This is a genomic window from Pseudomonas gebzensis (assembly GCF_034427815.1).
Lineage (GTDB): Bacteria > Pseudomonadota > Gammaproteobacteria > Pseudomonadales > Pseudomonadaceae > Aquipseudomonas.
Genome location: NZ_JAXQNS010000009.1, coordinates 1 through 230,686, shown reverse-complemented (window position 1 = coordinate 230,686; position 230,686 = coordinate 1). Strand labels below are relative to the sequence as shown.

The following is a 230,686-nucleotide window of genomic DNA, read 5'->3' as shown; positions in this document are numbered from 1 at the left end:
CGACCGTTTGGCGGATCTGTTTCGGCAGAATGAGGGGACCATTCTTAGCTTGTTCAACATGTTTTCCGGAGGTGCGCTGGAGCGCATGAGCATCTTTGCATTGGGGATCATGCCGTATATCTCGGCATCGATCATCATGCAGCTCATGACCGCTGTCAGTCCTCAGCTGGAGCAGTTGAAGAAGGAAGGTGAAGCTGGCCGTCGCAAGATCAGCCAGTACACCCGCTACCTCACTGTAATCCTGGCGTTGGTCCAGGCCATTGGCATGTCCATTGGCCTGGCTAATCAGGGCGTGGCGTTTTCTGCAGGGCTTGGCTTCCATGTGGTTGCCGTCTCCACGTTCGTGGCAGGCGCAATGTTCATGATGTGGCTGGGCGAGCAGATCACCGAGCGCGGTGTGGGCAACGGTATCTCGATGTTGATCTTCGCGGGTATCGTTGCCGGTCTTCCGAGAGCAATCGGGCAGTCTTTCGAGTCTGCGCGCACGGGCGATATCAATATCTTCGCTCTGGTTGCAATCGGGTTGCTGGCAGTAGCGATCATCGGTTTTGTGGTGTTCATCGAGCGTGGTCAGCGGCGCATTGCCGTTCACTATGCCAAGCGTCAGCAGGGCCGCAAGGTCTTCGCTGCGCAGACCAGCCACTTGCCGCTCAAGGTGAACATGGCAGGGGTAATCCCGGCCATTTTCGCCAGCAGCATTCTGCTGTTCCCGGCTTCGCTGGGTGCCTGGTTCGGTCAGTCTGAAGGTATGGGCTGGCTGCAGGACATCTCGCAGTCGATCGCTCCTGGTCAGCCGTTGAACATCTTGCTGTTTAGTGCAGGGATCATTTTCTTCTGCTTCTTCTACACAGCGCTGATGTTCAATCCGAAAGACGTAGCGGAAAACCTGAAGAAGTCCGGTGCCTTTATTCCGGGTATCCGTCCGGGTGAACAGTCGGCTCGCTACATTGATGGCGTTCTGACTCGTTTGACCATGTTCGGTGCTCTATACATGATGGCCGTGTGCCTCCTGCCCCAGTTCCTGGTGGTGGCTGCAAACGTGCCGTTCTACCTTGGCGGGACCTCGTTGCTGATTGTGGTAGTGGTTGTGATGGACTTCATGTCCCAAGTACAATCGCACCTCGTTTCGCACCAGTACGAATCCCTGATGAAGAAAGCCAACCTGAAAGGCTATGGCGGCAGCAGTCTGCTGCGCTGATAGGCCCCTAAGGTCGAGGAGTCGGTAATGAAAGTTCGTGCATCGGTGAAAAAGCTGTGCCGTAACTGCAAGATTATTCGCCGCGAAGGTGTCGTGCGAGTGATCTGCAGCGCGGAACCGCGTCACAAACAGCGCCAAGGCTGAGTGTGATTGTGCTTTAAGCCCAGCAGCTAGTGCGCTGCTGGGTTGATTAATCGTTTCTACAGCGATATTATCTCGCGCCCTATTTCTTGGCTTCCGGGGCGTAGGTAGCTGTCAATTGGAGTCCCACTGAATGGCCCGTATTGCAGGCGTAAACATTCCAGATAACAAGCATACTGTTATCTCGCTGACCTACATCTATGGTGTTGGTCGCACCACTGCGCAGAAAATTTGCGCAGACGCTGGCGTGAATCCAGCCGCAAAGATCAAGGATCTGAGCGACGAGCAAATCGAAACCCTGCGTGGCGAAGTCGCGAAGTTCACCACTGAAGGTGACCTGCGTCGTGACGTCAACATGAAGATCAAACGCTTGATGGACCTGGGCTGCTATCGCGGTCTGCGCCATCGTAAAGGTCTGCCGGTTCGCGGTCAGCGCACCAAGACCAATGCACGCACCCGTAAGGGTCCGCGTAAGCCGATCCGCAAGTAACCGCCCGGGAATATAGACATGGCAAAACCTGCTGCTCGTCCTCGTAAGAAAGTCAAAAAGACAGTGGTTGATGGCATCGCCCACATCCATGCGTCTTTCAACAACACTATCGTGACCATCACCGACCGTCAGGGCAATGCTTTGTCCTGGGCGACCTCCGGTGGTTCCGGTTTCCGTGGTTCACGCAAGTCCACCCCGTTCGCAGCGCAGATTGCTGCCGAGCGTGCTGGTCAAGCTGCGCTGGAATACGGTCTTAAGAACCTCGACGTCAACGTCAAGGGTCCAGGTCCAGGTCGTGAGTCCGCCGTTCGTGCTTTGAACAGCTGCGGCTACAAGATCGCCAGCATCACCGACGTGACGCCAATCCCGCATAACGGGTGCCGTCCGCCGAAGAAGCGCCGCGTGTAATCAGGAGACAGATAAATGGCACGTTACATTGGTCCAAAATGCAAACTGTCTCGCCGTGAAGGCACTGACCTGTTCCTGAAGAGCGGCGTTCGCGCTCTGGAATCGAAGTGCAACATCGAAGCAGCCCCAGGTATCCACGGCCAGCGCCGTGGCCGTCAGTCCGACTACGGTACCCAGCTGCGCGAGAAACAAAAAGTTCGTCGTATCTATGGTGTTCTGGAGCGTCAGTTCCGCGGTTACTACCAAGCAGCAGCCTCGAAAAAAGGCGCTACTGGTGAAAACCTGCTGCAACTGCTCGAGTGCCGTCTGGATAACGTCGTCTACCGTATGGGCTTCGGTTCTACCCGTTCCGAGTCCCGTCAGCTGGTTTCGCACAAAGCGATCAGCGTCAACGGCAAGACTGTGAACATTCCATCCTACCAAGTTCGTCCGGGTGACGTGGTCTCGGTTCGCGAGAAATCGCTGAGCCAGCTGCGCATTGTTCAAGCCCTTGAACTGTGCGCCCAGCGTGGCCGAGTTGAGTGGGTCGACGTTGACACTGCTAAGAAGTCGGGCGTTTTCAAGAACGTTCCTGCTCGCAGTGACTTGTCCGCCGACATCAACGAAAACCTGATTGTCGAGCTCTACTCCAAGTAAGGGCTAGAAAATAGGTGCATCCATGCAGATTTCGGTAAATGAGTTCCTGACACCCCGCCACATTGATGTGCAGGTTGTCAGTCCTACCCGCGCCAAGATCACGCTCGAGCCTCTCGAGCGTGGTTTCGGCCATACCCTGGGCAACGCGCTGCGCCGCATCCTGTTGTCCTCTATGCCTGGCTGTGCGGTAGTCGAGGCCGAGATCGAGGGCGTACTCCATGAGTACTCCGCGATCGAAGGTGTACAGGAAGATGTCATTGAAATCCTGTTGAACCTGAAAGGCCTGGCTATAAAACTGCACGGTCGTGACGAAGTTACGCTGACCTTGTCGAAAAAGGGTTCGGGGGTGGTTACCGCTGCCGATATTCAGCTGGATCATGATGTCGAGATCGTCAATCCCGATCACGTAATCGCGAACCTGGCGTCCAACGGCGCCTTGAACATGAAGCTCACCGTAGCTCGTGGTCGCGGTTACGAGCCGGCCGACTCCCGTCAGACTGACGAAGACGAAAGCCGCAGCATTGGCCGTTTGCAGCTGGACGCTTCGTTCAGCCCGGTGCGTCGTATCGCCTATGTGGTCGAGAACGCCCGTGTTGAACAGCGTACCAACCTGGACAAGCTGGTCATCGATCTGGAAACCAACGGTACTCTGGATCCTGAAGAGGCTATTCGCCGTGCTGCAACCATTCTGCAACAGCAGTTGGCTGCATTCGTCGACCTCAAAGGTGACAGTGAGCCGGTCGTGGTTGAGCAGGAAGACGAGATCGATCCGATCCTGCTGCGCCCGGTAGACGACCTTGAACTGACCGTACGTTCGGCCAACTGCCTGAAGGCGGAGAACATCTACTACATCGGCGACCTGATTCAGCGTACCGAAGTAGAGCTGTTGAAGACTCCTAACCTCGGCAAGAAGTCCCTGACTGAAATCAAGGACGTTCTGGCTTCACGTGGTTTGTCTCTCGGCATGCGCCTCGACAACTGGCCGCCTGCAAGTCTTAAGAAAGACGACAAGGCGACTGCCTGATCGTCGTAACCACCGAACGTAGTGTTTGGTAAGGAATGAATCATGCGTCATCGTAAAAGTGGACGTCACCTGAGCCGTACCAGCTCTCACCGCAAAGCCATGTTCCAGAACATGGCGGTGTCGCTGTTCGAGCACGAGTTGATCAAAACTACCCTGCCGAAAGCCAAAGAACTGCGTCGCGTTGCCGAGCCGCTGATCACCCTGGCCAAGGAAGACAGCGTTGCTAACCGTCGTCTGGCATTCGACCGTACCCGTTCGAAAGCCATCGTTGGCAAACTGTTCAACGATCTGGGCAAGCGCTACGCCACCCGTCAGGGCGGCTACCTGCGCATCCTGAAGTGCGGTTTCCGCGCTGGCGACAACGCGCCTATGGCGTACGTCGAGCTGGTTGATCGTCCTGTTGGCGGTGTTGTAGAAGCTGCTGAATAAGACGTCAGTCTGTTCAAGAAAACCGGACCTAGTGTCCGGTTTTTTTGTACCTAAATTATTGTCTTAGTCTATCGTTTTCAAAGCCCTAATTAATTAGAACTAACAACCTCGCGTGGGCATACTCCTGTTCAAGCCAGTCAGTCGGCTAGAAACTCGTCAAGGAGAGCCCATGAGCACGATCCTCACCACCGCCAGCGGTGCACCAGTAGCAGACAACCAGAATTCCCGTTCGGCCGGCCCTCGCGGCCCGCTGATGCTCGATGACTTCCACCTCATCGAGAAACTGGCTCACTTCAACCGTGAAAACATCCCCGAGCGCCGTGTGCATGCCAAGGGGTCGGGTGCCTATGGCACTTTCACTGTTACCCGCGACATCACTGGCTACACCAGCGCTCGGTTGTTCGAGCAGGTCGGCAAGCAAACGGAGACGTTCTTGCGCTTTTCGACGGTAGGGGGCGAGCGCGGGTCTGCGGATACCGAGCGTGATCCGCGTGGCTTTGCGCTGAGGTTCTACACCGAAGAAGGCAACTGGGACGTCGTCGGCAATAACACCCCAGTATTCTTCATTCGCGACCCCCTGAAGTTTCCTGATTTCATCCATACCCAGAAGCGGCATCCGCAGAGCAACCTGAAGAACGCTCAGATGATGTGGGACTTCTGGTCGCATTCGCCGGAAGCCTTGCACCAGATCACCATCCTCTTCTCCGATCGGGGTATTCCAGATGGATACCGGCACATGCATGGCTTCGGTAGCCATACCTATAGCCTGATCAATGCTTCAGGCCAGCGCACCTGGGTCAAATGGCATTACAAGACCCAGCAGGGCATCAAGAACCTGTCCGCTGCAGAGGCTGCGCGCCTGGCCGGTACCGACCCTGACTATGCACAGCGCGACCTGTTCGAGGCCATCGAGCGCGGTGACTATCCCAAGTGGACGGCCTACATCCAGGTGATGACTGAAGAGCACGCTGCCAATCGCCTGGAGAATCCATTCGATGTCACCAAAACCTGGTCGCAGAAAGAATTTCCGTTAATCGAAGTTGGGGTGCTCGAGCTCAACCGTAACCCGCGCAATTATTTCGCAGAAGTCGAGCAAGCCGCCTTCGGGCCTAGCAACATGGTGCCAGGGGTAGGGTTGTCGCCTGACCGTATGCTACAGGGGCGCGTATTCGCCTATGCCGACGCGCACCGCTATCGAGTGGGCACCAACCACCAGCAGTTGCCGGTCAACGCGCCGCGTTGCGCCGTGAACAGCTACCAGCGCGATGGTGCAATGGCGCAGGGGGCGTATGGTGCAGCGCCTAACTACGAGCCAAACAGTTACAGCGAAGCGCCCAAGCAGTCTGAACGGCACGCCGAGCCCGCACTGGCGCTCAACGGGGCGGCGGACCGTCACGATCACCGCGTTGACGGGGATTACTTCAGCCAGGCGGGTGCTCTGTTCCGCTTGATGACCCGTGAACAACAAGCGCTGCTGATCGGTAATATTGCCGGCACGATGGCCAGTGTCAGTGATGATGTGATTGAGCGACAGTTGCAGTACTTCTATGAAGCTGACCGTGAGTACGGCCAGGGGATTGCCAAGGCGCTGCAGCGTAATATCAGTTAAGTCGTAATGATAAGAATAACCGCCCTCATTCGGGCGGTTATTCAATGCATATCACTACTGTTTACCCAGTTTTTGCGAACTTTATTCTGTTTTTCAGTGACCTTGGACCTGCCGTGGTTCACACTATGGCTTATACCGCTATCACTCAGGGAGTATCAGGTCGATGCAAGGTCACCCGGACGTAATCGATTATCTCAACACGTTGCTGACGGGCGAACTGGCAGCACGCGATCAGTATTTCATCCACTCGCGCATGTACGAAGACTGGGGCTTGTCCAAGCTTTTCGAGCGCATAAACCACGAGATGGAAGAAGAGGCACAACACGCCGATGCGCTCATGCGCCGCATTCTGATGCTCGAAGGCACGCCGCGCATGCGTCCTGACGATCTCGATGTAGGCACCACCGTGCCTGAGATGATCGCCGCCGATTTGCGCCTCGAATACAAAGTGCGTGCGGCATTGTGCAAAGGCATCGAGCTGTGTGAGTTGCATAACGACTATGTCAGCCGTGACATCCTCAAGCTGCAACTGGCCGACACTGAAGAAGATCACACCTATTGGCTGGAGAAGCAGCAGGGCCTGATCAAATCGATTGGTTTGCAAAACTACCTTCAGTCGCAGCTGTAAGTTTGTCTGACTGATAACAAAAAGCCCCGCCAGGATGACTGGCGGGGCTTTTTCGTTACTGACAGATCATCAAGCCCGATCACGTTCCAGCAATGGCTTGAGGTAATGGCCTGTGTAGGACTGTTTGACCTTGGTCAACTCTTCAGGCGTGCCACTGGCAATGATCTGCCCACCCTTCGAGCCACCTTCTGGGCCGAGATCCACTAGCCAGTCGGCAGTCTTGATCACGTCCAGATTGTGCTCGATGACTACCACGGTATTACCGTGGTCGCGCAGGCGATGGAGCACGTCCAGCAGTTGCTGGATATCGGCGAAGTGCAGGCCGGTGGTGGGTTCGTCGAGGATATACAGCGTCTTGCCCGTGTCACGCTTGGACAGTTCACGCGACAGCTTCACGCGCTGCGCCTCACCGCCCGAGAGCGTGGTCGCTGATTGCCCCAGCTTGATGTAGGACAGCCCTACGTCCATCAGCGTTTGCAGCTTGCGGGCTAACGCAGGTACGGCATCGAAGAACTCACGTGCCTCTTCGATGGTCATCTCCAGCACTTCGTGGATGTTCTTGCCCTTGTACTTGATCTCAAGCGTTTCGCGGTTGTAGCGCTTGCTCTTGCACACGTCACACGGCACATAGATATCCGGCAGGAAGTGCATTTCCACTTTGATCAGGCCGTCGCCTTGGCACGCTTCACAGCGGCCACCTTTGACGTTGAACGAGAAACGACCTGGCCCATAGCCACGCGAGCGTGATTCGGGGACGCCGGAAAACAGCTCGCGAATAGGCGTGAACAACCCGGTATAGGTCGCGGGGTTGGAACGGGGGGTTCGACCGATCGGGCTCTGGTCGATGTCCACCACTTTGTCCAGGTGCTGCAGGCCGTCCATGCTCGAATGCGCTGCAGCTTCAAGGCTGGTGGTGCCGTTGAGGGCCGCTGCGGCCAGTGGGTACAGCGTGTTGTTGATCAGCGTGGACTTGCCCGACCCCGAGACCCCGGTCACACAAGTCAGCAGGCCGATCGGCAGTTCAAGGTCGACGTTTTGCAGGTTGTTGCCACGCGCCCCTTTGAGCTTGAGCGAGAGCTTCTTGTCGCGCGATGTGCGCTTGGCCGGCACGGCGATCTTCTTGCGTCCGGACAAGTACTTGCCGGTCAGCGAGTCGGGGTGGGCCATGACCTCTTCGGGCGTCCCTTCTGCCACGATCTGGCCGCCATGCACGCCTGCACCGGGACCGATGTCGACCACGTAGTCGGCCAGGCGGATGGCGTCCTCGTCATGCTCGACCACGATCACCGTGTTGCCCAGGTCGCGCAGGTGATTCAACGTGCCCAGCAAGCGGTCGTTGTCGCGTTGATGCAGGCCGATGGAGGGTTCATCGAGGATGTACATCACCCCCACCAGGCCTGCCCCAATCTGGCTGGCCAGGCGAATACGCTGGGCCTCACCACCGGACAAGGTTTCCGCGCTACGGTCCAGGGTCAGGTAGTCGAGACCGACATTGACCAGAAACTGCAGACGCTCACAGATTTCCTTGAGGATCTTTGCAGCGATCTCGCCACGGCGTCCGGTCAGGGTCAGCTCGGCGAAATAGCCACTGGCATCGCCGATGGGCATGTTGGTGACCGCCGGCAGGGTTTTCTCGCCGACCCAGACGTGCCGCGCCTCACGACGCAAACGGGTACCGCGGCAGTCGGGGCAGGGCTGCGTGCCAAGGAACTTGGCCAGCTCTTCGCGCACCGTCGACGATTCGGTCTCGCGGTAGCGACGCTCCAGGTTCGGCACGATGCCTTCGAACGGGTGCGAGCGCTTGACGATATCGCCGCGGTCGTTCAGGTACTTGAAGTCCACATTGTTTTTGCCGCTACCTTGCAGGATGACCTTCTGGTGTTCTGCAGACAGCTCGCCGAAGGGTTCGTCGAGGCTGAAACCAAACTGCTTGGCCAGCGAGCCGAGCATCTGGAAGTAATAGACGTTGCGTCGGTCCCAGCCGCGTATGGCGCCCTCGGCAAGGGTCAGCTCGTTATTGACCAGGCGCTTGATGTCAAAGAACTGCTTCACCCCCAGGCCGTCACAGGTCGGGCAGGCGCCGGCCGGGTTATTGAAGGAGAACAGCTTGGGTTCCAGCTCGCTGATCGCATGGCCGCAGATCGGGCAGGCGAAGCGTGCGGAGAAGATGGTTTCTTCACCGGCTTCATCGTCCATCGGGGCGATCAAGGCGATGCCGTCCGCCAGCTTCAGCGCGGTCTCGAACGACTCGGCCAAGCGCTGCTGCAGGTCGGCGCGTACCTTGAAGCGGTCGACCACCACATCGATGCTGTGCTTTTTCTGTTTGTCGAGCTTGGGCAGTTCATCCAGCTCGTACAACTTGCCGTTGACCCGCGCCCGTACAAAGCCTTGCGCGCGCAGTTCGTCGAATACCGCCAGGTGCTCACCCTTGCGCTCACGGATGACCGGCGCAAGCAGCATCAGTTTGCTGCCTTCAGGGTGTTCGAGCACCAGGTCGACCATCTGACTGACGGTCTGCGCTTCGAGCGGGATATCGTGATCCGGGCAGCGAGGGGTGCCCACGCGGGCGTAGAGCAGGCGCAGGTAGTCGTAGATCTCGGTGATGGTGCCGACGGTGGAGCGAGGGTTATGCGAGGTGGATTTCTGCTCGATTGAAATGGCCGGCGACAAGCCTTCGATGGTATCGACGTCAGGCTTTTCCATCATCGACAGGAACTGACGGGCATAGGCCGACAGCGATTCCACATAGCGACGTTGCCCCTCGGCGTAGAGGGTGTCGAAGGCCAGTGAGGACTTGCCAGAACCGGAGAGCCCGGTAATGACGATCAGTTTGTCTCGTGGAAGGGTCAGGTCGATGTTTTTCAGGTTGTGGGTTCGTGCCCCACGAATCAGGATCTTGTCCACTGCAGCCTCGCTTGGCGGGCATAAACGAAGAAGTATACGGCCCCCTGCCATCACGCGGCAAAGCGTCGCGTATATGCCCATAAGCGGTCCGACTGATAGAATCGCTGCCGGTTCACACGAGGTTTATCCATGCACGACACCCATAGCGAACGCATGAGTGGCACTGAGACACGCGCTGCTGGCGGGCTTGCCCTGGTCTTCGCCTTCCGCATGCTGGGCATGTTCATGGTATTGCCAGTGCTGGCGACCTACGGGATGGATCTGGCGGGCGCAACGCCGGCCCTCATCGGCCTGGCAATCGGTGCCTACGGATTGACCCAGGCCGTGCTGCAGATCCCTTTCGGGATGATTTCCGACCGCATCGGGCGCCGCCCGGTGATCTACCTCGGCCTGCTGGTGTTTGCCCTGGGCAGCGTGCTGGCGGCGCAGGCCGACTCCATCTGGGGGGTGATCCTCGGGCGCGTGTTGCAGGGCGCCGGAGCGATCTCTGCGGCGGTGATGGCACTGCTCTCGGACCTGACCCGCGAACAGCATCGGACCAAGGCGATGGCCATGATCGGCATGAGCATTGGCCTGTCGTTCGCAGTAGCCATGGTCGTCGGCCCACTGCTGACAAGTGCCTTCGGCCTGTCAGGCCTTTTCCTCGCCACCGCCGCGCTTGCGGTGATCGGCCTGGGCATCGTCGCCTTCGTGGTACCCAATGCGCACACCGCGCTGACGCACCGCGAATCGGGGGTCGCCCGGCAGGCTCTGGGCCCGACCCTGCGCCACCCCGACCTGCTGCGGCTGGACCTGAGCATCTTCGTCCTGCACGCCATCCTCATGGCCAGCTTCATCGCCTTGCCGCTGGCCTATGTCGGGGCTGGTCTACCCAAGGAAGAACACTGGTGGGTATACCTGACCGCGTTGCTCATCTCATTTTTCGCAATGGTGCCCTTCATCATCTATGGCGAGAAGAAGCGCAAGATGAAACGCGTGTTGCTCGGGGCTGTCAGTGTGCTGCTGCTGGTGGAGGTGTTCTTCTGGCAGTGGGCTGACAACTTGCGCGGACTGGTCATCGGCACCGTGATATTCTTCACAGCGTTCAACCTGCTGGAGGCGTCCTTGCCTTCACTGGTCAGCAAGGTGTCGCCTGCCGGCGGCAAGGGAACGGCCATGGGGGTCTACTCCACGAGCCAGTTCCTCGGCGCCGCGCTGGGAGGCATTCTCGGTGGCTGGTTGTTCCAGCACGGTGGCTTGAGCGTTGTGTTTCTTGGGTGTGCAGTGTTGTGTGTGGTGTGGCTGATCTGTGCCGTGGGCATGAACGAGCCGCCCTATGTGACCAGCCTGCGCATGCCGCTGACGCCGGAGGCAATGCGCGACGCCGGGCTGGCCGAGCGCCTCATGGCTGTCCCGGGTGTGACCGACGCCGTGGTGGTGGCAGATGAAGCTGCCATCTATATCAAACTGGATACGAAAATTTTGGATCGCACGACCCTTGAACGGCTGGTCAATCCAGCGTCATCGGCGTGCGAAGCCTAGGAGAACGTTATGGCCCGTGGGGTTAACAAAGTCATTCTGGTCGGTACCTGTGGTCAGGATCCCGAAGTCCGCTACCTGCCCAACGGTAACGCCGTGACCAACCTGAGCCTGGCCACCAGCGAGCAGTGGACCGACAAGCAATCGGGCCAGAAGGTCGAGCGTACCGAGTGGCACCGTGTGTCGCTGTTCGGCAAAGTTGCCGAAATCGCTGGCGAGTACCTGCGTAAAGGTTCGCAGTGCTACATCGAAGGCAAGCTGCAGACCCGTGAGTGGGAAAAAGACGGCGTCAAGCGCTACACCACCGAGATCGTCGTCGACATCAACGGCACCATGCAGCTGTTGGGCGGCCGTCCGCAAAACCAGCAGGGCGGTAACGACGGTTACAACCAGGGTGGTGGCCAGCAGCAGTACAATCAGGATAACAACGGCCAGCAGCAACAATACAACCAGGCGCCGCGCCAGCAGGCCCAGCGTCCGCAGCAGGCGCCACAGCGTCCTGCTCAGCAACAGCAGCAACAGCAGCCGGCTCAGCAGCAGCCTGCGGCGGACTTCGACAGCTTCGATGACGATATTCCGTTCTGAAACCCAGTTGTCTCACAGCCGTACCCATAAAAAAAGCGAAGCCATTGTCCTGGCTTCGCTTTTTTTATGCCTAGCGCCCAGGCGTGCCGCTACGCCACAGCCGTTTAGCGGTTGCCGGGCAACAGAGCGCCTTCGGTCACTCGAACCAGTGCGCCGAAGCCATCGGTGTCCAGGGGGCGGCTGAGAAAAAAGCCTTGGCCCTCATCGCAGAGCACGGACTTCAACAACGTCAGGTGCTCCTGCGTTTCGACACCTTCCGCCGTCACGGTCAGTGACAGGGCATGGCCCAGGCCGACAATGGCCTTGATGACCGACTGATCCTGTTCGCTGGCGCTCAGTTTGGACAGGAAGCTGCGGTCGATCTTCAGCCCATCGAAGGGGAACGTGCGCAGGTAGCTCAATGAGGAATAACCAGTGCCGAAATCGTCCATCGCAATGCGAAGGCCCATGGACTTCAGCGTGCGCATGATCTCCAGGGCAGCGGTCGCATCGTCGAGCATCACGTTCTCGGTGATTTCAAGTTCCACCCGCCCAGGCTCGATGCCTGACTGTTGCAATGCCCGCTGCACGCGTTCGACCACGTTGCCGCGCTGGAACTCGCAGGGCGAGAGATTGACGGAGACAAACAGATGCTCCGGCCAGTCGGCGGCATAGGTGAAAGCAGTCTCCATCACCCAATTGCTCAAGGGCAGAATCAGACCCGTTTCTTCTGCGATGGGGATGAACGTGTCCGGTGGGATCAGACCCCGCTGCGGATGCTGCCAGCGTACCAGCGCTTCAGCGCCCACCATCTTGCCATCGGCGATGCGAAAGCGTGGTTGGAAATGCAGGCGCAGCTCACCATGTTTGATCGCAAAGCGCAGGTCGCTTTCCAGGCGGCGGCGCTCGATGATCTTCGAGTTCATGTCGCCGGCATAGAACCGCCAGGTATTGCGCCCTGCCGACTTTGCCTCATAGAGCGCGATGTCTGCGTAGCGAAGCAGTTCGGTGGCCTCGTTGGCGTCTACAGGGGCCATGGCGATACCAATGCTGGCGCTGACGAAGACCTCCTGTTCGCCGACCTGGATAGGGCTCTCGATCGAGTCGATCAGGCGCTGACACAGGGCTTCGACTTCCTCTTGGGTATTGAGGTCGGTCACGATCAGCACGAACTCATCGCCGCCGATACGCGCCACCAGGTCGCCATGGCGAACGCGGCTGGCGAGGCGTCTGGACACCTCGCCCAGTACCGCATCGCCCGCAGCATGCCCCAGCAGGTCATTGACCGGTTTGAAGCGATCCAGGTCCAGACTGAGCATGACCAGCGGCTGCTCGGCGGTTGGCGCCGACCTCAGTTTGCTGTCGAGGAACTCTCTGAGCCGTGCTCGATTGGGCAGCCCGGTCAGGGGATCGTGCTGCGACAAGAATTCGATTCGCCGACGCGACTCGATTTCCTCCGTGACGTCTGTGGCAGTGCCTCGGAAGCCGTGATTGGTCATCGCTCTGGCAGACAGGCGGGTAATGCGTTGCTGGCCGTGGTTGTCGACATAACTGCACTGGACACTCACGTCCGGACGCCGATTGGGAATGCTCAACCACTGGGTTACCGTGCCCAGTTCAGTGCACAGCAGTTGATCCATGGACGCGCCGAGCCATGTTTTTCGGGCCATGCCGGTCACGCTTTCGAAGCGTTCCGAGAGATAGGTGAAGCGTCCCTGCGGATCGATTTCCCACACCCAATCGGAGCTGGCTTCGACCACGTCCCGAAAGCGCGCTTCGCTGATCGCTAATGCCGATTGGCTGTTCTGCAGGGATTCATAACTGGCATCGAGCGCCTGTGCGCTGGCCGTGGTGCGCCGCAATATCGCCCAGGCCATCAGGCAGACCAGCAGCGCAGCCACGCCGATCAAGGGTAACCCCAGGTTGATCAGGCGTTCGCCCGGTTTTGGCGGTTGCCAGTGCAGGCTCCCGGCAGTGCCCTCCGGGCCCAAAGCGAAGACGGAAGGCTTGTTGAGTTCAGCCGCTGTGGCGATGCGTAGCGCATTCACCCCGTAGTCCTTGCCCAGCGTCAGCAGCCTCTTGTCTTCGAGGATGTCGACGAAAATCAACACAGACGCTGGACCCGCATCGGCTGTCACGGTGGGGTCGGTACCGGGCGTGATCGCCGCAGCACCCACCAGTGCCGGGCGACCGCCAATACTGACGAAAAGAATCGCAGGTGTTTCCGCTTCGGCGCCGGCTCTGGCTTTGCTCAAGAGGTCGGGCAGCGCTTGCTCGAGCCATGCCGACGCCTGCACCGACTGCAATTGCCCGTTGATAACGGAATAAACGGTCTGATCGGTGGCGTTGACGACAAACACGCCCTGCACGCCAAAGTCGTCATACAGCGTTGGCCCGACGTTCTGCCTGATGTAAGCCCACTCGGGATCGACCTTTTCGTGCAGATGCTTGTAGGCGTCCCCCCAGAATGCGTAATCCTTGACCGTGGTCCCAAGGGACTTTTCGATCGATGACAGGGCTTTTTGGGTATAGAACGCGCTTTCGAGTTCTTCGTTGCGATCCAGGTCATGCGCCAGGTAGACGATCAGATACGCGGCGAGGAAGAAGACCGCGGTCAGCAGGCCGACGAACTTGAGCAGTGAGGCACGGATGATCGTCACGCTTGAGCGGGGCTGCGCAAAGCTGGCGAGGGCGTTGGGGTCTTCAGGCATAAGTGTATCGCTGGGTCCCGGCACGGAGGGTGATGTCAGGTTATCGGCCGCGCAGCGATCAGTTTTAGGGGGCTCGATACCGTAGCGCGCCGATGACACCGCGCAGCGGTATTGATTGTAGATGGCCTGATGCAGGTGTGACTTGGCGGCTATGCGGCCACGGGCAACCAGACCGTTGGCGTCGGGCTGGCAGATGAGGCTCTGGCCAGTGCCGAGACGTTCACGCCACAAAAAGAAACACCCTGCGAACGCATAGCCCTCGCAGGGTGTGGATGGGCGCTCGGAGACCGTACTTCATACCCGCAGTCGATGAGCGCGCCGGTCGGGCAGACCGTTACCGGCCCGCACACAAACAACCGACACTCTCCTCAGGCGCGCTCTGCGCACAGGTCGAGCGCGAACCATTGGCGCACTTCCTGCGGCGTCAACTGCGCCCCTAGCAGCGCAAACAGTTTGCCCAGCGCCGCTTCGCGGGTCATGCCGCCGCCACTGACCAGCCCGGTATCGCGCAAGCGGCTTCCCGCGGCATAGGTGTCGAACACCACCGAACCCTCCGGGCACTGGCTGATGGCAACGACCACAACGCCTCGCTGCTGCGCCGAGTGCAAGGCGTGCAGCAACGCCTGGTCATCGGACGGCCCCGTACCGCTGCCATAGCACTCCAGCACCAGCCCCTGGATGCCACTGGCCAGCAGAGCGTGCACGTGATCGGCGCACAGCCCCGGGAACACGGGCAATACAGCCAATTTCACAGGCTGACGCACGTGGCGGTAATCCAGGGTCACGGGTATCGCTGCGGCGCGTTCGCCATCGCGATGGCGGGCGGGTGCAGTGAACGCATCGAACGCCTCGCTGCGCAATTTGGAGGCGCGGCAACCGTGCAACAGCCGGCCATGGAAGTACAACTGCACGCCATCGTCCAGGCCGCGCTCGAACTGGCGCAGGGCGCCGATCAGGTTGTCCCAGGCGTCGCTGTCAGGTGTACCGGCCGGCAGCATGGAGCCGGTCAGAAGCACTGGCGCGGGCAGACCCAGGAGCAGGAAAGACAATGCCGCCGCACTGTAGGCCAGGGTATCGGTGCCGTGCAGCACCAGAATGCCGTCATGGCCGCTGTGCTCGACGGCATCGACGATGGCGTCACGCATCGCCAGCCAGTTGGCCTGCTGCATGTTGGCGCTGTCGATCAGCGGGTTGAGCTCGCGCAGCGACCATTGCAGCGATGGCGCGTCAGGGCATTGGCCCAGGTGATCGCGCATGCGCGCCTCGAAACCACCCGCCGGCGCCAGGCCTTGTGGGGTTTCCAGCATGCCGATGGTGCCACCGGTGTAGAGAACGAGGAGATTCTTGACTGCACGCATTGGCGCATTCCATAGCGATGTCAGGCCGGGTCGCCGGTCATGCCTTCGGCGTTCCAACTCACGGATGAGCCGAAATGCTGGCGATGAGGCCCGAATGTGAAGAAAGCGTCAGCCGCCCACGAACGGGGCGGCTGGCAGGGGGAGGATATCAGCGCAGCGGCTGGGCGTGGCCGACGGTCGACTCGCCAGTCGCCTGAGCCTGCGGCTCGGGTGGCCAGGCCGCACGGTCCAGGTCCAGGTCGTTGAACTTGCTGGAGTCGAACACCGGCTGCTTGATGCCAGCGCGGCGCTGGGCATCGTAGTCGCGCATCACCCGCAGACCGACCTTGAACAGCAGCGCCAGGGCGACCAGGTTGACGAAGGCAAGGCAGGTCATGGTGATGTCGGCGAAGGCGAACACGGTCGACAGGTCCTGGGTCGAACCCCAGATCACCAGCACCAGCACCAGGGCGCGGAAGCCCATCAGCACGGCGCGGTTGCGGGTCAGGAACTGCAGGCTGTTTTCGCCCAGGTAGTAGTTGTAGAGGATGCAGGTGAAGACGAACAGCGACAACGCAACGCTGACGAAGATCCGGCCCCAGTCACCGACCACCGCAGCCAGGGAGTTCTGGGTCAGGACGATACCATCACCCTCGAAGCCTGGGGTGTAGAAGCCCGAGAGCAGGATCAGCAGCGCGGTGCAGGTGCAGATCACGAAGGTGTCGAGGAAGACGCTGAAGGCCTGGACCACACCTTGCGCGCCCGGGTGCTTGACCGCCGCAACAGCCGCCACGTTCGGGGCGCTGCCCAGACCGGCTTCGTTGGCGAACACGCCGCGTTTCACGCCCATGACGATGGCGCTGCCGACCAGGCCACCGAAGGCCGGATCAAGGCCGAAGGCGCTCTTGAAGATGGTCGCCAGCATGGCCGGTACGTGGTCGATCTGGGTGCCGATGACGTACAGAGTCACGCCGATGTAGGCGAGGGTCTTGACCGGAACCAGCAGGTCCGACACCGAGGCGATGCGCTTGATGCCGCCGAGGAAGGTGATGGCCAGCAGCACCGCCAGGACGATCCCGGTGTGGGTCGGCTCGAAGGCGAAGGCGTTCTGCAGCGAGTGGGTCACGGTGTAGGACTGCAGGCCGATGAAGGCGAAGCCGTAGGTGACCAGCAGCAGGATCGAGAAGACGATCGCCATGCCCTTGAATTTCAGCCCGTGCAGGATGTAGTACGCCGGGCCGCCGCGGTACAGGCCGTCGCCTTCGGCGCGCTTGTAGACCTGGGCCAGGGTGCACTCGAAGAAGCTGCTGGACATGCCCACCAGTGCGGTGACCCACATCCAGAACACTGCGCCTGGGCCGCCGAGTGTCACGGCGATGCCGACGCCTGCGATGTTACCGGCGCCGACACGGCCCGCGAGGCTGAGCATCAGGGCCTGGAACGAACTGAGCTGGCCTGCCTGGCCGCGAAGCGATTCCTTGAACACCCCGAACATGTGACCAAAGTGGCGGAACTGCACGAACCGTGAGCGGATCGTGAAGTAGCTGCCCAGGCCAACAATGAGCACGATGAGGAGCTTCCCCGAAAGGAAATCGTTAAGTACGTCGAGCATGAAAAGAACCTCGATTCTTATTTTTCGCGTTGGACACCAGCAGGCCGCACCAGGGCGGCACTACTCAATGGGGCGCATGGTTGGCCATGACACGAAGCGTTACAATTTCGCGGTTTTGTCTGATTTGATGCGACTTGATGCTAGACTGGCGCTTATCGCATCAGTTGGATCGACCCATGAGTGAGCACTTCGCCGCCAATCTCAAGCTGGCCTGCAGCCACTACCGCTCTATTTCCGAGGTTTGCCGGCAGCTGGCGATGAACCGCGCGCAGTTCAACAAGTACCTCAGCGGGCAAAGCCAGCCGACGCGCTACAACCTCAAGCGCATTGGCGACTTCTTCGGTGTCGAGGACTACGAACTGGGCCTGCCGCCCGAGCAGTTCGCCCGGCTGATCGGCGCGCGCACCACCGCCCAGGCCCAGCGCTCGCAGAGCGACCCCTTCGCTGAACTGTTCCAGCCCTTGCATGAGCACTGCGGCAACCTTTCGCGCTACTGCGGCTACTACTTCGAATACGCCAACAGCATGTCCGTGCCGGGCATGATCCTGCTGTCGCTGGTGCACGTGCGCGAAGAGCGGGGGCGGTATCTGTTCGAGCGCCAAGAACGTCAGGAACGCTCCAGCAGTACCAATGTGCAGTCCGAAGACTGGGTACGGTGCCGTTACCTGGGGGCTGCGTTTCAACTGCAGGACCGCTTGTTCATGGTCGACTACGAGTCGCTGACCGTGAACGAGATCAGCCAGACCATTCTCATCCCCAGCTTCAAGAGTCGCATCACCCGCCTCAATGGCCTGAAGATCGGCGTCTCCAGCGGCGACCGGCGCACGCCGGCCTGCACCCGTGTGCTATGGGAGTTTCTCGGCGTCGAGATCAACCGCATCAATGCCTATCGCCAGGTCAAGCTGTACCACCCTGACGACCCGCGCATCGACGATGACGTGCGCGAACGCTTGAGTGTCGGGCCGATTACCAATGGGCTGCTGGAGATCGAGTGATTCGCTCGAGCATGAGCGAGCTGGCGCGCTTTCCAGCCAATGCACAATCGTTGCGCCATGCCGCCGGGAAGAGGCCTGACACGGTGCAGCGATGCCCCATGATGGCCTCAGGCCCCCCAGGGTTGCACTTCCCTGAAGGGAACCCGCAGAATGTTCGTCTTCCTCTATCAACTCTCCGGATCTGCTGACTCTATGCGAATGCGCTTGATGCTGTTGGGTGGTGGCAATGCCCTTGGGCAAGCGTTGATTCGCCTGGGGGCCGAGGAAAACATCGGTTTCCTGGCGCCGCGTCCCCCCGAAGGTGGCTGGGATGCGGCCAGCCTCACGCAATTGCTCGACGACCACCGCCCTGACGCGCTGGTCAACCTGGCGTACTACTTCGACTGGTTCCAGGCCGGCGTGGTCAGCGATCAGCGCCTGGCGCAGCAGGAGCGGGGCGTGGAACGGCTGGCGGAGTTGTGCCAGCACCACCAGATCACCCTGGTGCAGCCTTCGAGCTACCGCGTGTTCGATGGCTCCCGGGCCACGGCTTACAGCGAAAAGGACGACCCGGTCCCGCTCGGCCAACGTGGCCAGGCGCTGTGGCGTATTGAGCAGAGCGTGCGCGCGACGTGTCCGCAGCACGTGCTGCTGCGCCTGGGCTGGGTGCTGGATGAAAGCATCGATGGGTTGCTGGGGCGTTTCCTCACCCGTGCCGATCAGCCACATGAACTGCTCCTGCCTGATGATCGCCGAGGCAACCCGACGCCCGTGGACGACGCCGCGCGGGTGATCCTTTCGGTGCTAAAGCAGCTCGACTGCGCCTCGCCACTGTGGGGCACCTACCACTACGCCGGCAACGAGGCCACCACGCCGCTGGTGCTCGGCCAGGCCATTCTCGCGGAAGCGGCGCTGCGTCATCCGTTGGCCATTCAGGCGCCGACCGCGGTGGCTCATGCCGCCAGTCACGACGCCAGTGAAGAGCCGCAGAATGCGGTGCTTGCCTGCAAGAAGATCCTGCACACCTTCGGCATCAAGCCGCGCGCCTGGCGTGCGGGGTTGCCGCCTCTACTCGAGCGATTCTACCGAAATGTCTGACGCGCCCATTCTGATCACCGGCGGGGCCGGGTTCATCGGCTCGCACCTGTGCGATGCCTTGCTCGGCAGCGGCTACCGCGTGCGTGTGCTCGATGACTTGTCTACCGGCAAGCGCTGCAACCTGCAAATGCACCATCCCCGGCTCGAGCTGATCGAGGGCGATGTGGCGGATGCGAACCTGGTGCGCCAGGCGGCCGAGGGATGTCGCGCAGTGGTGCACCTGGCGGCCGTCGCGTCGGTCCAGGCCTCGGTCGAGGACCCGGTGAAGACCCACCAGAGCAACTTCATCGGCACCCTGAACGTGTGCGAAGCCATGCGCGTGCACCGGATCCGACGCGTGGTGTTTGCCTCCAGCGCGGCGGTGTACGGCAATAATGGCGAAGGCCAGGCCATTGCCGAAGACACCCCCAAGGCGCCGCTGACGCCCTATGCCGTCGACAAGCTGGCCAGTGAGCACTACCTGGACTTCTACCGTCGCCAACATGGCCTGCAGCCAGTGGTGCTGCGTTTTTTCAATATCTTCGGCCCGCGCCAGGATCCGTCCTCGCCGTATTCCGGGGTCATCAGCATTTTCAGCGAGCGGGCAGTCAAGCAGCTGCCCATCACGTTGTTCGGTGATGGCGAGCAGACCCGCGACTTCCTTTACGTGGGGGATCTGGTGCACGTGATGCTGCAGGCACTCGACAACGTCGAGGTGGAAGACGGCGCAGTGAACATCGGCCTGAACCAGGCCACCTCGCTGAACCAGATGCTGGCGGCGCTCAAAGAGGTGGTCGGCAGCCTGCCTGCCATCACTCATCAGGCAGCGCGCTCAGGTGACATTCGCCATTCGCGTGCCGACAACAGTCGCCTGTTGCAGCGCTTCAAGCTTGACCAGCCGACGCCGCTGGTCGAGGGTCTGCGCCACCTGTTGGGCAGCGCCTGAAGCCAGGCGCTGCAGGAACCCGCGGTGAGACAGCGTTGAACACGGGCGCGCGTACCGCGCCTGGGCCGTGCTGGCTGTGCAGCGCGCCCTCTCGAGCGTGTGCAGCGCGCGTCTGGCAAAGGCGGGTTCGGCCACACGCAGAAACGACAACGCCCCACACCTGGCGCAGGCCAGGGTGGGGCGTTGTCTTGAGCGGCTAGATCAGAACTTGTAGCCCAGACCGACCATGTAGACCCACGGGTCGACTTCCAGGTTGACCTTGGTCTTGCCCACGCCCAGCGCGCTTGGGCCATCGATGGTGGCCTTGGTGTTGATGTCGACGTACCAGACGGCGGCGTTGAACAGCAGCTTGTCGGTGATCATGTAGTCCATGCCCAGCTGGCCGGCGAGGCCGACCGAGTTTTGCAGCTTCATGTTGCTGAAGCCCTGCTGCTTGCGCGAGCTGCTCAGCTCCTCATCGAAGAACAGCGTGTAGTTCACGCCGATGCCCGCGTAGGGCTGGAACTTGGACGAGGACTCCATTGGGTAGTACTGCAGCGACAAGGTCGGTGGCAGCTGCTTGATGTCGGCCAGCTTGCCGTCGAGGCCGCCGCCCAGGCCCTTCACGCCCACGGTGTGCTTGAACGGAGTGGCTGCCAGCAGCTCGATACCGACATGCTCGGTGAGCATGTAGGCGAATGCCAGGCCCAGCTGGGTGTCGCTGTTCAGCGTGGCTTTGGTGCCGGAGACCTTGGCGCCATCGAGCTTGAGCTCGCCGCTGTCTTCGTTGGGCGCCGTGGTGATGGCGCCGGACCGCAGGATGAAATCGCCAGCCTGGTGTGCGTTGGCAACAGGCGCTGCCAGCGCCAGGGCAACGAGCGAGGCGCCGAGCAAGGTCTTGTTCATGGGTGCTCCGAAAGGACGTGATGAAGTGAATGGCGCCATGGTACGGAGCAGCCCGCAGAGAAAGGTTGACGCAGCTCAACAAAGCTTTCTGAACGGATGGCAATGGGCCTACTTCAATTCATACGCGTAGATCTTTTCGGCCTCCATCTGATACCCGGACGCCGCCAGCTCGCTGCTGATGGCGGCCACCTTGAGCGTGCCCTCGATCCAGTAAGGCTGGTAGAGGTCTTCGATGCGCACCCCCATTTCGCTGAAAATGTGCACGATCTGGTTCGATGGCGGCGGTGGCACGTGGATGCAGGCGCCGTAATAGGGCACCAGCAGGAACTCGGTGGTGCGGCCTTCCTCGCTGACCTCCAGCGGCACGATGTAGCCCGGCAGCTTGATCAGTTGCCCATCGAGCGCCTTGACCACCGGTGCATCGGGCGCTGGCTGTTGGGCCGCAGGCGCCGACTCGGCAGACAACGCATCGCTCAGTTGCGACAGGTCGTGCAGCGGCGCCAGTTGCGGTTCGATGATCGGCGCGCCTTCGGGGATCAGCGCCGGCCAGTCCAGCTCGCGTGGGTCGCTCGCCCAGGCCATGCTCGCCAGCAGGACCAGCATCAGCAGGCAGACGCGGCAGGCCGACAGGCGCAGGCGGCCGCTGGCCCAGGCACGGCTTGGCTCAAGCGCCCTCATAAGTGAATCGACAAGCCGTCGGCCAGCGACTGCCGGTAGGCGCGCCAGGCCGGCACGCTACCCATCAGCAATGCTGCGCCAAGGATGATCGCCAGCAGCGTCCACTCGTGTGTGCTGGGCCATGCCAGGGGCAGGTACAGGCCGTAGTTGGCCTGCACATAGCCTTGGGCCAGGGCGATGCCCGCATACAGCAACCCCAGCCCGGCGACGATGCCGGCGACCGCCAGCGCCAGCGCTTCGAGCACCAGCAACCCGGCGATGTGCCAGGGACGTGCCCCAACCGAGCGCAGAATGGCCATCTCCCGGCGGCGTTCGTTGAGGCTGGTGAGGATCGCAGTGAGCATGCCGATCAACCCGGTCAGCACCACGAACAGCGAGACCACGAACAGCGCCTGCTCGGCGGTGCCCATCAGGCTCCACAGCTCTTGCAACGCCACCCCGGGCAGAATGGCCAGCAGTGGCTCGCTACGGAACTCATTGATTTCCCGCTGCAGCGTGAAGGTGGCGATCTTGTTGTTCAGGCCCAGCATGAAGGCGGTGATGGCCGCAGGCTGCAGGTCCATCGCCCGCGCCTGGTCGGCGCTGATGCGGCCGGCACCACGGGCCGGTACGCCGTTGTGCCAGTCGACGTGGATGGCCTCCATGCCGGCCAGGCTGATGTGCAGCGTGCGGTCGACCGGGGTGCCGGTGCGCTTGAGGACGCCCACCACGGTGAACGGTTTGTCTTCATGCTTGACCAGGCTGATGGCGGCCACACCATGGGCCAGCACCAGACTGTCACCAAGCGTGTAATGCAGGGCGTCGGCCACTTCGGCGCCGAGCACGACCTCGAACGGATCGCTGGCGAAGGCGCGGCCCTGGGCCAGGGCGAGGTTCTGCCGGTGGCCGTATTGATAGTGCTCGAAGTACGCCTCGCTGGTGCCCAGCACACGGTAGCCGCGGTGCGAGTCACCCAGGGAAATCGGGATCGCCCACTTCACGCGCGGGTCGTTGGCGTAGTGCTGGAAGCTGTCCCAACGGATGTTGTTGGTGGCGTTGCCGATGCGAAACACCGAGTACAAGAGCAGATTCACCGACCCGGAGCGGGCGCCGACGATCAGGTCGGTGCCGCTGATGGTGCTGGCGAAACTGGCGCGTGCTTCGGTGCGCACCCGCTCCACCGCCAGCAGCAGGCACACCGACAAGGCGATGGCAAAGGCGGTGAGCAGGGCCGTGAAGCGCCGATTGGCCAGGCTGGCCAGGGCTAGGCGGAGCAGGTACATCAAGCCTCCTGAGGCGTGCTGGCGCGGTTGAGTTCGGCCAGGGACAGGCTGCGGTCGAACAGCGGCGCCAGGCTCTGGTCATGGCTGACGAACAGCAGGCTGGCGCCGGCTGCGCGGCATTCCTCGAACAGCAAGCGGATGAAGGTCTCGCGCGTGTCGGCGTCCAGCGCCGAGGTCGGTTCGTCAGCGATCACCAGTTCTGGCTGGCCGATCAGCGCGCGGGCAGCGGCCACGCGCTGTTGCTGGCCGATCGACAGCGTGTCGGCGCGGCGCGCCTGCAGCGCAGGGTCCGCCAGCCCCAGGTGCTGAAGCAAGGCGGCAGCGGCTTGGGCGATGCTGCCGTGCCGTTCGCTGGCCCGTTGCGCACGGCTGCGGGAAAAGCGGCACGGCAGCTCGACGTTTTCCCGTACCGAGAGAAACGGCAGCAGGTTGAACTGCTGGAAGATGTAGCCGGTGTGATCGACCCGAAAGCGGTCCCGCGCGCCTTGGCTCAGTGCGGCCAGGTCCTGGCCGAGCAACTGCACGCTGCCCTGCTGCGGCCGGCTGACGCCGCCCAGCAAACCTAGCAGGGTTGTCTTGCCGCTGCCGCTGGGGCCTTTGAGGAACAGCGTTTCACCGGGCTGCAACTGAAAGCGCGGGATGTCCAGCAGCGCCGGTTGGCCGGGCCAGGCGAAGCGCAGGTCGTGCAGGTCGATCAGCGGCGCGCTCATTCAGAAGGCGACCACGGCCTTGGCCGGCGTGCTTTCCACACCTTTCTGGCCATTGGCGCCGATCAGTTGCACGTTGATCTTCTGGGTGGCGGGGAAGGCCTTGTACAGCGGCGCCAGGTCGATCTGGGCGAGCTTCTCGGGGGTGGCGCAGGTCAGCTGGTAGTGCGCATGCACATCGGCGTGTTGGTGGTCGTGGTCGTGATCATGGTCGGCGTCGTCATCGGCATGGGGGGCATCGCCGAACAGCGGGCTTTGCAGTTCCTGCGACTCTTCCTTGCACCCGGCAGCCTTGGCCAGACCGAACAACGTCAGCGGTTGTTCAAGGGTTTTCCGGGCAGCGGCGACCTTGGCTTTGTCGGCATCGCTGCTGGCGGCATGCTCGAAGCCCACCAGGTTCATGGCCGGGCTGGTCAGCTGCAGTTCCAGAGTATTGCCGTCGACCACCGCGTTGAGGTTGGCAACGCCATGCTCATGGGCGGCCAGAGTGCCATGGGCATGGTCGTGCTCGTCGTGGGCGTGAGCTACGGCAAGGGGCAGCAAGGCAAAAGGCAGGGCGAGCAGCAGACGACGCATGGGCGACTCCAACGAAGATGGCAATGTGTTTCGCAATGTTATAACAGGTTTTATCGTGAGCGAAAGCCTGCTTGGCGCACATTTCATGTCGTGGGAGCATGGGGGCATTGTTCCCTTGAGAGAGACCGAGCTTGTGAGAATTCGCGGACAGATCGGCCCATGGCCAGTGGACCTCAGCATCGAGCTGGAGGCTGCCGAGTGGGCGCAGCTGGCGGGGGTGGTGCACATGCCGGAGGGTGCAGCGAGCGCACCCACGCAAGCGACGCGGTCGGCGCCCGTTGTGCAAAGCGACGACGCCTTGGCCGCGGCCAAGCGGCTGCTGCAGGCAGAAGGCCCGCTCAACGGTCCGCAACTGCTGGAGCGTCTGGAGACCTTGGGCGGCAGCACGGCCGGGGGCAAGCGCCTGTTGTTCAGGCTGCGTCATGCAGCAGGGGTGAAGGTGGACAGTGTCGCCGATGCCCCTCTGTACCGTTGGGTTGGGCCAGAGGGGGCGCTGTGACTCAGTAGAGCAGGGCAAACAGCTTGCGGCGGTAGACGGTCACCAAGGGGTGATCGTTGCCCAGGAGTTCGAAGACCTGCAGCAACGCCTTGTGCGGCAGGCCTTCTTCGTAGCTGCGGTTGCGCTGGAACAGCTTCAACAGGCCGTCGAGGGCCGCCTCGTACTGCTGGCGCGCCAACTGCTGGATGCACAGCTGGTAGGCGGCTTCGTCATCGGCCGGGTTCTGTGCAAGGCGGGCTTTGAGGTCGGCAGCTTCCGGCAGGCTGGCGGCCTGACGCAGGAATGTCAGTTGCGCCTTGGCACCGGCCAGGGCGGCCTTGTGCTCATCGGTCTTGACCGCCTCGAGGACCGTCCCGGCCTCATCCAGCTCACCGCGTTCTGCCAGGCAGCGCGCATAGAGAATCAGGCCCTGGGCATTGCTGTTGTCTTCGGACAGCAGTTGCTTGAGGGTGGCCTCGGCCTCGCTGAATCGGCTTTCGGCAAACAAGCCATGGGCGTGCTCAAGTGGCGATGCCGTGGGTGGCGGCGGCATTTGCACGTGGGGTTCGAGCAGCGCGCGGATGCCGGACTCGGGCTGTGCACCGGCAAAGCCGTCGACTGGCTGGCCATCCTTGAACAGCACCACGGTGGGCAGGCTGCGGATGCCGAACTGGCCAACGATCTGCTGCTCGACATCGCAGTTGACCTTGGCCAGCAGCAGTTCGCCCTGATACTCCTCGGCGATTTTCGCCAGCAGCGGCATCAGCGCCTTGCACGGCGCACACCACTCGGCCCAGAAGTCCACCAGCACCGGCTTGTGGAACGAGTTCTCGATGACCGACTGCTGAAAATCGGCATCGGTGGCATCGAAGATGTATGGCAGGTCTGTATCAAGCGCTTGGCTCATGGTGGTTCTCACTACCCTGGAATCGTTTCACTATAAAGGCTCGCGCGTCGCGTGGTACAGGCTGACCCGGCGGAATTCGTGCGGCTCGGCCAGGTCAGGCAGCGTCAACGCTTCGAGTACGCCCAGCGGGCGGTACAGCGGGTGGGTGAAGTCACGCACCCTGGAGTCGGCGACCAGCGCCTGGCGGCCTCGGCTGAGGAACTGGTCGAGCAGCGGCAGGTTGGCGCGGTCGTACAATACGTCGGCCACCAGAATCAGGTCGAAGCGGTCGGCTTGGGCGAAGAAATCGCTGCTATAGCCCAGGGTCACATCGTTGAGCCGGGCGTTGGCGCGGCAGGCATCGAGCGCCAGAGGGTCAAGGTCACAGGCCACCACTTCAAGGGCGCCGGCATGGGCAGCGGCGATGCCGGCAACGCCTGAACCTGCGCCAAAATCCAGCACGCGCTTGCCGCGCACCCAGTCGGGCCGGGCTGCCAGGTGGCGCGCCAGTGCCAGGCCGCTGGCCCAGCAGAAGCTCCAATAAGGTGGCTCGTCGAGGATGCGCCGGGTTTCGTCCTGGCTGAATGCGCGGTCCATGTTCTGCTCATCGAGCAGCCACAGGCGCAGATCGGTGCCGGGCAGGGGGCTGACGCACAGACGCGCTTGGCCGATCAGCGCGCTCAGGGCTGCTTGCAGGTGTTGCACGGGCACATCAAGGCGCCTTCTCGAATTGCAGCGGCCCGGTGATCTGGGTTTGCGCCTGGGTGATGCGCAGTGAGTCCATGTGCAGGATCAACTGCCCCGACTGGCTGGCGCGACCGCGCAGCTCGACCCGCGCGTTGGCCGGGAAGGCCTCGGGGTTGAAGCGCAACTGATAAGGCAGCGGCTGGCCGGTGCCGGTCAGGTTGCTGCTGGCGAGCAGGCGTTGCGGGCGGCCCTTGTCGTCGATGACCAACAGCGCCAGCTCGACCTGAGCTCCGGGTGGGATGTCCATCAATGAGCCACTGAGCTGGCGCTGGAAGGCGGGCAGCGGACCGGGGTCGTCGGGCAGTTTCTGGCTGACCTTCGCCGGTGGCGCGGCGGGGGGGTGTTCAGGCTTGGGCTTGTCGCTGCCGCAGGCGGCGAGCAAGGCGGCGCAACACAGCACAAGGAGTGCTCTGGGGTGCATGGGGTAATCCTTCACGGGCAGATTTCAGTGATGGTAAACCCTTTGGCTTGTCTTGCCAGTGGGATGCGCTACCATGAGGCCCCCTTTTTTCTGTTGCCTGCCACCATGCACTGTCCCTTTTGCGGTGCCAACGACACCAAGGTCATCGATTCGCGTCTGGTCGCCGAAGGCGAGCAAGTGCGGCGTCGGCGTGAGTGCCTCGCGTGTGGCGAGCGCTTCACCACCTTCGAGACCGCCGAGCTTGTGCTGCCCAGGCTGATCAAACAAGACGGCACCCGCCAACCCTTCGATGAAGACAAGCTGCGCGCAGGCGTGCAACGGGCCCTGGAAAAGCGCCCGGTGAGCATCGAGCGGCTGGAAGCGGCCCTGGCCCATATCAAGCACCAGCTGCGCGCCACGGGCGAGCGCGAGGTCAAGTCGCTGGTGGTGGGTGAGCTGGTGATGGCCGAGCTGCGCAAGCTCGATGAGGTGGCCTATATCCGCTTCGCCTCCGTTTACCGCCGCTTCCAGGACCTGGACGAATTCCGCGTGGAAATCGACCGCCTGGCCCGTGAGCCAGCCAAAGAGTAAGCATGCCCAGCCAGAATCCAGCCCTCGACGCGTACTACATGGCGCGGGCCGTCGAACTCGCCCGCAAGGGTCTGTACAGCACCCATCCCAATCCCCGTGTGGGCTGCGTGATCGTGCGTGACGGCGAGGTGGTCGGTGAGGGCTGGCATGTACGCGCCGGCGAGCCACATGCCGAAGTGCATGCGCTGCGCCAGGCCGGCGCGCGCGCGCGTGGCGCCTGTGCCTACGTAACGCTTGAGCCGTGCAGCCACCATGGACGTACCCCGCCGTGCGCCGAGGCGTTGGTCAACGCCGGTGTGGCACGTGTGGTGGCGGGCATGCAGGACCCTAACCCGCAAGTGGCAGGCCAAGGCCTGGCGCGCTTGGCGGCGGTCGGCATCGAGGTCGCCAGCGGTGTGCTGGAAAGCGAAGCGCGTGCGCTGAACCTCGGTTTTCTCAAGCGCATGGAACAGGGGCTGCCTTACGTGCGCGCCAAGCTGGCCATGAGCCTGGATGGCCGCACCGCCATGGCCAGCGGCGAGAGCCAGTGGATCACCGGGCCCGCCGCCCGCGCCGCGGTGCAGCGTCTGCGCGCGGCCGCCAGCGTGGTGCTGACCAGCGCACAGAGCGTGTTGGCCGATGAGGCCCGCATGACCGTGCGCGGCGCCGAACTGGGTCTGGACGACGAACTCACCGCGTTGGCCCTGTCGCGGCCGCCGCTGCGGGTATTGATCGACGGGCGTTTGCGCCTGCCGCTGAGCGCGCCGTTCTTCCAGGCCGGGTCTGCGCTGGTGGTCACTGCCGCTGAAGACGATCCGCGCTATGCCGAGGCCGGTCACCGCCTGCTGCGGGTGCCGGGCGAGGCGGGCCAGGTTGACCTGCGCGCGTTGCTCACCGAGCTGGCCGCGCAAGGCGTCAACGAGATTCTGCTGGAGGCCGGCCCGACACTGGTCGGTGCCTTTGCCCAGCAAGGCCTGATCGATGAATACCAACTGTTCGTCGCTGGCACCTTCCTGGGCTCGAGCGCCCGGCCTTTGCTCGACTGGCCGCTGAGCCGGATGAGCCAGGCGCCGCGACTGAAGATCACCGGCATGCGCGCAGTCGGCGACGACTGGCGCATCATCGCCGTACCGCAACCGGCCAGCGACGTATAATGCTCGGCTTGCCCTGCGCAGCCCTGTTCCCGAGGAGGACACCATGTTCACCGGCATCATCGAATCGATTGGCTCCATCCGCAGCCTGACCCCCAAAGGCGGTGACGTGCGGGTTTATGTGCAGACTGGCAAGCTCGACCTGGGCGACGTCAAGCTGGGCGACAGCATCGCGGTCAACGGCGTGTGCCTGACCGCCGTGGAACTGCCGGGCGACGGCTTCTGGGCTGACGTCAGCCGCGAAACCCTCGCCTGCACCGCCTTCGTCGACCTCAAGGCCGGTAGCCCGGTCAACCTGGAAAAAGCCCTGACCCCGACCACCCGCCTGGGCGGCCACCTGGTCAGCGGCCATATCGATGGCGTCGGTGAAATCATCTCGCGCAGCGATAACGCCCGTGCCATCCAGTTCCGCGTGCGAGCGCCCAAGGACCTGGCCAAGTACATCGCCCACAAGGGCTCGATCACCGTCGATGGCACCAGCCTGACGGTCAATGAGGTCGACGGCGCTGAGTTCGAGCTGACCATCGTCCCGCACACCCTGTCCGAAACCATCATGGCCGACTACCGCCCCGGGCGTCGGGTCAACCTTGAGGTCGACCTGCTGGCCCGTTACCTGGAGCGTCTGCTGCTGGGCGACAAGGCCGCCGAACCGAGCAAGGGCAGTGGCATCACCGAAAGCTTCCTGGCCGCCAATGGCTTCTTGAAATCCTGAATGAATTGAGAAGGGGGTGCCGCGTGGCGCTCAACAGCATCGAAGAACTGGTCGAAGACATCCGCCAGGGCAAAATGGTCATCCTCATGGATGACGAAGACCGCGAGAACGAAGGCGACATCATCATGGCCGCCGAGTGCTGCCAGGCCGAGCACATCAACTTCATGGCCAAGCACGCCCGTGGCCTGATCTGCATGCCGATGACCCGCGAGCGCTGCGAGACCCTCAAGCTGCCGCTGATGGCTCCGCGCAACGGTTCGGGCTTCGGCACCAAGTTCACCGTGTCGATCGAAGCCGCCGAGGGTGTGACCACCGGTATCTCCGCCGCCGACCGCGCGCGCACGGTGCAGGCTGCCGCCGCCCGCGACGCCAAGGCCGACGACATCGTCAGCCCTGGGCACATCTTCCCGCTGATGGCCCAACCGGGCGGCACCCTGGCTCGCGCTGGGCACACCGAAGCTGCCTGCGACCTGGCACGCATGGCCGGGTTCGAGCCCAGCGGCGTGATCTGCGAAGTGATGAACGACGACGGCACCATGTCGCGCCGCACCGAGCTGGAGCTGTTCGCCGCCCAGCACGGCATCAAGATCGGCACCATCGCCGACCTGATCCACTACCGCATGATCCACGAGCGCACCGTTCAGCGGGTCGCCGAGCAGCCACTCGATACCGAGCTCGGCCCGTTCGAGCTGGTCACCTACCGCGACGCCGTGGAAGGCGACGTGCACATGGCCCTGACCCTGGGCACCATCAGCGGCGACGAGCCGACCCTGGTGCGTGTGCACAACATGGACCCCTTGCGCGACCTGCTGCTGGTCAAGCAACCGCACCGCTGGAGCCTGCGCGCGGCCATGAGCGCCGTGGCAGACGCCGGCAGCGGCGTGGTGCTGCTGCTGGGCCATCCGCTGGATGGCGACGTGCTGCTCTCGCACATCCGCGAAAGCGCCGGCGAGCTGCCGACCAAGGTGCCGACCACCTACAGCACCGTTGGCGCGGGTTCGCAGATCCTGCGTGACCTGGGCGTGCGCAAGATGCGCCTGATGAGTTCGCCGATGAAGTTCAATGCGATATCCGGATTCGATCTGGAAGTTGTAGAATACGTGCCCTCCGAGTAACACCAGGTGCCGGCAACGCCCTGAAACTCGAGTCCGAACCCTGTCGAGGCCGCCTATGGGCGGCCTTGTTACTGAATATGAGATTCCCCGAATGAACCTGAAGACCATCGAAGGTACCTTCATCGCCCCCAAAGGTCGCTATGCCTTGGTGGTTGGCCGTTTCAACAGCTTCGTCGTCGAAAGCCTGGTCAGCGGCGCTGTTGATGCCCTGGTCCGTCACGGCGTGAGCGACAGCGACATCACCATCATCCGTGCTCCGGGCGCGTTCGAGATCCCGCTGGTGGCGCAGAAGGTCGCCCAGCAAGGTGAGTACGACGCGATCATCGCCCTGGGCGCCGTGATCCGTGGTGGCACCCCACACTTCGAGTACGTGGCCGGTGAATGCACCAAGGGCCTGGCTCAAGTGTCGATGGAGTTCGGCGTACCGGTGGCGTTCGGCGTGCTGACCGTCGATTCCATCGAGCAGGCCATCGAGCGTTCCGGCACCAAGGCCGGCAATAAAGGCGCCGAGGCTGCACTGTCGGCCCTGGAAATGGTGAGCCTGCTGTCGCAGCTGGAGGCCAAGTGATCAGCGACGAAAGCGATCGTTTCAACCCGCGCGATCCGCAACCTGCAGACGCCGGCAAGCCCTCGAAAAGCGTCAAGCGCCGTGAAGCCCGCAAGCTTGCGACCCAGGCGCTGTACCAGTGGCACATGGCCAAGCACTCGCTGAACGAAATCGAAGCGCAGTTCCGGGTCGACAACGATTTCGCCGATGTCGATGGCGCCTACTTCCGCGAAATCCTGCATGGGGTGCCGGCAATCAGTGGCGAAATCGACAAAGCCCTGGTGCCGTGCATGGACATGGCCCTCGAAGAGCTCGATCCGGTTGAGCTGGCAGTGCTGCGGCTGTCCACCTGGGAGTTCATCAAGCGCGTCGATGTGCCGTACCGCGTGGTGATCAACGAAGGCGTCGAGCTGGCCAAGGTGTTCGGTGCAACCGACGGGCACAAGTTCGTCAACGGTGTGCTCGACAAGCTGGCGCCGAGCCTGCGTGAAGCCGAAGTCAAGGCCAACAAGCGCTGATCCTGGCGCTGTCGCGTGATGGGTGAGTTCGAGCTGATCAATCACTACTTCGCTGCCGCGCCCTGTGCGCAAGGCGGCGAGGGTGTGGTGCTGGGCATCGGTGACGACTGCGCCCTGCTTGACCTGCCGCCCGGCGAACAGCTGGCGGTCTCTACCGATACGCTGGTGGCCGGGGTGCATTTCCCGGCGCTCTGCGATCCCTTTCTGCTCGGTCAGCGCTCGCTGGCCGTGGCGGCCAGTGACCTGGCGGCCATGGGCGCCCAGCCGGTGGCATTCACCCTCGCGTTGACCCTGCCGGATGTCGGCGCCGCCTGGCTCGAAGGCTACGCCCAGGGCCTGCAGCGCATGGCCGGGCACTGCGGCCTGAGCCTGGTGGGTGGCGACACGACGCGCGGGCCCCTCAGCCTGACCTTGACCGTAATGGGCCGTGTTCCGGCCGGCCAGGCGCTGCGCCGCCGTGGCGCCCAGCCGGGCGACCTGCTGTGTGTCGGTGGCGCGCTGGGCAATGCAGCCGGTGCGTTGCCGTTGGTGCTGGGCACCCGCCAGGTGGCCGACGACATCGCCGAGCCGCTGTTGGCGCACTACTGGTCGCCCACCCCGCAGTTCAGTCTGGGCCGGCAATTGCGTGGGCGCGCCAGCGCAGCGCTGGACATTTCCGACGGCCTGCTCGCTGACTGTGGCCACATTGCCAAGGCTTCGGCGGTGGCGCTGCAGATCGACCTGGCGCAGGTACCGGTTTCGCCGGCGTTGGTTGCGTTGCTGGGGCTGCATGCGGCGCAGCAGACGGCGCTCAACGGCGGCGACGACTACGTGCTCGCCTTCACCTTGCCACCCGCCCACCTCGCCGCGCTGCAGCGCAGCAGCACCGCCTGCCACGTCATCGGTCGTGTGCTCGCGGGGCAGGGCGTTACCGTGCGCGACGCCGAAGGCCGCGACGTCACCCCCACTCAGCGCGGCTATCAACACTTTTCAGAGGCACCGTGACAGCACGTACCGGGCGGGCTGGGTATCATGCTCGACGACATCCTGGCAGGCGTCTTTGCCTGTTCGGCGTGCAGGCGCTGGTAGGGATGGTTGCCGAGGCCTTGTAGCGGCGGTCTTGAGACGCTGCATCGCAAGCACAGCGGTAAACGCTCGGGACGCTGCTCGACGCTACCTGCGTAAAAGCGCATTCCGAGGCTATGCTGCAGCCGGCTGCGTGGTGATGGGCCCCCCTTCAGGAACGGAGTCGAAGCTGATGAGAACGGCATGGCTGGCGATGCTGCTGATGTTCAGCGCAGGCCTTGCGGCGGCCTCGCCGCCTGCGCAGGTGCGGCTGGTGAGCGAACAGTGGCAGGCCTACACCGAGGCAGACGGCTCGGGGCTTGCCTGGGATGTGTTGCGCAAGGTATTTGAACCGGCAGGGGTCAAGGTGCGGGTGCAGAGCGCGCCCTATAGCCGGGCGATAGGCCTGGTCAAGCGCGGCGAGGCCGATGCCTGGGTGGGCTCCTACAAGCAGGAAGATCCCGACAATCGCTATCCGCGCTGGCACTTCGACATGGATCACATCTATGCCTTGGGCCTGGCCAGCAGCCCGGTGCCCACCCTTGAGAGCATCGGTACCTACCGGCTGGCCTGGGTCCGCGGGTATGACTACGCCCGTTACTTGCCCAACGTGAGCGATGGCCGCGAGGTGCAGCGCCGCCAGGGCATTCTGCCCATGCTCGAGCACGACCGCGTGGACTTCTACATCGACGCGCTCACCGAGGTCGATTTCGTGCTCAACCAATCGCCCCAGCCGCAGCGCTTGCGCCGAACCCACATCGCCGAACTGCCGTTGTACGTCGCATTCGCCAACAATGAGACCGGCCGGGCGCTGTGCGATCTGTTCGACCAACGCATGGCGCAACTGGTGCGCAGCGGCGAACTGAAGCCGATCTTCGAGCAGTGGAAACAGCCCTATCCCTTTACCACCAACAGCCAGCCGCAGTAGGCGCGGCTGGTCTCGGCCTGCGCACAGGTGCCGGGTCTGCTGATACAATCGCGTCAATGTGAAACCTCAAGTTACCAATCAGGAGCACAACGTGCCCGTCGTCTTTGTTGCCGCCTCTAAACTCCCGACGCCTTTTGCAACCTTCACCCTGCACGGCTTTCTCGACGAAGCCACGGGCCGCGAGCACGTCGTGCTCAGCCTGGGTGACATTGCCGATGGTCAGCCGGTACTGGGGCGTCTGCATTCCGAATGCCTGACAGGCGACGCGCTGTTCAGTCAGCGCTGCGACTGTGGCTCGCAACTGAACGCCGCGCTGCAGGCGATCGCCCGCGAGGGCCGTGGTGTGCTGTTGTATCTGCGTCAGGAGGGGCGCGGCATCGGCCTGCTGAACAAGATCCGTGCGTACGAATTGCAAGACGGCGGCGCCGACACCGTCGAAGCCAACGAGCGCCTGGGTTTTGCCGCCGACCAGCGTGACTACGCCATGTGCCAGCCGATGCTCGAGCACCTGGGCGTCACCTCGCTGCGCCTGATGACCAACAACCCGCGCAAGGTCAAGGCGCTCACCGGCATGAACGTCACCGTCGCCGAACGCGTGCCGCTGCACACCGGGCAGAACCCGCACAACGTGCATTACCTGGCCACCAAGGCGGGCAAGCTCGGCCACATGATGGGCAACGAGCACCAGGGCGAAGTGCCTCAGGCGTGAGCTTTCCATCAGGGCGTATCAGCACCTTGCGTGCTCGGCCCTGCGGCCTTGGACACAGTCGCGAACCTTTGGCTTCGACGGGGTGCGTGTTTCGCTTCAAGACGCGCCGTGCAGCCTTGGGCTGGGTAGCCGAAGGGGGCTGCTGAGTGCGTTGCCTGCTCTGGCTGTTGATCGTCTGCGCAGGGAGCCTGCAGGCCGAACAGCGCCTGCGGGTGGTGAGCCTGGCACCGTCGATGACCGAGCTCATGCTCGAACTGCACGCCGAGGAGCTGCTGGTCGGTGTGCTCGACGGCCCTGAGCGGCCCCCATCGTTGCGCGACCTACCTTCAGTGGGCCGCTATGGCCAACTCGATCTGGAGCGTCTGCTCAGCCTCAAGCCTGACCTGTTGCTGCTCTGGCCTGGTGCCGTACCCGGCGCGCAGCGGGCTCAACTCAAGCACCTGGGCATTGCCAGCTTCAGCAGTGATCCGCATACCCTTGATCAACTCATCGAGCAGACCCAGGCGCTCGCTGTGCGGCTGGGGCGTGCCGAGGTGGGTGAGCGTCGGGCCGGCGCGCTGCGCCAGCGCTTGCAAGCCCTGCGCGAGCGGTACCGTCGCACTCCGCCGCTGCCGGTGTTCTATCAAGTCTGGGATGCCCCGCTGTACACCGTGGGCGGTGGGCAGATCATCAGCGATGCGCTGAGCGTGTGCGGGTCCCGCAATGTCTTCGCAGACCTGCCGCAGCCGGCGCCGCTGGTCAGTGTCGAGGCGGTGTTGCAACGCGATCCGCAGGTGATTCTGGTCAATGAGCCAGGCCAGCTCGGCGCCTGGCAGTCCTGGCCGCAGCTCAGCGCTGTGGCGGCCGGGCGGGTGCTGGTGGTGCCGGACAAGGGCCTGGAACGGCCAAGCGGGCAGATGATCGAAGCCACTGCGCGCCTGTGCGCTGCGCTGGCCGCTACCGGTGCCGCTACAGGGCCGGCGTCCAGGTAGCGCTCAGCAGCCAGGTGCGGCCCTCCTCGCGGTAGCCGTAGCTGGCGCCGTCGTACTGATACAGCGCACGGCTGTAGCGCTTGTCCAGCACGTTGTCGAGCTTGAGCTGCAGGCTGAGCGCATCGCTGACCGTCCACTGCCCACGCAGACCCAGCAAGCCGTAGCCAGCGAGCCGCTCACGGTTGTCTTCAAGGTCGAAGCTGCTGCTGACGGCCTGCCAACCGCCACCCAGGCTGAACTGATCAAACTGCCGGTCGAGGTCGACACTCAACGTGCGTCGCGCGCGGCGTGCCAGCGTATGGCCGCTGTCGCGATCCCGCGGGTCGATCAGCGCCAGGCCGACTTGGCTGCGCCAGGCGCCCCAGCGCTGATCCAGGCCCAGTTCGACGCCATTGATCCGCGCTGCGGCAACGTTCTGCGGTTGCAGACCTTGAAAGACGATCGCGTCACGCAGCTCGGTGCGGTACAGCGAGGCTTCCAGGCGGCTGTTATCGGTGAGCTGGCTGCGCCACTGCACCTCGACGCTCTTGGAGCGCTCAGGCTTCAGATCGGGGTTGCTGAAGTTGGGGTAGTAGAGGTCATTGAAGGTCGGTGCGCGAAACCCTTCGCTGTAGGACAGCAACACGTCGTTGACATCGTTCAACGGCACCGTGAGGTTGGCGCTCCAACTGGTCTGGCCGCCGTACTGCTGGTTCTGGTCGCGGCGCACGCCGAGTTCGGTCGAGAAATGTTCGCCATTGAAACGGTGCTGAAGGAAGGCGGCGCGGTTCCAGCGACTGTCCTCGTTCAGCGCTTCGCTGGCGTGGACACGGTCCTGGTAGGCATCGGCACCCAGCAACAGGCTGTGCTGAGCGCCGAGGCTCAGGGTGTTCTGCCAGGTCAGTTGGTCACGGTAGGTATTGAACGCCGAGCGCTCGGCGCTGAGCGTGTCGCGGACCTGGCTGCGGTTCTCGCTGTGGCTCAGTTCCAGGCGGCTGTTCCAGTGCTCGCTCAGTTGCGCGTCGAGGTAGCTGCCCAGGCTGCTGACGGTGAAATCGGTGTAGGGCTTCTGGCCAAAGCTCTGCAAGCTGCTCGGGTCGAAGCGGCCGTAGGGGTTGTCGTACTCGCTGCGGCCCTGGCTGTTCAACAGGTTCAGTCCGGCCTCGAAGCGTTCGTTGAACGTGTGGCTGAGGCTCAGGTTCAGCGAACGGTTGCGGTAGGCCTCGTGGTCGCCATCGCTGGCAAACGAGGGGCCGGTAGCATCGATGCCAGCGGTTTCGTCGAGGCTGGCGCCGAGGTTGAAGCGGGTGGCGTCGTTACCCCCTGACAACCCCAGGCTGCGCTGCCAGGTCTGCTGGCTACCGGCGGCCAGGTGCAGGCGCGGTTGCAGGCCAGGGCCGCTGCTGCGCCGGGTGAAGATCTGGATCACCCCGCCAATGGCGTCGCTGCCATACACCGCCGAGCGCGACCCGCGCAGTACTTCCACCCGTTCGATCTGCTCGACATCGAGAAACTGCAAGCCGCTGTCGCCCGAGGTGGCGTTAGCGATGCGCACGCCATCGACCAGCACCAGCGCCTGCGCGGTCTTGGTGCCGCGGATGAAGATGCCCGGCACGCTGCTGCGCCCACCCGTCGGCGCGACCTGTACGCCGGGTGCGCGGCTGAGCAGGTCGGTGACCCCCGAAGGTTGCAAGCGGTCGATGTCGGCGCGGGTAAACACGCTGCTGGCGGCGCTGCTGGCACTGCGCGACTCGACCACACGGCTGGCGGTGATCACCACCTCATCGAGTTTCAGCGCTTCGTTGCGGTCAGGTTCGGCGGCCAGCAGGGTGCTGGGCAGGCACAGCAGGGTGGTGAAGACGGGGCGTTTCATGGGAGATCCGTTCCATTGGGCAGTCGGTGCCGTTGACCGTCAACCGCCCTCGGAAGAGGGCGGGTCGGCGCGATGACGATGCTGTGCGCGGGGCACGTGAAGCCACACCGCCGAAGCGTTCTGGGGAAACGCTAGAGCCCCAGCTTGCCCATCCGCGCCCGTACGGCCGCTTCGATGCCGGCCGCATCCAGGCCGCACTCGGCCAGCATCTGCGACGGTTTGGCATGCTCGACATAGGCGTCGGGCAAGCCCAGTTGCAGCAGCGACTTGAGCACCCCTTCGCGGGCCAGCAGCTCGCCAACGGCGGAGCCTGCACCGCCCATGATGGCGTTTTCTTCGAGGGTGACGAACAGGTCGTGGCTAGCGGCCAGTTCCAGTACCAGGGCCTCGTCCAGCGGCTTGACGAAGCGCATGTCGACCACGGTGGCCTCCAGCGCCTCGGCCACCTGCAAAGCCTCGGTCAGTTGCACGCCGAACACCAGCAGGGCGACCTGGCGGCCTTGGCGACGGACCACGCCCTTGCCGATTTCAAGCGGCAGCAACTCGCGGCTGATCGGTGCATTCGGGCCGGTGCCACGTGGGTAGCGCACAGCGGCTGGGCCGTTGTGCAGATGCCCGGTGGTCAGCATCGCGCGCAGCTCGTTTTCATCGCTCGGGGTCATCACCAGCATGCCGGGGATGCAGCGCAGGTACGACAAGTCGAAGCTGCCGGCGTGGGTCGGGCCGTCTTCGCCCACCAGCCCTGCGCGGTCGATGGCGAACAGCACATCGAGGTTCTGCACGGCCACATCGTGGATCAGTTGGTCATAGGCGCGCTGCAGGAACGTGGAGTAGATCGCCACCACCGGCTTGCTGCCCTCGCAGGCCATGCCGGCGGCGAAGGTCACCGCGTGCTGCTCGGCAATCGCCACATCGAAATAGCGCTCCGGGAAGCGCTCGCTGAACGCCACCAGGTCCGAGCCTTCCTTCATCGCCGGGGTAATGCCGACCAGGCGCGGATCAGCCTCGGCCATGTCGCACAGCCACTGGCCGAACACGCTGGAATACTTGGGCCCGGTAACGGCCTTGGGCGCCACCGGCTGGTCGACCGGCTCAAGCTTGGTAATGGCGTGGTAAACGATCGGGTCCACCTCCGCCGGTGCGAAGCCTTTGCCTTTCTTCGTCACCACGTGCAGGAACTGCGGACCCTTGAGGTCACGCATGTTGCGCAGGGTGGCGATCAGGGTGGGCAGGTCATGGCCGTCGATAGGGCCGATATAGTTCCAGCCCAGTTCCTCGAACAGCGTGCCCGGCACCAGCATGCCCTTGGCGTATTCCTCGGTGCGGCGGGCAATTTCCCAGGCACCCGGCAGGCGTGACAGCACTTTCTTGCTGCCCTCGCGCATGCTGGCGTAGGTGCGGCTGGAGAGAATCTTGGCGAGGTAATTGGACAAGCCGCCAACATTGCGCGAGATCGACATATCGTTGTCGTTGAGGATCACCAGCATGTCGGCGTCGACTTCCGGCGCATGGTTCAACGCCTCGAAGGCCATGCCGGCGGTGAGGGCGCCGTCGCCGATCACGGCAATCGACTTGCGTGCCTCGTTCTGCAGGCGGGCGGCGATGGCCATGCCCAGCGCAGCGCTGATCGAGGTACTGGAATGGCCGACGCCAAAGGTGTCGTACGCGCTTTCGGCGCGACGCGGAAAGGCCGCCAAGCCGTCTTTCTGGCGCAGGCTGAGCATGCCCTGGCGACGGCCGGTGAGGATCTTGTGCGGATAGGCCTGATGGCCGACGTCCCACACCAGGCGGTCGTCAGGCGTGTCGAAGACATAGTGCAGGGCGATTGTCAGCTCGATGACGCCCAAGCCGGCGCCGAAGTGCCCCCCGGTCTGGCCCACGGTGTAGAGCAGCTCCTGGCGCAACTCGTCGGCCAGGGTCTCTAGGTCGGCTTCGGCCAGACGGCGCAGGCCGGCGGGCGTATCAGCGCGGTCGAGCAACGGCGTGACCGGGCGTTCGCGGGGGATCTCTTGAAACGTCGTGGGCATCAGGCGAGTCGTTATTGGTTTGAAGACGCGGCAGTTTACCCCATTGGAGGAAAAGCTGCCCATGGACAGGGCACCGCTCGATTGCTAAGGCAGGCCGCGGGTATTCACGGGCCAGCTGGTCGCCGGCAGGGTGCAGACACTGTGTGAAAAGCCCCGAGGCTGCGTTAAGCACAGTCCCAGGCATCCGCCTGTTTCGCCTCGCCTGCCCTGCGTTTCAGGGCATTCGAACCGAGCCCGGCACGGACCATCGTCAGCCTGGCAGCGATCAGTGACGCCGTTCGACGATATAGCGGGCCAGCGCACGCAGTGGCTCACCGCGCTCACCGAACCCTTCCACTGCGACCAGTGCCTGGTCGCGCAGTTCGATTGCAAACGCCTTGGCGGCGTCGAGGCCGAGCAGAGCAGGGTAGGTGGGTTTGTCGCGGGCGATGTCAGCGCCCTGGCGTTTTCCCAGCGTGGCGGTATCGCTTTCCACGTCGAGGATGTCGTCCTGCACCTGGAAGGCCAGGCCCACGGCGCGGGCGTAGGTTTGCAGCGCGCTCAGCTGCTCAGGCGCGGCCTGGCTGCTGGCCAAGGCGCCCAGGCGCACACTGGCTTCGATCAGCGCGCCGGTCTTGTGTCGGTGCATGAAGGCCAGCGCGTGCGCGTCGAGCTTGAGCCCGACCGAACCCAGGTCGATGGCCTGGCCGCCGACCATGCCGGCCGGGCCGGCGGCATGCGACAACGTCTGCACCATGCTCAGGCGAATGGCCTCGCTCTGCGGGCTCAGGCGCGGGTCGAGCAGGGCACCGAAGGCCAGGCTCTGCAAGCCGTCGCCGGCCAGGATAGCGCAGGCTTCGTCAAAGGCTTTGTGCGTGGTGGGCTGGCCGCGGCGCAGGTCGTCATCGTCCATGGCCGGCAGGTCGTCGTGCACCAGTGAGTACGCATGGATCAGTTCAACCGCGCACGCTGCGCCATTGGCCAGTTCGGCCGGCGCGCCGAGGGCTTCGCAGGCGGCATAGGCCAACAGCGGGCGCACCCGCTTGCCCCCGTTCATCACGCTGTAGCGCATGGCGGCGTAAAGGCGCTGGAGTTCGGGCGAAGGGGCAGTGAACAGCGGTTCCAGAGCTGCATCGACGCGCGCCTGGCTGGTGGCCTGGTAGGCCGCGATCATGCTTCGGGCTCCGGGTCGAACGGGCGCGCTTTCAGCTCGCCATCACGCTCCAGAAGCATCTGCACTTTCTGTTCGGCCTGGGCCAGGGCGTCCTGGCAGTCGCGAGTCAGGCTGATGCCCTTCTCGAAGGCCGCCAGCGAGTCTTCCAGCGACAGCTCTTCGTTCTCCAGGCGCTCGACCAGCGTTTGCAGGTCGGCTAGGGACTGTTCGAAATCGATGGAAGTTTTCTTACGGGCCATGGCGACATTCTCGAGGCTTTGTCTATAACGGCGGGACACTAGCAGAGCGCGGCAGGGCTAGCAAATGACGGGGCGTCATACTTTGTCGCACTTTCGCGCGCTGGACGGCCTGCTTTCCTATTGATTTTTCAGATTCGGCTTTGTTGTGAGCGTTTATAGCCTCTGCCATACTCCCGCGCGCTCTGGCCTGCACCTGAGCGCCCGGTGTTCCCTCCCTTCTCGATGTTACGTAACGGACTGCGTTGTGAGCTTCCTTTCGATCGAATTCGGCCTCTGTTTCATCCTCTTCTTCATGCTTTATTGGGCCCTGGGCGGCTGGCCCCGGCTGCAGAATACGCTGCTGCTGGTGACGAGCTACGCCTTGGTCGCCAGCTTTGGCCTGGCCTCGCTATACACCCTGGTGGGCTACAGCGCGCTGGTGTATCTGCTTGGGCGGCTGGCCGGTCGCTACCCGGGACGCTGGTTCAACCCCGTGTTGCTGCTGATCCTGGTGTTGGGGGCGTTCTACCTGTTCAAGTACCAGACGTTCTTCGCCGAAAGCGCGCAGGCCGTGTTCGCCGACCTGGGGCTGTCGATGTCGCTGCCAGTGCTGGAACTGTTGGTGCCGATCGGGCTGTCGTTCTATGCCTTTCATTCGGTCAGCTACCTGGTGTCGATCCATCGCCGTGAGCTGACGCCCGCCGCGCCGCTGGACCTGGCCTTGTACCTGGCGTTCTTTCCCAGCGTCATTGCCGGGCCGGTCAATCGCGCCAGGCACCTGCTCGGGCAGATTCGCCCGCCCCAGCGCCGCGAGGTGCTCGAACCGCAGCGGGCGCTGGGGCTGATCGCCCTGGCAATCGCCAAGCTGTTCTTTTTCAGTGCCTGGCTGGGCAGCCTGTGGGTCGATCCGGTGTTTGCCACACCCGGCAGCTTCAGCCCCGAGCAGATCCTGCTCAGCGTGTATGCCTACAGCTTCCTCATCTATTTCAACTTCAGCGGCTACACCAACTTGGTCACCGGCATCGCCTTGCTGCTCGGCTATCGCTTGCCCGACAACTTCAATGCGCCTTATGCCGCACACAACCTCAAGGAATTCTGGGAGCGGTGGCACATCAGCCTGTCGCGCTTCATTCGCGATTACGTGTACATCCCGCTCGGTGGCAATCGGCACGGTGCAGGGCGCGGCAATCTGAACCTGTTGCTGGCCATGCTGGTGTCCGGTTTATGGCACGGCGCGAGCCTCAACTTCATCGTCTGGGGGGGGCTGCATGGGCTGGGGTTGGTGCTGTACAAGCTGATCCGGCCACAGGCCTGGGGCTTTTCCAGGCTGCCCGGCGCAGGCGTGCTGGCGCGGCTGCTGACCTTCCACTACGTGGCCCTGGCGTGGATTTTCTTCCGTTGCGCCACGCTGGAAGATGCCTGGGACATGCTCACCGGGCTCACGCACCTCAGCGTGGCCGGTCTTGATTCCAGCACCGGCGCGCTGCTCTTGGCCTTCGTCCTGTTCGTGGCGACGTATCCACAGTGGCTGGCGATGCTGCGCCAGGGTTTTGCGGCCAGCCAGCGTCTACCGTGGCAGCTCTATCCGGTGCCACTGGGGGTGTTCATTTCGCTGGTGATCTTTGCTTCGCAATCGGGTGTGCCGGGGTTCATCTATGCCAGTTTCTGATCAACGCCCGGTCACGTTTGGCGCGGTCCGGACCTTGTACGCCATGCTGCTGGTCAGTGCCTTGCTGTTCTGGCTCAACCAGGATTCGATCACCCTGTACTGCCAGCAGAAGTACCACCAGAGCTGCGAGGTGCCGGGGCTCGGACAATCATCGCTATGGCGCGCCGGGGGCAGCCTCAGTGGGGCACTGGCCGATGGCCGCGACCATTTCGTCGCAAGCTTGGCGCAGCGCGTGCAGGGAGAGCAGGGAGTGCAGGGCCCGGTGCCGGTTGAGCTGCCGCCGACCATGCCGGTGGTGACGGTGGATGTCAGTGCGCCGCCGGCGTCGGCGCCATTGCCAGGTGCTGCCATGCCGATTACCGGACCGGCGCCTGAGCCGTCGCAGAGCCGCCAATGGCCGAGCGGGGCGTCAGTGCCAGGGCCGGCGGCCGCTGCGTCATCGGCCGTTGCATCAGGGCCGCTGCCGGCGGCTGCGCCATCCACCGCGGCACCTGCGCCCGTACTGGCCCCTGCCTCTTCAGCTAGCGCAGTCGCCGCCTTGCAGACCCCCCAGTCGCCGCCCCCGGCACCCGCTGCTACCCAGGCGCTGGCCACCCTCGCCGAGGGCGATGAGGTGTTTCTGGTGGGCGACTCACTGATGCAGGGCGTGGCCCCGCACCTGGCCAACAGCCTGCTGCGCCGGCACAAGATCCGCACCCTCAACCTCAGCCGGCAGAGTACTGGCCTGGCCTATCCAGGGTTCTTCAACTGGCCCAGGACGGTCACCGACACCCTCGCGCAAAACCCCCGAGTGCGCCTGATGATCGTGTTCCTCGGCCCCAACGATCCGTGGGACATGCCGCAGGGCAAGGGCAAGCCGTTCGTGTATTTCAAGTCACCGCAGTGGGAAATGATCTACCGCGAACGTATTGACGCCATTCTCGAACAGGCCCGCGCGCGGCATGTGCAGGTGATCTGGGTCGGGCCGCCGAACATGGGCACGCCGCGGCTGTCCACGGCCATGGCGTACTTGAGCGGTCTGTATCAGCAGCAGACCGCGCTGTATGGCCAGCACTTCGTTTCCGCCAACCCGTTTCTGGGCTATCGGGACGAGCAGTTCTCAGCGACCGTGCAGGGCCCTGACGGCAACCCCGTCAAGGTGCGCATCGACGATGGCATCCACTTCACTATCACGGGCCAGAAAATGATCGCCGCACAGCTGCTCGGCTTGATCGGCTTTTCTGGCCTGACCGTTACAGGACACTGACATGCGCCTATGGCATCCCCTCGCGGCTGCGGCCCTGATCCTCAGCGCCACCCCCGGCTGCAGCGCCGATGCCGGCAAGGCGGCGGCAACGCCACCGGCCAAGCCCGTGGCTGCCAAGCGAGCCGCGGCACCGCGCGACAACTTCGCCATCCTGGCCAGCAAGCTGCGCAATGCCAGCCGCGCGCCGGTGAGCATCGTGCAACTGGGCGATTCGCACACTGCCGCCGACCTCTTCAGCGGTGAACTGCGCACGCTGCTACAGGCGCGCTATGGCGACGGTGGCATTGGTCTGGTCCCGGCCAGCGCTGTGCCTGGCATTCGCAATGACCGGGTGATCATCGATAGCCCGCCGCGGCAGTGGCAGTTGGTCTCGGCGCGCAACCAGCAGAGTGATCAGTTCCCGCTGGGCGGTTACCTGTCGCTGCCGCAGGGCAACCAGGCCAGCGTGAGCCTGCGCGCGCGCCAGGATGACGCGCAGCGCTACCGGGTGTCGGCGCTGTATCGCGCCACCGGTAGCGCCAGCGTGTGGTTGGCCGGCGGGCAGCGGCGCAGCTTGCCCGCCACCCAGGGGCAATGGCGCGTCGGCCCGGCGCTGGGCAATCTCGCCTTGCCGTTGCAGATGAGTGTGCAGAAGCCGGAAGGGCTGAGCCTGGGCGGCTGGTACCTGCAAAGCCAGAAAAATGCGGGGGTGATCTATTCCACGCTGGGCATCAACGGCGCACGCCTGGAGGTGGTGGATAAATGGCAGCCGGGCTGGCAGGACAGCCTCAAAGCCTTGCGCCCTGACCTGCTGATCTTCGCCTACGGCACCAACGAAGCCTTCGACGACACCCTCGATCTGGCACTGTACGAAAGCCAGATGGACGCCACCCTGACCCGACTGCGCCATGACATGCCACAGGCCGCGATCCTGCTGGTCGGCCCGCCGGATTCGATCAAGCAGCGCCGCGCCAGCAGTTGCGCCGCACGCCAGCCACAACCGCTGGCGGCGGTGGTGCGCATCCAGCGCCAGTTGGCGCGCAAGCATCACGCACAGTTCTGGGACTGGCAGGGCTACATGGGCGGGCCCTGCTCGATCAGCCGTTGGCAGGCGCAAGGCCTGGCACGGCCAGATCTGGTGCACCTGACCGCCGATGGCTACCGGCAGAGCGCCAACGCGCTGTTCAGCTTCCTCAAAGGCCCGTTGGCAATGTAACCGGCCCGGCACGCCAAGGCGCGTGCCGGGCGCGGGCTCACACCGCCAGCGCGGCGTGCTGGCGCATGGCCTCGCGGTACTGTGCCAGCTCCTCGATGGTCAGCACGGGCAGTTGATACTGCTGGGCGTACACCCGCACCTGCTCGCCACGGGCCATGCTGCCGTCCGGGTTCATCAGTTCGCACAGCACCGCGGCCGGGCGCAGCCCGGCCAGGCGTGCCAGGTCGACCGAGCCCTCGGTGTGGCCGCGTCGGGTCAGTACCCCGCCGTTGCGCGCGCGCAACGGGAACACGTGGCCAGGGCTGACGATGCGGCGATCCTGGGGGGTCGAATCCAGTGCCGCTTGAATGGTGGTGATGCGGTCCTGGGCCGAAACCCCGGTGCTGACCCCTTCGGCCGCCTCGATGGTGACCGTGAAGCCTGTGCCATGCCGGGCCTGGTTATTGGCGACCATGGGTGCCAGCCCCAGTGCATCGACGGTGGCCTCCTCCAGGCACAGGCAGACGATGCCGCTGCAGTCGCGAATCATCATGGCCATGGTCTGCAGCGAAAGATTTTCGGCGGCGGCGATGATGTCCGCTTCGTCCTCGCGGTCGTCATCGTCGAGCAACAACACCGGACGGCCGGCCTGAAAGGCGGCGATGGCCGCAGAAACGGTGGGGAATTGCGGGGTGAACATGGAAACGCTCCTCGTAACAGATCGATGAACGTCTCGGGGCGAACAAAATGCGCGTGCAGGCGCCCACAGCGGCACCTGAAATACGCCTTCTTTCATCCGGACTATGACCGTCGGCTCTGGAGTCTCACCAGATCTGCTGACCTCCGACAGGGTCGGAGCGCTCGCGGGCTCATCTTTCGATTTACCGCCGGTGGGGAGTTGCACCCCGCCCTGAAGACCGGCCCAGCATACAGGGAAGCGCTACCGGTCTGGCAAGTGGCCACGGGTACGACCTTGGCCGGGGTGCCCATACCCGCTTGAGCAATCCCTGCCTCCACGCGTATGAAAACATCCCACGCCTCATAGGGCATTTCCACCTGCAACGGGGCAGAGACCCTCCCCCCTGCATGAATTTCACTAAAGATGCTTTGAAAAAGCCTCACTGGCTTGCGCGAGAACCGCTCCCTACACTGGCCAGCAACCACGGCAGTGCAAAAAACATCCGCATGCTTGAAAGAGACACGGCGTTGCACTGAAACCATCTCAAGGGATTAGGGTGTCAGACCAACATGGCCAACGACCTTTCATTCGCCATCAAGCGCATACGCTTCGATGAGCACTACCAGCCCGCCGACAACACGCGCATCACGACCAACTTCGCCAACCTGGCGCGGGGTGACAGCCGCCAGGAAAATCTGCGCAACACCCTGCAGATGATCGATAACCGCTTCAATGCACTGGCCCACTGGGATAACCCCAATGGCGACCGCTACCGTGTCGAACTTGAAATTATTTCAGTCGAGATGAGTGTTGCCGGCCACTGTGCAGACAGCGCGCTGCCATTGATCGAGATCCTCAAGACTACCGTTGTCGATCACCACACGGCCGAGCGCTTCGATGGCATCGTCGGCAACAACTTCTCCTCGTATGTACGCGATTACGACTTCAGCGTGCGCCTGCTCGGGCACAACAAGGACCGCAGCACCTTTAGTGCGCCCGAAGATTTCGGCGACCTGCACGGCACGTTGTTCAAGCGCTTCGTCAACTCAGCGACCTACAAGGCCTGTTTCGGCAAACCGCCGGTCATCTGCCTGAGTGTATCGAGCAGCAGGACCTATCAGCGCACCGAGAACCAGCATCCGGTGCTGGGCCATGAGTACCGGCAGGACGCGTACTCATTGACCGACGAGTACTTTCGCAAGATGGGCTTGAGCGTTCGGTATTTCATGCCGCCAAACAGTGTCGCGCCGTTGGCGTTCTATTTCTCCGGGGATCTGCTGGCTGATTACACGCACCTGGAGCTGATCAGCACCGTCAGCACCATGGACACATTCCAGAAGATCTACCGCCCCGAGATCTACAACGCCAACTCGGCTGCGGGCAAGTCGTACCAGCCCAGTTTGCAGCACCAGGATTATTCACTGACGCGCATTGTTTACGACCGTGAAGAGCGCAGCCGCCTGGCCATCGAGCAAGGTCGGTTTGCCGAAGAGTACTTCATCAAACCCTACGGCGCTTTGCTGGCGCAGTGGTCTGCTCAGTCCGCGTGCTGATCCGCTATTCAAACAAGGCGTTCAACCATGAGTAAATTGCTTCCCACCTCCACCGCCGGCAGCTTGCCAAAACCTGCTTGGCTGGCCGAGCCCGAGACCCTCTGGTCACCGTGGAAACTGCAGGCCGAGGGCCTGATCGAAGGCAAGCAGGATGCCCTGCGCCTGGCCCTGCACGAACAGCAACAGGCCGGTATCGACATCGTCAGTGACGGTGAGCAGACCCGTCAGCACTTCGTCACGACCTTCATCGAGCACCTGGACGGCGTGGACTTCGAAAAGCGCGAAACCGTGCGCATTCGCGACCGTTACGACGCCAGTGTGCCGAGCGTGGTGGGTGCTGTTGCGCGCCGCCGGCCCGTGTTCGTCGAGGACGCCAAGTTCCTCCGTCAGCAAACCGATCAGCCAATCAAATGGGCCTTGCCCGGGCCGATGACCATGATCGATACGCTCTACGACAACCACTACAAGAGCCGCGAAAAACTCGCCTGGGAATTCGCCAAGATCCTCAACCAGGAAGCGCGCGAACTGCAAGCCGCGGGCGTGGACATCATTCAATTCGATGAGCCGGCGTTCAATGTGTTCTTCGACGACGTGAACGAGTGGGGCGTTGCGGCACTGGAACGGGCTGTCGAAGGGCTCACGTGCGAAACCGCCGTGCACATTTGCTACGGCTACGGCATCAAGGCCAATACCGATTGGAAAAAGACCTTGGGCTCGCAGTGGCGCCAATACGAACAGGCGTTCCCGAAGTTGCAGCAGTCCAGCATCGATATCATTTCGCTGGAGTGCCATAACTCCCATGTGCCCATGGAGTTGGTCGAACTGATTCGCGGCAAGAAAGTCATGGTCGGCGCGATCGATGTGGCCAACCACACTATCGAAACCCCCGAGCAAGTGGCCGATACGCTGCGCAAGGCGCTGCAGTTCGTCGATGCTGACAAGTTGTACCCGTGCACCAACTGCGGCATGGCGCCGTTGCCGCGCCACGTGGCAAACGGCAAGTTGCAGGCGCTGAGCGCAGGTGCCGACATCGTTCGCCGCGAGCTGTCCCGCTAAGCAGGGGGTGGCTGCCGCCTGCAACAAACGGCAGTGGCTCCAACCCTGCGGCGAGTCGGGTCACGTCGTGCATTCATCGTTCAGGTCCGAGCATGTCTGTTGCCCGCGTCGCCATTGAACGCGCGCACTGTGGTGAGGGGCTCGGCTGTTACGCTCATCATGTGGAGCTCAATAGCGAACGTCACGCCGAGCACCAGGCGGGCGATCACACCTCAGCGTGCTGGATGGGCTGAAGGCCATGCACGTACAACACGGCCCAACGCGCAGCCGTTGCGGTCGTTCAAGGGGCAGTATTGCAGCCTCGCCGTCGCACCCTACGCTTGATCGATCCCAAGGTTTCAGGCCCGCAGGCCCGCAATAAACTGCCAAGTCGTTCACACCTGCAGCCATCGCGTTGTGATTGCGGGCCAGTTTCTTGTCGAGCGCGGTCAAGGCACTTGGCACGTCGGCGCTGAATTCGTCTAATGCAGGTCGTCTGAATTTCGAGGATTGAACAACATGCTGACATATCGCAAATGGGCCGCCGCCCTGGTCGCCTCACTGGCCCTGCTGAGCAGCCTTGCCCACGCCGAAGATCGCCCGCCGGTGGCCGACAAGGTGGTGGCCTATGCCGGTGAGCAGGGCGTCAAGGTATGGACCTTGCGCATCGGCGAGCGCAGCGCCAACGAGGCACTGGTGCAGATCGAAGGCGTCGATCACGACTGGAACATGCGCATTCAGAAAATGCAGGTCGAGAAAACCGCCAAGTACACCCGCTACTACACCACTGTCGATGGCCAGAAGTATGCAGCCTTGGTGATTCAGGGCTCGGACAGCTGGGCCGCCAGCGAGCTGTACCTGCCGGGTGAGCCCAACGCGCTGAAGATCGGCTATTCGCAGGGCTTGTCGGAGCAGGGCAATGCGCAGGCGTTCCTGACCGACTACCTGAACGAGAAAAAGTGACGGTCCAACGCACGCCAGGGCGTGAGTGCCCATTTGCCAGGCGCCGTTGCGCGTCATCCTGAACAACCTCCCTGCGCCCCCGGGTGTGCGGGGGTTGTGCAGGTTGGAGTACCCACGCATTCGGTAGGCCTGGCGAGCACCGGCTCAACGAAAGCATCGCTGGCACCGCCCTCGTGCCGCGCCCGTGTGATGCCCTTGTGGCTGGATGTGCACCATGCCGTGTCTGGGCAATTGGGAAACATCCCGAGTGGTATCGATGATGTCCAGCGGGCACATGGGCGCGCCTCGTACGGCGGCTTGTGGGGTTTTTATCTGATACGTCCACAGCCGCTTATTGCGCTCTTGGAACCATGACCAATGGCGATACCACCTCGAGTGTTTTCTGGTCACCGGTGAATGGCCCGAACTCGCCCATGGTGACCATTGCCGCAGCCTTCAGCAGTGCCGCGTCCAGATTGGCGTCTCCGGTTTTTTGCTTGAGCCGGGCTTGAGGTGTGCCATTGGCCGAGGTGAAGGTGAACATCACCTTTGCGCTGATGGCCGTGCTGCCTTCGGTAGAAGCCTTCATGGCCGCGCGCACATGGGCAACGTTGAGGCGCTCTCTGACCTGCGTCACCAGCCCTCGCACCCAGATCTGCTGATACCGCTCTCGCTGTTGTGCGTTGAGTGATTGGCCCTGCGCACGCAGCCGGCCCATTGCATTCCAGGCGTCGTCCTGGAAGTGGCGCATGGTGTCGGTATACAGCTCCATGGCGCCGGGTAGGTCCTGTGCACCTCCCCGACCGTGTTCCAGCAAGCCGGCGAGCCTTAGCGCACCTGCTGCGCCAGACAGGCCATAAAGCGTGCGCGCTTTGGCGTAATCGACCGGCTCCCCCTCGCCCTGTTCCGCCATGTGCCCCAGCACAGCGTGGATGGCGGGGTCGACCAACGCCAACTTGGCAAACAGCGCGCGTGCCCTGGCAAGGTCCTGATCGACGCCGTAGGCGTCACCGCCGCGATACATCATGGCCAGGGCTGCCATGCACGCAGGATTGCCATCCCCGGCCCGTGCTTTCACAGAGTCGAAGGTCTCGGGATCGATCGGTGGATTGGCGGTCTGCAACACGCACTGCACGCTGGCGATCCGGTCTTGATTCGCAGCCGCCGGGGCTTCACCTGCGCGCTGGCTGAGGGTCTTGCATCCGGTGGCTACAACGATCATCAACATGAGCAACAGCGGCGTGTGCATAGCGTACGTGTACCCTGATAAGTGAGCTGAACCGCACGCGGTGCGATTCGAGCCAGCAGCGCGGTGGCCGTTGTAGAAGGGCCGTTGAATCGCACCGCGCACGGCCTGAAGAGGTCGAGCACCTTAAGAGGAAACATTGAATGGGCACAGCTTATATTCGTTACTTTCTTGCCACTTTCTTTGCAGAACGTTCCGGTCTGTCAGACGCTGACGCGATCCAGGCGTATCTGCAGGCATTGACTGCCAGTGGCCGAAAAGAAGAGTTACATTGCGACCTGATCGACGCCTTCGATGATGAGCACACGTGTTGGCAAGGCCTGTTCTGGAACGACGCCTACAAGGTCAAGCAGTTTCCCGATCAAGCGCAGGCCCGAGCCTATGCGAGGGAGGTGCTATGGGAACCCTTGTTCTGGCCCGAGCCCTCGGCGGTTGCGCCAAGGCGTTCCACAGACGTTAAACACGATCTGCCACCCTGAGCTCGCTGTCGCATGGCCATGGCGCGACCCTGGACGGTGGGCCCACGTGGCTGCGCGAGTCGTCAGCGCCTTCAGCGCAAGCCGATGGCCAATAGTGGGGCCGCAAGACGATGTATCGCGATGGGGCATTGCGCTGGGTGGTGGCGCAATGGCCGGAACGGGCAACGGGACGATGACGTACGTTGTTATAAACAGCCAGCACGACTAATATCGCGAACACTTCTCATTAGCTGCTGTGCCGCGTCGGGTCTTCCATGTCATCCCCTCATGCCCTCGATCATTCTGTACACCGTCTGTACCTGCAGCATTCTCCATGGCTGCTGAGGTTCCTCGGTCGAAGGCTCGGCAACCGCATGGATGCGCCCGATCTGCTGCACGACACGTTCATGCGGGTGCTGGGCCGACCGTGTCTGTCCACGGATGAAGCCGGTGAGCGGTCGTTTCTTGCAGCCATTGCGAGCGGCTTGTGCATCGACCGCTGGCGTCGTCAGGAGGTGGAAAGAGCGTACCTCGCCGTGCTCGCCAATCAGCCAATCGCGGTGCAGCCTTCACCGGAGCACAGCGCCCTGGTGCTGGAAACCCTGGTAGAGGTCGATGCGATGTTGGCCAGCTTGCCGATGAAGGTCCGCGAGGCGTTTATCCTGGCTCAGCTCGACGGCATGCCTTACCACCAGATCAGTGAGCGTCTGGGCGTGAGCGAACGCATGGTGAAAAAGTACATGGCCCAGGCGTTCGTACATTGTGCCGTGCTGGGCGCTGAGCTCGACGGCGTGCTGGTGGAGTGACGATGGAACCGGTCAGCCGAATCCGCCATGCCACCCTGCAGCAGGCGGCCCAGTGGTACCTCACCTTGCAAGAGCGCGATTGCCCTGAAGCGGTGCATGAGCAATGGCGGCATTGGCTGGCGCAGCACAGCGAGCATCAGGCCGCCTGGCACTACGTGGCGGGTGTCGGCGAGCGCTTCGCGCCTTTGCGTGAGCAGGCGGCGCACACCGGCCAGGTGCTCAGGCAGGAACGCGCGCGAGGCCTGACACGGCGGCAGACTGCCAAGGCGCTGGCGCTGCTGGGCGTGGGGTCGTTGCTGGGCGCCGCTGGCTGGAGGGTATCGACCCAGGCAGGGTGGACGGCGGACCTTGCCACGGGTGTGGGCGACCGGCGCCAGATCCGGCTTGACGATGGCAGCCAGCTCTGGCTGGGACCGCGTACGGCTGTCGATACACGGTTCGATCCTCAGGCCCGCTGGCTCGGCCTGCGTTTTGGAGAGGTTCTTCTGCAGGCTTCGGCCCGCGATGTTCGACCCCTGCGGATCAGCACAGACTGCGGGGAGATGGAGATAGGCTCCGGCGTAGCTCGCCTGAGTGTCCGTCAGCAGGAAGGCCATACACGGTTGAACGTCTACCAGGGCCAAGTCAGCGTTTCGACGGCGCGTGATCGGCTGCGCCGGGACGTTGCAGCCGGCCAGGGTATTGCCTTTACCGCCAGCCGATTCGATCCGCTCACCGCCGCTCAAGCATCGGGCGAATCCTGGACATGGGGCGTGCTGGCGGCCGACGCCATGCCACTGTCCGAGCTGGTCGACACGCTCGGTCGCTACCGCCACGGGCACCTCGGCTACGCCCCGGCGATTGCCGACCTTAGGGTCATGGGGACGTTTCCTCTGGACGACACTGAGCAGGCCTTGCGCCTGCTCGAAGCCGCCTTGCCCGTGCGCGTACGGCGCCTGACGGATTGGTGGGTCAGCATCGAGCCTGCGTGAACGATCAATAATTTGCCGCTGAGGTTCCCTTTTCAGAGGCTCGTTCGGTTCACCCCTATAGCACTTACTGCCTTCTGGGGATCACCATGCAGCCGCACCGCTCTTTCACGTTTTGCCTGGCGCTCTTTGCGCCCTCGACCTTTTTTGCGTTGGCGCCCTTGGCCCTGATGCCATGCGCCGCGCAGGCGAGCAGCGAACGCGGATTCGACATCCCGGCTGGGCCACTGAGCCGCGCGCTGAATACGTTCAGCCAGCAAGCCGGCATCTACCTGGTGGGCAGCGATGCGCTGGCGCAGGGCCAACGAAGCACTGGCCTGCAAGGGCGTTACAGCGTCGAGCACGGGCTGCAGGTGTTGTTGCGTGGAACGGGTCTGCAAGCGGTTGCACAGGGCGCCTCCGGGTATGTCCTGCAGCCGGCAGCGACGGGTGAAGCAGTCGAGCTGCCTACGACGACTGTGAACGGAGCTGGATTGCCGAGTGCCAACGGACAATCGGATACCGGCTATCGCGCCGTGCAATCGACGGCCGCGAGCAAGACCAGTACCTCCCTGTCTGATACCCCCCGTTCAGTGTCGGTGGTCACGCGCCAGCGCATGGACGATCAAAAGTCCCAGACCCTGACGGAAGTCCTGGGCTATGTGCCCGGAATCTTTGCACCGCCGTTCGCCGCCGGTGACGGCCAGGCGGGCGATCTGTTCTTCATCCGCGGCTTCAATGCCACCGACTATGGCTACGGGCTGCTGCGCGATGGCCTGCGGGTTCAGGGCAACCGTTACGACACCACCAGTGAACCTTACGGGCTTGAACGCGTTGAGGTGTTCAGGGGGCCGACCTCCATCCTGTACGGTGAAAACGCCCCGGGTGGCGTGGTCAATCTGGTCAGCAAAAAACCGACCCAAGACGCCCGCGGCCAGGTGCAACTCAGCTACGGCAGCCATGACCGCCGCCAACTCGGCGTGGACGTGTCCGGCCCCCTCAACGACAGTGGCAACGTATTGGGGCGCATGGTCATGCTCGGCCGCAAGTCGGGCACGCAAGTGGACCACCAGCCAGACGATCGCCTCTACCTCGCGCCCTCGTTGACGCTCAATGTCGACGATGCCAGCACCCTCACACTGTTGGGCACCTATCAGCGTGATCGCACACTGATGGAGTTGGGCTATCCCGCCGCAGGGACGTTGCTGAACAACCCCAATGGCAAGATCGACCAGGACGCGCTTCTGGGTAATCCCGATTGGGACAACTTCGAGCGGGAGACCTGGACGCTGGGTTATGAATTTGCCCATGCCTTCAACGACAGTTGGCAGTTCCGCCAGAACTCGCGGTACATGCAGTCGCGCATCGACCGGCAGGAAATATGGCCTGGAAATCTGAATAACGCCGGTTTCGGAACCCGAGTGACCAATACCGCCTATGACCGCGAGAACAAATCCATCGCCTACTCCCTGGACAACCAGGTCGAGGGCAACTTCCAGTGGGGCAGCATGAGCAACACGCTGCTGCTGGGCGCCAGCCTGGACCGCACATCGTTCAGCCAGAACTGGAACGCCGGTTTTGGCGGCACCATCAACGTGTTCGATCCGGTCTATACCGGGCCGCCCATGACGCCGACGGCAGTACAGAACGCGTTGCTCGAACAGACCCTCTATGGCACCTACACACAATTGCAGAGCCGGGTAGATGACTGGGTACTGCTGGTGGGTGGGCGTTACGACCGGGTCAACAGCAGCTACCGCAACAAGGCCGGCACGCTCAATGCGCCTGCTGATCTGGATTACTGGGACGGGCAGTTCACCTGGCAGGCTGGCCTGATGTACCAGTTCGAAAATGGCCTGTCGCCGTACCTGAGTTATTCCACGGCCTACAACCCGACGCAGCAGGTCTCGAGCATCAGTGGCCCGCTCGACCCCACGACCAGTGAACAGTATGAAATCGGTGTGAAGTACGAGCCGAGCGGTTGGAATACGGCCATCAGCGCCTCGGTCTACGACTTGCGCAAGAAAGACGACTCCCTGTACGACAGCGCAGTTGGCGACTACCGCAATGTCGGACGCAGCCGTGCCAAAGGCCTGGAGTTGGAAGCGACCAGCGATCTGACGGAGAACCTGAGCATTACCTCTGCCTACACCTACACCGATTCGCGCATCACCAAGGATGCGCCTGGTTCGCTGTTGCAAGACCGGCAGACAACTGGCGTGCCGCGCAATCAGATGTCCCTCTGGGCGAACTACCGTTTCCTCGAACATGGCCTCAAAGGGCTGCGCATCGGCGGTGGTGTACGGCATTTCGACAGCACCTTCGCCTACACCAGCCCGGCGCTTTACGGAAAGCTCGACAGCGGCGACGTCACCCTGGTCGATGCCGCGCTGGGCTACGCGATCAACGAGCAATGGCTGGCCGAACTCAATGCACGCAACGTGCTGAACAAGGAGTATGTCGCCGGTTGCAACAATGCGGGCCGTTGCTACTGGGGTGAGCAGAGAACGCTGTTGGCGACCTTGACTTACAACTGGTGATACGAGGCTGGAGAGAAGCCGATCAGCGTGACTGAGCGACTGCATCGAGGGGGTGCGGCTTCCGTCAGGCGGGGGGCCGAACAAGCGTCACAGTTCAACGCGGTAGAAACGGTTGACGCCGAACAGACCGGCGGGCCCTGCTGTGCAACCTAGCGTGCAAACACTCGTTCGTTTGCCAAACCAGCGCAGGGCAGGGCCGAAGTCGAGCAGGTGGTGTGCGGCCCGCTTCTGCGGCCTGGGCGTGCACCGCACGGCCCCAGCCTGCACCGCCTAAGGTTTGGTCGAGCGCTGCCGGCGTTGATAACCGCTGACCACGACCTGCACCAGCATCGCCACCGTGATCAACAGACCGATCTTCCAATTGGCGCTCAGCCCAAAGTGGTCACAGATCGTGCCCACGGCCAGAACGCTGATAAAAATCGAGACGGGTACCAGTAGTTTGTTCATGCATGCTCCGAGCATCGGGCCATCGGGCCATCGGGCCATCGGGCCAACGGGCATGGGCCCCTGTTTGACCGCTTAAAAAATGTTACGGACTACGACGCTTAAAACATCGTGTTGCCATTAGCTGTTTCTGCCGACACGTCCTGAATGACATCCCAGTGCTCGACGATCTTGCCCTGCTTCACACGAAAGATATCCACCACTGCCTGGCCACGGTCATTCGCGCCGTTGGTCGAATGCACGTGCAGGTAGACCAGATCGTCAGCCGTCGCACTGCGCACAATGCGTGCCCGCGAGTTCGGGTGCTCTTTGAAGAAGCCGGTGAAGTAGTCCACGAACGGTGCCTTGCCATCCGGTACATCCGGGTTGTGTTGCTTGTAGTCATCGGTCACCACCTGTGCTGCCAGTGCGACCTGATGCTGGTTGAAGAACTGCTCATAAAACTGGACCACCAGCGCGCGATTGGCCTCTTCTGCAGCCAGGTCGCGTTGCACCGGGCTGGCGAAAACGGCGGTGCTGGCAGCCAGCAATACCGACGCGGCAAAGAGCGACTTTCTCATCAGATTAACCATGCGGATGTTCCTTGCAGTAGGCCGCCGCCACGTGGCGAAGCGTGAGCCGGTCGTTGAGCGGTAAAGCGCTTTGTGCGCTGAAAGGGTAAGGCTATCAGGGGTTCTGCAGAACAGGACAGGGTTACGGCTCAACAGGCGGGCCTCCATCGTCGGTGTCAGCGGGCGTTGGCTATCAGCGGCCTTGCACCACCACCACCTCAAAAGGCTGGATCGGCACACACCGGCATGGCCCTGGGGCATCCGATCTTCTCGGCGGCCTGGCGCTGTTCAGCGTATGGCGGTTGGTAGGCACTCGTTCGTTGTTGCGCCTTGGCAGGGGTGCTCAGTCGCCATGGGCTGCCGGTGCGCTATGGCGCGTGTCCTGATCACTCTGCCGCCCGAGCCTTGCGGATCCGCTGCGCCAAGTCATACGCCTCGCCGCGCAAATCATCGAAGCGTTGATTCAACTCCGCATACCCAGGCTTCCAGGAAAATCCATTGCTGTCGTAGCGCTGCCCCAGAATCAGGTCATTGAACGAGCCCATGCCGCCGTAGGCGGACAGCAGATACCGGATGGCGTCAGGGTCGCCGTCGAGCAGGCGCGCCCTGGCCGTGCGCATCCATCGGCTCCAGTGCTGGTCGCCGTCACGCTCCAACAGCTCGGCCAGTTGTTCGAGGACATGGACCAGTGCGGGGTGTGGGGTCGTCATGCGACGTCATGCTCCTTTATGGGAAAAATGCACTGCACGGCGAAGGGCCTGCACGGCTTCGACTGCCGACAAAAGCGGGCGCTGGAATGCAGCAGGTTGTGGTTCGCGGCCCTGTCAGTCAAAGCTCGCAATTCAAGCACCGACACTTACAACGATCAGTGAACGACAGCCTGGAAAACAGGCTCACCCAGACCGCGAGCGGCCATCAAGCCTGGGCCCACTGCGGGCGGTGTGCAACCAGCCACTGTTCGAAGGGCAGCCAGACCTCTTCAGGGTAATCATCCGGATGCGTTTCATGTCCGATCGCAGCCACCGCCAAGTCCTGGATGCGGATCAGCCAGATGTCTTGGGTGCGGTGGTTACAGCCGAAAGGGCAGTACACCCTGAACAACTGATCAGGGGCCTCGAAGTGATGGGCGTAAAGCGTCGCAATTTCCTCAGGATGGTAAAGCTCGCCATCGCCATGCCTACCCGGGCCGATGCCAGTCAACAGACGGCGATAAAGGTTGGGGATCGAATAACCCAAGTGCTGTTCACAGGTGTCGATTTGCGAGTCTGAAAGGCGATTGATCAAAGCCGGGCATCCTGTCTGTGGAAAAACGGTGCCGTGATGATGACAGTCAAGGCCGGCCACTCAAAGCCTGCGTGCAAGAGAGGCCTGTGTGTGAAGGTCTGTTGAATCGCGTGTGCTGAACACAATGATTCAGCGTTTTGGCCGGCCTATCGAGTCCTGGTTTTGGCCATTATTGCTGGAGTGGTGGCATGGCATTCCATCAGGGGTTCTTCGCAGAACCTGTAGCGTCTTGTTGGGCGTGTTCAAGCCGATAGGCATGCTGTTCAAACCCATGCAGTGACCATGGGATGGCGCATTGCAAGCGATCTCGACCCGCTCTTGCAATCACGCTTCAATCCCACCAATATTGCGAATAGTTTTCATTAACGTGGGCGCCATCGCTGTGTTTCCTCACCACTCGGCACGACAAGACCCTCGCCAGCAGGCGCTGCATCGACTGTTTGGCGAGCACCACAGCTGGCTGCTCGACCGCCTGCGCCTGCGCCTGAACTGCCGCGAGGATGCCGCCGACCTCGCTGCTGAAACCTTTGCCCAAGTGGTCGCGCTGCCCGACCCGCACGCCATTCGCGAACCCCGGGCGCTGTTGAGCCTGATCGGCAAACGCCTGATCTTCGCCCGCTGGCGGCGTAACGATGTGGAGCGGGCGTACCTCGACGCCCTGGCGTCCTTGCCCGAGCCTGTTGCGCCTTCACCTGAGGAGCATTGGGTGGTGATGGAGGCGTTGATGGCGGTTGATCGGTTGCTGGAGGGGTTGTCGTCCAAGGCTCGCGCGGCGTTTCTTTACAGTCAGCTCGATGGCCTGACATACGCGCGTATCGCCGAGGAGCTTGACGTGTCGGTGACGCGCGTTCACCAGTACGTGGTACAGGGTCTGACGGCGTGTTACCGGGGCGTGTCGTGACAGATGTACCGGCAGCGGCGGCGCAGGCAATCGAGTGGTATGCGCGGCGCGCATCGGGCGCGTTCACTGAGCAGGACCAGCTTCACCTCAACCAATGGCTGACCGCCGACCCCAGCCATCTGCGTGCCTGGGACGTGTTGCAGCGGCAATTGAACCAGGCCATCACACCGCTGGTGCAGCAGCCCGCAGTCGTCCATGCGCTGTGCGATGGCGGGTACAGTCGCCGCCGCCTGCTACGCGGGGCACTTGGCCTCGGGGCGCTGGCGGTGGGCGGACAGTTGCTGACCCTGCCCGGCGGCCCCTTGCACGCCCGTTTGCGTGCTGACCTGCGCACCTCGACCGCCCAACGCCGAACCTTCACCCTTGAAGACGGTTCAACCCTGCAACTCAACGCGCAGAGCGCCGTCGATCTGCACTTCGCCCGCGGGCAGCGACACGTGCAACTGCTGCGCGGCGCCGTGCAGGCGCAAGTGCGAAGCGACCCTGCGCGGCCATTCGTGCTGGCCTGCCCGTGGGGCGAGGCCTGGCTCGACAGCGGGCGGTGTCTGCTTGCCATGCAGGCGGGTCAGCCTCAGCTGTGGGCGCTCGAAGGTGCTGTGCAATTGCGCACGCCCCATCACCATCAGCACCTGAATGCTGGCCAGGGCCTGGCGTTCGATGGCAGCCGCTGGCAAGACCTGCCGTTGCGCTACGTCGATGAGCGCAGTTGGACGCGCGGGCTACTCGAAGTGCATGACCAATCCCTGGGCCAGGTGATCGAACACCTGGCGCCTTATCATTCGGGGTTGCTACGGGTCTCGGCCGAGGCGGCGGCGCTGCGAATCTCCGGGGTATTCACCCTGGATGACACGCGCCAGGCGCTGGCTGCGCTCAAGGATGTGCTGCCGTTGCGCATCGAGACCTGGCTAGGCCTGTGGACGAAGGTCGAGCACGCGTAAATTTTTTCCCCTACCCCTGAAAAAATCTCGGGCTCGCGTCACATACCTGCTGAACGCGCCTAGTCCGCGCACTCGTTTCCGTACCTCTGCGAGCCCCCCATGCACTCCAACCTCGTTCTGCCGTTAGTTGCCGGCTGTCTGGTCAGCTTTACCCTGCAGGCGGCCGAAACCGCCCATGACTTCAACCTGCCCGCCGGTGCGGTGAGCACCGCGCTGATTACGATTGGCCAAGTGAGTGGCAAACAGGTGCTGTTCATTCCCGGCGAAGTGGCAGGGCTCCAGGCACCGGCCGTGAAAGGCCGCCTGAGCGCCGACGAAGCGGTGCGTCGGACCTTGATGGGCACCGGCCTGAGTGCGGTGGTGACTGCAAGCGGCGCCCTGAGCGTGCAGCGAACCGGTGACGGCTTGAGCCTGGACACCATCACCATCGACGCCGCCCGCCCAGGCGGTAGCGACGACGTCGGCTTTGTGGCTCAGCGCTCATCGGTCGGTACCAAAACCCCAACGGCGCTGGTAAAAATCCCGCAGTCGGTGTCGGTGGTCACCCGCGAAGAGCTGAACGCGCGCAAGAGCGACAACCTCTCCGACGCGCTCAAGTACACCCCAGGCTTCAGCAGCCAGCCGGCCAGTTTCAGTCGTGTCGCCGACGATTACACCTTGCGTGGCTTCAATGTCGGAGCGGGCACCGGCGGTATCCTGCGCGATGGCCTGAAACTGCAATCCAACCCCTACGACGGCAGCGTCGAAGCCTACGGCCTGGAACGTGTGGAAGTGCTCAAGGGCGCCTCGTCCGTACTGTATGGCCAGCTCTCGCCGGGCGGCATGATCAATACCGTGAGCAAGCGCCCGACCGACACACCGCTGCATGAACTCGGCCTGGAACTGGGCAACTACGACCGCCGCCAATACACCCTCGACCTCGGTGGCCCGCTGGATGACCAAGGCCAGTTCAGTTATCGCCTGACGGGCCTGTGGCGCGACAGCGGCACCCAGGTAGACCATGTTGACGACGACCGCCGCTACATCGCCCCGGCCGTGACCTGGAAGCCCAACGACGACACCTCGCTGACCGTGCTCGCCAGCCACCAGGACACCTACACCGGTTTTTCGCCGCCGATGAGCTACGGGCTCAGCAGCTACAGCAACACGCCCGGCTACAAGATCGAGCGCAACCAGTTCGTGGGCGAACCTGGCTACGATCACTTTTCCAACCGTATGGACACCCTGGGCTACCTGTTCGAGCACCGCTTCAACGACAACCTTGCGGTCAACCACAGCCTGCGGTACTTCCAAGCCAACACCAATTGGGACTACCTGATTCCCCAGGCCGTCAGCGGCAGCCGGCTGCTGCGTCGCTACAGCGCCCGCGAAGAGCGCTCCACCGGCTGGACGAGCGACAACAACCTCAATTTCACCATCGACAGTGGGCGCTGGCAGCACGACCTGACCGCAGGCGTCGACTACTACCACAAAACCTACGACTCACACCGCTTCATCAGCCAGACCCTGGCCCAGCTGGCGCCTTCGCTGAACCTGGCCAACCCACAGCACACCGGCGTCGGCGCCAATACCGCCGCCGACAGCGGCAGCGACTTGCACAGCAGCCAAGCCGGCATCTACCTGCAAGACCAGATCACTTTCGATGAAAAATGGGTACTGCTGCTCGGCGGCCGCCAGGATTGGGTCGAGAGCGCCACCACCACCTTCGCCACGGACGCACGCGCCACCCGCGACGACAAAAAAGCCACGGGCCGTGTGGGCTTGGTGTACCTGGCCGACAACGGCCTGGCGCCGTACATCAGCTACAGCCAGTCGTTCCAGCCCGCCAGCGTCAGCAACCCCGCCTTCGGCAACGCGTTCGCGCCGTTGGAGGGCGAGCAGTACGAAATCGGCGTGCGTTACCAGCCGCCGGGCTCCGATACCCTGCTGAGCGCTGCGGTGTACCAGCTCGACCAGGAAAATTCCCTGAGCCTCGACAGCCTCACCAACACCTACGTGCAGTATGGCAAGACCCGCTCCAAAGGCCTGGAGCTCGAAGCCAAGAGCAACCTGACCGAGAACCTGCAGCTCAGTGCCGGCTACGCCTACACCGATACCCATGTGCTGGAAGACCAGGCCGCGAGCAACGTTGGCAAACGCATCGAGGGCGTGCCGTACAACACGGCCAGCCTCTGGGCCAGCTATCGCCTGGCAAGCGTCGGCCTGGATCAGCTGCGCGTGGGCGCTGGTGCCCGCTACACCGGCACCACACGCACCACCCCGAGCGCCTATGACGGCAAGATCCCGGCCTACACGCTGGTCGATGCCTTGGTCAGCTACGATGTGGACAGCCACTGGCAGCTGCAGGCCAAGGCGCAGAACCTGTTCAACAAGAAGTATTTGTACTGCAACACCACGTGCCGGTATGGGGATGAGCGGAGTGTGTTGGGGTCGGTTACGTATCGGTGGTGATAGGGCAGGGGGGGCGGTTTGGTTGGGCTCTGTACGAAATTCGTAGAAACCCAATCATTGCCCCACAGCCTTGAGGACTTGGTGAATTCTGGTTTTCTACGTGACATCGTTAAATCTCAGGGCTTTCCAGAGCGCCTAGGCGCGCATTACCACTCCAGCGACATCTGACGCCGCTCCGCATCGGGTCTGCGCACCTCATCGCGATGTTTATCAAGCGGGTAGCTCAATGCCTGTGCCGTCCGTTCCAGCGGGCTGTATGCGCTGCAATACGAAGCGGATCAGCGTTTGAACCATCTGCACCTGGTGAGCAGTGTTCACCAGCATCGGCACGCCGGGCTCGCCGGCGTTGGCGCAGATGTATTCGTCGAGGGTGGTTTCAATGCCGGACATGAGCTCAAGGGTGTGACTCAGGGCTTCAATGGCACTCAGTTCTGGATTGATCAGGTAATAGTTGCAGGCGTGTTGAGCGTGGGGCGGATCTGGGACCGGCTTTTTCATCAGACAACTCCTTGCGGGCTTCAGAGAAAACCGCAACCCAACCTTCTCACGGGTTTGGGTGGCGGTCATACGCGGGGTGAGAAACCGAGCGAGCAAGGAGCCTCGGCCAGACCGAAGTCTGCCCGCGCATGACCACCATGAAGGGAGGCCGAACTTACTCGAGACGGGTTCTCACACCCGGTCGCCGAAGCGACGCGGTGGACGTTAGTCCTGAAGCATTTCCCCGACAACAGCGATAGTTCGGCTTGGTGTGTAGGATAATTCGCCGGCGCTTTGATCCTGAAGTATTTGGTATCAGATTCGGAAACTTCTTACAGGTTCGTGGTGGGGAGGGGTTGGGCGGGGGGCCCGTTTGGCTGAACCATGAAGGCGCATTCGGCGGCCCCTTCAAGGCGAGAGCCAGATGCATATCGTTTGTTATTCCCAAAAAAATGGAGTACCGACCGCCGCGCTGCCATATACAGACGTTTACAGGTGAGCAGGGGCGCGAAGCGTTGTTGGCAGGAGTTGATCCGATACCAGCTATGCGCAGCCGCTGCTCGAGGGCGTCAGTACTTCCTAAGCTTAGCGTGGGCGACCTCGCAACCGCTGCAAGTGGCTGCTCGCCGACAAAGACTAAGACGCAGAAGCGCTACGTCAGTACTGCGGCCGCTGCCGCATGCAGTCTGTTACCGATGCGCTCGATCAAGCGCGAGCCAAGTCGGACTTGCCAAGGTTGTTCCGCCGGCGTAAGTACCGACAAAATAATATCATCGAGCATATGTTCGGCTGGTCGAATGAGAGCCGCCGATTCGTAACTCGCTCTGACAAATTCGCAAAAGAGTTATACAGCAATGGTTTCGCCGGCCTGCTCCATGCGATGTCTACGGCCCCTTATTTCGGATAGAGCCTAGATCTTGTAGAGGTGTTTGCTTTGGGTCGAAAGCAGCCAGCCTTGAGCAGCTTCTGTCGAGCTATCGCGTTTAGGGCGGCAATCGTGCCAATAACAGACCGCAATTTCCTGTGTTGAGATGAGATGTTAAATTTTTTCCCGGTGTCTATAGCTCTTCAATCCCGGCTAACAGATAGCAGTGAAACATCGCAGGATTTAGTTATTATCAGTGACAGTGCTTGCTCTTAAATTGTTCTGCGAGGCTAATAAGTCGCGGGCTGTTAAAGGGCAGTGAACGGGTCGCCAGCTCGGCCGCCCATTCAACTGGAGTAAAAGAAAGCTTAAGATTTGAGGTCAGTAAGCCGACAAGAAATATATGTCAGTCAAATTGCTCGGCCGAAAACTAGTTGGTCATGGTGAGATTTATTTATTAGCCGTCATCTGCATCTTCTCCAACCGTCGCGTCTAGCTGCTCTCTGATAATATGGGCAACTCGCGGATCGGATATCGCATATTTGTAGACAGGTTTACCGCCCGCCTCGCTAGGCGAGTCGCCGTCACGTTTTATTAATCCTGAATTCTCCCAATCCCTAATCTTTACGCTCGCAGCAGGGGCGCTGATTTTAAATTTAGTTTGAACATCCTTGCTGACAAATTCGAGCTTTCCTACTCTATAGATCTGTTGTAGTGTAGCTCGCTCGTACCAAGTGCCAATTGTCTCTGTACAGTATCTATCGATTCCTATTTTCACTGATTCGGCATTTAGCAGGCCTTCAGTGTTGCGAGCGTCATGCTCTCGAATTATTATTTCTAAAAGTTTAATCAGCTCGCGCGGCGATGACACAGATATAGTCATTATTCGGTCAGCAGTAGCGTCGGTTGCCATGTCTTCAACAAATAGATCCAGAAAATCAAGCCTGCCATTTGAGAAATAATCAACACGCTTTGTCAGCATTTCCCTCAGTTGATCTTTCTTCCAGCTTATGTTTGCATGGCTGATCCTGTCGAGACGGATTTTATGCTTCTCGTTGAATTGATGCTGTACGGAACTCCAAAGAAAAAGAATCCATGACAGACCTTTTATTTCAACGAGTTGCGTATTGGACAGAAGGGGGTGAATTAGTTTCGCTGTTGCTTCAGAGGAACTCATGGTCGCGGTGGTTTCATCCAGTTTGTCTACCATTACACAAAGTCCGGAAAACTCGAAAACCTGACAGAACTCGACCAGTTTTATTAAGATGGCTCGCGATGTCTGTGGCGATGAGCCGACTAGGCTTTTTAAGAGTTGTTCCGCAGGACCTGAAATATCTATATCGTCAGATCCTGCCGCTCTTCTTGTAAATACGCTTAGGATCGTTGAAGTGATTTTGCTGAGCGACTCCCAGCGCTTTTCTGTCCACGCCAAGCTTTTAGTTACCCATGCGCTATTCAAAATTTCGAATGCTTCATGAGTCGATAGCTCTCGATCAAGATCATTTTTTGACAAATAAAATCCTTTCACTAGAGCGAAAATTAGCGTCTTATCTTGTGCGGTAAGGTTATTAAGCTTTTGCGCCCGTTGATCCTCTGTCAAGGATGATAACCAAACTAGCATTTGCTCGATCGAGTAAAAAGCTGTTAGCTTTACTACGTCGAGATCGGTTAGCTTATTTTGCTTAAATGGCTCCTGAAGCTCGGTAAAGTCTGTCAAATAAATCAAAAAAGGTTTTGAGTTTTCGGCTTCTGCCCAAATTTCTTTGAAAACAGTAAGCCGAGTGGCACTTTTCCCTGCTCCACGGTCCCCAAACAAAATAAATGAGCTAAGACTTTTGACTTTTTCAGATATTTTTTCTAGGTAAGGCGGTCTCACTGCATACAGGCCGATTTCAGGCTCAGTTTCCGCTGTGTGATTTTCGAAAGGATTTTGTGTGAAATTCAAGTCTTGGAGAAAGGGCAATGAGGTCATCCTTGAAATAGTCGATATCTTCTATCGATGTGGTTTGTGTCAGTGTATTTACAGCGGTGCGAACCATCAACGCAAATTCTACGTTATGCATCCCAATCTTTACATATGTCAAGTGGATAAGGGCAGCAAAGATATCTTGGGGCACTCAATCATCACTGCGGCCTCTGCTGGGGCTCGATGATCGCCTAGGCTCTGTCCGAAAAAAGCCGTCGTATACACAGCATGGCACAAGCCAACGAGACCATCGCGGCATAACTTTTTGCGAGCTTGTCGAAGCGCGTGACGATCCGGCGGTTCTCTTTCAGCCAGCCAAACATGCGTTCGATGATGTTGCGCTGTCGGTATTTGGGCCGGTCGAACAGCCTGGTTAAGCCAGACTTGCGCTTGCGCTTGCGCTTGATCAAGCGCAACGGGTTGCATTCGATATTGGTCGCGGTAGCGGCGTAGCCCTTATCGGCAAGCAGACATTTACAGCGCTTACGCGGGCGGCCACGTTGGCTCGATGGAATGCTGACCTCGTCCAACAATGATTGTGCGTAGCTGATGTCACTGGCTTGACCGCCAGAGATAAGGAAGCGCAACGATACCCCGTTGGCGTCGCAGAGCATGTGGATTTTGGTTGTCAGGCCGCCATGACTGCGGTCTAAAGCGTGATCGGGTTGATGTGACCCTATATGATGTGATGAATGTCGGCTTGGAACCGGTACGCCATTCCGTAAAGCCGTGGATGCCGTGCCGGCGTGTCACCTTGTTCGGAGGTCATTGGGGAATCGGTAAGTCGAGTCTGGCCCTAGCTATCGCTGCGCATGTGGTGTGCGGTCGGTCGTTCGCCGGCATGGAGGTTGAGCGGTCGCCCGTCCTATTTGTGAGCCTTGAAGATAAGGCCAATATTTTACGGTTTCGCTTGCGCCGGATAATCGAAGCATACCGCTTGCCGGCTGCGCAGGTGTTGGCTGGCTTGCGTGTGCTGGACGGAACTCATCGTGTTGCCGCGCTGATGACCGAAGGCGACAGCTTTGACGCAGTCCCGATCTTCACGCCGGCCTTCCGTGAACTTTCGGGCCATGCGGGAGGGGCAGGGTTAATTGTCATCGACAATGCTTCCGACGCCTTCGGCGCAAATGAGAATAGCCGACGCACCGTACGCACCTTCGTGCGCGGTTTGGCCGCTGTTGCTCGTGAGCACAATGCCGCTGTGGTGCTGCTGGCGCATATCGGCAAGGCCGCCGCCAAGGGCAGTTCCAATGGCAACAGCTACAGCGGGAGCACCGATTGGTATAACAGCGCCGGTTCGCGTTTGGCATTACTGGAAGAAGATGGGGGGATTCTGCCGACGCATGAAAAGGCCAACCTGAGCGCACGCGCCGAGCCAGTGCCCATAACGTTCTTGGATGGCGTACCTGCGTCCGAGGCTGGCACACAAGGTGACGGAGTGACCGCCGAAGACTTGGACCGCTCTGAGATCATTCGGGTGATGAAGGCGGCCCATGATGCGGGTATCAGCGTGCCGGCCAGCACTGTCTCTGGCGCTCATTCGGTCATGAAGGCGTCGGATTCGCTAACAGAGTTCGGGGTAAGTCCGGAGAGCAGCGCGCCGCACGCGCCATTACTGCGCTTATTCGTGTCGTGCACATTTGGCGCGTGGAATTCAAGACGGTCCAGCGAAAAATCCGCGAACGCCTAGAGCTGGCCAACCTGCCGAAAGTGGCGCCGAGCAGGTTGACGATACGTCAGGCCCGAGGGCTCCAAGTGCGCCGCGCCACCCCCCTATAACCCCCCTGCGCATCGGCGCAGTACATTGGGATGCTTGTGCAATCGCGCCAAGCACCAAAGGCGCAGCGCCGATCACCATCGGCGCAAAGGAGAACGTTCTTGATTTGGTTGTCAGTCCTAAACAGGCTCAGCGTCCGGTAAATCTACCTTCCGAACTCCAGCATTAAGCACAATGGTGTCCGCATTTTTAAGCGGACGCGATCACGTTTATCGTCTAGATTTTATGCGCCGACGAAGTTCTTATCCCAAAAATTTTAGAGGTCAGATCGTTCAGGAATGCCTTCAGCCTGGATGCCGTCATTAACCACGGCATTGCTTTGATATATTGACACCCTTGGCAATCGCGCCGCTTCGCAGAGGAATGAGAGATGGGAGTAGCTGAGTGGATATCGATTTTCATGGCTGTGATTGCTGTCGCTACTGCAATGGTCACATATGCCGTTTTCCGGTCGGCCACTGATCCGGTGGTGATCGTCTACGCCCAGCCCGATTTGCAGAGACCGTCAATCATCAATCTCATCATTGAAAACATTGGGCGGGGCGCGGCTCACACGATCACCTTTCGTACAAGTCGTCCACTGCCTCATCAGGCATTCGGGATTCAGTCTCCGGAGAAAATGCCGGAGGCGATGACGTTCGGCGTCATATTGGACGGGGTGCCATTTCTCGCGCCTGGACAGCGAATCTGCATCACTTGGGGGCAGTACGGAGGATTGACGAAATATATTGCCGACAAAGCTATCTGTGTTGACTCTTTTTGCTATCGGGGCCGGCGCAAGGGACTATTTGCCAAAAAGCTTCAAGCGGCGTCGAATTTGGACGTAAGGATGTTTGCCAGCTCTGAGTCCTCGGAGCATGGATTCGGACCGGATCTGGTGAAACAGTTAAAAACCCTCAATAGCACGATGACTTCGATTGATAGACGCTTGCGGGAGAGATCATTACCTGATTGATCTCGCCCAATGTGTTGGCTGGGTAGTAGCGCTGATTTGACTAGCCCTTTGCATCGGGTGTTACCAGCGCACGGCTACGTCTTGACCGACAGGAGACGACCCATTGCTGAAATTTTCAATCCGAAAGCGAGCACATGAGTATAAACTGTCCAGGTGTCAGCTCATCCTGCTTGCGCTTGCGACTCGCACTGCTTCAGTGAGCTTACTTCACCGAACGGTTGGACAAGGCCGAAGGCAGGCACCAATTGGTGGTCCGTTCTTAATTAAAACTTGATGGCAGAGGAAGCTAAGCAGGTATGACCACGACGCCCGGCTTTTGGGATATTGGCCCTCACGATCCCATCGATGTCGAAGCAACTTGGCAAGGGTTTGTGCGGTCAGTTAGCGGCCAGGTTATCGAAGACCTCGTGCCTCACCCCAGAACCTTCGAGAATGCGGATTTTCTCTTTCCCTCTGTTCCGGCGGTGGCTGAGCTTAAGGAAATCAAGACAGAATTCGAGAAATCGGATGCCTTTGTGAAAGGATACTTGTCGCTAGTACAGCGACTAGTGGACGAGGATCCTGACTGGGGTCGGAGGATCTGGGCGGGGGAGGGAGACTACCCGAACTGGTTCTCAGGTGAGGTTATACGCCTCTTCCGTCCACCAATCTCGCGAGTCCTCAAGAAGGCCAACCGTCAGATCAAGGAAACGAAGGAATACTTCAATATCGTTGATTCAACGGGTGTGCTGATCTTTGTAAATGATGGGTTCACTGCCCTTGAGCCACATCTTGTTCGCGCTCTTGCATGTAGCCTTCTGGCTAACTCTTATTCTTCAATTGACTGCTTTCTTTACATCACGGTAAATCGATATGTTGAGGTGCATGGGGGTGATGTGCCAAAATTACTTTGGCTGCCTACTTTCAGCGACCGTGTTTCAGCTTCGATGTCAGAATTTATAAACGATTTAGGGCGCAGGTGGTATGAGTTTTTGGAAAAGAAAATAGGTCAGTTCACCGTGCCTACAGAAGAAATCAAAGCAGGGCCGGTATTGTCGCGAGCTATTGTCCTACCTGACGAGAAGAGATAAGCATCGCATTATGTTCAAGTAGTTCAACCTGGCAGTACAAAGATCGGGCTAAAGGCCACTCAGCTCCGAAATAATCTCAGCAAGGACTTGGCCGGCAGCTGCTTCTCGCAACCATTCACGCGGGCTGACTGTCAACTGCTACTGCTATGGGCGTCTGCCAGAGTCGTGCAAGGTGACCTCGGCGGACGTTTACTCAGAAAACGACGCGGTGAACTTCTTAGCATGGCGGCTCTGAGTTACCTGAACCGTGCAGGGCTCGTCGGCACGGCCATGCATGCCCACGGCGTCGAGCTGCTGACCGGACTGAGTACCGTCAATGTCACCCACTCGGCCAGCGAGCCGCCACAAGTGACGGCAGTACCGGCGCCTGCACTAGCTACGACACCAGCAGTGGAGAGCTGATCGGAAACTAACTACTGAGCATTCCATCACCGAGATGATGCCGGGGATGTGTCCAATCTAACCTCGCGAAGCTGTGCAACGGTCATGTGCTCTTCGAGAAGCTTTCTATAGTCTGCGGCCTCGGTGTTCCCCAGCTCCTCGGAGCGGGTGAGAAATCTATGGGCTTTGATGGGGTCTTTCTCTACGCCTTGGCCTAAAGCATAAAGGCTTCCCATGCCTAGATAGCCCATAGCATCATTGTTGCGGCAGGCGTTCATGTACCACTCTATGGCCTTGTCGAGATTTTTCGGCAGCCCGTCGCTTCCGGTGTAGTACATGGTTCCCAGCATGCTTTGAGCAATCCCTTCGCCTTGCTCGGCTGACTTTTGGATGCTGAGGACCATTAGCGTCCTGTCCTCGTATTGTGCCCCTACTTGGCCGGCGTATATATAAGCCAACTGGAATGAGGCTTCCGAAGAGCCTTGGTCTGATGCTCTGCTCAACCAAAATATGGCTTTCTCAATATTTTTTGGCGCATCCTCGCCCTGCAGATAGGCAGATCCTGCCCGCGCTTGCATTTTTGGATCGCCTGCCTGTGCCCTGGATAACACGATGTCGAAAAAATCCTCAGCTTGTGTTTTTTTCTTCGCTCGCTCAATGGATGCATGAGCTACAGCGTTCTTATCGGTGGTCCAGCCAAGCGAATACATACAGCCTTGTATAACCTGCTTTCGTTCTTGGCCTGCCCTGATAGAAGCTCCCATGTTCATGCCATTGGCCATGCCAGCCGTGAAGGCATCCCCTGCGTTTGGATAGGCCATCACGCTGCCGGTGTAATAAGTATTTGTGGAGTATCCATTCGATCCGTATGAGTGGGCGTTCCCTGTGACTTGGTAATTCTGTAATCCAGACTGGTAGTGGCGCACCTGAGGCATTGGCACCGATCCAGATGCCACCCGTGTGCAGTAACCTTCATCAATAATACGTTGGCGCTGAAGCGCCCCTGCGTCGGTTATGTGAGGGTTGTAGTAGGTCGTTGCGCAACCGGACCGCAGAAACGAGGCGATGACAGGAAATCGTCCTTTCATATTTTGGCTTCCTTCGGGGCTAGCGGTCCCGGCCAGGTGCTATTCCATACCGGGATATCTGCATGAGACTCAAAAGCAGTAGATTTTTGTGCTGTAGATGTTAAAGCGGTAGCAGGCGACGCTGTGCGGAGGAAGACCGACGCCATCATCCCAGTACTGCCCGCTTGCGCATTTCATACTACCTCAAGCGCTTGCGCCTAGATCAAAGCCTCAGTCAGGAGAAGGCCGCTGAGCTTGTTGACTTCCACCGAACATACGTCTCTCAACTTGAACGTTGTGTGACCAATATCAGCATTGATGGCTTGGAGCGCTTGGCTCATGCGTTAGGCGTGGATGTTGCAAAGCTGCTACGTCCAGTTGAGACAGCGCCGGATTACGCTGTGTAAGGGCCGCTTCTGAACGTAGCGTGTGAGCAGATTATTACCTCTTACTTACCCCTTACTGACTCCCGACTTACCCGTTAAGCGATGCTAGCGCCATTGTCAGGCGCTGAACGCTATCGGTATGTGTGGCCCATAGAGGCGCCGGAGGCTATTTCCCTAAGGTTGGTCGGGGCGTTCTCGTCCATCGATCGCATTTTTGCTCGGAAAACTCACTATCACTGACTGCCGCCTCAACTCGTTGGTGAACTGGTCGCAGAATGGCTAGAACACAAGTCGGCCGTACTTTAGGTGTGCGAGCGATGATGCATGGCTCGGCTTTTTTACGGGCATAGCAAACTGTTTTCGGCACATGCTTGCTGAGCTGTCGTTCAAGCTTACGGGAGCGCATCACGTACTAGCGAAGTGGGGCGACAGGTGGGGGGACAAAGTCGCGATCAGAGACAAAGGTCACGATTTGCGAGGATTTCAGGCATTAAAAAGCCGGCTTGTGGCCGGCTTTAGGAGGCGGTGTCGGCTTATTTTTGGTAAGCCGCAATCGCCTTAACAGGATGGCCACAGGGACCTGAAAGAAAAAGGCAGATGCCCGTGTAGGACAGTGCCAGTTGCCTGGAGCGATGCGGGACGCACCAGGCGAACGATGCTGGCTAGCATACGGAACCAATGCCGCGTTGCCCAGCGGCAATTGCTCTACAGCGCCACTAGCACGCGGTTGAAAGCTGAGAAATGACCATCCGATCACCCCGTTCGCGCCACCACGCGCCAATGCCTGCAGTCGAGCGAGGCTAACGCCTCACCGAGCACCGTCGTCGCGCTCTGGACGGGGCGAGCGGTGCTCATCCGTTTGCCCACGCCAAAACGATCCGCTCCCACCCTTTGAGATCTGTCTTAAATACCTTCGCTCGCCCAGCCTGCAAGCTTACGTCCAGCTACCACCCCCCAGAAAAACCAACAGGAGCTTGGACATGATTTCCCGTGCTACCCCCTTCGTGCTTGTCGCCTTGATTGCAGCCCCCGGCATCGCTAGCGCGTCGAACACCATCAACTTCAGTGGTGAAGTCACCGATCAGACCTGCTCGGCAGTCGTGGACGGTAAAACCGATCCGACCGTGATTCTGGACAGCGTACCGGTCAGCGCCTTGACCGGCACGGTTGGCAAGAGCACCGGCGAAACCAAGTTCACGTTGCGCCTGACGGGCTGCGCGGCACCCACTGGCACGGATGAGCAGTTTGCCGTCGAGTTTCAGGCTGCCAACTCGACCACCGCTGGCAACCTGACCAACACGGCTAGCAGTGGCGCCACCGGGGTTGCCCTGCAACTGTTGGACGGCGCAGGCGGATCGCCTGTGAATCTGGCCGGCGGCGCCGCTGTGCGAGCGGGCAACATCGTTCTCGGGGCTGGCCAGACCAGTGCCAGCTACGACTACGCCGTGCGCTATGTCGCCGAGGCCGAGACGGTCACCCCGGGTCCGGTACTGGGCTCGATCACTTATACCCTGCGTTACGAGTGATTCCCCGGCACCGCACGCGGTGCCTCCCTTTCTACCGGGTCGTTGAGCGCGGCCAGGTTCGCTGTGGATTGAAGGCTATGTTTCCAGTGCACTCGCTTTGCCGCGCGGCGGTCTTGATCGCCCTGTTGCCGGTGTTGTTCTGCCCGTTGCCGGCTCAGGCCAGCGTCGTGATAACCGGCACCCGGGTGATCTATCCGGGTGACGCCCAGGTGAAAACCCTGCAACTGACCAATGAGGACACGTTCCCCAACGTGGTGCAGGCCTGGGTCGATATCGATGATTCAGCGTCCACACCGGACACCGCGGACGCGCCGTTCATGGTCAACCCGCCGGTGTCGCGCATTGCCGCCGGCAGTGGCCAGAGCTTGCGGCTGGTCTACACCGGCAGCGGCCTGGCGCAGGACCGGGAATCACTGTTCCACCTCAACGTGCTGCAGATTCCGCCACGCAACACAGCCACGGTTGATAAAAACCAGATGCTGCTGATGTTGCGCAATCGCTTGAAGCTGCTCTACCGCCCGGCGGGCATTGCCGGCAGCGTCGACCGTCTGCCCGAGCAACTGCAGTTCCGCTGCGTGCAGAGCGCTGGACGCTGGCTCGTGCAGGTCACCAACCCAACCGGTTTCCATGCCTCCTTTGGCAATGCCTCGGTGAGCGTTGCCGGTCGTGAATGGCCGTTGTCGGCGCAGATGGTGCCGCCTTTCGCGACCGTGGAGTGGTTGCCCGTGCAGCCCCAGGCTCTGCCATCGGGCGCCCTGAAGCTACAGGCGCAGTTGATCAACGACTTCGGCGCTCGGCTCGATATCCGCCATGACCTTGCGCGCTGAACATCGCTGTGGCCGTGTGCGTGCGCTGCTGCTGGGCAGTGTGGTGTTGCTGCACCCAGCCCTGGGCCAGGCCGAGTCGGCCTACCAGTTTGACGACAGCCTGCTGATGGGCTCCCACCTGGCAGGCGGCAACGTGGCGCGTTTCAATCGCGCCGACCAGGTCGATCCTGGGCGCTACCATGTCGATGTGTACGTGAACGGTCAGTTCGTGCACCGCGGCGCGGTCGAGTTCCGCGCACAGGGTGAGCACGTGCGGCCGTGTTTGAGCGAGCGCTTCCTGAGCCAGCAATTGGGCGTGCGTGCCACGCCGGCCGCTGCAAAGGAGCACTGTGTGGACATGAGCCAGCGCTTGCCGGGCGCTGCCTACACTTTCGACAGCGCGCGTCTGCGCCTGGACCTGTCCATTCCTCAGGCCCTGCTGGAGCTGAGACCGCAAGGCTATGTGGATCCGCAGGAGTGGGATGCCGGTAGCAGCATGGGCTTCGTCAACTACGACGCCAACTTCTACCGCTCGCGCTATGAGGGTGCAGGCACTGGCCACTCCGACTACGGCTATCTGGGGCTGAACGGCGGCCTTAACCTGGGCCTGTGGCGCCTGCGGCACCAGTCCAACTTCACTTACTCAGACTACGGCGGTAAGGCTGCCAGCACCTGGAACAGCGTGCGCAGCTACGCTCAGCGCGCCGTGCCAAGCCTGCGCAGTGAGCTGACCGTGGGCGACAGTTTCACCGAAGGCAACCTGTTCGGCAGCACCGGGTATCGCGGTGTACGCCTGGCCTCGGACGACCGCATGCTGCCTGATTCACAACGCCAGTACGCCCCACAAGTGCGTGGTACGGCCAACGGCAACGCCCGTGTGGTGATCAGCCAGAACGGCCAGAAGATCCATGAAACCACGGTGGCACCGGGTCCCTTTCTGATCGATGACCTGTACGGCACCGCCTACAATGGCGACCTCGACGTGCGGGTGATCGAAGCCGACGGCAGCGAGTCGCGCTTTACGGTGCCCTTTGCGGCCGTGCCCGAGTCAATCCGCCCCGGGCTTTCGCGCTACGCCGCAACGGTGGGTCAGGTTCGTCAGGACAACCGCAACCAAGGCGCTTTTGCCGAAGTCACCTACCAGCATGGCCTGAGCAATGCGCTGTCCGCCAACCTGGGCAGCCGTCTTGCGCAGGACTACCTGGCCCTGCTGGGTGGGGGCGTGCTGGCGACCGGCTACGGCGCGTTCGGCTTGAATACGACCTTCTCCAGCGCCACGGTAGAGAACCAACAGCGCAAGCAGGGCTGGCGCGTGGGGCTCAACTACAGCCGCACCTTTCAGCTCACCGACACCACCCTGACCCTGGCCGGCTACCGTTATTCCACCGAGGGCTACCGCGACCTCGGCGACGCACTGGGTGCGCGGCGGGCGCAGGAGCAGGGGCAGCAGTGGGGCTCCAGCAGCTTCAAGCAGCGCAACCAGCTGACGCTGCTGGTGAACCAGAGCCTGGATGGCTACGGCAACCTGTACCTGTCCGGGTCCTCCAACGACTATTACGACGGCAGAAGCCGCGATACCCAGTTGCAGTTCGGTTACGCCAATACGTGGCGCCAGCTGAGCTACAGCCTGGCGTATTCACGCCAGCAAACCACCTGGTATCGCGACAGTGCTCGCCGTTTCGACCCGACGTTGCCGCCGGATGTCGCTGCGCAGCAAGGCGGTGCTCGCAATGACGCATTGACCCTGACCCTGTCCATGCCGCTGGGAAGCACCAGCCGGGCGCCGAACCTCACCAGCATGCTCGCGCGCCGTTCGGGCGACGGCCGTGGCAGCAGCTATCAGACCGGCCTGAGCGGCAACTTCGGCGAAGACCGGACCTCAAGCTATTCAGTGGCTGCCAGCCGTGACAGTGACACCCAAGGTACGGACTGGAATGCCAATGTGCAGCAGCAGACCGCGCTGGCAACGGTGAATGCCGGTTACTCGCAAAGCAGCAGCTACGACCAACTCAATGGCGGCGTGCGGGGTGCCGCAGTACTGCACGCCGGCGGACTGACCCTCGGGCCCTATGTGGGGGATACCTTCGCGCTGGTCGAAGCCAAGGGCGCTCGTGGCGCGAGCGTCCGTGGCGGTCAAGGTGCCGAGGTGGACCGGTTCGGCTATGCCTTGGTGCCGTCGCTGTCGCCCTACCGCTACAACCCCATCGGGCTCGACCCCAAGGGCATCGATGAAGGCGCCGAGCTGGTCGAGACCGAGCGCAGGGTAGCGCCGTACGCCGGTGCGGCCGTGCGCGTGCGTTTTCAGACCCTGAGCGGCCATCCGCTGCTGATCCACGCCCGCCTGCGCGATGGCGGCTCGCTACCGCTGGGGGCCGACGTGTTCGACAGTCACGGCGTGAACGTCGGCATGGTTGGCCAGGGCGGGCAAGTCTATGCCCGCGCCCAGAACGATCAAGGCCAACTGAGCGTACGTTGGGGCGAGCGCGACGAAGAGGGCTGTCGGCTGCCCTATGACATCACCACTCACGCCCCTGCCGCGAGCCCGGCGCTGCTGCACCTGCAGGGCACTTGTCTACCCAATGGAGAAGGGGCATGACTCATTTGCTGCGGCTGCTGCCGTTGGTCCTGCTGCTGGTCGGGCACAACGCCTGGGCCACCTGTTACCGCGTGACCTACGTCGGATCGGCAACGACGACCGCGAACGATGCCATCCGTCCCGGCGAGGGCACCGCGCGGGCGTGGGATGGCGCTTGCACCGGTGCGTGCAATGGTTCGCTGGGCCTGCCCAGTGTGATCAACGTCAGCGACCCGAGCTTTCAGCCTTATCCGACCCTGATCGCCAGCGCGGTGACGCCCTTCACCCAGTACGGCTCGGCGGCCGGCTACGACCCGGAGCAGGTGCTGTACCGCTGCGCCGCCGCAGATCCGGTTTACGAGATGTTCTCGCTCAACGGCGATGACCTGTACAGCGGCTGGTTTCAAGGTGGCGACAGCGTGGGCAAATCGATCGGTCTGCAGGCTGCCTATCGCACAGCCTGGCCCAATGTCCTGCTGCGCCTGACCCACATAGAGACCGGGCAGTACCTGACCGACGTGTGGCGCGAGCGCCTTCTCACGGGGCTGGACACCGATTCGCGCGGCTTCCGGCTGGTCAAGGCCAAGAACCTCAGTGCAGTGCGGGCCGAGCTGTTCAGTGCGCCGATCGACCCTACCTACAATTACTACAGTGCCAACACGCCGTCGCAGCTCTACAGCTACCCGGAGCCGGCCGGTTACATCGCCATCAAGGGGCCCGGCCTGAGCTACCCCAATGTCGGCCAGACCCACTATGGCAATTGGGCTGGCTGGTACGCGTCCTGGCCAGGCTCGATGGCGCTGTACAACAAAGTGACGCTCAAGCGTTACCCCACCTGCGCGGTCACTACCGTGACGCCACAGGTGGTGTTCGCGACCCTCTCCGTTAATCAGATCAATGCCGGCGATAGTGTCGAACTGCCGTTTCAGGTGGGGTTCAGGTGCCAGACCGGCGTGATCAACAGCACGGCAGCCAACGGCACTGCGCTGGGGATCAAGGTGTCGGCCGGCGCGCTGGCGGCTTCAGCTTCATTGGGGCTGGTGAACGCGCAGGGTGGTTTGTCGTACCTGCTGTCCGACCGCTACGGCCAGCCGGGTGTCGCGCAGGGCGTGGGCATTCGTCTGCTGCGTGACGGCAGCCCCATGACCTTGCTGGCCAATGAGGATTCGGCCAATGGCAGCAATGCTCCGCAGCGTGGCTGGTACCCGGCCATTGCCGGCAGCACCTTGTCGATCGGCAGTGCCGAGGGTGTCACTCACTACACTGAAACCTTCCGGGCGCGTCTGGAAAAACTCACCCTCGGCACACAGCCACGCGTCACGCCGGGCCGTATCGAGGCGACTGCCCAGGTGGTGATCCGTGTGCAATAGCGCCTGGCTTGGGCTGCTCGTGATGTGCTCGCTCGTAGCGCCAGCATGGGCCGGTGTCACGGCCGAGCGCACCCGGGTGATCTTCCATCAAGGCGAGCGCGAAGCGTCGCTTGCGCTGGTCAACCAGAACAGCTATCCGGTGATCGTGCAGACCTGGGTCGACGACGGTGCGCCGGACAGCACGCCCGATACCGCGCAGGCGCCATTGATGCCGCTGCCGCCGGTATTGCGCCTCAACGCAGGACAACAGCGCAGCCTGAGGCTGCTCTACACCGGGCAGACGCTGCCGACTGACCGAGAGTCGCTGTACTGGTTGAATATTTACGAAATTCCGCCACAGGCCGACACTGATCTGGCCGAGGATCAAGCAAGGCTGACCGTCACGCTGCGCACCCAGATGAAGGTCATCTATCGACCCGCATCGCTCAACAACGACGCAGAACAAGCGCCTCGTCGGTTGCGTTTTGCCCGCCAGACCGACGGTGTGCAGGTGGTCAATCCGACGCCCTATTTCATCACCCTGAGCGGTGCGCGCCTGCGTGATGGCAATGCCCTCAGCCCACTGCCCGGCGAGTTGTTACCGCCTTTCTCGACGCGATCATTGGCGCCACATCCTGCTCAGGTGCCGCGTGGCGCAGACGTTGAGTTTGAATGGATTGACGATGGCGGCAACCTGCAGACGGCGAGCGCACCGCTGAACTGATTCCCGACGGACCACACCCCCGATGGTGGCACTTTAAGATCTGTCTCATTCAGTGCGCAGGCGCCCGGCCCTAGGCTGGCGCCAATGAAATTTTCCCACTTGCTCCCTGCCGCCCATTCGAAGCTGTCCTCTCCGCTGACAGCAAGCGCGTTGCTGCGTCTGTTCGCCTTTACCTTGGTGGCCGGTGTGTGCATCGGTGCCTATAGCTACGTGCGTGTCAGCCTCGATCAGGAAATCAGCGCCCGCCGCAGTGCCATGAACGAAGCGGTGTTCGACGCTCAGGGCTTTTTCATCAGCCGGCAGACGCTACTCAAGAGCTTGGGCCTGTCGACCGTACGGCATCCCATCGCGGCCCAGGCTTACGCCAACAGCGTGCCGGAGGAGGAGGTGCACATCATCCTCAGTGACGCCGAAGATACCTGGAGCCTGTGGCTCACCCGACGTCTGCTCGATTACGTGCGCGCCAATCAGGTCAACCTGGTGTACATACCCCACAACCCGCTTGGCCAGGTCCAGCGCTTGTTCACCTCGGCGCACGCCCCGGCCTCCATCCCGGCGGGGGTGTTGCAGCGGGTTCGCGAGACCGATGCCCAGCGCGACGAGCTCTGGCTCACAGCACCGGGGCGCCTGGATTCGCCGCTTTACCTGTTCACCCGCCTGGATGAGCGCGACGTGTCTTCCGGCTGGCTGGGCCTTGAGGTAGACGGCCCGGACCTGATCAAGGCCCTGCAGCACGAACAGGCGGGTGACTTCACGCTGCTCGATGGAAGTGGCCAACCCATTGTCAGCAACACTGCGCAGTTCATGGAAACCTCCGGTCCACTGGCTGGCGTGTCGGCTACGCCAAGCTTCGGCTGGGAAGGCGGTCACTGGCTGCCAGAGCGCCTGACCATCCGCAAGCATCTGGATTACGCCGACTGGCAGATTGTCTACAGCCTGCAGATGACCGCTCTGCTGCCAGTGCTGGCAGTGCCGATGGGGTTGGCGCTGCTGGCGTGCCTGTTGGCCACGCTGCTGACCTGCTGGCTGGTGTGCCGGATCGAACAACGGCTGATCGCACCCGCCGCTGCGCGTATCGAGGCGCTGGTGGAAAGTGAGGCGTTCTGCAGTGCGGTGATCCGTATCGCGCCGGTTGCGCTGTGCGTGCTGCGGCGCAACGACGGGATGGTGGTGCTTGAAAATCCTTTGTGCTCGCAGTGGTTGGGCCAAGACGGGGCGCGCACCCACCTGGGCCCCGGCTGGGTCGAACGCGGCGTTGACCGGGGCTGCGGCAAGAGCGGCACCGAAGAGCTGCAGACAGTGGATGGCCGCCATCTTCACCTCAGCTATGCGGCCACCCGCTACCAGGGGGAGGAGGTGCTGATCTGCGCGTTCAACGACATCACCGAGCGCAAGTCCAGCGAGTTGGCGCTGCAGCAGGCGCGCACGTTGGCCGACGCTGCCAACGAGGCCAAGACGCTGTTCCTGGCAACCATGAGCCACGAGATCCGCACACCGTTATACGGAATCTTGGCAACCTTGGAGCTGCTCGCGCGCACCCAGCTCGATGGCCAGCAGCAGGGGTATCTGAGTGCCATCGAAGGTTCGTCTTCGACCTTGTTGCAGTTGATCTGCGATGTGCTCGATGTCGCCAAGATCGAAGCTGGGCAATTGGCGCTGGAGCTGAGCGCGTTCTCGCCGCTGGCAATGACCGAGGAGGTGATCCAGGGCTACACCGGCGCTGCGCACAACAAGGGCCTGCAGCTGTATGCCTGCATCGACCCACAGTTGCCAGAGCAGGTCGTGGGCGATGCCATCCGTACGCGGCAGATCCTGGCCAACCTGCTGAGCAACGCGGTCAAGTTCACCGACAGCGGGCGCATTGTGGTGCGTGTGCAGTGGATCGAGCAGGAAGGCGCCTGCGCAATGCTGCGCTGGCAGGTGGTGGACACAGGCAAGGGCATTGCGTTGGAGGATCAACGCTACGTGTTTGAACCGTTCTTCCAAAGTAGCCCGAACGCCAATGTCGTCGCCGGCACCGGCTTGGGCTTGTCGATCTGCCGACGCCTTGTGGACGTGATGGAAGGTACGTTGCGGGTGTTCAGCGAGCCTGGACTGGGCAGCAGCTTCGCTTTCTCTCTGCCATTGGAGCCCATTGTGGCCCCGGAACGCTCGCGCTCGGAGCGGTGTCTGTCGGGCGAATGGGTGTATGTGCACGGGGCGATCCATGAACTGGCCGAGTGTGCCGTGGGCTGGCTGCGGCGGTGGGGCGCCCGCGCGCAACTGGGTGTGCCCGATCCTGCACAGGTGCCTGGCGATGCGGTGCTGGTCGAGGTCTGTCCAGGCCGGGCAAGTACTGCACTGTGGCCGGACTGGCCAGGCAAGCGCGTGCTGGTGTGCGCCGATGCGCATGGCGTGGTCAGGGTTGGCGAGGGCTGCTGGCATGTGGGTCTCAATGACCTGCGCAGCCTTAATCTTGCGGTCAGCCGGGCACCGCTGATCACCCGCTCGGTACAACCGCGCGAGAAGATTGAGCTGCGTTTGCACATCCTGGTGGCCGAGGACAGCGTGATCAACCAGTTGATCCTGCGTGACCAATTGGAGGAGCTGGGCTGCAGCACGGTGTTGGTCCGTGACGGGATCGAAGCCCTGGCACGCTGGCAGGAACAGCCCTTCGACGTGGTGATCACCGACGTCAACATGCCGCGCATGAATGGCTACGAGCTCACCGAGCGGCTGCGTCGGCTGGAGTGTCGGATACCTATCGTGGGTGCGACGGCCAACGCCATGCTCAACGAGGCCGAGCGCTGCCTGAGCGTGGGGATGGACCAGTTCCTGGTCAAACCTTTTACCCTGCAAGCACTGCACCAGTGCCTGCTGCCTTACCAGCGGAGCGAACCGTGACTGTCTATCGCGTCCTCATCGTCGAGGACCACCCTTTACAGCATTATCATCTGGCCGCTCTTTTTGACGGTGTTGGCGGCTTTGAGGTCGACCTCGCCTGGGACGGTGCGGGGGCAATGCAGCGGCTGGCCGGGCAGGCCTACGACCTGTTGTTGACCGACCTGATCATGCCGAACATGGACGGCGTACAGCTGGTTCAGCGCTTGGCGCAGTTGCCGTGCCCGCCGGCGCTTGCACTGATGACGGCGGCCTCGCCGCGAATGCTCGCGGGCGCTGGGCAAGTGGCCGAACACTTGGGCCTGACCGTGGCCGGGCTACTGGGCAAGCCTATCGGCCCGCGCGAAATCCTTGAGCTGCACAACCGCCTGGATGCGATCGCTGCCAAGGCGCACCTCGACAGCCAGCGCCGCAGGGGCTGCCGCTCGGCCGCCACCTTGGCGGCGGCGATCGGCAGTGGCGAAATCCAGGCGTGGTTTCAGCCCAAGAAGTCACTGCGCGACGGCCGCATTGTCGGTGCCGAAACGTTGGCGCGCTGGCTGCATCCGGAAGAAGGCCTGCTTCTGCCAGGTGCGTTCCTTGAGGACCTTGAGCGTGCCCACCTTGAGGTCGAGCTGCTCACCAGCATGCTTGAGCAGACCCTGGCGGCACAGGCGTTGTGGGCCAAGCTCGGCTATACCTTGCCTGTGTCGATCAACCTGCCCACTCACCTGCTGGACCGTACGGGGTTGATCGAGCGGCTTCTGGAGCAAGTACGGGCGAGCAATGGAGAGCCGAAGCTGATCACCTTCGAGTTGACCGAGAGCTCTGTGACCGAGTTTTCCAGCAACTACTACGCCGGTGCCTGCCGCTTGCGCATGATGGGCTTCGGCCTGGCCCAGGACGACTTCGGCCGCGGCTACAGCTCGTACTTCAAACTGGTCTCGACACCGTTTACCGAGCTGAAGATCGATCGCTCGCTGGTGCTTGGCTGCGCCGAAGACGACGTGTTGGCGTCGGTGGTACTGAGCATCCTGGAGCTGGGACGCGACCTCGACCTGGTGACCGTTGCAGAGGGCGTGGAAACCAGCGCCCAAGTCGACGTGCTACGGCGTATGCAGTGCGACCAGGTACAGGGCTTCATCGTGTCTCCAGCAGTGCCTTGGGAGACGATGCTGGCGCTGATCAGCCTTGAGCAGCCTGTGCCGATCGTATGATAGATTGCCATGGTTAAACGTTTCAGCGAGCGAAGATAGGGCCCTGCTGAGGCGCTATGTGAGAATCATTCCCACCCCTATGCTTCGTCACCCTCCAGATCAGGTCGAACGATACTTCTCATGAAACACGCCAGTCTGCGCCTTGATAAGCTGGCGCAAAGTTCCCAGCGCCTCAATATTGCCCTGCTGCTGCTCACCGGACTGTTGTTGTTGCTGTCCAGCACCTGCTACTGGGCCATCTCCCGGTTGCTGGAATCCGAGCAGCAGCGTGCCGCGTTTCATTTCGCTCGAGTGATCGAGATCATCCACGAGCACGAAGATTTTCTGCGCGAGGTGAGCGCGCTGGGGCTGACCGTACCGCCTTCTGCCACACCGGGTGCGGTCGCGACCAAGGCCGTCGCCGTCATCGGCCAGCAGACGCTGCTCGACGCACGCGCCGCCCAGCACGGGCTGCCGTTCACCGTGGCCCACGCGGCCAGATTTCCCGACAGTGCGGTTCGTGGTGCCCTGACGTGGGGGGGGCAGGCAAGCAATTTCTACGGTGATTTCTGGGCCAACTCTTTCTACGCCTCGCCGCAGCTGTTCCTGCTGATGCCTGCCGGCCAGGCCAGTGTGGCTATCCCGGCGGCTGGCCATCGCCGTCAACACCTGCAACTGACGCCCGAACACTTCGAGCGCGTGGCCACTCGCCTGAGGGCGCTGAGCGTTCAGCGCCCGGCGTTGATCGACCACCACATCCACTGGGTGCGTGCACCGGCTCACTTGTATGAGAGCAGCAATACCATCGTCGCGATCACGGGTATGGACAGCCAACAAGTTCTGCCGGCAAACGTTGCGCCGCAGCATCTGATCCTCGCGGCGGTTGTCGACCCCTCACAGGTGGACGAATTCGACAGGGTGCTACGCCTGTCTATCCGCAATCAGTTCACGCTGGTTTCACCGGAGGGTGAAGTGGTGATGGGTGACACCGATTCGGTGGACGCCGTGCCGCAAGGGCTCAGCTTTGATCGTGAGGGGCTGCGCTTCAAGATGGTGTCTGCCTCGCCAGACAGCTGGACGGCCCTGTACGCCATTGCCTATCAGGATTTCCTGCGCTACGCCAAATGGCCGCTGCTGGGGCTAGGTCTGACCATGGTGGTTGCCATGCTCGTGGGGTGGTGGATCAATCGCTGGTATCGCAGCCGCATCGTCGCGCCTGCCCAGCGGGCTCAGGAGCGGCTGTTCGAAAGCGAGGCGTTCAACCGCATCATGCTGCAGAACGCGCCTGTGGGTCTGTTCGTGGTCCGCCGACCTGATTGTCAGCTGCTCCTGGAAAACCAGCGTGCCTCCCAGCTCGGCGGCACCGAAGCGGTGACGCACTTGCTGACCAAGCACCGCGGCGAATCTGCCCCCGGAGAAATGACCCTGCTGCTGCCGGACCGTTATCTGCAGGTGGTCATCGTTGCCACCCGCTATGAAGGCCAGGACGTGTTCCTGTGCGGTTGCAACGACATCACCCGGCACGTGGGGGAACACCTCACGCTGAACCAGGCGCACCGGCAGGCCACTGCGGCCAATGAGGCCAAGACCGTATTCCTTGCCACGATGAGCCATGAGATCCGCACGCCGCTCTATGGCGTGCTGGGTAACCTGGAACTGCTCTCGCTGACCGAGATGAGCGAGCGCCAGCGGCAGTACCTGGAGGTCATCGAAGGTTCATCGACGGTGCTGTTCCAGCTCATCAGTAACGTGCTTGACGTGTCAAAGATCGAGTCCGGGCAGATGGCCCTGGAACTGGCACCCTTCGACCCTGTGCATTTGGTTGAGGAAGCGGTGCTGAGCTTTACCGCCATGGCGCATAACAAGGGGCTGGCCGTCGAGTCCGAGATTGATCCCAATGTCCCTGCGCAGATCGAAGGCGATGCGGTGCGCATCCGGCAGATTCTGCATAACCTGCTGAACAATGCGATCAAGTTCACAGAGTCCGGCCGTGTCCGTCTGCGCCTGACGGTGCAGGGCCGCGCGCAGGGCAATGTGGCCTTGCAGTGGCAGGTGACCGACACCGGGATCGGCGTGCCGGAGCTTGCACTGAATGAACTGTTCAAACCGTTTTATCAGGTCGCAGCGGGGCAGGGCGGCGGCGGTGCCGGGCTCGGCCTGTCGATCTGCTCGCGCTTGAGCGAATTGATGGGCGGCAGCATGCGTGCGGTCAGCGAACCCGGCTTGGGCAGCAGCTTCTCGCTGTTGATCAGCCTGCCTGTGGTCGAGGTGCTGACACCTGCAGCGCCGTTGTCGCTGCTATCGAGTGGCGCTGACGAACCTTGCCTGAACCTGCGCGTGCTGGTGGCTGAGGACAACCCCGTGAGCCAGGCCGTCATGCGTGAACAGCTCGAAGCGCTTGGGGCCCTGCCGACCGTGGCCCGCGATGGCCAGCATGCAATGCAGTTGTGGCTGTCGCAGCCGTTCGATCTGGTGATTACCGACATCAACATGCCGCGTCTCAATGGCTACGATCTGGCCCGTGCGCTACGCGCCCAAGGTGCCCTGGTGCCGATCATCGGTATCACCGCCAACGCGCTGCGCGAGGAAGGCCAGCGCTGCCTTGCCGTGGGCATGAACGCCTGGGTGGTCAAGCCGTTGAGCCTGGGAATGCTGCGTCAGGCGTTGTTGGCGCACTGCACGCAGGGTCGGGCCAATGCGCCCGCACCGGCACCCCAGCCCGATTCCGGCCATGCGCTGGACAGCGTCGGCTGGATCGAGCTGTCCCCCGCCATGCGCCACCTGATGAGAGAAACGCTGTTGGCCGATATAGCGCAACTACAGCAAGGGCTGCAGCATGGCGATGCGCTGCAGGTCCGTCAGCGTTTGCACAGCCTCGGCGGCGCGTTGGCCACGGTCAATGCGCAGGCGCTCTACCGTGCGTGCCAACAGTTGGAGAACGCCCTGCACGACGAACACCTTGGCGAGGACGTGGTGCAGGCAATACAAGCGTTGAGCGCCCGCCTCAGTACGGTCGCTGAGCGTTTACTGAACGCACCCCTGGAGGCTCCCCCCGCATGAGCCCTCGCTTCAATTCATCGCCCTTCAATGTGGTGATCGCCGACGACCACCCCATCGTCTTGCTGGGTGTGGGCGAACTGGTGCAGCGTAGTGGACGCTATCGCGTGGTTGCCCAGGCGGGTAATTCAACGGCCTTGATCGAGCTGCTTGACGCGCACCGTCCGGACGTCCTGATCACCGATTTCAACATGCCTGGCGACAGCACCTATGGCGATGGCCTGAAGTTGATCGAATACGTGCTGCGGCATTTCCCCGGCACTCAGGTATTGGTCCTGACCATGATTTCCAACAGTCTGATTCTTTCCAAGCTTCACGAGCTGGGCGTGGCCGGGGTGATCCAGAAGAATCATCTGCACGATGAAATCGAAAAGGCCCTGAGCGCCGTCTGTGGACAACGCCGCTACCATAGCCCGGCTGCCGAGCCGACCTCGGTGCTGGGCAGGCGTGATCACGTGGGCGCGCGATTCGAGCAACTATCGCCCCGCGAGCTGGAGGTGGTGCGTCTGTTCGTCGGCGGCCTCACCGTCAGCGACATCGCCAAGACCCTCTCGCGCAGCAACAAAACCGTCAGTGCTCAGAAGATATCGGCCATGCGCAAGCTGGAGGTCGAGACTGACCAAGCATTGCTCACCTACTGCATCGAGGCCCGACTGTTCCAGTAGCCTGCGCTAGCGGTCCGATCCTGAGGGCTCCGCGCGCCTGCGCCGGCGTTGCCCACATGGCCGATCGCCGTTTCACGGCCCTTGCTCGGTCCAGACTGTCTCAGGCCTTCAGCCCGGCCGGCGCTGGCGCAGATGGGCGTACCAGAACACCCAGCCCAGTATGTGCAGGTCCTGGGCCCGGCGCTGGGCGGGGGAGAAGCGCTCGGTGGGGTAGTTCAGGCGATCGTGGCTGTGCAGGCTGAGTACGCCATGGTCACCCAGGCTAAGGTGGTGGATGCGCAGGCGGCCATGGTGCAGCAAGGCGTAGATTTCGCCCTCCACCACGCGGGTGAAGTTGCGGTCGATGGCCAGCACCGCATTGCAGGGGATGACCGGGGCCATATTATGGGCCGGCATGGCCAGGCAGAGCACATCGTGGTGCTGGATGCCGAGGGCGTCGAGGGTTCGCTGTGGCAGGCTCAGTTGGTGTGCGGCCACAGGCTGGAGTGTACCGCTGTCGAACCGCTGCAGGTCGAAGTGGTGTTGCCGGCCGTCGTCGGCCAGCAATAGCGGGGCCTGGCGTGGCGGGGCGGGCGAGGTGGCGCGCGGGCGCAGGATCGGGTCGGGGTGTTTGGGCCCTTCGCCGCTTTTCAGCCAGCGCGGGTAAACGCAGAACAGGTCGGCAATTTCATCCAGCCGCGCCAGGGGTATGCCGCGCTTGAACCAGTTGTTGACGTGCTGCGGCGAGACATTGCGCTGTACGGCAAAGTCGGACGGGGTCAGTGCGCACTCCAGCAGGAGTGCCCTCAAGCGATCACCAGAATTAGTCATCGGAGCAGTCTAGCGACGCGTGCGGCTGTGAAACATCAACATGACGTTGAATAAAGCCGTACGAACAAACGTGCTCTGTAGGCCCTACGTGTAGGACGCAGTAGGACATGTTTCAAACAGGCGTTGGCAATGCCCAGGCCGCCAGGCATAAAAAAACCCTGCCGGAGCAGGGTTTTTTCAGCGTCGATCTCAGCCCTTGTAGGCAGCGACCGATTTGGTGATCGCGGCGCGGGCGGCATCGGCGCCGTCCCAGCCTTCGATCCTGACCCACTTGCCCTTTTCGAGGTCTTTGTAGTTGGCGAAGAAGTGCTCGATCTGCTGGATCAGCAGCGCTGGCAGGTCGGTGTATTCCTTCACGTCGACGTACAGCTGGGACAGCTTGTCGTGTGGTACGGCAATGACTTTGGCATCGCCGCCGCCATCGTCGGTCATGTTCAGGATGCCGACCGGGCGGGCACGGATGACCGAGCCTGGCGCCACCGGGTAAGGGGTCACGACCAGCACGTCGAGGGGGTCGCCGTCGTCAGCCAGGGTGTTGGGGATGAAGCCGTAGTTGGCCGGGTAGAACATCGGGGTGGCCATGAAACGGTCAACGAACAGCGTGTCGCTGTCTTTGTCGATTTCGTATTTGATCGGCGCGTGGTTGGCCGGGATCTCGATGGCGACGTAGATGTCGTTCGGCAGGTCTTTACCCGCCGGAATCTTGCTGTAGCTCATTGGGCAATGTCCCTTGATTTGACCGAAAAAGTGGCGGCGATTATAGCCATATTCCGCAGGGCCATGCCATGTCCGGCCGTGATGGCACGGGCCTCAAGGCTGCTCGATGCGATAAGCGGGATGTTCGGCCTGCAAGCGTTGCAGGCGCATGAGCGGCGACTGGCGATAGAACAGCGACAACTGCTGGTAGACCTCGGGGTAAGCCTGGTCGAGCACATCGGGGGCGCTGAAGAAATATTCGCTGGTGACCGCGAAGAACTCGGCAGGGTTTTCGGCGGCGTAGGGGTCGATGGGCGTCTCGGCGTCCGGGTCGGCGTCGAGCTGGCGGTTGAGGTCATCAAAGGCGGCCTGCATGGCGCCGGCCCAGTCGCCGAGCACCATGTCGCGGTGCAGCGGTGGCAGGCCGTTGGCATCGCCATTGAGCATGTCCAGCTTGTGCGCCAGCTCGTGGATCACCAGGTTGTAGGCCTCCCGGCCGCCGCTGGCCAGCACCCCGGGCCAGGCCAGAATCACCGGGCCCTGTTGCCAGGCTTCGCCGCTGTGCTCGCCATTCCAGACATGCTCGACGCCGCTGCCATCGCGGTGGCGCTGCGGGCTCTGGAAGTCGTCGGGGTAGAGGATCAGTTCGTGAAAGCCCTGGTACCAGTCGTGATCGCCCAGGTGCAGCAGCGGCAGCTGGGCCTGGGCGGCGAAGAACAGACGCTGAGCGTCGTCCAGTTCGACGCCCGGCAGCAGGGTGAGGTGCTTGTCGTGCAGGAACAGCACACTGGCCTCACGCAGCCAGCGGTCTTCCTCGGGCGTGATGCCGTCGAGCATCGGCAGGTGCTCGCGCACCGTGTGCCAGAGCGCGGCATCGATCGGATAGCGCGCCAGGGTGCGGCGCCGGCGCCAGGCACTGAACGACCACATCGGCGTGGGTCAGTGAGCCTTGGCGGCGCGTCCGAAGCGGCCGCGCACAAGGCCCAGGATCATCGGGATCAGCGAGAGCAGGATGATGGCGACCACCATCAGCGACAGGTGCTGCTTGATGAACGGCACGTTGCCGAAGAAATAACCCAAGGTCACCAGGCTGCCGACCCACAGCAGCGAACCGGCCACGCTGAAGCCCAGGAAGCGCGGGTAGTGCATGCGTGCAATGCCGGCCACGAAGGGGGCAAAGGTGCGCAGGATGGGCAGGAAACGCGCCAGGGTGACGGTTTTGCCGCCGTGCTTGGCGTAGAAGTCGTTGGTTTTCTGCAGGTAGTCACGGCGGAAGATCTTTGAGCTCGGATTGCGGAACAAGCGTTCGCCTGCCGTGCGGCCAATGACGTAGTTGGTACTGTCGCCCAGGATCGCCGCCATGATCAGCAGGCCGCCCAGCAGCACCGGATCCATGCCGCCACCGGCGGCGACGGCACCGGCAATGAACAGCAGTGAATCGCCCGGCAGGAACGGCATGACCACCAGCCCGGTTTCACAGAAGATCACAGCGAACAAGATGGCGTAGATCCAGGGGCCGTAGTTGGAGACCAGTACATCGAGGTAATAGTCGAGATGCAGGATGAGGTCCAGCGGGTTGAATTCCATGTACAGCACCTGTGTTCTGGTCCCGCGGCGACGGGCGAGCGGCGAGGGATGGCGCGTTGGCGGCGGGCATCCTTACCTGAAGGGTGGGTAAAATTTCATACGCGATAAAGGGGGCATTATACGGCTAACTTGGGAAAGTGCCCGGAGAGTTTGTAGCGGGGGGTTACCGACTTTAGGGTAAGGCGGGCACGCGTCCGCACGCGCAGCGAGGATCGCTCGAGCGTTCCCCGCCTGGCTTACCAGCCGCCCTTCGCGCGCCGCCGATCAGGTGTTGCCGAGCAGGAAATTACCGGTTTTCTTGTCAGCGCTATCGTCATCCAGCGTTTGAATCTCGGCTTCGTCCTTGAGCTTCACCCCGGACAACTGCCGTCGACAGGCCTCGCGCATCAGGTACAGCAGCCGGTGCGCCGCCATGCCATAGCTCAGCCCTTCCAGGCGGACGTTGGAAATGCAGTTACGCGCCGCATCGGTAAGCCCCACACGGGGCGAGTAGGTGAAGTACACGCCGAGGCTGTCGGGCGAACTGAGCCCAGGGCGTTCGCCGATCAACATGACCGTCATGCGCGCGCCCAGCAGTTGCCCCACTTCATCGGCCACCGCCACGCGGCCTTGCTCGACCAGCACTACGGGTGCACGGCTCCAGCCGTCGGCCTTGGCTTGTTCGTCGAAGCGCTTGAGCAGCGCCACACTGTGCCGGTGCACGGCCAGCGCCGACAGCCCATCAGCGATGATGATGGCCAGGTCGACGCCGCCTGCATTGGCCTGGGCATGGGCGCGCAGGCGCTCGGCCGAGTCTTCGTTCAGGCGCCGCCCCAGGTCGGGCCGTTGCAGGTATTCGTGGCGATCACTGGCGGCGCTGTGCATCAGCAGCGTGTCATGCCCGGCAGCGCTCAGTTGCTGGCTGAGGTCGCCGTGGTCGAATGGCAGATGCACGGCGTCGCGCGCCTGGGCATGGGCAAACTGAAAGTCGAGCTGCGCGGTGGTCGGCAGGCTGGTGCCGGTGCGGCCCAGGGCGATGCGTGCCGGGGTCAGGGTGCGCAGCGCCAGCCAGGGGTTGTCGGGGGTGGTGGTGGTCGGGCGGTCCATGGGTACCTCCTAGGCCAGTTGCGCCAGCGCCTGGCGGAATGCCGGCGGCAGGTTTTCACCAAAGCGCACCCGGCCATCGGCCTGGGTGAAGATCCCGGTGCGCTCCAGCCAGGCCTCGAATTCCGGCCCGGGTTTCAGGCCCAGGGTCTGGCGTGCATAGAGCGCGTCATGGAACGAGGTGGTCTGGTAGTTGAGCATGATGTCGTCCGAGCCCGGGATACCCATGATGAAGTTGATGCCCGCGACGCCCAGCAGGGTCAGCAGGGTGTCCATGTCGTCCTGGTCGGCTTCGGCATGGTTGGTGTAGCAGATGTCGCAGCCCATTGGCACGCCGAGCAGCTTGCCGCAGAAGTGGTCTTCCAGGCCGGCGCGGATGATCTGCTTGCCGTTGTACAGGTACTCCGGGCCGATGAAACCGACCACGGTGTTGACCAGAAACGGCTTGAAGTGGCGCGCCACGGCGTAGGCGCGGGTCTCGCAGGTCTGTTGGTCGACGCCGTGGTGGGCGTTGGCCGACAGCGCACTGCCCTGGCCGGTCTCGAAGTACATGAGGTTCTGCCCGACCGTGCCGCGCTTGAGCGACAGCCCTGCTTCGTAGCCTTCCTGCAGCACATTGAGGTTGACGCCGAAGCTGGCGTTGGCCGCCTCGGTGCCGGCGATGGACTGGAACACCAGGTCCAGCGGCACGCCGCGGTTGATCGCTTCGATGGAGGTGGTGACGTGGGTCAGCACGCACGATTGCGTCGGAATCTCATAGCGCTGGATCACCGCATCGAGCATTTCCAATAACGCACAGATCGAGGCCGTGCTGTCGGTGGCCGGGTTGATGCCGATCATGGCGTCGCCATTGCCGTACAGCAGGCCGTCGAGAATGCTCGCGGCGATGCCGGCCGGCTCATCGGTGGGGTGGTTGGGCTGCAAGCGCGTGGACAGCCGCCCGCGCAGGCCCATGGTGCCGCGAAACGCCGTGACCACGCGGATCTTCTGCGCCACCAGGATCAGGTCCTGGACGCGCATGATCTTCGACACGGCGGCGGCCATTTCCGGCGTCAGGCCCGGGGCCAGCGCGCGCAGGCTGTGTTCATCGGCGGCGTCGCTGAGCAGCCAGTCGCGCAGGCCGCCCACGCTCAGGTGGCTGACCGGGGCGAAGGCTTCAGCATCATGGGTGTCGACGATCAGCCGGGTGACTTCGTCGTCCTCGTAGGGAATCAGGGCTTCGTTGAGAAATGCAGTCAGCGGGATATCGGCCAGGGTCATTTGCGCGGCCACGCGCTCGCCATCGTTGCTGGCCGACACACCGGCCAGTACGTCGCCAGAGCGTGCCGGGCTGGCCTTGGCCATGACGTCCTTGAGGCTGTCGAAGCGGTAGAGCAGGTGGCCGATGCTGTGTACGTAACGTGCCATACGGGTCCTCCAGAGCGCCGCACGCTGGGCATGCGGCGCGGATCGGCGATCAGTGCAGGGCCGCTTCGGCGTCCTGGATCGCGGCGAATTCTTCTTCCGGTGTACCGGCCACCAGGTGGTGACGGCTGTAGAACGCAAAGTAGGCGATCAACACGCCATAGATGACGGCAGCCCCGATCACCACGCGCGGATCGACCAGGAACCCGGCCACGACCGCGATACAGGCCAGCACCAGCGCCACGCCCGAGGTGAAGATACCGCCCGGCGTGCGGTACGGGCGCGCCATCTTCGGCCGACGGATGCGCAGGGTGATGTGCGCGGCCATCATCAGGACATACGACAGCGTGGCCCCGAAAACCGCCACCAGAATCAGTAGATCGCCTTGCCCGGTCAGCGACAGCGCGAAACCGATCAGCCCCGGTATCACCAACGCCAGCACCGGCGCCTTGCTCTTGTTGGTCTGCGACAGCTTGCGCGGCAGGTAGCCGGCGCGCGACAGGGCGAAGATCTGCCGGGAATAGGCGTAGATGATCGAGAAGAAGCTGGCAATCAGGCCGGCCAGGCCGACCAGGTTGACGAAGCTGCCCATCCAGGTCGAGCCGCCATAGGCCTTGGCCAGGGCTTCCACCAAGGGGTTGCCGGACGCCTTGAGGGCTTCGGCGCCCGCAGCACCCGGGCCGATCACCAGGATCAGCAGGGCGAACGCCAACAGCACCAGCATCGCGCCGATCAGGCCACGGGGCAGGTCACGCTTGGGGTTCTTGGTTTCTTCGGCGGCCAGCGGCACGCCTTCGACGGCGAGGAAGAACCAGATGGCGTAGGGAATCGCCGCCCACACGCCCACATACCCGAAGGGCAGGAAGCTGCTGGCGCCGACGGCAGCGGTTTGCGGAATGTCGAACAGGTTGGCTGCATCAAAATGGGGCACCATGCTCACCAGGAACACCATCAGGGCAATCGCGGCCACGGCGGTGATGGCGAACATCAGCTTCAGCGCTTCACCGACCCCGAGGATGTGGATGCCGATGAAAATGATGTAGAAGGCCAGGTAGATCATCCAGCCGCCAATGCCGAACAGCGACTCGCAGTACGCGCCAATGAACACCGCGATGGCGGCCGGGGCGATGGAATATTCGATCAGGATCGCCGTGCCGGTGAGGAACCCGCCCCAGGGCCCGAACGCACTGCGGGCAAAGCCGTAGCCGCCGCCTGCGGTGGGGATCATCGAGGACAGTTCGGCCAGTGAAAAGCACATGCACAGGTACATGGTGGCCATCAGCAAGGTGGCGAGGAACATGCCGCCCCAGCCGCCCTGGGCCAGGCCGAAGTTCCAGCCGGCGTAGTCACCGGAAATGACATAGGCCACGCCCAGGCCCACCAGCAGGACCCAGCCGGCGGCGCCTTTTTTCAGTTCACGTTGCTGGAAATACTCGGAGCCGACGTTCTCGAAGTCGACCGAATGATTGGCCGGCGCAGGGCCGGAGTGATCGCTTGGCATAATGTTCACCTGTTGTTTTTTTGCGGATCGCAGAAGCTGCGTACCGTGTGGTGATGTGTGTTGCAGGAAGCGAGCCAGAGCGGTTCAGCACGATTGCCGATCTGGGTATGGAAGTGGAGTGTGGCCTCTTTTCAGGAAACCCGCGCCTGCAGGGGGAGGGGATGCAGGCGCGGGCTGATTCAGCGGGTCAGAAGAAGCCCAGCGGATTGATGTCGTAGCTCACCAGCAGGTTCTTGGTCTGCTGGTAGTGGTCGAGCATCATCTTGTGGGTTTCACGGCCCACGCCCGATTTCTTGTAACCACCGAACGCGGCGTGCGCCGGGTACAGGTGGTAGCAGTTGGTCCATACGCGACCGGCCTTGATGCCACGGCCCATGCGGTAGGCGCGGTTGATGTCGCGGGTCCATACACCGGCGCCGAGGCCGAACTCGGTGTCGTTGGCAATCGCCAGGGCTTCGGCTTCGTCCTTGAAGGTGGTGACGCTGACCACCGGGCCGAAGATCTCTTCCTGGAACACGCGCATCTTGTTGTTGCCCTTGAGCAGGGTCGGCTGGATGTAATAGCCGGTCGACAGCGCGCCTTCGAGTTGCTCGACCTTGCCGCCGGTGAGCAGCTCGGCGCCTTCTTCCTGGGCAATCTTCAGGTACGACTGGATCTTCTCGAATTGCTGCTGCGAGGCTTGGGCGCCGACCATGGTGTCGGTGTCGAGCGGGTCGCCGCGCTTGATCTGCAGCACCTTCTTCATCACCACTTCCATGAATTGCGGGTAGATCGATTCCTGCACCAGTGCGCGCGATGGGCAGGTGCACACCTCGCCCTGGTTGAAGAACGCCAGCACCAAGCCTTCGGCGGCCTTGTCGATGAAGGTGTCTTCGGCCTGCATGATGTCTTCGAAGTAGACGTTGGGCGATTTGCCACCCAGCTCGACCGTCGACGGAATGATGTTCTCCGCCGCGCACTTCATGATGTGCGAACCCACCGGGGTGGAGCCGGTGAAGGCGATCTTGGCGATGCGCTTGCTGGTGGCCAGGGCTTCGCCTGCCTCACGGCCATAGCCTTGCACCACGTTCAGCACGCCCTTGGGCAGCAGGTCGCCGATCAGCTCCATCAGCACGGTGATGCCCAGCGGGGTCTGCTCGGCCGGTTTGAGCACCACGCAGTTGCCGGCGGCCAGGGCCGGGGCGAGTTTCCAGGCGGCCATCAGCAGCGGGAAGTTCCACGGGATGATCTGCCCGACCACGCCCAGCGGCTCGTGGATGTGATAGGCCACGGTGGTTTCGTTGATCTCGGCGGCGCCGCCTTCCTGGGCGCGCAGGCAGCCAGCGAAGTAGCGGAAGTGGTCGACGGCCAGGGGAATGTCAGCGTTGAGGGTTTCGCGGACCGGCTTGCCGTTGTCCCAGGTTTCGGTGATGGCCAGCAGTTCCAGGTTCTGCTCGATGCGGTCGGCAATGCGCAGCAGCACGTTGGAGCGGTCCTGCACCGAGGTGCGGCCCCAGGCATCGGCGGCAGCGTGGGCGGCGTCGAGGGCCTTGTCGATGTCCTTGGCGGTGGAACGGGGGAATTCGGCGATGGGCTTGCCGTTCACCGGGGAGAGGTTGGTGAAGTACTCACCGTCCACGGGGGCGACGAATTCGCCACCGATGAAGTTACCGTAGCGTTCCTTGAACGAGACCTTGGCGCCGTCGGTACCGGGATGTGCGTAACGCATGGTGTGTCTCCTGGCTGTCTTATGGTTGTTGAGGAGTGGCAAAGCGTAGAGCAAAGGTCGGGCCAGCGCCTGCAAGGCCAATGAATACGGGGCTTTCGGCTGCCCGGGCAGCGCCGTTGCAGTGTCGCTGTCACGCCTTTGATACGCCTGGGAGTGACACTTTGTGCCCTGTTCGGTACAGCGCGCCGCCGCCCGACCTTTGGCCCATTGCAAAGCCCGGTGGGCAAGAGGATGCTCAGGGAAATTCTTCTGCACAGAAGCCCGCGCGATGAACAGCAGCCCGTTCAGCCGTCATGCCCATCAAGTGTTCACCGTTGCCAGTGGGCAGCCTAGCGGTGCGGCCAGTGACCCTTCGATCGCCCGCTCCTGGCTGCGCTGCCTGGAGGACTACCACCTGGACCCGGCGCTCGCGCAGGCTCCCGCGGTTCTGGAGCACGCGCATGTGCAGCAGGGTCGCGAGCGCCTGGGTCAGGTGCTGGAAATCGCCGGCACGGAAATGCACAGCCTGCATCAGCAACTGAGCGGCGCCGGGCATGCGGTGCTGCTGACCGATGCGCGCGGCATCATTCTCAACTCGGTCACCGCCCCGACCGAACAGCGCATCTTCGAGCGCGCGGGGCTGTGGCTTGGCGCCGACTGGAGCGAGGCGCGCGAAGGCACCAACGGCATCGGTACCTGCCTGGTCGAACGCCAGCCGCTGACCATTCATCAGGAAGAGCATTTCCGTGGTCGGCACACCGGCCTGACCTGTTCGGCCAGCCCGGTGTTCGATCCGCAGGGCGAACTGCTGGCGGTGCTGGATGTGTCTTCGGCGCGCACGGAGGTATCGCGCCAGAGCCAGTTCCACACCATGACGTTGGTCAACCTCTCGGCCAAGGTGATCGAGCGCTGCTACTTCCTGCGCCAGTTCGAGCACCTGTGGCTGCTGCGCTTTCATGTGCAGGCCGAGTCGGTGGGGCTGTTCAGCGAGGGGCTGCTGGCCCTCGACGGCGATGGCCGCATTCATGCGGTCAACCAGAGCGCGCTGAACCTGTTGGGCGCACCGCGCAGCGGTATGCTCGGCCAGTCGGTGGAGCGCTTCTTCGCGTGCCGCCTCGACGACCTGCTGGCCCGCGCCACGCCCGAGGCCGGCGCGGTGTGGCCGTTGCAGACGCATCAGGGCCGGTCCTTGTTCGCAAGTGTGCGCGGGCAGGCGGCGCGTGCGCTGTGGAGCGTGCCGGCGCCGGCACCGACGGTTCGCCGCGCCACCGCCCAGGGGTGTTGGGTCGACCCGGCGCTGGTGGACGACTTCCGCCGCGCGGTGCGCGTCTTCCAACGCGACGTGCCGTTGCTGTTGTGCGGCGAAACGGGCTGCGGCAAGGAGGCTTTCGCTCAGGCCGTACACCAGGCCAGTGACCGCCAGGGCCGGCCGTTCGTGGCGATCAACTGTGCGTCGATTCCGGAAAGCCTGATCGAGAGCGAGCTGTTCGGTTATCGCGGTGGCAGTTTCACCGGCGCGCGCAAGGAAGGCATGCGCGGCAAGCTGTTGCAGGCCGACGGCGGCACGTTGCTGCTCGATGAGATCGGTGACATGCCGCTGGCTCTGCAGACCCGCTTGCTGCGGGTGCTGGAAGATCGCCAGGTGGTGCCCATCGGCGGCGAGCCGCGGCGTGTGGATGTGCGCATCATCAGCGCTACCCACCGTCATTTGCTGGAGCGGGTCGAGCAGGGCAGTTTCCGCGAAGACCTGTATTACCGCCTCAATGGCCTGGAAGTCAGCCTGCCGGCGGTGCGCGAGCGCAGCGACAAGGGCTCGCTGCTGGATTTTTTGTTGGCGCAGGAGGCGGCCGGCCAGCCCATCACCCTGGACCCGGCTGCGCGCCAGCGACTGCTCGACTACCCCTGGCCAGGCAACGTGCGGCAGATGAAGAACGTGCTGCGCGCGGTGGTTGCGTTGTGTGAAGGCGCTCGGGTCAGCGTCGCTGATCTGCCTGCCGTGGTGCGCGCTGCAGTGCCGGTCAGCAGCGTGCCCGTTGCGCCCGCCCAGGCGTTGCAGGCCGCCGCCGGCAGCGCGCTGGAACTGGCCGAGCGCGAGGCGTTGCTCGGCATTCTCCAGGCCCGGCGCTGGCACCTCACGCAGGTGGCCGAGCACCTGGGCATCAGTCGCAACACCTTGTACCGAAAGCTGCGCAAGCACGGCATTCGCAGGGTCGACTGAGCGAAACACAGGGTGCGCTTTCCCTAGGCCTGGGCTACCCTGCCTCGACGTTTTGCGAGGTCGATCATGCACATTCATATTCTCGGTATTTGCGGCACTTTCATGGGTTCTCTGGCGGTGCTCGCCAAGGCATTGGGGCATCGCGTCACCGGCTCCGATGCCAACGTCTACCCGCCCATGAGCACCCAGCTCCAGGCCCAAGGCATCGAACTCACCCAAGGCTACGACCCGGCGCAACTGCAACCCGCGCCTGACCTGGTGGTGATTGGCAACGCCATGTCGCGCGGTAATCCCGCGGTGGAATACGTGCTGAACAAGGGCCTGCCCTACGTGTCCGGGCCGCAGTGGCTGGCCGACCACGTGCTGCAGGGCCGCTGGGTGCTGGCCGTGGCCGGCACCCATGGCAAGACCACGACCAGTAGCATGCTGGCCTGGGTGCTGGAGCATGCCGGCATGAGCCCGGGCTTTCTCATCGGCGGCGTGCCGCAGAACTTCTCGGTGTCCGCGCGTCTTGGTGAGACGCCGTTCTTCGTGGTCGAGGCCGACGAATACGACAGCGCCTTCTTCGACAAGCGTTCCAAGTTCGTGCACTACCACCCGCGTACCGCGATCCTCAACAACCTTGAGTTCGATCACGCAGATATCTTCCCCGACCTGGAGGCGATCGAGCGTCAGTTCCATCACCTGGTGCGCACCATTCCCAGCGAGGGCCTGGTGATCCACCCGACCCGCGAACGTGCCCTGCAACGCGTTATCGGCATGGGTTGCTGGACCCCGGTGCAGACCACCGGCGACGGCGGCCAATGGCAGGCGCGTCTGCTCAGCGCCGACGGTTCGCACTTCGAGGTGCTGTTCGACGGTGAGGTGCAGGGCGTGGTGCAGTGGTCGCTGACCGGTCAGCACAACGTCGACAACGCCCTGGCCACCCTGGCCGCGGCCCGCCATGTCGGCGTGGCGCCGGCGCTGGGCATCGAGGGGCTGAGCGCCTTCAAGAATGTCAAACGGCGCATGGAAACCATCGCCCAGGTGCAGGGCGTCACGCTCTATGACGACTTCGCCCACCATCCCACGGCCATCGCCACCACCCTCGACGGCCTGCGCAAGCGCGTCGGTGAGGCACCGATCATTGCCATCATCGAACCGCGTTCCAACTCGATGAAGCTCGGTGCCCATCGCGACGGTCTGCCAGACAGTGTCAACCACGCCGATCAGGTGATCTGGTACGCACCGGCCAACCTTGGCTGGGACCTGGCCGGGACCGCCGCCCGGTGCACGGTGCCTTCGGTGGTTGCCGACAGCCTTGAAGCGATCATCGAGCGGGTCAAAGACCAGGCTCGCCCTGGCACCCACGTGGTGATCATGAGCAATGGCGGTTTTGGCGGTCTGCACCTGAAGCTCGCCGAGGCCCTGCAGTGAGCGGGCCGCAGCGTATTACCCTGGCCATGACCGGCGCTTCGGGCGCGCAGTACGGCTTGCGCCTGCTCGATTGCCTGGTGCGTGAAGACCGCGAGGTGCATTTCCTCATCTCCAAGGCGGCGCAGTTGGTCATGGCCACGGAAACCGACGTCGACCTGCCGGCCAAGCCGCAAGCCGCGCAGACCTTCCTCACCGAATACACCGGTGCCGCCGCCGGGCAGATTCGCGTGTATGGCAAGGAAGACTGGATGTCGCCGGTGGCCTCGGGCTCCGGCGCGCCGGCGGCCATGGTGGTGGTGCCGTGCTCGACCGGCACGCTGTCGGCCATCGCCACCGGTGCCTGCAACAACCTGATCGAGCGCGCCGCCGATGTGACCCTCAAGGAGCGCCGGCAGCTGATTCTGGTCCCGCGCGAGGCCCCGTTTTCCACGATTCACCTGGAGAACATGCTCAAGCTGTCGAACATGGGCGCGGTAATTCTGCCGGCAGCGCCGGGTTTCTATCACCAGCCGCAGACCATCGATGACCTGATCGACTTTGTCGTCGCCCGGATTCTCAACCTGCTGGACATCCCTCAAGACATGCTGCCGCGCTGGGGCGAGCATCACCTGGGTGGAGAGGCGTGAGAGCGCTGGTGCTGGCGGGGGCGTTGTCGCTGCTCGGCGGCTGCGCCACGGTCAGCACGCTCGATGCCAAGCAGCCAGGGGCGCCTGTGGTGTACGCAGGCACCCGGCTGAACCTCTATGCACTGGAGGGCGGCTGCTGCGCCGAGGATCGTTTCGGTACAGCCGCGCCCCGTTGGCCGGCACTCGACCTGCCGGGCAGTGCGCTACTCGACACGCTGTTGCTGCCGTTGTCGGTGCTGACTGCGCTCGGTGTCGGCTTCAATGCCACGGGTGGCTTGTAGCGCCGAGTGCCACACAGTGAGCCTTTGAGTGGAACGCGCCACTCAGCGCGTCAGCGACGCTCACGAAAACGGCGCCTCCCCACCACGGGGACGCGCCGTTTTTTGTTGGCTCACTGGCACTGGCTTGCCACGGCCTTATTTGCCCAGACGACGCAGCTCGTCCGATTCCACCACCCGCACACCGTCCTGCTCTTCCAGCGCCAGTCGCCACAGCGCACGGGCCAAGGTGCAGGCTTCGATGCCTTTGTATTTGCCTGGGATCAGTTTTGCCAGCGGCGCGGCCAGGCGTTCGCCCAGGCGTTGATTCAGGCGTTCGCCGAGCAGCAGGGAGGGGCGGGCGATGGTCAGCTGCGGCCAGTCCTGCTGTTGCAACGCCGCCTCCATCTCGCCTTTGACCCGGTTGTAGAACACCGAAGACTCGGCGTCGGCGCCAATCGCACTGATCACCAGCAGGTGCCGGGCGCCCAGTTCCCGCGCGCGCTGGCCGAAGGCCCTGACCAAGTCGAGGTCGACGGCACGAAAAGCCGCTTGCGAGCCTGCCTGCTTGATCGTGGTGCCCAGGCAGCAGAAGGCGATGTCGAAGTGGCCGGTCAGACTGGGCAGCAACGTTGCCAGTTCGCCGACCGGGTTGTTCAGGTGGGCGTGCTCGGCCAGCGCACGGCGAGTCGGCGCCAGGACCTGGGTGACGGTGGGCTCGCTGAGCAGGCGGTCGAGCAGGTGCTCGCCGGTCAGGCCGGTGGCACCGGCAAGCAACACGTGCTGAGGAGTCAAATACATGATGTTTCTCCGTTGATACAGTCAGCGTAGCGGGCGTGCGACAGGTTGCAGGATAGGCGGTGGGCGATTTGGCCAAGCGCTTCGCATCGCGCGCGGGCCCACGGCGCCCTCGCAAGGGTCTGGCGACCGCTCAGCCCTCAGCCCCTAGGGGTTGCTCTCGTTCAGCGCGTGTTCGGCCTGCTGGCGGCGCAACTGCTGCCAGTGCGCGATCACGCCCGGCGGCGCCCACAACTGCGGTTCAGAGGCCTCGAAGCCTTCCCGTCGTTCTCGTTCGGCAACGCTGGCGCGGGCCAGTTCAAACGCTTGTTTCAGGTCGTCGGTCTGGTTCAAAGCCTGGGCGAACAGGGCGTCGCCAAAGTAGGTGAAATCGGCTTCTTCCGAGCAACCAAAGGACACTCGGTCATGCCGTGCAGCCGTCATGATCAGGGTGCGTTCATCTTGCAGCGGGGCGATGTAGCCGCCCGAGTAGCAGGCCGAGACCACGATCACCTTGTCGCGGTGCTTGAGCGGTGCCAGCACGCTGGCCAGCTCGTCGGCGGCCAGATCGGCCAGTTGCAGCCGCGGTTGATCGAGCACCAGTTGATGGTCGGCGCTGCCATGGCTGGTCAGGTAGATGAACAACAGGTCATTGGCCGAGGTGCGTTCAGCGAGGGTTTGTGCGGCACGGCGGATGTTCTCGCGGGTCGCCATGGGCCGGGTGGCGAGGGTGTCACGGTGGTTCACCAAGGTGATCTGACCGTGAGCGCCAAAGCGCACCTTGAGCAGATGGCTGACGTAATCGGCTTCGCGCAGGAATATGCTTTGCTGGCCATCGCCGGCCACGATCAGGCTGTAGAGCTGGATCGGTGCCGTGGCCTGTGAAGTAGGAGAGGTTTTTCCCGACTGCACGTGGGTCGCTTGCACCGCAGGGCTTTGAGCCGCGCGGGCTTGCGTCGTTTGGCTGGGTGGCGCATCGGCCTGCACAGCCTTGGCCTGCGCTGCGCGGGTTCCAGCCGTCCGGGTGGGGGTGGGTTGCGCGCGCGCAGCATCGACCTGCAGCGCCCTGGCCTGCGGCACGGCGGCCAAGGCCTGTTCCAGCAGCGCGCCTTGGTTGAGCAGGGCCAGGTCCAGTGGATCGGGCAACAGATGGCCTTTCTCATCGCGCACGCGCACGCCGTTGACCCAGTCGCCGGCTTCGACACGGCCGTCGGCATGGGTCAGGCGGCCTTGGCCATGGTAGGTGTCGTTGTCGAACGTACCGCGATACTGGCTGCCGTCTGGCAGTTGCAGATGGCCCTGGCCGGCAAAACGCCAGTCGCGAAATTCACCTTTGTAGTGGCTGCCGTCGGCCCCGAGCAATTCGCCCTGACCGACCAGTGCACCGTCCTTGAAGGGGCCGATCCAGACGTCGCCATCGGCGTTTTCGTAACGGCCCCGGCCTTCCAGGCGGCTGTCCTTGAAATCACCGATGTACTGCTCGCCCTCGATGCTGTCGAAGGTGCCGCTGCCCTGCAGTTGACCATCGACGAAGGTGCCGCTGAACTGGTTGCCGCTGGCATCGCTACGCACCCCGGCGCCGTTGGGCTTGCCCTGGCTGAACAGGCCCTGGTAGCGGCTGCCGTCGGCCATCTGCAGCTCGCCGGCGCCCTGGTACTGGTCGTCCTTGAACTGGCCGCGGTACAGCTGATCGTGTTGCTTGAGCGTGCCCTCGCCGTCGCGCCGGCCTTGTTTGAAGGTGCCGCTGTAGTGGCTGTCGGGCGTGGTCAGTTCGCCCAGGCCGTCGAACAGGCCGCCGGCGAACTGGCCGCGATAGACCTCGCCGTGGCTGCCGTGCCATTCGCCATCGCCCTGCCATTGCCCTTTGTCGAAGCCGCCCTGGTAGAAGCTGCCATTGGGGTAGTCGATGCGCCCCTGGCCTTGCAGCAGCCCGTTGACCAGCTCGCCTCGGTAGCGGCCACCGTCGGGCAGGCGCGCATCTGGTGGCAACAGGGGCTCGCCCTCGCCGCAGGCAGCGAGCAGCAATGTCAACGCAAGGGGCAGCAGTGGGCGCATGACGGAGTCCGGGCTGGAAAATCCGCGAGTATGCCGCAGATCGTGCCCAGGCAGACAGCCATCGACCGTGGTCATGGCCGTACTTCAGACGAAGCACGCCTCCAGGCTATGGGGCGCAGCCGCTGCATGTCATGTTGCAGGTTGGCAGCCCTCGTGTTGTCTTCAATGCCGTTAAGTGGCAGCGTTCTACGGCCTTTGTCGTCTGATGTGGGTCGAAGCCGTGCTTATAATGGCCCGATTGCCCGGAGGAGGTGCCTATGCTGTTGCGTGGTTTGTCGTGGCTGGTGCTGTTCCAGCTGCTGGGAACGGCGATCAATCATCTGCTGTTGCCCATGTTGCCCGGCCCGATCATTGGCCTGTTGCTGCTGCTGGCCTGGCTGATGATACGCGGCGAGGTCGCCCAGCCGCTGAGTGACGCGTCGTCGAGCCTGCTGCGTTACCTGCCGTTGCTGCTGGTGCCGCCAGCGGTCGGGGTGATGGTCTATGCCAAGGACATCGCCGCCGATTTCTGGGCCATCGTGGGCGCGTTGGTGATTTCCTGCCTGGCCACGCTCGTGCTGGTGGGCGTGCTGATGCAGAAGCTCATCCATCGGCAAAACGCGCGCAAGGAGCAGCCATGACGCCGAATTTTCACGGCGCGCTGGAGGCGGTGGTGCACCACCCGCTGTTTGGCATCGGCGTCACCTTGGGCGCTTATCAACTGGCGGTGGCGGCCTACGAAAAAACCCGTTGGATCTTCTTGCAACCGGTGCTGGTGTCGATGCTGCTGGTGATCGGCGTCTTGCTGCTGTGCGGCATTCAGTATCGCGAGTACCGCACCAGCACCGAGATCCTCAACATCCTGCTCGGCCCCGCGACGGTGGCCCTGGCGATTCCGCTGTACCTGAACTTGCGGCGCATCCGCCAGCTGTTCTGGCCGACCTTTACTACGCTGGTCATCGGAGGGCTGTTCGCCACGATCGCCTGTGTGGCGCTGGGGTATGGGTTTGGCGCCGAACACATGATCCTGATGACCATGGCGCCGAAGTCGGTGACCTCGCCCATCGCCATGCTGGTGGCCGAGCAGATCGGCGGCGTGGCCGCCCTGGCGGCGGTGTTCGTGCTGATCACCGGCGTGCTCGGCGCGATCTTCGGGCCGGCGCTGCTCAGCCGGTTCGGTGTGACCAGTCCCGAGGCGCGGGGGATGTCGCTGGGGATCTCGGCCCACGCGGTGGGCACCTCGGTGGCGTTGCAGGAAAGTGATGAATGCGGCGCCTTTGCGGCGCTGGCAATGAGCTTGATGGGTGTGGCCACTGCGGTATTCCTGCCGTTGGCGGTCAGCCTGGTGACCTGAGGACACAAGATGACGTTACCGCTGTTTCCGCTCAACACCGTGCTGTTCCCAGGCTGCCTGCTGGACTTGCAGATTTTCGAGGCTCGCTACCTGGACATGATCGGCCGCTGCATGAAGCAGGGCGAAGGCTTTGGCGTGGTGTGCATCGTCGAGGGCGAGCAGGTCGGACAGGCGCCTGCCGGCGTGTCCACGGTCGGCTGCGAGGCGTTGATCCGCGACTTCGTGCAGCAGGACAACGGCCTGCTAGGCATCCGCGTAGAAGGGGGCCGGCGCTTCCAGCTGGGTGCCACCCAAGTGCTCAAGGACCAGTTGCTGGTCGGTGAGGTCGATTGGCTGACCGAGCAGGCCGACAACGCCTTGGCCGAACAGGACGACGACCTGCTGGCCCTGCTGCTGGCGCTGGGTGAACACCCGATGGTGAAGTCTCTGGACATGCCCCAGGCCGTCAACGGGCGGCAGTCGCTGGCCAATCAGCTGAGTTACCTGCTGCCGTTTCTGGAGCAGGACAAGCTCGCGCTGCTGGCCACCGATTCGCCCGAGCAACGCCTGGACACCATCCAGGCGTTGCTCGAACAACTGCAGGGCGAACTGTTCGCCTGAGCGGGCCAGCGCTCTGGTTCAATACGAGTAGCGCAATACGGCTGCCGGCAACGCGTACAGCGCGAAGAAACCGAGCAGTGCCAGGCACGCCGGCAACACCAGCCACCACACCCGCTGCGGCATCGCCGGTAACGGCTGGCGGTTCTGCACCAGGGTCAGGGTCAGGGCGCACACGGCGCAGGCGAGCAAGGTGCCGGCAAGGATGTCGGTTGGCCAATGCGCGCCGAGGTAGACGCGCGACAGGGCAATCGCCATGGCCGGCAGGCAGCCCAGAAACACCCAGGTCAGGCGCATCCGCGGCGGCTGGCCGCGCCCGGCCAGAATCGCCAGCACCAGGAAGAAGGCGAACGACGCCGAGCTGTGCCCGCTGGGCATGCTGTAGCTGGTCAGGGGCTCGCTGAGCACCTCCGGGCGGGCGCGGGCAAACAGCCATTTCAACGTGCCGTTGCCCACGGCCGTGCCGATCAGCGCGCAGCCGGCGAACACTGCGTGGCGCCATTGCCGAACCAGCAACAGCAGCCCGGTGATCAGCCCACCGAGGAAAAATTGCGTGCGGAAGTCGCCCAGGCGGGTGATCAGCACGACGGTGCCGTCCAGGGCTTGGCGGCGGTGTTCCTGGACCACGGTCATCACGCCCTGGTCGAAATCGTGCAACCAGGGCCAGCCGAGGAACAGCGCAATCAGCGCCAGCAGGCACAGCCCGCTGATCCAGCGGCTGCCGTGACGTCGGTCACGGATGCTGAGGTTCAGGCTGAGCACCACCAATGCTGCCAACGTACCCACGATGATGCCGGCCTGTGGCCAGAAATCTTCAGGTAATGGCAGGCGAATCGCAGCACCCGTGGCCCAGCCGGGCAGCAGGTAGGCCACTGACCAGCCGGCGGCCGCGACCATGCTGACGGCGATGAAGCGCAGCAGCGGCATGTCGAACATGCCCGCGACCATCGGCAGCATGGGCCGCAATGGCCCGATGAAACGACCGACCAGCAGGCTGGCGATGCCATAGCGCTGGAAGTAGGTTTCGGCGCTGCCGATCCATTCCGGGTGATGGCGTAAAAGCGGCAGGCGGCGGATGTTCTGGTGGAAGTGTTTACCGATTGCGTAGGAGATTGCGTCACCTAGCAGGCCGCCGGCAAACCCCAGCAACAAAGTTTCCCCGAGGGTGAAGGCGCCGCTGCCGGCCAGTACCGCCACACCGAACAGCAATACGGTGCCGGGCACGATGATGCCGGCGATGGCCAGGCACTCGATGCAGGCAATCAGGAAAATGGCGATGCCGAGCCATTGCGGGTTGGCGCTGAGCCAAGTGGTAAGGCTGTCGAGCCATTGGCCCATGATGTCAGCTTCCTTCTTTCGGGGTAGGCAGGTTCGCGGTGGCGCGTCGCACAATGGCAAAATCACGCCCTTCGACTTGCCCTCGGCGCAGTGGGTTCCGTGTGCAGACACGGGCAAATGCCGCGTCGACGAAGCGGTAGGGCAGGTGTTCGTCGCGGCCGTGGGGAATGCCCAGGCGGGTGGTCTGGATGATTTCATCGACCACCAGGGCGCAATCCTCCACATAGAAACGCTGTGGGTCGAAACGCTGGGCGTCCCACTGCGGCACCTTCAGGCCCAGGGCACGGCACAGCAGGGTCTGCCCGGCGCACAGGCGTTCGGGCGGACGTACGTTGCCGCTGGCATCGGGGTTGTTCAACTGCATGCGGGCCAGGCTGTTGGCATCGCTCACGGCGTCGGTCCACGGGTAGGCGGATTTGATCAGCACGGCATTGCCTGGGCCGTGGGCGCTGAAGTTGAGCGAGTCGCCGCCGCGGGCGTAGTACATGTAGATGTGCCCGCCATCGAGGAACAGTGCCTTGCGCTTTTCGGTAAAACCCAGCGAGGCATGGCTGCCCTTGTCGCTGAGGTAATAGGCCTCGGTTTCGATGATGCGCGCCGCCAGCCAGAGATCACCCTGCCGGTGGCGGATGACCTTGCCGAGCAAGTCCCGCGCCAGGGTCTGGGCGTCGCGATCGAAGAAGCTGTCCGGCAGGGCCAGGGAGGGAGGGGCGGCAGAGGTCGTCATGCGGGCAGGGCGTCCGAGCGAAAAGACCCGAATCATAGCAATGAATACGTCGCCCCGGCGCGGGGCATGTGCCGCTGAAACGGGCTGCTGTCACGCCGCAGCAAGGCGGTTGAGCGCCTTGGAATGCGGGCTGAAGGGGCCACGAAAGGCAATAAGCGGAACAGAAATCGGAACAATCCGATACCTGCCGTTACATCTTTATGACGTTGTGCGAGCGACATTTACTACCATCCGCCACCCACTGCTGGGCGGATACCGGCGCGCCAGCTATAATCAGCCGATTTCCCCTTCGCCAAGACACCGAACCCATGACTGAGTCCGTTCTTGACTACATGACCCGCTTGGGTCGCGCCGCCCGCGAGGCCTCCCGGGTCATCGGCCGTGCCAGCACCGCGCAGAAGAACCGCGCCCTGCTGGCCGCCGCTGCCGCGTTGGACGCTGCCCGCGCCGAGCTCACTGCCGCCAATGAACAGGACCTGGCCGCCGGTCGCGCCAATGGCCTGGAGCCGGCACTGCTCGATCGCCTGGCGCTGACCCCGGCACGCATCGACGGCATGATCACCGGCCTGCGCCAGGTTGCCGCGTTGCCGGATCCTGTGGGCGCGATCCGCGACATGAGTCATCGGCCCTCGGGCATCCAGATCGGCAAGATGCGCGTGCCGCTGGGGGTGATCGGCATCATCTACGAGTCCCGTCCGAACGTGACCATCGATGCTGCCAGCCTGTGCCTGAAGTCGGGTAACGCGACCATTCTGCGCGGCGGTTCCGAGGCCATTCATTCCAACCGCGCCATCGCCGTGTGCATCCAGCGCGGTCTGGCCGAAGCCGGCTTGCCGCCTGCGGTGGTGCAGGTGGTCGAAACCACTGACCGCCAAGCCGTCGGCGCGCTGATCACGATGCCCGAGTATGTCGATGTCATCGTGCCGCGTGGCGGCCGAGGCCTGATCGAACGCATCAGCCGCGACGCACGCGTGCCGGTCATCAAGCACCTTGATGGCATCTGCCACGTGTATGTGGCCGAGCACGCCGAGCTGGACAAGGCCCAGCGCATCGCCTTCAACGCCAAGACCTACCGCTACGGCATCTGCGGCGCCATGGAAACCCTGCTGGTCGACCAGCGTGTGGCCCAGGCCTTCCTGCCGAGCATGGCCGAGGCGTTCATCGACAAAGGCGTAGAACTGCGTGGGTGCGAGCGTACCCTCGCCCTCATCGATGCCCGTGCGGCCAGCGAAGACGACTGGCGCACCGAGTACCTGGCGCCGATTCTGTCGATTCGCATTGTCGACGGTCTTGATGAGGCCATCGAACATATCAACCATTACGGCTCGCACCACACCGATGCCATCGTGACCGAGCACCAGGGCCAGGCCCGCCGCTTCATGACCGAGGTCGATTCGGCGTCGGTGATGATCAACGCGCCCACCTGTTTCGCCGACGGCTTCGAGTACGGTCTGGGCGCCGAGATCGGGATTTCCACCGATAAGCTGCACGCCCGCGGCCCGGTCGGCCTCGAAGGCCTGACCTGCGAAAAATACGTGGTGATCGGCGACGGTCAACTGCGCGGCCAGGAGCCGAGCTGAGTTGACTCAAGCCCTCACAGCCCGGCGCATTGGCATTCTGGGTGGAACCTTCGACCCGGTACACATCGGCCATTTGCGCAGCGCGCTGGAAGTGGCCGAGCTGATGCAGCTGGACGAACTGCGCCTGCTGCCCAATGCCCGCCCGCCGCACCGTGACACGCCTCAGGTCACGCCGCAAAGCCGGCTGGCCATGGTACGCAGCGCGGTCGCGAATGCGCCGCAACTGAGCGTCGATGCCCGCGAGCTGACCCGAGACAAACCGTCGTACACCATCGATACCCTCGAATCGCTGCGCGCTGAGCTGGCGCCCGAAGATCAGTTGTTCCTGGTGCTGGGCTGGGACGCTTTCTGCGGCCTGCCCGGCTGGCATCGTTGGGAAGAGCTGCTGCAACACTGTCACATTCTGGTGCTGCAACGCCCGGATGCCGACGTAGAACCTCCTTTTGAGCTGCGCAACCTGTTGGCTGCGCGCTCGCAGAGCGATCCCACCGCCATGTCCGGCCCGGCGGGGCACATTTCGTTCGTCTGGCAGACGCCGCTCGCGGTGTCCGCCACGCAGATCCGACAGCTGCTGGCCAGCGGCAAGTCGGTGCGGTTCCTGGTGCCGGACGCAGTACTGGCCTACATAGAGGCGCACGACCTGTACCGTGCGTCTAACTGAAGGTGCCATGAGCACCTCACTCAACACGTTGAACGAGTTTGATATGACCAAGCAGAAAATCCACGGCGAAGAACTGGTCGCGCTGACCATGGCCGCGCTGGAAGACGTCAAGGCCCAAGACATCCAGGTGATCGACGTCCGTGACAAACACAGCCTCACCGACTACATGATCATCGCCACCGGTACCTCCAACCGGCAGATCAATGCGATGCTGGAAAAGGTCCGTGAAGTGGTCAAGGCCAAGGGCGGCCAGCCGCTGGGCGAAGAAGGCAAGGGCGACAGCGACTGGGTCCTGCTCGACCTCAACGACGTCATCGTGCACATGATGACCGCCGCTGCCCGTCAGTTCTACGACCTGGAGCGTCTGTGGGTCGGCGCCGAGCAGAGCCGTGCTGCCGATGGCAAGCACCACAGCCCTGAGAACACCACGCACGATTACTTCGAAAAGCTCAAGGACCGGGAATAGGTCAGCGCTGTGCGTCTGCGCCTGATCGCGGTCGGTTCGCGCATGCCCAAGTGGGTCGAGGAAGGCTGGCACGAATACGCCAAGCGCCTGCCCACCGAGATGGCGCTCGAACTGGTGGAAATTCCGCTGAACACCCGCGGCAAGAATGCCGACGTCACCCGCCTGATTCGTCAGGAGGGCGAGGCCATGCTGAGCAAGGTGCAACCGGGTGAGCGCATCGTCACGCTTGAGGTGCACGGCAAGCCGTGGAGCACCGAGCAGTTGGCCGGTGAACTGGACCGCTGGCGCCTCGATGCGCGTACCGTCAACCTGATGGTGGGTGGGCCGGAAGGCCTGGCGCCGCAGGTCTGCGCGCGCGCCGAGCAGCGCTGGTCGTTGTCACCGCTGACCCTGCCGCACCCGTTGGTAAGGATACTGATCGGCGAACAGATCTACCGCGCCTGGACCGTCCTGTCCGGGCATCCCTACCATAAATAGCCTGTAAGCCTGACCGATGTCGCAGCCGATCCGCCTCAAGGACCACGAGAAAGACGCCCGTCTGGTGCGCAACCGCGTCGTGGTCGGCGCGGTGGCGATCATGCTGCTCATCTGCGTGCTGATCGTGCGGCTGTACTACTTGCAGGTCATTCAGTACGACTATCACTCCACGCTGTCGGAGAACAATCGGGTGCACGTGCAGCCGATTCCGCCTACCCGCGGGCTGATCTACGACCGCAACGGGGTGATCGTCGCAGACAACCGGCCCAGCTTCAGCCTGAGCATGACCCGCGAGCGGGCCGGCGGCGATTGGCAGCAGGTACTCGACAGCATCGTCGAGGTGCTGCAGCTCACCGAAGACGACCGCGTGCTGTTCGAAAAACGCATGCGCCAGGGCCGGCGGCCGTTCGAGCCGGTGCCGATTCTCTTCGAACTCACCGAAGAGCAGATCGCCCGCGTGGCGGTGAACCAGTTCCGCCTGCCCGGGGTGGAAGTGGTCGCGCAACTGGTGCGCCATTACCCGCAGGGCGCGCACTTTGCGCACTCGGTGGGGTATGTGGGACGTATCAACGAGAAGGAGCTCAAGACCCTCGATCCGGTGAACTACAGCGGCACTCACCACATTGGCAAAACCGGCATCGAACGCTTCTACGAAAGTGCCCTGCATGGCCAGGTCGGCTACGAAGAAGTCGAGACCAACGCCCGTGGTCGCGTGCTGCGCGTGCTCAAGCGCACTGACCCGAAACCGGGCAAGGACATCGTGCTGAGCCTGGACATCAAGCTGCAGGAAGCCGCGGAACTGGCCCTGGGCGGCCGGCGTGGTGCGATTGTCGCGCTGGACCCGCGCTCTGGCGAAGTGCTGGCGATGGTCAGCCAACCGAGCTTCGACCCCAACCTGTTCGTGACCGGCATCAGCTTCAAGGCCTATGCCGAGCTGCGCGATTCGATCGACCGGCCGCTGTTCAACCGTGTGTTGCGCGGCCTGTACCCACCAGGCTCGACCATCAAGCCGGCCGTGGCCATTGCCGGCCTCGACAGTGGCGTGGTCAACGCCGGCAGTCGCGTCTTCGATCCGGGCTACTACCAACTGCCCAACTACGACCACAAGTACCGCAACTGGAACCGCAGCGGCGACGGCTGGGTGGACCTGGACGCGGCGATCATGCGTTCCAACGACACTTACTTCTACGACCTGGCGCACAAGATGGGCATCGACCGGCTGTCCACCTACATGGGCAAGTTCGGCATTGGCCAACGGGTCTCGCTGGACATGTTCGAAGAGTCTGCCGGGCTCATGCCGTCGCGCGAATGGAAGCGGGCCACGCGCCGTCAGGCCTGGTTCCCTGGCGAGACGCTGATCCTCGGCATCGGCCAGGGCTACATGCAGGCCACGCCGTTGCAGTTGGCCCAGGCCACTGCGTTGATCGCCAACAAAGGGGTGTGGAATCGCCCGCACCTGGCCAAGACCATCGAGGGCGAGCCGCCGGTGGACGACAACCCGATCGAGAACATCGTCCTGCGCGACAAGTCCGACTGGGCCAAGGTTACCCACGGTATGGAGCAGGTGATGCAGAACGCCCGCGGCACCGCGCGCAAGGCCGCCGCCGGCGCCCAGTACCGCATTGCCGGCAAGAGCGGCACCGCGCAGGTGGTGGCGATTCGTCAGGGCGAGAAGTACGACCGCAACAAGCTTCAGGAGCGTCACCGCGACCACGCACTGTTCGTGGCCTTCGCCCCGGCCGAAAAGCCCGAGATCGTCATTTCGGTGATGGTCGAGAACGGCGAGTCGGGCTCCGGCGTGGCCGCGCCCGTGGTGCGCCAGATCATGGACGCTTGGCTGCTCGATGAAAACGGCCGGCTCAAGACCGCCCCCGTGCCTGCTACCGACGCCGAGGAAACGGCCCCGTGATGAACAATTTCGACCGCATGCTCTCCAGCGAAGACGTCATGCGTCGGCGCGCGAGCTTTCTGCAGCGCATCCACATCGATGGCCCGCTGTTGCTGATTCTCCTGACCCTGGCCGCCGGCAGCCTGTTCGTGCTGTATTCGGCCAGTGGCAAGAACTGGGACCTGCTGCTCAAGCAGGCCACCTCGTTCGGCATCGGCCTGGTGTCGATGTTCGTCATCGCCCAGCTCGAACCACGTTTCATGGCGCGCTGGGTGCCGCTGGCGTACATCGTCGGGGTGCTGCTGCTGGTGGTGGTGGATGTCATGGGCCACAACGCCATGGGCGCCACGCGCTGGATCAACATCCCGGGGGTGATCCGCTTCCAGCCCTCGGAATTCATGAAGATCATCATGCCGGCGACCATCGCCTGGTACCTGGCCAAGCGCACCTTGCCACCGCACCTCAAGCACGTGCTGATCAGCCTGGTGCTGATCGGTGTGCCGTTCATCCTGATCGTGCGCCAGCCTGACCTTGGCACCGCGCTGCTGATTCTGGCGTCCGGTGCTTTCGTGCTGTTCATGGGCGGGTTGCGCTGGCGCTGGATCGTCAGTGTGATCGCCGCCGCCGTGCCGGTGGCCGTGGCGATGTGGTTCTTCGTCATGCACGACTACCAGAAACAGCGTGTGCTGACCTTCCTCGACCCAGAGAGCGATCCGCTGGGCACTGGCTGGAACATCATCCAGTCCAAGGCTGCGATCGGCTCGGGCGGGGTGTTCGGCAAGGGCTGGCTGCTGGGGACCCAGTCGCACCTGGACTTCCTCCCGGAAAGCCACACCGACTTCATCATCGCCGTACTTGGCGAGGAATTCGGCCTGGTGGGTATCTGCCTGCTGTTGATCATCTACCTGCTGCTGATCGGCCGCGGCCTGGTGATCACCGCGCAGGCGCAGACCCTCTACGGCAAGCTGCTGGCCGGCAGCCTGACCATGACGTTCTTCGTGTACGTGTTCGTCAATATCGGTATGGTGAGCGGCCTTCTGCCGGTAGTGGGGGTGCCGTTGCCCTTCATCAGCTATGGCGGAACTTCATTGGTGACGCTGCTGTCAGCGTTTGGCGTTTTGATGTCGATCCACACGCACCGCAAGTGGATCGCACAGGTTTGAATAAGGTGAAGAATTACATGCAAGTCGTGCGTGGCTGGGTGGCTCGTCAGATGCCGTGGATCGGTGCATTGGGATTGCTGGGCGCAGCTGCGCACGCCAGTGCCGGCGATTATGACGGCTCACCGCAGGTGGATGCCTTCGTCGCCGAGATGACCCGCGACTATGGGTTCGCCCCCGAGCAACTGCACGCGGTGTTCGCCGAGGTCGAGCGCAAGCAGTCGATCCTCGATGCCATTTCCCGGCCAGCCGAACGGGTCAAGCCATGGAAGGACTACCGCCCGATGTTCCTCACCGATGCGCGCATCGCACGCGGCGTGGACTTCTGGCGCCAACACGAAGCGACCCTGGCCCAGGCCGAGCTGACCTTCGGTGTGCCGGCCCAGGTGATCGTGGCGATCATCGGCGTGGAAACCTTCTTTGGCCGCAACACCGGCAACTACCGGGTCATCGATGCGCTGTCCACATTGGGCTTCGACTACCCACCGCGGGCCGACTTCTTCCGCAAGGAGCTGCGCGAGTACCTGCTGCTGGCCCGCGATCAACAAGTCGATCCCCTGACCCTCAAGGGCTCCTACGCCGGGGCCATGGGCCTGCCGCAGTTCATGCCCAGCAGCTTCCGCGCCTACGCGGTGGACTTCGACGGCGACGGCCACATCAATATCTGGAACAACGCCGACGATGCCATTGGCAGTGTCGGCAGCTACTTCCAGCATCATGGTTGGGTCGAAGGCGAGGCGGTGGTGAGCCGCGCCCAAGTGAGCAGCGCGCGTGCCGACCAGGGGCTGACCCAAGGCATCGAGCCGGCCAGCACGGTCGGTCAGTTGCGTGCGCTGGGATGGTCGAGTCATGATGCGCTGCCCGACGATCTGCCGGTCACGGCGTTCCGTCTTGAGGGCGATCAGGGCCCCGAATACTGGATGGGCCTGAAGAATTTCTATGCGATCACTCGCTATAACCGCAGCGTGATGTATGCCATGGCGGTGCATCAGCTTTCCGAGCAGCTGGTCAAGGCACGAGGCGTCAAGTAAATGCGCGAACTCTTCACAGCGAATACCTTGAAAGTGCTGGGCTGCCTGACGGCGGCGCTGGTGTTGGCGAGCTGTTCATCGAGCCGTCCCGCGACCTCCGGCAAACCGCAGAAAGGCGGTGCCATCGTGCGTGCCCAGCCAGGTCTGGACATCAACCGTGCGCACAAGGACGGCGCGCCGTGGTGGGACGTCGACGTCAACAAGATCCCCGACGCCACGCCGACCCTGCACACCGGTGCCTACAAGGCCAACCCCTACACGGTGCTGGGCAAGACCTACTACCCGGTCCAGCAATTCGCCAACTACCGCGCCGAGGGTACGGCCTCCTGGTACGGCACCAAGTTCCACGGCCAGAACACTGCCAATGGCGAGGTCTATGACCTGTACGGCATGAGCGCGGCGCACAAGACCCTGCCGCTGCCGGCCTACGTGCGCGTGACCAACCTCGACAACCAGCGCTCGGTGATCTTGCGGGTCAACGACCGTGGCCCGTTCTATTCCGATCGCATCATCGATCTGTCCTACGCCGCCGCGAAGAAGCTTGGCTATGCCGAGACCGGCACTGCGCGCGTGCGTGTCGAAGGCATCGACCCACAGCAGTGGTGGGCGCAGCGTGGTCGTGCAGCGCCCCTGGTGCTGAAGGAGCCGCAAGTCGCCCAGACCCAACCGCTGCCGGCCAGCACAGGCACCGTCGAGCAATGGACACCGCCGCCGCAGCAGCATGCCGCGGCCGTGGTTCCGGTCCAGGTGGCGAGCAACCACACGCCGGCCAACAGTGGCGCGATGTTCCTTCAGGTAGGCGCCTTCGCCAACCCGGATGCGGCAGAGCTGCTGCGCTCCAAACTCAGCACCATGGTCAGCGCGCCGGTGTTCATCAGCTCCATCGTACGTAACCAGCAGACCTTGCACCGCGTTCGCCTCGGCCCGATCAACAGCCAGGGGGACGTCCAGCAGATGCAGGACAGCGTGCGCCTGGCCAACCTCGGCCAGGCCAAGCTGGTCACGGCAGACTGAGTGAATCTGTCGGTTTTGTCATGAACCCACGGGCACGGCCATGTACAATGGCCGTTTTTGCCCGCCAGCCCCTGGCGCTGAACCCGGGCGCTGAACATTGATGCGGGGGCGTGGTCAGGTGAGCGGGCCCATGTACCGCCCCGGCACACGAACATCAGACCTTTAGCGATTTACGAGAGACGGATGAACATCACCAAACTAGCCCAACGCCTATGCCTGCCCGTGCTGCTGATGATCATGCCTGCTGCCTTTGCGGCAGAGCAGATGATGCCAGCGCCTCCACAACTGGCCGCCAAGTCCTATGTGCTGATGGATGCCGCGAGCGGCAACGTGCTGGTCGAGAACAACGGTGACGAACGTCTGCCGCCTGCCAGCCTGACCAAGCTGATGACCGCCTACATCGCCACCCTCGACATCCGTCGTGGGCAGATCGGCGAGAACGATCCGGTTACCGTCAGCGAAAACGCCTGGCGCACCGGCGGCTCGCGCATGTTCATCAAGGTGGGCAGCCAGGTCACCGTCAGCGATCTGCTGCACGGCATCATCATTCAGTCCGGCAACGATGCCTCGGTCGCGCTGTCCGAGCATATCGCCGGCAGCGAAGACGCCTTCGCCGACATGATGAACAAGACTGCCGCCGACCTGGGCATGAGCAACAGCCACTTCATGAACCCTACCGGTCTGCCGAACCCCGAGCATTACTCTTCGGCCCATGACATGGCCGTACTGGCGCGCGCGATCATCAACGAAGATCCGGCCCACTACGCCATCTACTCGCAGAAAGAGTTCTTCTGGAACAACATCAAGCAGCCCAACCGCAACCTGCTGCTGTGGCGCGACAAGACCGTCGACGGTCTGAAAACCGGCCACACCGAAGAGGCGGGCTACTGCATGGTGTCGTCGGCGGTACGCGACGGCCAGCGCCTGATCGCCGTCGTCTTCGGTACCAACAGCGAGCAGTCGCGTGCTGCCGAAACCCAGAAGCTGCTGACCTACGGTTTCCGCTTCTTCGAAACCCAGACTTTCTACCAGAAGGGCACCGAGCTGGCTCAGGCCCCGGTCTGGAAGGGCGCCACCTCGCAAGTCAAGGCAGGCCTGGCCAACGACCTGACCATGACCATGCCTAAAGGCCAGCTCAAGCGTCTGCAGGCTTCGATGACCCTCAATCCACAGCTCACCGCTCCGATTGCCCAAGGCGACGTGATCGGTAAAGTGGAAGTGAAACTGGATGACAAGGTCGTGCACAGCGCTGACCTGATCGCGCTGGACGCGGTCGAGGAAGGTGGTTTCATTCGTCGTATGTGGGATAGCATTCGGCTATTCTTCTATGGCTTGTTCAACTGATACGTGACCCCGGCAAGCCCCCGCCAGCCGCGGGGGCTCTGTTGTTGCCACGGCTTACGAGGCCGTTTCCGCCATGAGCGAACCAGACGTCAAGTCGCACAAGATCGAATTTCCCTGCGCCGATTACCCAATCAAGGTCATTGGCGACACCGTGGTCAACTTCCGCGACACGGTGATCGAAATCCTCAAGAAGTATGCTGAAGTCGACCTGTCGACCCTGGCTGAACGCCAGAGCAAGGAAGGCAAGTACACCACCGTGCAACTGCACATCGTGGCGACCAGCGAAGACCAGTTGCACGACATCAACAGCGCCCTGCGCGCGACCGGCATCGTGAAAATGGTGCTGTGATGCCCGCCTGCCTTGGCTTTCGCGACCTTGGCCTGCAACCGTACGAACCGGTGCTCGAGGCCATGCGTCGCTTCACCGGGCAGCGTAATGCCGATACACCCGATGAAGTCTGGCTGGTCGAGCACCGGCCGGTGTTTACCCAAGGCCAGGCCGGCAAGCCCGAGCACCTGATGCTCACCGGCGACATTCCGGTGGTGCAGACCGAGCGCGGGGGCCAGGTCACTTACCACGGCCCAGGCCAGTTGGTGGCGTACCTGCTGCTGGATGTGCGTCGCCTGGGGATCGGTGTGCGCGAACTGGTCAGCCGTATCGAAGCCAGCCTGGTGGCGTTGTTGGCCAGTTATCAGGTACAGGCTGCAGCCAAGCCCGATGCGCCCGGTGTCTATGTCGATGGCGCAAAAATCGCCTCCCTGGGCCTGCGCATCCGTAATGGCTGCGCTTTCCATGGGCTGGCGTTGAACGTCGACATGGACCTGGCGCCGTTTCGCCGAATCAACCCCTGCGGGTATGCGGGGCTGGCCATGACCCAGCTGCGCGACCACACAGGCCCGATCGAACTCGACGAGGTCAGGACGAGGCTGCGCGAACAGCTGGTCAAGCACCTCGACTACGCAGAGCAGACGACCCTCACGGGCGGAATCGACTGAATATGACAACTGTGCAAGAAGCCGTGCCGAACCTCATCGCCACCGACGCGCCGTCACGTCCGGCCCCGAAAAAGGTCGAAGCCGGCGTCAAGCTGCGCGGTGCCGACAAGGTTGCGCGCATCCCGGTGAAGATCATTCCCACCACCGAGCTGCCGAAAAAGCCCGACTGGATTCGCGTGCGCATTCCGGTATCGCCCGAGGTCGATCGCATCAAGCAGTTGCTGCGCAAGCACAAACTGCACAGCGTCTGCGAAGAAGCTTCCTGCCCGAACCTGGGCGAGTGCTTCTCCGGTGGCACCGCGACCTTCATGATCATGGGCGACATCTGCACCCGTCGTTGCCCATTCTGTGACGTTGGCCACGGCCGCCCACGCGCGCTGGACGTCGACGAGCCGAAAAACCTCGCCGTGGCCATCGCTGACCTGCGTTTGAAGTACGTGGTGATCACCTCGGTCGACCGTGACGACCTGCGTGACGGCGGTGCCCAGCACTTCGCCGACTGCATCCGTGAAATCCGCGCGCTGTCGCCGGGCGTACAGCTCGAAACGCTGGTGCCCGACTACCGTGGGCGCATGGACGTGGCGCTGGAAATCACCGCCAACGAACCGCCGGATGTGTTCAACCACAACCTCGAGACCGTGCCGCGCCTGTACAAGGCCGCGCGCCCGGGGTCGGACTACGACTGGTCGCTCGACCTGTTGCAGAAATTCAAGCACATGGTGCCGCACGTGCCGACCAAGTCCGGTCTGATGCTCGGCCTGGGCGAGACCGACGAAGAAGTCATCGAAGTGATGCAGCGCATGCGTGAGCACGAGATCGACATGCTCACCCTCGGCCAGTACCTGCAGCCGTCGCGCAACCACTTGCCGGTGCAGCGCTTCGTGCATCCGGACACCTTCGCCTGGTTCGCCGAAGAAGGTTACAAGATGGGCTTCAAGAACGTGGCTTCCGGGCCGCTGGTGCGCTCGTCGTACCATGCGGATCAACAGGCTCATGAGGCCAAGATCAAGCTCTGATAGCGTCTTGTGCTGACAGTGCCGATGTGTGCCGCAAGGCACCATCGGCATTTTTCGTTCAGGGCCTCTGCCTTCAGGAGTGGATATGAAGTGTGTCGACGCGGTTGTCGCTCGTCTGCCCAAGGCGCTGAGCGCGGGTGCCTGTTTTGCTGTGGTGGCGCCGGCAGGGCCGGCGCGTCTGGATGTGGAAAAGGCGCGCGAATGGTTTGTTCGGCGGGGTTATACCTGTCGGTTTTATCCGAGCGTGCAACAGGCTGACGGTTACCTGGCGGGCAGCGATGCGCAGCGCGTGCAAGACCTGCACGATGCCTTTGCCGACCCGGGCATCGACGCCATTTTGAGCATGCGTGGCGGTTACGGCAGCATGCGTATGCTCGACCAACTCGATTTCGACCTGATTCGCGGCCATCCCAAACCGTTGATTGGCTACAGCGATATCACTGCCCTGCACACCACCCTGCAGCGGCACACGGGCCTGATCACATTCCATGGCGCCATGCTCAATGCAGATCTGTTGGGCGGCAAGGCGCAACCGACCGAATCGTCCTTGCTCGCGCAGTTGTCGGGGCAGGTGGGCGCAGGCGCAGAGATCGCGCATCCGAGCCAATGGCCGTTGACTACGGTAACGGCGGGCGTGGGCAGCGGAGTGCTGCGCGGTGGCAACCTGTCGATGCTCGGCGCGACGATGAGCACGCTGGGGGAGGTCGATCTGACCGGCAGCATTCTGTTCATCGAGGATGTCAACGAGCCGTTGTACCGGGTGGACCGGCTGCTGACGCAGCTGCGCCTGGCGGGCAAGCTGGACGGTGTGAAGGGGGTGTTGGTAGGGGATTTCGCCGGTATCAGCGTGGCGGCCATGACCCCGCTGTTACGCGCAATCTTCGGTCCGTTGAACATTCCGGTGCTGGCCGGCTGGCGTAGCGGGCACTGCGATCCGAACCTGTGTCTGCCGTTGGGCGCGCAGGTGCAGCTGGACAGCACGGCGAAGCGGCTGGTGTTGGAGCAGGGGTTGTTCGCAGCCTGATGCTGGCCCGTGAAGGCGCGGGTTAGCCCATGCGCCCGCTGCGCCGTCCAGCGCGACTGACAACGCCTCCACAGAACGGCATCCGGCTTGCTGAACCCTAAAGAATCCGTGGCGCGTCCAGGGCGCAGACCTGGTCTCTTAGGCAGCCGCTGATACGCTGTCTGAAAGCCCGCACACGGACCCCGTACGAGCTCGCTCGCGAACAGGCGTGCTGCCACCGCGATCAGTCGGGCGGGCTGCGTCAACGTTAACGGCCTTCGCGAGCGAGCTCGCTTCTACGGATTGGGCTTGAGCTCCGGTCATTTTCAGGCGACTGGAGCGGAGCTTGGGTGAATCGCGAAGGGCGGCATAGCCCGCGGCAGGTCGTGCACCTGCCAGCGGGCGATGGTTGCCATGCGGATTTGTGTCAGCGACCGCGCAAGCTATCCAGCAGCTTGTGGGTCGGGTACCCGTCCGCCGGCCAACCCAATCCCTGCTGCGCCGTACGAATGGCCTTGCGAGTGTTGGCGCCGATGATGCCGTCGGCATTGCCTGCCGGATAACCCTTGGCATTGAGCAGATTCTGCAGCTCCATGCGCTCGCTGCGGCTCAAGGGCTGATCATCTTTCGGCCAGCTACCGGCAATGAATCCCCAACCCGAGAAGCGATCGCCCAACAGGCTGACAGCCAGCGCGTAGGACGAGGAATTGTTGTACTTGAGGATCGCGCGGAAGTTGTCCAGCACCAGGAAGGCGGGCCCACGCGCACCCGCGGGCAACAGCAGGGCCGCGGAGAGTTCGTTGCTGCCTGCGGGCAGTTGAGTGCCGGCCGGCAGCGTAACGCCCAGCTGCAACCATTCACTGACCGGCTTGCGCTGGCTGCCATCGGCCTGCCAGTAGTCGAAGCCGGACGGCACCTGGACCTCGAAGCCCCACGGTTGGCCGCGCTTCCAGCCCGAGCTTTGCAGGTAGTGCGCGGTAGACGCCAGGGCGTCTGGCGTGCTGTTCCAGATGTCGCGGCGGCCATCGCCGTCGAAGTCGACCGCGTGCGTGGCGTAGGTGGTGGGGATGAACTGGGTCTGGCCCATGGCGCCGGCCCAGGAGCCGCGCATGGCGTCCGGCTGGATGTCGCCATCTTGCAGAATCTGCAGCGCAGCGATCAGCTGGTCCTGGGCGAACTGTGGGCGGCGGCCTTCATAGGCCAAGGTGGCCAGGGAGCGGATCACTGATTTGCTGCCCTGGAACTGGCCGAAATTGCTTTCCATGCCCCACACCGACACGAGCACCTGGCGATCGACGCCGTAGCGTTGCTCAAGACGGGCCAGCAGCTCGGCATGCTGCTCCAGCAGGCGCTTGCCGTTGCGCACGCGCAACGGCGACAGCGCCCCATCAAGGTACTCCCACACCGGACGACTGAATTCGGGCTGGCTGCGGTCGGCCTTGATCACGTCCATGTCAGGGGTGACACCCAGGAAGGCACGGTCGAAAACGCTCGCGGTGATGCCGGCCTGCAGTGCCTGTTGACGGAACCCTGCCTGCCATTGGGCGAAGGTTTGCACGGGCTGGATGTCGCTGCTGGTGTCGGTGCTGGCGCTGGGCAGCGCTACGGCAGGCGCTGGTTGCGCGGGCGGTAGAGGCACGGCGTCGGCTGCGGTGGGTTTTTCCGCGCAGGCGACCAGCAGGATGAGGCTGGATGCTGCGATCAATTGGCGAGGTTGCCAGCGGGGGAAAAGACTGGGGAGCATGCACAGATCCAGGGATTACAGGTCAGGCGACGACCATATCATGCCTGCGCACTTCTTGCCTTCAGCGCCTTCATGCGGCCAGAACGGAAGAAGCCTCCCAATCTCTCGATTGGAAGGCTTCGCGTTGGTAGCTGCCTTTGCCCTTGCTGGGACGTTCCTGACGACACCGGAACAGCGGCTGGGCGACGATGGATTTGGCTTTGTTGGGGCCAGGCTTGTGGGGCCGTTTGCTCATGGCGATTTCCTGCGCGGGGGGAGGTAGGGCGCACTGTAGGATGGCATCGCAGCCTGAGCCAATTGAATGTCTCAATCGCCAGTCGCCATCACTGCGCCGGCAGCGCCACGCGCTGGCCGGCCATCAACAGCACCAGCCGACTCAAGCCGATCCACGCCGAGCCTTCGGCCTGGCCCTTGATTTGCGCATCGATGCGCTGCGCGTCCTGCAGCAACTGCGCCCAGCGCTGCGCAGAAAGCCTTTGTAACGCTTTGCTCACCAGCGGTCGGCGCTTGTCCCAGATCGGCGGTTTGGCCTGGCTGAAGGCCTTGTCCAGCGGTACGCCCTGGCTGAACTGCTGAGCCAACCCGGCCAGCGCACGCAACTCGCGGGCCAGCGCCCAGAGAATCACCGGCGGCTCCACGCCTTCGCCGCGCAAGCCCTCCAGAACGCGCAGCGCATGACCGGCATCGCCCGCCAGAATGGCATCGACCAGCCCGAACACATCGAATCGCGCGCTGTCAGCCACTGCCGCCTGGACGGTCTCCACGGTGACCTGATTACCCTCGGCCAGCAGCTTGAGCTTCTCGATTTCCTGGGCGGCGGCGAGCAAGTTGCCTTCGACCCGCGAGGCGATCAGGTCGACGGCATCGCGCTGGGCGGCGAGGCCGGCCTGAGCCAGGCGCTGATTGATCCAGTTGGGCAATTGATGGGCATCGACCGGCCAGATCTGGATGAACTGGCACTGCCCGCCCTCGACCAGTGCCTTGCCCCATTTGGTACGTTGGGCGCTGGCGTCGAGCTTGGGCAGGCTGATCAACAGCACGGTGTCTTCAGCGGGGCGCGCGCAGTACTCGATCAACGCCGCGCCGCCCTTGTCGCCGGGCTTGCCCGATGGCAGGCGCAGCTCCAGCAGACGACGCTGGGCGAATAGCGACAGGCTGGCGCCAGCCTGGAGCAGGGTGCCCCAGTCAAAGTTGGCGTCGGCGCTGAACACCTGGCGTTCATCGAAGCCCTGCTTGCGCGCGGCAGCGCGGATGGCGTCGGCCGCTTCCTGGCACAGCAGCGGGTCATCGCCACTGACGATGTAGACCGGCGCCAGGTCGCCTTGCAGGTGCTTGGTGAGTTGGGCGGGGGCGAGCTTCATGGGCAAGGGCGGGGCACTGATGTGCCCCGTTCGGCCTTAGTTGGCCGGGATTTGCATCGGCGATTGCTGGGGCGTGGCGTCTTGCGCACGGCGGGCTGCTTCCAGCGCGTCGGCTTCAGCCTTGGCGCGCTGGTCAGCCTTGAGTTGCAATTCGTCAAGGCGTGCTGGCGTGAACTGCTGCAACCGCACCATCAGGCTTTGCACCAGATCGTTACGCATTTCATCACGCACCCGCTTGGCTTCCTGGCTGGAGCCGGTGACGTTGTTGCCGTCACGTACATACACTTTGCGCACTTCCAGCTTGTCAGCCAGCAGCACGGCTTTGTTCAGGCCCTGGATTTCGTAATTGACGACGGTGGTCAGCTCGTACTCGGCCGAGCGCGTACCGCCGGTATAGGTCGCTGCACGCTGGCTTTCCTGCTCGTTGGTCAGCACCAGATGGTACGGCGCGCCGCTGTAGAGCCTCACGCCGCTGTTTTCCAGCGCGTTGCGCAGTTGCTTGACCGTGTCGCCGTAGGCGTTGCGGGCGCTGAGGTCGAGCTCTTTGAGGCTCAGTTCGTTGGTGCCCGTGCCGCGCAGCTGAAAACCGCAGGCGCTGAGCATGACGGCCAGGCCCATCACCAGCAGATTGCGTTTGATCATGTTGTAGCTCCCTTGTGGGCCGATTCCGCCTGCTCGCACCGTCGCGAGCAGGCGTTGCCATCAGTTGGCGACGATGTTGACCAGCTTGCCTGGTACCACGATGACCTTGCGGATCGTCAGGCCATCGATGAAGCGCAGAACGTTTTCATTGCTGCGCGCGGCAGCTTCGATCTCTTCGCGGCTGGCTGCAGCAGGCATTTCCACCTGGCCCCGCAGCTTGCCGTTGACCTGCACCACCAGCACGATGCTGTCTTGCACCAGTGCGGCTTCATCCACCTGAGGCCAGGCAGCGTCGATCACCGCGCCTGCATGGCCGAGATGATTCCACAGCGCGTGGGAAATGTGCGGGGTGATCGGTGCCAGCAGCAAGCTGACGGCTTCCAGACCTTCCTGCAGCAGGGCACGGTCCTGGGCAGTGGCTTGCGGGGCCTTTTCCAGCACGTTCATCAGTGTCATCACCTGGGCGATGGCGGTGTTGAACTTGTGGAACTGACCCACGTCGATGCTGGCGTGGCGAATGGCCGAATGAATGGCGCGGCGAATGACTTTCTGCGCGTCATCCAACGTGGTCACATCAGGCGAGCCGGCAGCCCCTTGCGCGACATGCGCCTGGGCCAGGCGCCATACGCGACGCAGGAAGCGGCTGGCGCCCTCGACGCCGGAGTCGGACCATTCCAGGCTCTGATCGGGCGGCGAAGCGAACATCATGAACAGTCGGCAGGTGTCGGCGCCGTAGACCTCGATCATCGATTGCGGGTCGACGCCGTTATTTTTCGACTTCGACATCTTCTCGGTGCCGCCGATTTCCACCGGTTGGCCATCGGTTTTCAGGCGTGCGCCAATGATCTTGGCCTTGGCATCGCGCTCGATTTCGACATCCGCCGGGTTGAACCAGTCTTTGCCGCCGTTGCTGGCTACGCGGTAATAGGTTTCGGCAACCACCATGCCCTGGGTCAGCAGGTTCTTGAACGGCTCGTTCGAGGTGACCAGGCCTTCGTCGCGCATCAGCTTGTGGAAGAAGCGCGCGTACAGCAGGTGCAGGATCGCGTGTTCGATACCGCCGATGTACTGATCCACCGGCAGCCAGTGGTTGGCCGCTTTCGGATCGACCATGCCGCCTTCGTAGTTGGGCGAGGCGTAACGGGCGAAGTACCAGGACGACTCCACGAAAGTGTCCATGGTGTCGGTTTCACGCTTGGCCGGGCTGCCGCAGGTCGGGCAGGCGCACTCGTAGAATTCGGGCATGCGCGCCAGTGGCGAGCCAGCACCATCGGGTACGACGTTTTCCGGCAGGGTGACGGGCAGTTGATCTTCCGGCACCGGTACGTCGCCGCACGTCGTGCAGTGGATGATCGGAATCGGGCAGCCCCAGTAGCGTTGGCGGCTGATGCCCCAGTCGCGCAGGCGGAACTGGGTCCGCGACTTGCCCAGGTCCTTGCCGATCAAGGCCGCTTCGATGGCGTCGAAGGCGCCAGCAAAGTCGAGACCGTCGAAGGCGCCGGAGTTGATCAAGGTGCCGTGCTCGCCGTAGGCGGCTTGCCAATCGCTACCCACCTCGTCGCCCGCACTGGTGCGCACCACGGCCTTGATCGGCAGCGAGTACTTTTGCGCGAACTCGAAGTCACGCTCGTCATGGGCCGGTACGGCCATCACCGCGCCGTCGCCGTAATGCATCAGGACGTAGTTGGCGACCCACACCGGCAGCTTCTCGCCGGTCAGCGGGTGTTCGACCAGCAACGACGTTGCCAGGCCTTTCTTTTCCTGGGTGGCCATGTCGGCCTCGGCCACGCTGCCGCCTTTGCATTCGTCGATGAACGCCTGCAGCGCCGGGTTGCCCTGGGCCGCCTGGGTCGCCAGCGGGTGCTCGGCGGCCACTGCAACGTAGGTCGCGCCCATCAGCGTGTCGGGGCGCGTGGTGAAGACTTTCAGGGCGCCCGCATGACCGATGCTTGCCTGGTCATAGGGGAACTGCACTTCCATGCCGCGCGACTTGCCGATCCAGTTGCGCTGCATGGTCTTGACCTGTTCAGGCCAGCCCGGCAACTCGTCGAGGCTTTCCAGCAGCTCGTCGGCGTAGTCGGTGATGCGGAAGTAGTACATGGGGATTTCGCGCTTTTCGATCAGCGCGCCCGAGCGCCAGCCGCGCCCGTCGATGACCTGCTCGTTGGCCAGTACGGTCTGGTCGGCCGGGTCCCAGTTCACCGTGCCGTTCTTGCGGTAGATCACGCCTTTTTCGAACAGGCGGGTGAACAGCCATTGCTCCCAACGGTAGTAGTCGGGCTTGCAGGTGGTGACTTCACGGGACCAGTCGATGGCAAGGCCCAGGCTCTTGAGCTGGGTCTTCATGTAATCGATGTTTTCGTACGTCCACTTGGCCGGGGCGACGTTGTTCTTCATCGCCGCGTTTTCCGCCGGCATGCCGAACGCATCCCAGCCCATGGGCTGCAGGACGTTCTTGCCGAGCATGCGCTGGTAACGCGCGATCACATCGCCGATGGTGTAGTTGCGCACGTGCCCCATGTGTAGCTTGCCGCTCGGGTACGGGAACATCGATAGGCAGTAGTAGGTGTCTTTGCCTGGCTGTTCATTGACGGCGAACGACTGTTGCGCGTCCCAGAAAGACTGGGCGGCGGCTTCGATATCACGGGGCGTGTATTGTTCGTGCATGGCTACTTTTTGCTGAGAGAGAAAAGACCCTGTTCCAGGCAGCGCGAGCTCGCTGCGTCCGGCATTCCGGCGTCGGTAAAGTGAACGCCGTAGCATACATGAGCGCCGCCGCCGGTGGCTAACCAATCTACGCCGTGGGCCGTTGGTCGCGGCGGCCGGCTGCTTTGGCGAGTGCCGCTAAGCTCAGGGCTGGGGGAGATACCGTTATCTTCAATGAGGTGAATGAATGGGAGAGTCGCAGCTGAGCAAAACCAGACCTGAGGTATACGAGCGTCTGATCGACCGTGTAGGGCTGGCCCTTGAAACGGCCAGGACCGCTGTCAAATTGCGTGACGAGTTGCCTGTCGAGCTGGAATTGCGTGGCCTGAGCCCCGCCGAATTCGCAGTCATCAAGGCTTGGCTGGCCACTCAGGCACCTGGGCGGCTGGCGCAAGCCGGCATCGATCCGCAACCCAGGGCACCGGCCAGGATCATCTGGCTGAAAGATCGCAAGCAATCTGCCACGGCGGCACACTCGCACAAGCAGCCCTCCAGGTAAGCACTGACTTGCAAGGGCGCTGATGCCCTGTTCCGGATTTTCATTACACACACTCGATTTGATCGGTGTCCGCAGCCCTTGAGGCCCGGCGCCGATCCTCTTAGTCTGCATACCTCTCCCACAGGTATGCGCCATGCCCCTCAGGTTCTTCATCAAACAGTGGCTGCTGCCGCCTGGTCTGCTGATTCTCTTGCTGTTGGCGGGTTGGTGGCTGAGTGCGCGCTTCCCCAGGCTTTCGGCACTGTGTTTCATAGCCGGCGTGGGCGGGCTGTGGCTGATGAGCCTGCCGCTGGTCATGGAGCAGGGCGCACGCTTGCTGGAGCGCGAGCCCGCGCTGGCCGTGCAGGCCTGGCCGCAGTTGGTGCAGCAGGCGGATGTCATCGTGGTGTTGGGCGCGGGGCGCGGGCGCGGCGATCCGGCGTGGGGCGGGGTCGACCAGCCCAGCCTGCTGGCTTTGCAGCGCATGCGCTTCGCCGCCACCTTGGCCAAGGCCAGCGGCCTGCCGGTACTGACCAGTGGCGGTCTGCATTACGGCGAGCCGCCCAGTGAAGCCGAATTGATGGCGACCTACCTGCAGGCCGATTTCGGCGTAGCGGTTAGCTGGCAGGAACGCGCCAGCCGCACTACCTGGGAGAACGCCCAGTTCAGCGCGCAGATCCTGCAACCCCTGGGCAAGCGCCGTGTGGTGCTGGTCACACAGGCCTGGCACATGCCCCGGGCGCGCTGGAGCTTCGAGCAAGCGGGCTTTACCGTCGTTGCTGCACCGATGGCGTTTATCGGTGGCGCCCATGGCCGGCCGTTCGCCGGTCTGCTGCCGGAAAGCCGTGCGATGTGGCACAACGCTCAGTTGTTGAACGAGGCGCTGGGGTTATTGGCGTATCGGTTGATGTATTGAGGGGCTGGTGGCTCCCGCCTGCAAGGCTGCAGCACCCTCTGGCAGAGGTTCCGAGGCGTCTGGATCAGGCCGGCTGCCGCCTCGCTTCCCCTGCAACATCGGGGCGCCCGAATCGGGCCGGCGCAGCAGCCCCGTCAGGCAAAATGCAGGGCCCTGTGTCAGGCCGGCGCAGCCGGCCTGGTTCAGGCGTCGCGCAGTCTTACGGCGTGCGCATCCGCCGCCGTCCCAGCAGCGCCCAGCCGAGCAGCAAGGTGCAGACCACGATCAGCGGCCACGACCGCCATTGCAGGTACGGCGTCAGTTGCTGCATCGGCACGACCTGGCCATATAGCACCGCCTGCTCGAACTGTGGCACCTGCGCGGTGATGCGGCCCTGTGGGTCGATCAGTGCAGTGACGCCATTGTTGGTCGCCCGAATCATCCAGCGTCCGGCTTCCAGCGCTCGCATCTGCGCCATCTGCAAGTGCTGCAGGGGGCCGATCGAGGTGCCGAACCAGGTATCGTTACTGATGGTCAGCAGCAGGTCACTGCGCGCGGCAAGGCTGGCTGCAAACTCTGGATAGACCACCTCGTAACAGATGTATGGCGCGATCTGATACCCCTTGGCTTGCAGCAATGCCTGGTCTTGCGGCCCACGGGCGAAATCGGACATCGGCAGATTGAAGAACTCGATGGCCCCACGCAGCATGTCCTGCAGCGGCACATATTCACCGAAAGGCACGAGCTTCTGCTTGAGGTAGGTGCCGTCGCCTTCGCCGGTGACGGTCACGCCGTTGTAGTAGCGGCGCTGCCCACGGACTTCTTCGCGTACCGGCACGCCAGTGATCAGCGCCGTCTGCCGATCGCTGGCAAAACGCCCCATCATGTCGAGGTAACCCTGAGCCTGATCCTTGAGGATCGGCACCGCGGTTTCCGGCCAGACCAAGAGGTCAACCGGCTTGGCGTTCAGGCTCAGGTCACGGTACAGCGCAAGCTGAGCGTTGATGTGCGCCGGGTCCCACTTCAGGTCCTGCTCGACGTTGCCCTGAATCGCCGCCACCGTCAGCGGATCGCCCGAAGGGCGGGTCCAGGCGTGGTTTTTCAGGGCCAGGCCGGCTATCCAGGGCGCGATCAGCAGCGCCACGCCCATCATCAGCAATGGCGGCCGTGCACGCAGGCGATGCAGGTTGCACAGTAAAGCCGCGCTCAACGCCAGCACGAACGAAATCAGCCACACGCCACCCAGCGGCGCGAGCCCGGCAAGGGGACCCGCGAGCTGGCTGTAACCGGCGTAGAGCCAGGGGAAACCGGTGAGGAACCAGCCGCGAAAGGCCTCTTGCAGCAACCACAAGGCGGCAAAGCTCAGCGCATCGGCCAACGGCGCTTCGGGGCGGCGCACAAAGCGCGCCCATAGCCACGCGGGTAGGGCAAAGAACAGGCCAACACCGGCGAAGAACGCGACGAGCAGCACCACCGCCAGCAGCGGCGAAGCGCCGCCGTAGGTGGTCATGCTGACGTAGATCCAACTGGTGCCGGCCCCATACAGGCCGAAGCCGAAGCACCAGCCACGGCCAAAGGCCTGACGTGGGCTCAGCTCACGCAGGCCGGCATAGAACAGCGCAATCGAGAGCAGCGCCAGCGGCCAGATATCGAACGGCGCCAGCGCCAGGAGTGTCGAGGCGCCGGCCGCCACGGCCAGCAGGTTACCGGGCCAGCCGGGGCGGGTGATCCAGCGCATGGGAGTCCTTAACGGTTGATCGGGGTCAGGCGCAGCAAATGGATGCGTCGGCTGTCGGCATTGAGGATGCGGAACCGCCAGGTGCCGATTTCCGTGGTCTCGTTGCGCTTGGGCAGGTGGCCGAAGGCCGTCATCACCAGGCCACCGACGGTGTTGAAGTCTTCGGTGGAGAACGTGCCGTCGAAGAACTCGTTGAAGTTGTCGATCGGGGTCAACGCTTTTACCAGGAAGTCGCCATTGGGCAACGGCTTGATGTAGCTGTCTTCCTCGACGTCATGCTCGTCTTCGATGTCACCGACGATCTGTTCCAGCACGTCTTCGATGGTGACCAGGCCCGCTACGCCGCCGTATTCGTCAACCACGATGGCCATGTGGTTGTGGTTGGCGCGGAACTCGCGCAGCAGCACGTTGAGGCGCTTGGACTCAGGCACGAAGACCGCTTGGCGCAGCAGATGCTTGATGTCGAAGCTGTCGCCGTTTTCCTTGAGGATCAACGGCAGCAGGTCCTTGGCCAGGAGAATCCCGAGCACATCGTCGTGGCTTTCGCCAATCACCGGATAGCGCGAGTGCGCGGCATCGATCACCGCAGGCAGAAACTCGCGAGGTGACTGGCAGGCCTTGATGCTGATCATCTGCGAGCGCGGCACCATGATGTCACGCACCTGCAGGTCCGCGACCTGAATGGCGCCTTCGACGATGGCCAGCGCTTCGCTGTCGAGCAGCTTGTTCTGATGGGCTTCGCGCAGCAGCTCGAGGAGTTCCTGGCGGTTTTTCGGCTCATGGGCAAAAGCCTGGGTCAGTTTACCCAGCCAGGACTTCTGCCCGTTGCTCGATCGGTCTTCGCTCATGGCGGTTACTCGTGTTCCTTACAGTGGTTGGTGTGTGAATGTTCATCGTCGGCGTAGGGGTCAGGGTGGCCCAGTTCCGCCAGAAGCGTGCGCTCCAGGGCTTCCATTTCCTCGGCTTCTTCATCGTCGATGTGGTCGTAGCCGAGCAGGTGCAGGCAGCCATGGATGACCAGGTGAGCCCAGTGCGCGTCCAGCGTCTTGCCTTGCTCTCGGGCCTCGCGCTCGACCACCGGGATGCAGATCACCAGGTCGCCCAGCAGCGGAATGTCGAGCAGCTCGTCAGGCACATCGGCGGGGAAGGACAGCACGTTGGTCGCGTAGTCCTTGTGCCGCCAGGTGTGGTTCAGCTCGCGGCCCTCGGCTTCATCGACCAGGCGGATGGTCAGCTCCGAATCGGCCGTGCGCTGGCGCAGCGCCAGTTCGCACCAGCGGCGAAAGGCGGCGTCATCGGGGGCGGCGGCGCTGGAGGCCCGTTGCAGGTCGAGTTCAAGCATTTTTGCTGGCGGCCTCGGCGGCTTGCACGGCTTCGAAGCGGTCATAGGCCTCGACGATGCGCTGTACCAGCGGGTGACGCACCACGTCTTTGGAGTCGAAGTGGGTGAAACTGATGCCTTCGACATCCTTGAGCACGTTGATCACGTGACCCAGGCCCGACTTGGTGCCTTTGGGCAGGTCAACCTGGGTGATGTCACCGGTGATCACTGCGGTTGAGCCGAAGCCGATGCGGGTCAGGAACATCTTCATCTGCTCGAGGGTGGTGTTCTGACTCTCGTCGAGAATGATGAAGCTGTTATTGAGGGTGCGACCACGCATGTAGGCCAGCGGGGCGATCTCGATCACCTGGCGCTCGATGAGTTTGGCCACGTGCTCGAAGCCGAGCATCTCGTACAGCGCGTCGTACAGCGGGCGCAGGTACGGGTCGATTTTCTGCGCCAGGTCACCGGGCAGGAAGCCGAGCTTTTCGCCCGCCTCGACTGCCGGGCGTACCAGCAGGATGCGCCGCACTTGCTCACGCTCCAGCGCATCCACGGCGCAGGCCACGGCCAGGTACGTCTTGCCGGTGCCCGCCGGGCCAACGCCGAAGTTGATGTCGTTGGCGAGGATCTTCTGCACGTAGTGCTGCTGATTGACGCCGCGTGGACGGATGGCGCCTTTGCGCGTACGCAGGGAAACGCTGACTTCGTTCACGGCCGGGTTGTCGATGTTTTCCACCGAAGACTCCTGCAGGTACAAGTGGACGATTTCAGGGGACAGGTCAGTGGCCTTGGCCTCGCGATAGAGGCGGCGCAGCAGCTGTTCGGCGTTGGAGGTGGACTTGGCTTCGCCAATCAGCTCGAACTGATTGCCGCGGTTGCGGATTTCGATGGCCAGGCGTTGTTCGATCAGACGCAGGTGCTCGTCGAACTGGCCGCACAAGTTGGCGAAACGGTGGGCCTCGAAGGGCTCGAGGAGGAAACGATGAGGTTGTATGGGTGCGTTCAAGGTGGTTTTTGGCCGCTCGCCGGCAATGAATGTGAGTTGAAGAATAACCCTTGAATGGCAGGGACGAAAGCTCTGAAACGATCAAGGGTTGGCGAAAGGCAATCACGGCCTCTGACGACGATTCGGTGTGCCGTGGTAGAGCGCTGGCGACACGTCCAGCCCCCGTCGTCGCTGCGTGAGACCGAGCGGGCTCTGCTATGATGCCGGCCCCTTTCCCCTGCATGTGCCCCCGCCAAACATGAGCAAGCGCGAACCCGCCATCTATAAAGTCATTTTCCTCAACCAGGGCCAGGTCTTCGAGCTGTACGCCAAGCAGATCTTCCAGAGCGATCTGTGGGGCTTTCTGGAAATCGAGGAAATCGTCTTCGGCGAGCGCAGCCAGCTGGTGGTCGACCCGGGGGAAGAAAAACTCAAGGCTCAGTTCGAGGGGGTGGTTCGCAGTTTCGTTCCCCTGCAGTCGATCGTGCGCATCGATGAGGTGGAGCGACTGGGCACGGCCAAGATCAGCGAGGCCAAGGCGAGCGGCAACGTGATGCCGTTCCCGATGCCTGTGCCGGAGCGCTGAGAAGGCGTCAGGGCAGCGGCGAGAAGGGCGAGCGGCCTTCGGCGTTCTGCAGTTCCAGCAGGTATTTGCGGAAGATCTGCCCCAGCACCTGGGTGGCGTGTTCCAGCTCGGCGCGCGGCATCTGCTCGGTGACTTCGTCGGCCATGTCCAGCGCATCTTCGGCGCCGTTGACCGAGGCCATTTTCAGCAGGATATAGGCCTGAACATGGTTGGCCTCGACGCCTTCACCATGAAAGAACATGCTGCCGAGCCGGTATTGCGCCTGGGCATGGCCTTGCAATGAGGCTTTCTGGAACCAGTCGAGGGCCTTGGGCAGCTGCGGTGGCGTTTGTGTGTAGAAGTACTCACCGAGCTCGTACTGCGCTTCGGCGTCCCCGGTCTGTGCCACGCGTTCGCAGGTTTTCAGGGCCTGTTCGAGGTCTTGTGGCTGAGTGTTGAGCGTGCAGCGGCCCGTGGCTGGAATCAGCAACGAGTTGCCTTCCTCTGCCAGCGTCAGCAGGGGCGTAAGAAGCAACAGGCACCCCAGGGTCAGGGTCCGGCCGGTGCGGTTCATGGGGATAGACTTACCTCTGCAAAGCTGCGGCCAATGTCTCTGGTGGCACATTATGGGATAAGCGAGGCAAACCTTACAAAGATTTACGCGAAATTCTCTTGCCGGGGCAGGATTGCCTGCCCCGGCACGCTGGCAGCGTGCTTACTTGAGCGCCGCGAACGCGCGCTCGGCGGCGTCCAGGGTGATTTGCAGCTCGGCGTCACCGTGGGCGATCGAGGTAAAGCCCGCCTCGAATGCGCTCGGCGCCAGGTACACACCGCCTTCGAGCATCAGGTGGAAGAACTGCTTGAAGCGCTGCGCATCGCTGGCCATCACATCGTCGAAGGTGACGATGTCATCGGCGCCGCTGAAGTACAGCCCGAACATGCCACCGGCCTGGGTGGTGACGAACGAAATACCCGCAGCATCGGCACGTTGCTGCAGGCCATCGAGCATGCGGCCGGTGTAGGCGGTGAGTTCGTCGTGGAAACCCGGCCGGCTGATCAGGCGCAGGGTGGTCAGGCCGGCAGCCATGGCCAGCGGGTTCCCCGACAAGGTGCCCGCCTGATAGACCGGGCCCAGCGGCGCGATGCACTCCATGATGGCGCGCTTGCCGCCGAAACAGCCGACCGGCATGCCGCCGCCGACGATCTTGCCGAAGGTCGACAGGTCCGGGGTGATGCCGTAATGGCCTTGGGCGCCGCCGAGCGACACACGGAAACCGGTCATCACTTCGTCGAAGATCAGCACCACGCCGTGCTTGTCGCACTGCGCACGCAAACCTTCGAGGAAGCCCGGCGCCGGCGGCACGCAGTTCATGTTGCCGGCTACCGGCTCGACGATGATGCAGGCCACGCTGTCACCGACTTCGGCCAGGGTCTTTTCGACTTCGGCCAGGTCGTTGAAGGGCAGGGTCAGGGTGTGCTTGGCGAAGTCGGCCGGTACGCCCGCCGAGCTGGGAACGCCGGACGTCAGCAGGCCGGAGCCGGCCTTGACCAGCAGGCTGTCGGAGTGGCCGTGGTAGCAACCTTCGAACTTGATGATCGCATCGCGCCCGGTGTAGCCACGGGCCAGGCGGATGGCACTCATGGTCGCCTCGGTGCCGGAGCTGACCATGCGCACCATTTCCATCGACGGCACGATCGAGCAGACCAGATCGGCCATCTCGGTTTCCATGGCCGTCGGCGCGCCATACGACAAGCCGTGCTGCAACTGCTTGCGCACCGACTCAAGCACGTCCGGATGGCCGTGGCCGAGGATCATCGGGCCCCAGGAACCGACGTAGTCGACATAGCGCTTGTCGTCTTCGTCGACCACATAGGCGCCTTCGGCATGCTTGAAGAACAGCGGGGTGCCGCCCACGCTGCGGAACGCGCGCACCGGCGAGTTGACGCCGCCGGGGATGTGTTTCTGGGCTTGGGCGAACAGGTCTTCGGAACGGGACATGGACATACTCTCTTGAATCAGGAAGCGAACAGGGCGTTGAAGGCGCGCGCGCGGCGGGTCACAGCCTGCGCATCGTCGGCACCGAACAGGCCGTGGATGACCGCCAGCAGGTCGGCGCCATGGGCGACCAGCGGGGCGGCGTTGTCGAGGGTGATGCCGCCGATCACGGCGATGGGCAGAGTCAACTGAGCACGCGCCTGGCTCAACAGCTCAGGGCTGGCCGCCGGCGCGCCGGGCTTGGTGACAGAATTGAAGAAGCGGCCGAAGGCAACGTAGCTGGCGCCTTCTCTGGCCGCCTGGGCCGCGAGGTCGACACTGGCGTGGCAGGTGGAACCGATCACGGCGTGCCGGCCCAGCAGGGCTCGGGCCGGGGTCAGCGGGCCGTCGGTCTGGCCCAGGTGCACACCCACGCCCAGACGGGCGGCCAGCTCGGCATCGTCATTGATCACCAGGTGGGTACTGTAGCGCTCGCACAGACGCAGCAACGCTTCGGCTTCACGCAGGCGGCGGCTGGCATCGTCGCTCTTGTCGCGGTATTGCAGCAGGCACACACCGCCATCGAGCGCCGCTTCTACATAAGGCAGCAAGCGCCCGGCCAGCAGTTGGCTGTCGGTGATGGCATACAGGCCGCGTAGGGTCATGGTGGGCCTCGTGTCGGTCAGGAACAGAAATCCAGGGGCAAGCGGCGCGGTACGAACTGGCCACGGCCGAGCTGCTCGGCGTCACGCAGGGTGCGCCAGGTGTAATCCAGCGCACTGGGTACGGCGCTGTGCAGTTGCTCACCAAGGGCCAGCCGACCGGCCAGGGCGCTGGCCAGGGTGCAGCCCGAACCGTGGTAGCTGCCGGGCAGACGCTCGCAGGTCCAGGTCAGCGGCTCGCCATCGCGGCGGTACAGACGGTTGTGGATCTGCGCTTCGTCGCCATGCCCGCCGGTGATCAGCAGGTTGCGGCAGAACGGCAGCAGTACCTCGGCGCATTCATCGCTGCTGCCCTCGGGCAGTTCGGCCAGGATACGGGCTTCGGGCAGGTTGGGCGTAGCGATCAACGCCAGGGGCAACAGACGCTCACGCAACGCATAACCGACCTCGTCCTTGCCCAGCCGACCACCGCCGCCCGCGCGCAGTACCGGGTCGCAGACCAGCGGCAGGTGCGGGTGGGCGCTGAGCAGTTCGGCGACGGTGTCGACCATGGCGATCGAACCGAGCATGCCGAGCTTGACCGCTGCGACCTCAGAATCGCTCAGCACGGCGTTGGCCTGGGCGAGCACCCATTCACGGTCGAGCACGCGAAAGTCAGAGACATCCACGGTGTTCTGCACGGTCAGCGCAGTGACGGCCGGGGCGGCGTGACAGCCCTGCGCCAGCAGGGCTTCGATATCTGCTTGCAGGCCGGCGCCGCCACTGGGGTCGTGGCCGGAGAGACAGAGGACAACAGGGCGGGAGCTGTAGATAGTCATGGTCGGCGAGCTTACCACCAAACCGCCTGGCGCGAATCGGGTGGCGGCTATTGTGCGGCGTGCGTGCGTGCGCAGAGCCGATCAGTACGCCGGTACTTCGTGCGCAGTGCCAGGGTTCGACCATCAAGGCCAAGCGTGTGACCTCCTCGCCCTGCTCACCTGGTCCAATGCAGGCGAGCACCGCGCCTGCCTCTGCGCGGCTGGGCCGCTGGCGAAGCTCGGCAACCCGGCGTCTGCGATCGTTTTCGCCGGGTGCAATCTTCGTTCGATGCCCGTGAACCCCTGCCCACGCTGCACGTACCCACCCGGCGGAAGATCAATGCGGTGCTGGCGGGTAGCTTCTGCCCACGCCTGCTGGCAGGAACGCGCGGCAATCGGGCCGATCCACCCCGTTGACGCCTCCCGTGGCACTGCTTCACTGGCAGGAGTGCACACGCCATCGCCGTTCAGGAGCGCGCCATGAACCTGCATCAGTTCGCCGAAACCCACGAGGTCACCAACCAGCCTGCGCCGCTCGATGGCCTCAACCTGTACCGCATCGACCTGCCCCTGCGGCAGTGGTCGCGGCGCATGGGCGCAGGCTGGGCCGAGGCGCGTCTCGATACGTACGGCGCGCTGGCGGGCGGGCCGTTGATGGCCGCAGGCTTTCTGGCCGAGGCCAACCCCCCGCAGTTTCACAGCCATGACCGTTATGGCCATCGCCTCGACCTGGTCGAGTTCCACCCGGCCTATCACCTGCTCATGCGCACGGCCGTCGAGCACGGCTTGCCGTCGCTGCCCTGGGCCGAGCCCCAGCCTGGCGCGCACGTGGCGCGGGCGGCGATGACCTACCTGCACAGCCAGGCCGAGGCCGCCAGCGGCTGCCCGCTGACCATGACCTTCGCCGCCGTGCCCGCGCTGCGCCGCCAACCGGAGCTGGCGGCGTACTGGCTGCCCAAGGTGCTGGCCCGCGACTACGACCCACGCAATGTCGGCGACCGGCACAAGACCGGGGTCACGTTGGGGATGGCCATGACCGAGAAGCAGGGCGGCAGCGACGTGCGCGCCAACACCACGCGGGCTTGGCCGGTCGGCGAGCGCGGCCCCGGGCAGGCGTATGAATTGCTCGGGCACAAGTGGTTCTGTTCAGCGCCCATGTGCGATGGCTTCCTGACCCTGGCGCAGACCGAGCAGGGCCTCAGCTGCTTTCTGCTGCCGCGCCACCGCCCCCGACGACACGCGCAACGAACTCTACATCCAGCGCCTCAAGCACAAGCTGGGCAACCGCGCCAACGCGTCGTGCGAAGTGGAATTTCGGGGTGCGCTGGCGTGGATGCTCGGTGAAGAAGGGCGCGGCATCGCCACGATTCTCGAGATGGTTGCCATGACCCGTTTCGACTGCATGGTCGGCTCCAGCGCCCTGATGCGCCAAGCCCTCACCCAAGCCACGCATCACTGCGCGCACCGCCGCGTGAGCGGGCGACTGCTCAGTGAGCAACCCCTGATGCAGAACGTGCTGGCGGACCTGGCGCTGGAAAGCGAAGCCGCGCTGGCTCTGAGCCTGCGCATGGCCCAAGCGCTTGACCAGCCAGGCGACGCGCAGCAAGCGACCTTCGCCCGCCTGATGACAGCCGTGGGCAAGTACTGGATCTGCAAGCGGGCGCCGGCCATGATCAACGAAGCCGCCGAGTGCCTGGGCGGGGCCGGCTATATAGAAGACAGCATTGTGCCGCGGCTGTACCGCGAGGCGCCGGTCAACTCCATCTGGGAAGGGTCTGGCAATGTGCAGTGCCTGGACGTGCTGCGCGCGCTGTCCAGGGAACGGGGTGTTCAGGACGCGCTGTTCGCCGAGCTGGGCGATGGCCACGGCAGCACAAGCCTCACGGCGCACATCGAACGCCTCAAGGAGGCGGTCGCCGATCCGGACGATTTGCCCTACCGCGCTCGCCAACTGACCGAAGACATCGCCTTGGCCGTGCAGGCCAAACTGCTGTTGGAAAGCGGTGAGGCAGGGGTCAGCGATGCTTTCATCGCCAGCCGCCTGGGCGCTGTCGGACGCGTCTACGGCACACTGCCCCGGGCTCTCGACGCCTCAGCGCTGGTGGCCCGGGCCACGCCGCTGGCGCCGATCGAGTAAGCGCAGACACGGGGATGTATTTCCCGCTCAACCGAGGCAAGATGTTTCTCTGCATGTCCAGACAGGAAGCACAGTGTGAGCCACGCGTTTGAAGTCGTAGATACTCCCGAACAGGCCGTCGAGCGTCTGGCGGCCCTGCATCAACAGGCCACCGGGGCCCTCAGCCAGGCCCTCAAGCGCTACCTCAAGGACCGAACCGAACCGAGCGCCAGCGAGCGCGCGCTGTATCGCTACCCGGCCATCCGCCTGACCTACGCCAGCCAGGGCGAAGTCGCTGCCACCACCCGCGCCTATGCCAAGGTTCAGGTGGACGGCGTGTACAGCGTGACCGTGACCCAGCCCGAAGCCTTCCGCAGTTACCTGCTCGACCAGTTGCAACCGCTGATGAACGACTACACGGTGACCGTGGAAGTCGGCATGAGCGAGCAGAGCATTCCGTATCCCTACGTCGTCGACCAGGGCGACGAGCTGGCCGGCAGCGGCATCACGGCCGCAGCACTGGCGCGGGTCTTCCCCAGTACCGACCTGTCCGCCGCCACCGACGACATCGCCGATGGCCTGTGGGACTGGGGCAACGCCGAAGCCTTGCCACTGGCCCTGTTCGACGCCGCCCGCGTCGATTTTTCCCTGCGCCGCCTGGTGCATTACACCGGCAGCGACTGGCGCCACGTGCAGCCGTGGATTCTGCTGACCAACTACCACCGCTATGTCGACCAGTTCATCGCCCACGGCCTGGAGCAACTGCGCGAGGATGCGCGCTTCGTGCGCATGGTGCTGCCCGGCAACGTGATCATCGACAAGGCCATGGACGAGGTGCAGACCCAGGCGCTGGTGGCCAGCGTGGTCTGGCACCGTTACCAGATGCCGGCCTACCACCTGATCGCCGCCGATGGCGATGGCATTACGTTGGTCAACATCGGTGTCGGCCCGTCCAACGCCAAGAACATCACCGATCACCTGGCCGTGCTGCGTCCACACTGCTGGCTGATGATCGGTCACTGCGGCGGCCTGCGGCAGTCGCAGACCATCGGCGACTACGTGTTGGCCCACGCCTACATGCGCCGCGACGGCATTCTTGACCGTGTGGTGCCGCCGAATATTCCCATTCCTGCGCTGGCCGAAGTGCAGATGGCCTTGCAAGAGGCTGCTGCAACCATCACCGGCGAGCATGGCGATGAGCTGAAAAAACGCCTGCGCACCGGCACTGTGCTGACCTACGACGATCGCAACTGGGAACTGCGCTGGGCGCAGGAACGGCCGCTGATCAACCTGTCCCGCGCCGTGGCAGTGGACATGGAAAGCGGCACCATCGCCGCCCAGGGTTATCGCCTGCGGGTGCCGTACGGCACCTTGCTGTGCGTGTCCGACAAACCCCTGCACAGCGAGATCAAGCTGCCCGGTTCGGCCAATGCCTTCTACAACCGCGCCGTGAGCCAGCACCTGAAGATCGGCATCGCCGCGCTGGACCTGTTGCGCACCCAGCTCGACTCGCTGCACTCGCGTAAACTGCGCAGCTTCGACGAGCCGCCGTTCCGCTGAGGTTTCATGCCCTTGCCACCCCGTTCCACCCCGCGCCGCCAGGCGGCGCGGCCTGCTCCCGTACGGCGCCAGCCCAAGGCGCCGCCTGCCGAGCCGCGCTTGATCCTGTTCAACAAACCCTTCGACGTGCTGACCCAGTTCAGTGACGACCAAGGGCGCGCGACGCTCAAGGACTTTCTCGACATCCCCGGTATCTACCCCGCCGGGCGGCTTGACCGTGACAGTGAGGGCCTGTTGCTGCTGACCAACGATGGTCGTTTGCAGGCGCGCATCGCCGACCCTAGACACAAGCTGCCGAAAACCTATTGGGTGCAGGTCGAAGGGGAGGTGAGCGAGGCGCAGTTGCAGCAATTGCGCGACGGTGTGCAGCTCAATGACGGGCCGACCTTGCCGGCCCAGGCGCGCCAGCTCGATGAACCGACACTATGGCCGCGCACGCCGCCGGTGCGCTTTCGCAAGAGCGTACCCACCTGCTGGCTGGAACTGATCATCCGCGAGGGGCGCAACCGCCAGGTGCGGCGCATGACGGCGGCGGTCGGGCTGCCGACCTTGCGGCTGGTGCGGGTACGGATCGGAGATTGGACGCTTCAAGGGCTGGAGTCGGGCGCGTGGCGTGAAGTGCCTGCCCCGCGCTAGGGTCGTTGTGAAACAGGTCTGCGCGAAGTCCAGACAAGGCCGGTGGCGGCCCCGATTCAACGCAGTATGGGCGAGTGCAGACCTATGTCAGACAGCGCTTGAGGCTGTATAGGCTCTGGAGGAAAAGCCTTGGGACTCGTTCAAGCTGGGTGTTCACCTGGCCTGCGCTTCGTCTCAAGCCCCTGCAAACAGGTCGAAAGTGCCTGAGCACAGCGTCAGCCCCCTTCGATCACCGCCACCGCCACACTCTTGATGACGAACGCCATCACCCCGAGCCCCAGCACGACAAACAGGATCAGTGTGCCGAAGCGGCCGGCCTTGGACTGCTTCGCCAGGTCCCAGACGATGAAACCCATGAAGCCGATCAGCAGGCTGACCAGGCTGATCATCATCCACTCTTCGAATACTGCCGGGTCCATCGCAACGCTCCGTCAGGTGGGGGGCGGCCGGCGAGTATACGCCGAGCGGCCGGCAGCCAGTGCTCAGCGCAGGTGGGTCAGCGGCATCTCGGTGCTGGCCAGCACCTGGTTGAGCACGAAGCTCGAGCGCACGCTGGTGACGCCTTCGATACGGGTCAGGCTGCCGAGCAGCAGCTTCTGGTAATGGTCCATGTCGGGCACTACGACCTTGAGCTGGTAGTCGGCGTCCATGCCGGTGACCAGGCTGCATTCGAGCACCTGCGGCAGGCTGCGGATGACCGCCTCGAACGTCTCGAAGCGTTCCGGGGTGTGGCGGTCCATGCCGATCAGCACGTAGGCCGTGAGGCTCAAACCGAGCTTTTTGCGATCGAGCAGCGCGACCTGGCGCGAGATGTAGCCGTCGTCTTCGAGCTGCTTGACCCGCCGCGAGCACGGTGAGGGCGACAGACCGATGCGCTCGGCCAGCTCCTGGTTGGAAATGCGCGCGTCACGCTGCAATTCAGCGAGGATGCTCAGGTCGTAGCGGTCGAGCTTGCTCATGTCAGGGGCCTTTTCTTTTCGGATTGCGGCGAATTATCGATTAATGGGTAAAAATTGCGCAAGCGCTATTTGTATCAGCAATATTAGCAATCATCTGCCGGTTCGCCTGCTCTATTGTTATCAACAGAATCACTGCCCGGACAACAGTCCACAGCGAGGCGCCCCAGACGGGGCCTCGCGGCCAGGCCATCCAACAGGATCCGCCAGGCCCCCGGGCTACACCGAGTCCAGAAGACCCGGTGAGGTGAGCCGGCGTTACCCACGTCGAGCACGGACAACCATTCGAGAGGGAGGCCCCAGCGGTCTCCCTTTTTTATGCGTGGTAGTGACTGAGGCCTTTGCTCGCGGTGTGCGGGGGCGTGAGCGCGGCGCTGAGTTGCCGGGGTGGCCAGGGCAAGGCCTCCAGATAGGCCGCCTGCAGCACTTGATCGGCATCGAGGGCGGCACTTCGCCGCGTCTTGCCCTGACGAAGACACCGCTCGTACAGAGCCTCGGCTGCAGCGTAGACTCGACAGCGTTTTCGCAGCCGATGCTTGAGGGCCATTGCATGAAGTCAGGATTCGGCCAGTGGGCCAGTGTGGGGATGCTGTGCATGAGCCTGGCAGCCAATGTATTGGCTGAGGCGCCGCTGCCAGGGCCGGGGCCGGCTGGCGAGGCTGGCATGGGCCGTTCGCCGCTCAATGCTCGCGACGAGGTACGGCAGACTCAGCCGCCGCGCACCGGCTATTACCAGGACATTCCCCGCCGCGACGGTGATTACCGCCGTTGGCAGGCGGGCGGCCCTGGGCAGCGCCCGGGCGGCGACTGGCCGGGGCGGCCGCATGGGCATGGCGATGGATGGGGCGGCGGCCCGCAGTATCGGCCCGGGCACCGGATTGATGGGTTCGACGAGCGCTACTGGAAAATTCCTTATCAGGGGCAGGATTACTTCTACTCCGCTGGCTACTGGTATCGCCCGTATGGCCGGTCCTACGTGGTGACCACACCGCCTTACGGCCTGCGCGTCGATGGGTTGCCTGACTACGCGCAAGAAGTGTCGCTCAATGGGCAGCCGCTGTTCATCGTCTCGGGCGTGTACTACCAATACGTGCCCGGCAGTGGGCAGTACGTGGTGGTCGATCCGAATGCGCCGCGGCCAACCTCGCCCGGGCTGCCTCGGCCCGCGCCGGGCCAGGCGCCGACCATCAGTGCGTATCCGGTGAATGGGCAAAGCCCCCAGCAGCAGGAGCAGGACACCTACGATTGCTACCGCTGGGCGGTGAGCCAGTCGGGTTTCGATCCAGGCAACGCGCCGTATGCGCCGGCGCCGCAGGTGTTGCAGGCGTATCAGCAGACACTGGGGGCGTGTTTGCAGGCGCGTGGTTATCAGTTGCAGCCGACTGACCGTTAGCACACCGCAGCGCCGCCCATCGCGGTAGTACCGGAGCGCCGGACCGTCCGCTCCTACCCGACCGCGCGCTCCTGAAGCATCCCGTCGGCAGCCAACGCGGCCCCTGTGGAGCGACCGGTCCGGCGCTCCGGTACTGCCGCGATGGGCGGAAAAGCCCTCCCAAGACTGCGACCCTGGTTTACCCGTCATCCAAGGTGCCTTGATAAGCCCGGCCAAGCCGCCCCCATCCAGGCACCCCTGACTGACCAGGAACAGTTGCTACAACCGCCACCTGCACCGCATCACTCGTGTCGATCTGTCGCGCTACGTCTGGGTAACCGCGTGGTAGCCTACGCGGCTACGTCTCAGCAGAAGACGGCCTCCCAATGGAATGCAGACCATGACCCGGACCACTGAAAATCCGCCTGACGATCAACACCTGCAACGCAACCTGACCAACCGCCACATCCAGCTCATCGCCATTGGCGGCGCCATCGGCACCGGCCTGTTCATGGGCTCGGGCAAGACCATCAGCCTCGCCGGCCCATCGATCATCTTCGTCTACATGATCATCGGCTTCATGCTGTTCTTCGTGATGCGGGCAATGGGCGAGTTGCTGCTGTCGAACCTCAACTACAAATCGTTCATCGACTTTTCCGCTGATCTGCTCGGCCCCTGGGCCGGCTATTTCACCGGCTGGACCTACTGGTTCTGTTGGGTGATCACCGGCATTGCCGATGTCATCGCCATCGCCGCCTACTCGCAGTTCTGGTTCCCCGACCTGCCGCAGTGGATACCGGCGCTGACCTGTGTCGCCGTACTGCTGTCGCTGAACCTGGTCACGGTGAAGATGTTCGGCGAGACCGAATTCTGGTTCGCCATGATCAAGATCGTCGCCATCCTCGGACTGGTTGCCACGGGCCTGTACATGGTCATCACCGGTTTCGAGTCGCCGAGCGGACGCACCGCGCAACTGGCCAACCTGTGGAACGACGCGGGCATGTTCCCGCATGGCCTGATGGGCTTCTTCGCCGGCTTCCAGATCGCCGTGTTCGCCTTCGTCGGCATCGAGCTGGTGGGCACCACGGCAGCGGAAGCGAAGAACCCCGAGCGCACCCTGCCGCGGGCGATCAACTCGATTCCGATCCGGATCATCGTGTTCTACGTGCTGGCGTTGATCGCCATCATGGCAGTCACGCCCTGGCGTGACGTGGTGCCGGGCAAGAGCCCGTTCGTCGAGCTGTTCGTGCTGGCCGGCCTGCCGGCGGCGGCGAGCATCATCAACTTCGTGGTGCTGACCTCGGCGGCATCGTCGGCCAACAGCGGCGTGTTCTCCACCAGCCGCATGCTCTACGGCCTGGCCCAGGAAGGTGACGCGCCCAAGGCGTTCGAGAAGCTGTCGCGCCGCGCGGTTCCGGCCAACGGCCTGCTGTTCTCGTGCATCTGTCTGATGCTGGGCGCGGTGATGATCTATCTGGTCCCGGATGTGGTCGAGGCGTTCACGCTGGTCACCACGGTGTCGGCGGTGCTGTTCATGTTCGTCTGGACGCTGATCCTGCTGTCGTACCTGACCTACCGCAAACAGCGCGCCGCGCTGCACGAGGCGTCGAAGTACAAGATGCCGGGTGGCCGGGTGATGTGCTACGTGTGCCTGGCGTTCTTCGCGTTCATTCTGGTGCTGTTGAGCCTGGAGGCTGATACCCGCTCGGCGCTGGTGGTCACGCCGATCTGGTTCCTGGTGCTGGCGGTGACGTATCGGTTCGTGCGCAGCAAGCGGCCGGTTAGGCGCTGATCGAAAGCCAATGAAGGGCGCTCTTCGAACAGGAGAGCGCCCTTCTTCACGTCCGCTACTGGCCACCCTGCCGTGCGACACGGCCTCGATCAGGGCCAGCCCTATCGCTAACGGATGCCCCGTGGATAGCCAATAAAAGGCGCTCTTCTCACACGAAGAGCGTCTACTTCATCTGCGCTATTCGGCCTCGAAGCCCTGCAACACGGCTTCGGTCAAGGCCAGGCCTTTTTCAAGCGAATTCTCCGTCGCCACCAACAGGCTGCGCAGCGGTTCGGCCGCTTTTTCCAGCGCCATGGCGTTGGTTTCGTACGCCGCCTTCAATGCCGCCACGGCACACACCAGCGCATCCTCGCTATCGACACCCTCACGCACCGCGAGTATCGGGGCGTGGGCGTGATTGCAGGTGCCGAAGTGGGAAATGGCGGTCACTGGACGGGATTTGCGGAGGGTGATGTTGACCGGCGATTCATGGTTCATGGCTGCACCTCTCGATGAAAGGTGACGACGTCAGCAACTACGAACGGTGGGTCTGGAACGATCTTCTTGAACATGGTGCGTTTCCTTACGGCCTTCTGAAGTGTATCTCCGCGCCCACACGCCAATATGGGTGGACGGAGCCGTGTGGGTTGGCGTGCCGGTCAGAAGGTCCGGTGAGCCCGAAGGCTCCCGCACACGGCTCCGCCCATAACGGGTACAGCCATGCAGGGCACAACGATCGCAAGTGCGATGTGCCCAGTTCTGACAACGGGACGCCAATCCCGAACCGCAGAATCTACTGCGGTGCGGCACGGTACTCAAGTCTCCGAAGCGTGTCAAAACGTTCGCCAACCCGTGTAGGAGCGGCTATTGCCGCGATGGGCGGCGCAGCCGGCCTGGTTCAGGCGCCGCGAAACAGCAGGTGAATAGAGGTGCAGCTATGGGGCGGCTGCGCCGCCCAATCGCGAGCAAGCTCGCTCGTACAAGAGGGCGCGGTAGGGTGGATGGAATCATTCCAGCAGAAGGCCGACACCCGCGCGGCGCTGGTGGTGACCCTGATCTGGTTTTTGCTGTGGGCAGTGGCTTATCAGTGCGTGCGTCACGCGCGCAAACCTCGCCAGCCAACGCCCCGCTCAACGGATCGTCAACCGATCGATGCGGGGATAGCAGAGAAAGCGATCGCCAGCGGCGGGACAATTGATGCCCCGCGCCTGTTTCGACCCGCGCCGTGGAACTGGCTTCAACGCGGGCGCCTCAGCTGCGCACCGAGAGGCTGACCAAGATCGGCCTAGACCAAGATGGGTCGTTTGAGTCGATCGCTTCGAGCTCGAGCACCCCGTTGTACCAGCCGGTCGGCAGGTGCGGATTCTGCGCGGGGTCATAGTTCAGCAACAGATCGAAGGCACCGCGAAAGTCGGGATGGCAGATACTGGTCGAGTTCATGATTGTGCGACCACAATTGCCGGCCTCTTTCTGAGCTGACAGATTGACGGTGTAGGTCTGACCATTCTCCGCCTTCAGTGGCACCCGCAGCGTGGTGAGGGGGTACCGGGATGCGGTCAACTGCATTGGGCCTATTTCAGTCGAATGCGCTACGACACCCGAGCGAGTGGACGTCGGCTTGGTGGTGACCCTCAGTCGCTGCTCACCCTGGCCGGACAGCACGATCATCCGCTCCCCGTCGAAAGCCGGGCTATAGCCCTTCAGCCTGCCCGCCTGCTCTTTCCAGAGCCGCGCCATGTCCGCCGTTGCCGGGTGACCGAGCGCAACGCCATCGAGACGGACGGCTGGCGTCGAGTAGTAAGGCAATTGATTCCCACACAAATGCGTGCTGCGGTCTGAGTCCACCTTGTGGCCATGCTTGTAGTTATCGCCTGCCTCGGGGTAGCAGTGCCCGCCGCCGACGTTGTGCCCGAGCTCATGGCGAAACGCCAATGGGTAGTGAATGCTGTTGACGCTGCTCCAGCCTGGTAGATAGGCCAGTCCTGCGTAATCGCCCTTAACGTAGTAAGCCGCATTCACATCGTGTCGATAATCTGACCGCAAGGCGTCCATGGCGTTCTGGGTTGCCCGCAAGCCAGGACTGTCGACGCCACGGTCCTGTGCGGTCACCACGATCCCGGCAAGATCGAGGGTGATGTTGCCGATGTCAGAGTTGCGCAGCCCACTGTTGACGGTTTGCAACTGCGCGAGGGCGAATGCGACTGGGTCGCTTGCCAGCACGTCCAGCGCCTGAGTGGAGAAGGTCACCAGTACGTCGATGCCACTGTTGGCCGAGGTCGAAGCAGAGGGCTGTGCCGGGGTTTCGGCAGCGGGCATTGGCGCTGCCAGCATGTCGGATTTAAGGTAATCGTAGTCAGGCTCTGCGAGGAAGCGTCGCTTGCCCAGCGCATCGACCAGCAGCAGCCCGCGCTTGCCGGGTCTGTCAATGATGGCCGTCAGCGCGCCCGAAGGTGAGCGCACCATCACCAGAGCACCTGCCGGCGTATCATGGGTGCCGGTCAATAGACCGCTCTCGACCAGGTAGCCATCGTTGCGTAACGTGCGCTGTAGCGGTGCAATCTTGTAGTCGCCCACATCCTGCTGATAGAGGCGGGTATCGATGGAGGTCGGCCGGACTGGCTGAATCGGCCCAGCGAGTCGCGTGGACGGTGGCGTCTGCAAGTCAGAGGTGGCACACCCTGAGACAAGCAGCGCAAGTGCGCCTGCCCAGGTGGTCTTACGCAAGGTCGTCGAACAACGTGCTGGCATGGTTGGAATCTCCCGGTGGTCAGACACAACAAGTGTCTGTACGGTGAGCGATCCAACCTCTTCCTGTAACTATCAACACTGTCAGGGGCGGCTGCCAGATCGGTCGTCCCCTTGGCAAACTCCCGTGAGCAGCATTTATGAACGTTTGCCTTCGCCATGCCGTGTCAGACGACCTGCCCGGCATCCTCGCCATCTACAACGATGCGGTGCTCAACACCCTGGCCATCTGGAACGAAGCACCGGTCGACCTTGCCAATCGCCAGGCCTGGTTCGAGGCGCGTCGGCAGCAGGGTTATCCGATCCTGGTCGCGGTGGATGACACGGGTGTGGTGGGTTATGCCTCGTTCGGTGACTGGCGACCCTTTGAAGGCTTCCGCCTGACCGTGGAGCATTCGGTCTACATCCGCCAGGATCAACGAGGAAAAGGCCTGGCGCCACGCCTGATGGGCGAACTCATCGAACGCGCCCGCGCCTGTGGCAAGCATGTGATGGTCGCGGCCATCGAGAGTGGCAATACCGCTTCGATCCGCTTGCATGAGCGCTTGGGATTTGTCGTCAGTGGGCAAATGGCCCAAGTGGGGGTGAAATTCGGGCGCTGGTTGGACCTGACGTTCATGCAACTGCAGCTCGACGCGCAGCCCATACCGTCCTGAACAGGCAGCGGCCTGTCCATGACGGCAAGACTGACTGCCATTGGATCGCTCCCCAGGCAGGGCATCATCGAGCGCCGGTCAGTTCCAGGGGGAGCGCGGCTGGCGCTCTGGTCGATCCGCGAGGGCCGCAGCGCCGGTCCAGTCCTGTCGAGCTTCGCAGCGCCTGCACTGGGCCTGCTTTGCACACCCTCGCAGGTGAGCCCGCTCTTCTAGCCTGAAATCTCCGGCACCGGGGTATCGGCTGTTTTCACACTTGGGTGAAACGCCCAAGCTGCTGGCGCAGCCTGCTGTTCTCGGTACGCAACTGCCGCACCTCGTCGAGCAGTTCCAGCGCCAGCGCCACGCCTTCCCATTCCAGTTGCAGCTGCTGGTGCAGCTTGACAGCGCGCCGGGTGAGCAGTGGCGCCTGATCGTCGAACAGCCAGTCCTGCGGTGTTCGACCCCGTGGTTCGACGATGCCGTGTTCGACGATTTCGATCACGTAGTCGGCCGAGACATCGGCTTCACGGCAAAGGGTAGGCATGTCCAGTTGCACGATCAGGGTGCTGCTCATGGTCACTTGCTCCAGTTAGCCCTCGGGTCGAAGGCGGCCTGTTCGGAAAGCTGGGTCCACAGTTCACGGGTGGCGGCGTCGGACTGGCTGGGCATCACCACCTTGAGCTGCGCGTAGAGATCACCGCGCTCGCCCTGCTTGGTGGTCAGGCCCATGCCTTTGACGCGCAGGCGCTGACCGCTCTGGCTGTCGGGGCGGATGGTCAGGTTGATCTTGCCGGTGAGGGTCGGGACTGCGACCTTGGTGCCCAGTGCGGCCTCCCAGGGGGCCAGCGGCACGGTGATGATCAGGTCATGGCCTTCGACATCGAACTGTGGGTGCGGCGCCAGGCGAATGGTCATGAACAGGTCGCCATTGGCACCGCCGCCCAGACCCGGCGCGCCTTGGCCCTTGAGGCGAATGCGCTCGCCGTCGGTCACACCGGCAGGGATCTTCACGTTGAGCGTTTTGGTGGTGAAACCGGTGCGCTGGCCCATCGCGTTGCTCTGCGGCACCTGGAAGCTGACCTGCTTGGACTCCTTGCTCAGGGTTTCCTCCAGGAATACCGTCAGCTCCAGTTCCACGTCCTGCCCTCTGCGCCCGCTGCTCTGCTGCTGTGCGCGACCGAACGGGCTGCCGCCACGGGAACCGAACATCGAACTGAAGAAGTCGGAAAAGTCGTTGTTCTCGAAGCCGCCGCCACCGCCGCGATTTTCCCAACCGGGCGGTGCCTGGAAAGGCCGACCGTGCTGGCCGCCGTATTTGCGGATTTCGTCGAATTCGGCGCGTTTCTGGGCATCACCCAGCACTTCATAGGCCTCGTTGGCCTCTTTGAATTTGTCCTCGGCGTCGCGTTCCTTGCTGACATCCGGGTGATATTTGCGCGCCAGCTTGCGATAGGCGACCTTGATGGCCTTGTCATCTGCGGTCGGCTCAACGCCCAATATCTTGTAGTAGTCTTTGAAGTCCATCCAAGGGTCACCAATGTGAAGTTACGTATTGCAACTGAAGATAAGGCCCAAGGATAGCCGTTCAAGGCCTGCTTGGGCGCTTCTTGCAACGGATGGCCGGTCTTGATTTAGCTGTCGACTCGCATACACTGCGCGGCCGTTTTGCCTCCGGAAGCTTTTCCTCATGTCTGACCTCTCCCCGGCCCGCGCCTGCGGCATCGACTTCGGCACCTCCAATTCCACGGTCGGCTGGCACCGTCCGGGCGTCGATTCGCTGATCGTACTGGAGGACGGCAAGATCACCCTGCCTTCGGTGGTGTTCTTCAACCTTGAGGAACGGCGTCCGGTGTACGGCCGCCTGGCGCTGCACGAATACCTCGAAGGCTATGAAGGGCGCCTGATGCGCTCGCTCAAGAGCCTGCTGGGTTCCAAGCTGATCAAGCACGACACCAGCGTGTTGGGTACCGCCCTGCCATTCAAGGACCTGCTCGGCATGTTCATCGGTGAGCTCAAGCAGCGCGCCGAGGCCAATGCCGGGCGCGACTTCGAGCACGTGGTGCTGGGCCGCCCGGTGTTCTTCGTCGACGAAGACCCGGCTGCCGACCAGGAGGCCGAAGACACCCTGGCCGAAGTCGCGCGCAAGATCGGCTTCAAGGACGTGTCGTTCCAGTACGAGCCGATTGCCGCCGCGTTCGACTATGAAGCCAACATCAGCAAGGAAGAGCTGGTCCTGATCGTCGACATCGGCGGCGGCACCTCCGACTTCAGCCTGATCCGCCTGTCACCGCAACGCCATCTGCTCGAAGACCGCCACAGCGACATCCTCGCCACGGGCGGCGTGCACATCGGCGGCACCGATTTCGACAAGCAGCTCAGCCTGCAAGGGGTGATGCCGCTGTTCGGCTACGGCAGCCGGATGAAAAGCCAGGCACTGATGCCGACCAGCTATCACCTGAACCTCGCCACCTGGCACACCATCAACGCGCTGTACTCGAAAAAATCCCAGCTGGCCCTGGCCAGCATGCGTTACGACATCGAGGACACCCAAGGCATCGACCGCCTGTTCAACCTGATCGAACAACGCGCCGGGCACTGGCTGGCGATGGAAGTGGAAGCCAGCAAGATCGACCTGACCGAACGACCTGCGCGGCGTATCGACCTGAGCCGGGTCGAGCCGCAGCTGAGCGCCGAGCTGACCCGCGAACTGTTCGAAAGCGCCATCGACGGCCTCCTGGAACGGGTGCGCGGCAGCGTGCGTGACTTGCTGGCCAAAGCGGGGGTGAGTGAACAGCAGGTGGACACGGTCTTCTTCACCGGAGGTTCGAGCGGTATTCCGGCGCTGCGCAACAGCGTGGCGGCGATGCTGCCGAATGCTCGGCACGTGGAAGGCAACATTTTCGGCAGCATCGGCAGCGGCCTGGCGATCGAAGCGCGCAAGCGCTATGGGGCTGTCTGAAGCCACGCACTCTGGAGCGCCCTGATCCTTGACGGCTTGCACCCCCCGCGTGGACAGCGGGTGAATGGGCGGTCGCCGCTTTGGCCCGGCGTTGCCGGCCATCGCGGCGAACCGTAGCGCCGGACCGGCCGCGTTTACACGGCCTGCGGTGGGCGGGTCCAGGCGCTGTCCTGCCTGCGCCTCATCTTGCAACGAAACGCGGTCTAGGTCGTAGGCTGTTGCCGCGCTGGCCGGCAAAGCTAGTCCTATCCAAGCGCCCGCGATGACAGGTCGATAAAGGTCGCAGCCGCTAGGGCGGCGGTTGCCGCCCACCGCGGCAATCGCCGCTCACAGGGTGGCGTGTAGGCTTCGGCCTTGGGTCTGCGATTGGGTTTCAACCGGTGAGTCACTGCTGCCGGGACTGGGTTGGCGCAGCGTGCCTGCGAACCTGACCGCTCGGACCCAGCGCGCCTATGACGTTCTCTGACCGGTCAGGGCCTGTCGGCGTACCACCAGGGTATCCACAACCCACAGCACCAGCATCGACACCCCCACCAACGGAAACACCACGCCCAGCACCACCATTACGCCCACCGCCACCTTCCAGCGCGGCAGATCATGGCGCAGCGGCGGTACGCCCAAGCCGCCCGTGGGGCGACGCTTCCACCACATCACCAGCCCGCTGACCGATCCCAGCAGGATCATCAGGCACACCAGCAGCACGATGATCTGGTTCAGCGTGCCGAACATCATGCCTTCGTGCAGTTTCACGCCCAGCTCGGTGGCGCGCGCTGCGGTGTTGTAGTCTTTCCAGCCGACCTGGGCCAGCACCCGGCCGTCGTACTGGTCGATGTGCAAGGTGGCGTCGCGGCGCGGATCATCGGCGAACACCGAGACGGTAAAGACGCCCTCGGCCGTGGTCGGCAGCGTGATGCTGTAGCCCGGCTCGATGTGCTGGGCGGTCGCGATGTCCTCGACCTGTTGCAGGCTCACCAAGGGTGCTGCCGGCCCGCTCGAGGGCATGGCATGGCCCATGTGCTCGGCGTGGGCACCGGACTGGGGCAGCGGGGTGTTTTCCACCGCCCAGGGCACGGTCTGGCGGTGCGGCTGATTCAGTTCGCCAGCCTGCTGGGTGGATTTGGGCACGTCGGTCCACATGGCTGCGGGGAAGCGGTTCCACAGCTCGGCGTATTGCTTGCCCCACAAGCCGGTCCAGGTCATGCCGCTGAGCAGCATCACCAGCAGCAGCCCCGCGCCCCAGAAGCCGCTGACCGCATGCAGGTCGCGCCACAGCACCCGGCCGCTGGCGCCCTTGCGCAGCCAGAACACACCGCCGCGTCGGCCCCGTGGCCACCACAGGTACAGACCCGAGACCACCAGCACGATGCCCCAGCCAGCGGCCATCTCGATCAGCCGGTCACCCAGGGTGCCGATCATCAGCTCGCTGTGCAGCGCGCGGGCGATGGCTTGCAGGTTGCGCTTGCCATCCTGCTCGCCCAGCACGGTGGCGCGGTACGGGTCGACGAACACATTCAGCTCGCGCCCGCCGTCGTGCACCACGAACTGCGCGCTGCGGGTGGCGGTCGGTGGCGGCAGGTACTGGCCGACATGGCCCTGTGGATAAGCCTGCTGCACCGTCGCCAGCAGGTGATCGGCGTCATGCCGGTGATGGCCGGCGTCGACCACCATCAGGTCGCGGTACAACAGTGGATCGAGCTGCGGCTTGAACAGGTAGATGATCCCCGTCAGCGCCAGCAGGATCATGAACGGTGCGACGAACAGCCCGGCGTAGAAATGCCAGCGCCAGGCCAGGGAATAAAAGGAGGTACGGGGTGTACGCAAGAGAATCTCCAAGGCGCGGCATGAGGCGCGGTGCAGCCCAATCGCTGGGCCTTCATCACCACGCTTCACGCCACGCAAAACTGCATCAGATCAGATCAAGGGCGCGGCCTTGGCCGCCCCCGTCGTTGTTATTGGCAATGCCGTCGCTGCCATGGCGCAATGGATCACGCCGTTGCGGGCCATGCCACGATGGACCCCGTCGTTGTGGCCATTTCTCGATGAGCCACGCCGCTGTGGGCCCTTTCGCGAGGGACCCGGCCGTCGTTGCCATGGCGCAATGGATCACGCCGTTGGCGGCCGTTCGCGAGGGACCCTGCCGTTAGGGACCCCTCGCGATCAATCGCATGGTCGAGGCCACGCGGCGAGAGGCCATCGCGCAAGGGCACCGCGTGACGGGCCGCAGGCTCAGAAGCTCAGATCCACCTTGGTCCATAGCGTGCGGCCCGGTTCGTTGATCGCCTGTGGGTCTTGCGCCGGGTAACCGAAGCCTGCGTTGCCAGCCAGGTTCAGGTGCTCGGAATAGGCCTTGTCGAACAGGTTGTCCAGCCCCGCGCTGAGCTTGAGGTTGGCATTGACCTTGTAGGCGCCGTTCAGCGAGAAGACGCCGAAGCCGCTGCTTTTGTCGTAGTCCTTGCCCACCACGTTGCCTTGATCGATGGCCACGCGGTTTTGCGCACTCGCCAGCCGCCAGAGGCTGCCGACGCTCCACTGATCGCGGCTGTAGGTCAAGCCCAGTCGGCTTTCCAGGGACGGCATCTGCGGCAGCGCGCGGCCATCGCTGCTGTTCTTGCCCCAGGCGTAGGCCAAGGTGGCATCGGCCTTCCAGCGTTCGCTCAGTGCGTAGGCTGCACCCAGCTCACCGCCCATCACCCGTGCATCGATGTTTCGCGCCTGGCTGGTGGGCCCCATCATGCCGGGGGTGTAGTCGAACAGAATGTAGTCGCGTACCTGCCCGACATAGCCGGAGGCCCAGGCATCCAGGCGCTCGCCTTGATACTGGATGCCGAAATCCAGTTGCGTGGTCTTCTCAGGTTTGATCGCCTCGAAGGCATTGACCGAGCCCGCCGGCCCCACCTTGGGCGAGAACAGCTCCCAGTAATCGGGGAAGCGCTGGGCGTGGCCCAGGCCGATGTAGGTGGTGGCGTTCAGCGCGCTGAGGTCGTGCTCGTAGCGCACGAAGCCACTGGGCAGGGTGTCGGCACGGGTAGTACCCGAGGTGGCGATGCCCTGGCGGAAATCCTTGGCCGCGGCGCGATCCAGGCGCGCGCCGGTGATCAGCCGATCCTCGTCGCTGGCGTACCAGGTCAGCTCGCTGAACGCACCGTAGTTATGGAAGTCGGCGTCCTTGGTCCAGGGCTGGGCCTTGTGCGCATCGATACCCATGCCGCCGCGCTTGCGGTGTTCGTTGGTTTGCGCGTCCAGGCCGCTGATCAGTTGCACGTCGGCCCAGCGCCAGGTGGCTTTGATGCGTGCGCCGAGGGTGCGGCGGTCGACGTTGCTGACCATCGGCATGCCCATCATGCCGCTGCCAGAAGGCCGGCGCAGGCTGTAGTTGTCCATCACGTGGTCGGCGTAGTTGTAATAGATCTGCGCTTCGAGCTTGTCGAGTACCTCGCCGAGGTTGGACTTTTCCACGCGCAGGCCGAGGCTTTCGCGTTTGAACTGCGAGCCGTCCATGCCGCGCCCGGCGTAGCGTGATTCTCCATCGCCCTTGCCGGCGGTCAGCTCTACCAAGGTGTCCTGGTCGGGTGTCCAACCCAGCGCCACATCGCCGTTCCACTTGTCCCAGCGCGACGGCACGCTGTCGCCGTGGCCATCGGCGTAATCATCGGAGCGCGACTGGTTGCCGACGAAACGGGCATAGCCCTCGGCATTGCCGCCGGCGGCATCGAGCACCTTGTCGAAACGGCCGTTGGAGCCGGCCAGCAGGCTGGCATTGACCCGCCCGCCCAGTGCGCTGAACTGCTCGGGTTCGCGGTCGAAGAGGACGGTCCCGGCCGAGCCGCCCGGGCCCCAGATCACGCTTTGCGGGCCTTTGATCACGGTCAGGCGGTCGTAGGTTTCCGGGGCGATGTAGGAGGTCGGGGCGTCCATCCGGTTGGGGCAGGCGCCCAGCATCACGCCACCATTGGTGAGGATGTTCAGGCGTGACCCGAACATGCCGCGCAGCACCGGATCGCCGTTGGTGCCGCCGGCGCGAATGGCGGAAAAACCCGGGATGGTTTTCAGGTAGTCGGCGCCGTCGCTGGCCGGTACGGGCTGGCGTGGGTCTTTGGGGTTGGTGGTAATGGTCAGTGGCGAGCTGGGCGCCACGGCGGTGATCACCGTCGGGCTGAGCTCGGCGGGTGTGGCGGCGTGCGCGCTGTGGTCCAGGTCAGCGGCCATGGCCACGGGCGCGATCAGTGAACCGCAGAGCAGGGCGATGCTGCCGCGCAGGGAAAGGGCGGATACGGGGGTGTAGCCGGACATAGGAATTCCAGTCGATCAGTCATGGGAGGGCGCGAAGCTCGGTAGCCTCGGGCGGTAAAGATGTTCAGACGATCGAAAGGAGGGGCGGCGCCCGGCTGCGGGCACCGGGGAAGAAGGCCTCACGGCCATGGCCGGTGCGCACGCGAGCGGCCAGGTGCAGCGGCGGCGGCACAGGGCCGAGGGTGAGTGGGCTGAGGGTTTGCGGCAGCGCCGGGCAGTTGAACAGCAGGCTGCAATAGCCGCACTTTTCCCACAGCACATGCAGCTGGCCGTCGTGTCCGGCGCCGTGCCCGGCATGCGCGCCAGGGCCCGGTGCATCGGCCATGGACATGTCCATCGTGCCCGCCATGGACATCGGCATGGGCATGCTCATCGACATGCCGGCGTGATGATTCATCGGCATCGACTGGGAAACCAGCGGGCCGATGAAGATCATCCACATGGCGAACAGGCTCAGCCAGCCGCCACCGACGCGCCTGCGGGCAGGGCGGGTGGAGCGGCGGGGCCTGTGGCGCGAAAGGCTCATGAGGTGCGCGATTGAGCGATCAGTGGGCGTGCTGGTGATCCGATTGTCCGGCAGGCGCCTGCTGCTGCACGGCCACTTGCACGGTCACGTCACCGGCGCGCTCGAAGTGCAGGGTCAACGGGAAGCGCTTGCCGTCGGTGAGCAGGCTGCGGTCCTGCGGTTGCAGGATCATTACGTGGTAGGCGCTGGGGGCGAAGGCCACGTCCTTGCCGGCGGGCACCGCCACGCTGTCGACCCGCTGCATCTGCATGGCGCCGTTGGCGGTTTTCACATGCTCGTGCAACTGCGCATCGCTGCTGATCGGCGTGTCGACCGACAGCAGCCGGTCATCGACCGCGCCGTTGTTGTGCACGATGAAGTAGGCGGCGACGTTCGGTGCATTGGGCGGCAGCGCCAGCGACCAGGGGTGGGCGATGTGCAGGTCGCCTGCGCTGTATTCATGGGCAGTGGCGAAGGCAGCGGGCAGCAGCAGGGCGGCCGCGACGAGGGCTTGCTTGAGCATGGTGACTCTCCGATCGGTTGAGGTTCAGGCAGACAGCGCTGGGAACTCAGGCGAGCGGGGAAGCACGAGGGTTGGTGCCGGGCCATTGCTGGCGCGGTGTGGGCAGGTAGACGGGGTGTTCATCGACCAGGCCGATGACCCGCTGCGCCGGGCTGCGCAGGTGCGGCGGCTGACCACCGAAAGCCAGTACCGGTGCGGCGCCCGAGCAGCACCAGCAGTGCTGCATGGCGGCGTGGTCGTCGCCCTGCGGGCCAAGGTCGATCTTGGCCAGCTGTTGCACGTCGACCAGCGCCTTGCCACCGCTGGAACAGAATGCACCCCACAGCAGCTGCTCGGCCGAACCCTTGGGCGCAGCGCCGGACAGCGGCATGGCCAGCATATTGAACAGCACTGCGAGGCAGGCGATCCAGGCGATGTGGCGAGGTGGGGGCATGGAGAGATCCGGTCAGGAATCAGGGGCGTATTGTACGGCGCAGTATAAGGAAATATTGCAGGGTGCGGTGATGTGCCGCAGACCACACGCTTCACCGCGCCGTGAACGCCCAGCCCATTCGGCGAAGCGCTGTCAGACCTTGCGGCCCATCAGCCCGCGCACAGTTTCCTGCAGGTCTGCCGGCAGCACCACGATCTTGGCGTTATCGCTGGCGGCCAAGGTTTCCATCGCGTCGATGTAGCGTTCGCCCAGCAGATACATGGCCGGCGTGGTTTCGCTGCCGACGGCTTCGCGCACCAGGGTGATGGAGCGCGCGGAGGCCTCGGCGAGACTGATCTGCGCCTCGGCGTCCAGCCTGGCGGCCTGCAAGCGCGCTTCGGCTTCGAGCACTGCCGCCTGCTTGGCACCTTCGGCGCGGGTCACGTCGGCTTTACGCTCACGCTCGGCGGCCGCCTGGCGCTCCATCGCCACCTGCATGTTAGGGGAGGGCTTGATGTCCTGAATTTCCACCGAGCGCACGGTTACACCCCAGTCCTCGGTCTGTTCGGACATCGCTTCGCGCAGGCGTGCCTTGATCTGTTCGCGGCTGGAGAGCGCTTCATCGAGGTCCATCGCACCCACGATGGCGCGCAGCGAGGTCATGGTCAGGCTGGTGACGGCGTAGGTGAAGTCCTGCACGCCATAAGACGCCTTCTGCGGATCCACCACCTTGGCGAAACACAGGGCGTTGGCAACGATGACGGCGTTGTCGCGGGTGATGATTTCCTGCTGCTGCACATCGAGAATGATGTCTTTGGTCGGCAGCTTGTAGGCCACCACGTCCATATACGGGATGAGCAGGTTCAGGCCGGGCTTGAGCGTGCTGTGGTAGCGGCCCAGGCGCTCGACGATCCATTCCTCGCCCTGAGGCACGATGCGCACTCCTTTGAACACGGTGACGAGCAGGAAAAGGGCCAGGGTGGCGATGACGATCAGACTGGTCATGGTTACAGCGTCCTTTTAGGGTGTAATCAGGCCCGCACGATGCGGGCGACGTTGCCTTCGATGGCGGTCAGGCGCACACGCTCGCCTGCAGGGATGTCGGTGTCGGCGATACAGACCCATTCCTCGTTGCCGAGGATCGGCTTCTGGAAACGCACGCGGCCCTTCTGGAACTCCGAAACGGCAAGGGTGAGCAAGCCGACTTCGCCGATCACGCTGTCGGCAGTCCAGCGTACGTCGGGCTTCTTGCGGCGAAAGACCTTGAACCAGAGGGCGATGATGATCGATGAAAACAGCAGCCATAGCAGCCCCTGGCCGTCGAGCTGTAGCGAGGGGGCGAGCAGTGCGATCGGGGCGACCAGTACGGCGCCGATGCCGAACCAGAGAATGAAAAAGGTTGGCAGGACCAGTTCGAGCAGGATCAGGGCAACGCCAAAGACGAGCCAGATCCACCACTGCATTTCCATATGAGCGACCTTGCGAGAAAGGAGCGCGAAGCTTACGGCAGGCGAGGGGTCGTCGGCCATTGGCGAAATGCGTCGAAACGCTGCTGTGGGTCGCCAAGGCCAATCATGACCCCAGCGCCGCCAGCAGCGCGTCGACCTGGACAAACTCACGGTCCGCCACCGGCAATGTCGGACGCTTGAGCACCAGCACCGGAATACCGCGTTCACGCGCCACCTCGAGCTTGGGCTCGGTCGCGACGCTGCCGCTGTTCTTGCTCACCAGCACATCGATGTGCCGGCGCTCGAACAGCGCCCGCTCGCTGTCCAGGGAAAAGGGCCCGCGGGCACCGATCACCTCGCAGCGCGCATTGCCGGGGTAGCTCAGCAGCGCGCGCAGGGTCCAGCACTGTCCGGGCGGGATCTCGTCGAGATGCAGCAAGGGTTCGCGGCCCAAGGTGAACAGCGGTCGCTCGAACGGTGCCAGGGCAGTGACAAGGTCGGGCCAGCCCTCGAAGTCGCGCCAGTCGTCCCCCGCCTGCGGCTGCCAGGCCGGCCGGCGCAACGCCCAGCAGGGAATGCCGGCAGCGCGCGCGGCGGCTGCCGCGTTGTGGCTGATGCGTGCGGCATAGGGGTGGGTAGCGTCGATCACCAGGCTGATGCCGGCCTGCAGCAGATACTCCGCCAGCCCGTCAGCCCCGCCGTAGCCGCCGACGCGTACCTGGCACGTGAGGTCATCGGGCACCCGGCCAATGCCGGCCAGGCTGTAGACGTGCGCCGGGCCGAGGCGACGGGCGATGGCCAACGCTTCGGTCACGCCGCCCAGTAACAAAATACGTGGGTTCATGCGCGCTCCGTTGTGCGGGCAATGCCGTGCTGACGGTGGATGAGAGGGAGGCTCGGCGCGATCAGCGCCGACGCTTCGCTGGCCTGCAAACGACGCGGCTTCATGCGACCTCCGCGCTGCTGGCGATGCCCTGCTTGCGCGGGCGGACAGCCAGGTTCGGCGACGCTGGCGGCATCCCTTTGCAGACCCCGCCCCGCAGCAAGACGCATTGGCTCATACCACCCCCGCCGTACCCACCACACCGCCCTGGCGATCGATGGCGAACACTTCGACCTGCACCTGCGCCGGCACCACGCTGCGGGCAAAGGCCAGCGCATGCGCGCACACCGCATCACCCAGTCTGACCCCGCTGGCATGCGCCAGAGCCAGGGCCTGCTGGCTGGTGTTGGCGGCGACGATGGCCTGTTGCAGGTCCAGGTCGGCGCCCACTGTGGCGGCCCAGTCGGCCAGTTGCGGCAGGTCGATGCTGGAGTGACGGCTGTGCAGGTCCATGTGCCCGGCCGCCAGTTTGCTGATCTTGCCGAAGCCGCCGCACAGGGTCAGGCGCGCCATGGGCACCTTGCGCAAGTGCTTGAGCACGGCGCCGACGAAGTCGCCCATCTCGATCAGGGCGATTTCCGGCAGGCCATAGACGCGGCGCATGGTTTCCTCGCTGGCGTTGCCGGTGCAGGCGGCGATGTGCGTGTAGCCATTGCTGTGCGCCACGTCGATGCCCTGATGGATGGAGGCGATGTAGGCCGCGCAGGAAAACGGCCGGACGATACCGCTGGTGCCCAGGATCGACAGGCCGCCGAGGATGCCCAGGCGTGGGTTCATGGTTTTCAGCGCCAGTTGCGCGCCATCGCGCACGTTGACGGTGACCTCGAAGCCACCACCAAAACCGTGCTCCAGTGCCAGCTGTTCAAGGTGCTCGCTGATCATCCGTCGTGGCACCGGATTGATCGCAGGCTCGCCCACCGCCAGCACCAGCCCGGGGCGGGTCACCGTGCCGACGCCTTCACCGGCGACGAAGCGGATACCCGGCGCCTCGAGCAGGCGCACCTGGCTGTAGAGCAGGGCGCCGTGGGTCACGTCCGGATCATCGCCGGCGTCCTTGAGGGTCCCGGCCTCGGCACCGCCCGCCAGCGGGCGGCAGAATTCCAGACGCATCTGCACCACCTTGCCCTTGGGCAGGGTGATGTGTACGGCATCGCTGCGGTGGCCGGTCAGCAGCAGGCGCGCCGCGGCCAGGCTGGTGGCGGTGGCGCAGCTGCCGGTGGTCAGGCCACTGCGCAGGGGGGCGGGCTGTTCGCGGGTTTCTTCACGCATCGAGGGGCTTGATTGCCTCAAGCAGGGTGATCGGTAGCGCCTGGCGCCAGGTGTCGAAATGGCCCAAGGGCTGGGCATGGGCGACGTGCAGGCGCGTCAGCTCGCCGCCATGCCCTTGGCGAAAGTGCGCCAGGGCCAGTTCGCTCTGCAGTGTCACCGCGTTGGCCACCAGCCGTCCGCCAGGACGCAGCGCCGACCAGCAGCGCGCCAGCACCCCGTCGCGGGTCACGCCGCCGCCGATGAACACCGCATCGGGCCTTTCCAGACCGTCCAGCGCGTCAGGCGCTGTGCCACGCACCAGGTTCAGGCCGGGCACACCCAAGGCCTCGCGGTTGAACTCGATGAAGCCCTGGCGCCCCTCATCGGCCTCGACTGCCAGGGCCCGGCAGCTGGGGTGGGCGCGCATCCATTCGATGCCGATCGAGCCGCACCCGGCGCCGACGTCCCAGAGCAGTTCGCCAGGGCGCGGCGCCAGGCGGGCGAGGGTGATGGCACGGATGTCGCGCTTGGTCAGCTGGCCGTCGTGGCGAAACGCCTGATCGGGCAGCCCGGCCAACGGCGATAACAGCGTCGCCTGTGGCCCGGCCAGGCATTCGATGGCCAGCAGATTCAACGGCGCCTGTGGACCATGCGCCCAGTCATCGGCGTGGCCGGCCACATGGCGCTCCTCTGGCCCGCCGAGGTGTTCGAAGACGTGCAACCGGCTCGGGCCAAAACCACGCTCACGCAACAGCGCCGCCACGGCCGCAGGGCTGTCGCCGTCGTTGCTCAGCACCAGCAGGCGCATGCCGCTGTACAGGTGCGCGTTGATCGCAGCCAAGGGCCGCGCGACCACCGACACCACCTGCACCTCCTGCAACGGCCAGCCCAACCGCGCGGCGGCCAGGGCGCAGGAGGAGGGCATCGACAGCACCTGCAACTCGGCAGCCGGCACCTGGCGCGCGAGGCTGGCGCCCACGCCATAGAACATCGGGTCACCACTGGCCAGTACGCACACCGGTTCGCCACGCCGGGCCAGCACCGGGGCCAGGGAAAACGGGCTTGGCCATGGCGCCTGGGTGCCGGTCACGCAGCGCGGCAGCAGCGCCAGTTGCCGCGGGCTGCCGAAAATCTGCCGGGCGCCGAGCAGCGCGCGACGGGCCTGTTTGCCCAGGCCGCTGAAGCCGTCTTCGCCAATGCCCACTACTGTCAGCCAGGGTGTCATGTGTTCCTCTGATGTGCGCGCGCCGTGCACGGCTGAACGGTTCAGCCACGGCCCTCGACCACCGGCTTTTCATGCCGCCGGACAAAGCAGGCATAATACCGCGCCTTCTACACTGAAGCGCTCTCTGACGATTGCCGGATACCCCCTTGAAGCAGGCCCCGCCCCTCGACATTTCGCCACGCCCATCGGCTTGCCCGGGCCTGTGGCGCATCGTTGCCGCCCGTGATGGCGGCATCTGCCGGATCAAGCTGCCCGGCGGCGTGCTCTCGGCTGCCCAGGCCGAAGCCGTGGCCGATGCGGCCGAGCGCTTTGCCGGCGGGGTGATCGAGGCGACCAACCGCGCCAACCTGCAGATCCGCGGCATTGGCGCCGAGCACCCGGCGCTGATCCAGCACCTGCTCGACGCCGGCCTCGGCCCACGGCATGCGGCCGGGGACGATGTGCGCAACCTGATGCTCAGCCCGCTGGCCGGCCTCGATCCGCAGCGGGTGGTCGATACCCGCGCGCTGGCCGCGCAGATCCTGGCGATGCTCGAAGGCACTCCGGCGTTTCATCGGCTGTCGGCCAAATTCGCCGTGCAACTGGACGGCGGCGAGGCGCTGAGCATGCTCGACCACCCCCATGACCTGTGGCTGTCGGCGCGGCTGCTGGAGGGTGAGCCATGGCTGGTCTTCGGCCTGGCCGCAGCGCCGGGCGCGGGGCAGGCGCTGGGCGCGGTGCGCTATGAAAACGGCCTGGCGCTGGTGCGCGAAGTGCTCGAACGCTTCCTGGCGCTGGCCCGCGCTGATCAATCGCGCATGCGCCACGTGCTGGACACGCTGCCGGTGGACACCTTCCTGCAAGGGCTCAAGCTCGATATCCGCCGCGATCCCGGCGCACTGGCCTGGCGCCGCAGCCCTGCCCGGGCACACTGGCTGGGCGTGTTGCCACAGTCCAGCGGCAGCGCGCTGGGCGCCGCCCCGCCACTGGGCCGGCTGACCCCGACGATGCTGCGCGGCGCAGCACGCATTGCCTGCGAACACGGCGATGGCAGCCTGCGCCTGAGCCCCTGGCAGAGCCTGGTCCTGCCCAGCATCACGGCCGTGCAGCAGCCCGCTGCGCTGGCCGAACTGGCCGCGCTGGGCCTGCTCTGCAATGCCGCCGAGCCCCTGGCCCGGCTGAGCGCCTGCACCGGTGCCAGCGGCTGCGCCAAGGGCCTGGCCGAGACCAAGGCCGATGCCGTCGCACTCGCCGCGCGGCTCGGCGCGGGTGCCCCGGCCAGCGTGCACCTGACCGGCTGCCCGCGTTCGTGCGCCATGGCCCACGTGGCGCCAGTTACCCTGCTGGCCCGCGCCCCGGGCCGCTATGACCTCTATCTGCGTGATCCGCGCGTGCCGGGCTTCGGCAGCCTGCGCGGGTCCGACCTCACCTTGAACGATGCAGGCGCCATGCTCGCCCTGCCGACGGAGCCGCTCGATGATTGACTACATTCGCGATGGTCAGGAGATCTATCGCAATTCCTTCCGCATCATCCGCGAGGAAGCGCGCCTGGAGCGCATTCCTGCCGACCTGGAAAAACTCGCCGTGCGGGTTATCCACGCCTGCGGCATGGTCGAGGCCATCGACGGCCTGCAGTTCTCCGAAGGCGCCGGCCGTGCCGGGCGCGAGGCCCTGCTGGGCGGCGCGCCGATCCTCTGCGATGCGCACATGGTGGCCGAAGGCATCACCCGCGCCCGGCTGCCGGCGAACAACGCGGTGATCTGCACGTTGCGCGATCCGCGTGTACCAGGCATGGCCAAGGCCGCCGGCAACACCCGCTCGGCGCTGGCGCTGGAGTTCTGGCGTGAGCACCTGGAAGGCGCCGTGGTGGTGATCGGCAACGCGCCGACTGCGTTGTTCTATCTGCTGGAAATGATCGATGCCGGCGCGCCGAAACCTGCGCTGATTCTCGGCTTTCCGGTGGGCTTCGTCGGGGCCGCCGAATCCAAGGCCATGCTCGCGGCCGACAGCCGTGGGGTGCCGTTCGTGATCATGCAAGGCCGTCTGGGCGGCAGCGCCATGGCTGCGGCCGCCGTCAACGCCCTGGCCACGGAGGTGGAGTGATGCAGCCGCGTGGACGCTTGCTGGGCCTGGGCGTGGGCCCGGGTGATCCAGAACTGATCACCGTCAAGGCCCTGCGCCTGCTGCGTGAAGCCCCGGTGGTGGCGTACTTCGTTGCCAAGGGCAAGCGCGGCAACGCCTTCGGCATCATCGAGGGGCACTTGCAGGCCGCGCAAACACTCCTGCCGCTGGTCTACCCGGTGACCACCGAAGCGCTGCCGGCGCCGCTGTCGTACGAGCAGATCATCAGCGATTTCTACGACGAAGCCGGCGCGCAAGTGGCCGCGCACCTGGATGCCGGGCGCGATGTGGCGGTGATCTGCGAAGGTGACCCGTTCTTCTACGGCTCTTACATGTACCTGCACGACCGCCTGGCCGAACGTTACCCGGCCGAGGTGATTCCGGGCGTGTGCTCGATGCTTGGCGGCGCCTCGGTGCTGGGCGCCCCCCTGGTGTACCGCAACCAGAGCCTGTCGGTGCTCTCCGGTGTGCTGCCGGCCGAGGCGCTCAAGCGGCGCCTGGCCGATGCCGATGCGGCGGTGATCATGAAACTGGGGCGCAACCTGCCCAAAGTCCGTGAGGTGCTGGTCGAGCTGGGCCTGGACGGGCGAGCGCTGTATGTGGAACGCGCGACCATGGCCAACCAGCGCATCGTGCCGCTGGCCGAGGTCGACCCACAGTCTTCACCGTATTTCTCGCTGATCATCGTGCCGGGGGAAAAATGGCAGGGTTGAACCTCAAGGCAGCGGCCATCGTCGTGCTGAGCCCTGGCAGCCTGGCCACCGCGCGGCGGATGCAGGCCTGTTATCCACAGGCGCTGATCCATGGCTTGCGCGGTCGCGTGGAGGGGGTCGATGTGCTGTATGAGGCCTTCGGCGAGCACCTGCGTGACCTCTATCAGCAGCAAACGCCGATTCTGGCGCTGTGCGCTGCCGGCATCGTGATCCGCAGCCTGGCCAGCGTGCTGGGTGGAAAAGAGGCCGAGCCACCGGTGCTGGCCCTGGCCGAAGACGGCAGTGCCGTGGTGCCGCTGCTGGGCGGGCTCAGTGGGGTCAACCGCATCGCTCGGGAACTGGCGGCGCACCTGCAGGTGAAGCCTGCGATCACCACCAGCGGTGAGCTGCGCTTCGGCACCTGCCTGCTCAACCCGCCGGCGGGCTATGTGCTGGCCGATCTGGAGCAGGGCAAGCGCTTTGTGTCCGACCTGCTCGCCGGCGAGCAACTGCGCATCGAAGGCCAGGCGCCCTGGCTGGACCGCGGTCAGTTGCCGTGCAGTGAACACGGCCAGCGCACTCTTCACGTCGGCTGGCAGCAACGGCCTGCGCGCCGCGACGAACTGCAGCTGCACAGCCGCTGCGTGCTGGTGGCGGTGCAGGCCGCCGGTCCTGAACTTGCCGAGCAGGTGCGCGAGGTGTTGCACGCTGCCGGTGTGGCTGAACCTGCCCTGGCCTGCCTGCTGGCGGCCGAAGAAGCGATGGCCGAGCCGGCCTTGCACGCCGCCGCCAGGGCCTTGAATGTGCCGCTGCGGTTTGCCCCGGCGTTGAGCGGCCTTGCCCCGATGGTGGCTGCGGTGATGCCCGAGGCGTCCTGCCAGGTCCACGGCGACATGGCCGTGGCGATTGCGCCTTCGCCGTTGCAGGTCGAGCGGCTCGGCCAGCGCCGTGGCCGCCTGTCGGTGGTCGGCCTGGGCCCGGGGGCTAGCGAGTTGATGGTGCCAGCCGTGAAAACCGCCCTGGCCAACGCCCAGGACGTGCTCGGCTACGAAACCTATGTGCGCATGGCCGGCCCGTTTCGCGAGGAGCAACGCCTGCATTGCACCGACAACCGCGAAGAACTGCAGCGTGCGCGGCATGCCTTCGAGCTGGCCGCCCAGGGGCGTTCGGTGGTGGTGGTGTCGTCCGGTGACCCGGGCGTGTTCGCCATGGCGGCGGCGGTGCTGGAGGCCTTGCACGCATCGGCTGAGCCGAGCTGGCACTGCGTCGAGCTGGAAATCCTGCCCGGAGTGTCGGCGTCATTGGCCACGGCGGCCTGGGCTGGTGCGCCGCTGGGGCATGATTTCTGCGTGATGTCGCTGTCGGACAACCTCAAGCCCTGGTCGATCATCGAGACCCGCCTCGACCTCGCCGCCCGGGCCGACCTGGTGCTGGCGTTCTACAACCCGATTTCCAAGTCTCGCCCGTACCAGTTGGGCCGGGCACTGGAGGTGGTGCGTCGGCACCGTGACGCGCAGACCCCGGTGGTGCTGGGGCGTGATGTCGGGCGCCCGGGTGCGACCTTGAACGTCGTGAGCCTGGGCGAGCTGCAACCGCACATGGTCGACATGCGCACCATGGTGCTGGTCGGTTCGTCGACCACCTGCACCTTCCCCCGCGCCGACGGCAGCCAATGGGTCTATACCCCGCGCTGGTACCCAGGGCACGGCTGACGGCAGGGAAACGCTTCGCGCCGCCATCGATACCTGAGCCTCCCTAGAGTGGGCGCCCCTCCCATACCGGGGGCCCTACTCGAGGTAAGCAGCCATGCAAGACATTTCCAAGACCACCCCTTTGCAGTCCGATTCGGCGGCGTTGATCGACACGGTCGTTGCCACCTTTCGCAGTGGCATGTCGGAGCAGAACCGCCAGCATGCGCAGAACAGCTTTCAGTTTGCAGCGTTGGCTGCAGGCGGCGAATACAGCCGCAAGGACCAGCGCGAAGAATGGTTTGATCGCGTGATCGAAATTCTCGGGGTCACAGGCTGGACGGTGCAGCAGCGCACCTATGAAAAAGAAACGGCTTCCACGACAACCCTGACCGTGGGCTCGGTGGCCCTGCGCGTCTTTGGTGCGGTAGGCCGTGCTGCGTTGGGTGGCCCGATTGGCGATGCACTCGGGGCCCTGGCCCAGCAGGCCTTCGACGGCTTGAAGACGATGACCGACGATGTCGAGGTGTTTCTGGCCAGGAACAAGGACTCGCTCAAGGGGCTGACCGGCATCGTCGGCTGCGTCGAGGTGGATGGCTCGTTGCACATGGTGATCAGTGCGCTCGACACCAAGGCGCCGGACAACCAGTTCGATGTGCTGGGCATCAATGTCCATCTGGAAAGCAGCGAGTACTACAAAGGTACGGCCTGGCTGACCTTCAACAAGGACACCTCTGCCGACGTGCGTGACCACATCACCCGTGAGTTGGGCGATCACGCCCTCAAGAGCGTCCTGAGCATCAAGCTTCCCAAGCGGGCGTAACCCTCCTGCTGCAGGACGTGGTGCGGCGTCTTGCAGTTTCTGCACACACGTTTCACAAGGTTCGCGCAGCGCCGCGGGCGCTGCGACGGAGGTGTACATGGACATTCCAGACGCAGGCATGCTCGGCAACAGCATCGTGTCGTTTTTCCCGGACGTTCCTCAAGCCCAGCGTGAAGCGGTTACGCTGGCGATGCTCATGGCTGAGCACGAGACCAACCTGGCGTTCAAGCAAGGTCACATCTCGGCGTGGCTGGCCTACTACCGCAACAAGCTGAAGTTCTATGGCTGGGATGGCGCCCCGCCCGAGCAGGCGCATTGGCCTGATCCCGAGCGGGGCGAGCGGGTCGACCAGGCGTTGGCCCTGATCGGCAAGACGGCAGGTACGCAACATGTCGAGACCATGCGGGCGGCCTATGCGGGCCTGCGAGATGCGCCGCCGCAGCTGCTGCAGTTCGAGACCGCCGCCCGCGAGCGGCGCAGCTTCAGCCTGCTGCCTTGCGGCCCGGCGCAGGGCGCACGTGTCGATATCGTGGTGTACCGGGAAGCCATGGTTGCAGAAGAGATCACCGCGGGTTTTCTGTTCCATGAACGCCGGCAGTCCAAGGTCGAGGCCGAGCTGGTGCGGTTCAATACGCGCCTGTTCGAGCAGACCTTCCGGGCCAAGGTGGTCAGCGCTCTGGGTACGCTGCAGTTGCGCGAATTGCGCAAGATTCACCTGAAGCCGTCTGCACGAGGGTAGGCGGGGCAGCCTCAGCCGAGCGCCGTGGCCAGGCGCGGTCTGAACCGCCTTGGACAGTTCGTCAGGCGGCTTTGGCCTTGCCTGAGCTTCGCTCAAGCCTGCTCGGGTGGCGGCTATGCGCCCTCGGCAGGCACCACCCGTTGCCCAGCCCAGTGCTGGACCAGCTCGCGCAGTTGCGAGAGCTCCACCGGTTTGGCCATGTGCCCGTCCATGCCCGCCACCCGCGCGCGTTCCTTGTGCTCACTGAGGATATGCGCCGTCAATGCCACCACCGGCGTGCGCGAGCGCTGGTTCGCCGTCTCCCAGGCGCGCAGCTGTTCGGTGGCAGAGAACCCGTCGAGCACTGGCATTTCGCAGTCCATCAGCACCAGGTCGTAGTGCTGCGCTTTCATCGCTCGCAGCGCCTCATCGCCGTTGCTGGCGGTGTCTGGCTCAAGGTTGAGCTTGCCGAGCATGCCGCGGATGACCTTGGTGGAAATACTGTTGTCCTCGGCGACCAGAATGCGGAAGTCACTGGGCAATACCAGTGCGGCACTGGGGCCAGGGAGCGCGGCTTGCCCGGGCTGCTCACGCCCGCGCTGAGCCAGCTCTTCGGCCAGGGTGGTCTTGAGGGTGTAGCCGGCCACCGGCTTGGCGAGGATGCGTTTGATCCCGGCGTTGCGCGCGATGATCTTGCTCGGCGCGTTGCTGATACCGGTCAGCATCACCACCAGAATGTCGTGGTTGAGGCTCGGGTCTTCCTTGATCTTGGTGGCCAGTTGCATGCCGGTCATGCCGGGCATGTTCTGGTCAAGCAGCACCACGTCGAAATAGTCACGCAGGTGCGCCTTGGTGCGCAGCAGGGCCAGGGCTTCCTTGCCGGACGGCACGGCGCTGACGTTCATGCCCCAGGCGGTGCACTGCTGCACCAGCACCTTGCGGCAGGTGTCGTTGTCGTCCACCACCAGCACCCGCGCCTCGCGCAAGGGGCCGTCGAGGTCGGTGGCGGGCTGTTCCAGGCGGGCGGGGTCCAGGGGCAAGGTCAGCCACAGGTTATTGCCCAGCCCGGTGCTGGTCTTGATGCCGAATTCGCCCTGCATCAGGCCGATCAACTGCTTGGCGATGACCAGCCCCAGGTGCCCACCGAGCTTGTTGCTCGACAGGAAGTGATGGCTGTGCAGCTCGGCCTGCAACAGGGCCTCGCGCTCGGCAGGGGCCATCGGCTCGCCGCTGTCCTGCACGGTGATGCGCAGCCGTGGGCGTTCGCCGCGCTGATCGAGCGCCGCGACCAGCAATACCTCGCCCTGCACGGTGTTCCTCAAGGCATTTTCCAGCAGGCTCGAGAGGGCCTGGCGCAGCCGTGTCGGGTCGCCGCTGATGACCTGGGGTACTTGCGGGTGGACGAAGCTGATCAGTTCGATGTTCTGCTGCTCGGCCTTGGCGCGGAAGATGTTCAGGCAGTCTTCGATCAAGGCGGCCAGGTCGAACTGCACGTCGTCGAGTTCGATCTGGCGAGACTCGAGCTTGGAAATGTCGAGAATTTCGTTGATCAGGGTGAGCAGTTCATTGCCGGCGCTGTGGATGGTCTGCACATAGTCGCGCTGCTTGACCGACAGCGGGGTGCCCAGCAGCAGCTCGGTCATGCCCAGCACGCCATTCATGGGGGTGCGGATCTCATGGCTGATCTTGGCCAGGAACTCGGCCTTGGCGTTGATCTCGGCATCACTGGCCGCCAGGGCGCGGCTGGCGCGCACGTTTTCGTCGCTGATGCGCCGCAGCCGTTCGCTGACCGCGAAATTCAGCAGCACGCCGCTGAGGACCGCCAGGCCCAGCAGCAGGCTCAGCAGCCAGGGCGTTGGCGTGCGGGTCAGGCCAAGCAGTGCCGGCAGCACGACCAGGCCGCCCACTGTGAAGATCAGCATGGCCAGGGTGAACGGCCGGGCCGGGGCATAGCCACGGTGCCAGTGGCACGCACCGACCAGCAGCATGGTGCTGCTGCTCATCGCCAGCAGGGCGTAGGTGATCAGGTTCAGTGGCAAGGTGTCGACGAACAGCAACAGCAGCCCGCTGACCCCATTGATGATGATTTCGGCCTGGAGCAACCGGCCCAGGCGCGGGGTGCCGCAAGCGGCGAAGTAGTGTTGGGTGAAATACAGCCCGGTCATGCCGGCCAGCACCAGCGTCAGGTACGCCGCCGGGGTCTGCGCGCCGTGCCACAGCGGCCACCAGGGCCCGCAGAGGTTGAGCAGGATCAGGGCACTGAGCAGCATCAGGGCGTGGTAGAGCCCGAGTGTGAGTGCGGTGATGGAGCGGGTTTTCGCGAAACGCACCAGGTTGTGCAGGATCAGCATCAGCATGGCGCCGATCAACAAGCCGAACAGCAAAGGCAAACGCTGGTCGGACGCCGCCTCGGCAGCGGATTCCAGCGTGATCGCGGGGCGCAACTGGTGGTCCGATACCAGGCGCAGATAGACGTCCAGTGGCCGGTCGCTGGTGGGCAGCGGCAAGACGTGATCACTGCCGCGCACGGCTGGGCTGTTGCCGTCGATCTGCGCGCCATAGTGCCACTGGTGCACCAGCTTGCCGCCATCCAAGGCGTACAGATCAAGTCGGGAAAGGTCAGGTGCGAACAGCCGCAGCACCCGCTGTTGCTCGCCCGGCTCCAATCGGTAGGACAGCCACAGTGCCTGATCGGGAGCGGCAGCGTCGAGCTGTGCGAGGGGTTGCGGCGCGAACTGGGTGAGGTAGCGCGCCGAGCGCACGTCGCTCAGTTCCAGGTTGGCCTGTTCATCGAGCAGCATCGACCAGCCAGCGCCTTCGTTGGCCGCAGCCGGAAGCAGGCAGAGCGAGGTCAGCAGGCTGACGAACAAGACAATGGCAATCCGAAGCCGACGCAAGACGAAATCCCTTCCTAACGGTAATGCCGATTAACCACTATGCGTGGCGCACCCGGTGCTCGGCAAGGCCTGCACGGGACCTGTCGGCGGGCGAACCCCACGCCGTCCGAGGGCTGCGTGGGGTCGCTGCGCAGGCTCAGTCGTGGTGCTCGCCACGTTCGCGAGCGATGGCGCGGTAGCCGATGTCGGTACGGTAGAAGCTTTCATCCCAGCTCACCAGCGCGGCCAGACGATAGGCGTGTTCCTGTGCGTCTGCCACGGTCTTGCCCAGTGCGGTGGCGCACAGCACGCGACCGCCGTTGGCAACGATTTCACCGTCCTTGAGCGCGGTACCGGCGTGGAACACCTTGCCATCGAGCTTGGCCGCAGCGCCCAGGCCACTGATGGCCTGGCCCTTGGCGTAATCGCCCGGATAGCCACCGGCTGCCAGTACCACACCCAGGCTGGGCTGCGGATTCCACTGCGCCTCGACCTTGTCCAGCGCCTTGGCAAATGCAGCTTCGACCAGCAGTACCAGGCTCGATTCCAGGCGCAGCATGATCGGCTGGGTTTCCGGGTCGCCGAAGCGGCAGTTGAATTCGATGACCTTGGGGTTGCCGGCCTTATCGATCATCAAACCGGCATACAGGAAGCCGGTGTAGACGTTGCCTTCCTCGGCCATGCCGCGCACGGTGGGCCAGATCACCTGGTCCATCACGCGCTGGTGAACCTCGGCAGTGACCACCGGCGCAGGCGAGTAGGCGCCCATGCCGCCGGTGTTCGGGCCGGTGTCCTGGTTGCCGACGCGTTTGTGGTCCTGGCTGGTAGCCATCGGCAGCACGTTGTGGCCGTCGACCATGACGATGAAGCTGGCTTCTTCGCCATCGAGGAATTCTTCGATCACCACGCGCGAGCCGGCATCACCGAAGGCGTTGCCAGCGAGCATGTCGCGCACGGCGTCTTCGGCTTCCTGCAGGGTCATGGCGACGATCACGCCTTTGCCCGCCGCCAGGCCGTCGGCCTTGATCACGATCGGCGCGCCTTTTTCCTGCAGGTAGGCCAGCGCCGGCTCGACGTCGGTGAAGTTCTGGTATTCAGCAGTCGGGATGCGGTGGCGGGCCAGGAAGTCCTTGGCGAACGCTTTCGAACCTTCCAGCTGGGCAGCGCCTTGGGTAGGGCCGAAGCATTCCAGGTTGCGGCTGCGGAACAGATCGACCACACCGAGCACCAGCGGCGCTTCCGGGCCGACGATGGTCAGTTGCACATTGTGCTCGGCAAAGTCAGCCAGCTGTTCGATGGCGGTCACGTCGATGGCCACGTTCTCGCACTTGGCCTCCGTCGCCGTACCCGCGTTACCCGGCGCCACGAATACCTTCTCGACGCGCGGGTCCTGCGCCACTTTCCACGCCAGGGCGTGCTCACGCCCACCGCTACCAATGATCAAAACGTTCATGTCAAAACCTCGAATTCTTTCTCAGGCTCAGGGGTTACGTGACCCCACACTGGACGAGGTCGCGATGGAGCAGGTAGATGCAAGGCGGGGCCGGGTTCGCTGAGCGGAGTCGCCTCCTGGCAATGAGCATCAGCGAACCCGGCCCCAACGCAGCAGATGCCTGCTCCAGCGCGGCCGGCCCCTGTAAATCAGTGGCGGAAGTGGCGCATGGAGGTGAAGACCATGGCAATACCGGCTTCATCGGCTGCCGCAATCACTTCAGCGTCGCGCATCGAGCCACCTGGCTGAATCACCGCACGAATGCCGGCCTTGGCCGCATTGTCGATGCCGTCGCGGAACGGGAAGAACGCATCCGACGCCATCACCGAGCCTTCGACCGGCAGGCCGGCGTGTTCCGCCTTGATGGCGGCGATCCGCGCCGAGTTCACGCGGCTCATCTGCCCGGCGCCGACGCCGATGGTCTGGCGGTTCTTGGCGTAGACGATGGCGTTGGACTTGACGAACTTGGCCACTTTCCAGGCGAATACCAGGTCGTGGATTTCCTGTTCGGTCGGTGCGCGCTGGGTCACCACTTTCAGGTCGTCGGCGCTGATCATGCCGGTGTCGCGGCTCTGCACCAGCAGGCCACCGTTGACGCGCTTGAAGTCCCAGCCCAGTGGACGCTCGGCTGGCCACTGGCCGCATTCGAGCAGGCGCACGTTCTGCTTGGCCGCGACCACGTCGCGGGCAGCCTGGGAGATCGAGGGGGCGATGATCACTTCGACGAACTGACGCTCGACGATGGCCTTGGCCGTTTCGCCGTCCAGCTCACGGTTGAAGGCAATGATGCCGCCGAAGGCCGATTCGGTGTCGGTGGCATAGGCCAGCTCGTAGGCCTGACGAATGCCGCCGTCCTCTTGCGGGACCACGGCCACGCCGCACGGGTTGGCGTGCTTGACGATCACGCAGGCCGGCTTGACGAAGCTCTTCACGCACTCCAGCGCGGCGTCGGTGTCGGCCACGTTGTTGAACGACAGTGCCTTGCCTTGCAGCTGAATGGCGGTGGAAATGCTCGCCTCGCCCTTCTTCGCCTCGACATAGAACGCCGCGCTCTGGTGCGGGTTCTCGCCGTAGCGCATTTCCTGGGCCTTGACGAACTGACTGTTGAAGGTACGCGGGAATTGGCTGCGCTCGTCGGTGCCGAGGGTGTCACGGGCCTGGTCGATGGTGCCCAGGTAGTTGGCGATCATGCCGTCGTAGGCGGCGGTGTGCTCGAAGGCCTTGAGCATCAGGTCGAAGCGCTGGGCGTAGGTCAGGCCACCGGCCTTGAGGCCTTGCAGAACGTTGGCGTAGTCACCGGCGTTGACCACGATGGCAACGTCTTTGTGGTTTTTCGCAGCTGAACGGACCATGGTCGGGCCGCCGATGTCGATGTTCTCGATGGCGGTCGGCAGGTCGCAGCCTGGCTTGGCGATGGTGGCTTCGAAAGGGTAGAGATTGACCGCGACCAGGTCGATCGGCTGGATGCCGTGCTCGGCCATGATGGCATCGTCGGTGCCGCGGCGGCCGAGAATACCGCCGTGAATTTTCGGGTGCAGGGTCTTGACCCGGCCATCCATCATTTCGGCAAAGCCGGTGTAGTCGGCCACTTCCACCGCGTTGACGCCGTTGTCCTTGAGCAGCTTGTAGGTGCCGCCGGTGGACAGGATCTCGACCCCGAGCTGCTGCAGCTCACGGGCAAATTCGAGGATCCCGGTCTTGTCGGAGACACTGATCAGGGCGCGGCGAATCGGCAGGCGGGTAGTCTGGTCGGTCATTTCGGATTCCATAACGCGGTGGAGTCAGCAAAAAAGGCGTTCCTGGTCGGGAGCGCCTTTTCAGATTGGGGTTCGGAAATTAGAGCAGGTCGTACTGCTTGAGCTTCTTGCGCAGCGTGCCACGGTTGAGCCCGAGCATTTCACTGGCCTTGGTCTGGTTGCCCTTGACGTGGTTCATCACGCTTTCCAGCAACGGTGCCTCGACCTCCGAGAGCACCAGGTTGTACACATCCGTGACGGTGGCGCCTTCGAGGTGGGCGAAGTAGTTGTGCAGCGCCTTCTCGACGCTGTCGCGAAGGGTCTGGCCTTCTTCGCTCGGCGTGTTCAGGTGCTGTTTCAGGTTGGCGTTGTCGCTCACGGGCGTTGTTCCACTCACTAATGTCTCGGTCATCATCGTCATGCGGCCACCCCTTGTCCGTCCTCTGTCTCAAGGTGCTCTCGACGCGTCTGCTGAAAATACGCGGCAATGTCGTCGTGCTGTGCCTGCGTGTCTTGCAGCGCGTTGAACCGGGCGCGAAATTCCTTGCCGCCGGGTCGTGTCGCCAGGTACCAGCCCACGTGTTTGCGGGCGATGCGTACGCCCATCACCTCCCCATAGAAGGCGTGCAGGGCGCTCAGGTGCTCCAGCAGGATGCGTTCCACTTCGTCCAGCGCCGGTACCGGCAGGTGCTCGCCGGTGTCCAGGTAGTGCGCGATCTCGCGAAAGATCCACGGTCGTCCTTGGGCGGCCCGGCCAATCAGCAGGCCGCTGGCGCCAGTGGCCTGCAGCACGTCGCGGGCCTTTTCGGGCGAGGTGATGTCGCCATTGGCAAACACCGGAATCGACACCGCCTGACAGATTGCCGCGATGGTGTCGTACTCGGCGTCGCCGGTGTACAGGTCGGCCCGTGTGCGGCCATGCACCGCCAGGGCCTGGATGCCCGCCTGTTCCGCGATCTTCGCCACGTTCAGGCCGTTCTTGTTCGCCCGGTCCCAGCCGGTACGAATCTTCAGCGTGACCGGCACATCCACCGCACCGACCACGGCGTTGAGGATGTCCTCGACCAGCGCCTCATCTCTCAATAAAGCAGAGCCGGCAGCCTTGTTGCAGACTTTTTTTGCCGGGCAACCCATGTTGATGTCGATGATCTGCGCGCCGGCCTCGACGTTGGCCCGGGCCGCCGCCGCCAGCATCTGCGCGTCGCCACCGGCGATCTGTACCGAGCGCGGCTCGGGATCGCCTTCATGGATGCGGCGCAGACGCGACTTGCGGCTGTTCCACAGGCTCAGGTCGCTGGTGACCATCTCCGACACCACCATGCCCGCGCCCAGGCGTTGGCAAAGCGTACGGAAAGGCTGGTCGGTGACCCCGGCCATTGGCGCAAGGATCAGGTTGTTCTTCAGTGTGTATGGGCCGATGCGTACCGCCGACATAGGTGTTCCCTGTTGTGGGGCCGAATCATTGGAGTTCGAAAAAGGGTGGGCATGATACCCGCTCTCGGTGACTGGATAAAGATAGAGTTGGATAAAATCTGAGCAGTTTTCGGGGGCTGTGCGCGGTCGGGCAGGGTGGGCGAGCGGCACGCGCTCGCGGATTCGGCCGGGTCGCGCGCGGCAGGCTGCCCCTGGCAGGCCTCAAGACAGAAGCGGCTGCGCTTTTACCGGGGGCCTGTCGCCGAACGCTTGCCGCTTGGCCTGGCGCCCGTCAGGCGCGGGTGCGCAGGGGCAGCGGCCCTTGCGCCTGACCGGACAGCGAACCGCTCGCCCAGGCGCGGCGTGGCGCACCGGCACTGACCGTTCAATCCGGCGAACGGAAGCTCAGGCTGTAGTTCACCGCCTTTGGCCCCGGATCGAGGATGTCCAGGGCGATGTGGATCGGTGTCTGGCTGGGCATGTCGCCGCGCCCGGCCAGTTCGCCCGACAGGTACTCGCTGGGCTTGAAGCGGCGGCTGGCGATCAACTGGCCGTTGAGGTCGGCAAAGCGCAGCTCGAGCTGAGGGAACGGTTGGCTGAACGGGGCGCGGTTGTAGATGATCGCATCGACGATCAGCGCGCCCTTGAAGTCTGGGTGGCTGCGCACCACCAGGTTGCTGCTCTTGATGCGCTGGATGTCGACGCGGGTCGGCACCGTGCAGCCCAGCATCGGGCAGAGCTGCTGGAACAGTGGCCGGTAGCGGTCTTGCCGGGCCATTTCGTCGAAGTGATAGGCCACGTACTGGAAACCCAGCACGCCCAGGGCCAGCAGGCAGGCCAGCGCCCACAACAGACGCCGTCCCCAGCGTGGGGCTGGGCGTTCCCAGCCCAGTTGCAGCGGGTCGTCGAGCACATCGATCAACGGCTCTTTGCGTGCTGCGCGAGTGGTGCGCGGGCCGAGGCTCGGTTCCAGGCGCTCGTCGGGCTGTAGGTCGCTGTCGTGCAGCGAGTCGTCGTCATCCTGCGCCGACAGGCGCTCGCGCAATGGCGCATCGTCCAACGCGTTGAGGCCGCCGAGGGCGGGCGCGTCATCGTCGTGCACGGCCTGGCCCAGGCGCGGTTCGTGGGCCGCAGCGGCGGCGGCGGTGTCAAAGCGCAACGTGGGTTCGCTGCGCAGGTCTTCATCTTGCGTCTGCACCTGTTCCGGCTCGACCAACGTAGGCACGGGTGCGAACGGCACCGGGGGTTCCTCGACATGGCCGCGGTCGGCGGTGCCGAAGGGCTCGTGAGTGCCATCGTCCACACTGTGATCGTCGCGCCGGGCGTGCAGCGGCGAGCGCTGATCGGACGTGCCCGCAGGGGCGGGCGCGTGGCGCCGTTCCAGGCTGGCCAGGGCCTGGTCGAGGTCCAGGGCCTCCAGCGCCGAGGTGGTGGCCTCCCAATCGGCCTGGGTCGACGCGGCAGGCCCGACCACCACGGGCGGCAGGGTGGGCTGAGGCGCGCTGGTGGACGCGGCGATCACGGCGGTCGCAGCACCGTCAGACGCTTCAGGGCCTGGCCCCTGCGGCTCGGCGCTGGTGGCCTGGCTCTGTTCCAGCAGTTGTCGAGCGGCGCTGAACACCTGCAGGCACTGGCCGCAACGCACCACGCCACGGGCCACGCTCAGCTGATGATGCGTGATGCGAAAGCGCGTCTGGCAATGCGGGCACTGGGTGACGAAACTGTCGGTCATGCGGCGGTCCGTGGGAGTGGGGCGAAAAGTGAGTCTAGGCGGTGCGAGACCCTAAGCGGGGTCGGCGCGTGATCTGCCTGAGGATTCTCTGCCGTGCATCGCAGTCGGTCAGTGCCATTGGGCCTGAGCACCCGGGCATCATCGCCCGGGTTGGCCATGCCCAAAAGGCACTGGCTGCTGTCAGGCCACGCGGCGGCGACCGCTGATCCGCACCCAGCCTTCACGCTCGACGATCGGGTCGAGCTCGAAGTCGGCCGCGTAGGCCGCCGCCACGTCCTCGCCTTGCTCGGCAAGAATGCCCGACAGCGCCAGCAGGCCGCCGTCGCGCACCAGCCCGGCCAGTTGCGGCGCCAGCGAGACCAGCGGCCCGGCGAGGATATTGGCGACCAGCACGTCGGCTTTCATCGCCGGCATCTGCTCGGGCAGGTACAGCGCCAGGCGCTGTTCGGCGATGCCATTGCGCCCGGCGTTGTCACGCGAGGCTTCCAGCGCCTGCACGTCGATGTCGGTGCCGACTGCATCGGTGGCGCCGAGCAGCAGCGCTGCGATGGCAAGGATGCCCGAGCCACAGCCGAAGTCCAGCACATGGCTGCCTTCAAGTTCCTGGCCATCGAGCCACTCCAGGCACAACGCCGTGGTGGGATGGGTGCCGGTGCCAAAGGCCAGGCCTGGGTCGAGCAACAGGTTGACGGCGTCGGGCTGCGGGGCCTCGTGCCAGCTGGGTACGATCCACAGGCGACGGCCAAAGCGCATGGGCTGGAAGTTGTCCATCCAGCTGCGCTCCCAGTCCTGGTCCTCGATGACCTCGGCGTGGTGCTCGGGCAGCTCGGCATCGGTCAGCAGGCGCAAGTGGGCGAACACCGCCTGGGGTTGTGCGTCGGCCTCGAACAGGGCCAGCAGGTGGGTGTGCGACCACAGCGGGGTGGTGTTGAGATCCGGTTCGAAGATCGGCTGATCTTCGGCGTCCATGAACGTGACCGACACCGCGCCAACTTCGAGCAGCGCATCTTCGTAGGTTTCGGCTTGTTCCGGGCTGATGGCCAGACGTACTTGCAGCCAGGGCATGGCGGGCACCTTAGAGAATTCGACAGGGCAGCGGGCGCTGCGCAAAGCGCGCAGTCTACGCCAGGCGCTGTGAGATGGGGAACTACCCGGCCAGCGGCGCAGCAATAAATAGCGCACGTGCAGAGGGCTGGCCGGGCAGTTTTCAGCCCTCATCCTGCTGGAGCATTTGCCATGACCACGCCAACGTCCACACCACTGACCCCTTCTGCCACCGCCGCCACGTTGGACCGCCTGGTCGACTGGGCCGCGCACGTCGAAGCGCGGCTGCGTACCCAGATGAGCTTTCTCGATGTCCTGGAAGAGCAGGTCGGCGTCGAGCTGCGCACTTATTTTCCAGGTCCCGTCGATCCCCGTTTCGTTCAGGACATGATCGACGCGGCCCTGCAGCGGCACATCACCGAGCAGCCGTTCGCCTATGACGAAGCCGAACACGCGCCGTGGCGCTGGGACGGCCAGGTCACCCAGGAGATTCCGGCGTGGCGCCGTGAAATCATCGTGCAACTGGTGGAAAGCCTCGGCAGTCGCCTGCTGGACTTTTACGACGACGCCCTGCGCCGCCACTGGAGCGCAACGCCTGCCGATGTCACAGAACCCGAGGCCTATCGACTGTGCATCGAGGCCTGGCTGGCGGCGCACCGCGCTGAACTGCACACCGCCCTGCAACCTGCCGCCTTGGCCACGCTGGACGCCGACGCCGCGCGCGCGGTGATCGAAACCCTGCAGCAGGCCTGGCACGGGCAGGCCGTGCTGCTCAACCTGGCCACCGCGCAGGAGCGTGAGGCCATCGACCGTTTGATGAATGCGCAGTTGCCAGATTGGCGCAAATCGCTCGATGAGCCACAACACGCGCGATTGCGCGAGGCCCTGGCACTGTGGAGCGCCGCGCAACAGCGCACCTGGGGGTTACTTTCAGGCGTGAGCACCCTGCAGGCCTACGTTCATGACCAGGTCAGCGAGGCGCTGCGTGAGCGCTTTGACAACCCACTGTCACCGGACCTGATCAGCGTCCGACTGTTGCGCAAGGATGCCGCCGGCAGCCCGCCTCTGCAGGCCACCCTGACCGAGCTGGCGAGCCGCGGTGCGCTTGATCTCGACCAACTGTACGACGTAGCAGGCACCCGCAGCCAGGTGCGCCTGGGCGAGGCACCCAGCGCTGCCCAGGTGCAGTCGCTGGTGTCCGACACCGATCATCTGGCGGGCTACCTCGGGGCCATGCGCGCCCGTCATCAGCAGGCAGACGTGCACACCGCCCTGCTCGATGCCGCCGACCTGGCCCTGAAATACAGCGCGTTGCTGGCCCATTTCGCCGGTCATCTGCCGACGGTCCAGTATGAGCGGTTGCTGCAGGCCGTGAGCGGGACTGCGGCCGGCGCCTCGGTCAGCGGCGTGCGGTTGTTCGACGCGCTGTGCAGCGACCTTCTGCTATTCACCCTGGCTGACGAGCTCGGTGCGTTTCAGAGCGCGTTGCTCTATGCACCGGCCAAGCCCGACGCTCAGCAATGGATAGTGTTGCGCTCGTTGCGCGCGCTGAACCAGGAGCTGGGCGGCTGGATGGCAAGCGCCGCAGGGCGGGCCTACCTGCTCGCGCAGATGCCCATGGCGCAGCGTGAAGCCGTGGCCCTGCAGATGGAGCAGGTGGCAGACAAGCCCCAGGACTGGTCCCTGCAGCAAGACCGTCGACACCGCTTTGCCGACTACCGCAGCGCCCTGGCGCACGGCGTTCAGGCGCGCTTGCAGGCCCGTGAAGACGAGGTGCAACGCAGTGTGGTGCCCAGTTGGTACAGCGGCTTGAGCCTGGACGAACAACGCGCCATCACGCTGCTGCGGCAACAGGCTCGTCACGCTGAGCAGGCGTTTGCCGACACCCTCCACGGTTGGCAGAGCTTCCAGCACTACGCGCGTACGGCCGTGGCCCAGGCAATCGAGCCGTACCTGCGCAGCCAAGGGGTGACAGAGGCCGTGGACCCCGAGTCGATCATCATCGATTACCGGCCAGGCCTGGCCGATGGCCGCCTGGCGTCGGTCAATCTGGTGGACCTGGTGTGTTTCGGCTACGACGACAACACGGGCATCGACCATCCCGACAGCGGTGTGCGCTCGGCGGTCGGCCAAGACCTTTCGGCGCTGCGCAGCGCCGACCTGGCCCGCTATGCGCGCAGTGCCTATCTGGGGGATGCGTATGTGGCAATGATGCGCGCCCGTTACCTGCTGCCCTCGGCCGCCGACTATCGAGCCCGGCAACACGCTTTCGCCCATGCGCTCGTCGCCGGCATGGGCCGCGACCTGCGCATGGCTTCGGCGCAGGGGCAGATCAGTGACACGGTGTACGCAGGGCTGCTGGCGCGGGTCAATGCGCTGGCCGCCACGGTGACCCTGGACATCCCGCAGGACACCGCAGAAACCGTGCTCGACACCCCGGGGCTGGTGCGTCTCACCGTGGATGACGCGGTGGTGCTCGGTGTCTACGTCTTTCGCCTGGTCGTGGCCGGGGAGGCCGACGACTGGCTGTACACCGCCGACGCGCCCGACGGCGTCTTGCTGCGCCGCTACAGCGAGCTGGACGCGGCAGCGGGCGGTACGCTGCGCAGCCACCTGCTGGCACGTACCCGGCTCAGCCAGCAAGCCCGGGTGCTCAGCCGGCTCAAGGCGCTGGCCGCCGGCAGCGGCCACCGCGATGCGCTGCGCCGCGTCAACCAGGTGGTGGGGCTGGCGGGTGAGTACGACCGCTACATCGAACACGCACTGGCCGATGTCGAGGACGCCACCAACAGCCACGCCGAGGTGGTGCGTGGCCAGGTCATCAAAGGTCTGATGTTCGCCGCGCCGCTGAGCATGGTCTATCCACCGTTCGCCCTGTTCATCGGCGCCTGGTTCGTGGTCGCACCGTTGCGCGAGGCGGTCATCGCCCACAGCAAAGGCGATACCACGCGGGCGCTGCAGGCCTGGCTCGAGGCCTCATGGGGCGCACTGGGGCTGGTGTTGCAGTTGCCTGGCGCGAGCCTCAAGGCGATCAAACCGCTGTTCAACGACCTGCGCCACCAGCTGATTCGACCGCGCGCGGCGGTCAGCCTCGCGCCCCAGCGGCCAACGATGCGCTTCGATCCGCAGTGGGCGCTCAAGCGTGCGCCTGAAGGCGTTCAGGCGGTGGCCGAGGAAGGCATCTGGGCCGGCACCTGGCGTTCGCCGGCAACGGCGCAGGCACCGAGGGGCGAACATTTCATTCGCCACCAGGGCCGTTTCTTCAAGGTCGAGTACGACACCGCCCAGAGCACCTTGCGCGTGCTCAAGGCCAACAACCCCGGCAGCTATCACCATGAGGCGGTGACGCTCGGCCCGCAGGGCCGCTGGCTGGCCAACAGTACCGGGCTGCGTGGCGGTGCGCCGGCACGTGATGCCGGGCGCATCACCGCACCGCGGCAGATCACCGGCGGGGCAGGCCATCCGGACAATCAGCGCGGCGCCCTGCAAGGCGAAGCAGTGGTCGCGCGGTTCGTGCCGGAGACGGCCGACAACTACCTGTTCACCCTCAACGTACAGAGCTGCGTTGCAGTCTCGCTGTACAACCCGGTGACCCGCGCCGGCGCCGTGATCCACTTCGACCACAACATCAAGCCGCTCATCGAGCAGTCGGTGCGCGGGGTGCTGGCGCGTCTTCGCGTGCAGGCTTCAGAAAAGGTCACGGCAGTCATGGCCGGTGGGGACTGGTTGGGCGGCGACAGCATCGGCGCACCGGTGCGTGCGGTGCTGCGCCAGAACGGCCTGCGCCCGAGTTGGGAGCACTGGTCCTATTCGAGTTGCCTGGGCAACACCTACGGCATGACCCTCGACCTGCGCACCGGTGTAACCCGGGTCTACACCACGAACGGCGATCTGGTCGACAGGGTCCTGACCCCGCTCATGCGCTCGGCCCAGCAAGGTGCGCATGGGCCGCTGGCCCTGCGCGCGCAACAGTTCATGAGCCGGGTGCGCTCCGAGCCGCTGCGCCAGGGCAGCGATGGCATCGTGCGCAACAGCGCGGGTCACGCAGTGGGCAGCGCTCACTACCAGCACCACGCCATCGCGGTGGTGGAGGCTGCCGGGTTCTGAAACGAAACAGCCCCGGCGCAAGGCCGGGGCTGTCGTCATCGCACTGCTGCTCGATCAGTCCTGGTTAGCCAGTTTGTGTTCGAGGTAGTGGATGTTGACGCCGCCTTTGCAGAAACCTTCATCACGCACCAGGTCGCGGTGCAGCGGGATGTTGGTCTTGATGCCGTCGACGACGATCTCGTCCAGGGCATTGCGCATGCGCGCCATGGCTTCTTCACGGTCTTTGCCATACACGATCAGCTTGCCGATCAGCGAGTCGTAGTTCGGCGGAACCGAGTAGCCACTGTACAGGTGCGAATCGACGCGCACGCCGTTGCCGCCTGGCGCGTGGAAATGCTTGACGGTGCCGGGGGAGGGGATGAATTTCTTCGGGTCCTCGGCGTTGATCCGGCATTCCAGCGAGTGACCACGGATGACCACATCTTCCTGGCGATACGACAGCTTGTTGCCTGCGGCGATGCTGAGCATCTCCTTGACGATGTCGATGCCGGTGACCATTTCCGAGACCGGGTGCTCGACCTGGACGCGGGTGTTCATCTCGATGAAGTAGAACCGACCATTCTCGTAGAGGAACTCGAAGGTGCCCGCACCGCGGTAGCCGATCTCGATGCATGCGTCCACGCAGCGCTTGAACACTTCCTGGCGCGCAGCTTCGTCGATGCCCGGAGCCGGTGCTTCTTCCAGCACCTTCTGGTGGCGGCGCTGCAGCGAGCAGTCACGGTCACCCAGGTGAATGGCGTTGCCCTGGCCGTCGGACAGCACCTGAACTTCCACGTGGCGTGGGTCGGTCAGGAACTTCTCGAGGTAGACCATCGGGTTGCCGAACGCCGCGCCTGCTTCGTTGCGCGTCAGCTTGGCCGAGGAAATCAGGTCTTCTTCCTTGTGCACAACGCGCATGCCGCGACCACCGCCGCCGCCAGCGGCCTTGATGATCACCGGATAGCCAACCTGACGCGCGATCGCAAGGGCTGCGTCTTCGTCTTCGGGCAGCGGGCCGTCGGAGCCCGGTACGGTCGGTACGCCCGAGGCGATCATGGCGTGCTTGGCCGAAACCTTGTCGCCCATCAGGCGAATGGTGTCGGCTTTCGGGCCAATGAAGGCGAAGCCGGATTTTTCCACCTGCTCGGCAAAGTCGGCGTTTTCAGCCAGGAAGCCGTAGCCAGGGTGAATCGCCGTAGCGCCGGTGACCTCGGCCGCCGCGATGATCGCCGGGATGTGCAGGTAGGACTTGTTGGAGGCCGCCGGGCCGATGCAGACCGACTCGTCGGCCAGACCCAGGTGCATCAGTTCGCGGTCAGCGGTGGAGTGCACGGCGACGGTCTTGATGCCCAGCTCTTTGCAGGCACGCAGGATGCGCAGGGCGATTTCACCACGGTTGGCGATCAGGACTTTTTCGAGCTTCCCAGACATCGTTGGCTCTCCGCGCTTCAAACGACGGTGAACAGCGGCTGGTCGAACTCAACCGGCTGACCGTCTTCCACCAGGATGGCATCGATGACGCCGCCGATGTCGGCTTCGATGTGGTTCATCATCTTCATGGCTTCGACGATGCACAGGGTGTCGCCTTTCTTGATGCTCTGGCCCACTTCTGCGAAGTTCGGCGAGGTCGGCGACGGCTTGCGGTAGAAGGTGCCGACCATTGGCGAGCGAATCACGGTGCCTTTGAGGACCGGGGCTGCTGCATCAGCAGGCGCGGCAGCCACGGCTGCAGCAGGGGCTGCGGCCGGTGCGGCCATCGGCGCAGGGGCGTAGAACTGCTGGGCAGCCGGGGTCTTGCTGTGACGGCTGATACGGACGGACTCTTCGCCTTCCTTGATCTCCAGCTCGTCGATGCCAGACTCTTCCAGCAGCTCGATCAGTTTCTTGACTTTACGGATATCCATTAAGCGACTCCCAGGATTCGGTCGGGGATGTAAGTTGAAAACGTATCAGCAACGTTTAGTCGAGGCCGTGGCCCCAGGGCCACGGCTTTGTGTCATCAGGGCTGTGCGTGCGCAGCCAGGTGTTCGAACGCGGACTCCAGGGCCAGGCGATAGCCGGTGGCGCCCAGGCCGCAGATAACGCCTACCGCTACGTCGGAAAAGTAAGAGTGATGACGGAACGGTTCGCGTTTGTGCACGTTGGACAGGTGCACTTCGATGAATGGGATGCTCACCGCCAGCAATGCGTCACGTAACGCGACACTGGTATGGGTAAAAGCAGCCGGATTGATCAGGATGAAGTCGACGCCTTCGTCACGCGCGGCGTGGATACGCTCGATCAACTCGTACTCGGCATTGCTCTGCAGGTACTGCAGGTGATGGCCTGCGGCGCGTGCGCGCTGCTCCAGGTCCTGATTGATCTGGGCCAGCGTAGTGGCGCCATAATGGCCAGGTTCGCGGGTGCCCAGCAGGTTCAGGTTGGGGCCATGCAGCACCAATAGGGTTGCCATCTGCGATTCCTTGGTTTTGTAGGGCAATTCGACATAGCGCGGCGACTATGCCGCAAACGATTGTGAGTGTCCAGTTCCCGGCAATAGTCAGCACGATGTCCGAGGTTCGGCCAAAGTACGTGACTGAAAGCTCGGAATTGGTCATTTTTTCACGTTGGGCGCGAGATGCCGGCGTCAGTGCCCGAGTTTGTCAGCCACTCGGTTCAGCACTGCGGCGAAGTCCTCGGCGTTCACTTCACCTACCACACGTTCTGCACGCAGTTCGTCGCCGTTCGCTGCAAAGAACAGCAGGGCAGGTGGGCCGAACAGACCGTAACGGTCGAGCAGGGCGCGTTGTTCGGCGTTGCTCTGGGTGATGTCCAGGCGCAGCAGAGTGAAGGCGTCCAGGTGGGATTGCACGGCCGGGGCGTTCAGCACCTCGTGCTCGATCACCTTGCAGCTGATGCACCAGTCGGCGTACCAGTCGAGCAGTACCGGCTGCCCGTTGGCCTTGGCCTCGGCCAGTGCAGCGTCGAGCGCCGCTGGGGTGCTGAGGGTCTGCCAGCGGCTTTCGCTGACGGCTTTCGCCGCCGAGCCGGGCGCTGCCGCGCTGGGCAATGGCCGCAGCGGGTCACCCTGGCCGCTCAGCGCGCCGTACCAGCAAGCCAGGCCGTAGCTCAGCAGCAGCAGGCCCAGCAGTTGTGCCAGGCGCTGGCGCGGGGTTTTTACCTGCGCCCACTCCAATGTGCCAAGAAACAGCGCCACACCCACTGCCAGCAAGCCCACCAGCAGCAAGGTGGCCGGCCCCGGCAGCACGCGGCTGAGCAAGCCGATGGCCAGGCCCAGCAACAGCACGCCCACGGCATGCTTGACCGTGTTCATCCATGGCCCGCTCTTGGGCAGCCACGCCGCGCCGCCGACACCGATCAGGACCAGCGGCGCGCCCATGCCCAGGCCCAGCGCAAACAGCTTCAGCGCGCCGCCCAGGGCATCGCCGCTGGCGCTTATATAAAGCAGCGCCCCTGCCAGCGGCGCCGACACGCAAGGCGATACCAGCAAGCTCGACAACACCCCCAGCACCGCCGCACCCAACAGCGAGCCGCCGCGGGTACGTTGCGCATAACCATCCAAACGCTGGTTCAAGGCCTGCGGCAACTTGATTTCGAACACGCCGAACATGGCCAGGGCAAACACCGCGAAGAACGACGCAAAGGGCACCAGCACCCAGGGCGATTGCAACTGCGCCTGCAGGTTCAGGCTGGCGCCGAACAGCCCCATCAGCGCGCCCAGCACTGCAAAGCTCGCCGCCATCGGCACCACGTACGCCAGCGACAACGCCAGCCCGCGAGCGCCGCCCACCTGCCCGCGCAACACCACACCGGAGAGAATCGGCAGCATCGGCAATACGCACGGGGTGAAGGTCAGGCCCAGGCCGGCCAGGAAGAACAGCGCCAGCGATTTCCAGTTCCAGCCCTCGGCTGTTGCAGCCGCTGCTGAATCAGCGCTTGGGCCATCGCCCGGGATGCTCAGGCGTTGGCTTTGCGGCGGGTAGCACAGGCCTTTGTCGGCGCAGCCTTGATAACCCACCAGCAAGGTGAAGGCGCTTGTGGCGCCTTGGCGCGGCACAGTGATATCGGTGACGCCGTGGTACACCTGCACATCGCCGAAGAATTCATCGTGTTTGGGTTCGCCGGGCGGAATCTGTGCGCTGCCCATGCCCGCATCGGCCGGCTCACTGCGGAACTGGAAGCGATGCTTGTACAGGTAGTAGCCGTCGGTGGCGACGAAACGCAGGGTGATGTTCTGCGCGTCGGCCTTGACCAGGCTCAGTTGGAAGGCTTGCTCGACCGGCAGAAAGTCGGCCTGGTTACTGGAAGACGCCGCGCCCAACGTGGCGCTCGGGCGACTGTCGAGCAGTCCGGCAGCAAATACAGGGCTTGCCAGCAGCAGAATCAGCAGGAAAAACAGGCGGCGCATGACGGACTCGCAAGGTGGAACGTGCGCGCATCATAGCGGAGTTGTTTGCACGGGTCATGGAGGCAGGTCAGGCAGAGGGGCGAGCGCTTCAGCGCCTCGCTGGACTGCAAGGGCCCGCCGCGTGGATTCGAGCCACGCCTGCTGCGCGCCCCTCGTCGTCTTGGTCCGTTTGTGCGTCTGAACGCTCGGGTGCCGGGGGATAGGGCTGCTTTGCCGCCCATCGCGGCAATAGCCGCTTGTACAGCGCGCGCGGTGGGCAGGTTCGTTCGGTCTCCAGTGCGTACTCGCGTCTCGCGAAAAAGCAGCCCCTGTAGGCGGCTATTGCCGCCATGGCCGGCACAACCGGCCCCATTCAGGCACCGCGCAACAGCAGGCAAACAGAGGTGGCGGCCCTGGATCGGCTTTGCCGGTCTGCTACAGGCCTGCCCACCCGCGCGATGCGTTGCAGCGAGCGGACACCTACACCCGAAACGCCCGCACCGCAGTGTTCAGCTCGCCCCCCAACCGCAGCAACTGGCCACCTTGCTCGCGCCCCTCGCCGATGCGCTGCAGGTTGTCGTGACCCAGTTCATGAATCCGCTCGCTGTGCCCGCGAATCTCGCTCACCGCGCCGCGTTGCTGCGCGGTGGCATCGGCGATGCGCACGGCGGTCTCGGCGATGGTGGCGATGGCGCGGACGATTTCATCCAGCGCGCCATCGGCCGCTTCGGCCTGGCTGGCGGTGTGGCGGGCGTGCTCAAGTTGGGTGCGCATGCCCTCCACCGACTGCCGGGCGGCCTGCTGCAAGCGGTCGATCAAGCGCTGGATTTCGCCCGTGGCGCCGGTGGTGCGCTGCGCCAGCGAGCGCACTTCGTCGGCGACCACGGCAAAGCCGCGGCCCATGTCCCCGGCGCGGGCGGCTTCGATGGCGGCGTTCAGGGCCAGCAGGTTGGTCTGCTCGGCAATCGAACGGATCACTGTCAGCACCCCGCCAATGGTGGCTGACTCCTCAGCCAGTTGTTCGATGCTGCGCGCGTTGCCCTGCACCTCGTCGACCAAAGTGCGCAGCCCCGACAGGCTGCCGCCGATCACCCGCTGACCCTGCTCGACCGCGCTGCCGGCAGCCTGGCTGGCGTTGGCCGCAGCGCTGGCATCACTGGCCACCTGGACGATGGTGGCTTCCAGCTCGCCCAAGGCATCGCGAATCTGCGCGGTATCACTGGCCTGGCGCTCGGCGCCGTCGTGCAGGGCGCTGCTCATGTCGGCCAGGGCGTGGCTGCTGCCGCCGACCTGCTCGGCGTGATGGCGCAGGGTGCCGACCAGCTCCACCAAGTAGTGTCGCAGGCGGTTGAGCGACGCTTGGATATCGTGCAGCTCGCGGTTGGTGCGGCCCAGCGCGATGGTCTCGGCGAAATCCCCCTCGGCCCAGCGCGACAGCGCCGGGGCCAGGTTGCTCAAGGTGCGGGCCAGGCGCCGCTGCAAGGCATCGATCAGCAGCGCGATCAGCAGGATCAGCGCGATCATCACCCCCTGCAGCGTGCGCACCTCGCCCTGGATCTGCCCGTGTAGCGCGCGGACCTGCGGCTCCAGCGCGGCGATTGCCTGTTGCACGGCATCGAGGCGTTGTTGCGTGCTGGCGGCCAGGGCACTGCGTTGCTCGATCTGCGCGCGGGTGCGTTGCAGCTCGGCCGGATAACGGCCGAGCAGGCTCTGCAGTTGCCGTTTGAGGTCGACGCCGCTGTCTTGCGGGGCGTTTTCTGCCTGGCTCTGCAACCCCATCAGGGCGGCAAAATCGTCGGCACTCGACTCGGCAGGTGCGGATACCCCGAGCAACGGCAGGGCATCGATCAATTGCGCCTGGACGCTGATCGATTGCAGCTCGCGCTGCACCTCGTCGGCGAGTTCAGCGCGGCCACTGCTGACCAGCTTGTCCCGGGCCAGCGACAGCCGGCCCAGGTGCACGGCCGCGTCCAGCAACGGTGCACGGTAGCCGTCGGCCTGGACGGCGGTGCCGCCGTTGGCATAACGCGCGAGTTGCTCAAGGTTGGCGCCCAGCTCGCGTTCGGCCTGGAGCAGCAGCGCCTGAGGGTTGCCGGCCAGCTTGCCGGCGGCCAGCAAGTCGTTCGCAGTGAACGCCTGGAGGCTGTTCACGCTCGGGTGCAGGCTATCGGCCAACGGGCTCGGCCAGGTGGCGAGGTTCTCCTGCAACTGGTCGATGGCGTGTGTGGCGGCCGCATGGCGCACCGCATCACCACTGCCCAGGTAGGCCTGAATGTTGCCCGCGCTGCCGGCCTGGAACTGCTGCGCCAGCGCCAGATAACGCTCCATCATCTGGTACGGGCGTTGCAGTGCTTGCTGCGACCACCACAGGGTCGCGCCCAAGGCGATGCACACGGTTATCAGCAGCAAGGTATTGAGATTGGTCAGCAGCTTGAGGCGCATGGCCGTTCATTTCCGGCAGGGGATGACGGCGCTGACAGTATGGCCAATCCATGACCGATTGATGACGACCGGGGTTTGGCGTCAGAAATAAGTGGCTAATGGCTATCGCCCCGGTTTGCAGCCTCCTTAACGGGCCATGTAGGCGCGAGGTTGCTCGCGATGGCTGCGCAGCAGCCCAGCAACAGCAGTCACACTCGATCAGGCGGTACGGCGAGCGGGTGTAGGGCGGCGTTGCCGCCCATCGCGAGCAAGCTCACTCCTACCATCTGCGCGTCTTCAACTGCGATGGGCTGCTTGATGGGGCCATGTAGGCGCGAGCTTGCTCGCGATGGCTGCGCAGCAGCCCTACGACAGCAACCCCGCTCCATCAGGCTGCGCAGCAGCCCCAGCCACCATGTCCCGTCAATCTGGCGTCTTGACCACACAATTACGCCCACTGTGCTTGGCCGCATACAGCGCCTCATCAGCCGTAGTGCTCAGGCTCAGGGCGTCCATGTCTTGCCTCAGGCTGGCAATACCGGCGCTGAACGTGCATTGCAGATCGTGCGGCTGAGCGGGGTAGTTGAGCTCGGCGAAGCGTCGACGCAGGTCGTCGAGCACCAGGTGCGCGGCATCGAGCTCGGTGTTGGGCATCACGATGGCGAACTCTTCGCCGCCGTAGCGGCCGATGAAGTCGGTACGGCGCAGGCGTTGGCGCAAGAACAACGCCAGGCTTTTGAGTACGCGGTCGCCGGTGGAGTGCCCGTGCAGGTCATTGACGCGCTTGAAGTGGTCGATGTCGAGCATGGCGAAACTCAGCGGCTGCGCCTCGCGCCGCGCGCGGTGGCTGCTGTCTTCGAGCAATTGCAGGATGTGCGTGTGGTTATACAGCCCGGTCAGGCTGTCACGGATCATCCGCGCGTTCAGATGGCGGGCGCGGGCGGCGCGGTTGTGCACGGTGGTCACCAACTGGCGGGCCTGCACCGGCTTGGTCAGGAAGTCATCGCCGCCTTCGCTCATGGCTTCAAGCTGCTTGTCCAGGTCGTCTTCGGCAGACAGGTAGATGATCGGCACACTCACATAGCGATCACAGTGCCGAATGGCCCGAGCCAGCTCGGCGCCGGTACAACCGGGCATGTACATGTCGAGGATGATCAGATCGGGCTGGAAGTCCGCCAGCGCATCCATGGTCTTGAGCGGCTCGATCAGCACGCGTGTCGCGATGCCTGCGCTTTTCAGCGTGCGCTCGGTATGCAGCGCCTGCGTTCGCGAGTCATCGATGATCAGAACGCGGAATGGGTCGATGTGCGCCGGGTTGCTCAAGAGTTCGATCTTCTCCAGCAGCGTGGAGGCTTCCAGCTTGCCGGTCAGAAACGCCTTGGCCCCGGCGCGCACGGCGGCCAGGCGGGCGCTGGTGCTGGTTTCATCGCAACCAAAGAACAGCAGCGCCACCGGTTGCTGCGGATCGTCCTGCAGCGCCTGCGCCAGCTCCAGCCCGCGGCCGGGACCTGTGAAGTCGACATCCATGACCACGACCTCAGGACGCTGCTCGAGCAATGACGCCCGCAGTGCCTCGGCGCTGTGCAACGCCTGCGCGGCCAGGCCGAAGAACGCCAACTGCTTGGCCAGGCGCTCGGCGTGCTCGTGGTCTTGCAGCAGCAGATACAACGGTCGGCGCAGGGGTGGCAAGGGCACATCATCGAGCTGGTCGCCGCGCCGCAGGCTGGCCCGCGACAAGCGTTTGATCAACGTTTCCAGCTCGGTCAATGCAAGGGTGGGGTAGGGAGGCGGGCACAGGACGAGCGCCTGCAGCCGCTGCCCGATCATCTGGGCCAGACCCGCCAACGGCGCTTGCTCGAGACGTTCAGCCCAGCGCTGCAGGCGCAGGCTCGCCTCCAGCAGTTCGTTCAGGCAGGCGTCGTCGCCGTGCCGTAGCCGCCGCCACAACAGCAGAACATCCCGGGTTTGTTGCACCATCCGCTGCGCGGACAGATGCTTGATGCGTTCGGGGCAAGGTGGGGCTGGCTGGTTCATGGGCTCACTGCGATGGGGCAGCTAAATAGTGGCCTCATGCTAGCACTGCTTGGCGTCTGACTGTTCGAGGGGATTGGACTATTTGCGCAATGACCGATCACTACCTGCTGACCGGTTGGTCGCGTATGCGCATGGCGATGTCTGCTTTATAGTGCTGACGCTGTGATCTGCCGTGGCACCCTGACTCTACCCTGTGGTCCAACCCGCAGGACTTGCATCGAAAGCGCCGGCCCTCGGCTGTGATGCACTTCACCTGAGCGATCGGAGCGGCTTGGCGGCTTGTCGCGCTAACCTGGGTGCCTGACCGGCCGTTGCAAGGTAAAGCCAGCTTTGTGGGAGCGCCTGTCGGGTGCCCCAGTGAGCGGTCAGGGGCTGCACGCCAGCCCTGGCGGCTCCGATTCGATTCAAGTGAACAGCTTCGGGGCAGGATCGGCTGTATCCGCACAATGCTTCGTATTCGACGTGACTGATTAAGGACTAACGCCATGCTGGACTGGAAAAAACGCGAGGCCACCGAAGCGCCCCGCGAGCGGGCTGAAACCCGCAAAGCCAAACCTCGCCGCCGCGCAGGGGCCTGGGGCACTGTGATTGCCGCCGTCGTGGGCGTGTACCTGGTGGTCTGCATCGGTCTGAGCTGGTACTGGAGCCAGGAGCCCGAGTTGTTCCCGGTCCAGCAGACGGCGCAATCGGCGGCCCAGCAGTCCGGGCAGAAAATGGTGGTCGGCTACACCACGGTCGAAACGCTCAAGACCGTCGCCGGCACGCTGCTGAACAAGCCAGGCGGCTACATCGCCAACGACCGTTTCCCACCGGGCCTGTGGATGGACAACATGCCGAGCTGGGAATACGGCGTGCTGGTTCAGGTGCGTGACCTGTCGCGTGCGCTGCGCAAGGACTTCGCCCGTTCGCAGTCGCAGTCGACCGAAGACGCCGACCTGGCCAAGGCCGAGCCGCGCTTCAACTTCGACCACAAGAGCTGGATTCTGCCTTCGAGCGAATCCGAGTTCGAGGAAGGCATCAAGTCGTTGTCGCGTTACCAGGCTCGCCTGGCAGCCGGTGACAAAGGCGCGATCTTCTACACCCGTGCCGACAACCTGAACAACTGGCTGGGCGATGTCGCCACGCGTCTGGGCTCGTTGTCCCAGCGCCTGTCGGCAAGCGTGGGTCGGGTCAAGCTCAACAGCAACCTGAAGACCGAAGCCATCGTGCCGGGTCAGGCGCCTCAGGTGGATGAAGAGCTGGTCGAAACCCCGTGGCTGCAGATCGACAACGTCTTCTACGAGGCCCGTGGCCAGGCTTGGGCGTTGTCGCACCTGCTGCGCGCCATCGAGGTCGACTTCGCCGATGTCCTGGCGAAGAAGAACGCCACCGTCAGCGTTCGGCAGATCATCCGCGAGCTGGAAGCCTCGCAGGAACCGCTGTGGAGCCCGATGGTGCTCAACGGCAGCGGCTTCGGCATGTGGGCCAACCACTCGCTGGTCATGGCCAACTACATCTCCCGCGCCAACGCTGCCGTGATCGACCTGCGTCAGCTGCTGTCGCAGGGCTGATATGCCGATTGCACCTCTGGAGGCCGCGCACCGCGCGGCCTCTGACGTTGAGCTGATCGCCTGGGTCGATGCCCGGGACGAACTGCTCGGCGCCTTGCCACGGGCTGAGCTGCGCGAGCGTGCGCTGATTGGCCGAGGCACCTTCATCCTGCTTTTCAACAGCCAGGGCGAGCTTTGCGTACATCGCCGCACCTTGAGCAAGGCGCTGTACCCAGGTTACTGGGACGTGGCGGCGGGCGGCATGGTCGGCGCCGGGGAAACCTATGCGCAATCGGCGGCCCGTGAGCTGGAGGAGGAGTTGGGCGTGAGCGGCGTCGATCTGCAGTTTCATGAAAAATTCTTCTTCGACCAACCCGACAACCACCTGTGGTGCGCGGTGTTTTCCGCCGTGTGGGACGGGCCGCTGCGGCTGCAGCCCGAAGAGGTGCTCGAAGCGCGCTTCATCAGCCTCGCCGCCGCTGAACTCGACAGCCGGCACAAGCCCTATTGCCCCGATTCCCTGGCCGCCTTGCAACGCTACCGGCGTACGGTCGGCCTCTGACGCGCGGCTGCCTGCGGTCAGGTCGCAAAACAGGCGCAAAATGGCGCAATCCGCTACTTGGGCCGTCAGACTTTTCTGGTTAAACTGCGCGCCCTTTATGGGTTGCCACCTCAGCCGTGGCAATGAGCGCCGCCCCTGCCAGAGTGGGGCCTCGCGGTCGACCCAACGTCCGGTTCGACCAGTTTTTGTCCTCAGCCAGAGGCACAAAAGTGGCCAAGAAAACGTCCTCCTTTGCCGCCCTTGGCGGTCTCGTCTATTCCACCGATGCCGGCCGGCATTGCCCTGACTGCAACCAGCCCGTCGATGCCTGTATCTGCCAGCAGCAGGTGCCTGAAGGTGACGGCATTGCCCGCGTGCGCCGCGAGAGCAAAGGCCGTGGCGGGAAAACGGTCACCACCGTCAGCGGGGTGCTGCTGGCCGCCGAGCCGCTCAAGGAACTGGCCGCCGCGCTCAAGCGCCGTTGTGGCACCGGTGGTGCGCTCAAGGACGGCGTCATCGAGATTCAGGGTGACCACGTCGAGCTGCTCATCGGTGAGCTGAGCAAACGCGGCTTCACGGCGAAGAAGTCCGGCGGCTGAGGCCTGGGCCCAGGCGCTTTGCGCACCACTCATTACGCGACCGGGTCGCGAGCGACGCGGTCGCGTTCAGCCTTCGATTCGAGGCTTTTCAGGCAGCGCCCGGGGTTTTTACCGTTGCGTTTCTAAACTCGCTTGTGCAACCGGGGTCTATCCCCAGCATGGACGAACCGTCATTTTCAGCTTCTACACTGCCTTGCGCTCTGCCCAGGGCAGTGTTCTGACTTCTTTATAGGGGACTTGAATGTCCGTACGACGCACACGCAAAGACGATGGCAGCCAGTGGACCGTGGCCGACAGCCGCAGTGTTTATGGCATCCGCCATTGGGGCGCTGGCTACTTCGCCATCAATGAAGCCGGGCGCGTCGAAGTGCGCCCCAACGGCCCCGACAGCTCGCCCATCGATCTTTTCGAGCAGGTCGACGAGTTGCGTCAGAGCGGCTTGAGCCTGCCGCTGCTGGTGCGTTTCCCCGACATTCTGCAAGACCGCGTGCGCCAGCTCACCGGTGCCTTCGATGCCAACATCGCGCGTCTGGAGTACCAGAGCCAGTACACCGCGCTGTACCCGATCAAGGTCAACCAGCAAGAAGCGGTGGTGGAGAACATCATCGCCACGCAGAACGTCTCCATCGGCCTGGAAGCCGGCTCCAAGCCGGAACTGCTGGCTGTGCTGGCCCTGGCGCCCAAAGGCGGCACCATTGTCTGCAACGGCTACAAGGACCGCGAGTTCATCCGCCTGGCGCTGATGGGCCAGAAGCTTGGCCACAACGTGTTCATCGTGATCGAGAAAGAGTCCGAAGTGGCGCTGGTGATCGAGGAGGCCGAGGAGCTCAAGGTCAAGCCACAGGTGGGTCTGCGCGTGCGTCTGTCGTCGCTGGCGTCGAGCAAGTGGGCCGACACCGGCGGTGAAAAGTCCAAGTTCGGTCTGTCGGCTGCGCAGTTGCTGTCGGTGGTCCGGCGCTTCAAGGACGCGGGCCTCGACCAGGGCATCCGCCTGCTGCACTTCCACATGGGTTCGCAGATCGCCAACCTGGCCGACTACCAGCACGGCTTCAAGGAAGCGATCCGCTACTACGGCGAGCTGCGTGCGCTCGGCCTGCCGGTCGATCACATCGACGTCGGCGGTGGCCTGGGTGTCGATTACGACGGTACTCACTCGCGCAACGCCAGTTCGATCAACTACGACATCGACGACTACGCCGCCGTGGTCGTGGGCATGCTCAAGGAGTTCTGCGACGCCCAGGGCCTGCCGCACCCGCACATCTTCTCCGAGAGCGGTCGCGCGCTGACCGCCCACCACGCCATGCTGGTGGTGCAGGTCACCGACGTCGAGAAGCACAACGACCAGATACCCACCATCGATGACAAGGCCACGCTGCCCGAGACCGTGCAATGGCTGGTCGACCTGCTCGGCCCGACCGACATCGAGATGGTCACCGAGACCTACTGGCGCGCCACCCACTACATGGGCGACATCGCCGCGCAGTACGCCGACGGCAAGATCACCCTCAGCGAGAAGGCCCTGGCCGAGCAGTGCTATTTCGCCGTGTGCCGCCGCCTGCACAATTCGCTCAAAGCCCGTCAGCGCTCGCACCGCCAGGTGCTCGACGAGCTCAACGACAAGCTGGCCGACAAGTACATCTGCAACTTCTCGGTGTTCCAGAGCCTGCCCGATACCTGGGCTATCGGTCAGGTGCTGCCGATCCTGCCGCTGCATCGCCTGGATGAAGAGCCGCTGCGCCGCGCCGTGTTGCAAGACCTGACCTGCGACTCGGACGGCAAGATCAATCAGTACGTCGACGAACAGAGCATCGAGACCAGCCTGCCGGTGCATGGCATCAACGAGGGTGAGGACTACCTGCTGGGCATCTTCCTGGTCGGTGCCTACCAGGAAATCCTCGGCGACATGCACAACCTGTTCGGTGACACCGACTCGGTGAACATCTACCAGAACGCCGACGGCAGCGTGTACCACGCTGGCATCGAGACCCACGACACCATCGAGGACATGCTGCGCTACGTGCACCTGTCGCCCGAAGAACTGATGACCCACTACCGCGACAAGGTCGCCAGCGCCAAGATCACCCCGCGTGAGCGTACGCAGTATCTGGATGCCTTGCGCCTGGGCCTGACTCGCTCGTCCTACCTGTCGTCCTGAAGACCGGGCACCGCACAGTGCCCCTCGCGGGGCAGCTGTGCGGTGCCTGTAGCAGGCCGGCGCAGCCCGCCCACGGCTGCAACCGCCGTCCACCTGGCCTCACGGCGCATTCACAGCCAACCCCCGCGCCTGTGCAAACGCCAGCCGAGCCCAGCCAGTGTCACCGCCCGCAGCGCCATGAACGCGAGAAACGCCAGCCATAGTCCATGGTTGCCCAGCCCGCGCAATGCCAGGGCCAAGGGCAGGGCGATCAGCACCGACAGCAGCATGGCATTGCGCATTTCCCGCGCACGGGTGGCGCCGATGAACAGGCCGTCGAGCAGGTAGCTCCAGACCGCCACCAAGGGCAGCACGGCCAGATAGGGCAGATACGGGTCGGCAGCCTCGCGCACGCTGACGATGTCGGTTTGCATCGCAATGAACAGGTGGCCGCAGGCCAGGAACAGTGCGGCGAAGACCAGGCTGATCAGCAACGACCAACCCCCGGCCACCACCAGCGAGCGGCGCAGCACCTCGCGCTGGCGGGCACCGATGGCGTGCCCGCACAACGCTTCGACCGCATGGGCCAGGCCGTCGAGGGCATAGGCGGCGAGCAGCAGGCCATTGAGTAGCAGGGCATTGGCGGCCACGGTCGCCTCGCCCAGGCGGGCGCCCTGCACGGTCAACAACAGGAACACGCATTGCAACGCCAGGCTGCGCAGAAAGATGTCGCGGTTCACCGACAGCAGCGGCCGCCAGGCCGTCCAGCGGCGCAGCGCCGACCAGACGATACGCCCCGGATAGGCGCGCAGTGCGGGGCGGGTCAGGGCCAGGCCCAGCAAGGCGCCACTCCATTCGGCAATGACCGAGGCCCGCGCCGAGCCAACCACGCCCCAGTCCAGCCCAAGCACGAACCACAGGTTGAGCAGGATGTTCAGCAGGTTGGTGGTCAGCAGAATCGCCAGCGGCGCCCGGGCGTTCTGTGTGCCGAGGAACCAACCCACCAGCGCATAGCTGGCCAGCGCCGCGGGCAGGCCGAACAGGCGGGTATGGAAGAAGGCTTGCGTGCCTTGCTGCAAGGCGGCGCTGGGCTGCATGGCTTGCAACGCCAGCTGACTGAACGGCACCGCGACCACCGCGATCAGCAGCGCCAGCCCCAACGCCAGCAGCAACCCTTGAACCAGCACCTGGCGCAGTGCATCGCCATCACCGCGGCCTGCCGCCTGCGCCGCAAACCCCGTCGCACCCATGCGCAGGAAACCCATCAGCCCCATCATGAAGGTGAACAGCATGGCACCGACCGCTACCGCGCCGAGCTGATGCGCATGGGGCAGGTGGCCGATGACCGTGCTGTCGACCAGCGCCACCAGCGGCACGCTGAGGTTGGACAGGATCATCGGCGCCGCCAGCGCCCAGACGTTGCGGTGGGTAGGGCGGTGGCGCCAGTCGGTGAGCAGTGAGGGCATCGATACTCCAGTCAGATCCGTCGCGCGGCCTGGCGAGGGTGCGCCATTCTAGCGGCCTGCACTGTCTTGGACACATTTTGTAAAGCGCGCTTGCGCGGCAGCAACCAATCGTTGCCAACACGGTCTCAGCTCACGCAGCCCTCCGCGTGAATTGCTTCCCGGTGGGCTATAGTTGCCGTCCTTACGACCACGCTGCCGAAGAGTCCACCCCTCATGTTCAACAAAGGATTGTTGCTGGCCTGTGCGCTGGCACTGCTCAGTGCCTGTGATTCCTCTACCTCCGAGCCGCCCAAGCCAGCGCCGGCCGACAAGCCTGCGGCCCCTGCCCAGGCCGCGCCGGCCAAGCGCGAAGACCCAGCGGTGCTGGCCAAGCGCTACGAGGGCCGCGAACTGAACGTGCTGGATGTCTCGGAAGTGCAGGTCGACGGCGCCAGCGCGTTGTCGATCAGCTTCTCCGCGCCGCTGGACGCCGAGCAGGACTTCGCCAGCAAGCTGCACCTGGTCGATACCGTCAAGGGCAAGGTTGACGGCGCCTGGGAGCTGTCCACCAACCAGATGGAGCTGCGCCTGCGCCACCTCGAGCCGCAGCGCAAGCTGGTGCTGACCATCGACAAGGGCCTGCTCGGGGTCAATGGCAAGCCACTGGCCGCCGACGCCGTGAGCCGCCTGGAAACCCGCGACATGCAGGCCACCGTCGGCTTCGCCAGCCGCGGCTCGCTGCTGCCCACGCGCCTGGCCGAAGGCCTGCCGGTGATCGCCCTGAACGTCGACAAGGTCGATGTCGAGTTCTTCCGGGTCAAGCCCGAAATGCTCTCGAACTTCCTGGCCAACTGGGGGCGCAACAGCAGCCTGTACTACTACCAGTCCAAGGAAACCCTGGACATGGCCGAGCTGGTCTACAGCGGCCGTTTCGACCTCAACCCTGCGCGCAATACCCGCGAAACCGTGCTGTTGCCGATCGCCGGGATCAAGCCGCTGCAGGCGCCGGGCGTGTACCTGGCAGTGATGCGTGCGTCGGGTGTCTATGGCTATTCCCAGCCGGCCACCTTGTTCACCCTGAGTGACATTGGCCTGTCTGCGCACCGGTACCGTGACCGCATCGATGTGTTTACCCAAGCCCTGGAAGGCGGCAAGGCGCTGAACGGCGTCAAGCTCGAACTGCACGACGACAAGGGCAAGCTGCTCGCTCAGGCCAGCACCGACGGCGACGGCCACGCGCAGATGCCGATCAATGAAAAGGCCAACACCCTGATCGCCACCCAGGGCGTGAACACCACGCTGTTGAACCTGAACACCGCAGCCCTGGATCTCGCTGAGTTCGACATCACCGGCCCACAGGCCAACCCCCTGCAGTTCTTCGTCTTCGGCCCGCGCGACCTGTACCGTCCGGGTGAAACCGTGTTGCTCAACGGCTTGCTGCGTGACCAGGATGGCAAGCCGGTCAAGGCCCAGCCGATCAACGTCGAAGTGCGCCGCCCGGATGAACAGGTAAGCCGCAAGTTCGTCTGGGAAGCCGACGCCAACGGCCTGTTCCAGTATCAGCTGCAACTGTCCAGCGAAGCCCCGACCGGCCGCTGGCAGTTGCTCTTCGATCTGGGCGGTGGTCGCAAGCAGGTCTTCGAGGTGCTGGTCGAGGACTTCCTGCCCGAGCGTCTGGCGCTGGAACTCAAAGGCAGCCCCACACCGCTGACGCCTGACGAAACGGCGCACATTCAGGTCAACGGCCGTTACCTGTATGGCGCGCCGGCCGCAGGCAACCGCCTCAGCGGCCAGGCGTATGTACGCCCGTTGCGCGAAGCCGTGCCGGGTCTGCCGGGTTACCAGTTCGGCTCGGTCAGTGAAAGCGATCTGAGCCAGGACCTGGAACTTGATGAAGTCACCCTCGACCAGGCCGGCAAGGCCAGCCTGGACATCGAAAGCCGCTGGGCCGAGGCCCGTTCGCCGCTGCAACTGACCGTGCAGGCCAGCCTGCAGGAGTCCGGTGGCCGGCCCATCACCCGTCGCCTGGAACAACCCATCTGGCCGGCCGAGCGCTTGCCCGGGCTGCGCGGGTTGTTCGACGGTGAGGAAACCGACAGCGACGCTGCCGTGGAATTCGAGGTGCTGGTCGCCGACCGCGAGGGCAAGAAGCTGGCGGTGGACGACCTCAAGGTGCGGCTGATTCGCGAGCGCCGCGATTACTACTGGAATTACGCGGACGACAACGGCTGGAGCTACAACTTCAACGAGAAATTCCTCACCGAAAGTGAAGAAACGGTCAGCATCAAGGCCGGTTCCACCGCCAAGCTCAGTTTCCAGGTGGAGTGGGGCCCGTACCGGGTCGAGGTGGAAGATCCGCAGACCGGTATCGTTTCCAGCGAGCGCTTCTGGGCCGGCTACCGCGCCCAAGACAACGCCGAAGGCGGCGCCGTGAGGCCTGACCAGGTCAAGCTGGCGCTGGACAAACCGGCCTATGGCGACGGCAGCACCGCCAAGGTCACCGTAACCCCGCCTGCCGCCGGCAGCGGCTACCTGATGATCGAGTCGGCCGACGGTCCACTGTGGTGGCAGGCCATCGATGTGCCGGCAGACGGCAAGGCCTTCGACATCCAGCTAGACCCGAAATGGGCGCGCCATGACCTGTACGTCAGCGCCTTGGTGATCCGCCCCGGCGAGCGCAAAGTCAATGCCACGCCCAAGCGCGCTGTAGGCGTGTTGCACCTGCCGCTGCAGCGCGCTGATCGCAAGCTCGCGCTCACCTTGCAAGCGCCTGAGAAAATGCGCCCGAAACAGCCGCTGAGCGTCAAGCTCAAGGCGGTGAATGCCGACGGCAGCGTACCGAAACAGGTGCGCGTGCTGCTCTCGGCGGTCGACGTCGGGATTCTCAATATCACCGACTTCAAGACCCCTGATCCGTTTACCGGCCTGTTCGGTCGCAAGGCCTATGGCGCTGACCAACTGGACATCTATGGGCAATTGATCGAAGCCGGGCAGGGCCGTCTGGCCAGCCTGGCGTTTGGTGGTGACGCCGCCATGGCCAAGGGCGGCAAGCGCCCCAATACCACGGTGACCATCGTCGCCCAGCAAAGCGTGCCGGTGACCCTGGACGACAAGGGCGAAGGCGTGGCCACGGTCGACATTCCCGACTTCAACGGTGAGCTGCGGCTGATGGCCCAGGCCTGGACCGACGACCACTTCGGTGTTGCCGAAGGCAAGACCGTGGTCGCTGCGCCGCTGATTGCCGAGCTGTCGGCGCCGCGCTTCCTCGCCGGCGGTGACCGCACGCGCTTGGCGCTGGACCTGGCCAACCTGTCTGGCCGCGCGCAGCAGCTGACCGTGCAACTGCACACCGAAGGCCAGATCAGCCTCAACGGCCCCGCCGAGCAACAGGTCAGCCTGGCCGAAGGTCAGCGCAGCACCTTGCTCATCCCGGTCGAGGCCCAAGGCGGCCTGGGGCAGGGCAAAGTGCAGGTGCAGGTCAGCGGCCTGCAGTTGCCCAACGAGCCGAGCACGGTGTACACCCGCGATTGGACGCTGGGCATTCGCCCGGCTTATCCGGCGATGCTCAAGCACTACCGCGTTGCCTTGAAGGACCAGCCGTGGAGCCTGCCAGACAATGAGCTGGCCGCCTTCGAACCCGCCGGTCTTGAGGCAAGCCTGGTCTTGTCGAGCCGTCCGCCGCTGAATCTGGCCGAGCAGATACGCGCCCTGGAAGCCTACCCCTACGGCTGTCTGGAACAGACCACCAGCGGTCTTTACCCGTCGCTGTATGCCGATGCCGCAAGCCTCAAGCGCCTGGGCATCAAGGGTGAGCCGGACGATGTGCGCAAGCGCAAGATCGAGGTGGGCATCGAGCGCTTGCTGAGCATGCAGCGCTTCAACGGCAGCTTCGGTCTGTGGAGTGCTGAAGGTGAAGAGGAATACTGGCTGACGGCGTACGTCACCGACTTCCTCCAACGCGCCCGCGAGCAAGGCTTCGGCGTACCGGCCGACGCCTTGAAGAAAGCCAGCGAGCGGCTGCTGCGCTATGTGCAGGAACCCAACCTGATCGAAGCCGACTACAGCGACAACGCCGCACATACCCGCTTCGCCGCACAGGCCTACGCCGCGCTGGTGCTGGCGCGTAATCAGCAGGCGCCGCTGGGCGCCTTGCGCAGCCTGTTCGAACGTCGTACCGATGCCCGCTCTGGCCTGCCGCTGGTGCAACTGGCCGTGGCGCTGGACAAGATGGGTGACAAACCGCGCGCCCAGCAGGCCTTGCAGACCGGTCTGGCGATTGGTCGTGGCAAAGGCTACATGGCCGACTATGGCAGTGCCCTGCGCGACCAGGCGCTGATTCTCGCCTTGCTGCAAGAGAACCAGCTGGCCAGCAACCAGGTCGATCAGCGGCTGTTTGCGCTGTCGGACGAACTGGCCGCCAGCAACTGGCTGTCGACCCAGGAACGCAACGCGCTGTTCCTCGCCGGGCGTGGCCTGATGAACAAGCCGGAGGCCGCGTGGAAAGCTCGGCTGGACAGCGCCGGTGAGGTGCGTGAGTTCGACAATGCCGAGTCTGGCATGAAGCTGGAGGGCCCGTTGTTGGCCTCGCCATTGAGCATCCAGAACCAGAGCAGCGACACCCTCTACCAGCAGTTGACCGTGTCGGGCTACCCGCGTCAGGCGCCGCCGGCCATGAGCAATGGCATGGAGATTCGCCGTGAGTACCTGGGCCTCAACGGCCAGGCGCTGAACCTCGGCAATCTGCGCAGTGGTGACCTGGTGCTGGTACACCTGGCGCTCAAATCCAAGGACCGCGTGCCCGATGCCCTGGTGGTCGACCTGCTGCCGGCTGGGCTTGAAGTGGAAAATCAGAACCTGGCGCAAAGCTCGGCCAGCCTGGACAACGCCAGCAGCGCGGTGAAGCAATGGCGCGATTCGATGCAGAACGCCAACGTTGTGCATCAGGAGTTTCGCGATGACCGTTACGTCGCCTCGCTCAAGCTCGATGGCTATGGCACCACGCACCTGCTGTATCTGGCCCGCGCGGTGACCCCTGGCAGCTATCGCATTCCCCCGCCACAGATCGAGTCGATGTACCGCCCTGAGATCCAGGCGGTGGGTGAAAGCCTTGGGGAGATGCTGATCAAGGCTCGCTAAGTGGGCAAAGGGGGCAGGGCTATCTGCCTGCCCCCGGAACCTGCTGCAAAGGGTGCAGGATGGCCGCAAACGCCAGCCAGATGCCGAAGGCGCAGGAAGCTCGACTCGTAGAGAGCGGCCGGCCCGGCGCGATGGGCTGCGGAGCAGACCAATGGCTGAAATCGCGTTCATCGAGGCGATACGCCTCGCTCGTCGCTCATCGCAGCCAACCGAGACGCGCCCCGGTTGCCTCTGCTATATCAGTGAACCCCGTGTAATCCCATGCAACGGAGGATCACCAGGCGGCTACGGCCCGAAGTCTTGCTGCCATTCAATGCACCACCCAGCTCATCACCCACAGCCCAAGCAGCCCCCAGATGATTCCGAGCACAATCGATGCCCGCATGAACGCACGCACTGCCGAGTACAGCAGCATCAGGCCAACGATCAGCGCCAGAATACTGATCAGCGACGTGTCCATGCCCAGCGTGCGGGACAACCCCTCGATGAAATTGCCACCTGCATTGGCCAGCAGGTTGAACAGACCGCTCATGGCATCGACGATGATGCGGATCAGCGATCCCAGCGCCTGGCCCAGCCATTCGAAAAAGCCTTCTACATGCATGATGATTTCCTGATGAACGATTCGGTCTCTGCGCTTTGGCCACCATCCTGCCAGGTCGGTTCCCGATGGCAAGCCAGGCGCCGTTTGAAAACGCGTGTGATCACCCTCCGGCACCGTGCAAACGGTCAGGTCACACGCGGTCTTGCAGGTGTTCATGAGCATTGCTGAGCGGTTTGCACGGCAGTCTGAGTGGGTATCACGGCGTTTCAGCCACTGCCGCGTACGCCCACGCAGCCGTCTCGGTCGCCTGCTGCGTACGGGAGTGCTGGGCGGTGCGGTGCTCATCGCGCTGCTGTGGAGCGCCGACCGCCTGTGGCCGCTGCCGCTGCCCGGCGATGACCTGGCCCGCGTGGTGCTGGCCGAAGACGGCACCCCACTGTGGCGCTTTGCCGATGCCGAGGGCGTGTGGCGCTATCCGGTAGGGGCCGATGAGGTATCGCCGCTGTACTTGCAGGCGTTGCTGACCTACGAGGACCGCTGGTTCTATCACCACCCTGGGGTCAACCCGATGGCGCTGGCGCGGGCCGCCTGGCTCAACCTGCGCGGCGGGCGCGTGGTGTCTGGCGGCAGCACGCTGTCGATGCAGGTGGCGCGACTGCTCGACCCGCACGACCGCACCCTGCGCGGCAAGCTGCGCCAGCTATGGCGCACGGCGCAACTGGAGTGGCACCTGTCGAAAGCGCAGATCCTGCAGATCTACCTTAACCGCGCGCCCTTCGGCGGCACCTTGCAGGGCGTGGCGGCCGCCAGTTGGGCGTATCTGGGCAAGTCGCCGCTGCACTTGACCCATGCCGAGGCCGCCCTGCTCGCCGTACTGCCCCAGGCGCCGAGCCGCTTGCGCCCGGACCGTCATCCAGAGCGCGCGCAGGCGGCGCGCGACAAAGTGCTCCAGCGCCTGGCCGACTACGCAGTGTGGCCCGCGGCAAGCCTGCGTGAGGCCGGCGAAGAACCGCTGTTGCTCGCCCCCCGCCAGGACCCCGCGCTGGCCCCGCTGCTGGCGCGGCGCCTGAACGTCCCCGGCAGTGCGCCGCTGATCCGCACCACGATCGACGCCGCCTTGCAGCGACGTCTGGAAGACCTGCTGCTGGGCTGGCGCGCGCGCCTGCCCGAGCGCACCTCGGCGGCGATCCTGGTGGTGGAGGCCAAGACCATGGCCGTGCGCGCCTACCTGGGCTCCATCGAGCTGAGCGACGCCCGCCGCTTCGGCCACGTCGACATGGTCCACGCCCTGCGCTCACCCGGCTCGACCCTCAAACCCTTCCTGTATGGCATGGCCCTGGACGATGGGCTGATCCACTCCGAGTCACTGCTGCAGGACGTGCCGCGCCGTTATGGCGATTATCGACCGGGCAATTTTTCCAGCGGCTTCAGCGGGCCGGTGTCGGCGAGTTCCGCCCTGGCGCTGTCGCTCAATCTGCCCGCAGTGCAGTTGCTTGAAGCCTACGGGCCCAAACGTTTTGCCGCGCAGTTGCGCATGGCGGGGGTGCCGTTGGCGCTACCGCCGCTGGCCGAGCCGAACCTGTCGTTGATTCTCGGCGGCGCGGGCAGCCGTCTGGACGATCTGGTCGGAGGCTATGCCGCGCTCGCTCGCCAAGGCCGCAGCGCGCAGATTCGGCTGCAACCACAAGATCCGTTGATCGAACGCCGCATGCTTTCACCGGGCGCGGCATGGATCGTGCGGCGGATTCTCAGCGGCCAGGCCCGGCCGGACCGCGATCCGCGCGCCGAGCTGGTACAGCGGCCGGCACTGGCCTGGAAAACCGGCACCAGCTACGGCTTTCGCGATGCCTGGTCGATCGGTGTAGGGCCTCGCTACCTGATCGGCATATGGATTGGCCGGCCCGATGGCACCCCGGTGGCGGGTCAATTCGGGTTGGCCTCTGCGGCGCCACTGATGCTGCAGGTGCATGACCTGTTGAGCAACCGCGACAGCCAGCGCGGCATTGTGGCAGCGCCCGAGCAAGTGCCGGATTCGGTGGGCGTAGCGGCGATCTGCTGGCCGCTGGGCCAGCCCATGGCGCGCAAGGACGACAACTGCCGGCGCCAGCGTTTCGCCTGGACCTTGCAGGGCACCACGCCGCCCACGTTACAGGCCGCTGATCAGCCGCTGGGCTTGGGTTTGAGTGAAACCGTGTGGGTCAACCCTGACGGGCTGCGGGTCGATTCGAGTTGCCCTGGCGCCCGGTCCCGGCAGGTGGCGCTATGGCCGGCCGCGCTCGAGCCATGGCTGTCGCGTCAGGAGCGGCGCGCCGCACGGTTGCCCGGCATCGACCCGAACTGCCCCCCGCACGTGGCGATCAGCGCGCCGCCGTTGTCGATTGTTGGGGTACGCGCGGGTGACCACCTGCGCCGACCGGCCAACAACCGTGAACCCTTGCAACTGCAGGTCTCGGCATTGGGCGGCAATGGTCGACGCTGGTGGTTCGTCAACGGTCAGCCGCAAGGTGAAACCGTAGACCAGCAGGGCTTGACGGTGTCGTTCGAGCAGACTGGCCGGATCGAGCTGAGTGCTCTGGACGAAAGCGGCGAAACCGCGCGGGTGGCGTTTCAGGTCAGTGATTGACAGTGCGACAGCCCGGCGCGCTCCGGGCCGCTGCACTCAATGCGCGGTGAAGCGTTGATGCAGCGGCGAGCTGCGCGGTGCGAGTGCCAGGGCCAGTTGGGTACGGTTGTGCATGTGGGTCAGGCGCAGCACCTGTGACACGTACAGTTTCACGGTGTTTTCAGTGATGCCCAGCTCGCAGGCGATCTGAAAGTTGGTCTTGCCCTGGCTGACCAGCTGCGCCACTTCGAGTTGGCGCGGCGACAGCTTCTGGAACACGGCCGGCAGCTCGGGTTCGCTTTCGGCAGGGTCGCTGGCGCGGCGGTGCATGGTGTGGCCGCGGGCTTTTTCCAGATCCTGGTACAGCTCATCGATGGATTCAGCCAAGTGGTGCAGGCGCTGGTTCAGGCTGCCCAGCTCACGCGCCTGACGCCGACGCTCAAGCAGCGACTGCTCCTGACGGCGGACTCCCTTGAGCAGTTCATCGACCTCCACCGGCTGCTGGTAGTAATCGGCAATGCCTTCACGAAGCGCACGGATCAGGTCGGCCTTATCGGCATGGCCGGTCAGCAGGATCGCCTCGAACAAACGCGGCGGCTGGGTGATGGCCTTGAGCTGGTGCACCAGTTCGATGCCATCAAAGCCAAGCAAGTGCAGGTTGCACAGCAACAAGCTGATGGCGCTGTCGTTGCGATAAAGGCTCAGTGCTTGTTCGGCGCTGTAGGCGGCAACGCAGCTGTAGCCATGGCTTTCAAGAAAATCGCAGAGCGGCTCGACGTCTGCGGGCTGGTCATCGACGACCAGCACTTTTACCTCGCTGACACTCTTGATCATGGTCAACTCCCTGTTGCTTCAAGGCCCTGATCCCGGGCCTGCCACTTACGGCGATAAAAAAACTCCGTCCTGCGCTCCCGCGCAGGCGTTATGGGATTGTGACCACAGTCTGTGCTACGGGGTCCAAATCGATGTCAGGAGAAATCCGACCAGTACATAAGGCGCAAATGGCTGCTTGTCATTGATCTGCTCGGCCAGGACCTGCAGGCGCTTTTTCACCTTGGGATGGAGCAGCGCCAGCAGCCGGCGCCGCAGCAGCATCCACAGCACCACGCACACCCCGGCGCCAATGAAGGTCCCCAGCACGTAATGGTGACTGCTGGCCAAGGCCAGTGCGGCCACCAGCTTCACATCGCTGGCGCCCAGCCGGCCCAGCCAGTAACCGGGCAGGGTCAGCAGCATGACGATCGCCAGCCCCCAGCCCGCATCGCTGGCCTCTGCCCCCAACCAGCTGTTACCGGTGACGAACAACCAGGCCAGGGCACAGGCGCCAACGCCAAGGGTCAGGGCTTCGGATACCTGCCGCTCGCGGACATCCTGTTCACTACACAAGGCCAGCCACATCAGAAGGACCATGCTGTGCATCGATCAATTGCCATCCTTGTTCTAGGCGCTTTGACAGGCATCGACCGCCGTTCTAGAGGTCCGTCTGACAACGCGCTGGGACATTTCCTACAGCGTTAGCGTCAGGGTAGACGTGAACTCGGCCCGCAGCAGGCCGCCCGCCCAAAAACTTCGATGCCGCGACAACTGATCTGCTGTTTGGCACTGCAACTGTCTTGCGACGAGGTCGCTGTCCGGCAAGGCTGGGCTGCGCGGCGGCCCCCGTCACTGCAGCGAACCGTGATGGAGGCTGTAGAGCGTACTACGTTGCGGTAGTTGAAGGCGATCTGCCATCACTGAGCAGCGGTATCAGCGTGGTGGATAGCTGGCCATCAGTTGCGCGACGGTTTTCTGAATCGCCGCACTGCGTTCCTGGGGGCCAGGCAGGCCGCTGTTCATCATCTGCTCGGCGCTGCCGCGCCAGACCAGCTTGCCGTCGCGGCCATCAAACAGGTCAACCTGGATAGTGGCGACCTTGTAGTCGACATTGCGGGTTTCGTTGTACATCGGCCCGCCCCAGTAACCATTCCAGGCACCGCCCCAACCGCCGCCATAGCTGGTGACGACTTCGCGCTGGCGGTCTTCGACGATGAGGTAGGCGCGCGCCTTGACGTCGGCACGCGCGCCGGCTTGCACCGGGCGCAAGCCGCGTTGGTCGAGCTGGCCGGCCACGGCCTGGCGAATACGTTGTTCGGTCAGGTCACTCTTGATCCGCGGATCGTCCGGGCGGTACTCCAGCGCAGGGTCTTCCCAGGCCCAGCTGCGGTAGCCGGCGAAGTCACGACTGCCGTCGTAATCGTGCTGGACATTGGCGGTCGAGCAGGCGCCTAACAGCAGCGCGAAGGCGAGCACAGCGAAAGGGCGCAGCATGATGATGTCTCCGAATCTTCAGCGTGGGGGATAACCGCTCAGCGCTTTCTGCACGGTCTCGCGCAGCGCGTTTTCACGGTCACGGATCGATTGGCCGCCCGTACCGGTCTCGGCGCTGGCACTCCAGACCGCCTGGCCATCGCGGGCATCGAACAGCACGATGTGTACCACGCTGACCTCGACCTGATAGGTACGGGTGATCGGCCCACTGGCGTAGGCGCCATAGCCATTGCGGTAAGCACCGTAGCCCACGCCCCCATAAGGGCTGGAGTACGGGTCGTAGCTGTCGTAGTCGCGCACCTGTCGCACACGCCGTTCAATGCGCAGGTCAGCGCTGACCCACAGATCAGCCTGGCCGCCCCGGGCCGGGCGCAGGCCTTGTTGATCCAGGCCCTCGGCCAGCACCTGCGCCAATTGCGCGGGGTCGGTGTTGGCGCCGGTACTGGGCAGGCGCGCGTCGCGCCAGGCCCAGGTGCGGTAGCGCCCGTAGTCGCGGGCCGGCGCTGGATAGGCACTGGCATCGAACGTAGTGGCAGCCTGTGGCGGCGCGGGCGGCAATGGCCGACTGCTGGCGACATAGGGGTTGGCACCTTGGCAGCCGACCACGGCGAACGGCAGCAAGGCCAGGCACAGCAGGCGATAGAACATGGGTCACTCCCGGTAGGCGCTGTCTGAAAAGCCTTGAGACTCGGTGATGTTGCGTTGAACACAGCCGGGGGCGCCCAGGCTCGCAAGGCCGGCCACGACTGGACATGACCGACTTGACGCCGCCGACTGGGCGTCCCTGACTGGGCGTCCCCGACTAGGCGTCCCCGACTAGGCGTCCCCAGCTATTTTCACGGGGCCGCCATCGGCCTTGTCTGAGCTTCGCTCAAGACTGTCCAGACAGCGCCTGGCAAATCGCTCAGCGCGGTCGGCAGATCCAGTGCAGGTAACGGCCGAGCCCGGCGAAGGCGGGGTGTCGGCGGTGGGCCAGCTCCATCTCGAGCACATCGGCCAGTGCCGCCTTGGCCTGGAAGTCCCGGGGCATGTAGTCGTGAAAAACCCTGACACCGCTTTCCTCTTCGACCTGCCAGTGCGGTTCAAGTTGCGTGCGCAGTTGACGCGGGTCCACCGGGCGCTGGGGGGTCAGGCTCTGTTTTTCACCCGCCAGTTCATTGCTGCGCAGCTTGCGGAAATGGCCTTTGAGCAAGTTGCGGTACACCAGCGCATCACGGTTGTAGAACGCCAGCGACAACCAGCCGCCAGGTACGGTGAGGCGCAGCAGGGTCGGGAGGATGTCTTGGGGTTCGGCGAGCCATTCCAGCACGGCGTGGCACAGCACCAGATCGTAGGGCTGAGCGAGCTGCTCGCCCAGCGCCTGCCAGGGCGCCTGGATGAAGGTTGCACGTTGCCCCGCGTCGGCAAAGCGCTGGCGAGCCCCGTCGAGCATGGGCGCGGCAGGTTCGGCCAGGGTCACGTCGTGGCCCTGTTCGGCCAGCCACAGGGCCATGTGGCCAAGGCCGGCGCCGATGTCGAGCACGCGCAACGGGCGCTGCGGCAGGGCTTGTGAGAGGTCGGCCTGCAGCACGCCCAGGCGAATCGCGCCCTTGGCGCCGCCGTAGATCTTTTCAGCGAAGCGCGTGGCCAGCTCATCGAAATGGCGGTCGTTCATTTGCTGAACCGCCGCTCGCTGTCGGCCAGTTTGGCGCGCACCACCTGGTCCATGTCCAGACCCAGTTCGCTGCACATCAGCAGCAGGTAGAGGATCACATCCCCCACTTCCTGCCCGGCATGGGCCAGTTGCTCAGGCGCCAGGCGGCGGGATTCGTCTTCGCTGAGCCACTGGAAGATTTCCACCAGCTCGGCCATTTCCACGCTGGCCGCCATGGCCAGGTTCTTCGGGCTGTGAAAGCGTTGCCAGTCGTTGGTGTCGCGGATGCGGTGCAGGCGTTCGGTCAATTCTTGTAAATTCATAAGCGCTCCTTTGCCGCATAGCTTCGGGGGAGGCCGGCGGCAAAGCAAGCGCGTTGGGGGCCTGGCAGGGCCCGCTGGATCAGAGCGCCGCCCAGCGACCCGACATGTGCAGCCGCTGCTCCTGGCCGTGCAGACGCAACTCACCGGCAGGCCCCGCTTCAGTGGCACTGAGCACCACCTCGGCTGGCAGGCGCACGGGCTTGTGGAACTCGACCTCGAAGCGATAGCCCGCTTTGGGCAGGTGCCCCTTCAACGCCGCCAGCGCCATGGCGTTGCTCCACATGCCATGGGCGATCGCGCTGGGGAAGCCGAACAGCCGCGCGCTCAGGGTGCTGAGGTGGATGGGGTTGTAGTCGCCGGCGACCTTGGCGTAGCGCCGACCGATGTCGCGGTCGGCGTACCAGCGCGTGGCTTGCACCAGGCCGGTAGGCTCGGGGCGCTCGGCGGCGGCACCGGCCGCGGGGGTGCTGGTGTCGAGTTTGAGCCCGCGTACCAGCATGCGGCTGGTCTCGCGCCACAGCAGGCCGAGGCCATCGGACGCTTCGCTGACGACGTCGAATGTGCCGCCTTTGGCGTGGGGTTGCAGGTTTTCAGCCCAGACCGCCATCTGCAAACCCTCGAGGCCGCCCAGTGGCCGGCGCACCTCGATGCTGTTGTTCAGGTGCACCAAACCCAGCAGAGGGAACGGAAAGTCCGCGCCGGTGAGCAACTGCAACTGCAGGTTGAACGCCATCACATGGGGGTAGGTGCCTGGCAAGCGGCCGTCGTCGGGGAAGTGGCACAGCCGCCGGTAGGCGGCAAGGTTGTCGGGCTGTATGCGCAGGTAGCAGCGCAGGCCCTGGGCGGGCAGCGTGCTGCCGCTGATCTTGCGCTTGCTCACCGCGCGCAGGTACAGGCTGGCGCGCGAGTCGGGGCTGTGCAGGTCGAGCCATGGTCGAGTCATGTCACGCTCCCATCAGTGCCTGGCCGCAGACCCGTAGGGCTTGGCCGGTGACCGCACCGCTGCCGGCCTGGCCAAGCCAGGCGACGGTTTCGGCAACGTCTTGCGGGCGACCGCCCTGGCCCAGTGAGCTCAGCCGGCGCCCGGCTTCGCGCAGGCCCATGGGCATGGCGGCGGTCATGTGCGTTTCGATGAAGCCAGGGGCCACTGCATTGATGGTCGCGCCGTGTTCGGCGAGCAGCGGGGCCATGGCCTGGGCCAGGCCGATCAGCCCGGCCTTGCTGGCGGCGTAGTTGGTCTGGCCACGGTTGCCGGCGATCCCACTGACCGAGGCCAGGAGCACGATGCGTGCGTCCTGGCCCAGGCGCCCACCGTCGAGCAGCGCTTGGGTCAGCTGTTGTGGCGCCTTGAGGTTGACGGCCATGACCGAGTCCCAGTAGTCGGGGGTCATGTTGGCCAGGGTCTTGTCGCGGGTGATGCCGGCGTTGTGCACCACGATGTCGATGCCCTCGGGCAGGGCGTCGTGCAGTTGCTGGGCCGCATCGGTGGCGCAGATGTCCAGCGCCAGGGTGCGGGCGCCCAGGCGTGCGGCCAGGGCGTCGAGGTCTTTTTGCGCGCCGGGCACATCGAGCAGTACCAGTTCGGCGCCATCGCGGGCCAGGGTCTCGGCGATCGAGGCGCCAATGCCGCGTGCGGCACCGGTGACCAGTGCCCGGCGTCCGGCCAGGGGGCGGCTCCAGTCCGTGACCTGCGCAGCACAGGCCTGCAAGCGCAGCACCTGCCCGGAAATGAACGCACTTTTCGGCGAAAGGAAAAAGCGCAGCGCGCCTTCAAGCTGCGCCTCGGCGCCTTCGCCGACATACAGCAGCTGGGCCGTGGCACCGTTGCGCAGCTCCTTGGCCAGCGAGCGGCTGAAACCTTCCAGGGCACGTTGCGTCAGGCTGGCCGACAGGTCGTTGAGGGCTTCGGGCGGGCGCCCCAGGATCACCACATGGGCGCTCGGCGCAAGGCTGCGCATCAGCGGCTGGAAGAATTCGCGCAACTGCCGCAGCTGGTCGCTGTCGGACAGGTGACTGGCATCGAACACCACGGCTTTGAGCTTCTTGCCAAGCCCGGCGACCCAGGTGGGTGCTTGCAGGTCGGCGCATTCATAGGCATAGAGCTCTTCGGTGAGGGTCGCGGCCAGGGCCTGTACCTGCTGGGCCAGCGGTCCGCCGCCGAGCACCAGGGCGCCGTCGACCGGCCGCATACGGCCAGCTTGCCAGCGTTCGAGGGCGACAGGGCGGGGCAGGCCGAGGGCATCGACCACGCGTCGACCGAGGGCAGAGTTGGCAAAGCCGATGTAGCGATCGCTCATGGGGAAGGTCTCCTGGAAAGGCAAACATGCAGTGTGGACCAACTTCCCGGGTGGGTCGTTCGACCCCGGTAAAAACACCTACGCTGAGGGGCCATTGTTCGTCAGCCGCGTTGGCCCTTCTGCCAAGGGCCGATCAATCAGTTTCAGGAGGAAGCAGCACATGGGATCAACTCGCCGGGTCGCGATTCTGGGCGGCAACCGTATTCCTTTCGCCCGCTCCAACGGGGCCTATGCCACGGCCAGCAACCAGGCCATGCTCACCGCCGCGCTGGAAGGGCTGGTGGAGCGTTACCGCCTGCATGGCCTGCGTCTGGGTGAGGTGGTTGCCGGGGCGGTACTCAAGCACTCGCGCGACATGAACCTGACCCGCGAGTGCGTACTGGGCTCGCGCCTGTCGCCGCAGACTCCGGCCTATGACATCCAGCAAGCCTGCGGCACGGGCTTGGAGGCTGCATTGCTTGCGGCCAACAAGATCGCCCTGGGGCAGATCGATTGCGCGGTGGCCGGTGGCGTCGACACCACTTCCGATGCGCCCATCGCCGTCAATGAAGGGCTGCGGCGGATTCTGCTGGCGGCGGGTCGCGGCAAAAGCCTTGGCCAGCGGCTCACACCCTTTCTCGGCCTGCGCCCCGGCCATCTCAAGCCGGCACTGCCGCGCAACGGCGAGCCGCGTACCGGCCTGTCGATGGGCCAGCATTGCGAGCAGATGGCACAGACCTGGCAGATCGAGCGCAGCGACCAGGATGAATTGGCCTTGCAAAGCCATCAGCACCTGGCAGCATCCTATGCCGAGGGCTGGCATGACGACCTGATGACCCCGTACCTGGGCCTGGTCCGCGACAACAACCTGCGGCCCGAGCTCACCCTGGATCAGCTCAGCCGGCTGAAACCCGTTTTTCAGCGCAGCGCCAAGGGCACGCTCACCGCGGGCAATTCAACCCCGCTCACCGACGGCGCGTCATTGGTGCTACTGGCCAGCGAAGACTGGGCCGCCGAGCGCGGTCTGCCGGTGCAGGCTTATCTGGTGGACGGCGAAACCGCCGCTGTGGATTTCGTCAAGGGGCAGGAAGGCCTGTTGATGGCCCCGGTCTATGCGGTGCCGCGCCTGCTGGCGCGCAATGGCCTGAGCCTGCAGGACTTTGACTACTACGAGATCCACGAAGCCTTCGCCGCACAAGTGCTGTGCACCCTCAAGGCGTGGGAAGACCCAGACTTCTGCCGTACTCGCCTGGGGCTGGACGGTGCGCTGGGCGCCATCGACCGCAGCAAGCTCAACGTCAAGGGCAGCTCGCTGGCCGCAGGGCATCCGTTCGCCGCCACCGGCGGACGCATCCTCGCGCATCTGGCCAAATTGCTGGCCAAGGCCGGCAAGGGCCGGGGATTGATCTCCATTTGTGCCGCAGGCGGGCAGGGGGTGACGGTGATCGTCGAGCGTTAGGCTTCTACACGCTCGGGCCGAGGCCAACCGTGTTTCATTCAAGCCCGCGCAAAAACCCGCTGGGTGGGCTCTTTCAGTTGAATCCGTGTTGTCTGTACCAGGCCGGCTACGCCGGCCATCGCGGCAATCCGGAGCGCCGCACCGGCCGCTCCCGCAGGGGCGGCGGTGGCTCGACCAACGTCCGCGTTCAGTCAAACGCAGTCCCAGTAGGCGGCCATTGCCGCGATGGGCGGCGAAGCCGACCCTCTCCAGGCGCCCACGATCACGCATGAATAGGGGTCGCAGCCCTGGGGCGGCTTTGCCGTCCATCGCGGCAATAGCCGCTGCCTACAGGAACGCGTTTGTTCAGTTGGCAGGCTGATCGCTGATGCCTGCACTGGGCCGACACTGGCCGCCCATCCCGGCGGCCCCGTCCCCAGCAGGCACGGGGCTCGACCATGGCTGCTGCCCTCACGCCTCGACCTGTCGGGTCTTGAACCGCTGCCCTCACGCCTCGACCTGTCGGGTCTTGAACCGCTGCCCTCACGCCTCGACCTGTCGGGTCTTGAACCGCTGCCCTCACGCCTCGACCTGTCGGGTCTTGAACCGCTGCCCTTACGCCGCGACCGATCAGGTCTTGAAGCGCCGCACCAACGCATCCAGTTCGTTGGACAACCCAGCCAGGCTCTGCGAATCCACGCGCGCTGTTTGCGCCAGTTCCGCCACCAACTGCGCATCGCCATGAATCTGCGCGATGTGGCGGTTGATGTCCTCGGCAACCTGATGCTGCTCCTCGGCCGCTGTGGCAATTTGTGTGTTCATGTCGCGGATCACGTCCACCGAGTCACGAATCTGTCCAAAGCTGTCGCGGGCCATGCCGATGCGCGTTACCGACTGCACCGACACTTCCAGGCTGGCATGCATCTGCTCGGCCACTTGCGAGGTGCGGTTAGCCAGGTTGCCCAGCAAACCATCGATCTCGGCAGTGGAGTCTGCCGTACGCTTGGCCAACGCCCGCACCTCGTCAGCGACCACGGCAAAGCCGCGGCCTTGTTCGCCGGCGCGAGCCGCCTCGATCGCGGCATTGAGCGCCAGCAGGTTGGTCTGTTCGGCAATCGAACGGATGGTGCCCAGGATCGACTGGATCGCATTGCTGTCGCGTTCCAGCTGCTGGATCGACTGCGCCGATTGCTCGATTTCCTGGCTCAGGCGGTCCACGCTCGACACCGCCGCATCGATCTGCGCCTGGCCTTCCCGGGCCTGCTGCTGACCGCTGTCGGCCGACTGCGCAGCCTGGCTGCAGGAGCGCGCCACTTCGTTGGCGGTGGCGACCATTTCATGGAATGCCGTCGAGACCATGTCCACCGCTTCGCGCTGGCGCCCGGCCGCATCGGCCATGTCCCCGGACACGCGTGTGGCACTGGCCGACGAGCTGAGAATCTGGCTCGCCGACACGCCGATGTGCTGGATCAGGCTACGGATGGCACCGAGGAACTGGTTGAACCAGCCGGCCAGTTGCGCCGTTTCGTCGCGGCCACGCACCTCCAGGCTGCGGGTCAGGTCGCCTTCGCCCTGGGCGATGCCTTCCAGCCCGCTGCTGACGCTGTTGATCGGCCGCACGATGAGCTTGGCGAACGTTGCGCCAATCACCGCAAACAGCGCTGCCAGCACCAGTGCCACCACGCCGATGATCCAGCTCAGGCGGGTAGCGCTCTGCATCACTTCCTGCTGCTGGATCAGACCAATGAAGGTCCAGCCCAATTGCTCGTCCTGATAGACGTTGGCCATGTAGCGCTCGCCGTCGATCTGCACCTCCACCAGGCCCTTGCCGGCCTTGGCCAGGGTCTCGTAGTCACCGCCCAGGCTGGCGAGCTGCTTGAAGTTGTGGCTGGCGTCGCGCGGGTCGACCAGCACGTTGCCGTTGTTTTCGATCAGCATCAGGTAGCCGCTTTCACCCAGCTTGATCTTCTTGACGATCTCGGTCAGGCCATTGAGCGAGACGTCGACGTTGACCACACCGCCGGTGGCGCCGAAGCCGTTGGCGACCGAGATGCCGGTGCTGATCAGGGCCATGTCATCGGCGGCCCAATAATAGGCCTCGGAACGTACTGGCTTGCCAGGCACCGCCATGGACTTCTGATACCAGGGGCGTACACGCGGATCATAGCCGTCGAGCTTCTTACTCTCCGGCCAGCTGACATAGCCGCCGTCGGACACGCCGTACGAGATGTAGGCGTAGTCCGGGTGGGTCTTGGCCAGGCGGTCGAGGTAGGCCAGCACCTCTCGTGACTGGTCGGTGAGCTCATAGGAAGGTTTGGCTGCCATGAACTTGTTGAGCCCGTCACTGATACCGCCGAGCAGTGGCTGCGCGGCCAGAAACTCGACGTTCTGGTCGATGCCCTTGAAGAAAATGTTCATGGCGTTGCCGACTTGCCTGATTTCCCTGCTGCTGTTATCGACAAAATCGTCGCGCGCTTCATTGCGCAGGTTGAGCACCACGATGGCGGCCACGACCGCGATGGGCAGGCCGGCGATGACCGCGAAGGCCCACGTGAGTTTGTGCTTGATGTTCATCTACGACGCTCCGGATTTATTGTTTTCATGCAAGGCAGGGGAGTGGGCAAAGCACTGATTGTCATCCATGGCGCGTGACGCTGAGTTGACGCACGCCGGGTCGGTAGCGTGCGTCGGGGTGGTTTCAGGTGCGGAAGCGCTTGACCAGCGCATCCAGTTCATTGGAGAACCCAGCCAGGTTCGCGGAATCCTGTCGCGCCGAATGGGCCAGTTCTGCCACCCGCTGCGCATCGCCATGGATCTGGGCGATGTGGCGGTTGATGTCTTCGGCCACCTGATGCTGCTCTTCTGCGGCGGTCGCGATCTGCGTGTTCATGTCGCGGATCACGTCCACCGAGTCACGGATCTGCCCGAAGCTGTCGCGGGCCATGCCGATGCGCGTTACCGACTGCACCGACACTTCCAGGCTGGCATGCATCTGCCCAGCCACTTGCGAGGTGCGGTTGGCCAGGTTGCCCAGCAAGCCATCGATCTCGGCAGTGGAATCGGCGGTACGCTTGGCCAGTGCCCGCACCTCGTCAGCGACCACTGCGAAGCCGCGGCCCTGCTCACCGGCGCGCGCGGCTTCGATGGCGGCATTGAGTGCCAGCAGGTTGGTCTGTTCGGCAATCGAACGAATGGTGCCGAGAATCGACTGAATGGCGTTGCTGTCGCGCTCGAGCTGCTGCATCGACTGCGCCGACTGCTCGATTTCCTGGCTCAGGCGGTCAACGCTCGACACCGCTGCATCGATCTGGGCCTGGCCTTCACGGGCCTGCTGCTGGCCGCTGTCGGCCGACTGCGCGGCCTGGCTGCAGGAACGTGCGACTTCGTTGGCCGTGGCCACCATCTCATGGAATGCCGTGGAGACCATGTCCACGGCTTCGCGCTGGCGCCCGGCGGCCTCGGCCATGTCGTGCGAGACCTGGGACGCCGTGGCCGACGCTGCGAGAATCTTGTTCGCCGAGCCGCTGATGTGCTGGATCAGGCTGCGGATGGCGCCGAGGAACTGGTTGAACCAGCTGGCCAGGCGCGCGGTTTCGTCGTTGCCATGCACCTCCAGGCTGCGGGTCAGGTCGCCTTCGCCCTGGGCAATGTCTTCGAGACCCCGGGTCACGCCATTGATCGGGCGCACGATGACGCCCGCAAACGCCATGCCCGCCAGCGCAAAGATACCGGCCAGGACCACGGCAATGATGCCGATCACCCAGCTCAGGCGGGTGGTGCTGGCCATGACTTCGTCCTGTTGAATCAGGCCGACGAAGATCCAGCCCAACGCTTCGTCGGGGTAGACGTTGGCCATGTAGCGCACGCCGTCGATCTGGATGTCACGCAGACCTTTGCCGGCTCCGGCCAGGGCGGCATAGCCGCCGGCCAGCTCGCCCACCGGCTTGAAGTTGTGGCTGGCGTCACGCGGGTTCACCAGCACCTTGCCGTCGTGTTCGAGCAGCATCAGAAAGCCGCTGTCGCCGACCTTGATGTTCTTGATCAGGTCGGTCAGGCCCTTGAGCGAGACGTCGACGTTGACCACGCCCCCGCTGGTGCCCAGCGGGTTCGAAACCGTGCGCACGGTGCTGATCAGCACCGCATCATCGGCCGCCCAGTAATAGGCTTCGGTGCGCACGGTCTTGCCGGGGTTGGCCATGGCTAGCTGGTACCACGGTCGCTGGCGCGGGTCGTAACTGGCGAGCTTCTGTCCGGCCGGCCAGCCGACGTAGCCGCCATCGGCCTGGGCATAGGCCATGTAGGCGTAGGACGGGTGGGTCGAGCCGAGCTGATCGAGCAGGGCCAGGACCTTCTGGTCCTGTTCGCCCAACTGATTCGAGGCGTCGGCGGTCAGGTACTTGTTGAGGTTGCTGCCCGAGGCAGTCACCACAGGTTGCTTGGCGAGAAACTCGACGTTCTGGTCGATACCCTGGAAGAACAACTGCATGGCGTTGCCGACCTGGCGGATCTCCCGTGTGCTGCTGTCAACGAAATCGTCTCGCGAGTCATCGCGCAGGTTGATGATCACGAGGGTGGCGACGATGACGATGGGCAGGCCGGCAATCACGGCAAAGGCCAAGGTCAGTTTTTGTTTGATGTTCATCCATGCTCCAGAAACCCAGGTCAGGGGCGAGCGCCACCTGTAACCGGGACATCGGCAGGAGCGCCTTTTTGTAAAGGCCAATCGCCGCTTTCATTGACGCAGGCGTCGCTGTGGGCAATGAACCTGTCGTATCTGGAGCGCAGGTGTCGGTGCCGCATGCGCTGGCGGCTGAAATCAGTCGCAGCAGCCTTGGGCCAGGTCCTTGAGGATGGGGCAGTCGGGGCGGTCATCGCCCTGGCAGCCGGCCACCAGGTGCGCGAGGGTTTCCCGCAGGCTCAGCAGCTCGGCAATGCGCTGGTCGAGGGCGTCGATGTGCTGCTGGGCCAGCGCCTTGACGTCGGCACTGGCGCGCTGGCGGTCCTGCCAGAGGGTCAGCAGGCGGGCCACTTCGTCGAGCGAAAAGCCCAGGTCGCGTGAGCGCTTGATGAAGGCCAGGCGGTGCAGGTCGTGCGCCTGGTACAGCCGGTAACCGCTGTCGCTGCGCGCGGCCGGAACGAGCAAGCCGATGGCTTCGTAATGGCGGATCATCTTGGCACTGAGCCCGCTGCGGCGGGCGGCTTGTCCAATGTTCATGGTGTCTCCGAAGGGGGCGCAGCGGGCTTCCAGGTTTTCAGCCACAAGGCATTGCTCACCACGCTGACACTCGACAGCGCCATCGCCGCACCCGCCAGCACCGGGTTGAGGTAGCCAAAGGCGGCCAGTGGAATGCCCACCAGGTTGTAGATGAATGCCCAGAACAGGTTCTGGCGGATCTTGGCGTAGGTCTTGCGGCTGATGTCCAGCGCTGCGGGCACCAGGCGCGGGTCGCCGCGCATCAGGGTGATGCCGGCGGCCTGCATCGCCACGTCGGTGCCGCCTCCCATGGCGATGCCGATGTCGGCGGCGGCGAGTGCCGGGGCGTCGTTGATGCCGTCACCGACCATCGCCACCACGCCATCGGTTTTCAGCCGGTTCACGGTGGCGGCCTTGTCGGCCGGCAACACCTCGGCATACACGTCATCGATGCCCAGCGCCTGCGCCACCACACGGGCGCTGCCACGGTTATCACCGGTCAGCAGGTGGCTACTGATGTGCCGCGCCTGCAATGCCTGGATCGCCTGCTGAGCGCCGGGTTTGAGGCTGTCGCCAAAGGCGAACAGGGCGAGCAGGCGAGGCGTTTCGCCACGCTCGATCAGCCATGACAACGTGCGGCCTTCGGCTTCCCAGGCCTGGGCGCTGTCGGCCAGCTGCCCTGGGGCCAGGCCGCTTTCATCAAGCAAGCGGCGGTTGCCCAGGGCCAGCGCGCGCCCCGTGACCCGCCCGGCGATGCCGCGGCCGGTCAGTGATTGGCTGTCGGTTACCGGCGGGACGTCCAACTGCTGTGCCTGGCACTGCTCCAGCATGGCCTTGGCCAGTGGGTGCTCACTGCCGCGCTGCAAGGCCCCGGCCAGGCGCAAGGCATCGTCCAGCGTGCCGCTGGCGGCCTGGCTGTGAACGATGCGCGGCGCGCCGGAGGTGAGCGTGCCGGTCTTGTCGAAGACCACGCGGTTCACGGCGTGGGCACGCTCCAGCGCTTCGGCATCCTTGATCAGAATGCCGTGCCGAGCGGCAACGCCCGTGCCGGCCATGATCGCCGCTGGCGTGGCCAGGCCCAGTGCGCACGGGCAGGCGATCACCAACACCGCCACCGCGTTGATCAGGGCGACGTCCATGGGCGCGCCGCTGAGCGACCAGCCGACCAATGTCAGCACCGCCAGCACCAGGACTGCCGGGACGAACACCTGGCTGACCCGGTCCACCAGCTTCTGGATCGGCGCCTTGGCGGCCTGGGCGTCTTCCACCAGGCGGATGATCCGTGCCAGCACGGTCTCGGTGCCCAAGGCCTGGGTCTGTACGATCAGCCGGCCTTCGCCGTTGATCGCGCCGCCGGTCACGCTGTCGCCGGGCTGCTTGGGCACCGGCAGACTTTCGCCGCTGATCAGCGCTTCGTCGGCGTGGCTGTGGCCGTCGAGGATCAGGCCATCGACCGGGAAGCGCTCACCCGGCTTGACCAGCACCTGATCGTCGAGGCGCAACTGACCGATGGCCACGTCTTCTTCGCGGCCCTCGCTCAAGCGTACCGCGCGCTCCGGGCGCAGCGCTTCGAGGGCGCGGATGGCGCTGGCGGTCTGGCGTTTGGCGCGGCTTTCCAGGTACTTGCCCAGCAGCACCAGGGCAATCACCACGGCGCTGGCTTCGAAGTACAGGTGCGGCTCCATGCCGGCGTGGGCGTTGGCCCACTGGTACAGGCTCAGCCCGTAACCGGCGCTGGTGCCCAGGGCCACCAGCAAATCCATGTTGCCCGCGCCGGCCTTCACTGCCTTCCAGGCGGCCACGTAGAAGCGCGCGCCGAGGATGAACTGCACTGGCGTGGCCAACACGAACTGGGCCCAGGCCGGCAGCATCCAGTGCAGGCCGAACGGCTGCACCAGCATCGGCAGCACCAGCGGCAGGGCCAGGAGTACGGCCGCGACCACTGCAATGCGCTCGTTGCGCAGCCGGCGTTGGGCGGCGGCTGCATCGTTAGCATGGTTGCGCGGCAGGCTGGCGCTGTAGCCGGCTTTTTGTACCGCTTCGATCAGCGTTGCGTCATCCAGGCTGGCGATCAACTCGACGTGGGCGCGTTCGTTGGCCAGGTTCACGCTGACCTGCTGCACACCCTGCACCTTGTTCAGGGCCCGCTCGACGCGCCCGGCGCACGAGGCGCAGGTCATGCCGCCGATCTGTAGCTCCAAGGTACGCAGCGGCACTTGATAGCCGGCCGCGCGGATGGCGTCGAGCAGGGCGGGCAGGCTGCCCGCAGGCGCCTGCACGCGGGCGTGTTCCGTGGCGAGGTTGACGCTGACGTCCGCAGCACCGCTGACTCTGCCCAGGGCGCGTTCGACACGCCCGGCGCAACTGGCGCAGGTCATTCCGGTGATGGGCAGTTGGTAGGTGGTGAAGGCAGACATGGCGCTACTCCCTGTGTCAGGTCCCAGGGCGCGGTCTGTAAAGCCTCGAAGCTGGGTTGCGCGGCGTTGAAAACAGCCAACCCTTCGCTCGAGCGTTTTGTCAGACAGCGCCCGTTCAGGCCACCAGCATCAACCTTGCCATGTGGTCAAGGTCAATAGCCCAAGCCTGCTCGGGTCAGGTGCAAGCCGTTCTGGCTCATCGAGATGCGGTATTTGTTGATCTGTCCGGCGCTCAGGTTCAGCTGTTGCTGGTGCTGGTTCACCAGGCCCGCGCCGCACCCGGGCGCTTGCCCTGGGAGCATGCGCAGGCGCACATCCACCGGCCCCGCAGGCAGGTTGAAGGCGGTCGACTGCTCCTGGAACAGGCGCCCGGTGAGCTGACCGTTGAGGTAGATGCCGATCTCGCAGTTGGTCGCCACTTCCAGACGCTCGCGGGAAATGATCAGCACGCTGTAATCCGAATTGCCTTCGGCGCTGGCCGGTGGCATGGCGCATAACGCGCCCAGCATCGCGGCCACACCCATCACTGCTCTGATCATCGACGCTCTCCTGCTCATTCACGGCTCAAGCGTTCCAGCTTGGCCGAGCTGCGCTGCGAATGCCAGCACGGTGCAACGTTAGCCCCTTGACCTTGCCGTGGTGGCAAGGTTGAGACTGTAAAAAACCACCCAGACGAGGCAACTGACGATGCAAGTATTCAACGTGCAAGGCATGACCTGCGGCCACTGCGTCAAGGCCGTCACTGCAGCAGTCCAGGCGCGCGACCCAGCCGCTGAGGTCACGGTCGACCTGGCCGCCAGGCAAGTCAGCGTGACGAGCCCGTTGGCGGCCCAGCAGATTCTTGAGTTGATCCGTGAAGAGGGTTACCAAGCCGAAGTCGCCTGAGGCCGGCTCACGCATCGCCAGGGGTCAGGTTTCCTCCCCTGGCGGCGCGTGGACGGGTAGACTGGCTATTTGCTTAGCCTGCTACGGATTCCCGATGAACCTACGAACCGTCCTTATCCTGGGCGCACTCAGTGCGTTCGGGCCCTTGGCAATCGACTTCTATCTGCCCGCCTTCCCGGCAATGGCCCAGGCCTTCGCCACCGATGCGCAACACATCCAGACCACCCTGGCGGTGTATTTCCTCGGCCTGTCGCTCGGGCAGCTGGTCTATGGGCCGGTCGCTGACCGTTATGGCCGGCGCGGGCCGCTGCTGTTTGGCGTGGCGCTGTTCATGCTCGCGTCCCTGGCGTGCGCCTACGCGCCGAGCCTGGAAACGCTGATTGCGGCCCGCTTCGTTCAGGCGCTGGGCGGCTGCGCCGGCATGGTGCTGTCGCGGGCGATCGTCAGTGACAGCTGCGATGCCGTGCAGTCGGCCAAGGTCTTCTCGCAACTGATGCTGGTGATGGGGCTGGCGCCGATTCTGGCGCCAATGCTCGGTGGGGTGATGGTCAACAGTGTCGGCTGGCAGTCGATCTTCCTGGTCCTGGCGCTGTTCAGCGGTGGCTGCCTGATCGCGGTCGCCCGAGGCCTGCCCGAGAGCCTGCCCAAACACATCGCTCGCGCCCCGCTGTCGGGGGCTGCGGGGCAGTACCTGCGCCTGCTGCGCGATCGCGTATTCATTGGCCATGCTCTGACCGGCGGCATCGCCATCGCCGGCATGTTCGCTTATATCGCCGGTTCGCCCTTCGTGTTCATCACCTTGTATGGCGTGCCTGCCGAGCACTACGGCTGGCTGTTCGGCATCAATGCCGCCGGTTTCATCCTCACCGCTCAGGTCAATGCGCGGCTGTTGACCAGGCTCGGCCCGACCGCGCTGCTGGCCAAGGCTGTATGGGTGTACCTGGGGGGCGGCCTGCTGCTGTTGCTCATGGCCGCCCTGCATCCGGCACAGTTGTGGCCGCTGCTGGTGCCGCTGTTCGTATGCATGGCAAGCCTGGGCTGTATCATTCCCAACGCCTCGGCGTGCGCCATGGCCGGCAAGGGCGGGCGTGCCGGCAGCGCCTCGGCCTTGATGGGGTGTCTGCAGTTCAGCGTCGCCGCCGGAGCGGCGGCGCTGGTGGGCATCCTGGCCGATGGCAGTGCGGTGCCGATGAGCCTGGTGATCAGCCTGTGCGGTGTACTGGTGGTCAGTGTGGCGCTGCTGACGCGTCGCTGGCAGGCCATTGCGTAAGCGGATGAGGCGCGCGCAAGCGGGCCTCCAGTAGCGCCACGAAATGCCGTGCTTCGTCCTCGCTGCGAAAACTCACGACATGCTGATCGAGTTGCACCTGCCAGGGGCAGGTCCGATTGCGGTGGGATGTACTGACGACGATTCTCATCACCAAAGCCTCCACGAGCGTGCGAACAGCCAGTGTAGATCGGGCGTGGTGGTTCGCCACACCGGTCATCGTCGCGCTGATCGGGGACGTCCCTCAGCGTGATGTCGCTGAGTCTGCTTTTGCTGCAATCCCTGTGGAAGCAGGTTGTCGGCAATGTCGCCCGTCAGCTTGGATAAACCATGGCCAAATCGCCCTCCGACGCGTTGGCTAGGGGCAGTTTGCGAGATGGCCCAATGCCCTTAATGGACATAGTTCCTCCATGGGTGGCCTGACCCTCTGCACTTGCCCGCCTCCTGCATGTTCAGCGCTGTCCAGCGCCTGCTTTGTCCCGGCTTATACTCGCCCTGGCCGCCCGCCTGAGGCGGTCGTTTCGGCACTTCGCAAGCGAAGTGCGGCCGGTGGCCAGGGACCGTTCAGAAAGCCACCCATTGTTCGTCAGCCGGTTGGCCAGTCCAGGCGCCTGCCTGGGTCGGCCCCGAACGCTATCTCGTAGGGAGCAACGCAGATATGAAAGCAGTGAGCAGCATCAGCCGTATCGCCAGTCTGATGGCCGACCCCAAACGCAGTGCCATGCTGTGGGCGCTGATCGACGGCACACCACGGCCTACCGCAGAGCTGGCGACGATGACCGGCCTGACCTGCTCGTCGGCCTGCGCTCACCTCTCGCTGCTGTCGACGGCCGGCCTGCTGAGGCTGGAATCGCGCGGGCGCAAGCGCTACTTCCGGCTGGCCACCCCCGAGGTCGGCGCGGCGGTCGAGGCACTGGCGAACCTGGTGGTCGGCACGGATCAGCCGCGGCCGGGAGCCTTTCCCTTGCAGATTCCCTTGTCGATGCGCCGCGCACGGTTGTGCAATGATCATCTGGGCGGTGAACTGGCGGCCGAGCTGTACCAGCGCCTCACCGATGCCGGCTGGTTGGAGCGGCATGGCGAGCAGTGGCTGGTGACCTCCTCGGGCAGGCTGGAGCTAGAGCGCATCGGCGTATTCATCGATGCACTGGCGCCTCAGCACAGCCGAGGCGGGGTGATCTGTCATTGCAGCGAGTGGAGTGACCAGGGCCCGCACCTGGGCGGCGTTTTGGGGCGGGCCCTGTTCAAGCTGTTCGTGCAATCGGGCTGGGTGCGCGAGCAGGAGGTAAGTCGTGCGTTGCAGGTCACCCCACTGGGCCTGCAGCACATCAACCGGATCGCCCGCGTCACCAGCCTGCAGGTAGGCTAGCCGTGCCGGGCGTCCGCCAGGTCGTCAGACCAGTCGAGCGTCCAGGCTGTTCTGCGCCAGGCGCTGCGCCTGGTCCTGGGTCATCCCCAGGTGCTGGTGCAGGGCATGGAAGTTCTCGGTCACGTAGCCGCCGAAGTAGGCCGGGTCGTCGGAGTTCACCGTGACCTTCACGCCGCGCTCGAGCATGTCGAGAATGTTGTGCTGGCTCATGTGATCGAACACGCACAGTTTGGTATTGGACAACGGGCACACGGTCAGGGGGATCTGCTCGTCGATGATGCGCTGCATCAGGCGCTCGTCTTCGATGGCCCTCACGCCGTGGTCGATGCGCTTGATCTGCAACAGGTCGAGCGCCTCCCAGATGTACTCGGGCGGGCCTTCTTCGCCGGCATGGGCCACGGCAACCAGGCCTTCATGGCGAGCGCGGGCGAATACGCGCTCGAACTTGCTCGGTGGATGGCCCTGTTCCGAACTGTCCAGGCCTACGGCAACGAAGGCGTCACGGAAAGGCAGCGCCTGGGTCAGCGTCTTCTCTGCGGCTTCTTCGCTGAGGTGGCGCAGGAAGCTCAGAATCAATCCGCTGCTCACGCCCAACTGCTGTTGGCCATCGCGCAGTGCCTGGCCAATGCCGTTGAGCACCACTTCAAAGGCAATGCCGCGATCGGTGTGGGTTTGCGGGTCGAAAAACGGCTCGGTGTGGATCACGTTCTGCGCCTTGCAGCGCAGCAGGTAGGCCCAGGTCAGGTCGTAGAAATCCTGCTCGGTCTGCAGAACGCCGGCGCCTTGGTAATAAAGGTCGAGAAACTCCTGCAGGTTGTTGAAGGCATAAGCACCGCGCAGCGCTTCGACATCATTCCAGGGCAGGGCGATCTTGTTGCGCTCGGCCAGGGCGAACAGCAGCTCAGGCTCAAGGGAGCCTTCCAGGTGCATGTGCAGTTCGGCCTTGGGCAAGGCATTCAGCCAGTCATACATGTGTATCAGTCTCGATCAGGAACGGTTGCGCCTATTCTACTGGAAAATTTTCCTACAACCGGGCCCGCGACCGATGGGCGCAGGCGCCTGTCATCGACGCGGGTAGGGCTGCGCGGTCAACCGTCCATGAGCTGCGCCGCTGCCTGCCGGTGCGATGCGATCAGACCCTGCACGTCCAGCCCCTCAATCTGGCCATCGAGCACTCGCCATTGGCCACCCACCATGACGCGGTCTGCCCGGTCAGCGCCGCACAACAGCAAGGCCGACAGCGGATCATGACTGCCGGAAAAACGCAGTTCGTCGAGCTTGAACAGCGCCAGGTCCGCCTGCTGGCCCACCGCCAGGCTGCCGATGTCATCACGCCCCAGCAACCGCGCCGAGCCGCGGGTGGCCCAGCCCAGCACGCGCTGCGGGGTGATGGCTTGGGCGCCATAACGCAGGCGCTGCAGGTACAAGGCCTGACGGGCTTCCAGGATCAGGTTCGATGCATCGTTGGACGCCGAGCCATCCACGCCCAGGCCGATGGTGGCGCCAGCGGCCTCCAGTGCCAGCGTCGGGCAGATCCCCGAGGCCAGGCGCATGTTGGAGCTCGGGCAATGGCACACCCCGGTGCCTGCAGCGCCCAGGCGCGCGATTTCATCCGCCTCGAAGTGAATGCCGTGGGCCAGCCAGGTGCGGGGTCCGAGCCAGCCAACGCTGTCGAGGTAGTCAATGGTACGCAAGCCAAAGCGCTGCAGGCAGAACGCCTCTTCATCAAGGGTTTCGGCCAGGTGGGTGTGCAGGCGCACATCCTGTGCCTGGGCCATCTCGGCGCTGGCGCGCATGATGTCAGGGGTGACCGAAAACGGCGAGCAGGGCGCCAGGGCAATCTGGATCACGGCGCCGGCACCGCGCTCGTGGTAGCTGTGGATAAGTCGCTGGCTGTCGGCGAGTATCACCTCGCCTTGCTGCACGGTCTGCTGCGGTGGCAGGCCGCCGTCCGCTTCGCCCAAGCTCATCGAGCCACGGGTGAGCATGGCCCGCATGCCCAGTTTGCGGACCGCCTCGATCTGCACGTCGATGGCATCTTCCAGCCCATCGGGGAACAGGTAGTGATGGTCGGCCGCCGTGGTGCAGCCCGAAAGCAACAGCTCGGCCAGCGCCACTTCACTGGCCAGCGCCAAGGCCTTGGGCGTCAGCCGTGCCCAGACCGGGTACAGGGTCTGCAGCCAGGGAAACAACGGTTGGTTGACCACCGGCGCCCAGGCCCGGGTCAGGGTCTGATAGAAGTGATGATGGGTGTTGATCAAGCCGGGCAGCACGACGTGCTCACGGGCATCGAAAACCTGCTCGCAGGGCTCTGTGGGGCGGCCCCCCAAGGGAATGAGTTCGCGAATAACGCCGCCTTCGATGACCAGCCCGCCACGGGCGTCGAGGTCGTTGGCGGTGAAGATGGCAAGCGGGGATTTCAACCAGGTACGGATCGCAGGCATGGCGCCGGCTCCTCTGAAAATGGGTTCAGGTAAGCCAGCTCAGTGTTGCCCTGTCTGCTGATCCAGGTCCGCCGTGGGGCGAGGCGCTGAGTGTAGAGCCTCGCGCCATGGCATTCAATTCACCAGGTGAGCGCTTGGCCCTGGTAATCGATGAAGCGCAGGCCGGGATGGCCGCGTTGAGCGGTGATCTGTTCGACCAGGCCCCGGGTGCTGGTGGCCACGTCCAGCGGCGCGCTGTCGCCGCCCATGGCGGTCTGTACCCAGCCCGGGTGCATGGCCAGCACGGTCAGGTCGCTGCGCTGCAGTTGCACCACAAAGCTGTTGATCATCGAGTTGAGCGCCGCCTTGCTGGCTTTGTACAGGCAGATTTCGCCGCCATCGGGGCTTGCCACGCTGCCCAGCCCCGAGCTCATGAACGCCAGCACGCCATTGCCCTCACGCACCTGGGCAACCAGGCGGGTGGCAACGCGAATCGGTGCAACGGCATTGGTCATGAACAGCTGGCCGACATCGTCGAGCGTGACACTGTGTGGCGCTTGCGGCTGCGGGCCCATCACCCCGGCATTGATGAACACCAGGTCAAACACTTGGCCGCGCAGGCGCTCAAGCAACGCTTCGAGCTGCGCATCGTCGTTCATCTCCAGGGTTTCCACCTGCACGCCTGCCACGGCCTGCAGCGCCTGGGCCTTGTGCGGGTCGCGGACCGTGGCGGTGACATCCCAGCCGGCTTCGCGCAGTCGTTCGGTCAGGCCGAGCCCCAGGCCACGGGAGGCGCCGATGATCAGCGCGGAAGGTGTTGTGGACATTGCGACGCTCCTGTAACGGTCAAAGACCGTGGAGCATAACCCAGGGCCCGGCGGCACGGCGCATTGCCGTCGAGCCTGTGGAAAACCTTTGATCAAATAACAACCAATTCTCTGCAGGCCTTGCCACGCGCGGCTCACGGGGGATAGCGCACGGCTTATCCACAGGCTGCTCCACCGCAACTGTGTGCAATCACGGTGGCGGCCGGGGGAGGGTTTGCATCATCGCGATCATTGCGCGGAACTGGGGATAACCTGTTGGCATCCCGTGGACGAACGCCCGGCAAGTCGGCTCTGATCAATTATTGATCAAAAGTCTGCGCGCCTTGTAGCGCGTGGCCTACAGGGGTATGCCCCAAGCTTATGCACAGGCAGGCGCACAGTTGCTGTGCGCAACCTGGCTAGGGCTTGTGCAGGCGAATTCGCCCGCGGCTGAGGTCCGCCAGTTGTGGTTGCAGGGTGTCGAGGTGATCCTCGGCGAACGCCACTTGCAGGTCCACCCCATTGGCGGTGAACTGCTCATCCAGCACCAGGCCATCGACGTCGGCCAAGCGCAGTTTCACCAGCGCCAGCTCACTGAAAGCGCAGCTGCAGGTGAACAGGCTACGTTGCACCAGCAAGCGCTTGGCCGCTTGCTGCAGGCATTTGTTGGCGCCACCGCCATAGGCTCGGGCCAGGCCACCTGTCCCCAACTGAATCCCGCCATACCAGCGGATCACCAGCACCACCACCTGATCGCAATCCTGCGCCTCGATCGCCGCCAGAATGGGCCGACCCGCCGTGCCTCCCGGCTCGCCGTCGTCACTGCTGCGGTACTGGCCACCGAGCTTCCACGCCCAGCAGTTATGGGTTGCCGCCAGGTCGCTGTGCTCAGCGATAAAGCCCATGGCCTCGTTGGGCGTGGTGATCGGCGCGGCCAGCGTGATGAAACGGCTCTTGCGGATTTCTTCACGAAACTCGCACAGCTCAAGCAGGGTAGAGGGCATAGGTCCGGGTCAGACAGGCGATTGCACGCCGCAGCCTTTGAGAATGATGTGGATAAGGTTGTTGCTGGCATCTTCCATGTCCTGCTTGGTCAGGCGGCTACGGCCGGTGACCTGGCAGATCTGCGTGGCGAAGTCAGCGTAGTGTTGAGTACTGCCCCATAACAGGAAGATCAGGTGCACCGGGTCGACCGGGTCTATCTTGCCCGCCGCGATCCAGGCTTCGAACACCGCCGCCCGCCCGCGAAACCAGTCACGGTAATCGGCGGAAAAGTACTCGCTCAGGCACTGTCCGCCGCTGATCACCTCCATGGCGAAGATCCGCGAAGCCTGCGGATTGCGCCGCGAGAACTCCATCTTGGTGCGGATATAGCGGCTCAGCGCCTCGCCTGGATCGTCGTCAACGTGCAGGTGGTTGAAGGTGCTGTCCCACAACTCGATGATGTTGCTCAGCACCGCGATGTACAGACCCAGCTTGTTGGTGAAGTAGTAGTGCAGGTTGGCCTTGGGCAGGTCGGCCTTCAAGGCGATGGTGTTCATGCTGGTGCCCTTGAAACCATGACGGGCGAACTCGTCCTCGGCGGCCTGGATGATGGCTCGCTCGTTCTTCTGGCGGATGCGGCCGGCGGGCTTGCCCGAGGCAGAGAGGCGGTGCGCGGGAACTTCAAGGCTCATGGACGATTTCCGTCGGATGGGGGTGGTACCGATTGTCGGACAGAGTACCTGCCTGGGCGCACCTGACAAGCATTAGCGTGTGGCCGCCAGGCTATCGAGAAACCGCTGCAACACCAGATTCGGTCGCCGGTTCTTGCGCGTCACCCAGCTCAGCCCCAGGTCATGGAAACGCTCTTTGGGTTTGAGCGCCCGCAGCCGGCCTTGTTGTACCCACACGCTGGCATAGTGATCGGGCAGATAGCCGATGTAACGCCCGGTCAGAATCAGAAAGGCCATGCCTTCGCGGTCCGAGGCGCTGGCGGTGCAATGCAGCGCCTGATAGCACGCCTGCACGTGCGCCGGCAGGCGAAAGGTCGGAGCGATGGCATCCTGGCTGTTGAGGCGCTCATCATCGATGTGCGCGTCATCGGCAAAGAACAGTGGATGGCCCACTGCGCAGTACAGCAGGGAGCGTTCGCTGTACAACGGTTGGTACTCGAGCCCCGACAGCGGGCTGGTCTGCGGTACCACGCCAACATGCAGACTGCCATCGAGCACGCCTTGCTCGACCTGGCTCGGGGCGATCATGCGAATCTGGATATGCACTTCCGGCCCGCGGTCTTTCAGTTCCGCCAGCGCATGGGTGATGCGCATGTGGGGGAGGGTGACCAGGTTGTCGGTCAGGCCGATGTTCAGTTCACCGCGCAGGTGCTGGTGCAGGCCGTTGACCTCGGTGCGAAACGATTCCAGTGCGCCGAGCAACTGCAACGCCGACTGATACACCTCACGCCCTTCCTCGGTCAGCGAAAACCCGGCGCGTCCGCGCTGGCACAGGCGCAGCCCCAAGCGTTGCTCCAAGTCCTTCATCTGCTGGCTGATCGCCGAGCGGCCGATACCGAGAATGGTCTCGGCCGCCGAAAATCCGCCGCACTCCACCACGCTGCGGAAAATTTTCAACAGGCGTATGTCGAAATCACTGACCTGGGCGAGTGCCTCGGGGCGTCGGCTCATTAGTTTAGTGCGCCACTGACTGAAGGTTAGAAGAGTAGGGTTTTCCAGACTTTATCGCCGTGCCAGCTTATGGGCAATCACTCCCCATCGTTGTTTGATCGTCATTCGAGGAACCGCCGATGAACATGCCTGAAGCCGCGCCTGTCGGTATCGCCAGCCAGCTCAAGCTGGATGCCCACTGGATGCCCTACACGGCGAACCGTAATTTCCACCGCGATCCGCGTCTGATCGTGGCGGCCGACGGCAATCATCTGGTGGACGACAAGGGCCGGCGAATCTTCGACGCCCTGTCCGGGCTATGGACCTGCGGCGCTGGTCATACCCGCAAGGAGATCGCTGACGCGGTCAGCCGGCAACTGGCAACACTCGACTACGCGCCGGCCTTCCAGTTCGGCCATCCGCTGTCGTTCCAACTGGCCGAGCAGATCACCCAGCTGACCCCGGGTGACCTCAACCACGTGTTCTTCACCAACTCCGGCTCCGAATGCGCCGACACTGCGCTGAAGATGGTTCGCGCCTACTGGCGTCTGAAAGGTCAGGCCAGCAAGGCCAAGATCATCGGCCGTGCCCGTGGTTACCACGGGGTGAACATCGCCGGCACCAGCCTGGGCGGTGTCAACGGCAACCGCAAGATGTTCGGCCAACTACTGGATGTCGATCATCTGCCGCACACCGTGCTGCCGGGCAATGTCTTCAGCAAGGGCCTGCCACAAGAGGGCGGCATTGCCCTGGCTGACGAGATGCTCAAGCTGATCGAACTGCACGACGCCTCGAACATCGCGGCGGTCATCGTCGAGCCGCTGGCTGGCTCTGCCGGGGTGCTGCCGCCGCCGGTGGGCTACCTCAAGCGCCTGCGTGAGATCTGCACCCAGCACAACATCCTGCTGATCTTCGATGAAGTCATCACCGGCTTTGGACGCATGGGCGCCATGACTGGCGCTGAAGCGTTCGGCGTCACCCCGGATCTGATGTGCATCGCCAAGCAGGTCACCAACGGTGCCATCCCGATGGGCGCCGTGGTGGCCAGCAGCGAGATCTACCACACCTTCATGAACCAGCCGACGCCGGAGTACGCGGTGGAATTCCCCCACGGCTACACCTATTCGGCGCATCCCGTGGCCTGCGCCGCCGGTATCGCGGCGCTGGACTTGCTGCGCAAAGAGAGCCTGGTGCAGGCGTCTGCCGAGCTGGCGCCGCATTTCGAGACGTTGCTGCATGGCCTCAAGGGCAGCAAGAACGTGGTCGACATCCGCAACTACGGCCTGGCCGGTGCCATCCAGATTGCTCCGCGCGACGGTGATGCCATCGTCCGCCCATACGAGACCGCGATGAAGCTGTGGCAAGCCGGCTTCTATGTCCGTTACGGCGGCGACACCCTGCAGTTCGGCCCGACGTTCAATACCCAGCCGCAGGAACTGGACCGTCTGTTCGATGCCGTTGGCGAGCACCTGAACCGCGTCGACTGATCCGCGCCGCTTTGACGACGGGCACGCGCGCTGCGTGCCCCGACCTTCCTTATTGTTTACGGAGTTTTGCATGAGCATCGTTCAGCACCTGATCGACGGCCAGATGGTGTCCAACGGCGGCCGGACCGCCGATGTCTTCAACCCGGCGACCGGTCAGGTCACTGGCAAGGTTGAGCTGGCCAGCCAGGCGACCGTGCAGCAGGCCATCGACTCTGCCGCCGCAGCCTATCCGGCCTGGCGCAATACTCCGCCTGCCAAGCGGGCGCAGGTCATGTTCCGTTTCAAGCAATTGCTGGAGCAACACGAGGCACAGATTGCGCAACTGATCAGCCAGGAGCATGGCAAGACCCTGGAAGACGCCGCTGGCGAGCTCAAGCGCGGCATCGAGAACGTCGAGTTTGCCTGTGCTGCCCCGGAAATCCTCAAGGGTGAATACAGCCGCAACGTCGGGCCGAACATCGATGCCTGGTCCGACTTCCAGCCGCTGGGCGTGGTTGCCGGTATCACGCCGTTCAACTTCCCGGCCATGGTGCCGCTGTGGATGTACCCGCTGGCCATCGTCTGCGGCAACGCGTTCATCCTCAAACCGTCCGAGCGTGACCCGAGCTCGACCCTGTACATCGCGCAACTGTTGCTTGAAGCCGGGTTGCCCAAGGGCATCCTCAACGTGGTGCACGGTGACAAGGAAGCGGTCGATGCGCTGATTCAAGCGCCACAGGTCAAGGCACTGAGTTTCGTCGGCTCCACACCGATCGCCGAGTACATCTATGCCGAAGGCACCAAACGCGGCAAGCGCGTGCAGGCACTGGGCGGTGCGAAGAACCACGCGGTACTGATGCCCGATGCCGACCTCGATAACGCGGTCAGCGCGCTGATGGGCGCGGCGTATGGTTCCTGCGGCGAGCGCTGCATGGCCATCTCGGTGGCGGTGTGTGTCGGCGACCAGGTGGCTGACGCGCTGATTGCCAAACTGGAACCGCAGATCAAGGCGCTGAAAATTGGCGCCGGCACTACGTGCGGTCTGGACATGGGCCCACTGGTGACGGCTGCTGCGCGTGACAAAGTGGTTGGCTATATAGAAGAAGGCGTTGCGGCCGGGGCGCAGCTTGTCGTGGACGGGCGTGGTCTGCGGGTTGCAGGGCATGAAGATGGCTACTTCGTGGGCGGCACCTTGTTCGACAAGGTCACCTGCGAGATGAGTATCTATAAAGAAGAGATCTTCGGCCCCGTGCTGTGTGTGGTGCGTGTGCAGAGCCTGGAGGAGGCGATGCAGCTGATCAATGATCATGAATACGGCAACGGCACCTGCATCTTCACCCGAGATGGTGAAGCGGCGCGGTTGTTCTGTGACGAGATCGAAGTGGGCATGGTCGGGGTCAACGTGCCGCTGCCGGTGCCGGTGTCCTACCACAGCTTCGGTGGCTGGAAACGTTCGCTGTTCGGCGACCTGCATGCCTACGGCCCGGACGGGGTGCGCTTCTATACCCGGCGCAAGGCAATCACCCAGCGCTGGCCGCAGCGTAAAAGCCACGAAGCTTCGCAGTTCGCCTTCCCCAGCCTTTGATCTTGGAGTGGAGACACGCGAGGCGCAGGGAGCGCCTCGCGTGTATTTGAAGCGCTTTGAAACTTTCTCTG

The 230,686-nt window shown here is 63.8% G+C and carries 200 protein-coding genes, 6 pseudogenes and 1 riboswitch (1 of these 207 cut by a window edge); of the genes and pseudogenes, 102 read left to right on the top strand and 104 right to left on the bottom strand.

Translation table 11 applies throughout. The annotated features are described in order from the left end of the window. From secY to bfr, 9 genes are all read left to right on the top strand, one after another. Positions 1-1,198, top strand: the 3' portion of a protein-coding gene (gene secY / locus SJI00_RS17790) for a preprotein translocase subunit SecY (protein ID WP_322463007.1). It extends 134 nt beyond the left edge of the window; the window shows 1,198 of its 1,332 coding nt (coding positions 135-1,332); its start codon lies off the left edge, out of view; its stop codon occupies positions 1,196-1,198. 27 nt (positions 1,199-1,225) lie between these two features. Next, complete coding sequence (rpmJ, locus tag SJI00_RS17785) at positions 1,226-1,342, top strand: 50S ribosomal protein L36 (RefSeq protein WP_002555468.1); 117 nt, start codon at positions 1,226-1,228, stop codon at positions 1,340-1,342. A 130-nt stretch (positions 1,343-1,472) separates the two neighbouring features. After that, a complete protein-coding gene (gene rpsM / locus SJI00_RS17780) occupies positions 1,473-1,829 on the top strand; it encodes a 30S ribosomal protein S13 (RefSeq protein WP_012316515.1) in 357 nt (118 codons plus the stop codon). A gap of 18 nt (positions 1,830-1,847) precedes the next feature. Next, positions 1,848-2,237, top strand: a complete 390-nt coding sequence (rpsK, locus tag SJI00_RS17775; RefSeq protein WP_003255454.1) for a 30S ribosomal protein S11 — start codon at positions 1,848-1,850, stop codon at positions 2,235-2,237. A 15-nt stretch (positions 2,238-2,252) separates the two neighbouring features. Next, the gene (gene rpsD / locus SJI00_RS17770) at positions 2,253-2,873 is read left to right on the top strand and encodes a 30S ribosomal protein S4 (protein WP_312934673.1); all 621 of its coding nucleotides are present in this window, start codon (positions 2,253-2,255) and stop codon (positions 2,871-2,873) included. A gap of 22 nt (positions 2,874-2,895) precedes the next feature. Next, positions 2,896-3,897, top strand: a complete 1,002-nt coding sequence (locus SJI00_RS17765; RefSeq protein ID WP_296269207.1) for a DNA-directed RNA polymerase subunit alpha — start codon at positions 2,896-2,898, stop codon at positions 3,895-3,897. Positions 3,898-3,939: 42 nt separating this feature from the next. Beyond that, positions 3,940-4,326: a 50S ribosomal protein L17 gene (gene rplQ / locus SJI00_RS17760; protein WP_322463006.1), complete on the top strand. Its 387-nt coding sequence runs from the start codon at positions 3,940-3,942 to the stop codon at positions 4,324-4,326. Positions 4,327-4,495: 169 nt separating this feature from the next. Then, positions 4,496-5,935, top strand: a complete 1,440-nt coding sequence (locus tag SJI00_RS17755; RefSeq protein ID WP_322463005.1) for a catalase — start codon at positions 4,496-4,498, stop codon at positions 5,933-5,935. A gap of 163 nt (positions 5,936-6,098) precedes the next feature. Next, positions 6,099-6,563, top strand: coding sequence for a bacterioferritin (gene bfr / locus SJI00_RS17750; RefSeq protein WP_322463004.1), 465 nt, complete (start codon positions 6,099-6,101; stop codon positions 6,561-6,563). Between the two features lie 69 nt (positions 6,564-6,632). On the opposite strand, the gene uvrA is transcribed toward bfr, so the two are convergent. Continuing rightward, complete coding sequence (uvrA, locus tag SJI00_RS17745; protein ID WP_322463003.1) at positions 6,633-9,467, bottom strand: excinuclease ABC subunit UvrA; 2,835 nt, start codon at positions 9,465-9,467, stop codon at positions 6,633-6,635. A gap of 129 nt (positions 9,468-9,596) precedes the next feature. Between uvrA and SJI00_RS17740 the strand changes: the two genes are divergently transcribed. Next, positions 9,597-10,988, top strand: a complete 1,392-nt coding sequence (locus SJI00_RS17740; protein ID WP_322463002.1) for an MFS transporter — start codon at positions 9,597-9,599, stop codon at positions 10,986-10,988. A 9-nt stretch (positions 10,989-10,997) separates the two neighbouring features. Then, on the top strand, positions 10,998-11,570 hold the full coding sequence (locus SJI00_RS17735; RefSeq protein ID WP_322463001.1) for a single-stranded DNA-binding protein: 573 nt from the start codon (positions 10,998-11,000) through the stop codon (positions 11,568-11,570). Positions 11,571-11,674: 104 nt separating this feature from the next. Here the strand turns inward: SJI00_RS17735 and SJI00_RS17730 are convergent, their stop codons facing one another. The 3 genes from SJI00_RS17730 to SJI00_RS17720 form a co-directional block, all read right to left on the bottom strand. Then, positions 11,675-14,260, bottom strand: a complete 2,586-nt coding sequence (locus SJI00_RS17730) for a bifunctional diguanylate cyclase/phosphodiesterase (protein ID WP_322463000.1) — start codon at positions 14,258-14,260, stop codon at positions 11,675-11,677. Between the two features lie 368 nt (positions 14,261-14,628). Continuing rightward, a complete protein-coding gene (locus SJI00_RS17725; protein WP_322462999.1) occupies positions 14,629-15,618 on the bottom strand; it encodes an asparaginase in 990 nt (329 codons plus the stop codon). Between the two features lie 148 nt (positions 15,619-15,766). Further along, the gene (locus SJI00_RS17720) at positions 15,767-17,209 is read right to left on the bottom strand and encodes an alanine/glycine:cation symporter family protein (protein WP_322462998.1); all 1,443 of its coding nucleotides are present in this window, start codon (positions 17,207-17,209) and stop codon (positions 15,767-15,769) included. Between the two features lie 176 nt (positions 17,210-17,385). Here SJI00_RS17720 and SJI00_RS17715 point away from each other — a divergent pair, with 176 nt between their 5' ends. The 3 genes from SJI00_RS17715 to SJI00_RS17705 all read left to right on the top strand — a co-directional run bounded on the left by SJI00_RS17715 (position 17,386) and on the right by SJI00_RS17705 (position 20,206). Further along, positions 17,386-18,204 carry an XRE family transcriptional regulator gene (locus SJI00_RS17715; protein ID WP_322462997.1) on the top strand — a complete coding sequence of 273 codons (819 nt, stop codon included), beginning with the start codon at positions 17,386-17,388 and terminating at the stop codon, positions 18,202-18,204. 192 nt (positions 18,205-18,396) lie between these two features. Beyond that, positions 18,397-19,281, top strand: a complete 885-nt coding sequence (locus SJI00_RS17710) for a sugar nucleotide-binding protein (protein ID WP_322462996.1) — start codon at positions 18,397-18,399, stop codon at positions 19,279-19,281. Continuing rightward, positions 19,274-20,206 (top strand): NAD-dependent epimerase/dehydratase family protein, encoded by a 933-nt coding sequence (locus SJI00_RS17705; protein ID WP_322462995.1) that lies wholly within the window; start codon positions 19,274-19,276, stop codon positions 20,204-20,206. The genes SJI00_RS17710 and SJI00_RS17705 overlap by 8 nt, the downstream gene beginning before the upstream one ends. A 201-nt stretch (positions 20,207-20,407) precedes the next feature. Here SJI00_RS17705 and SJI00_RS17700 read toward each other — a convergent pair whose 3' ends face one another. From SJI00_RS17700 to SJI00_RS17680, 5 genes are all read right to left on the bottom strand, one after another. Continuing rightward, positions 20,408-21,091: an OmpW/AlkL family protein gene (locus SJI00_RS17700; RefSeq protein ID WP_322462994.1), complete on the bottom strand. Its 684-nt coding sequence runs from the start codon at positions 21,089-21,091 to the stop codon at positions 20,408-20,410. Positions 21,092-21,199: 108 nt separating this feature from the next. After that, entirely contained in the window at positions 21,200-21,694 is a 495-nt protein-coding gene (locus tag SJI00_RS17695; protein ID WP_322463030.1) for a DUF3299 domain-containing protein, read from the bottom strand. A gap of 71 nt (positions 21,695-21,765) precedes the next feature. Further along, positions 21,766-23,031: an ABC transporter permease gene (locus SJI00_RS17690; protein ID WP_322462993.1), complete on the bottom strand. Its 1,266-nt coding sequence runs from the start codon at positions 23,029-23,031 to the stop codon at positions 21,766-21,768. Then, a complete protein-coding gene (locus SJI00_RS17685) occupies positions 23,031-23,741 on the bottom strand; it encodes an ABC transporter ATP-binding protein (RefSeq protein ID WP_322462992.1) in 711 nt (236 codons plus the stop codon). The genes SJI00_RS17690 and SJI00_RS17685 overlap by 1 nt, the downstream gene beginning before the upstream one ends. Further along, positions 23,742-24,314, bottom strand: a complete 573-nt coding sequence (locus SJI00_RS17680) for a DUF2796 domain-containing protein (RefSeq protein WP_322462991.1) — start codon at positions 24,312-24,314, stop codon at positions 23,742-23,744. It abuts the gene before it with no gap. Between the two features lie 133 nt (positions 24,315-24,447). Between SJI00_RS17680 and SJI00_RS17675 the strand changes: the two genes are divergently transcribed. Further along, positions 24,448-24,813, top strand: coding sequence for a hypothetical protein (locus SJI00_RS17675; RefSeq protein WP_322463029.1), 366 nt, complete (start codon positions 24,448-24,450; stop codon positions 24,811-24,813). A 1-nt stretch (position 24,814) separates the two neighbouring features. On the opposite strand, the gene trxA is transcribed toward SJI00_RS17675, so the two are convergent. The 3 genes from trxA to SJI00_RS17660 are packed head-to-tail and all read right to left on the bottom strand — an operon-like array spanning position 24,815 to position 26,846. Continuing rightward, entirely contained in the window at positions 24,815-25,699 is an 885-nt protein-coding gene (trxA, locus tag SJI00_RS17670) for a thioredoxin (protein ID WP_322462990.1), read from the bottom strand. Between the two features lie 30 nt (positions 25,700-25,729). After that, positions 25,730-26,389 carry a class I SAM-dependent methyltransferase gene (locus tag SJI00_RS17665; RefSeq protein WP_322462989.1) on the bottom strand — a complete coding sequence of 220 codons (660 nt, stop codon included), beginning with the start codon at positions 26,387-26,389 and terminating at the stop codon, positions 25,730-25,732. 1 nt (position 26,390) lies between these two features. Then, positions 26,391-26,846 carry a YbaY family lipoprotein gene (locus tag SJI00_RS17660; protein WP_322462988.1) on the bottom strand — a complete coding sequence of 152 codons (456 nt, stop codon included), beginning with the start codon at positions 26,844-26,846 and terminating at the stop codon, positions 26,391-26,393. Between the two features lie 105 nt (positions 26,847-26,951). Here SJI00_RS17660 and nrdR point away from each other — a divergent pair, with 105 nt between their 5' ends. The 11 genes and pseudogenes from nrdR (at position 26,952) to SJI00_RS17610 (ending at position 35,090) form a co-directional block, all read left to right on the top strand. Further along, entirely contained in the window at positions 26,952-27,416 is a 465-nt protein-coding gene (nrdR, locus tag SJI00_RS17655) for a transcriptional regulator NrdR (protein ID WP_322462987.1), read from the top strand. A gap of 2 nt (positions 27,417-27,418) precedes the next feature. Then, positions 27,419-28,549, top strand: a complete 1,131-nt coding sequence (gene ribD, locus SJI00_RS17650; RefSeq protein WP_322462986.1) for a bifunctional diaminohydroxyphosphoribosylaminopyrimidine deaminase/5-amino-6-(5-phosphoribosylamino)uracil reductase RibD — start codon at positions 27,419-27,421, stop codon at positions 28,547-28,549. A 43-nt stretch (positions 28,550-28,592) separates the two neighbouring features. Further along, the gene (locus tag SJI00_RS17645; RefSeq protein ID WP_312937222.1) at positions 28,593-29,258 is read left to right on the top strand and encodes a riboflavin synthase; all 666 of its coding nucleotides are present in this window, start codon (positions 28,593-28,595) and stop codon (positions 29,256-29,258) included. Positions 29,259-29,281: 23 nt separating this feature from the next. Continuing rightward, complete coding sequence (ribBA, locus tag SJI00_RS17640; protein WP_322462985.1) at positions 29,282-30,373, top strand: bifunctional 3,4-dihydroxy-2-butanone-4-phosphate synthase/GTP cyclohydrolase II; 1,092 nt, start codon at positions 29,282-29,284, stop codon at positions 30,371-30,373. A 91-nt stretch (positions 30,374-30,464) separates the two neighbouring features. Continuing rightward, positions 30,465-30,941, top strand: a complete 477-nt coding sequence (gene ribH, locus SJI00_RS17635) for a 6,7-dimethyl-8-ribityllumazine synthase (protein WP_322462984.1) — start codon at positions 30,465-30,467, stop codon at positions 30,939-30,941. Continuing rightward, positions 30,938-31,438 carry a transcription antitermination factor NusB gene (gene nusB, locus SJI00_RS17630; protein WP_322462983.1) on the top strand — a complete coding sequence of 167 codons (501 nt, stop codon included), beginning with the start codon at positions 30,938-30,940 and terminating at the stop codon, positions 31,436-31,438. The genes ribH and nusB overlap by 4 nt, the downstream gene beginning before the upstream one ends. 18 nt (positions 31,439-31,456) lie before the next feature. After that, positions 31,457-32,422 carry a thiamine-phosphate kinase gene (gene thiL / locus SJI00_RS17625; protein ID WP_322462982.1) on the top strand — a complete coding sequence of 322 codons (966 nt, stop codon included), beginning with the start codon at positions 31,457-31,459 and terminating at the stop codon, positions 32,420-32,422. After that, a pseudogene (locus SJI00_RS22675) lies at positions 32,423-32,529 on the top strand (phosphatidylglycerophosphatase A); the annotation flags it as partial. A gap of 146 nt (positions 32,530-32,675) precedes the next feature. Continuing rightward, positions 32,676-33,410 (top strand): substrate-binding periplasmic protein, encoded by a 735-nt coding sequence (locus SJI00_RS17620; protein ID WP_322462981.1) that lies wholly within the window; start codon positions 32,676-32,678, stop codon positions 33,408-33,410. 91 nt (positions 33,411-33,501) lie between these two features. Then, a complete protein-coding gene (gene ribA, locus SJI00_RS17615) occupies positions 33,502-34,119 on the top strand; it encodes a GTP cyclohydrolase II (RefSeq protein ID WP_322462980.1) in 618 nt (205 codons plus the stop codon). Between the two features lie 146 nt (positions 34,120-34,265). Then, a complete protein-coding gene (locus SJI00_RS17610; RefSeq protein ID WP_322462979.1) occupies positions 34,266-35,090 on the top strand; it encodes a cobalamin-binding protein in 825 nt (274 codons plus the stop codon). Here SJI00_RS17610 and SJI00_RS17605 read toward each other — a convergent pair. The 4 genes from SJI00_RS17605 to SJI00_RS17590 form a co-directional block, all read right to left on the bottom strand. Continuing rightward, positions 35,068-36,942, bottom strand: a complete 1,875-nt coding sequence (locus SJI00_RS17605; RefSeq protein WP_322462978.1) for a TonB-dependent receptor plug domain-containing protein — start codon at positions 36,940-36,942, stop codon at positions 35,068-35,070. The two genes, SJI00_RS17610 and SJI00_RS17605, sit on opposite strands and share 23 nt — an antisense overlap. Positions 36,943-37,073: 131 nt before the next feature. Then, the gene (gene dxs / locus SJI00_RS17600; protein ID WP_322462977.1) at positions 37,074-38,969 is read right to left on the bottom strand and encodes a 1-deoxy-D-xylulose-5-phosphate synthase; all 1,896 of its coding nucleotides are present in this window, start codon (positions 38,967-38,969) and stop codon (positions 37,074-37,076) included. Between the two features lie 265 nt (positions 38,970-39,234). Beyond that, positions 39,235-40,122 carry a polyprenyl synthetase family protein gene (locus SJI00_RS17595; RefSeq protein WP_322462976.1) on the bottom strand — a complete coding sequence of 296 codons (888 nt, stop codon included), beginning with the start codon at positions 40,120-40,122 and terminating at the stop codon, positions 39,235-39,237. Then, positions 40,119-40,361 carry an exodeoxyribonuclease VII small subunit gene (locus SJI00_RS17590; RefSeq protein ID WP_322462975.1) on the bottom strand — a complete coding sequence of 81 codons (243 nt, stop codon included), beginning with the start codon at positions 40,359-40,361 and terminating at the stop codon, positions 40,119-40,121. Before SJI00_RS17590 ends, SJI00_RS17595 begins: the two co-directional genes overlap by 4 nt. A 244-nt stretch (positions 40,362-40,605) precedes the next feature. On the opposite strand from SJI00_RS17590, the gene SJI00_RS17585 reads away from it, so the two are divergent. Genes SJI00_RS17585 through SJI00_RS17575 form a run of 3 tightly spaced genes read left to right on the top strand, consistent with a single transcriptional unit; the run spans position 40,606 to position 44,450 of the window. Continuing rightward, positions 40,606-42,009 carry an MBOAT family O-acyltransferase gene (locus SJI00_RS17585; protein ID WP_322462974.1) on the top strand — a complete coding sequence of 468 codons (1,404 nt, stop codon included), beginning with the start codon at positions 40,606-40,608 and terminating at the stop codon, positions 42,007-42,009. Next, complete coding sequence (locus SJI00_RS17580) at positions 41,996-43,255, top strand: SGNH/GDSL hydrolase family protein (RefSeq protein ID WP_322462973.1); 1,260 nt, start codon at positions 41,996-41,998, stop codon at positions 43,253-43,255. The genes SJI00_RS17585 and SJI00_RS17580 overlap by 14 nt, the downstream gene beginning before the upstream one ends. A 1-nt stretch (position 43,256) precedes the next feature. Further along, entirely contained in the window at positions 43,257-44,450 is a 1,194-nt protein-coding gene (locus SJI00_RS17575) for an SGNH/GDSL hydrolase family protein (RefSeq protein WP_322462972.1), read from the top strand. Between the two features lie 37 nt (positions 44,451-44,487). Here SJI00_RS17575 and ribB read toward each other — a convergent pair whose 3' ends face one another. Then, positions 44,488-45,129 carry a 3,4-dihydroxy-2-butanone-4-phosphate synthase gene (gene ribB / locus SJI00_RS17570; protein ID WP_322462971.1) on the bottom strand — a complete coding sequence of 214 codons (642 nt, stop codon included), beginning with the start codon at positions 45,127-45,129 and terminating at the stop codon, positions 44,488-44,490. Positions 45,130-45,209: 80 nt separating this feature from the next. Further along, positions 45,210-45,351, bottom strand: a riboswitch (FMN riboswitch). Between the two features lie 326 nt (positions 45,352-45,677). On the opposite strand from ribB, the gene SJI00_RS17565 reads away from it, so the two are divergent. From SJI00_RS17565 to SJI00_RS17555, 3 genes are all read left to right on the top strand, one after another. Then, on the top strand, positions 45,678-46,661 hold the full coding sequence (locus SJI00_RS17565; RefSeq protein ID WP_322462970.1) for a DUF1852 domain-containing protein: 984 nt from the start codon (positions 45,678-45,680) through the stop codon (positions 46,659-46,661). Positions 46,662-46,688: 27 nt separating this feature from the next. Continuing rightward, on the top strand, positions 46,689-47,717 hold the full coding sequence (locus SJI00_RS17560; protein ID WP_322462969.1) for a methionine synthase: 1,029 nt from the start codon (positions 46,689-46,691) through the stop codon (positions 47,715-47,717). 498 nt (positions 47,718-48,215) lie between these two features. Then, on the top strand, positions 48,216-48,659 hold the full coding sequence (locus SJI00_RS17555; RefSeq protein WP_322462968.1) for a hypothetical protein: 444 nt from the start codon (positions 48,216-48,218) through the stop codon (positions 48,657-48,659). A gap of 331 nt (positions 48,660-48,990) precedes the next feature. Here the strand turns inward: SJI00_RS17555 and SJI00_RS17550 are convergent, their stop codons facing one another. Then, positions 48,991-49,989, bottom strand: a complete 999-nt coding sequence (locus SJI00_RS17550) for a tetratricopeptide repeat protein (RefSeq protein ID WP_322462967.1) — start codon at positions 49,987-49,989, stop codon at positions 48,991-48,993. Positions 49,990-50,027: 38 nt separating this feature from the next. Here SJI00_RS17550 and SJI00_RS17545 point away from each other — a divergent pair, with 38 nt between their 5' ends. From SJI00_RS17545 to SJI00_RS17530, 4 genes are all read left to right on the top strand, one after another. Then, positions 50,028-50,363, top strand: coding sequence for a hypothetical protein (locus SJI00_RS17545; protein ID WP_322462966.1), 336 nt, complete (start codon positions 50,028-50,030; stop codon positions 50,361-50,363). Between the two features lie 254 nt (positions 50,364-50,617). Continuing rightward, complete coding sequence (locus tag SJI00_RS17540) at positions 50,618-51,148, top strand: sigma-70 family RNA polymerase sigma factor (protein WP_322462965.1); 531 nt, start codon at positions 50,618-50,620, stop codon at positions 51,146-51,148. Positions 51,149-51,150: 2 nt separating this feature from the next. Next, positions 51,151-52,119, top strand: a complete 969-nt coding sequence (locus SJI00_RS17535) for a FecR domain-containing protein (RefSeq protein WP_322462964.1) — start codon at positions 51,151-51,153, stop codon at positions 52,117-52,119. A gap of 167 nt (positions 52,120-52,286) precedes the next feature. Beyond that, positions 52,287-54,635, top strand: coding sequence for a TonB-dependent siderophore receptor (locus SJI00_RS17530; RefSeq protein ID WP_322463028.1), 2,349 nt, complete (start codon positions 52,287-52,289; stop codon positions 54,633-54,635). A gap of 270 nt (positions 54,636-54,905) precedes the next feature. Here the strand turns inward: SJI00_RS17530 and SJI00_RS17525 are convergent, their stop codons facing one another. The 4 genes from SJI00_RS17525 to SJI00_RS17510 form a co-directional block, all read right to left on the bottom strand. Continuing rightward, on the bottom strand, positions 54,906-55,082 hold the full coding sequence (locus tag SJI00_RS17525; protein WP_322462963.1) for a hypothetical protein: 177 nt from the start codon (positions 55,080-55,082) through the stop codon (positions 54,906-54,908). Between the two features lie 98 nt (positions 55,083-55,180). Next, positions 55,181-55,783, bottom strand: a complete 603-nt coding sequence (locus SJI00_RS17520) for a nuclear transport factor 2 family protein (protein ID WP_322462962.1) — start codon at positions 55,781-55,783, stop codon at positions 55,181-55,183. 233 nt (positions 55,784-56,016) lie between these two features. Then, the gene (locus SJI00_RS17515; protein WP_322462961.1) at positions 56,017-56,340 is read right to left on the bottom strand and encodes a DUF6966 domain-containing protein; all 324 of its coding nucleotides are present in this window, start codon (positions 56,338-56,340) and stop codon (positions 56,017-56,019) included. 205 nt (positions 56,341-56,545) lie between these two features. Next, entirely contained in the window at positions 56,546-56,914 is a 369-nt protein-coding gene (locus tag SJI00_RS17510; protein ID WP_322462960.1) for a hypothetical protein, read from the bottom strand. 376 nt (positions 56,915-57,290) lie between these two features. On the opposite strand from SJI00_RS17510, the gene SJI00_RS17505 reads away from it, so the two are divergent. The 3 genes from SJI00_RS17505 (at position 57,291) to SJI00_RS17495 (ending at position 61,204) form a co-directional block, all read left to right on the top strand. Next, positions 57,291-57,815, top strand: a complete 525-nt coding sequence (locus SJI00_RS17505; RefSeq protein WP_416221066.1) for a sigma-70 family RNA polymerase sigma factor — start codon at positions 57,291-57,293, stop codon at positions 57,813-57,815. Beyond that, entirely contained in the window at positions 57,812-58,753 is a 942-nt protein-coding gene (locus SJI00_RS17500) for a FecR domain-containing protein (protein ID WP_322462959.1), read from the top strand. Before SJI00_RS17505 ends, SJI00_RS17500 begins: the two co-directional genes overlap by 4 nt. A gap of 99 nt (positions 58,754-58,852) precedes the next feature. Further along, positions 58,853-61,204 (top strand): TonB-dependent siderophore receptor, encoded by a 2,352-nt coding sequence (locus SJI00_RS17495; RefSeq protein WP_322462958.1) that lies wholly within the window; start codon positions 58,853-58,855, stop codon positions 61,202-61,204. A 210-nt stretch (positions 61,205-61,414) separates the two neighbouring features. Here SJI00_RS17495 and SJI00_RS17490 read toward each other — a convergent pair whose 3' ends face one another. Next, positions 61,415-61,702 (bottom strand): hypothetical protein, encoded by a 288-nt coding sequence (locus SJI00_RS17490; RefSeq protein ID WP_322462957.1) that lies wholly within the window; start codon positions 61,700-61,702, stop codon positions 61,415-61,417. A 568-nt stretch (positions 61,703-62,270) separates the two neighbouring features. Between SJI00_RS17490 and SJI00_RS22670 the strand changes: the two are divergent. Next, positions 62,271-62,595, top strand: a pseudogene (locus SJI00_RS22670) (transposase family protein); the annotation flags it as partial. Positions 62,596-63,003: 408 nt separating this feature from the next. On the opposite strand, the gene SJI00_RS17485 reads toward SJI00_RS22670, so the two are convergent. Both SJI00_RS17485 and SJI00_RS17480 read right to left on the bottom strand, forming a co-directional pair. Then, entirely contained in the window at positions 63,004-64,509 is a 1,506-nt protein-coding gene (locus SJI00_RS17485) for an anti-phage protein (protein WP_322462956.1), read from the bottom strand. 194 nt (positions 64,510-64,703) lie between these two features. After that, a pseudogene (locus SJI00_RS17480) lies at positions 64,704-65,189 on the bottom strand (IS5 family transposase); the annotation flags it as partial. 11 nt (positions 65,190-65,200) lie between these two features. Between SJI00_RS17480 and SJI00_RS17475 the strand changes: the two are divergent. The 3 genes from SJI00_RS17475 to SJI00_RS17465 all read left to right on the top strand — a co-directional run bounded on the left by SJI00_RS17475 (position 65,201) and on the right by SJI00_RS17465 (position 68,314). Then, positions 65,201-66,202 carry an AAA family ATPase gene (locus tag SJI00_RS17475; protein WP_416221065.1) on the top strand — a complete coding sequence of 334 codons (1,002 nt, stop codon included), beginning with the start codon at positions 65,201-65,203 and terminating at the stop codon, positions 66,200-66,202. Positions 66,203-66,659: 457 nt separating this feature from the next. Further along, on the top strand, positions 66,660-67,244 hold the full coding sequence (locus SJI00_RS17470; RefSeq protein ID WP_322462954.1) for a DUF8453 domain-containing protein: 585 nt from the start codon (positions 66,660-66,662) through the stop codon (positions 67,242-67,244). A 296-nt stretch (positions 67,245-67,540) separates the two neighbouring features. Next, positions 67,541-68,314, top strand: a complete 774-nt coding sequence (locus tag SJI00_RS17465) for a hypothetical protein (protein ID WP_322462953.1) — start codon at positions 67,541-67,543, stop codon at positions 68,312-68,314. Between the two features lie 428 nt (positions 68,315-68,742). Here the strand turns inward: SJI00_RS17465 and SJI00_RS17460 are convergent, their stop codons facing one another. After that, positions 68,743-69,783: a tetratricopeptide repeat protein gene (locus SJI00_RS17460; RefSeq protein ID WP_322462952.1), complete on the bottom strand. Its 1,041-nt coding sequence runs from the start codon at positions 69,781-69,783 to the stop codon at positions 68,743-68,745. 164 nt (positions 69,784-69,947) lie between these two features. Between SJI00_RS17460 and SJI00_RS22665 the strand changes: the two genes are divergently transcribed. From SJI00_RS22665 to SJI00_RS17415, 10 genes are all read left to right on the top strand, one after another. Then, entirely contained in the window at positions 69,948-70,169 is a 222-nt protein-coding gene (locus SJI00_RS22665; protein ID WP_416221061.1) for a helix-turn-helix domain-containing protein, read from the top strand. A 959-nt stretch (positions 70,170-71,128) separates the two neighbouring features. Next, on the top strand, positions 71,129-71,674 hold the full coding sequence (locus tag SJI00_RS17455; protein WP_322462951.1) for a fimbrial protein: 546 nt from the start codon (positions 71,129-71,131) through the stop codon (positions 71,672-71,674). A 77-nt stretch (positions 71,675-71,751) separates the two neighbouring features. Continuing rightward, positions 71,752-72,501, top strand: coding sequence for a fimbrial biogenesis chaperone (locus tag SJI00_RS17450; RefSeq protein WP_322462950.1), 750 nt, complete (start codon positions 71,752-71,754; stop codon positions 72,499-72,501). Then, positions 72,485-75,076: a fimbria/pilus outer membrane usher protein gene (locus SJI00_RS17445; protein ID WP_322462949.1), complete on the top strand. Its 2,592-nt coding sequence runs from the start codon at positions 72,485-72,487 to the stop codon at positions 75,074-75,076. Before SJI00_RS17450 ends, SJI00_RS17445 begins: the two co-directional genes overlap by 17 nt. Further along, positions 75,073-76,425, top strand: coding sequence for a fimbrial protein (locus SJI00_RS17440; RefSeq protein WP_322462948.1), 1,353 nt, complete (start codon positions 75,073-75,075; stop codon positions 76,423-76,425). The genes SJI00_RS17445 and SJI00_RS17440 overlap by 4 nt, the downstream gene beginning before the upstream one ends. A gap of 22 nt (positions 76,426-76,447) precedes the next feature. After that, positions 76,448-77,128 (top strand): fimbrial biogenesis chaperone, encoded by a 681-nt coding sequence (locus SJI00_RS17435; RefSeq protein ID WP_322462947.1) that lies wholly within the window; start codon positions 76,448-76,450, stop codon positions 77,126-77,128. Between the two features lie 84 nt (positions 77,129-77,212). Further along, positions 77,213-80,011, top strand: a complete 2,799-nt coding sequence (locus SJI00_RS17430; RefSeq protein WP_322462946.1) for a response regulator — start codon at positions 77,213-77,215, stop codon at positions 80,009-80,011. After that, positions 80,008-81,204, top strand: a complete 1,197-nt coding sequence (locus SJI00_RS17425) for an EAL domain-containing response regulator (protein ID WP_322462945.1) — start codon at positions 80,008-80,010, stop codon at positions 81,202-81,204. The genes SJI00_RS17430 and SJI00_RS17425 overlap by 4 nt, the downstream gene beginning before the upstream one ends. Before the next feature lie 120 nt (positions 81,205-81,324). Continuing rightward, positions 81,325-84,243: a hybrid sensor histidine kinase/response regulator gene (locus SJI00_RS17420; protein WP_322462944.1), complete on the top strand. Its 2,919-nt coding sequence runs from the start codon at positions 81,325-81,327 to the stop codon at positions 84,241-84,243. Next, complete coding sequence (locus SJI00_RS17415) at positions 84,240-84,905, top strand: response regulator (RefSeq protein ID WP_322462943.1); 666 nt, start codon at positions 84,240-84,242, stop codon at positions 84,903-84,905. The genes SJI00_RS17420 and SJI00_RS17415 overlap by 4 nt, the downstream gene beginning before the upstream one ends. Positions 84,906-85,013: 108 nt before the next feature. Here SJI00_RS17415 and SJI00_RS17410 read toward each other — a convergent pair whose 3' ends face one another. The 8 genes from SJI00_RS17410 to exaC all read right to left on the bottom strand — a co-directional run bounded on the left by SJI00_RS17410 (position 85,014) and on the right by exaC (position 93,694). Further along, positions 85,014-85,715, bottom strand: coding sequence for a LexA family transcriptional regulator (locus SJI00_RS17410; protein WP_322462942.1), 702 nt, complete (start codon positions 85,713-85,715; stop codon positions 85,014-85,016). A gap of 189 nt (positions 85,716-85,904) precedes the next feature. After that, positions 85,905-86,432 carry an inorganic diphosphatase gene (ppa, locus tag SJI00_RS17405; protein ID WP_322462941.1) on the bottom strand — a complete coding sequence of 176 codons (528 nt, stop codon included), beginning with the start codon at positions 86,430-86,432 and terminating at the stop codon, positions 85,905-85,907. Positions 86,433-86,525: 93 nt separating this feature from the next. Continuing rightward, positions 86,526-87,341 carry a M90 family metallopeptidase gene (locus tag SJI00_RS17400; RefSeq protein WP_322462940.1) on the bottom strand — a complete coding sequence of 272 codons (816 nt, stop codon included), beginning with the start codon at positions 87,339-87,341 and terminating at the stop codon, positions 86,526-86,528. 9 nt (positions 87,342-87,350) lie between these two features. Then, positions 87,351-87,998 carry a DedA family protein gene (locus SJI00_RS17395; protein ID WP_322462939.1) on the bottom strand — a complete coding sequence of 216 codons (648 nt, stop codon included), beginning with the start codon at positions 87,996-87,998 and terminating at the stop codon, positions 87,351-87,353. Between the two features lie 264 nt (positions 87,999-88,262). Continuing rightward, entirely contained in the window at positions 88,263-89,084 is an 822-nt protein-coding gene (gene eutC / locus SJI00_RS17390) for an ethanolamine ammonia-lyase subunit EutC (RefSeq protein ID WP_322462938.1), read from the bottom strand. Between the two features lie 9 nt (positions 89,085-89,093). Next, positions 89,094-90,488 carry an ethanolamine ammonia-lyase subunit EutB gene (locus SJI00_RS17385; protein ID WP_322462937.1) on the bottom strand — a complete coding sequence of 465 codons (1,395 nt, stop codon included), beginning with the start codon at positions 90,486-90,488 and terminating at the stop codon, positions 89,094-89,096. A 49-nt stretch (positions 90,489-90,537) separates the two neighbouring features. Next, the gene (eat, locus tag SJI00_RS17380) at positions 90,538-91,986 is read right to left on the bottom strand and encodes an ethanolamine permease (RefSeq protein WP_322462936.1); all 1,449 of its coding nucleotides are present in this window, start codon (positions 91,984-91,986) and stop codon (positions 90,538-90,540) included. A gap of 187 nt (positions 91,987-92,173) precedes the next feature. Beyond that, positions 92,174-93,694 (bottom strand): acetaldehyde dehydrogenase ExaC, encoded by a 1,521-nt coding sequence (exaC, locus tag SJI00_RS17375; RefSeq protein WP_322462935.1) that lies wholly within the window; start codon positions 93,692-93,694, stop codon positions 92,174-92,176. Between the two features lie 268 nt (positions 93,695-93,962). Between exaC and SJI00_RS17370 the strand changes: the two genes are divergently transcribed. From SJI00_RS17370 to SJI00_RS17355, 4 genes are all read left to right on the top strand, one after another. Then, on the top strand, positions 93,963-95,891 hold the full coding sequence (locus tag SJI00_RS17370; RefSeq protein ID WP_322462934.1) for a sigma-54-dependent Fis family transcriptional regulator: 1,929 nt from the start codon (positions 93,963-93,965) through the stop codon (positions 95,889-95,891). 66 nt (positions 95,892-95,957) lie between these two features. Next, a complete protein-coding gene (mpl, locus tag SJI00_RS17365) occupies positions 95,958-97,307 on the top strand; it encodes a UDP-N-acetylmuramate:L-alanyl-gamma-D-glutamyl-meso-diaminopimelate ligase (RefSeq protein ID WP_322462933.1) in 1,350 nt (449 codons plus the stop codon). Next, positions 97,304-97,933: a flavin prenyltransferase UbiX gene (gene ubiX / locus SJI00_RS17360; protein ID WP_322462932.1), complete on the top strand. Its 630-nt coding sequence runs from the start codon at positions 97,304-97,306 to the stop codon at positions 97,931-97,933. Before mpl ends, ubiX begins: the two co-directional genes overlap by 4 nt. Then, complete coding sequence (locus tag SJI00_RS17355; protein WP_322462931.1) at positions 97,930-98,214, top strand: YceK/YidQ family lipoprotein; 285 nt, start codon at positions 97,930-97,932, stop codon at positions 98,212-98,214. Before ubiX ends, SJI00_RS17355 begins: the two co-directional genes overlap by 4 nt. A gap of 135 nt (positions 98,215-98,349) precedes the next feature. Here SJI00_RS17355 and SJI00_RS17350 read toward each other — a convergent pair whose 3' ends face one another. Next, positions 98,350-98,991 (bottom strand): oxidoreductase, encoded by a 642-nt coding sequence (locus SJI00_RS17350; RefSeq protein WP_322462930.1) that lies wholly within the window; start codon positions 98,989-98,991, stop codon positions 98,350-98,352. Positions 98,992-99,135: 144 nt separating this feature from the next. Beyond that, entirely contained in the window at positions 99,136-101,022 is a 1,887-nt protein-coding gene (locus tag SJI00_RS17345; RefSeq protein WP_322462929.1) for a C13 family peptidase, read from the bottom strand. Positions 101,023-101,279: 257 nt separating this feature from the next. Here SJI00_RS17345 and SJI00_RS17340 point away from each other — a divergent pair, with 257 nt between their 5' ends. The 3 genes from SJI00_RS17340 to SJI00_RS17330 are packed head-to-tail and all read left to right on the top strand — an operon-like array spanning position 101,280 to position 102,955. Next, positions 101,280-101,642: a CidA/LrgA family protein gene (locus tag SJI00_RS17340; protein ID WP_322462928.1), complete on the top strand. Its 363-nt coding sequence runs from the start codon at positions 101,280-101,282 to the stop codon at positions 101,640-101,642. Next, the gene (locus SJI00_RS17335) at positions 101,639-102,355 is read left to right on the top strand and encodes an LrgB family protein (RefSeq protein WP_322462927.1); all 717 of its coding nucleotides are present in this window, start codon (positions 101,639-101,641) and stop codon (positions 102,353-102,355) included. The genes SJI00_RS17340 and SJI00_RS17335 overlap by 4 nt, the downstream gene beginning before the upstream one ends. A gap of 9 nt (positions 102,356-102,364) precedes the next feature. After that, entirely contained in the window at positions 102,365-102,955 is a 591-nt protein-coding gene (locus SJI00_RS17330; protein ID WP_322462926.1) for an LON peptidase substrate-binding domain-containing protein, read from the top strand. 18 nt (positions 102,956-102,973) lie between these two features. On the opposite strand, the gene SJI00_RS17325 is transcribed toward SJI00_RS17330, so the two are convergent. Together SJI00_RS17325 and SJI00_RS17320 are read right to left on the bottom strand one after the other, a co-directional pair. Continuing rightward, the gene (locus SJI00_RS17325) at positions 102,974-104,290 is read right to left on the bottom strand and encodes a bifunctional DedA family/phosphatase PAP2 family protein (RefSeq protein ID WP_322462925.1); all 1,317 of its coding nucleotides are present in this window, start codon (positions 104,288-104,290) and stop codon (positions 102,974-102,976) included. A 4-nt stretch (positions 104,291-104,294) separates the two neighbouring features. After that, complete coding sequence (locus SJI00_RS17320) at positions 104,295-105,017, bottom strand: DNA-3-methyladenine glycosylase (RefSeq protein WP_322462924.1); 723 nt, start codon at positions 105,015-105,017, stop codon at positions 104,295-104,297. Positions 105,018-105,325: 308 nt separating this feature from the next. Between SJI00_RS17320 and SJI00_RS17315 the strand changes: the two genes are divergently transcribed. The 13 genes from SJI00_RS17315 (at position 105,326) to SJI00_RS17255 (ending at position 117,674) form a co-directional block, all read left to right on the top strand. Further along, entirely contained in the window at positions 105,326-106,597 is a 1,272-nt protein-coding gene (locus SJI00_RS17315; RefSeq protein WP_322462923.1) for a glutamate-5-semialdehyde dehydrogenase, read from the top strand. A 1-nt stretch (position 106,598) separates the two neighbouring features. Beyond that, complete coding sequence (gene nadD, locus SJI00_RS17310) at positions 106,599-107,258, top strand: nicotinate-nucleotide adenylyltransferase (RefSeq protein ID WP_322462922.1); 660 nt, start codon at positions 106,599-106,601, stop codon at positions 107,256-107,258. 43 nt (positions 107,259-107,301) lie between these two features. Further along, on the top strand, positions 107,302-107,724 hold the full coding sequence (gene rsfS / locus SJI00_RS17305) for a ribosome silencing factor (protein WP_322462921.1): 423 nt from the start codon (positions 107,302-107,304) through the stop codon (positions 107,722-107,724). Positions 107,725-107,733: 9 nt separating this feature from the next. Beyond that, positions 107,734-108,201 (top strand): 23S rRNA (pseudouridine(1915)-N(3))-methyltransferase RlmH, encoded by a 468-nt coding sequence (rlmH, locus tag SJI00_RS17300; protein ID WP_322462920.1) that lies wholly within the window; start codon positions 107,734-107,736, stop codon positions 108,199-108,201. Between the two features lie 16 nt (positions 108,202-108,217). Further along, positions 108,218-110,110: a penicillin-binding protein 2 gene (gene mrdA, locus SJI00_RS17295; RefSeq protein ID WP_322462919.1), complete on the top strand. Its 1,893-nt coding sequence runs from the start codon at positions 108,218-108,220 to the stop codon at positions 110,108-110,110. Between the two features lie 38 nt (positions 110,111-110,148). Then, complete coding sequence (gene rodA, locus SJI00_RS17290) at positions 110,149-111,252, top strand: rod shape-determining protein RodA (protein ID WP_312932814.1); 1,104 nt, start codon at positions 110,149-110,151, stop codon at positions 111,250-111,252. Between the two features lie 17 nt (positions 111,253-111,269). Further along, positions 111,270-112,280 carry a lytic murein transglycosylase B gene (gene mltB / locus SJI00_RS17285; protein ID WP_322462918.1) on the top strand — a complete coding sequence of 337 codons (1,011 nt, stop codon included), beginning with the start codon at positions 111,270-111,272 and terminating at the stop codon, positions 112,278-112,280. Continuing rightward, positions 112,281-113,294: a septal ring lytic transglycosylase RlpA family protein gene (locus SJI00_RS17280; protein WP_322462917.1), complete on the top strand. Its 1,014-nt coding sequence runs from the start codon at positions 112,281-112,283 to the stop codon at positions 113,292-113,294. 183 nt (positions 113,295-113,477) lie between these two features. Then, positions 113,478-114,638, top strand: a complete 1,161-nt coding sequence (locus tag SJI00_RS17275; RefSeq protein WP_322462916.1) for a D-alanyl-D-alanine carboxypeptidase family protein — start codon at positions 113,478-113,480, stop codon at positions 114,636-114,638. Between the two features lie 73 nt (positions 114,639-114,711). Then, positions 114,712-114,987: a DUF493 domain-containing protein gene (locus SJI00_RS17270; protein ID WP_312932800.1), complete on the top strand. Its 276-nt coding sequence runs from the start codon at positions 114,712-114,714 to the stop codon at positions 114,985-114,987. Further along, complete coding sequence (gene lipB / locus SJI00_RS17265; RefSeq protein ID WP_322462915.1) at positions 114,987-115,634, top strand: lipoyl(octanoyl) transferase LipB; 648 nt, start codon at positions 114,987-114,989, stop codon at positions 115,632-115,634. Before SJI00_RS17270 ends, lipB begins: the two co-directional genes overlap by 1 nt. A 2-nt stretch (positions 115,635-115,636) precedes the next feature. Next, entirely contained in the window at positions 115,637-116,650 is a 1,014-nt protein-coding gene (gene lipA / locus SJI00_RS17260; protein WP_322462914.1) for a lipoyl synthase, read from the top strand. An 85-nt stretch (positions 116,651-116,735) separates the two neighbouring features. Continuing rightward, a complete protein-coding gene (locus tag SJI00_RS17255; protein WP_322462913.1) occupies positions 116,736-117,674 on the top strand; it encodes a S66 peptidase family protein in 939 nt (312 codons plus the stop codon). Between the two features lie 406 nt (positions 117,675-118,080). On the opposite strand, the gene SJI00_RS17250 is transcribed toward SJI00_RS17255, so the two are convergent. From SJI00_RS17250 to leuS, 5 genes are all read right to left on the bottom strand, one after another. Continuing rightward, positions 118,081-119,397 carry a lytic murein transglycosylase gene (locus SJI00_RS17250; RefSeq protein WP_322462912.1) on the bottom strand — a complete coding sequence of 439 codons (1,317 nt, stop codon included), beginning with the start codon at positions 119,395-119,397 and terminating at the stop codon, positions 118,081-118,083. A gap of 70 nt (positions 119,398-119,467) precedes the next feature. Further along, positions 119,468-119,632, bottom strand: a complete 165-nt coding sequence (gene arfA / locus SJI00_RS17245; protein ID WP_322462911.1) for an alternative ribosome rescue factor ArfA — start codon at positions 119,630-119,632, stop codon at positions 119,468-119,470. An 88-nt stretch (positions 119,633-119,720) separates the two neighbouring features. After that, positions 119,721-120,758, bottom strand: coding sequence for a DNA polymerase III subunit delta (gene holA / locus SJI00_RS17240; protein WP_322462910.1), 1,038 nt, complete (start codon positions 120,756-120,758; stop codon positions 119,721-119,723). 36 nt (positions 120,759-120,794) lie between these two features. Further along, positions 120,795-121,400, bottom strand: coding sequence for an LPS-assembly lipoprotein LptE (locus tag SJI00_RS17235; RefSeq protein ID WP_322462909.1), 606 nt, complete (start codon positions 121,398-121,400; stop codon positions 120,795-120,797). Positions 121,401-121,460: 60 nt separating this feature from the next. Then, entirely contained in the window at positions 121,461-124,067 is a 2,607-nt protein-coding gene (gene leuS, locus SJI00_RS17230) for a leucine--tRNA ligase (protein ID WP_322462908.1), read from the bottom strand. A 226-nt stretch (positions 124,068-124,293) separates the two neighbouring features. On the opposite strand from leuS, the gene SJI00_RS17225 reads away from it, so the two are divergent. Both SJI00_RS17225 and SJI00_RS17220 read left to right on the top strand, forming a co-directional pair. After that, on the top strand, positions 124,294-124,605 hold the full coding sequence (locus tag SJI00_RS17225) for a hypothetical protein (protein WP_322462907.1): 312 nt from the start codon (positions 124,294-124,296) through the stop codon (positions 124,603-124,605). A 133-nt stretch (positions 124,606-124,738) separates the two neighbouring features. Beyond that, positions 124,739-125,500 carry a YdcF family protein gene (locus SJI00_RS17220; RefSeq protein ID WP_322462906.1) on the top strand — a complete coding sequence of 254 codons (762 nt, stop codon included), beginning with the start codon at positions 124,739-124,741 and terminating at the stop codon, positions 125,498-125,500. A 199-nt stretch (positions 125,501-125,699) separates the two neighbouring features. On the opposite strand, the gene lnt is transcribed toward SJI00_RS17220, so the two are convergent. The 4 genes from lnt to SJI00_RS17200 are packed head-to-tail and all read right to left on the bottom strand — an operon-like array spanning position 125,700 to position 129,547. Beyond that, on the bottom strand, positions 125,700-127,217 hold the full coding sequence (gene lnt, locus SJI00_RS17215) for an apolipoprotein N-acyltransferase (RefSeq protein ID WP_322462905.1): 1,518 nt from the start codon (positions 127,215-127,217) through the stop codon (positions 125,700-125,702). An 8-nt stretch (positions 127,218-127,225) separates the two neighbouring features. After that, complete coding sequence (locus SJI00_RS17210) at positions 127,226-128,065, bottom strand: CorC family transporter (RefSeq protein WP_322462904.1); 840 nt, start codon at positions 128,063-128,065, stop codon at positions 127,226-127,228. A 5-nt stretch (positions 128,066-128,070) separates the two neighbouring features. Then, complete coding sequence (gene ybeY / locus SJI00_RS17205) at positions 128,071-128,559, bottom strand: rRNA maturation RNase YbeY (protein ID WP_322462903.1); 489 nt, start codon at positions 128,557-128,559, stop codon at positions 128,071-128,073. Continuing rightward, positions 128,552-129,547 carry a PhoH family protein gene (locus tag SJI00_RS17200; protein WP_322462902.1) on the bottom strand — a complete coding sequence of 332 codons (996 nt, stop codon included), beginning with the start codon at positions 129,545-129,547 and terminating at the stop codon, positions 128,552-128,554. Before SJI00_RS17200 ends, ybeY begins: the two co-directional genes overlap by 8 nt. A gap of 238 nt (positions 129,548-129,785) precedes the next feature. Between SJI00_RS17200 and SJI00_RS17195 the strand changes: the two genes are divergently transcribed. After that, positions 129,786-130,112, top strand: coding sequence for a DUF1820 family protein (locus SJI00_RS17195; RefSeq protein WP_322462901.1), 327 nt, complete (start codon positions 129,786-129,788; stop codon positions 130,110-130,112). A gap of 7 nt (positions 130,113-130,119) precedes the next feature. On the opposite strand, the gene SJI00_RS17190 is transcribed toward SJI00_RS17195, so the two are convergent. The 4 genes from SJI00_RS17190 to SJI00_RS17175 all read right to left on the bottom strand — a co-directional run bounded on the left by SJI00_RS17190 (position 130,120) and on the right by SJI00_RS17175 (position 133,546). Beyond that, positions 130,120-130,665, bottom strand: a complete 546-nt coding sequence (locus tag SJI00_RS17190) for a tetratricopeptide repeat protein (protein WP_322462900.1) — start codon at positions 130,663-130,665, stop codon at positions 130,120-130,122. Positions 130,666-130,806: 141 nt separating this feature from the next. Then, complete coding sequence (gene hemL / locus SJI00_RS17185; protein ID WP_322462899.1) at positions 130,807-132,090, bottom strand: glutamate-1-semialdehyde 2,1-aminomutase; 1,284 nt, start codon at positions 132,088-132,090, stop codon at positions 130,807-130,809. Between the two features lie 17 nt (positions 132,091-132,107). Then, positions 132,108-132,731 carry a thiamine phosphate synthase gene (gene thiE / locus SJI00_RS17180; RefSeq protein WP_322462898.1) on the bottom strand — a complete coding sequence of 208 codons (624 nt, stop codon included), beginning with the start codon at positions 132,729-132,731 and terminating at the stop codon, positions 132,108-132,110. Between the two features lie 17 nt (positions 132,732-132,748). After that, a complete protein-coding gene (locus SJI00_RS17175; RefSeq protein WP_322462897.1) occupies positions 132,749-133,546 on the bottom strand; it encodes a hydroxymethylpyrimidine/phosphomethylpyrimidine kinase in 798 nt (265 codons plus the stop codon). 459 nt (positions 133,547-134,005) lie between these two features. On the opposite strand from SJI00_RS17175, the pseudogene SJI00_RS17170 reads away from it, so the two are divergent. The 3 genes and pseudogenes from SJI00_RS17170 to SJI00_RS17160 all read left to right on the top strand — a co-directional run bounded on the left by SJI00_RS17170 (position 134,006) and on the right by SJI00_RS17160 (position 137,837). Continuing rightward, positions 134,006-135,662 (top strand): annotated as a pseudogene (locus SJI00_RS17170) (acyl-CoA dehydrogenase family protein). A gap of 75 nt (positions 135,663-135,737) precedes the next feature. Further along, positions 135,738-137,201: an AMP nucleosidase gene (gene amn, locus SJI00_RS17165; RefSeq protein ID WP_322462896.1), complete on the top strand. Its 1,464-nt coding sequence runs from the start codon at positions 135,738-135,740 to the stop codon at positions 137,199-137,201. A 6-nt stretch (positions 137,202-137,207) separates the two neighbouring features. Next, positions 137,208-137,837 carry a pseudouridine synthase gene (locus SJI00_RS17160; protein WP_322462895.1) on the top strand — a complete coding sequence of 210 codons (630 nt, stop codon included), beginning with the start codon at positions 137,208-137,210 and terminating at the stop codon, positions 137,835-137,837. 215 nt (positions 137,838-138,052) lie between these two features. Here the strand turns inward: SJI00_RS17160 and SJI00_RS17155 are convergent, their stop codons facing one another. After that, the gene (locus SJI00_RS17155; protein ID WP_322462894.1) at positions 138,053-138,256 is read right to left on the bottom strand and encodes a DUF2788 domain-containing protein; all 204 of its coding nucleotides are present in this window, start codon (positions 138,254-138,256) and stop codon (positions 138,053-138,055) included. Between the two features lie 63 nt (positions 138,257-138,319). Continuing rightward, positions 138,320-138,796 (bottom strand): Lrp/AsnC family transcriptional regulator, encoded by a 477-nt coding sequence (locus SJI00_RS17150; protein WP_312937191.1) that lies wholly within the window; start codon positions 138,794-138,796, stop codon positions 138,320-138,322. A gap of 547 nt (positions 138,797-139,343) precedes the next feature. Here SJI00_RS17150 and SJI00_RS17145 point away from each other — a divergent pair. Together SJI00_RS17145 and cycA are read left to right on the top strand one after the other, a co-directional pair. Continuing rightward, positions 139,344-140,186: a DUF6515 family protein gene (locus SJI00_RS17145; RefSeq protein ID WP_322462893.1), complete on the top strand. Its 843-nt coding sequence runs from the start codon at positions 139,344-139,346 to the stop codon at positions 140,184-140,186. Between the two features lie 379 nt (positions 140,187-140,565). Next, the gene (gene cycA, locus SJI00_RS17140) at positions 140,566-141,957 is read left to right on the top strand and encodes a D-serine/D-alanine/glycine transporter (protein ID WP_322462892.1); all 1,392 of its coding nucleotides are present in this window, start codon (positions 140,566-140,568) and stop codon (positions 141,955-141,957) included. Between the two features lie 177 nt (positions 141,958-142,134). On the opposite strand, the gene SJI00_RS17135 is transcribed toward cycA, so the two are convergent. Both SJI00_RS17135 and SJI00_RS17130 read right to left on the bottom strand, forming a co-directional pair. After that, entirely contained in the window at positions 142,135-142,434 is a 300-nt protein-coding gene (locus SJI00_RS17135; protein WP_322462891.1) for a hypothetical protein, read from the bottom strand. 753 nt (positions 142,435-143,187) lie between these two features. Beyond that, entirely contained in the window at positions 143,188-144,660 is a 1,473-nt protein-coding gene (locus SJI00_RS17130; RefSeq protein WP_322462890.1) for a hypothetical protein, read from the bottom strand. Between the two features lie 161 nt (positions 144,661-144,821). On the opposite strand from SJI00_RS17130, the gene SJI00_RS17125 reads away from it, so the two are divergent. Then, positions 144,822-145,337, top strand: coding sequence for a GNAT family N-acetyltransferase (locus tag SJI00_RS17125; RefSeq protein ID WP_322462889.1), 516 nt, complete (start codon positions 144,822-144,824; stop codon positions 145,335-145,337). A 247-nt stretch (positions 145,338-145,584) separates the two neighbouring features. Here the strand turns inward: SJI00_RS17125 and SJI00_RS17120 are convergent, their stop codons facing one another. Together SJI00_RS17120 and cbpA are read right to left on the bottom strand one after the other, a co-directional pair. Further along, complete coding sequence (locus SJI00_RS17120; RefSeq protein ID WP_322462888.1) at positions 145,585-145,890, bottom strand: chaperone modulator CbpM; 306 nt, start codon at positions 145,888-145,890, stop codon at positions 145,585-145,587. Positions 145,891-145,892: 2 nt separating this feature from the next. Continuing rightward, positions 145,893-146,840 (bottom strand): curved DNA-binding protein, encoded by a 948-nt coding sequence (cbpA, locus tag SJI00_RS17115; RefSeq protein ID WP_322462887.1) that lies wholly within the window; start codon positions 146,838-146,840, stop codon positions 145,893-145,895. 163 nt (positions 146,841-147,003) lie between these two features. Here cbpA and SJI00_RS17110 point away from each other — a divergent pair, with 163 nt between their 5' ends. Continuing rightward, on the top strand, positions 147,004-148,275 hold the full coding sequence (locus SJI00_RS17110) for an Hsp70 family protein (RefSeq protein ID WP_322462886.1): 1,272 nt from the start codon (positions 147,004-147,006) through the stop codon (positions 148,273-148,275). Positions 148,276-148,725: 450 nt separating this feature from the next. Here the strand turns inward: SJI00_RS17110 and SJI00_RS17105 are convergent, their stop codons facing one another. From SJI00_RS17105 to cbiE, 10 genes are all read right to left on the bottom strand, one after another. Then, entirely contained in the window at positions 148,726-150,096 is a 1,371-nt protein-coding gene (locus SJI00_RS17105; RefSeq protein ID WP_322462885.1) for a PepSY-associated TM helix domain-containing protein, read from the bottom strand. Between the two features lie 405 nt (positions 150,097-150,501). Continuing rightward, a complete protein-coding gene (locus SJI00_RS17100) occupies positions 150,502-152,565 on the bottom strand; it encodes a TonB-dependent copper receptor (protein WP_322462884.1) in 2,064 nt (687 codons plus the stop codon). Positions 152,566-152,629: 64 nt separating this feature from the next. Continuing rightward, a complete protein-coding gene (locus SJI00_RS17095; protein WP_322462883.1) occupies positions 152,630-153,091 on the bottom strand; it encodes a DUF2946 domain-containing protein in 462 nt (153 codons plus the stop codon). Positions 153,092-153,110: 19 nt separating this feature from the next. Beyond that, a complete protein-coding gene (locus tag SJI00_RS17090) occupies positions 153,111-153,593 on the bottom strand; it encodes a copper chaperone PCu(A)C (RefSeq protein WP_322462882.1) in 483 nt (160 codons plus the stop codon). A gap of 46 nt (positions 153,594-153,639) precedes the next feature. Continuing rightward, positions 153,640-154,026, bottom strand: coding sequence for a DUF2946 domain-containing protein (locus SJI00_RS17085; protein ID WP_322462881.1), 387 nt, complete (start codon positions 154,024-154,026; stop codon positions 153,640-153,642). Between the two features lie 132 nt (positions 154,027-154,158). Next, positions 154,159-155,010, bottom strand: coding sequence for an SPFH domain-containing protein (locus SJI00_RS17080; RefSeq protein WP_322462880.1), 852 nt, complete (start codon positions 155,008-155,010; stop codon positions 154,159-154,161). 26 nt (positions 155,011-155,036) lie between these two features. Further along, the gene (locus SJI00_RS17075; protein WP_322463026.1) at positions 155,037-155,474 is read right to left on the bottom strand and encodes an NfeD family protein; all 438 of its coding nucleotides are present in this window, start codon (positions 155,472-155,474) and stop codon (positions 155,037-155,039) included. Positions 155,475-155,577: 103 nt separating this feature from the next. Further along, positions 155,578-156,297, bottom strand: coding sequence for a cobalt-precorrin-6A reductase (locus SJI00_RS17070; RefSeq protein WP_322462879.1), 720 nt, complete (start codon positions 156,295-156,297; stop codon positions 155,578-155,580). Positions 156,298-156,510: 213 nt separating this feature from the next. Further along, positions 156,511-157,605 carry a cobalt-precorrin-5B (C(1))-methyltransferase gene (locus tag SJI00_RS17065; RefSeq protein WP_322462878.1) on the bottom strand — a complete coding sequence of 365 codons (1,095 nt, stop codon included), beginning with the start codon at positions 157,603-157,605 and terminating at the stop codon, positions 156,511-156,513. Then, positions 157,598-158,809, bottom strand: a complete 1,212-nt coding sequence (gene cbiE, locus SJI00_RS17060) for a precorrin-6y C5,15-methyltransferase (decarboxylating) subunit CbiE (protein ID WP_322462877.1) — start codon at positions 158,807-158,809, stop codon at positions 157,598-157,600. The genes SJI00_RS17065 and cbiE overlap by 8 nt, the downstream gene beginning before the upstream one ends. 131 nt (positions 158,810-158,940) lie before the next feature. Between cbiE and cobG the strand changes: the two genes are divergently transcribed. From cobG to SJI00_RS17030, 6 genes are all read left to right on the top strand, one after another. Then, complete coding sequence (gene cobG / locus SJI00_RS17055; RefSeq protein ID WP_322462876.1) at positions 158,941-160,272, top strand: precorrin-3B synthase; 1,332 nt, start codon at positions 158,941-158,943, stop codon at positions 160,270-160,272. After that, the gene (locus SJI00_RS17050; RefSeq protein WP_322462875.1) at positions 160,265-160,891 is read left to right on the top strand and encodes a precorrin-8X methylmutase; all 627 of its coding nucleotides are present in this window, start codon (positions 160,265-160,267) and stop codon (positions 160,889-160,891) included. Before cobG ends, SJI00_RS17050 begins: the two co-directional genes overlap by 8 nt. Further along, the gene (locus SJI00_RS17045; RefSeq protein ID WP_322462874.1) at positions 160,891-161,622 is read left to right on the top strand and encodes a precorrin-2 C(20)-methyltransferase; all 732 of its coding nucleotides are present in this window, start codon (positions 160,891-160,893) and stop codon (positions 161,620-161,622) included. Before SJI00_RS17050 ends, SJI00_RS17045 begins: the two co-directional genes overlap by 1 nt. After that, on the top strand, positions 161,610-163,313 hold the full coding sequence (cobJ, locus tag SJI00_RS17040; RefSeq protein WP_322462873.1) for a precorrin-3B C(17)-methyltransferase: 1,704 nt from the start codon (positions 161,610-161,612) through the stop codon (positions 163,311-163,313). The genes SJI00_RS17045 and cobJ overlap by 13 nt, the downstream gene beginning before the upstream one ends. Positions 163,314-163,407: 94 nt before the next feature. After that, positions 163,408-164,112, top strand: a complete 705-nt coding sequence (locus SJI00_RS17035; RefSeq protein WP_322462872.1) for a hypothetical protein — start codon at positions 163,408-163,410, stop codon at positions 164,110-164,112. 97 nt (positions 164,113-164,209) lie between these two features. After that, positions 164,210-164,851, top strand: a complete 642-nt coding sequence (locus SJI00_RS17030; protein ID WP_322462871.1) for a hypothetical protein — start codon at positions 164,210-164,212, stop codon at positions 164,849-164,851. Between the two features lie 113 nt (positions 164,852-164,964). Here SJI00_RS17030 and SJI00_RS17025 read toward each other — a convergent pair whose 3' ends face one another. The 7 genes from SJI00_RS17025 to prmA form a co-directional block, all read right to left on the bottom strand. Beyond that, positions 164,965-167,727, bottom strand: coding sequence for a response regulator (locus SJI00_RS17025; RefSeq protein WP_322462870.1), 2,763 nt, complete (start codon positions 167,725-167,727; stop codon positions 164,965-164,967). Positions 167,728-167,863: 136 nt separating this feature from the next. Continuing rightward, entirely contained in the window at positions 167,864-169,159 is a 1,296-nt protein-coding gene (gene purD, locus SJI00_RS17020; protein WP_322462869.1) for a phosphoribosylamine--glycine ligase, read from the bottom strand. A gap of 188 nt (positions 169,160-169,347) precedes the next feature. Then, positions 169,348-170,955: a bifunctional phosphoribosylaminoimidazolecarboxamide formyltransferase/IMP cyclohydrolase gene (gene purH / locus SJI00_RS17015; protein WP_322462868.1), complete on the bottom strand. Its 1,608-nt coding sequence runs from the start codon at positions 170,953-170,955 to the stop codon at positions 169,348-169,350. A 79-nt stretch (positions 170,956-171,034) separates the two neighbouring features. Then, positions 171,035-171,355 carry a DNA-binding transcriptional regulator Fis gene (fis, locus tag SJI00_RS17010; protein ID WP_029614158.1) on the bottom strand — a complete coding sequence of 107 codons (321 nt, stop codon included), beginning with the start codon at positions 171,353-171,355 and terminating at the stop codon, positions 171,035-171,037. After that, the gene (dusB, locus tag SJI00_RS17005) at positions 171,352-172,368 is read right to left on the bottom strand and encodes a tRNA dihydrouridine synthase DusB (protein ID WP_322462867.1); all 1,017 of its coding nucleotides are present in this window, start codon (positions 172,366-172,368) and stop codon (positions 171,352-171,354) included. The genes fis and dusB overlap by 4 nt, the downstream gene beginning before the upstream one ends. Before the next feature lie 364 nt (positions 172,369-172,732). Then, positions 172,733-174,079, bottom strand: coding sequence for a DUF3426 domain-containing protein (locus tag SJI00_RS17000; RefSeq protein WP_322462866.1), 1,347 nt, complete (start codon positions 174,077-174,079; stop codon positions 172,733-172,735). Positions 174,080-174,259: 180 nt separating this feature from the next. After that, entirely contained in the window at positions 174,260-175,144 is an 885-nt protein-coding gene (gene prmA, locus SJI00_RS16995) for a 50S ribosomal protein L11 methyltransferase (RefSeq protein WP_322462865.1), read from the bottom strand. A 171-nt stretch (positions 175,145-175,315) separates the two neighbouring features. On the opposite strand from prmA, the gene SJI00_RS16990 reads away from it, so the two are divergent. Further along, entirely contained in the window at positions 175,316-179,230 is a 3,915-nt protein-coding gene (locus tag SJI00_RS16990; protein ID WP_322462864.1) for a dermonecrotic toxin domain-containing protein, read from the top strand. A gap of 54 nt (positions 179,231-179,284) precedes the next feature. On the opposite strand, the gene accC is transcribed toward SJI00_RS16990, so the two are convergent. The 6 genes from accC to SJI00_RS16960 form a co-directional block, all read right to left on the bottom strand. Beyond that, positions 179,285-180,640 (bottom strand): acetyl-CoA carboxylase biotin carboxylase subunit, encoded by a 1,356-nt coding sequence (gene accC / locus SJI00_RS16985; protein WP_322462863.1) that lies wholly within the window; start codon positions 180,638-180,640, stop codon positions 179,285-179,287. 17 nt (positions 180,641-180,657) lie between these two features. Then, entirely contained in the window at positions 180,658-181,113 is a 456-nt protein-coding gene (gene accB / locus SJI00_RS16980) for an acetyl-CoA carboxylase biotin carboxyl carrier protein (protein ID WP_322462862.1), read from the bottom strand. A 95-nt stretch (positions 181,114-181,208) separates the two neighbouring features. Then, the gene (aroQ, locus tag SJI00_RS16975; protein ID WP_322462861.1) at positions 181,209-181,661 is read right to left on the bottom strand and encodes a type II 3-dehydroquinate dehydratase; all 453 of its coding nucleotides are present in this window, start codon (positions 181,659-181,661) and stop codon (positions 181,209-181,211) included. 174 nt (positions 181,662-181,835) lie between these two features. Continuing rightward, a complete protein-coding gene (gene dsbD / locus SJI00_RS16970; RefSeq protein ID WP_322462860.1) occupies positions 181,836-183,617 on the bottom strand; it encodes a protein-disulfide reductase DsbD in 1,782 nt (593 codons plus the stop codon). 459 nt (positions 183,618-184,076) lie between these two features. Further along, positions 184,077-186,038, bottom strand: a complete 1,962-nt coding sequence (locus SJI00_RS16965) for a methyl-accepting chemotaxis protein (RefSeq protein ID WP_322462859.1) — start codon at positions 186,036-186,038, stop codon at positions 184,077-184,079. Between the two features lie 402 nt (positions 186,039-186,440). Beyond that, a complete protein-coding gene (locus tag SJI00_RS16960; protein WP_322462858.1) occupies positions 186,441-188,051 on the bottom strand; it encodes a GGDEF domain-containing response regulator in 1,611 nt (536 codons plus the stop codon). A gap of 485 nt (positions 188,052-188,536) precedes the next feature. Here SJI00_RS16960 and SJI00_RS16955 point away from each other — a divergent pair, with 485 nt between their 5' ends. The 4 genes from SJI00_RS16955 to speA all read left to right on the top strand — a co-directional run bounded on the left by SJI00_RS16955 (position 188,537) and on the right by speA (position 192,875). Beyond that, complete coding sequence (locus SJI00_RS16955; protein ID WP_322462857.1) at positions 188,537-189,601, top strand: DUF2333 family protein; 1,065 nt, start codon at positions 188,537-188,539, stop codon at positions 189,599-189,601. 1 nt (position 189,602) lies between these two features. Further along, positions 189,603-190,142, top strand: coding sequence for an NUDIX hydrolase (locus tag SJI00_RS16950; protein ID WP_322462856.1), 540 nt, complete (start codon positions 189,603-189,605; stop codon positions 190,140-190,142). A 209-nt stretch (positions 190,143-190,351) separates the two neighbouring features. Further along, positions 190,352-190,720 (top strand): translation initiation factor Sui1, encoded by a 369-nt coding sequence (locus SJI00_RS16945; RefSeq protein ID WP_322462855.1) that lies wholly within the window; start codon positions 190,352-190,354, stop codon positions 190,718-190,720. 241 nt (positions 190,721-190,961) lie between these two features. After that, positions 190,962-192,875, top strand: a complete 1,914-nt coding sequence (gene speA / locus SJI00_RS16940; protein WP_322462854.1) for an arginine decarboxylase — start codon at positions 190,962-190,964, stop codon at positions 192,873-192,875. 110 nt (positions 192,876-192,985) lie between these two features. On the opposite strand, the gene SJI00_RS16935 is transcribed toward speA, so the two are convergent. Further along, complete coding sequence (locus SJI00_RS16935; protein WP_322462853.1) at positions 192,986-194,320, bottom strand: MATE family efflux transporter; 1,335 nt, start codon at positions 194,318-194,320, stop codon at positions 192,986-192,988. Positions 194,321-194,533: 213 nt separating this feature from the next. Between SJI00_RS16935 and SJI00_RS16930 the strand changes: the two genes are divergently transcribed. Beyond that, positions 194,534-199,435 carry an alpha-2-macroglobulin family protein gene (locus SJI00_RS16930; protein ID WP_322462852.1) on the top strand — a complete coding sequence of 1,634 codons (4,902 nt, stop codon included), beginning with the start codon at positions 194,534-194,536 and terminating at the stop codon, positions 199,433-199,435. A gap of 310 nt (positions 199,436-199,745) precedes the next feature. Here SJI00_RS16930 and SJI00_RS16925 read toward each other — a convergent pair whose 3' ends face one another. Next, positions 199,746-200,039 (bottom strand): hypothetical protein, encoded by a 294-nt coding sequence (locus SJI00_RS16925; RefSeq protein WP_322463025.1) that lies wholly within the window; start codon positions 200,037-200,039, stop codon positions 199,746-199,748. 154 nt (positions 200,040-200,193) lie between these two features. On the opposite strand from SJI00_RS16925, the gene pbpC reads away from it, so the two are divergent. Continuing rightward, the gene (gene pbpC, locus SJI00_RS16920) at positions 200,194-202,602 is read left to right on the top strand and encodes a peptidoglycan glycosyltransferase PbpC (RefSeq protein ID WP_416221060.1); all 2,409 of its coding nucleotides are present in this window, start codon (positions 200,194-200,196) and stop codon (positions 202,600-202,602) included. Positions 202,603-202,638: 36 nt separating this feature from the next. On the opposite strand, the gene SJI00_RS16915 is transcribed toward pbpC, so the two are convergent. The 8 genes from SJI00_RS16915 to SJI00_RS16880 form a co-directional block, all read right to left on the bottom strand. After that, the gene (locus tag SJI00_RS16915; RefSeq protein WP_322462851.1) at positions 202,639-203,415 is read right to left on the bottom strand and encodes a response regulator transcription factor; all 777 of its coding nucleotides are present in this window, start codon (positions 203,413-203,415) and stop codon (positions 202,639-202,641) included. Between the two features lie 114 nt (positions 203,416-203,529). Beyond that, complete coding sequence (locus SJI00_RS16910) at positions 203,530-204,000, bottom strand: A24 family peptidase (protein WP_322462850.1); 471 nt, start codon at positions 203,998-204,000, stop codon at positions 203,530-203,532. Between the two features lie 327 nt (positions 204,001-204,327). Further along, positions 204,328-204,888, bottom strand: a complete 561-nt coding sequence (locus SJI00_RS16905; protein WP_322462849.1) for a DUF4136 domain-containing protein — start codon at positions 204,886-204,888, stop codon at positions 204,328-204,330. An 18-nt stretch (positions 204,889-204,906) separates the two neighbouring features. After that, the gene (locus SJI00_RS16900; protein ID WP_322462848.1) at positions 204,907-205,536 is read right to left on the bottom strand and encodes a DUF4136 domain-containing protein; all 630 of its coding nucleotides are present in this window, start codon (positions 205,534-205,536) and stop codon (positions 204,907-204,909) included. 256 nt (positions 205,537-205,792) lie between these two features. Continuing rightward, a complete protein-coding gene (locus SJI00_RS16895) occupies positions 205,793-206,542 on the bottom strand; it encodes a methyltransferase (protein WP_322462847.1) in 750 nt (249 codons plus the stop codon). After that, positions 206,539-206,844 carry a nucleotide pyrophosphohydrolase gene (locus tag SJI00_RS16890; RefSeq protein WP_322462846.1) on the bottom strand — a complete coding sequence of 102 codons (306 nt, stop codon included), beginning with the start codon at positions 206,842-206,844 and terminating at the stop codon, positions 206,539-206,541. The genes SJI00_RS16895 and SJI00_RS16890 overlap by 4 nt, the downstream gene beginning before the upstream one ends. 79 nt (positions 206,845-206,923) lie before the next feature. Continuing rightward, on the bottom strand, positions 206,924-207,787 hold the full coding sequence (locus SJI00_RS16885) for a MaoC family dehydratase (protein ID WP_322462845.1): 864 nt from the start codon (positions 207,785-207,787) through the stop codon (positions 206,924-206,926). 1 nt (position 207,788) lies between these two features. Next, positions 207,789-209,141, bottom strand: coding sequence for a 3-oxoacyl-ACP reductase (locus tag SJI00_RS16880; protein ID WP_322462844.1), 1,353 nt, complete (start codon positions 209,139-209,141; stop codon positions 207,789-207,791). Between the two features lie 160 nt (positions 209,142-209,301). Here SJI00_RS16880 and SJI00_RS16875 point away from each other — a divergent pair, with 160 nt between their 5' ends. Next, a complete protein-coding gene (locus tag SJI00_RS16875; protein WP_322462843.1) occupies positions 209,302-210,579 on the top strand; it encodes an acetyl-CoA C-acetyltransferase in 1,278 nt (425 codons plus the stop codon). A gap of 609 nt (positions 210,580-211,188) precedes the next feature. Here the strand turns inward: SJI00_RS16875 and SJI00_RS22660 are convergent. The 7 genes and pseudogenes from SJI00_RS22660 to SJI00_RS16850 form a co-directional block, all read right to left on the bottom strand. Then, positions 211,189-211,917 (bottom strand): methyl-accepting chemotaxis protein, encoded by a 729-nt coding sequence (locus tag SJI00_RS22660; RefSeq protein WP_416221063.1) that lies wholly within the window; start codon positions 211,915-211,917, stop codon positions 211,189-211,191. Between the two features lie 129 nt (positions 211,918-212,046). Next, positions 212,047-212,976 (bottom strand): annotated as a pseudogene (locus SJI00_RS22655) (cache domain-containing protein); the annotation flags it as partial. Positions 212,977-213,256: 280 nt separating this feature from the next. Further along, entirely contained in the window at positions 213,257-213,985 is a 729-nt protein-coding gene (locus tag SJI00_RS22650; RefSeq protein ID WP_416221062.1) for a methyl-accepting chemotaxis protein, read from the bottom strand. Positions 213,986-214,114: 129 nt separating this feature from the next. Beyond that, a pseudogene (locus tag SJI00_RS22645) lies at positions 214,115-215,044 on the bottom strand (cache domain-containing protein); the annotation flags it as partial. Between the two features lie 330 nt (positions 215,045-215,374). Continuing rightward, positions 215,375-215,773, bottom strand: coding sequence for a Cu(I)-responsive transcriptional regulator (gene cueR, locus SJI00_RS16860; RefSeq protein ID WP_322462840.1), 399 nt, complete (start codon positions 215,771-215,773; stop codon positions 215,375-215,377). Beyond that, entirely contained in the window at positions 215,770-218,169 is a 2,400-nt protein-coding gene (locus SJI00_RS16855) for a heavy metal translocating P-type ATPase (RefSeq protein WP_322462839.1), read from the bottom strand. The genes cueR and SJI00_RS16855 overlap by 4 nt, the downstream gene beginning before the upstream one ends. Before the next feature lie 152 nt (positions 218,170-218,321). Next, positions 218,322-218,708 carry a hypothetical protein gene (locus SJI00_RS16850; RefSeq protein WP_322462838.1) on the bottom strand — a complete coding sequence of 129 codons (387 nt, stop codon included), beginning with the start codon at positions 218,706-218,708 and terminating at the stop codon, positions 218,322-218,324. A 148-nt stretch (positions 218,709-218,856) separates the two neighbouring features. Between SJI00_RS16850 and SJI00_RS16845 the strand changes: the two genes are divergently transcribed. After that, positions 218,857-219,054, top strand: coding sequence for a heavy-metal-associated domain-containing protein (locus SJI00_RS16845; RefSeq protein WP_322462837.1), 198 nt, complete (start codon positions 218,857-218,859; stop codon positions 219,052-219,054). A 94-nt stretch (positions 219,055-219,148) separates the two neighbouring features. Then, on the top strand, positions 219,149-220,324 hold the full coding sequence (locus tag SJI00_RS16840) for a multidrug effflux MFS transporter (RefSeq protein WP_322462836.1): 1,176 nt from the start codon (positions 219,149-219,151) through the stop codon (positions 220,322-220,324). On the opposite strand, the gene SJI00_RS16835 is transcribed toward SJI00_RS16840, so the two are convergent. Continuing rightward, positions 220,281-220,472, bottom strand: coding sequence for a hypothetical protein (locus SJI00_RS16835; protein ID WP_322462835.1), 192 nt, complete (start codon positions 220,470-220,472; stop codon positions 220,281-220,283). The genes SJI00_RS16840 and SJI00_RS16835 overlap by 44 nt on opposite strands. Positions 220,473-220,979: 507 nt before the next feature. Between SJI00_RS16835 and SJI00_RS16830 the strand changes: the two genes are divergently transcribed. Beyond that, complete coding sequence (locus tag SJI00_RS16830) at positions 220,980-221,690, top strand: ArsR/SmtB family transcription factor (protein WP_322462834.1); 711 nt, start codon at positions 220,980-220,982, stop codon at positions 221,688-221,690. A gap of 24 nt (positions 221,691-221,714) precedes the next feature. Here SJI00_RS16830 and SJI00_RS16825 read toward each other — a convergent pair whose 3' ends face one another. From SJI00_RS16825 to SJI00_RS16800, 6 genes are all read right to left on the bottom strand, one after another. Next, the gene (locus SJI00_RS16825; protein ID WP_322462833.1) at positions 221,715-222,662 is read right to left on the bottom strand and encodes an adenosine deaminase; all 948 of its coding nucleotides are present in this window, start codon (positions 222,660-222,662) and stop codon (positions 221,715-221,717) included. A 116-nt stretch (positions 222,663-222,778) separates the two neighbouring features. Continuing rightward, complete coding sequence (locus SJI00_RS16820) at positions 222,779-224,134, bottom strand: 8-oxoguanine deaminase (protein ID WP_322462832.1); 1,356 nt, start codon at positions 224,132-224,134, stop codon at positions 222,779-222,781. Positions 224,135-224,253: 119 nt separating this feature from the next. Then, positions 224,254-224,940, bottom strand: coding sequence for an SDR family oxidoreductase (locus SJI00_RS16815; protein ID WP_322462831.1), 687 nt, complete (start codon positions 224,938-224,940; stop codon positions 224,254-224,256). Positions 224,941-225,338: 398 nt separating this feature from the next. Beyond that, the gene (locus SJI00_RS16810) at positions 225,339-225,923 is read right to left on the bottom strand and encodes an IMPACT family protein (RefSeq protein WP_322462830.1); all 585 of its coding nucleotides are present in this window, start codon (positions 225,921-225,923) and stop codon (positions 225,339-225,341) included. A gap of 9 nt (positions 225,924-225,932) precedes the next feature. Beyond that, on the bottom strand, positions 225,933-226,595 hold the full coding sequence (locus SJI00_RS16805; RefSeq protein ID WP_322462829.1) for a TetR/AcrR family transcriptional regulator: 663 nt from the start codon (positions 226,593-226,595) through the stop codon (positions 225,933-225,935). A gap of 72 nt (positions 226,596-226,667) precedes the next feature. Continuing rightward, positions 226,668-227,585 carry a LysR family transcriptional regulator gene (locus SJI00_RS16800; RefSeq protein ID WP_322462828.1) on the bottom strand — a complete coding sequence of 306 codons (918 nt, stop codon included), beginning with the start codon at positions 227,583-227,585 and terminating at the stop codon, positions 226,668-226,670. 119 nt (positions 227,586-227,704) lie between these two features. Here SJI00_RS16800 and aptA point away from each other — a divergent pair, with 119 nt between their 5' ends. Both aptA and SJI00_RS16790 read left to right on the top strand, forming a co-directional pair. Continuing rightward, the gene (gene aptA, locus SJI00_RS16795) at positions 227,705-229,051 is read left to right on the top strand and encodes an omega-aminotransferase AptA (protein WP_322462827.1); all 1,347 of its coding nucleotides are present in this window, start codon (positions 227,705-227,707) and stop codon (positions 229,049-229,051) included. A 70-nt stretch (positions 229,052-229,121) separates the two neighbouring features. Further along, positions 229,122-230,615 carry a CoA-acylating methylmalonate-semialdehyde dehydrogenase gene (locus SJI00_RS16790; RefSeq protein WP_322462826.1) on the top strand — a complete coding sequence of 498 codons (1,494 nt, stop codon included), beginning with the start codon at positions 229,122-229,124 and terminating at the stop codon, positions 230,613-230,615. The last annotated feature ends 71 nt before the right edge of the window (positions 230,616-230,686 follow it).

Bases quoted from the DNA above. Each gene is read 5' to 3' on its own strand.
- SJI00_RS17150 (WP_312937191.1), bottom strand. From the start codon at position 138,796: ATGAGCAAGCTCGACCGCTACGACCTGAGCATCCTCGCTGAATTGCAG.
- SJI00_RS16965 (WP_322462859.1), bottom strand. From the start codon at position 186,038: ATGCGCCTCAAGCTGCTGACCAATCTCAATACCTTGCTGCTGATAACC.
- SJI00_RS16950 (WP_322462856.1), top strand. From the start codon at position 189,603: ATGCCGATTGCACCTCTGGAGGCCGCGCACCGCGCGGCCTCTGACGTT.
- ribD (WP_322462986.1), top strand. From the start codon at position 27,419: ATGCCCAGCCAGAATCCAGCCCTCGACGCGTACTACATGGCGCGGGCC.
- SJI00_RS17720 (WP_322462998.1), bottom strand. From the start codon at position 17,209: ATGCTCGACGTACTTAACGATTTCCTTTCGGGGAAGCTCCTCATCGTG.
- SJI00_RS16900 (WP_322462848.1), bottom strand. From the start codon at position 205,536: ATGTTCTATCGCCTGCTGTGCCTGGCCTTGCTGCCGTTCGCCGTGGTC.
- SJI00_RS17330 (WP_322462926.1), top strand. From the start codon at position 102,365: ATGACGTTACCGCTGTTTCCGCTCAACACCGTGCTGTTCCCAGGCTGC.
- SJI00_RS17125 (WP_322462889.1), top strand. From the start codon at position 144,822: ATGAACGTTTGCCTTCGCCATGCCGTGTCAGACGACCTGCCCGGCATC.
- SJI00_RS17440 (WP_322462948.1), top strand. From the start codon at position 75,073: ATGACTCATTTGCTGCGGCTGCTGCCGTTGGTCCTGCTGCTGGTCGGG.
- SJI00_RS17525 (WP_322462963.1), bottom strand. From the start codon at position 55,082: ATGAACAAACTACTGGTACCCGTCTCGATTTTTATCAGCGTTCTGGCC.
- SJI00_RS17250 (WP_322462912.1), bottom strand. From the start codon at position 119,397: ATGCTCCCCAGTCTTTTCCCCCGCTGGCAACCTCGCCAATTGATCGCA.
- SJI00_RS17710 (WP_322462996.1), top strand. From the start codon at position 18,397: ATGCGAATGCGCTTGATGCTGTTGGGTGGTGGCAATGCCCTTGGGCAA.
- thiE (WP_322462898.1), bottom strand. From the start codon at position 132,731: ATGACCCTACGCGGCCTGTATGCCATCACCGACAGCCAACTGCTGGCC.
- accB (WP_322462862.1), bottom strand. From the start codon at position 181,113: ATGGATATCCGTAAAGTCAAGAAACTGATCGAGCTGCTGGAAGAGTCT.
- SJI00_RS17565 (WP_322462970.1), top strand. From the start codon at position 45,678: ATGGCCAACGACCTTTCATTCGCCATCAAGCGCATACGCTTCGATGAG.
- SJI00_RS17385 (WP_322462937.1), bottom strand. From the start codon at position 90,488: ATGGCACGTTACGTACACAGCATCGGCCACCTGCTCTACCGCTTCGAC.
- SJI00_RS17490 (WP_322462957.1), bottom strand. From the start codon at position 61,702: ATGAAAAAGCCGGTCCCAGATCCGCCCCACGCTCAACACGCCTGCAAC.
- SJI00_RS17580 (WP_322462973.1), top strand. From the start codon at position 41,996: ATGCCAGTTTCTGATCAACGCCCGGTCACGTTTGGCGCGGTCCGGACC.
- SJI00_RS17740 (WP_322463002.1), top strand. From the start codon at position 9,597: ATGCACGACACCCATAGCGAACGCATGAGTGGCACTGAGACACGCGCT.
- eat (WP_322462936.1), bottom strand. From the start codon at position 91,986: ATGCCAAGCGATCACTCCGGCCCTGCGCCGGCCAATCATTCGGTCGAC.
- SJI00_RS17220 (WP_322462906.1), top strand. From the start codon at position 124,739: ATGCCCCTCAGGTTCTTCATCAAACAGTGGCTGCTGCCGCCTGGTCTG.
- SJI00_RS17660 (WP_322462988.1), bottom strand. From the start codon at position 26,846: ATGCACCCCAGAGCACTCCTTGTGCTGTGTTGCGCCGCCTTGCTCGCC.
- SJI00_RS17730 (WP_322463000.1), bottom strand. From the start codon at position 14,260: ATGCCTGAAGACCCCAACGCCCTCGCCAGCTTTGCGCAGCCCCGCTCA.
- SJI00_RS17690 (WP_322462993.1), bottom strand. From the start codon at position 23,031: ATGTACCTGCTCCGCCTAGCCCTGGCCAGCCTGGCCAATCGGCGCTTC.
- SJI00_RS17175 (WP_322462897.1), bottom strand. From the start codon at position 133,546: ATGACTATCTACAGCTCCCGCCCTGTTGTCCTCTGTCTCTCCGGCCAC.
- SJI00_RS17765 (WP_296269207.1), top strand. From the start codon at position 2,896: ATGCAGATTTCGGTAAATGAGTTCCTGACACCCCGCCACATTGATGTG.
- SJI00_RS16935 (WP_322462853.1), bottom strand. From the start codon at position 194,320: ATGCCCTCACTGCTCACCGACTGGCGCCACCGCCCTACCCACCGCAAC.
- SJI00_RS17465 (WP_322462953.1), top strand. From the start codon at position 67,541: ATGACCACGACGCCCGGCTTTTGGGATATTGGCCCTCACGATCCCATC.
- pbpC (WP_416221060.1), top strand. From the start codon at position 200,194: ATGAGCATTGCTGAGCGGTTTGCACGGCAGTCTGAGTGGGTATCACGG.
- SJI00_RS17320 (WP_322462924.1), bottom strand. From the start codon at position 105,017: ATGACGACCTCTGCCGCCCCTCCCTCCCTGGCCCTGCCGGACAGCTTC.
- SJI00_RS17620 (WP_322462981.1), top strand. From the start codon at position 32,676: ATGAGAACGGCATGGCTGGCGATGCTGCTGATGTTCAGCGCAGGCCTT.
- nrdR (WP_322462987.1), top strand. From the start codon at position 26,952: ATGCACTGTCCCTTTTGCGGTGCCAACGACACCAAGGTCATCGATTCG.
- SJI00_RS17280 (WP_322462917.1), top strand. From the start codon at position 112,281: ATGCGCGAACTCTTCACAGCGAATACCTTGAAAGTGCTGGGCTGCCTG.
- thiL (WP_322462982.1), top strand. From the start codon at position 31,457: ATGGGTGAGTTCGAGCTGATCAATCACTACTTCGCTGCCGCGCCCTGT.
- mrdA (WP_322462919.1), top strand. From the start codon at position 108,218: ATGTCGCAGCCGATCCGCCTCAAGGACCACGAGAAAGACGCCCGTCTG.
- SJI00_RS17680 (WP_322462991.1), bottom strand. From the start codon at position 24,314: ATGCGTCGTCTGCTGCTCGCCCTGCCTTTTGCCTTGCTGCCCCTTGCC.
- cueR (WP_322462840.1), bottom strand. From the start codon at position 215,773: ATGAACATTGGACAAGCCGCCCGCCGCAGCGGGCTCAGTGCCAAGATG.
- ppa (WP_322462941.1), bottom strand. From the start codon at position 86,432: ATGAGCTACAGCAAGATTCCGGCGGGTAAAGACCTGCCGAACGACATC.
- SJI00_RS17515 (WP_322462961.1), bottom strand. From the start codon at position 56,340: ATGACGACCCCACACCCCGCACTGGTCCATGTCCTCGAACAACTGGCC.
- cbpA (WP_322462887.1), bottom strand. From the start codon at position 146,840: ATGGACTTCAAAGACTACTACAAGATATTGGGCGTTGAGCCGACCGCA.
- SJI00_RS17190 (WP_322462900.1), bottom strand. From the start codon at position 130,665: ATGAACCGCACCGGCCGGACCCTGACCCTGGGGTGCCTGTTGCTTCTT.
- exaC (WP_322462935.1), bottom strand. From the start codon at position 93,694: ATGCGTTACGCACATCCCGGTACCGACGGCGCCAAGGTCTCGTTCAAG.
- SJI00_RS17700 (WP_322462994.1), bottom strand. From the start codon at position 21,091: ATGAACAAGACCTTGCTCGGCGCCTCGCTCGTTGCCCTGGCGCTGGCA.
- SJI00_RS17085 (WP_322462881.1), bottom strand. From the start codon at position 154,026: ATGCCCCCACCTCGCCACATCGCCTGGATCGCCTGCCTCGCAGTGCTG.
- SJI00_RS22650 (WP_416221062.1), bottom strand. From the start codon at position 213,985: ATGGTCTCCACGGCATTCCATGAGATGGTGGCCACGGCCAACGAAGTC.
- SJI00_RS16925 (WP_322463025.1), bottom strand. From the start codon at position 200,039: ATGCATGTAGAAGGCTTTTTCGAATGGCTGGGCCAGGCGCTGGGATCG.
- lipB (WP_322462915.1), top strand. From the start codon at position 114,987: ATGCCCGCCTGCCTTGGCTTTCGCGACCTTGGCCTGCAACCGTACGAA.
- SJI00_RS17050 (WP_322462875.1), top strand. From the start codon at position 160,265: ATGATTGACTACATTCGCGATGGTCAGGAGATCTATCGCAATTCCTTC.
- SJI00_RS17080 (WP_322462880.1), bottom strand. From the start codon at position 155,010: ATGACCAGTCTGATCGTCATCGCCACCCTGGCCCTTTTCCTGCTCGTC.
- aptA (WP_322462827.1), top strand. From the start codon at position 227,705: ATGAACATGCCTGAAGCCGCGCCTGTCGGTATCGCCAGCCAGCTCAAG.
- SJI00_RS16790 (WP_322462826.1), top strand. From the start codon at position 229,122: ATGAGCATCGTTCAGCACCTGATCGACGGCCAGATGGTGTCCAACGGC.
- SJI00_RS17495 (WP_322462958.1), top strand. From the start codon at position 58,853: ATGCACTCCAACCTCGTTCTGCCGTTAGTTGCCGGCTGTCTGGTCAGC.
- ribH (WP_322462984.1), top strand. From the start codon at position 30,465: ATGAACCTGAAGACCATCGAAGGTACCTTCATCGCCCCCAAAGGTCGC.
- SJI00_RS17430 (WP_322462946.1), top strand. From the start codon at position 77,213: ATGAAATTTTCCCACTTGCTCCCTGCCGCCCATTCGAAGCTGTCCTCT.
- rodA (WP_312932814.1), top strand. From the start codon at position 110,149: ATGCGTCGGCGCGCGAGCTTTCTGCAGCGCATCCACATCGATGGCCCG.
- SJI00_RS17275 (WP_322462916.1), top strand. From the start codon at position 113,478: ATGAACATCACCAAACTAGCCCAACGCCTATGCCTGCCCGTGCTGCTG.
- SJI00_RS17070 (WP_322462879.1), bottom strand. From the start codon at position 156,297: ATGAACCCACGTATTTTGTTACTGGGCGGCGTGACCGAAGCGTTGGCC.
- SJI00_RS17400 (WP_322462940.1), bottom strand. From the start codon at position 87,341: ATGTGGTCGTTCAGTGCCTGGCGCCGGCGCCGCACCCTGGCGCGCTAT.
- SJI00_RS17090 (WP_322462882.1), bottom strand. From the start codon at position 153,593: ATGCTCAAGCAAGCCCTCGTCGCGGCCGCCCTGCTGCTGCCCGCTGCC.
- rpsK (WP_003255454.1), top strand. From the start codon at position 1,848: ATGGCAAAACCTGCTGCTCGTCCTCGTAAGAAAGTCAAAAAGACAGTG.
- SJI00_RS17210 (WP_322462904.1), bottom strand. From the start codon at position 128,065: ATGAGCGAAGACCGATCGAGCAACGGGCAGAAGTCCTGGCTGGGTAAA.
- SJI00_RS17590 (WP_322462975.1), bottom strand. From the start codon at position 40,361: ATGGCCCGTAAGAAAACTTCCATCGATTTCGAACAGTCCCTAGCCGAC.
- SJI00_RS17345 (WP_322462929.1), bottom strand. From the start codon at position 101,022: ATGCGCCCACTGCTGCCCCTTGCGTTGACATTGCTGCTCGCTGCCTGC.
- SJI00_RS17160 (WP_322462895.1), top strand. From the start codon at position 137,208: ATGCCCTTGCCACCCCGTTCCACCCCGCGCCGCCAGGCGGCGCGGCCT.
- SJI00_RS22660 (WP_416221063.1), bottom strand. From the start codon at position 211,917: ATGGTCTCGACGGCATTCCATGAAATGGTCGCCACCGCCAACGAAGTG.
- prmA (WP_322462865.1), bottom strand. From the start codon at position 175,144: ATGCCCTGGCTGCAAGTACGTCTGGCCATCAGCCCGGAACAAGCCGAA.
- mpl (WP_322462933.1), top strand. From the start codon at position 95,958: ATGCACATTCATATTCTCGGTATTTGCGGCACTTTCATGGGTTCTCTG.
- SJI00_RS16875 (WP_322462843.1), top strand. From the start codon at position 209,302: ATGGGATCAACTCGCCGGGTCGCGATTCTGGGCGGCAACCGTATTCCT.
- SJI00_RS16810 (WP_322462830.1), bottom strand. From the start codon at position 225,923: ATGCCCTCTACCCTGCTTGAGCTGTGCGAGTTTCGTGAAGAAATCCGC.
- SJI00_RS17255 (WP_322462913.1), top strand. From the start codon at position 116,736: ATGAAGTGTGTCGACGCGGTTGTCGCTCGTCTGCCCAAGGCGCTGAGC.
- SJI00_RS16805 (WP_322462829.1), bottom strand. From the start codon at position 226,595: ATGAGCCTTGAAGTTCCCGCGCACCGCCTCTCTGCCTCGGGCAAGCCC.
- purD (WP_322462869.1), bottom strand. From the start codon at position 169,159: ATGAACGTTTTGATCATTGGTAGCGGTGGGCGTGAGCACGCCCTGGCG.
- lipA (WP_322462914.1), top strand. From the start codon at position 115,637: ATGACAACTGTGCAAGAAGCCGTGCCGAACCTCATCGCCACCGACGCG.
- ybeY (WP_322462903.1), bottom strand. From the start codon at position 128,559: ATGCTTGAACTCGACCTGCAACGGGCCTCCAGCGCCGCCGCCCCCGAT.
- SJI00_RS17695 (WP_322463030.1), bottom strand. From the start codon at position 21,694: ATGCTGGTCCTGCTGGCGAGCATGGCCTGGGCGAGCGACCCACGCGAG.
- SJI00_RS17555 (WP_322462968.1), top strand. From the start codon at position 48,216: ATGCTGACATATCGCAAATGGGCCGCCGCCCTGGTCGCCTCACTGGCC.
- SJI00_RS16895 (WP_322462847.1), bottom strand. From the start codon at position 206,542: ATGAACGACCGCCATTTCGATGAGCTGGCCACGCGCTTCGCTGAAAAG.
- SJI00_RS16915 (WP_322462851.1), bottom strand. From the start codon at position 203,415: ATGATCAAGAGTGTCAGCGAGGTAAAAGTGCTGGTCGTCGATGACCAG.
- SJI00_RS17120 (WP_322462888.1), bottom strand. From the start codon at position 145,890: ATGAGCAGCACCCTGATCGTGCAACTGGACATGCCTACCCTTTGCCGT.
- SJI00_RS17420 (WP_322462944.1), top strand. From the start codon at position 81,325: ATGAAACACGCCAGTCTGCGCCTTGATAAGCTGGCGCAAAGTTCCCAG.
- SJI00_RS17535 (WP_322462964.1), top strand. From the start codon at position 51,151: ATGGAACCGGTCAGCCGAATCCGCCATGCCACCCTGCAGCAGGCGGCC.
- SJI00_RS17715 (WP_322462997.1), top strand. From the start codon at position 17,386: ATGAGTGAGCACTTCGCCGCCAATCTCAAGCTGGCCTGCAGCCACTAC.
- SJI00_RS17065 (WP_322462878.1), bottom strand. From the start codon at position 157,605: ATGCGTGAAGAAACCCGCGAACAGCCCGCCCCCCTGCGCAGTGGCCTG.
- bfr (WP_322463004.1), top strand. From the start codon at position 6,099: ATGCAAGGTCACCCGGACGTAATCGATTATCTCAACACGTTGCTGACG.
- SJI00_RS16890 (WP_322462846.1), bottom strand. From the start codon at position 206,844: ATGAATTTACAAGAATTGACCGAACGCCTGCACCGCATCCGCGACACC.
- aroQ (WP_322462861.1), bottom strand. From the start codon at position 181,661: ATGGCAACCCTATTGGTGCTGCATGGCCCCAACCTGAACCTGCTGGGC.
- SJI00_RS16990 (WP_322462864.1), top strand. From the start codon at position 175,316: ATGACCACGCCAACGTCCACACCACTGACCCCTTCTGCCACCGCCGCC.
- fis (WP_029614158.1), bottom strand. From the start codon at position 171,355: ATGACGATGATGACCGAGACATTAGTGAGTGGAACAACGCCCGTGAGC.
- SJI00_RS17095 (WP_322462883.1), bottom strand. From the start codon at position 153,091: ATGAGCCTTTCGCGCCACAGGCCCCGCCGCTCCACCCGCCCTGCCCGC.
- SJI00_RS17235 (WP_322462909.1), bottom strand. From the start codon at position 121,400: ATGATCAAACGCAATCTGCTGGTGATGGGCCTGGCCGTCATGCTCAGC.
- SJI00_RS17540 (WP_322462965.1), top strand. From the start codon at position 50,618: ATGTCATCCCCTCATGCCCTCGATCATTCTGTACACCGTCTGTACCTG.
- SJI00_RS17270 (WP_312932800.1), top strand. From the start codon at position 114,712: ATGAGCGAACCAGACGTCAAGTCGCACAAGATCGAATTTCCCTGCGCC.
- SJI00_RS17195 (WP_322462901.1), top strand. From the start codon at position 129,786: ATGAGCAAGCGCGAACCCGCCATCTATAAAGTCATTTTCCTCAACCAG.
- rsfS (WP_322462921.1), top strand. From the start codon at position 107,302: ATGACCAAGCAGAAAATCCACGGCGAAGAACTGGTCGCGCTGACCATG.
- SJI00_RS16905 (WP_322462849.1), bottom strand. From the start codon at position 204,888: ATGCTGCGCCCTTTCGCTGTGCTCGCCTTCGCGCTGCTGTTAGGCGCC.
- SJI00_RS17325 (WP_322462925.1), bottom strand. From the start codon at position 104,290: ATGGGCCAATGGCTCGACAGCCTTACCACTTGGCTCAGCGCCAACCCG.
- leuS (WP_322462908.1), bottom strand. From the start codon at position 124,067: ATGCACGAACAATACACGCCCCGTGATATCGAAGCCGCCGCCCAGTCT.
- mltB (WP_322462918.1), top strand. From the start codon at position 111,270: ATGCAAGTCGTGCGTGGCTGGGTGGCTCGTCAGATGCCGTGGATCGGT.
- SJI00_RS17460 (WP_322462952.1), bottom strand. From the start codon at position 69,783: ATGAAAGGACGATTTCCTGTCATCGCCTCGTTTCTGCGGTCCGGTTGC.
- SJI00_RS17530 (WP_322463028.1), top strand. From the start codon at position 52,287: ATGCCATGCGCCGCGCAGGCGAGCAGCGAACGCGGATTCGACATCCCG.
- SJI00_RS16880 (WP_322462844.1), bottom strand. From the start codon at position 209,141: ATGAGCGATCGCTACATCGGCTTTGCCAACTCTGCCCTCGGTCGACGC.
- rpsD (WP_312934673.1), top strand. From the start codon at position 2,253: ATGGCACGTTACATTGGTCCAAAATGCAAACTGTCTCGCCGTGAAGGC.
- hemL (WP_322462899.1), bottom strand. From the start codon at position 132,090: ATGTCCCGTTCCGAAGACCTGTTCGCCCAAGCCCAGAAACACATCCCC.
- arfA (WP_322462911.1), bottom strand. From the start codon at position 119,632: ATGAGCAAACGGCCCCACAAGCCTGGCCCCAACAAAGCCAAATCCATC.
- cobJ (WP_322462873.1), top strand. From the start codon at position 161,610: ATGGCAGGGTTGAACCTCAAGGCAGCGGCCATCGTCGTGCTGAGCCCT.
- SJI00_RS17045 (WP_322462874.1), top strand. From the start codon at position 160,891: ATGCAGCCGCGTGGACGCTTGCTGGGCCTGGGCGTGGGCCCGGGTGAT.
- SJI00_RS16825 (WP_322462833.1), bottom strand. From the start codon at position 222,662: ATGTATGACTGGCTGAATGCCTTGCCCAAGGCCGAACTGCACATGCAC.
- SJI00_RS17075 (WP_322463026.1), bottom strand. From the start codon at position 155,474: ATGGAAATGCAGTGGTGGATCTGGCTCGTCTTTGGCGTTGCCCTGATC.
- SJI00_RS16855 (WP_322462839.1), bottom strand. From the start codon at position 218,169: ATGTCTGCCTTCACCACCTACCAACTGCCCATCACCGGAATGACCTGC.
- SJI00_RS16930 (WP_322462852.1), top strand. From the start codon at position 194,534: ATGTTCAACAAAGGATTGTTGCTGGCCTGTGCGCTGGCACTGCTCAGT.
- SJI00_RS16820 (WP_322462832.1), bottom strand. From the start codon at position 224,134: ATGCCTGCGATCCGTACCTGGTTGAAATCCCCGCTTGCCATCTTCACC.
- SJI00_RS16885 (WP_322462845.1), bottom strand. From the start codon at position 207,787: ATGACTCGACCATGGCTCGACCTGCACAGCCCCGACTCGCGCGCCAGC.
- SJI00_RS17155 (WP_322462894.1), bottom strand. From the start codon at position 138,256: ATGGACCCGGCAGTATTCGAAGAGTGGATGATGATCAGCCTGGTCAGC.
- rplQ (WP_322463006.1), top strand. From the start codon at position 3,940: ATGCGTCATCGTAAAAGTGGACGTCACCTGAGCCGTACCAGCTCTCAC.
- SJI00_RS17475 (WP_416221065.1), top strand. From the start codon at position 65,201: ATGAATGTCGGCTTGGAACCGGTACGCCATTCCGTAAAGCCGTGGATG.
- SJI00_RS17030 (WP_322462871.1), top strand. From the start codon at position 164,210: ATGGACATTCCAGACGCAGGCATGCTCGGCAACAGCATCGTGTCGTTT.
- SJI00_RS17605 (WP_322462978.1), bottom strand. From the start codon at position 36,942: ATGAAACGCCCCGTCTTCACCACCCTGCTGTGCCTGCCCAGCACCCTG.
- lnt (WP_322462905.1), bottom strand. From the start codon at position 127,217: ATGCGCTGGATCACCCGCCCCGGCTGGCCCGGTAACCTGCTGGCCGTG.
- SJI00_RS17335 (WP_322462927.1), top strand. From the start codon at position 101,639: ATGACGCCGAATTTTCACGGCGCGCTGGAGGCGGTGGTGCACCACCCG.
- SJI00_RS17685 (WP_322462992.1), bottom strand. From the start codon at position 23,741: ATGAGCGCGCCGCTGATCGACCTGCACGACCTGCGCTTCGCCTGGCCC.
- SJI00_RS17705 (WP_322462995.1), top strand. From the start codon at position 19,274: ATGTCTGACGCGCCCATTCTGATCACCGGCGGGGCCGGGTTCATCGGC.
- SJI00_RS17035 (WP_322462872.1), top strand. From the start codon at position 163,408: ATGCAAGACATTTCCAAGACCACCCCTTTGCAGTCCGATTCGGCGGCG.
- rpmJ (WP_002555468.1), top strand. From the start codon at position 1,226: ATGAAAGTTCGTGCATCGGTGAAAAAGCTGTGCCGTAACTGCAAGATT.
- purH (WP_322462868.1), bottom strand. From the start codon at position 170,955: ATGACCGACCAGACTACCCGCCTGCCGATTCGCCGCGCCCTGATCAGT.
- SJI00_RS16800 (WP_322462828.1), bottom strand. From the start codon at position 227,585: ATGAGCCGACGCCCCGAGGCACTCGCCCAGGTCAGTGATTTCGACATA.
- SJI00_RS17735 (WP_322463001.1), top strand. From the start codon at position 10,998: ATGGCCCGTGGGGTTAACAAAGTCATTCTGGTCGGTACCTGTGGTCAG.
- dusB (WP_322462867.1), bottom strand. From the start codon at position 172,368: ATGTCGGCGGTACGCATCGGCCCATACACACTGAAGAACAACCTGATC.
- SJI00_RS16850 (WP_322462838.1), bottom strand. From the start codon at position 218,708: ATGATCAGAGCAGTGATGGGTGTGGCCGCGATGCTGGGCGCGTTATGC.
- SJI00_RS17435 (WP_322462947.1), top strand. From the start codon at position 76,448: ATGTGCTCGCTCGTAGCGCCAGCATGGGCCGGTGTCACGGCCGAGCGC.
- SJI00_RS17545 (WP_322462966.1), top strand. From the start codon at position 50,028: ATGGGCACAGCTTATATTCGTTACTTTCTTGCCACTTTCTTTGCAGAA.
- holA (WP_322462910.1), bottom strand. From the start codon at position 120,758: ATGAAGCTCGCCCCCGCCCAACTCACCAAGCACCTGCAAGGCGACCTG.
- SJI00_RS17110 (WP_322462886.1), top strand. From the start codon at position 147,004: ATGTCTGACCTCTCCCCGGCCCGCGCCTGCGGCATCGACTTCGGCACC.
- SJI00_RS16840 (WP_322462836.1), top strand. From the start codon at position 219,149: ATGAACCTACGAACCGTCCTTATCCTGGGCGCACTCAGTGCGTTCGGG.
- SJI00_RS17450 (WP_322462950.1), top strand. From the start codon at position 71,752: ATGTTTCCAGTGCACTCGCTTTGCCGCGCGGCGGTCTTGATCGCCCTG.
- SJI00_RS16910 (WP_322462850.1), bottom strand. From the start codon at position 204,000: ATGCACAGCATGGTCCTTCTGATGTGGCTGGCCTTGTGTAGTGAACAG.
- SJI00_RS17470 (WP_322462954.1), top strand. From the start codon at position 66,660: ATGGGAGTAGCTGAGTGGATATCGATTTTCATGGCTGTGATTGCTGTC.
- SJI00_RS17370 (WP_322462934.1), top strand. From the start codon at position 93,963: ATGAACAGCAGCCCGTTCAGCCGTCATGCCCATCAAGTGTTCACCGTT.
- SJI00_RS17225 (WP_322462907.1), top strand. From the start codon at position 124,294: ATGGGAGAGTCGCAGCTGAGCAAAACCAGACCTGAGGTATACGAGCGT.
- SJI00_RS17395 (WP_322462939.1), bottom strand. From the start codon at position 87,998: ATGGAATTCAACCCGCTGGACCTCATCCTGCATCTCGACTATTACCTC.
- accC (WP_322462863.1), bottom strand. From the start codon at position 180,640: ATGTCTGGGAAGCTCGAAAAAGTCCTGATCGCCAACCGTGGTGAAATC.
- SJI00_RS17100 (WP_322462884.1), bottom strand. From the start codon at position 152,565: ATGTCCGGCTACACCCCCGTATCCGCCCTTTCCCTGCGCGGCAGCATC.
- SJI00_RS17340 (WP_322462928.1), top strand. From the start codon at position 101,280: ATGCTGTTGCGTGGTTTGTCGTGGCTGGTGCTGTTCCAGCTGCTGGGA.
- SJI00_RS17455 (WP_322462951.1), top strand. From the start codon at position 71,129: ATGATTTCCCGTGCTACCCCCTTCGTGCTTGTCGCCTTGATTGCAGCC.
- ribB (WP_322462971.1), bottom strand. From the start codon at position 45,129: ATGTTCACCCCGCAATTCCCCACCGTTTCTGCGGCCATCGCCGCCTTT.
- rpsM (WP_012316515.1), top strand. From the start codon at position 1,473: ATGGCCCGTATTGCAGGCGTAAACATTCCAGATAACAAGCATACTGTT.
- SJI00_RS17350 (WP_322462930.1), bottom strand. From the start codon at position 98,991: ATGTATTTGACTCCTCAGCACGTGTTGCTTGCCGGTGCCACCGGCCTG.
- SJI00_RS17135 (WP_322462891.1), bottom strand. From the start codon at position 142,434: ATGAACCATGAATCGCCGGTCAACATCACCCTCCGCAAATCCCGTCCA.
- cycA (WP_322462892.1), top strand. From the start codon at position 140,566: ATGACCCGGACCACTGAAAATCCGCCTGACGATCAACACCTGCAACGC.
- dxs (WP_322462977.1), bottom strand. From the start codon at position 38,969: ATGCCCACGACGTTTCAAGAGATCCCCCGCGAACGCCCGGTCACGCCG.
- dsbD (WP_322462860.1), bottom strand. From the start codon at position 183,617: ATGCGCCGCCTGTTTTTCCTGCTGATTCTGCTGCTGGCAAGCCCTGTA.
- trxA (WP_322462990.1), bottom strand. From the start codon at position 25,699: ATGAGCCAAGCGCTTGATACAGACCTGCCATACATCTTCGATGCCACC.
- SJI00_RS17000 (WP_322462866.1), bottom strand. From the start codon at position 174,079: ATGACCGACAGTTTCGTCACCCAGTGCCCGCATTGCCAGACGCGCTTT.
- SJI00_RS17445 (WP_322462949.1), top strand. From the start codon at position 72,485: ATGACCTTGCGCGCTGAACATCGCTGTGGCCGTGTGCGTGCGCTGCTG.
- SJI00_RS17560 (WP_322462969.1), top strand. From the start codon at position 46,689: ATGAGTAAATTGCTTCCCACCTCCACCGCCGGCAGCTTGCCAAAACCT.
- SJI00_RS17315 (WP_322462923.1), top strand. From the start codon at position 105,326: ATGACTGAGTCCGTTCTTGACTACATGACCCGCTTGGGTCGCGCCGCC.
- SJI00_RS17410 (WP_322462942.1), bottom strand. From the start codon at position 85,715: ATGACTAATTCTGGTGATCGCTTGAGGGCACTCCTGCTGGAGTGCGCA.
- SJI00_RS16835 (WP_322462835.1), bottom strand. From the start codon at position 220,472: ATGAGAATCGTCGTCAGTACATCCCACCGCAATCGGACCTGCCCCTGG.
- cbiE (WP_322462877.1), bottom strand. From the start codon at position 158,809: ATGACACCCTGGCTGACAGTAGTGGGCATTGGCGAAGACGGCTTCAGC.
- speA (WP_322462854.1), top strand. From the start codon at position 190,962: ATGTCCGTACGACGCACACGCAAAGACGATGGCAGCCAGTGGACCGTG.
- SJI00_RS16960 (WP_322462858.1), bottom strand. From the start codon at position 188,051: ATGAACCAGCCAGCCCCACCTTGCCCCGAACGCATCAAGCATCTGTCC.
- SJI00_RS16830 (WP_322462834.1), top strand. From the start codon at position 220,980: ATGAAAGCAGTGAGCAGCATCAGCCGTATCGCCAGTCTGATGGCCGAC.
- eutC (WP_322462938.1), bottom strand. From the start codon at position 89,084: ATGGACCGCCCGACCACCACCACCCCCGACAACCCCTGGCTGGCGCTG.
- SJI00_RS17645 (WP_312937222.1), top strand. From the start codon at position 28,593: ATGTTCACCGGCATCATCGAATCGATTGGCTCCATCCGCAGCCTGACC.
- SJI00_RS17595 (WP_322462976.1), bottom strand. From the start codon at position 40,122: ATGATCGCGGCCTACCAGGCCACCAGCCAGGCGCGCGTCGATGCAGCT.
- SJI00_RS17755 (WP_322463005.1), top strand. From the start codon at position 4,496: ATGAGCACGATCCTCACCACCGCCAGCGGTGCACCAGTAGCAGACAAC.
- SJI00_RS17575 (WP_322462972.1), top strand. From the start codon at position 43,257: ATGCGCCTATGGCATCCCCTCGCGGCTGCGGCCCTGATCCTCAGCGCC.
- SJI00_RS17725 (WP_322462999.1), bottom strand. From the start codon at position 15,618: ATGCGTGCAGTCAAGAATCTCCTCGTTCTCTACACCGGTGGCACCATC.
- SJI00_RS16845 (WP_322462837.1), top strand. From the start codon at position 218,857: ATGCAAGTATTCAACGTGCAAGGCATGACCTGCGGCCACTGCGTCAAG.
- SJI00_RS17145 (WP_322462893.1), top strand. From the start codon at position 139,344: ATGAAGTCAGGATTCGGCCAGTGGGCCAGTGTGGGGATGCTGTGCATG.
- SJI00_RS16955 (WP_322462857.1), top strand. From the start codon at position 188,537: ATGCTGGACTGGAAAAAACGCGAGGCCACCGAAGCGCCCCGCGAGCGG.
- SJI00_RS16815 (WP_322462831.1), bottom strand. From the start codon at position 224,940: ATGTCCACAACACCTTCCGCGCTGATCATCGGCGCCTCCCGTGGCCTG.
- SJI00_RS17415 (WP_322462943.1), top strand. From the start codon at position 84,240: ATGAGCCCTCGCTTCAATTCATCGCCCTTCAATGTGGTGATCGCCGAC.